Origin of the sequence: uncultured Paracoccus sp., assembly GCF_947496875.1 — a bacterium.
Lineage (GTDB): Bacteria > Pseudomonadota > Alphaproteobacteria > Rhodobacterales > Rhodobacteraceae > Paracoccus.
This window is the reverse complement of record NZ_CANMEH010000003.1, coordinates 1-225,531: the sequence shown is the minus strand read 5'-3', so window position 1 is coordinate 225,531 and position 225,531 is coordinate 1. Positions and strand designations below refer to the sequence as shown.

Here is a 225,531-nt window from a genome sequence, read left to right as displayed (position 1 = left end):
CCCCAGCTGCTGCGGTTCAGCGGCAGGTTGGGGCCTCGGCGCCCTCCCGGGCCGCGGGGGCCGCCCGGACCTTCCTTGCTGCCGCGCCCCCCCATCAGCACACGCAGCTTGTCCTGGCCCTTGCGCATCAGGTCGTCGATCTCGGGGATCTGGTCGGGCCGACGGGGTCCGCCGGGCCGTTGCGGGTCACGTGGCGGCTGCCCGCCGGGCTGGCCTCCCGGCTGGCCCCACGGGCGCTGCCCTCCCTGCGGTGGCTGTTGCTGCGGCGGTGGCCGCTTGCCCTCGCCCGAGTCACCGCCCTTGCCGCCGTCTCCGCTGCCCCAGGGGCCTTCGCTTGCCATCCCTGCCTACTTTCCCTCGATCATCGTTGCGTCGTAACTGGGGCCGAACCGATCGAAATCAAGGTGCGTTCGACCCGGTTGACTGGCTCAGGCCGTCCCCGTGCGCAGCTGCTGGTGCTCGGGTCCGCCCCGCCGCACCGGGTGGCGCATCGTCACCAGCTCCTCTGCCAGCGTCGGGTGGACCGCGACCGTCAGGTCGAAATCCTCCTTGGTCGCGCCCATGCCGATCGCCACCGCCGCCAACTGGATCATCTCCCCGGCCTCGGGAGCGAAGATGTGGCAGCCCAGTACCTTGTGGGTATCCTCGCAGACGATCAGCTTCATCAGTGCGCGGCTGTCGGACCCGGCAAACAGCGACCGCATCGGCCGGAAGCTGGCCGAGTACACCTCGATGTTGCCCTGCTGCTCGGCTTCCTCCTCGGTCAGGCCGATGGTCGCCAGTTCATGCGGCCGGGTATAGACGGCGCTGGCGACAAGATCGTGATCGACATGCCGGCGATGGTTGCCGAACATCGTGTCGGCGAAGGCGTGGCCTTCGCGGATCGCCACCGGGGTCAGGTTCACGCGGTCGGTCACGTCACCCACCGCGAAGATCGACGGCACGTTGGTCTGCGACCATTGGTCGACGAGGATCTCTCCCCGGGGACCCACGTGCACCTCCGCGCGGTCCAGCCCCAAGCCGGCGGTATGCGGATGCCGGCCGGTGGCCAGCATGACCGCGTCGTACCGGTCGCTGCTGCCGTCGGAGAACGCGACGCGCACACCGTCGCCGTCGCGCTCGAACCGTTCCGGGTGCACGCCCAGGCGCATCGTCACCCCGATGTCGCCCAGCTGATCGGTGACCAGCCGCCGCCCTTCCTCGTCGAAGCCGCGCAGCACCAGATCGCCCCGGTGACACAGCGTCGTGTCGCTGCCCAGACCGTTCAGGATGGTGGCGAACTCGCAGGCGATGAAACCCCCGCCCACGACCAGGACCCGCGCCGGCAGGCTGTCCATGGTGAACAGATCGTCCGAGATCATCGCCAGCTCGTCACCGGGGATGCCCGGCCGGGTTGGTCTTCCCCCGACCGCCACGAGGATGTGCGCCGCGGTCTTGCGGGTCCCGTCCGCCAGTGCGACGGTATGCGGATCGACGATGTGGGCGCGCTGGTGATGGACCTCCACCCCGGCGACCGTCAGGCCGTTCTGGTACAGGGCCTCCAGCCGGCTCAGCTCGGCGTGCAGCTTGGCGCGGAACCGCGGCCAGTCGAACCGGCCCAGCTCTGCCGACCAGCCGTATTCCCGTGCCTCGTCGATGGCGGCGGGGCCTTCGGACGCAAAGATCATCAGCTTCTTGGGAACGCAGCCCCGGATCACGCAGGTTCCGCCGAGGCGGCTTTCCTCGGCCAGTCCGACCCGGGCCCCGTGCTGGTCCGCCGCGATCCGCGCCGCCCGCACCCCGCCGGAGCCCCCGCCGATGACGAACAGATCATAATCAAAGCTCACGCGGACACCTCTCTTGTCAGTTCCATCACGGACCCGTCGGGGCTGCCGATCAGGGCCAGTTCGCACATGTCCAGAAACAGGCCGTGCTCGACCACGCCGGGGATCGCGGTCAGCCCGGCCCCCAGCCGTTCGGGTTCGCAGATCACCTCCAGCGACAGGTCCAGGATCACGTTGCCTTCGTCGGTGTGAAACAGCTTTCCGTCGCGGTTCCGCAGCAGCATCGGGCGGTGGGTCAGGTCCATCTGGTCCAGCAGCTTGTGGATATGCACCCGGGTGGTTTCCAGCCCGAACGGCACCACCTCGACCGGCAGGTGATAGGCGCCCAGCTGTTCCACGACCTTGGTTGGGTCGGCGATCACCACCAGCCGGTCGGATGCGGCCGCGGTGATCTTTTCGCGCAGCAGGGCCCCCCCGCCGCCCTTGATCAGGTTCAGGTCGGGGTCGATCTCGTCGGCCCCGTCAAGGGTCAGGTCCAGCCAGCCGATCTCGTCCAGATCCTCGATCACCAGGCCCAGCTGCGTCGCCAGCTCGGCCGTCGCGCGCGAGGTTGCCGCGCAGCGCAGCTGCAACCCGCCGCCCTGCACCCGCTCGGCCAGGCGCCGCACCATCTGGGCTGCCGTCGACCCGCTGCCGAGGCCAAGCCGCATTCCGCTCTCGACCAGGGCGACCGCCGCCACGGCAGCCGCGTCCTTGGCGCGATCGGCAGGGGATAGGTCGGACATGGCGGCGCTCCTGTTCGGCGGGCGGGACTGATCTGGCGATAATCTGTGGGGGGATATAGTCCGGATGGCTGCGAGGTGCGAGAGGGTGCGGCGTCCCGTCCCCCCCCCCCCCGGCGTGGCCGGGGCGGTCGGCGGGGCGACGCGATTGCACGGGTCACGAGCTTGGCGTATCGCTCGACGCCATGACCGCACCCCCGACCTATGCCGTCCTGATCACCGCCGCCGGCCGCGGCACCCGCATGGGCGGCGACGAGCCCAAGCAGTGGCGCGATCTGGCCGGAAGGACGGTGCTGGCGCGCAGCATCGACGCCTTTGGGGGGTTCGACCGGATCGTCGTGGTGGTTCATCCCGACGACATGGCCCGGGCGGTGCGCGAGATCGGCGGCCGGGTGACGCTGGTGGCCGGCGCCGACACCCGCGCCGGCAGTGTCCGGGCCGGGCTCGAGGTGCTGGACGGGTCGGGGATCACCCATGTGCTGATCCATGACGGCGCGCGTCCGCTGGTTCCGGCCGCGGTGATCGAGCACGTCGTCGCCGCCCTGCAATCGGGTGCCCCGGCCGCGGCGCCTGCACTGCCGGTGACCGACGCGCTGTGGACCGGGGTTGATGGCGTGGTCACCGGCGTGCAGCCGCGCGACGGCCTGTTTCGCGCCCAGACGCCGCAGGGCTTTGCGTTGGACGTCATCCTGGCGGCGCACCGCGCCGCCACCGCCGGTGCCGCGGACGATGTCGAGCTCGCCGCCGGGGCCGGGGTGCCCGTGACCATCACGCCGGGCGACGAACGCAATCTCAAGCTGACCGTTGCCGGGGATTTCGGGCGCGCCGAACGGATCCTTGCCGACCTGGAAGGGGCAAATGACATGGATGTGCGACTGGGCAACGGCTACGACGTGCATGCGCTCGGACCGGGCGATCACGTCTGGCTGTGCGGGGTCCGCATCGACCACAATGCCGGGCTGATCGGACATTCCGATGCCGACGTGGGGATGCACGCCCTGACCGACGCGATCTATGGCGCGCTGGCCGCGGGCGATATCGGCCGCCACTTTCCGCCCAGCGACCCGCAATGGAAGGGCGCGGCAAGCGAGATCTTCCTGCGCCACGCTGCCGAACTGGCCCGCTCCCGCGGGTTCCGGCTGGCCAATGCCGACGTCACGCTGGTCTGCGAACAGCCGAAAATCGGCCCCCACGCAGCGGCGATGCAGGACCGGCTGGCGGCGATCATGGATGTCGCCCCGGACCGGGTCAGCGTCAAGGCGACCACGTCCGAACGGCTGGGCTTCACCGGCCGCAGCGAAGGGATCGCCGCGCTGGCTACCGCCACGCTGATCGGGGGGCGCTGATGCACGCGCTGATCGCCACCTGGTTCGGCGTGGGCCATCTGCGCCCCGCCCCCGGCACCTGGGCTTCGGCGGTGACCCTGCTGATCGGCTACGGCCTGCACCGGATCGGACATTTCCCGCTGGTGGCGCTGGCGACACTGGTGGCCATTGCCGCCGGGTTCTGGGCGGTGCGGGGCTACACCGCAGAGATGCCCGACAAGGATCGCAGCGAGATCGTCATAGACGAGGTCGCGGGGCAGATGATCGCGCTCTGCGCCACGTCGGGCGGGTTCTGGTTCGCGGGCCTGCCGGCCGACGTGTTTCCCTGGCCCGGTCTGGTCGTGCCATTCCTGCTGTTCCGCCTGTTCGACATCTGGAAACCCTGGATCATCGGCCGCGCCGACCGGCGTGCGGATGCGGCCGGCGTGATGCTGGACGACCTGCTGGCGGGGCTGTTCGCCGCGGTCGCCTCGATCGCCGCGGCGGGCCTCAGCCACGGGCTGATGTGATGGACCGGGCGGCCCGGGTCCTGGACCGGGCGCGGCGCCATGGCGCGATGATCGCCACGGCCGAAAGCTGCACCGGCGGGCTGATCTCTGCGGCGCTGACCGAGGTGCCGGGGTCGTCGGACGTGGTGGACCGCGGTTTCGTCACCTATTCCAACGCGGCCAAGCAGGAGATGCTGGGGGTGCGAGCCGACACGTTGCAGACCCACGGGGCGGTCAGCGAGGCGGTGGCGGCGGAAATGGCGGCCGGCGCCCGGGACCGCTCGGCCGCCGGGCTGGCCATCGCGGTCACGGGGATCGCGGGGCCCGGGGGCTCGGACCACAAGCCCGAGGGCCGCGTCTGCTTCGGCGTCGCAGACGGGACGGGCGTGCGGACCGAAACCGTCGAGTTCGGTGCCATCGGCCGGTCGCGGGTTCGCGCCGCAACCGTGGCCCACGCGCTGGACCTGCTGCTGGATGCGCTGGGCGACGCCACGCCCGGCTGACCGGATCGTCAGGTCACAGCAGCGCGGCCAGCGCCTCGATCTCGGCGTCGGTGGTGGCCCAGCTGGTGACCAGCCGAATCGTCCCGCGGTCGGTGTCGTCGCCCGGCGTCGGCCAGTCCGCGGCCCGCAGCCCGGCCGCGCGCAGCCGGGCGATCTCGCTGCGCGGCAGGCGCAGGAAGATCTCGTTCGCCTCGACCGGCTGGATCAGCTCGTGCCCGGCCTGCCGGATCTGCGCGTGCAGCCCGGCCGCCATGGCGTTGGCGTGCCGCGCCAGGCCCAGCCACAGATCGTCGTCCAGCCAGGCCAGCATCTGCGCCGCCAGGAACCGGTGCTTGGACCACAGATGGCCCGCCCGCATCCGCCGGAACAGGAAATCGCCCGCCCGCGCCGGATCGAAGATCACCACCGCCTCCAGTGCCAGGCAGCCGCCCTTGGTGCCACCCAGCGACAGCACATCGACGCCGGACGCATGGGTCAGCGCGGCCGGCGTGGCCCCGGTGGCCGCCACCGCATTGGCAAAGCGCGCCCCGTCCATGTGCAGGGCGAGGCCGCCGTCGTGGGCAATGCCGGCCAGCGCCGCGACCGCCGCGGGCGCATAGACCGTGCCCCACTCGGTGGCATTGGTCAGCGACAGCACCGCATTGCGGCCGTCATGCTCGTCCTCCTGCGGATAGTCGGTCAGCCGCGCTCGCAGCGAGTCAGGGGCGATGCGCCCGTCCGCGCCGTCGATCAGGGCCAGCTGCGCGCCCCCTGCCGCAAAGGCCGGTGCGCCGGATTCGCTGGTCTCGATATGGGCGGTGCGGTGGCAGAAGATGCGACCCCAGGGCGGGCAGAACTGCGCCAGTGCCAGGGCATTCGCGCCGGTGCCGGTGCCCAGCATGAACACCTCGGCCGCGGGCGCGGCGAACACCTCGCGCACCCGGTCGACGGCTGCCCGGGTCAGCGCGTCGCGCCCGTAGGACGGCGCCGTCCCCTCGTTTGCGGCATGCAGCGCCTGCATGATCGCCGGGTGCACGCCGGACGCGTTGTCGGAGCCAAAGTTCATGACAGATCCTCGATCACGTAGCGGTCCCACTCATCCTCGTTCACGGACAACTCGCTGATCGTCCAGCCCTGCACGGACGCGCCGGCGCGGTGGATCGCCTGCGGATCGCCGGAGATCAGGTGGTGCCAGTCGTAGAGCGGCTTGCCCTCGGCCCGCAGCCGGTAGGCGCAGGTGGCCGGCAGCCACCACGCCACCTCGGCCAGCTTGGCGGGCGTCAGCACCACGCATTCCGGCACATAGTCATGCCGGTCGGCATAGCGCGAACAGCGGCAGGTCTCGCCGTCGAGCAGCCGGCAGGCGATGCGGGTGAAATCGACGCTGCCGTCGTCCTCATACTCGATCTTGTTCAGGCAGCACTTGCCGCAGCCGTCGCACAGGGCCTCCCACTCGGCGGCGGACAGCTCGTCCAGCGGCATTTCCCAGAACCGCGGCCGCATCAGGACAGGACCGCCCGCGCCGCCGCGTCGTCCCGGCGCATCTGCGCGACCAGCGCCTCGACGCTGTCGAAACGTTCCTCGGGGCGCAGATACTCGACCAGGGCCACCGACAGCGTCTCGCCATAGAGATCGCCGGAGAAATCGAACAGATGGGTTTCCAGGTTGGGGGTGTTCTCGCCGAACATGGGGCGCACGCCCAGGCTCGCCACGCCGCGGTAACTGCCCTGGTGCGGACCGGTCAGCACATCGGCCAGCACCGCATAGACGCCCAGCCGGGGCAGCACCCGCCCTTCCACGGCCATGTTCGCGGTCGGATAGCCCAGGTCGCGGCCGCGCTTGGCCCCGTGCAGCACCGGCCCCTCGATGCGGTGCCAGTGGCCCAGCATCCGTTCGGCGTCGCGGGGCCGGCCGTCGGCCAGCGCCTCGCGGATCGCGGTGGAACTCGCCGGCTCGTCGCCCGGCAGGCCGCGCAGCGGGACGGCGGTCACCCCGAACCCCAGCTTTCGTCCAAGCGCCGCCAGCATCGGCGCGTCCCCTGCCCGCTTGTGGCCGAACCGGAAATCGGCGCCAACCGCGACATGCACCACGCCCAGACCGTCGGCCAGCACCTCGCGGGCGAAATCCTCGGGCGTGAGGCCGGCCAGCACCGGGCCGAACGGCAGTTCGAACAGATGCGCGACGCCCAACCGCGCCAGCCGGTTGGCCCTGGCGGTCGCATCCATCAGCCGGAACGGCGGCGCGTCGGGGTCGAACACCTGGCGCGGGTGCGGCTCGAAGGTGATGACGCCCAGCGGAACATCGGGCCGGGCCGCGCGCGCCGCGTCCAGCACCGCCCGGTGGCCAAGATGGATCCCGTCGAAATTGCCCATGGCGACCGTCGTTCCCCGCGCCGACACGGGCAGGCCGGACCAGTCACGATGGATGCGCATCGGCGGTTGCTGCATGGGCTGGCCCCGTCTGGGGCCTGGCCCCGTCAGTCGAACTTGCGGCTGGGCGCCAGCACCACGGCCTCGCCCTTGAGCACGACCGTATCGCCGACGAGGCAGCGGGTGGCAAGTGTGACGCGGCGCTTCGCATGGTCCACGGATTCGACCGTCACCTCGGCCCGGACGACGTCGCCCGGCCGCACCGGGGCCATGAATTTCAGCGTCTGCCCCAGATAGACGGTGCCGTGCCCGGGCAGCTGTTCGCCGATCACCGCCGAGATCAGCCCGGCGGTCAGCATCCCGTGCGCGATGCGCCCCTCGAAGATCGTGTCGCGGGCATAGGCGTCGTCCAGATGCACGGGATTGTGGTCGGTCGACACCTGGGCGAACAGCGCGATGTCCTCGTCGGTGACCTGCTTCTGCAGGTACCGCATCATCCCGACCTCCATGTCCTCGATGACGATCGTGCCGCGCGGCAGGTTGTCCAGCATCATGATCCGCCCTTGCTACTGGCCTGCACCATGTCACAGGGTGGAAGCCGACGCAAGATTGTGTCTCTGCAACACCCGTGGAACATCATTTTATTTCGCGCCCGCCGATTGCCTGCAAGGGAGCAAGCTGCGGCCGCCGGCGCCTCGTGCCGCCGACCGCACCCGCCAAGTCCTGACCCTAGCCGGCCGGACCAACGTTTCTCGTGGATCGCGCTGCCCCGCCGCGCGGGCCGCCCCTCTAGCGCAAGCGGCCGATCGCGTAGGTGGGCGTGATCGCCTGCGCTTCGACATAGCTGGCCAGCCCCGCCGGCTCGGGCCGCTCCACATCGGCGCCCATGTGCTCGGCGGCAAGGCCCCCGGTCACGAACAGCGAATCGATGCACTGCGCGACCGCCCCCGCGATGTCGGTGCCGATTCCGTCGCCGATCGCCAGTTCGCGGCCGCCCGCCTCGACCCCCAGCCGCTGCCGGGCCAGATCGTAGATGGGCGCATGGGGCTTGCCGAAATACAGCGACTCGCCCCCCAACTCCTCGTAGAGCTGCGCCAGCGCCCCGGCGCAATACAGCCGCTGCTCGCCGAAATCGACGACGATGTCGGGATTGACGCACAGCAGCGGCAGCCCGCGCGCCTGTGCGGCGGCCAGCCGCTCGCGGTAATCCTCGGGCGTCTCGGTCAGGTCGTCGTCGGGGCCGGTCACCACGATCCCTTCGGCCTGGTCCATCGGCACGCGGACCAGATCGGCGGCGCGCGGATCGGCGGTCTCGGTAAAGAACCCCAGGTCGCGGTCCGGCCCGACATGCCACAGCTTGCGCCCGACGCGACCCGACAGCATCGCGTCCTGCGCCGCGTCGCCCGAGGTCACGACGTCGTCCCAGGCGTCGCGGGGCACGCCCATCCGGCCGATCTGTTCGGTGACGAAGCGGCGCGGCCGCGGGGCGTTGGTCATCAGCGCCACCCGCCCCCCGCCCCGGCGGAACGCCTGCAACGCGGCGATAGCCGCCGGATAGGCGACCTTGCCGTTATGGACGCAGCCCCACAGGTCGCAGAACAGGACGTCGTAGCGGTCGGCGATCTCGGCCAGGCTGTCGATGATCCGGGTCACGTCAGATCTTCAGCGCCGGGATGATCTGCTTCTTGCGGCTGACGATCCCCGGCAGGCGCACCGTGTCGCCGGTCACCCGGACGCCGAACGACGCCTCGGCGATCTGCTTGACGAAGTCGTTGGGGACCAGCAGCGTCGCATCCTCGTTCAGGATGTCGACGATGAACATCAGCATGTCGTCGGCGCCGTCCGCGGCCGCGACGGCCGGCATCGCCGCCAGCAGCGCCGCCTTGCGGTCCAGCAGCACCTGCGGCGCGGTGGTTTCCAGCACCGAGATGCGCAGCCGGCGGCCGCCGATCTCGTAATCCTTGCTGTCCATCCGCAGCAGCGCCGCCTCGTCGAACGCCGACAGGTCCGATTTCGCGGCAAACATCTCGCCCGCATAGGTGGGGATCGCGATGTCCAGGTCGCGGGCCAGCGTTTCGGCCACATGCCGGTCGTGCGGGGTGGTGGTGGGGCTGCGGAATTCCAGCGTGTCGGACAGGATGCAGGTCAGCATCACGCCCTTCACCCAGCGCGGGGCGCGCTTCATGTCGTCGCTGCCGATCAGGTCGTGCATGACCGTGGCGGTGCAGGCCAGCGGCCGGATCGTCATGTTGATCGGGGTGCGGGTGCGCAGCCCGCCGGCCAGCAGGTGGTGGTCGATCACCTCCATCACCTCGGCCTCGTTGATCGAGGCGGGCAGTTCGGCCGGATTGTTGGTGTCGACGATCACGCACTGGTCGCCCGGTGCCACGTCGGTGATGATCTCGGGCAGGTCGATGCCCCACTTGCCCAGCATCCACATCGCCTCGGTGTTGGGCGTGCCCTGCAGGACCGCCTTGGCCCGGGTCTTGCGGACATCGGTCAGGTACCACGCCCAGATCAGGGGCGAGCCGGTGGAATCGGTATCGGGGGCCTTGTGGCCGAAGACCTGGATCATGGGCGTCCTTTCGACTGAACCTGCGGGCGGTGAAAACCGCGATTTTGGGCGGCGTTATAGGGGCCGGCCGGCAGGTTGTCTATCGGACCGCCGGTGCCCCCGGCAGGTCGCTCGGATCAGTCGCAAGGATCAATCGCCGGCCGTTCGCGGCGGGGTCTGCTGATGCTGGATCAGCCGCCAGCCGTCATGCTGCCGCACCCAGGTCGATGTGCACAGCGCCTGGTATTCCTGCCCGTCCGGCCGGCTCGCCCGAACGCGATAGGCCAGCACGATGCAGTCCTCGCCCTCGACCATGTGGCGATCGGTCATGGCCACGCGCTGCCAGCGGGGCGCCCCCTCCAGCGCGGCAAAGATCGCCTCGCCCTGCAGCACCCCCTGCGCGAATGCCATGACGCAGGAGGGGTGGGTGCGTCGCCGCGCCTCTGGCAGACCCATCGTCCACCACGCCTCTTCGTCGGCCCAGCGTTCCTCGATCAGGCTCATGGCAGTGTCCCCTCTGTCGTCGTACGTTCCAGCGCCATTCTCTCGACGGTCCAGCCGTCGCGCTCCAGCAGCCGCAGCACCCCGGTCTCGCCCGGCAGGTGCAGCGCGCCGAACGCGGCGACCACGTGCCGGCCACGCGCCGCCGCATCTTCGGCCGCCCGGGTCAGAGGTCCGATCCAGGCGCGGTTGCGCCGGTCCATCAGCCGCTCCTTCGCCAGGGCGAGTTGGCGGTCCACCTTGGCCGGGTCCATCGTCGGATGCCGGTGGGCGTCCAGCCGGGCGAACTCCCACAGCTCCCACACCCGCCCCTCGAAAAAGGCGGTGGCGGCGGTGGTGGTCAGATCGTCGGCCTGCGCGGCACCCGGCAGCGCGGCCAGGATCATGTCGATCTCCTCGTCCGGGGTCAGCCCGTCGAACAGGGTGAACACCGTGTCGAACGGCTCCAGCGCCCGGATCGGCACGCCCGCATCCTGCGCCGCGTCCATCATCAGGTGGTCGAGGCCCGAGGGCGGCCCTTCGGCGGCCCTGATCTCGGCCAGCACGCAGGGCGACACGCTCAGCATCGTGGCGACGTACCAGGGCCGCAGCCGGCTGGCGATCACCGCGGGAATCCCGCGCTCGGCCAGCGCCGCCGCGACCGCCTGCCAGTCGTCGGCGTCCAGCCGTTCGGGCAGGGTCGGACCGGTCGGATCGGCCATCAGCGTCGGATCCCGCGCCAGCCGCGCCTGCAGCTGCGCCTCCTCCTCCGGCCCCGCCTCGACCAGCAGCGCGTCGGCGCCGGTCATCTGCGGTGCCAGCCCGTCTATCATCCCGTGGTGCCGGTCATCGGTGAAATGGAAAGTGCCTACCAGCAGCAGCCGCGCCTGCCCGCGGCGTGCCACGAAGGTCGTGCCATAGGCGTGCGGCACCCGCGCAGCGGCGCTTGCGATCGCCTGGCGCTGCGCTGCGGACAGATCGTCGAACAGGTCGCGTCCGACGCAGGCGGCCGAGGCAAGGCTGGCCGTCATCGCCCACAGCACCAGCCCCAGGATCAGCTTGGCCATGGTCCTCCTACCCCTTGCCCCCGCCCGCACTCTGCCATGCCGCCGGCCCCGGACCAAGACCGCACCCCGAAACCGGTCCAGACCCGCATCGGGGGGTGTTGACAGCCCCGTGACCGCGGCCTAGATCAGCCGCGATTGGCACTCACCTCGGTCGAGTGCCAACATCTGGAAACCTGAACGATCGGAGTGTTCATCCATGGCATTCACCCCGCTGCATGACCGCGTGCTGGTCCGCCGCGTCGAATCCGACGAAAAGACCAAGGGCGGCCTGATCATCCCCGACAGCGCCAAGGAAAAGCCCGCCGAGGGCGAGATCGTCGCAGCCGGCGAAGGCGCGCGCAAGGACTCGGGCGAACTGATCCCGATGGCCGTCAAGCAGGGCGACCGCATCCTGTTCGGCAAGTGGTCCGGCACCGAAGTGACGCTGGACGGCGAAGAGCTGCTGATCATGAAGGAAAGCGACATTCTCGGGATCATGTCCTGATCCCTCGACGAAACGCTTTCACCACATTGCAAAGGAAGAGTTAAATGGCAGGCAAGGAAGTCAAGTTCAGCACCGACGCCCGCGACCGGATGCTGAAGGGCGTCAACATCCTGGCGGATGCGGTCAAGGTGACGCTGGGCCCCAAGGGCCGCAACGTGATCCTGGACAAGTCGTTCGGCGCACCGCGCATCACCAAGGACGGCGTCACCGTCGCCAAGGAAATCGAACTGACCGACAAGTTCGAGAACATGGGCGCGCAGATGGTCCGCGAAGTCGCCTCGCGCACCAATGACGAGGCCGGTGACGGCACTACCACCGCCACGGTTCTGGCCCAGGCCATCGTCAAGGAAGGCATGAAGGCGGTCGCCGCCGGCATGAACCCGATGGATCTGAAGCGCGGCATCGACCTGGCCGTCACCCGCGTGGTCGAGTCCATCAAGGCCGCCTCGCGTCCGGTCAACGACTCCTCCGAGGTCGCGCAGGTCGGCACCATCTCGGCCAACGGCGAATCCTTCATCGGCCAGCAGATCGCCGAGGCGATGCAGAAGGTCGGCAACGAGGGTGTCATCACCGTCGAAGAGAACAAGGGGATGGAGACCGAGGTCGAAGTCGTCGAAGGCATGCAGTTCGACCGCGGCTACCTGTCGTCCTACTTCGTGACCAACGCCGAAAAGATGGTCGCCGAACTGGAAGACGCCTACATCCTGCTGCACGAGAAGAAGCTGTCGTCGCTGCAGCCGATGGTCCCGCTGCTGGAATCGGTCATCCAGACCGGCAAGCCGCTGCTGATCGTGGCCGAGGATGTCGAGGGCGAGGCGCTGGCCACCCTGGTCGTCAACCGTCTGCGTGGCGGCCTGAAGGTCGCGGCCGTCAAGGCACCGGGCTTCGGCGACCGCCGCAAGGCCATGCTGCAGGACATCGCGATCCTGACCGGCGGCCAGGTCATCTCGGACGATCTGGGCATGAAGCTGGAAAATGTCGGCATCGACATGCTGGGCACCGCCAAGAAGATCTCGATCAACAAGGACAACACCACCATTGTCGACGGCGCCGGTGAAAAGTCCGAGATCGAGGCCCGGGTCGCCCAGATCCGCCAGCAGATCGAGGAAACCACCTCGGACTACGACAAGGAAAAGCTGCAGGAACGCGTGGCCAAGCTGGCCGGCGGCGTCGCGGTCATTCGCGTCGGCGGCATGACCGAGATCGAGGTGAAGGAGCGCAAGGACCGCGTCGACGACGCGCTGAACGCGACCCGCGCCGCGGTGCAGGAAGGTGTCGTGGTCGGCGGCGGCGTGGCCCTGGTGCAGGGTGCCAAGGCGCTGCAGGGCCTGGAAGGCGCGAATGCCGACCAGAACGCGGGCATCGCCCTGGTCCGCCGCGCGCTGGAAGCGCCGATGCGCCAGATCGCCGAGAATGCCGGCGTTGACGGGGCTGTGGTCGCCGGCAAGGTCCGCGACTCCGACGACAAGACCTTCGGCTTCAACGCCCAGACCGAGGAATATGGCGACATGTTCAAGTTCGGCGTGATCGACCCGGCCAAGGTCGTCCGCACCGCGCTGGAAGACGCCGCATCGGTTGCCGGCCTGCTGATCACCACCGAGGCCATGGTCGCCGAAAAGCCCGAGCCCAAGGGCCAGGCCGGCGCCGGCGGCATGGGCGGCGGCATGGGCGGCATGGGCGGCATGGACATGATGTAAGCCCTGCCCCACGGCAGACAGACGAAAGGGCGCCCGGTCGGGCGCCCTTTTTTCGTCGGCGGCCTGCGGATCGGCACCCGCCCCCGGTGACCGCCGGGCGCCGCCGCAGCGCCGCTCAGGGGCCGGCGAAATCGGCGGTGGTTACCTGCCCGTCGCCGGTCCTGTCCACCTGCGCCAGCCAGTCCGGCACCCCCGCCACGAACTCGTCGCGCGACACCCGGCCATCCCCGTCCGGATCGTTCGCGGCCAGGCCCAGCCCCGCCTCGACCGCCCGCATCCGCCCCGCCGCGGCTTCCGGCAGGCTGCCCATGTCGGCCGCCCGCGCCGCGTCGAACTCGGCGTATTCGGCGGCGTCCAGATAGCCGTCGCCGCTGCTGTCGAAGATCCCGTGCAACTCGGCCCGCTTCTCCTCCATCTCGGCGGCGTCCACGGCCCCGTCGCCATTCAGGTCCCAGTTCAGGATGAAATGCTCGCCCGGCACCCCCGTCTGGGCCAGCGCCCCCGCCGGCCCCAGAAGCACCGCCCCCAGCACCGCCCCGGCGCATCCCAGCACCCTCGCACGTCCCATGTCGCTCCTCCTTCTGCGCAGCCTGGATCATGATCGCGCCTGCAGTCCCCTCCGGCAAGGACAGGATCGGGGGGCATCCGGGTGCCCTGCCCGCCCGCTCGCCACGCGAGGTCCCAGTCCGGATGACCTCGGTCCGGATTGCCGCACGTTCGGGGCGTGACGTTGCGTCACTGGCAATATCTTGCGGGTCCGGGCAAGCTGCCGCTGCGTTAGGCCGCGCATCGACTGTTTGAACCGCCGGTGCCATTGAATGGGCGACCACCAGGTTTTACCTCATTGACGCGACCTAAATAGTAGAATTGATTTAGTTTATGCAACTTACGGTTTTGTTCTCCACCCATAACGGCGCCGGCGTCCTGCCCGAGGTCCTGGCGGCCTATGCCGCCCAGACCTGCCACGACGACTGGGAGATGATCGTCGTGAACAATGCCAGCACCGACGCGACGGCGGCGTGCCTGGACAGCTTTGCCGGTCGCCTGCCTCTCACCGTCGTGGATCATCCGGTCGCGGGAAAGAACGCCGCTCTGAACGCGGCGCTGCCGCTGCTGAAGGGATCGACGGTGATCGTGACCGACGACGACGCGGTTCCGGCCCCCAGGTTTCTGGACCAGTGGGCCCGGGTCGCACGCGAACAGCCCGACTACGACCTGTTCGGCGGCCGCATCGAACCGCTGTTCCAGGCCAGCCCGCCGTCCTGGATGGTCGAGGCGCGCTTCCACTTTGCCGAGATCTTCGCCGCCTGCGACCACGACGAGGGGCCGATCCGGGCCCGCGACATCTTCGGCCCGAACATGGCGGTGCGGCGCACCGTGTTCGACCGGGGCATCACCTTCAACGAATCCATCGGCCCGAACGGCAGCGACCGCAACTATCCGATGGGCAGCGAGACGGAGTTCTGCCAGCGGGTCGAGGAACACGGCCACAAGGCCTGGTTCGCGACCGGCCCCCGGGTCCGGCACATCGTCCGCCCGCACCAGCTCGGAACCCCGTTCTGGACCTCGCGCGCCTATCGGCACGGGCTGGGCGTCGGGCTGCAGGAACGGATCGCCGCGGACCAGACCAGCCGGCCGCTGGTGCAGCGGGTGACCAGCCTTGCCAGGGGCAAGCTGAAGCAGGCGCGGCATTACTCGGCCTACAGCCTCGCCCGTGGCGACGAGCTGAAGGCGCATGAAGGCCTGTGGAACTATCACTGGCATCGCGGCTATACCGACGCCAAGACCCGGGCGCAGCTCTAGCCACGCGGGCTGTCGCTCACGGCCCGGTCGGTCACCGGCCGATGACCCGGCCCGGCGCCCTCAATGCACGGTGCTGTTGGACAGCAGGTTCATGACCAGGACCCCCGACACGATCAGCGCGATCCCCACCAGCGCCGGCAGGTCCAGCGGGAACCGGAACACAACGACGCTGATCAGCGAGGTCAGCACGATGCCGACACCCGCCCAGATGGCATAGGCCACGCCCAGCGGGATGGTCCGCAGCGCCACCGACAGGAAGAACAGCGACAGCACGAAGCAGATCGCTAGGCCGATCGTCGGCCCGATCCGGGTGAACCCCGCGGACCGTTGCAGCAGCGACGAGCCGGTGACCTCGAAGAGGATGGCGGCGGCCAGCGAGCCATAGGCGGTGAGCAGGGGATTCACGATACGTACTCCAACTTGAACCGGCGCGCGGCGCCGGGGGCGGCTGCCCGGCGGGTCCAGACCATCGGACCGGTTAGGGGATGACGAGAACACTGCATGAAAACTGCATGAACCATGCGTGAACATCACACGAAATTCAGGCGACGACGGGCGCGACCTTCATGGCGCTGCACAGCGACCTGAACCGCGCCTCGGCGACCTCGCCCATCAGGTCGCGCCCGATCCCGGTCAGCCGCAGCGTCAGGGTCTCCGCCTTGCGGTCCAGCGCCAGCTCGCCCGCCTCGGCCGGGTCGCGCACCGAAAACATTGCGCCGAACCGCATGGCTTTTCCCAGGATCTCGGCCTCGTCGATGTCGTCCTTGGGTAGCAGCGTGAACAGCGGCTCCATCGGCGATCCGGCCCTGTTGTTCCGGTAGCGGTGCAGCAGCGCCAGCCCCAGGAACACCCGCTGCGGATGCGACAGCGCCGCCAGATTGGCCCGGGTGACATTGTCGAAACACGCCTCGGCCCGATAGTCCGGATGCGCGCGCCAGCTGGTGTCGTGCAGCAGGCACGCCGCCCGGATCAGTCGGATCCGAGCGTCCGGTGTATCCGGAAACAGCGGCATCAGGAAGTGGTACAGCTTCTTGCCGAACCCCGGCATCCGGGCCATCTGCCGCTCGGTGAACCGGGCCGCCTCGATCAGGGGATCGCGCCTGCGGATCGAATCAGGCATCTGTTCGTACAGTATTCCCTCACGGATCCCGTAGGAGCTGACGGCGATTTCCGGCGGCTCGAAGGTCTGCACCAGCTGCCGCAGCACCTGCATGGCCAACGGCACCAGCTCGATCCGCGACGACGAGATACCGGTCCGCGCCTTCAGCTCGGCAAGATCGTTGTCGGCGACCCACTTGACCGTGGCGATCACATCGTCCGGGGTCATGCGGTATTCGTGCAGCACGGTCATCGGATAGGCGCGGCGTTCCATGTCCAGCCGCGCGATCGCCCGCCACGAGCCACCGACAAGGTAGATCCGCTCGTGGTCGGTCCCCAGATGGACGGCCAGTTCCGACATGATCCGGTCGATATGCTTCTTCAGCGACTTGCCTTCGATCTGCTGCAGCCGGAACGGCCCCAGCGGCGAACTGATGCGCTTTCCGACGGTGCCGTCCGTCACCTCGGCCAACTCCATCGAGCTGCCCCCGATGTCGCAGACCAGCCCCCTGGCGTTCGGCCAGCCGAGCAGCACCCCTTGCGCGGACAGCCGCGCCTCCTCCTCGCCGTCGATCACCCACAGCTTCAGGCCGGTTTCGCGCTCGACCTGCTTCTGAAAGCTGGGCCCGTCCTCGGCTTCGCGCACCGCGGCGGTGGCCACGCAGGTCAGCGGCTCGATTCCCATGCCGTCGGCCAGTGCCTTAAACCGGCGCAGCGCCGCCATGCCGCGGCGCACACCGTCGGGGTTCAGCCGGCCAGTGGTGGCCAACCCCTGCCCCAACCCGGCCATGACCTTTTCGTTGTAGAAATAGGCCGGGCTGCGGGCGGCGCCGTCGAACACGACCAGCCGGATCGAGTTCGACCCGACGTCCACCACCCCGACCCGCTGCAGCTCCCGCGCGGAAAGCGCCTGCCCGCCCTCTCTCCCGAATGGCACGATCTTGCGCCCCGACGTGGTCCTGACGTTCATCGGCGATCTCCCCGGTCAGACGGCTCAATGCTCGAACCCGTGTCGTTCAATCCAGCGAGTGGGTCAATGCCGGAACATCGCGCGCGCCCGCGGTCCCCCGCCCCGACAGGGACGGATTCTCCATGAAGAAGAGGTGGCAGTTGAACAGGTCGTCGCGTCCCGCAGGCAGATGCCGCAGATAGCGGCCGTCGGGCTGCAGGATCCAGCTCTGGGCCTCATCCGCCATGTTGGCGGCCATGATCTGGCTGGTGATCTGCGCCTTGACCGTGTCGTTCATGCATTCGACCAGTGTCTCGACCCGGCGGTTCAGGTTGCGGTCCATCCAGTCGGCCGAGCTGATGAACACCCGCGCCTTGCGCGAGGGCAGCCCGTGCCCGTTGCCGAAGCACACGATCCGGCTGTGTTCCAGGAACCGCCCGACGATCGACTTGATCCGGATGTTGTCGGACAGTCCCGCGATGCCCGGCCGCAGCCCGCAGATCCCGCGCACGACCAGGTTGATCCGCACCCCCGACTGCGAGGCAGCATACAGCGCGTCGATCACGTCGCGTTCGATCAGACTGTTCATCTTGGCCCAGATCGCCGCCGGCCGGCCCGACTGGGCGAACCGGGCTTCGCGCTCGATCAGCTCGAGCATCCGGGACTTGAGGTTGATGGGCGAGATGGCGAGGTTTTCCAGCTCCTCGGGTTGGACATAGCCGGACAGGTAATTGAACACCTTGGTGGCATCCCGCCCCAGCGCCCCGTCGCAGGTGAACAGCGACAGGTCCGTATAGATGCGGGCGGTGATCGGATGATAGTTGCCCGTTCCGTAATGCGAATAGGTGATCAGGCGGTCGCCTTCGCGGCGCACCACGCTGCTGATCTTGGCGTGGGTCTTGTAGTTCACGAAGCCGTAGACGACGTGGGCGCCGGCGCGTTCCAGCCGCCGCGACTGGCGTATGTTGGCGGCCTCGTCGAACCGCGCCTTCAGCTCGACCAGCGCGGTGACCGACTTTCCCGCCTCGGCCGCCTCGCACAGCGCATCGACGATCGGGCTGTCGCGGCTGGTGCGATACAGCGTCTGCTTGATCGCCAGCACGTTCGGATCCGCCGCAGCCTGCGCGATGAACCGGATCACCATGTCGAAGGTCTCGTACGGGTGATGCAGCAGCATGTCCTTCTGCCGGATCGCCGAGAACATGTCGCCGTCGTGGTCCTGCACCCGTTCCGGCACCCGGGGAACGAAGTTCGGCCATTGCAGATCGCGGCGGCTGTCCAGCACCAGTTCGCGCAGATCGGCCATCCCGAGCACGCCGTCGACCTCGACCACGTCGTCGGGATCGACCTGCAGCTCGGCCATGATCAGGCGGCGCAGGGTGTCGGGCGCGCCGGCCGTCATCTTCAGGCGGATGACCTGGCCGCGCCGCCGGCGTTTCAGCGCGTGCTCGAACTCCCGCACCAGGTCCTCGGCTTCGTCCTCCAGTTCCAGGTCGCTGTCGCGCAGCACCCTGAACCCGCAATGTCCGGTGTTGCGGTACCCCGGGAACAGCCGCGCCAGGTTGAGCAGCAGCAGCTCTTCCAGCGGCACGAAGCGCTGCCCGCCCGGCAGCGCCACGAACCGCGTCAGCTGCCCGGGAATCGGCAGCAACGCCTTGATCTCGCGCCCGTCGCTTTCCCGGGCAAGCTCCAGCGCCAGCGAGAAACCCAGGTTGGGGATGAACGGAAACGGATGCGCAGGGTCGATCGCCATCGGCGAGAGGACGGGGAAGACCTGATCCATGAAGTACCGGTCCAGAAACGCGGCCTCGTCGGGGGTCAGCCGGTCACGGGTCAGGATCGCGATGCCCGCCTCCTCCATCTCGCCGCGGAGGGTGGTGAAGACCTGCTGCTGGGCGCCCATCAGCCGGCGGGCATCGGCATTGACCAGAGCCAGCTGCTCGTCCGGGGTCCGGCCGTCATCCGACGGCATGGTGTTGCCCTCGCGGACCAGTTCGCGCAGCCCGGCCACGCGCACCGTATAGAACTCGTCCAGGTTGGTCGCCGAGATCGACAGGAAGCGCAGCCGTTCCAACAGTGGCACGCGCGGGTTGCGCGCCTCGTCCAGGACTCGCCAGTTGAAGCTGAGCCAGCTGAGCTCGCGGTTGAAGAACCGGTCCGCTCCCGCGGGCGGGCCGTCGGGGAGCGCCAGCGGCTTGGGAAACGGGGCTTGCAGGAAATCGGCCTGGGTCATCTTGGTTGCAGACTGCTCGTGACGTGGCTGCGCATCATGAGGGGGGCATCGCGGGGTGTCCAGCCGGGCTGGCGGGCGCGGAAGGGTCCTGTGCCGGCGATTGACCCCGCCGCGCGAGATCGCCATTTCAGGTCGGCAACTGGCGAAGGGACAGCCATGACCATCCTGTCACGTCGCAGGCTGATGACCACCGGCGCTGCCGTGTTCGCCGCGCCCCTGCTGCACCGCCGGGCCGCGTTCGGGCAGTCCGACGGGCTGGCCGGCATGGCGGAGAGTGCGGCGGCGCTGGGGCAGCTGCGCAGCCTCGTCATCCATCGGGATGGCGCGTGCGTCTTTGCCCGGGCGTTCCGCGGCCCGGCCGTGGATCGGCCCGCCAACATCAAGTCGGTGTCCAAGACCATCCTCGGGCTGCTGACCGGCATCGCGATCGACCGCGGCGTGATCACCGGACCTGACCAGCGCGTCCTGCCGCTGCTGGACCGGGACCCTTTCGGCGACGCCCGGGACAGCTTGACGGTCGGCCATCTGCTGTCGATGCAGGCGGGGCTCGACAGCACGTCCGGGCCGGCCTACGGGGCCTGGGTGTCAAGCCGCGACTGGGTCGACTTTGCCCTGACCCGTCCGCTGGTGGGTCGTCCGGGCGGCCGATTCATCTATTCGACCGGCGGCTGGCATGTGCTGGGGGCGGCCTTGGCACGTGCGGCAAGATCCGATCTGCACCAGCTGGCCCGAAGCTGGCTGGGGGAACCGCTGGACATTGCCGTTCCGCCGTGGATCCGCGACCCGCAGGGCCGGTTCATGGGCGGCAATGACATGGCGATCAGTCCGGTGGCGCTGGCGCGGATCGGCGACATGGTTCTCGCCGGTGGACAGATCGGCGGCCGCCGGGTGGTCAGCCGGCAGTGGATCCAGACGTCCATGCAGCCGCGGGCGCGGTCGCCGTTCTCGGGCGATCTCTACGGCTATGGCTGGTTCCTGACCCGCCACGCCGGTCAGGACGCCGCCTATGCGCGGGGTTATGGCGGGCAGATGCTGGTGGTAGTTCCGGGTCGGCAACTGGCCGTCGCCATCACCTCGGACCCCGACCGGCCGGCCCGGTCCGAGGGGTTCTTCGGCGATCTGCGCCAGCTGCTGGAGCGGATCGTCGCCGCAGCGTGAACGCGCAGCGGCCACGGCCGACACGGAACCTGCCTCAGTCGGGTACGTCACCCTCGGTCAGGCGGGCCAGCACGTCCAAAGCCAGCGGCCGTGTGACGCCCCGGTTACCGGCGAGCGCCGCGTCGTCGATCGCCGCGACCAGCCGTCGTGCCAGCCCAAGGTCGCGGTCCATGCGACGCACCAGCGCCTCGATCAACCCCACATCCGGGTGCAACTGACGGTCGGCGAACAGCTTGACCAGCACCGCCGCCAGCAGCGCATCGTCGGGCGGACCCAGGCGCACGGCCGTCATCGCCTGCATGCGCGAGCGCAGATCGGGCAGCGCCAATCCCCAGTGGGCCGGCGCCCTGCGCGCCGTGACCAGCAGCCGGCAGCCGCGCTGCGCGCACAGGTTCCAGAGGTGGAACAGCCCCCGTTCCGCGTCAGCCATACCCGCCACCCGGTCCGCGTCCTCGACCGCGATGGCACCTTCGGGCGTGACCAGCGCATCGATGCCGTCTGGCGAAAGCGCCTGCGCCGCCAGACGCGTGGCGCCCCGCTCGGCGGTCCAGATCGCCGCGAGGTGTGACTTGCCCGACCCATCCGGTCCGAGCAGCAGCAACCGGCCCTGCGGCCACGCCTCGGGTGCGTCGACAAGCGCCAGCGCCTCGGCATTGGCCGGTGCCGGCAGGAAATCTGCCCGGCTGAGCGATGGCGGCGCCGCCAGGTCGAAGGTGAGCTGTCGGGTCAAGGGAACCTTGGGGGATTCGGGCGGGTGATCGTCACTCGGATCGGAAATGCGGGCCCTGGACGACGTTGTGGCGCGTCGGGACATCGTCATGGGCGGCGTTTGACGCGACCGGGCTGACGTTCGAGGCGCGCGCCTCGTCGCCCGGGGGTAGCGCATCGTCGGCGTCAGGGTCGGTGCCGTCCGGGGTCTTGCCGCCCCAGGTGCGGACCTCCGGCCTGTCGTGCATCGCCTCCAGCGCGCCTTCCGGTCCGGGTCCGGGAACCTCCATGCGCGCCGTCGCGACGCGGGCGCCGTCGCGCTCGGCGGCTTCGCGGGCGGCCTGCCGTGCCTCGTGGCGCGCTTCTTCGACATGCACGTCGGCAACCGCGGCCGCGTGGGCGGCGCGAGCATTTTCCCGTTTCCGCGCCGTGGTGCCGGGCGGAACGATCTCAATCAGCAGCGGCGGCGCCGGGTCCGGCATCAGTTCCTGCCCGGTGAACAGGCCGCTTTCCTTGTAGCGCTGCACGAAGAACCGGACCAGAACCCCGATGATCGCCCCCATCGGCACCGCGACCACCAGGCCGACGAACCCGAACAGCTTGCCGAACACCGCCAGCGCGATCATCAGCCACACCGGGTGCAGCCCGACATGGCCGCCGATGATCTTCGGCTGCAGATAGTTGCCCTCGACGACCTGCCCCACCACGAAGATGCCCAGCACGACGACGATCCATTGCGGCTCGTTCCAGAACGTGAACGCCGCGACGGCGACCGAGGTCACGCCGCCGATGAACACACCGACATAGGGAATGATCGACAGGACCGCTGCGGTGATCCCGATCACCAGCGCGAAGGGCAGGCCGACCGTCAGCAGGCCCACCGAATAGAACGTCGCCAGGATCAGCGTCACCAGGCCCTGCCCCCGCAGGAACCCCGCCAGGGACTCGTTGATCTCGTCGGCAAGGCTGCGGATGGTGTGGGCGTGCTGGCGCGGCAGCAATTCGTCGATCCGCTCGACCATGCTGTCCCAGTCCAGCAGCAGATAGAACGCGACGACCGGCACGATGATCAGCAACAGCACCGCACCGACGAGATTGCTCATGGAGCTGAGCACGGTCACCAGCACCTGTACGCCGGTCTCGGACATCTGCGCGCCGAGTTCCGTGATGGCGCTGCGCAGGGTCCCGCCCTCGGGCAGCAGCTGCGGGAACCTGGCCGAGACCCAGGCCTGCGCGGTGTCCAGATAGCCGGGGGCGTTCTCCACCAGCTGGGTCAGCTGCCGCACGATGACCGGCAGGACCAGGACGACCGCCAGCATGAACGCCAATGCCGCGATCACCGTGATCAGCGTCACCGACATCGCGCGGTTCAGCCCCGCGGCTTCCAGCCGGTCGGCCACCGGATCCAGAACATAGGCGATCCCCGCGCCGATCAGGAACGGGGTCATCACGTTGCCCAGACCCCACAGCGCCAGCACCACGAGGGCTGCCACCGCGGACCAGGTCCAGATCTGTCTTGACACCGAAACCCGCATCATCGTCCCCGCAGCCGTAGGCGGCGCCAACATGGCGCGCCGCCCATCCCCATGCAATGGCCGTTGCTGCCCCCGGCATGTTCCGCTAACCCGCGCCAAACAGTCTCCAGAAGGCCAGCCCATGCGTGTCTCGCGTTACTTCCTGCCCGTTCTCAGGGAAAATCCCGCCGAGGCGCAGATCGTCAGCCACCGGCTGATGCTGCGCGCGGGCATGATCAAGCAGCAGTCAGCCGGCATCTATTCCTGGCTGCCGCTGGGGTTGCGGGTGCTGCGCCGGATCGAGGAAATCGTGCACGAGGAGCAGCAGCGGGCCGGACACATCCCGGTGCTGATGCCCACCATCCAGTCCGCCGATCTGTGGCGCGAGAGCGGCCGTTATGACGATTACGGCGAAGAGATGCTGCGCATCACCGACCGTCACAAGCGCGACATGCTGTTCGGGCCGACCAACGAGGAGATGATCACCGACATTTTCCGGGCGCACGTGAACAGCTACAAGGACCTGCCGCTGACGCTGTACCAGATCCAGTGGAAGTTCCGCGACGAGATCCGTCCCCGTTTCGGCGTGATGCGGGGCCGCGAGTTCCTGATGAAGGACGGCTATAATTTCGACCTGACCAAGGACGATGCGCTGCATGCCTATAACCGGCATCTCGTCACCTACCTGCGCACCTATGAACGCATGGGCCTGCAGGCGATCCCGATGCGCGCCGACAGCGGACCGATCGGGGGTGAGGACACGCATGAATTCCTGGTGCTGGCCGACACCGGCGAGTCCGAAGTGTTCTATGACAGCGAACTGACGCAGCTGACATTTGGCGACCGCGAGATCGACTATGACGATCCCGCCGCCTGCCGCGCCGTGCTGGAGGAATTCACCAGCCGCTATGCCCGCACCGACGAAACCCACGATCCTGACGAGTTCGCCCGCATTCCCGAGGCACGTCGCCGTCAGGCACGCGGAATCGAGGTCGGGCAGATCTTCTATTTCGGAACCAAGTACTCGGAACCAATGGGCGCGACGGTGGTGGGTCCGGACGGACAACGCGTGCCGGTCCACATGGGATCGCACGGGATCGGCGTCAGCCGCCTGCTGGGCGCGATCATCGAGGCGAGCCACGACGAGCGCGGCATCATCTGGCCCGAGGGCGTGACCCCGTTCCATGTTGGCCTCGTGAACCTCAAGCAGGGCGACAGTTCGACGGACAGCGCCTGCGATGCGATCGAGCGCGAGCTCCAGGCCCGCGGCATGACCGTGCTTTACGACGATCGTGACGAGCGCGCCGGCGCCAAGTTCGCCACCATGGACCTGATCGGCCTGCCCTGGCGGATCACGGTTGGGCCGCGCGGGCTGGCCGCGAACAAGATCGAACTCACCAGCCGCCGGTCGGGCCAGACCGTCGAGATGGCGCCGCAGGAGGCGATCGCCCACCTGGCCGAGCTGTACGAGCCGGTATTCGCGCGCAGCTTCCGGGGCTGAGCCGTGGGCCTGCTGCGTCTGGCAATCGCGCTGCTGGTGGCGCTGGTCCTGTCGCAGTTCCCCGCATTTTCGGACCAGTACGTGCAGCGTCTGGGCGGGCAGGTAGACGCGCTGACGGCGATTGCCGCCGATTTTGACCGCAGCGCCGCCCGTGCCGGGCTGACGCGGGACGAGGCGCTGGCCGATCTGTCGGGCAGCGCCTTCCGCGATGCGCACGCGCGCGACATGCAGCGGGCATTCGAGCGGCTGGACCGCGCACGGTCCGATCTGGTGCTATTGCGCGCCGCGGCACCGCTGGAGCGGATCGCCCTGCCACACAGGCTGCGCGACGTCGACACGCTGCAGGCGACATGGGCCGATTACCGGCCGGCGGTCCCCGTCACCCCGGCAGGCGTTCTGGCCGCCGGTCTGGGATTTCTTATCGGATGGACCGCTGCCGGGCTGCTGGGCCGCATGATCGCCCTGCCCTTTCGTCGGCGTGTTCCGCTGGGCTGGCGCTGAGCGATCGGGGCTTCCGGACCGGCTCCGCCACGGCCAGCACGCCTGCGGCACACACCTGCCTCGCGCATAAAGAAGCAGCTTAGTTAACGGCCTGTGACGGACGGCAAGACAGAAGGCTGATCCGGATGGTACCGCCTCCCCGGCTTGAACGGGGGACCTCTAGATCCACAATCTAGCGCTCTAACCAACTGAGCTAAGGCGGCACAGGCGAATGATCTAGCGCCCGTCCCGGGATGATGCAAGCCTCTCTTGTCCGATCCGGGGCGCCGGACTAGACCGGGTCGACACAGCCGGGGAACCGCACATGGGCATCAATCGCGAAAGCGACGTCGCGGCCAGCCTGCAGATCGGACCCACCGATCTGGGCATGGTCCGCATCTATCTGGAAGGCGACGGCGTCGACCTGCCGCTGGACTTCGACCCGGATGAGGCGGCCGAGATCGCCGAGGAATTGCTGGCGGCCGCCGAGGCCGCGCGCGCCATCAGCAAGGGCGGATCGGCCCGCGGATCATCCGGCAAGCCGAAGCGCCGCTGACCGGCGGCAGCGCACGCCAGATCTGGCGGCTCTCAACCGGCCAGATCGAAGGCGTCCGGATCTGCCAGCTTGGCGACACGGCAGGTGGCGACCCGGGCGATCTCCCGCAGCAGCTTGGCCCGGCGCGCTGGTGCAAGCCGGACAAGCGGCGCGGGGCGCAGCAGTTCGGCGCCGTAAGGGTCGGCCAGTATCAGGCCGCTGTCTCCCGGCAGCAATTCGGTGGGAAAGTCGCCGTCCGTGGCCCAGAAGAACCGGTCGCAGAACGGCAGGTAACCCTGCCACTTCCGGTCACCGGCAAAGTCTGACCGGCAGCTCTTGCATTCCACGATCCAGATCTCGCCGGCGGGCGAAACAGAGACGACGTCGACCCGCAGGCCGGGCGTCGGAACGAACTCGGCCAGTGGCGCGTGGCCCATCGAGATCAGCAGCCGGGTCACGCCGCGGGCAAGGCGCTGGCCGGGCATCAGGGTCGAGGTGTCAGTCATCAGGGCGACCATGAACGAAAGCGAAACATCCGGCAAGTCCGCGCGAGACCCGCGAGATGCGCTCCCCTACCTTGACACCACTTGCACATCCGCCTGGTCGTTCCTACGTTCGGGTCCGGCGGGTTTCTGCTCTTCGCGTGTGTGGCCTTTTTTTCCACTGGCCTTAAATTCTTCCGAGGGGGCTGGCTCTGTCAGGGCCCTGGTCCTGTTAACCGGCACCCACCTGGACATCCAGGCTTTCGGGGAAACCTGTGCCGCCACGGTTGCTGCGGTTCCCGCCACTGGCAAAGCCGCCCTTCGGGGCGGCTTTCTGCTGTCGTCCGCCGCGCGGCGACCCAATGAAAAAGGGCGGCCTTGCAGCCGCCCTCGTGTCGTCGCGTGATCGTTCGCCCGATCAGAAGCCGTAGACCAGCGACAGGCCCAGGGTGTTGTCCGTGCGGATCTCGCGATCAGAGACATACTCGGTGCTGTACGACACGCGGGTCGCCAAGGCGTTCGACATCTTGAAGTTCAGACCCAGTTCGTTGGTCGCGACGTCGTTCGCGTCCGAGGTCAGGAAGTCGGTGTCGTTGGTGATGAACATGGTGTCGCTGAAGCGGTGGTAGAACCGCGACGACACGATGTAGCTGGTCGAGGTGTCGGAATCGATCCGGTCACCGACGGCGACCAGGTTGCCATCGTTGTCCACCGTGTCGACGGTCTGGGTGTAGCGGACGCCCACACCGGCCTGAACGCGCCAGGCGGTCGTGTCGGTGTTGATGACGCGGTAGCCCGGACCGAAGGCCAGCAGCGCATCGCGCTTCAGACGGCCGTCGAGATCGCGGTACTCGTCCTCGCCGTCCTCTTCAAGGACGTCGAACTCGTCGGCCAGACCGTCAGTGGTCAGGCGACCCAGGGCGAAGGCATAGAACCGGTCGTTGAAATAGTAGTTGGCGTCATAGATGACCGAGGTTTCCTTGACATCGGTGTCGCCGTCGTCATCCTCGCCATATTCCAGCAGGATGCCGACCGACTGCTGGAACGGACCCTGGTTGTGCGACAGGCGGCCGGCCAGGTTGAAGTCCTGGTTTTCGATGTTGCCGGTGCGGCCGGTGTAGCCGAGGGCGACGGAGCCGAAGGTGCCTTCACGGGAATCCGGACGGCCGAAACGGGCCCGGTCTTCCGAGCGCTCGAAATCGTCTTGGACCGCTTCCTCGACGTCGATGATCTCTTCGTTGATGCGGGAAACACCGGTCGCGTCGGCGCCCGCAGCGATCTCGACCTGGGCGAATGCCGGAGCGGAGAAACCGGCGGCAAGAACGGTGGCGCCGGCCAGGAGCGTAAGGGTTTTCATGTCATACCTCTTTTACAGCAGCCGATGCGCAGAACTGCATCGGTCTTGTGTGACACCGAGTTAATGCAGATGGGCGGCGTTATGAACCATGCCGCTACCAGAAGTTGCGCTCACCAAGATGTGACATTAACCATTGGAACCACTTCAGGCAGTTCGAGGCGTCGCTCCGCGCGTGAGCAACTCGGCCGCACACGCCGGTTTCCGTCGCGACGTCAACGGCTTGGAAGTTCACGAACCTTGTCTGAACTGAAATGCTGGCGCTGTCTGTGGGAGCCCAGATCGTTAACACGCCGGCCGAATGCGGCCGTCCGGCCACGCAGGTGTGGCAAAAGTCACACGATGATCGCTGACGTGGGCATGCCGGGCTCGGGTCAGCGGCGTGCTCTCGCCGGCACGGGGACCGTCACGGCGCCAGCGGGTCTCACGCGTTCGCGTCGGCCCCCTGCGGGCGGCGCCTTGCGGTCGGCCATGCGCATCACCGCGATGGCGAACTGCACACCCGCAAACAGCAGGGTGTTGAATACCACCAGCATGACCAGTGCGATCACGCCGGCGCCACCAGATCCAAGCACGAGATGTCGCAGATGGGCGACGTCCACCGCGATCAGAAGCCCGGTGAACACCAGCGCGAGGGCGAAACCGATCGCGACATTGACAATATAGAGACGAACCAGCTGCGGCATGACGCAATCCCCCTGCAGAGGTTGCATGCTACTGGATCAGCACGCCCGCGCCTAGTCCCGCGGGCGCATGTCCCGGAACTCGTCGGGACGCGTATGCCGGGCCATGTGGTCCAGAACCGCGTTGACGAATCGGGCCTCCTTGCCTTCCGGAAAGAAGGCGTCGGCGACGGTAACATATTCCGTGATCACGACACGTGCCGGGGTCCGCTTTCCCACCAGTTCGGCGCCGGCGGCGCGGAACACGGCGCGCAACACCGGGTCGATCCGGGCGATGGGCCATTTCTCGACCAGCGCTCGGTCCGTCATCTGGTCGATCCGGGCCTGCCAGGTGACGGCATCGTCTAGGATCGTCGCGAACAGATCCTCGTCCGCCTCGGGCGTCACGCCTTCGGCGTATTCGGCGCCGATCCGCCAGTTCTGGAATTCCTGGCGCACCCGTTCCGCCGACTGGTCGGCCGATTCCATCTGGAACAGCGCCTGGACCGCATAGATCCGCGCGGCGCCGCTGCGGGCCCGTCGATCCACCCGCTCGCTCATGCCGGTGACGACCCGTCGAGGGTTCCGGCCAGCCGCACCGGATCCCGATCGGTCAGGCCCGGGGCAGCAGTCCGCCGCGACCCGGCCCAGCGACGCTGCAGGGCGATCAGATGCAGGGCCGCTGCGGCCGCGCCGCCGCCCTTGTCCTGGCTGGCGGGATCAGCACGGACCACGGCCTGATCCATCGTCTCGACCGTCAGGATGCCGTTGCCAATGCAGTAGCCCTGCAGGCCCAGCAGTGTCAGCCCGCGCGAACTGTCATTGCACACCGTATCATAGTGGGTGGTCTCGCCCCGGATGACGCATCCCAGCGCGACATAGCCATCGTAATTGGCCAACCGTCCCGCCATGCCGATCGCCGGCGGGATTTCCAGCGCACCCGGAACCTCAACCACGTCCGCAACGGCGCCGGCCTTGTCCGCCACGGCCCTTGCGCCGGCGATCAGGTCATCGGCGATCGCCCGATAATACGGCGCCACGACGATCAGCAGCCGCACCGACCCGTCCAGGACAGGCAGCGGCAGGGTGGTGTGTTCGGTCAGCGCGGCCATGGTCGCCCTTGCGGATCAGTCCTGCGGGATCGGACGGGTGGAATGGATCGAAAGCCCATAGGCGTCAAGTCCGACGACTCGCACCGGCGCCGAGTTGGTCAGCAGGACCAGTTCGGAGACGCCGAGCGCGGACAGGATCTGCGCCCCCACGCCATACTGGCGCAGCGTATGCGACGCCGCCTCGCCGGTGCGCGGCAGCTTGGGCGACAGGTCGCGCAGCAGCACGATAGCACCGCGCCCCTCGGCCGCGATCATCCGCATTGCCACCGGCAGGTCCCCGGCCCGTTCACGGGCGATCCCCAGCACGTCGTGTAGCGGGTCGAGCGCATGCATGCGGACCAGCACCGGCTCCGGGGTGGTCACATCCCCCTTGGTCAGCACGATATGCTCGGTGCCCTGCGTCTCATCGGCAAAGACCCGCATCATCCACTGGCCGCCATGGGCCGAGGTGACCTCGCGCCTGTCGCATTCCGAGATCAAATTGTCGTGGCGACGACGATAGGCGATCAGGTCGCTGATCGTACCGATCTTCAGCCCGTGCCGCTGGGCAAAGGCGACAAGATCCGGCAGGCGCGCCATCGTGCCGTCCTCGTTCATGATCTCGCAGATAACACCCGAAGGATTCAGACCCGCCAGCCGCGCGATGTCGACCGCGGCTTCGGTGTGGCCGGCGCGGACCAGGACCCCGCCATCGCGGGCCCGAAGCGGAAAAACGTGGCCGGGGGTCGCGATGTCGGCGGCCCCCTTTGCCGGATCGATGGCGACCGACACGGTGCGGGCTCGGTCATGCGCGGAGATACCGGTGGTCACGCCCTCTCGCGCCTCGATCGACAGGGTGAACGCCGTTTCATGCCGGCTGGAATTCTTGGGCGACATCAGCGGCAGCCCCAAGGCATCGATCCGCGGTCCGGGCAGCGCCAGGCAGATCAGCCCCCGGCCGTATGTCGCCATGAAATTGATGGCGTCGGGTGTTGCCGTCTGCGCGGGGATCACCAGGTCGCCTTCATTCTCCCGGTCCTCGTGATCGACCAGGATGAACATCCGCCCGTTGCGGGCATCCTCGATGATCTCCTCGATGCCGGTGATCGCGTCGGACCAGTTCCGTTCGACGGGTCCCGGTTGTTCATAATGCATGATGTCGTCCTGACGACCGCAGCTGTGGCGCGGAGGAATGAGATGATGAGGTCAGCATGGCGCGGCCTTACCCCAAGCCCCGTCGCGGGGAAAGATGGGACGCGGCGATCGGCGGCAGCACCGCCCACGGGCGATCAGCTGGCCTCGGCCAGCCGCGCCACGTATCGGGCCAGGGTGTCGATCTCCAGATTCACGCGATCGCCAACCCGTGCCTCACCCCATGTCGTTGTCGCGCAGGTGTGGGGAATCAGGTTGATGCCAAAGCGGTTCCCGTCGACCTCGTTCACCGTCAGCGAGGTGCCGTTCAGCGCCACGGATCCCTTGGGCGCGATGAAGCGCGCCAGGTCGGCCGGCGCGCTCAGCGTCAAGCGCAGGCTGTCGCCCTCGGGCGCGGCTCGCTCGACGATGGCCACACCGTCGACATGGCCTGACACGATGTGGCCGCCAAGCTCGTCCCCCACCCGCAGTGCCCGTTCCAGGTTCAGCCGCCGCCCGACCGACCAGCCATCCGCACCGATGTTGGTCCTGGCCAGTGTTTCGGCCGAGATGTCGACGTCGAACCATCCGCCTGCCAAGTAGCCGTCGGCCGGCGAGCCCCCTGGGGGGCTCGCGCCCCTGTCCACGACCGTCAGGCAGACACCGTCACAGGCGATCGACGCGCCCAGATCCACATCGGCCATGGCGTAGCTGCAGGCGATCCGCGCGCGCATGTCGCCGCGCATCTCGACAGCGGCGACCCGACCTACATCGGTAATGATCCCGGTGAACACTACGCCTCTCCTGCAACGACCGCTTGAATACGGGACCGGACGCATCCCGTCACGCCGACCCATATGGTCAGCGGGGTCCGCGTCCTGCAAGTCCGGCGCATGTACCTGCCGAAAGGGCCAGCTTGGCAGCGGCGTCCGGATCGTGCATTCCTGACGGAAGTTTCTTTGTATTTGTTGGTTCAGTCCATTGTTTCATTCCCGCCATTCACGTCCCGAACGTGCCGGGTTGCCACCCCAACAGCGTGTATTCCTTCTGCTCCAGGGCCCCCACGGACCGTTCTTCGACCGGCTGGGGCGGCTGCTGCGCTCCGCCGGCTCGCAGGTCTGGCGCGTCGGCTTCAATGCGGGTGACGAATTCTTCTGGTCGGATCGGGACCGGTTCATTAGACATGCCGGCGACACCGCCAGCTGGCCGGCCCATCTGGACAGCCTGATCACCCGGCTGGGGGTGACCGACCTCGTGATCTACGGCGACGTGCGCCCGGTCCACGCCGCCGCCCGTGATGCTGCGGCCCTGCACGGCCTGGTTCTGCACGTCTTCGAGGAAGGTTATCTGCGCCCCTACTGGATCAGCTACGAACGGGGCGGTTCGAACGGCTATTCCGACCTGATGGATATCACCCTGCCGCAGATGCGCGCGGCCCTGCGGGGACATGAATCCCAACTCTCCCGCCCGCCGGCGCACTGGGGCGACATGCGGCATCACAAGTTCTACGGCGCGCTCTACCACTTCATGGTGCTTGCGGCGAACCGGCGCTATCCGCTGTTCCGCACCCATCGCGACGTCGGCGTCCGGCAGGAATTCATGCTGCACCTGCGCAAGCTGCTGCTGTCGCCTGCCTTTATGCTGTCCCGCTGGGCCGCGGTGCGGGCGATCCGCCGCGGGGGATTTCCCTATGTGCTGGGGCTCCTGCAACTGGAACACGACGCCAGCTTCATCGCGCACTCGGATTACAAGCGGATGCGCGACTTCACGGACGAGGTGCTGCGCGCCTTTGCCGATGCCGCGCCCCCGCATCATCACATCGTTTTCAAAGCGCACCCGCTGGAGGATGGGCGGGGCAAGGTGCGCGATGCGATCGCAGAGACCGCGGCGACGCTCGGGGTATCCGACAGGGTCCATGTCGTGCATGGCGGCAAGCTGGCCCGCCTGCTGGCGCAGGCGCGCAGCGTGGTGACCGTCAACTCGACATCGGCCCAGCAGGCGCTATGGCGCGGGATTCCCGTGCGCGCGATGGGGCGGGCGGTCTTCGACAAGCCCCAGCTCGTCTCGCGCCAGTCGCTTGAGGAATTCCTCCGCCATCCGGACCGGCCGAATACCCGCGCCTACCGCGACTACCGGGACTACCTGCTGGAAACCAGCCAGGTGCCAGGCGGATTCTATGCCGCCCGCTCGCGTGCTCACGCACTGCGCGTCGCCGTGGACTTGATGCTTGCCCCGGACAACCCCTATAGCGCCTTGGCGAGCGGGCGCGGTGCACACCGGCAACAAATCGGCAGCGATGCCTGACCGATTATGTCTAATTGTTGGAACGAGCGGACCTGTCACGGTATGGTCAGGGCCGCAGCGAGATGGCGTCTAACGCCGCCTAGGGACAGGAGACAGGACTTGATTAGCGTATCATTCGTGCGAAGCTCGCACGTGCCTTTCGGACGAACCCTTCGGTTTGCCGCCCTGCTGGCCATGACAGGTCTTGCCGCCTGCGGGCTGCCTCGGTCGGGCCCTACCAAGAAAGAGATCTTCACGGGGGCCGTCGAGCGCGGTGGCGACGCGCATGTCATCTACGTCAACAACCACGTCACCAGAGCGACCGCCTACGCGCCGACCTACGGGTTCGGCGGCGATTTCCTGGCGGCCGGCCAGGTCGGCGCCGACGAGATCCGCCCCGGCGACGTGCTGGGCCTGACGATCTGGGAAAACGTCGATGATGGTCTGCTGTCGTCGCTGGGGCAGTCGAACACACCGCTGCAGGAAATCCAGGTGGACAGCGCCGGCTACATCTTCGTGCCCTATGCCGGTCGGGTCATGGCGGCGGGCAACAGCCCCGACGCGCTGCGTCAGATCATCACCTCGCGCCTGTCCAACCAGACGCCGGACCCGCAGGTCACCGTGACCCGGGTGGCCGGCGACGGTGCCACCGTGTCGGTCATGGGCAAGGTGAACGGCCAGGGCGTCTTCCCGATCGAACGCCCGACTCGCTCCCTGTCGGCCATGCTGGCGCGCGCCGGGGGGGTGTCGATCGATCCCGAGATCGCCGTCGTGACAGTCAAGCGCGGCAACACGACCGGGCGCGTGTGGCTGAAGGATCTGTACGCCAACTCGCGCAACGACATCGCGCTGCGCCCGGGTGACGTTATCCTGGTCGAGGAAGACCAGCGCAGCTTCACCGCGCTGGGCGCATTGGGCGGCCAGACCAAGGTGCCGCTGGGCAGCGAGGAAATCGACGCGATCGAAGCAATTGCAATGGTTGGCGGCCTGCAAAGCCAGCTGGCCGACCCGACCGGGGTGTTCGTCCTGCGCGAGGAACCGCAGTCGGTGGCCCGGTCCGTGATGGGGCGCAACGATCTCTACGGCGATCAGCGCATGGCCTATATCCTGGACCTCACCCGTCCGAACGGACTGTTCCTTGCACGCGACTTCATGATCCGCGACGGGGACACGGTCTACGTGACCGAAGCACCTTACGTGCAATGGCAGAAGACTTTGGGCGCAATCACAGGCAGCGCCGCCACCGCGCGGACGCTGGATTCGCTGGGCAGCAACTGATCAGATTGCCCGCATCCGACCACCAAGCTGCCGGGGACCACCCCCGGCAGCTTTTTGTTTTCAACACCGGCTTCTTCCGGAGCCGACGGGTCCACAGGATACTGACGCTCGCCGGATGGACCCCACGTCTGGGCGTGCCCGGTCCCGGGGATGCCGTGGGGGTATGGGGAAACAGCCCGACGGCCTGGCGCGGTCGGGCAATCGCCGCGCGGCAAGGCGCGAGCGCGGTGACCGTGGAGGACGCGTTTCTTCGTTCGGTCCTGCCGGGACGCGCGCGTGGTCCGGTGGCACGGCGGGGGCCGATCGGGCTGATCGTCGATCCGGCAGGGCTGCACTTCGACGCTTCGGGCCCGTCGCTCATCGAACAGTTGATCGCCTCCCCGCAAAGCGCCGCGCGGGCCCACGAGGCAGCGGCCGCGCTGTCGTCGCTGCGCGGCGCAGACCTGTCGAAATACAATGCCCACCTGCCGGGCGCCGAGCCCCCGCCGTCGGGCTATGTGCTGGTCATCGATCAGACGGCAGGTGACGCCTCCCTCGTCGGAGCCGGCCGCGCGGTGTTCCTGCGCATGCTCCAGGCAGCCCGTGACGAACATCCGAGCACGCCTCTGGTCGTCCGCAGCCACCCTGAGACATCGGCTGGGCTGCGACCCGGCCATTTCTCACCGTTGGACCTGCGCCCCGGCGAGCGCTTCTGCGATGCGCCGGTATCGCCCTGGCGCCTGGTGGAGCGGGCCGGTGCGGTCTACACCGTCAGTTCACAGATGGGCTACGAGGCGCTGCTGGCGGGCCACCGTCCGCGGCTATTCGGCCAGCCGTTCTATGCCGGCTGGGGTCTGTCGGACGACGAGACAACGATACCGCGCCGGGCGGCGGCAACCGGGATCACCACCGATCGCCTGTTTGCCGCGACACATCTGCTGGCGCCGATCTGGTATGATCCCTGTCGCGACTGTCTCACCGATTTCACTTCCGCCCTGCGACAGATCGAGGCCGAGGCCGCCGCGTGGCGGCAGGATCGCGCAGGTCACCTCGCCTACGGCATGCGCAGGTGGAAGCGGCCATTCATCGCGCGCATCTTCGGCAACGGCCGAGGCGTCCGGTTTACACGACGCCCATCCCCGCGCGTTACCCTTGCCTGGGCAAGCGCAGCCGCCGCAGTCCCGGAGGCTGCGCGAGTCGAGGACGGATTCCTGCGATCCCGGGGCTTGGGTGCAGCGCTGGTCCCACCACTTTCCCTCGTCGCCGACGACTTGGGCATCTACTATGATCCGACGCGCGCAAGCCGACTGGAACGGCTGATCGACAGCCCGCGCTCGGCGGCCGATCTGTCCCGCGCCGCAGCGCTGCGCGGGAAGCTGCGTGACCGCGTCGTGACCAAGTATAATTTGTCGGACGGCAGCGTTCCCGATCTGCCGCGGGACGGCCGCCGGATCATCCTGGTGCCCGGACAGGTCGAAGATGACGCGTCGATCCGGCTGGGGGCTGGCGCCGAAAGGACCAACCTGGCCCTGCTGCGCCGGGTAAGAAGGGACAATCCGGACGCGCTGATCGTGTGGAAACCGCATCCTGACGTCGAGGCGGGACTGCGGCTTGGCGAGGTGGCCCCCATGGATCTGCGCGGGCTGGCCGACGTGATCGCGCCACGTGCCCCCGCTGCAGCGTTGATCGACCGGGTGGATGAGGTCTGGACGATGACCTCGACCCTCGGATTCGAGGCGCTTGTCCGAGGCACTCCGGTCACCGTTCTGGGCGCGCCGTTCTATGCGGGCTGGGGCCTGACCCGCGATCTGGGCCCGGTTCCATCCCGGCGCACGGCCCGCCCGGGACTGGATGGCCTGGTGCACGCGGCCCTGATCGCCTATCCCCGCTATGTCGATCCGGTCAGCGGCCTGCCCTGCCCCGTCGAGGTCGCACTCGACCGGCTGACAGATCCGGCGGCGCGAGGGAGCGGGTCGGGGCTGCGCACGCTTTCCAAGCTGCAGGGCGTCTTCGCCGGTCACAGCTGGATCTGGCGCCGCTAGGCAGGCGGGTTACAGAGCTGTATCGTCCATGACCCACCGGTGCATCACGTCGGGCCCCAGGCGCCGCGTCTCCGCCAGTCTGAAACGTGGCGCTTCTTTCAGCGCTACAGTCGCGATCGGGGCCACCGCGGGACGCGCCTCGGCACCCAGCACGACGCCCGCGGTATAGCCCACAAGCTCATCCGCCAGCCCGGCCTGCAACAGCCCGGCCGCCAATCGCCCGCCGCCCTCGCACAGCACGCGGGTCAGGCCGCGCCGCCCCAGTTCCGCCATCATCTCGGGAAGCGGGCCAGGGACGATCCACAGGGGACCGTGCGCCTCGTCCTCGGGCGGCAGATCAGGGATCTCATCATTCGCCACCACGATGCGCACCGGCTGCCGGACGGCGCCGAAGCCACGTACGTTCAGGGCCGGCCGATCGGCGCGTGCCGTCGCGCCGCCAACCATCACCGCATCGTGGCGCAGGCGCAGACCGTGGACATGGTGGCGGGCAGCAGCGCCAGTGATCCATCGACTTTCGCCACCAGCCGTGGCGATGCGACCGTCGAAGCTGGTGGCGAGCTTCAGGGTCAGCATCGGGCGTCCGCGCTGGACACGCGACAGGAACCCCCGCTGCAGCGCCGCGGCAGCCTCCGCGCGAACGTCCTGTTCGACGACGACCCCCGCGGCGCGCAGCATCGCATGACCTTCGCCGGTCACCCGCGGATCGGGGTCAGTCAGGGCCGTGACCACGCGCCTCACCCCCGCGTCGGCCAGCGCCGCTGCGCAGGGCGGGGTGCGGCCATGATGCGCGCAGGGTTCCAGCGTCACATAGGCGGTGGCGCCCCGCGCCCGAGTACCGGCCTCCGCCAGTGCCACAGCCTCGGCGTGGGGACGGCCGCCCGGTCGGGTCCATCCGCGGCCGACAATGCCCCCGTCCCGTACGATGACGCAGCCGACCGCAGGGTTCGGCCAGACATTCCCGAGACCTCGACGTGCGAGGTTCAGCGCGTGATCCATGTGGCGCAGATCATCGCGCACCCGTCGCGCCCTATTCTTCCGTGACGGGGCGCAGTTCGCTGACGAAGCGGTCGAAATCGTCGGCCGCTTGGAAATTCTTGTAGACGCTCGCAAACCGGACATAGGCCACCGTGTCGATCCGGGCCAATGCCTCCATGACGATCTCGCCGATGACCTTGGAGGGGATATCGGTGTCACCCATGCTTTCAAGCCGCCGCACGATGCCGGAAATCATCTGCTCCACCCGTTCGGCCTCGACCGGGCGCTTCTGCAGCGCGATACGGATCGAGCGGCTGAGCTTGTCGCGGTCGAAATCCTCGCGACGGCCGGTGGACTTGATCACCACCAGGTCGCGCAGCTGGACCCGCTCATACGTGGTGAAACGCCCCGCGCAGGCAGGGCAGAATCTGCGCCTGCGGATTGCGACATTGTCCTCGGCCGGACGGGAATCCTTGACCTGAGTGTCGATGTTTCCACAGAACGGACAACGCATTCCCGAGCCTCCGGCGGCCTGCCAAGCGGACCGAGCTTAGTGCCCTTCGCAGAGTTTGGGTAGGCGAAAGGAGAAAATACCACATGCTGCAGCATGCTGTGGCAACAACACCGCTGCTCACACCGCAACGGTTCCGAGATCGTGGGGTTGTCACAAGTAAAGGGCGGGGGGACGGACGAGACGGCCTGGCCGACCACAGGCCCGCGTGGCGCACGGGCGGCGCTCAGCCGTCGCGCCAGCCGATCCAGTCGAAGTCGCGCACGCGGTTCGCCTCGGCATGCGCCGCGGCCAGGCCGCCGAGCCGTTCCACGGCGCTGTCGTCGGGCAGCATCACGTTCCTGTCGGCGTTCTCGCTGGGGATCACCACGGCGGTCACGTCCGGCAGGCCATGGTTGCGGAACCAGTCACTCAGTTCCGGCAGTGCGGCGGACAGTGCCTGCACGTCCGGCGCGCCCTTGCCCATCAGGTCGCGCAGATCGGAAAGGGATAGATACTGGCTGCTGCCATCGACCCGGCTACGCAGCAAGGCCCTGAGAACATCGATCTGCAGCGGGGTAAGGTCCATCGTCTTCTCCTGTGTTCCGCAATCAATGCCCGGGGATGACGCAGGTTCCCTGCGACGCGCCGATGCGGATCATCATGTCCGTGACAGGGGATCAGCGATCCTGGGCTTGGCTCGTACGGACCAGCGGCACGACATCGGCCCGGTCGTGATCGAGCGCCAGTTTCTTCTGGGTGCGGGCGCCGAGCTCGCGCAGCAGCTCAACCTGCCGGATGACGTTGCCGGGGCCGCGGGTCAGGCGGGCCATCGCCGTCTCGTGGGCGCGCGACGCGGTGTCCAATGCTCGGCCCACATCCTCGACGGCATCCACGAAACCGGCCAGCTTGTCATACAGCGCACCGGCTCGGCTGGCGATTTCGGCGGCGTTCGTCTCGCGCCGCTCCACCGTCCAGACATGTTCGACCGTACGCAGCGTCAGCATAAGCGTCGTCGGGGTCGCCAGCCCGACCCGTCGATCCAGCGCGAATGTCGCCAGATCGGGGTCAGCGCGCATCGCGTCCGACAGCGCACCCTCGATGGGGACGAACATCAGCACGTAATCGACTGATCCCTCGTCGATCGCCTGATAACCCCGGCTCGCCAGTTCCGTCACGTGACGGCGCATGGATGCGGCGTGACGGCGCAGCAGCAACTCGCGCTGCGCGGGATCGTCACAGGCCGACGCCTCGGCGTAATCGACGAGGCTGACCTTGCTGTCGACCACCAGCACCCGGTCCCGGGGCATCCGCACGATCACGTCGGGTCGCCAGCGCTTTCCCTGCTCATCGACATGGCTGGCCTGCGCAAGATAGTGCACGCCGTCCTGCAGTCCGGACTGCTCGAGGATCGTGTCCAGCACCATCTCTCCCCAGGCGCCCTGGCGCTGCTTGTCACCCCTGAGCGCGCGGGCAAGCGCCACCGCATCACGGCCGATCTCCTCCGAACGGCGATGCAGTCCCTCGATCTGTTCGCGCAGGGCAGCCCGCTCGTCGGCCGCGGCGCGGTTCCGGTCAGCCAGCTCTTTCTGAAAATGCTGGACCTGCTCGCGAAATGGCGACAACAGGGCGGCCAGCCGTTCCCCGTGGGTCTTCTCCAGATCGGCGCCCTGCCGTCGCAGGCTGTCATCGGCCAGCAGCCGGAACTGGGCCGTCATCTCCTCACGCATCTCGCGCAGCAGTTCTATCTCGCGGGACGAAGCCTCGGCGTCCCTGCGGGCATTCAGCTTCAGCGTGGAGATGTCGCGTTCCAGCGCAGCAACCGACTGCCGCGCCTGATGCAGCACATCGGCGAGGTTGTCGCGCTCCTCGCTCAACTCGGCCACGCGGGCCCCTTGGCTGTCGAGCCGCGCGACCATTGCGGCGCCCTCGACCTGCGCACGGGTCAATGCATGTTCGGCAGCGCGGCGCCTGTGCGTCTGGACGAATGCCCAGACCAAAGCGACGGCCGCGAATCCGACCAGCGCCGCAAGCACCCATCCACCGGCAACGACCTGATCAAGCTTCGTTACGTCCACGCGTGCCTCATTCCTGTCCGGCTCGGCGACAGCGCCGCCAAGTCATGTTTTCGCCATGTTCACGATTTGGTCCGAAACCGCAAGCAGTCCGGCGGGTTGGGAGGCGACAGACCTGAAAGGAATCGCCGTCATGACTCATTCCGTCGCCGTTCTCGTTGGCTCGCTGCGCAAGGGTTCGATCAACCGGACCGTCGCGCATGCGCTCGCGCGGGTTGCCGAGGGCAAGCTGCGCTTCGACTTCGTCGAGATCGGGGACTTGCCGCTCTACAACGATGACCTGTGGCAGAATGGCCGGGGCCCCGCCCCGGTGGAGCGGATGAGAGCGCAGGTGCTCGGGGCGGATGCCGTCCTGCTGGTGACGCCGGAATACAACCGCGCAGTGCCCGGCCTGCTCGGGAATGCGCTGGACTGGGGTAGCCGTCCGTCGGGGAAATCCTGCTGGGTCGGAAAGCCCGCGGCATGCGCCGGCGCGTCCGGCGGTGCAATCGGGACTGCCGCCGCACAGATTCACCTGAAGGCGCATATGGTGACGCTCGGAATGATCCCGATGGGCCGGCCGGAGTTCTACCTGGCGTTCAAGCCGGACGCGTTCGGCGATGACGGGTCGGTCCGCGACGACAGCCTGCGCGGATTCCTGCAGGGCTTTGTCGACGCGCTTGCGGGTCATGTCGGGCGTCTGGCGCCAGTGTCGGCGTAACCCCGGATCAGCGCGCCTCCTGGTCTTCCGTCGCGACGTTTCGCTCCTGCAGGAAGGCCAGGACCGAGGCGGCATAGGCCCGCCGCTCGCGTTGAGCCACGGGATGTTCAGCCAGCCATTTCAGGATCGAACTGCCGGCCGCAGTGGAGTATCCCATTCGCCAGTCGCCGAACTGGCGGTCGTTCTGTGTGCCGCGCCACAGATAGGTCAGGCTGTGATGCCGGGGGTCGCGTTCCATGCGACCCGCAACCATGTCCAGCGCCGCCGCCGGTCCCTCCAGCCACTGGAAGAAGAACCCGTCTTCGTGGTGAAGAAAGCCTGAAAGCGCCTGTTCGGCATTCACGCGTCGCGCGGAGTCCAGCAACTCCCCGGCGGCTTCGCTGTTGGGGCGCATCTCGGTCTCGCTGCGGTACAGCAGAAAGGACAGGTCGTTCATCGCAGCCGTGACTCCAAGGTTCAGGTGCCCTGACAACAGGTGCCGGCGGATGATGCAACATCCGATTTCCGCTGTTCCGGCGAGTCGCGATCAGGTCCTTGCGAGACAGAAGGCCAGCAGTGCGGCCGCTTCCTCCGCATCATGCAGGCGCAGCTTCACCTCGCCCTCGTCCTTTCGACGTGCAGCGGGGAACGCACTCAACATCTGCACGGGATCGATCAGGCCGGCGCGTATGCTCGGACGGCGGGCATACCAGAGCACCCATCCCTCGTTCAGCACCGCCGAGAACATCCAGTCGGTTCCGCGCCGAAACCGAAGATCGTGTTCGATGAACCCCTTGGCGCACAGCTCGCGCGTCCAATCGGGCGGCAGCGGCGCAGTTGCCAGATGTCGCCAAGCCTCGCGCGCGCCGCTGCTTACGCCATCTGCGGCGGACAGGATGTCCGCGCTCATTGATCCAGGAAACTGCGCAGCTTGCGACTGCGACTGGGGTGCTTCAGCTTTCGCAGCGCCTTCGCCTCGATCTGCCGGATGCGTTCACGGGTGACGCTGAACTGCTGGCCAACCTCCTCCAGCGTGTGATCGGTGTTCATGCCGATACCAAAGCGCATGCGCAGCACCCGCTCCTCGCGGGGCGTCAGCGATGCCAGTACCCGCGTCGTCGTCTCCTTCAGGTTCTCCTGGATCGCGCTGTCGAGCGGCAGGACGGCGTTCTTGTCCTCGATGAAGTCGCCGAGCTGGCTGTCTTCCTCGTCGCCGATGGGCGTCTCGAGGGAGATCGGCTCCTTGGCGATCTTCATCACCTTGCGGACCTTCTCGAGCGGCATCTGCAGCTTCTCGGCCAATTCCTCGGGCGTCGGCTCGCGGCCGATCTCGTGCAGCATCTGCCGGCCGGTGCGGACCAGCTTGTTGATCGTCTCGATCATGTGGACCGGGATTCGGATCGTCCGGGCCTGGTCGGCGATCGAGCGGGTGATCGCCTGACGGATCCACCATGTCGCGTAGGTCGAGAACTTGTAGCCGCGCCGATACTCGAACTTGTCCACGGCCTTCATCAGGCCGATATTGCCTTCCTGAATGAGATCAAGGAACTGCAGGCCGCGGTTCGTGTATTTCTTGGCAATCGAGATCACCAGCCGCAGGTTCGCCTCGACCATCTCCTTCTTGGCCTGCCGGGCTTCCCGCTCGCCCCGCTGGACCTGATTCACGATCCGGCGGAATTCCTCGATATCGACGCCGACATGCTGACCGACCATCGCGATTTCCGCGCGCAGATTGTCGACCTGATCGCGCGACCGGTCGAACAGGGCCTGCCATCCCCGCCCCTTGTTCTGGGACAACCGCTCGGCCCAGGTCGGGTCGAGTTCGCTGCCACGATAGGCGTCGATGAACTCGCGCCGGTTGATGCGGGCCGCGTCGGCCAGCTTGACCATGCCGCTGTCGATGGTCACGATCCGGCGGTTGATGCCGTAGATCTGATCGACCAGCGCCTCGATGCGGTTGTTGTGCAGGTGTAGTTCGTTCACCAGCCCGACGATCTGGGTGCGCAGGGTCTGGTAGTCGTTCTCTTCATGCGCCGAAAAGCTGCCGTCCTCGTTCAGCGTGGCCGAGATCCGGCTGTCCTGCATGTGGGCCAGCTGTTCGTAATCGCGGGCGATCAGCTCGAGCGTTTCCAGCACCCGCGGCTTGAGGCTGGCCTCCATCGCGGCCAAGGACAGGTTCTGGCCCTCGTCATCCTCGTCATCGTCGTCGCTGCGGCGCATGGGGTTGCCGTCCGCGTCGACCTCATCCGCCGACTCGCCCGTATTCGTCGCGGCGGGGGTGACGGAGGCGACTAGCTCATCCTCGCCCTCACCCTCTTCTTCCATCGACCGGCCGAAGGTGGTTTCCAGGTCGATCACGTCCCGCAGCAGGATGTCCTCGTTCAGAAGCTCCTGCCGCCACATGGTGATGGCCTTGAAGGTCAGCGGGCTTTCACACAGCCCCGCGATCATCGTGTTGCGCCCGGCCTCGATCCGCTTGGCGATGGCGATCTCGCCTTCGCGGCTGAGCAGTTCGACACTGCCCATCTCGCGCAGATACATCCGAACCGGATCATCGGTCCGGTCCAGCTTTTCCGTTTCGGTCGTGGCGACGGCGACCTCGCGCGAGGTCGAGGCGGGCACCACCGTGCCGCCCTGCTCACCCTCTTCCGTCTCTTCGTCCTCGATGACGTTGATGCCCATTTCGGACAGCATCGACATCACGTCCTCGATCTGCTCGGAACTCACCTGCTCCGGCGGCAGGACGGTATTCAGCTGATCATAGGTGATGTAGCCGCGCTCGCGCGCCTCGGCGATCATCTTCTTGACAGCCGCCTGGCTCATGTCCAGCGAGTGTTCGTCGTCCTTGGCGTCGCTCTTGTCGTCTTCGTCCTTGGCCATAGCAGCTCCTTCAAGAGGTCACCAAATCCGCGCCCGAATCACCCGCGAATCATCAGAAGTGCCCTGTAGCCATACAGGCCGCACGAGGGGCGGTCAAAGCACGGCAGCCGGATGATTCGGCCGATTCGGAAGGTCGTCGTTCCCGTGCATCACCGGCGCGGTGACTTGCGCCAGATCTCGTTTCTCAGCGCCTCGGCCAACTGGGCGGCCAGAGCGTCGCGATCCTCCCCCAGATCACCGTCATCGGACAGCGCCGGATGGTCCGCCTGCTGGCGGGCCCGCGCGGATTGCGTCACCCGCCAGGTCAGCCCTTCATCCGCCAGTCCCTCGATCTCGGCGGCCGCTCGCGTGATCTCCTGGCGCGCCGCGCGCTTCGTCTCCAACCTGTCCAGCGCATTCAGCAGCACCGCCTCGGCCTCGTCGTCGAAGCTGTTCGGCGTGGCCACTGCCGGCAAGGCGCGGACATGGGGATCGGCCAGTACCGCGTCAAGAGCGCGCCTGCCCGTGTCCGACAGCGTCCCTGACAGCAGGTCATGCACCAGCGCGGCCCGGCCCGGGTCAGTCGGGTCCAGCCGCTCGAGCCGGGGCTCGACCAGATCGACGAGATTCGGATGGGTGGCGCACAGGGCGAGGATCATCGATTCGATCAGCGCCTCGCCCGGATCGGTCGCGGCCAGCCGTGAGGCACGGGTTTGCGGCAGCGCCGCTTGCGGTGCTGCACCCCGCCGCCAGTTCCCCCGCACGCCGGTCTTGCCGGGGTCCTTGGGCGGCCGGGCCCCTTGCCGCCCGCCGAACATTTCCCACTGCTTGCGGCGCAGCGCGCTGGAATAGTGATCGCGGGTCGCGGGGTCGGGAATCCGGGCGACCGCATCAGCCAGCGCCTTGTCCAAGGCAGCGCGTCGTTCGGGACTGTCGAACACCCGCCCTTCGGTTTCGCGCAGCCAGAGCAGGTCGACCAGCGGTTGCGCCTTGTCCAGCAGGGACCGCATCGCGGTGGGCCCGCCCGCCCGGATCAGGTCGTCGGGGTCCTGCCCGGCCGGCAGCAGCGCAAAGCGCAGCGCCTGCCCCGGTCCGGTCAGTGGCAGCGCCAGATCGATCAACCGCATCGCCGCACGCAGCCCCGCGGCGTCGCCGTCCAGCGCGATCACCGGCTCGGGCGAAACCCGCCACATCAGCCGCAGCTGATCCTCGGTCACCGCGGTGCCGAGGGGCGCCACCGCGCCCTCGATGCCCGCCTGCGCTAGGGCGATCACGTCCATGTAGCCTTCGGCCACGACCAGCATCTGGCCCTTGGCAACCGCACTGCGTGCCGGCCCGATATTGTAGAGCGTGCGTCCCTTGTCGAAGAGCGTGGTTTCGGGTCCGTTCAGATACTTGGCCCGCGCATTCGGATCCATGGCGCGGCCGCCGAACGATACGACGCGCCCGCGTGGGTCACGGATCGGGAAGATAATCCGGCTGCGAAACCGGTCATAGGGGGCGCCGCCGTCTTCCGGACGGGCCGCCAATCCGCATTCCACGACAAGGTTCTCGGCCACGCCGCCATCCACTAGATGCCGGAACAGCGCCTGGCGCTGATCGGGGGCGAAGCCGATCTCGAACCGTTCGAGCGTGGCGGGAACCAGGCCGCGGCCGGCCAGGTAATCCCACGCCGCGGTCCCTGCCCCGCCCTGCAACTGCATACGGAACCAGCGCACGGCCCGGTCCATCACCTCGACCAGTTCGGTTCGCCGGTCGCTGCGGGCCTGATCGCGGGGCGTGCGCTCCGGCATCGGCAGCCCGGCCTCGGACGCCAGGACCGCCACTGCATCCATGAAGCCGAGGCCCTCGGCCTCTTTCAGGAAGGTGAGAGCGTCGCCCTTGGCGTGGCAACCGAAGCAGTAGTAGAATCCCTTCTGGTCATCGACATGAAACGATGCGGTTTTCTCGGCGTGGAACGGACAGGGCGCCCACCAGTCGCCCTTGGCTTGGTTCGATTTCCTCAGATCCCAGGTCACCTTGCGGCCAACGACCCGGCTGATCGGAACGCGGGCGCGCAGGTCGTCCAGGAAACCGGGTGGCAGGCTCATGTCCCATCATCCTGCGCCGGACGGACCGGATCAAGGCGGGCCAACAGGCGCCGGCTTCGGGCCTGCGCTCCGGCGACCACCGTCCGCACCCGGCTCATGCCCCCACGGCCCGCTTGACCAGGTCCCAGTAGATGTCCGCCACGCGCGACCGATCCAGGCGCCCGCCCTCACGGTACCAGTTCGTCACCCCCGTCAGCATGGCGATCAGCGCCATCGCCGTCAGGCGAATGTCCGGCACCGTCATCACGCCCGCCGCCTGCCCCGCCCGCAGGATGCAGGCGAGCGCATCTTCGTACCGGCGTCTGAGCGCCGCAATTTCCGCATGGTTGTCAGGGCTCAGGTTGCGCAGTTCCATGTAGCTGAGGAAGACGGAATCAGGATGATCGAGGGAAAAGGCGATGTGGAACCGGACAAAGCGCTCCAGCCGGTCCAGCGGTGATCGATCCGGATCGTCCTGCCACGCGCCCAGAAGCCGGGTCATGTGATCGGACAGAAGATCGGCCAGCAGCGCCTGCTTGTCGGGCGTGTAGGTGTAGAGCGCGCCGGCCTGGACCCCGACGGCAGAGGCGATCTGCCGCATGCTGACGGCCGCATAGCCGTGCCGGGCGAACAGACGCAGCGCCTGCTCGCGGATCAGGGGGCCGGTGATCTCGGCGCGTGAACCTTGGGTACGGGCCATGGATGCAGTGTCTAGGTCAGCCGACCTGTCGCGGAAAGCGCAATCGGCGGCATGATAAGCGCGGGCGCGCGCGGCGACTTGCCGGCGCCGATCCGCCGCGCCTATGCTGCGCCACGATGATCCCGCTTGCGCCCACCGTGCTCGTCCTGGCCCTGCCGATCCTGGCGGGGTGTGGCAGAGCGGACGATGCTTCCTATCCCCGCCTGTTGCCCCTGGATCAGCTGACCGCCGAACCGGCGGTCCCAGCCCATGCGGCCGACGCCATCGCGGACCCTGACTCGGTGCGCGGCGAACTGCGCGCCCGCGCGGACGCCGCCCGGGGCACGGTGCCTGCGCCGACTGGCGCCAATGCCGATGCACTCGCCCGGCGTGCCGAGGCGTTGCGCGCCCGCGCCGCGGCGCTGCGCGACAACGACCCGGGCCGGGACGCCGGCTTGCCTTCCTGTCCACCGGGCACCGTTCCGGACCCGAGCGCCACGGATCCCGCCCGGACCTGCACACCCGCCTGACCATCAAGGACGCTGCCATGCCCGTGATCACCTGCATCGACGACCTGAAGCGCATGCACCGCGCCCACACGCCGCGCATGTTCTATGACTATGCGGAATCGGGCAGCTACACGGAACAGACCTTCCGTGAGAACACGACCGACTTCCAGAAGGTGCGGTTGCGCCAGAAAGTGGCCGTCGACATGTCAGACCGCAGCCTGGCGTCCGACATGGTCGGGCTGCCGGTGTCGATGCCGGTCGGGCTGGCGCCGGTCGGGATGACGGGAATGCAGCGCGCCGATGGCGAGATCAAGGCGGCCCGTGCGGCCGAGGCGCTCGGGGTGCCGTTCTGCCTGTCGACCATGTCGATCTGCTCGATCGAGGACGTGGCCGAACACACGACCAAGCCATTCATGTTCCAGCTTTATGTCATGCGCGACGAAGCCTTCGTCGAGGCGATCATCGGCCGCGCCAAGGCAGCGGGCTGTTCGGCGCTGGTGCTGACACTGGACCTGCAGATCCTCGGCCAGCGCCACAAGGATCTGCGCAACGGGCTGAGCGCGCCACCCCGCATGACGCCCTCGACGGTGCTGAACCTCGCCACGAAATGGGGCTGGGGCGCCGAGATGCTGCGTACCAAGCGCCGCAGCTTCGGCAACATCGTGGGCCACGCCAAGGGGGTCGGCGATACCAGTTCGCTGATGAGCTGGACCGCCGAGCAGTTCGACCTGAAGCTCGACTGGGACAAGATCGCCCGGATCCGCGACATGTGGGGCGGCAAGCTGATCCTGAAGGGCATCCTCGACGCCGACGACGCGCGCCGTGCCGCGGATTTCGGGGCGGACGCGATCGTCGTGTCGAACCACGGCGGGCGGCAGCTCGACGGGGCGCTGTCCTCGATCCGGATGCTGCCCGAGATCGTCGAGGCCGTGGGCGACCAGGTCGAGATCCATCTCGACAGCGGCATCCGCTCGGGCCAGGACGTGCTGAAGGCGCTGGCGCTGGGTGCCCATGCCACCTGGATCGGCCGGGCCTGGCTGCACGGACTGGGCGCGATGGGCGAAGCGGGCGTAACCGCGGCGCTGACCGTGATCCGCAAGGAACTGGACGTGACAATGGCGCTTTGCGGCGAACGCGACATCCGCAATGTAGGGCGCCAGAACGTGCTCGTCCCGGCAGAGTGGTCCCACGATTACGTCTGAGGCGACCCGCCCGGCAAGCGTCGGCGCCACATTCGCGGTGACGCCACCGTCCGAAAGACGTATCCTGCGCCGCACCGACAGCCCGTGCCCGCGCAGGGAGCACGCGGGCGTCCGGGCTGATCGGCCGGAACTCCGATGCAGCATGCTCCCGGAGTGACCACCATGAAGATGTTTTCAGCAGCCGGCGCGGCAGGGATAATTCTGCTCTCGCTCGGCGCGGCTAGCGCGCAGACCGCTGCCACGGGCCCGAACGGCATGGCGCTCTATACCTTCGACAACGACAGCGGCGGGACGTCCGCGTGCTACGATAAGTGCGCCGCGAACTGGCCGCCTTTCCTCGGCGAGGCCGGCGCCGACATGGGCGAGGGCTGGGCGCTGATCGAACGCACGGACGGCACCATGCAATGGGCGCATGAGGGCAGGCCCGTGTACTACTACGTCGGCGACACCAAGCCCGGGGACGTGACCGGCGACGGCAAGGGTGGCGTCTGGCACGTCCTGACCGACTGAATCGGGGCCGACGTTCGACGGGAACCGAACCGCGGCCCCCGCGGGGGGCCGTGACTCCCTACGCCCAGCCGTGTTCCCGCTTTTCAAACGGCCCTGCCCCGTGTATAGGCCCGCTTCCGGTCATGCACCCTTGGAGGATGGCCGGATGTTCAATCGCAAAGGAAACAGCATGGCCAAAGAGATCCCAGATCTGGTGGCCGAGGCACGCACGGGGACAGGCAAGGGGGCCGCCCGTCAAGCTCGCCGTAACGGCAAGGTGCCCGGTATCGTCTATGGGGACGGCAAGGACCCGCAGCCGATCGCCCTCGAATTCAACTCACTTCTCACGAAACTGCGCGCCGGCCGCTTCATGTCGACGCTGTGGAACCTGAAGCTGGACGGCCAGGACGACGTCCGCGTCATCTGCCGCGGCATCCAGCGCGACGTGGTCAAGGATCTGCCCACGCATATCGACCTGATGCGGTTGCACCGCAACACGCGGATCAACCTGTTCATCCATGTCGAGTTCGAGAATCATGAGGACTCGCCCGGTCTGAAGCGCGGCGGAACCCTGGTCGTGGTCCGCCCGGAGGTCGAGTTGGTGGTGACCGCGTCGGACATTCCGGACCACATCACGGTTGACCTGACCGGGCGCCAGATCGGCGATTCGATCCATATCGGTGACGTTGACCTGCCGCAGGGCGTCAAGCCCACGATCGACCGGAACTTCGTCATTGCCAACATCGCAGCCCCATCCGGCCTGCGCGCCGAGGATGCCGAGGCCGCGAGCGAAGGTGCCGAAGCGGTTCCGACGACCGAAATGGGTCCGGGCGTGCCGCCGAACGACGAGTGATCGGCTACGCCATTGTCTGAACGGGGCGGCCGCGAGGCCGCCCTTTTCACATGGGCCGGTCAGTCGCCACGACGCAGGGCGTGGACCTCGCCGGTCGGACCCTCCCGAACATCGACGAAGCCCTGCCGCGCCATGTCCGCAAGGATCCGGTCCCGGACCGTGTCGCCGTAGAGCGCAGGGTGCAGTTCGACCACCAGCAGTCTGATCTGGGCAGGAAGCGGTGCGACCAGCAGGGTCTGTTCCGCCCCCTCGACATCCATCGCCAGGACCGTGGCCGCGGCACGCTGGATCAGCTTGCCGAGCGGCCGCGCCTTGACCGGCTGCGTCACTGCGCCCTTGGCCCGTCCGGGCAGGATCGAGGCGCTCCAGAAACCCGGGCGGACATGCAGGTCGACGGCGTCACCCGCGACACCGTCCGCCACGACCGCGACCGGCAGCACCCTGACACCCCGCCCGAGATTGCGGCGCAGGTTCCGCTTCAGCGACCGCACCATGTCGCGGTTGGCCTCGACGGCCGTGACCCGTTCGACGCCGACGACGCGCGCGGCGGTGATGCTGACCAGACCGGCGCCCGCGCCCAGGTCCAGCACGCGATCGTCCGGCCGCAGATGCGTCCGCAACAACGCCCGCTCGTAGCGTTCGTAGCCGCCGCTCAGCAGCCGTTCGCGCAGCTTCGGAATCAGCGCGGACGCGGGGACCTCGATAGTCGCCTCGTCGACGGTGAATCGCTCGGTGAAGGGTTGCGGCGTCACGATGTCCCCACGGCTTCTTGCAGGCAGGCGTCCGTCCTGATAGCAACCGCCGTTGACCTTGACCAACCCGCCACCTGCCCGGATCGAGGCACCATGACCGATCCCGTCCACATCGTCGGCGCCGGCCTCGCCGGATCCGAGGCGGCCTGGCAGGCGGCCCGGGCCGGGGTTCCAGTAATCTTGCACGAGATGCGTCCCGAGCGGGGCACGTTCGCGCATCGCACCGGCGACTGCGCCGAGATGGTGTGTTCCAACAGTTTCCGTTCCGACGACGACGTGATGAATGCGGTGGGTCAGCTGCACTGGGAAATGCGGGCCGCGGACGGACTGATCATGGCCATGGCGGATCGGCATCGCCTGCCTGCCGGCGGGGCGCTGGCCGTCGACCGTGACGCGTTCTCTGCCTCCGTGACGGCGGCGCTGGCGTCGCACCCGTTGATCACGCTGGAGCGCGGCGAGATGCGCGCGCTGCCGGCCGACGGCAACTGGATCATCGCGACCGGACCGCTGACCTCGGACGCGCTGGCCGCAGCGATCCGGACGGAAACGGGCGCCGACGCGCTGGCATTTTTCGATGCCATCGCGCCGATCGTCCACGCCGATACCATCGACATGTCGATTGCCTGGCGCCAGTCGCGCTATGACAAGGGCGAGACCGAGGCCGAGCGGACCGCCTATGTCAACTGTCCGATGACGCGTGAGGAATACGAGGGCTTCATCGACGCGCTGCTGGCCGCGGAAAAGACGGAATTCCACGAGGGCGAGACCGCGGGGTATTTTGACGGCTGCCTGCCGATCGAGGTGATGGCCGAGCGCGGCCGCGAGACGCTGCGGCACGGACCGATGAAACCTGTCGGGCTGACCAACGCCCATCAACCGGACGTCAAACCTCACGCTGTAGTTCAGCTTCGACGGGATAACGCCCTTGGAACGCTGTACAACATCGTCGGATTCCAGACCAAGATGAAGTACGGCGCCCAGACCGATGTATTCCGGCGCATCCCGGGGCTGCAGCAGGCGGCGTTTGCCCGATTGGGGGGCATCCACCGCAACAGCTTCCTGAACTCACCCACGCTGCTTGACGACCGGATGCGGCTGCGCGGCCGCCCGCATCTGCGGTTTGCCGGTCAGGTCACCGGGGTCGAGGGCTATGTCGAAAGCGCCGCGATGGGTCTGCTGGCCGGTCGCATGGCGGCTGCCCAGGCGCGGGGCCAGGATCTGCCGCCGCCGCCCGGCACCACGGCCACCGGTGCCCTGGTGCACCACATCACGGGCGGCGCCGAGGCGCGCAGCTTTCAGCCAATGAACGTCAACTTCGGCCTGTTCCCGCCGGTTGAGGCCAAGGGCGGACGGCGGGCGCGCGCGGCGCGTTACCCCGCGTATACCGATCGCGCCAAGCAGGATTTCCGCGCATGGCTGGCATCCCAGGCCCCGGGCTGAGGCGCACCCGCTTCGCCCCGTCGCCGACCGGCCCCCTGCATCTGGGCCATGCGTTCTCCGCGCTGCTCGCGTACGGGCTGGCCGAACCCGGGCAGTTCCTGCTGCGGATCGAAGACATCGACCAATCCCGCTGCCGGCCGGAATGGGAGCAGGAGATTTTCGGCGATCTCGCCTGGCTGGGCCTGGAGTGGCCGCTTCCGGTGATGCGGCAGTCCGAGCGGCTGCCAGCCTATGCAGCCGCGCTCTCGCGTCTGGCGGAACGCGGCCTGATCTATCCCTGCTGCTGCCGCCGGGCCGATATCCGCGCGGCCCTGGTGGCGCCGCAGGAAGGCGCAGACCCGCCGGTGGGGCCGGATGGCCTGATCTATCCCGGCACCTGCCGGGGCCGGCTGCTGGCCGACGCCGGGCCGGACGAGGCGATCCGGCTGAATGCGGGGGCGGCCTTCGACCTGCTTGGCATCGGCCAGGTCAGCTTCGACGACGAGGCGTTGCCCGGCGATCACCGGCTCGGCCGGACGTCGTTCCTGGCTCGGGTTGGGGACGTGGTCCTGTCCCGCCGGGGCATGGGCACGTCCTATCATCTAGCCGTGGTGGTCGACGACGCCGCCCAGGGCATCACGGTCGTTCCGCGCGGCGTGGACCTGTTCGAGTCGACCTATATCCATGTCCTGCTCCAGGCACTGCTGCGGCTGCCGCGGCCGATCTATCACCATCATCAGCTGATCAGGGACACGTCGGGCAAGCGGCTGGCCAAGCGGGACGACGCCCGGGCGCTGCGGCGCTATCGGGAAGACGGCGCGACGCCCGCCACGGTCCGTCAGCTGCTGGGGCTCTGAGGCGCCATGATCTCGACCTGCCGACCTTCGCGAATGGCGGAATAGAAACAGCTGCGCCGGTTGGTGTGGCAGGCCGGTCCGGTCTGGTCGACCAGCAGCAGCAGGCAGTCGCGATCGCAGTCCACCCGCATCTCGACCAGCCGCTGGACATGGCCGGACGTCTCGCCCTTGGTCCAGAAGGACCGTCGCGAGCGGGACCAGTAGGTTACACGGCCTTCTTCAAGCGTCTTTCGAACTGCGTCCGCGTTCATCCACGCCAGCATCAGCACCTCGCCCGTGGCATGGTCCTGCGCGATGGCCGGGATCAGCCCGTTGGCGTCAAAGGTGAGGCTGAAGGGATCGAACATCGGGTTTCCTTTGCGGCGGCACGCTCCTATCTAGGCGGGAGTACGCTCGGGGGAAAGCCATGGCCGACGACGACCTCATGCAGCTGTATTCGCGCCGGATCCTGGCGCTCGCCTCCGACATTCCGCATCTGGGCCGGCTGCCCGCGCCGCAGGGCAGCGCCAGCCGCCGGTCGCCGCAATGCGGCTCGACCGTTGCGGCCGATGTGGTGATGGACGGGGACCGGATCGGCGACTTCGCGCAAGAGGTGCGGGCCTGCGCCCTTGGCCAGGCCTCGGCCGCACTGCTGGGCCAGTCGGTGATGGGCCGCACGACAGACGAACTGGCCGTGGGGCGCGCAGCGCTGGCGGCGATGCTGGCGGACGGCACCCCGCCGCCCGATGGCCTGTTTGCGGGGCTGGAGGTGCTGTCGCCCGCGCGCGACTTTCCAAATCGCCACGCGTCGATCCTTCTGGCTTGGGACGCGGTTCTGGGCGCGATCGACGACGCACGCCAGACCTGAAGACGGCCGGCCCGAGAGCCGGCCTCGGTTGCGCACGATCGTGCCACCGCCGGCTCGAAAGATGCGCGACAGAGATCCACGCGCGGCGAGACGGGGTGAGATCAGCCGAGCATGACCCAGCCCGGCAACCACATCAGGGCGATGGTGGTGGCGGACAGGGCTGCGACGGCGAGGATATCGGACAGGGTTTCGTCGAACATGGCAGGTTTCCTCCAAGTGTTCCTTTTTTGTTCTCACAGCATCGCGGGCTTGTAAAGAACAATCCGGCAACTCCTTTCACCCTGCTCCCATCAGGCGGATGGCCTTGTCCTGTTCCATGAACCACAGCAACGAGCGGATTGCCTGGCCGCGTGCGGATTGCAGCTGCGGGTCCCGCTCCAGCAGGGCGCGCGCGTCCTGCCGCGCCAGCGCCAGCAGCGCGGCTTGGCGTTCCAGGTCGGCGATGCGGAATCGCGGCAATCCGGACTGGGCGGTCCCCAGCACGTCGCCTGCGCCGCGCATGGCCAGATCCTCCTCGGCGATGCGAAACCCGTCCTCGGTATCGCGCAGGATCTGCAGTCGGCGTCGGCCGCCCTCGTTCAGCGGCTCCTGGTACAGCAGCACGCAGGTGGACTTGCCGCTGCCGCGCCCGACCCGGCCGCGAAGCTGGTGCAACTGCGCAAGACCAAAGCTTTCCGCGCGCTCGATCACCATGATCGTTGCCTGCGGCACGTCGACACCGACCTCGATCACGGTGGTCGCGACCAACAGCCGCGCGCGTCCAGTGACAAAATCGGCCATCGCCGCGTCGCGCGCCTCCACGGGCATCTGGCCATGGATCAGCCGCACCGTGTCGCCGAATTCGGCGCGCAGACGCGCAAAGCGATCCTCGGCCGCGGTCAGGTCCAGGGTCTCGCTTTCCTCGACAAGCGGGCAGACCCAGTAGGCCCGCGCGCCCTCGTCAAGTGCCGCGTGCAGGCGGGCGATCACGTCGGGCAGGCGCTGATCGGATAGCACGATCGTGGTGATCGGCTGGCGGCCCGCCGGCTTTTCGTCCAGCACCGACAGGTCCATGTCACCGAACTGGGCCAGGGCAAGGCTGCGCGGGATCGGCGTCGCCGTCATCACCAGCAGGTCGGGTGGCGCGTCGCGGCCCTTGGCGGCCAGTTCCAGTCGCTGTGCCACACCAAAGCGGTGCTGTTCGTCGATCACCGCCAGACGCAGGTCGGCGAAACTCACGCTCTTCTGGAACACCGCATGCGTGCCGACCAGAATGTCGATCCGCCCCGCTGCCACGTCGCGCAGGATCGCCGCGCGCCCCTCACCCCTGTCGCGGCCGGTCAGCGCAGCCAGCCGCACCCCCGCCAGATCGGCCAAGGGGGTCAGGGCGGCCAGATGTTGGCGGGCAAGAAGCTCGGTGGGCGCCATCAGGACGCCCTGCCCCCCGGCCTCGACCGCGATCAGCAGGGCGAGGAACGCGACCAGCGTCTTGCCTGCGCCCACGTCCCCCTGCAGCAGGCGGTTCATCCGGTGCGGTGTCGCCATGTCGGCCGCGATGTCCGCCACCGCGCGGGTCTGGGCAGCCGTGGGGGGCCAGGGCAGCCCGGCCAGAACGCGGGCGCGCAGCGCGCCGTCCCCGTGGCTGACCCGCCCAGATCGTCGCCGCCGATCGCGTCGGATCAGCGCCAGCGTCATCTGATGGGCCAGCAGCTCGTCATAGGCCAGCCGCGCGCGCGCCGGGGCTTCGATCGACAGATCGTCGATCCCGCGTGGCGCATGGGCCGCGGACAGCGCCTCGGCCCAGCCCGGCCATCCCTTGTGGGCCAGCAGGTCCGGATCGATCCATTCGGGAAGCGGCGGCACCCGCTCCAGCGCCGCTGCGGCCGCCCGCGCCATGATCTTCTGGGTCAGGCTGCCGGCCAGCGGATAGACCGGCTCGAACCCCGCCGGCGGCGGATCGCCCGGGCGCAGGATGTGGTCGGGATGAACCATCTGCGCCAACCCGTCGAACAGCTCGACCTTGCCCGACAGGACCCGCGTCTGTCCGCAAGGCAGCTGCGCCTCGATCCATTCGCGGCGGGCGTTGAAGAACACCACCGTCAGGTCGCCGGTCGCATCCGCGCAGACGACCCGCCACGGGCGCCCCTTGCCGGTCGGCGGGGTGTGGCGTTCCACCGTGATCGTGACGGTCGCCGTTTCCGGCGGCCGCAGATCGGACAGCTGCGCCACCCGCCGCCGCGTCACACCGGCATGTGGCGGGGTCAGCAGCAGGTCGCGCGGCCGGGTGACCCCCATCCCCTTCAGCGCCTCGGCGGCCTTGGGTCCGATCCCGGGCAGCGTCTCGGCCGGCGCAAACAGCGGGAACAGCAGTGGCGGACGCCCCCTGGGGGCCGCCTGGTCCGGCGGGCGGTCCCCGCCCGTCAGCCCCGGGCGATCTTCAGCCATTCGTCCTCGTCGATGACCCGCACGCCCAGATCCGCCGCCTTGCGCGCCTTGGATCCGGCGCCCGGCCCCGCCACCACCAGATCGGTGCGGGCAGACACCGACCCCGACACCTTGGCGCCCAGGGCCTCGGCCCGGACCTTGGCCTCGGCCCGCGACATCTGCTCCAGCGTTCCGGTAAACACCAGCGTCAGGCCGGCGATCGGACTGTCCGGCGCCTGCGGCGCCTCGATGCGCTGGATCTCGGTCAGCTGCGCGACCAGCCGGTCGATGGCGCCGCGTTCGCTTGGCTGCGCGAACGCCGTTGTCAACGATCGCGCCATCACCGTTCCCACCCCGTCGATCGAGGTGAGATCCCCCCACGCCTCCGACCCCTCGACGCGGGCGGCGTCGACTGTTGCGACAAAGGCGGGCCAGTCGTGGAAGCGGCGGGCCAGCAGCCGGGCCGCCTGTTCGCCCACATGACGGATTCCCAGGGCAAAGATCAGCCGGTCCAGCGGGATGACCCGACGCGCCTCGATCGCGGCGAGCAGCGCCGACACCGATTTCTCGCCATACCCCTCAGTGGCCAGCAGGTCCTCCCGCCGCGCAGCGAGGTCGAAGATGTCGGCCGGCTCGGCGATCCACCCGGCGCGATAGAAAGCCTCGACCTGGCGGGTGCCCAATCCCTCGATGTCGAAGGCGGCGCGCGACACGAAATGCCGCAACTTCTCGATCGCCTGTGCCGGACAGGCCATCCCGCCCGTACAGCGGCGCACCGCATCGCCGGGCTCGCGCAGGGCGTCGGACCCGCAGGCCGGGCAGGTCTGCGGAAAGGCATAGGGCCGCGCGTCAGCGGGGCGCCGCTCCAGACTGACGGCGTCAATCTTGGGAATGACGTCGCCGGCGCGGTAGACCCGCACCCAGTCGCCTTCGCGAATGTCGATGCCGTCGCGGATCTCGGTGCCATCGGCAGCCCGCCCCGCGATGTAATCCTCGTTGTGCAGGGTCGCGTTCGACACCACGACACCGCCCACGGTGACGGGCGTCAGTCGCGCAACCGGCGACAAGGCCCCGGTGCGGCCCACCTGGATCTCGATCCGGTCCAGCCGCGTCCACGCCGTCTGCGCGGGAAACTTGTGGGCCAGCGCCCAGCGGGGCGTGGTGGACCGGAACCCGAGCCGACCCTGCAGGGCGAGGTCGTCCACCTTGTAGACCACCCCGTCGATGTCATAGCCTAGGGTCGCCCGCCGCTGCTCGATCTCGGACCACACCTCCAGCAGGTCCGCCACCGTGTCGCAGCGCCGCATCAGCGGGTTGGTCTTCAGCCCAAGTGCGGCCAGCCGTTCGACCGATCCCGACTGGGTGTCCGAAAGCGGCCGGGACAGCGCCCCCCAGCCATAGGCAAAGAAATGCAGCGGCCGCCGCGCCGTGACGGCCGGATCCAGTTGGCGCAGCGAACCGCCCGCCGCATTGCGGGGATTGGCGAACACCCGCCCCTCGGCCCCGTCATTCAGCGCGGCGAAATCGGCATGGGTCATGTAGACCTCGCCCCGGACCTCAAGCAGTTCGGGGACGTCGGGCCCTGCCAGCCGATGCGGCAGGTCGCGGATGTGGCGCGCGTTCGCGGTCACGTCCTCTCCCGTCGTGCCGTCACCCCGTGTCGCGGCCTGCACGAGCCGGCCGGACTCGTACCTGATAGCCAGCGACAGCCCGTCGATCTTGGGCTCGGCGGTCATGACCAGCGGCGCGTCGTCGGGCAGGCTCAGGAAGCCGCGGATCCGCGCGACGAAGTCGGTGACGTCCGAGGCCGCAAAGGCATTCTCCAGCGACATCATCCGGACGGAGTGGGTCACCTTGCCGAACGCCTCGGACGGCGCGGCGCCGATCCTGTCGGTCGGGCTGTCCGGCTCGGCAAGGTGGGGATGCTCGGCCTCGAGCGCGACGAGTTCTGCCTTCAGCGCGTCATAGGTGGCGTCATCGATGGTGGGGGCGTCCTCGACGTAATAGGCGGCATTGGCCTGTTCGACGAGGACGCGCAGGTCGGCCATGCGCGCCCGTACGGCGCTGTCAGGATCGCGTTCCGACGGTATGGCGCTAGCCGCGTTGGCGGGCTGGTCCGAACCGCCTGCCGGCGCTGTCGGGGTGCGTCGTCTTCCTGCCACCTTCTGCCCTTTGGTCCGCACAGTGGGGCCGCATCACGGCGCGGCGGCCTGCATCACTGATACGCATCGGCCGGGCGGGTTGTCCACCGGCCCCTCCTGCCGCGGCGACAGGGTCATGCCAGATGATCGTCGGGGCAGGATCCGGCGTCAGGCGCGCAGGGCCATGTGTTCCGAGGCCGACGAGTCGTGGGGATCGCGCAGCACATAACCACGGCCCCACACCGTCTCGATGTGGTTTTCACCATCCATGGCGGTGGACAGCTTCTTGCGGAGCTTGCAGATGAACACGTCGATGATCTTCAGCTCGGGCTCGTCCATGCCGCCATAGAGATGGTTCAGGAACATCTCCTTTGTCAGGGTGGTGCCCTTGCGCAGGCTCAGCAGTTCGAGGATCTGGTATTCCTTGCCGGTCAGGTTGACCGGGCGCCCTTCCACCTCGACGGATCGTGTGTCCAGGTTCACGACCATGCGTCCGGTCTGGATCACCGACTGGCTGTGTCCCTTGGACCGGCGGATGATGGCCTGGATGCGGGCGACAAGTTCGTCGCGGTGGAACGGCTTGGTCATGTAGTCGTCGGCGCCGAAGCCGAAGCCGCGCAGCTTGCTTTCGGTGTCGTCCGATCCGGTCAGGATCAGCACCGGCGTATCGACGCGTGACATGCGGATCTGGCGCAAGACCTCCATCCCGTTCATGTCGGGCAGGTCGAGGTCGAGCAGGATCAGGTCGTAGTCATAGAGCTTGGCGAGATCGATTCCCTCCACGCCCATGTCCGTCAGGTACACGTTGAAGCTGGCGTTGGTGAGCATCATTTCGATGCTGCGTGCCGTTGCCGGGTCATCCTCGACCAACAGAATCCGCATCACGTGTCCTTTCTGCATCCACGCCACAGCCGTTGTGCGGACAAAAGATTAATATCCCGTTATCGTGGTTTACATGCCCCTGTCTACTCGCCCGTGACGTGTCGATACTTTTGGAGGGTGGTGACCTTCAGGGCATCCAGCCCGTGGCCGTTGACGGCGTCGAACCAGCTGTCCAGTTCCTCGCCGGTCAGGTCGTAGCGCTGCAGCGCCTCGTCCCGGGACAGCAGCCCGTACTGGATGGCGTGAACGACCGTGGCCTTGCGCCGGGCGACCCAGCGGGTGTCGACGGCCGGCAGGTCGGCCAGGGTCAGGATCGTGCCGTCAGGCAAGGTGGCGATGCGGCGCCCCGGTGTCTTGCGTACATACATGAGATCGTGCCTTCGTGCTGTTGGGCGCAGCTTGGAGCTCGCGAACTTAAAGTCGGGTGAACAACGAGCGTTGGACGGGTTGAGTCTTCCGACAATTTTCCTATATTTTTCCGCAAACTGCGGCGAACACTGGATGCGCCGGATCAAGGAACCTGCGGCATGACCATCGCCACCCCTGTCCCGCTGCGCGGCAACGCGCTGAACTCTCTGGGTTTTCCCAAGCCCCCGGCGCAGACGCGGGTGGTCGTCGCGATGTCGGGCGGGGTGGACAGCTCCGTTGTCGCGGCGATGCTGGCGGACGAAGGCTATGACGTGGTCGGTGTCACGCTGCAGCTGTACGATCACGGCGCCGCCCTGGCCAAAAAGGGTGCCTGCTGCGCCGGACAGGACATCCACGACGCCCGCCGCGTTGCCGAGCGAATCGGCTTTCCCCACTACGTCCTGGATTACGAGAATCGCTTTCGCGAGTCGGTGATCGAGGAGTTTGCGGACGCCTACCTGGGCGGCGCGACCCCGGTGCCGTGCATCCGCTGCAACGAACGGGTGAAGTTCCGCGACCTGCTGGAAACGGCGCGCGATCTGGATGCGGACTGCATGGCCACGGGCCACTACATCCGCCGCCGCACGGGGCCGAGCGGGGCCGAACTGCACATGGCCGCAGATTCACAGCGGGATCAGAGCTATTTCCTGTTCTCCACCACGCGCGAACAGCTGGAGTTCCTGCGCTTTCCGCTGGGCGGGCTGGCCAGCAAGGCCGAGACCCGGGCGCTGGCGACCCGGTATGGCCTGACTGTGGCGGACAAGCCGGACAGCCAGGACATCTGCTTCGTGCCCAACGGCAACTATGCCAGCGTGATCGAAAAGCTGCGGCCGGGTGCCGCCGATCCCGGCGACATCGTCGATCTGGACGGGACCGTGCTGGGCACCCACAAGGGTGTGATCCACTACACGATCGGCCAGCGTCGCGGGCTTGCCATCGGAGGATTGGGAGAGCCGCTCTACGTCGTGCGGCTGGATCCCGCGCGCCGCCAGGTCGTCGTCGGTCCCCGGTCCGCACTGGCCACCCGGACCGTCCCGATCGCCGAGATCAACTGGATCGGCGACGGCGACTTCACCGACATGCCGGCGCGCGAGATCGCGGTCCGGATCCGATCGACGCGCCCGCCGCGCGCCGCCATCCTGCGCCCGACAGGATCGGATAGCGCGACGGTCGAACTGATTGAGGCCGAGGAGGGCGTCAGCCCCGGTCAGGCCTGTGTCTTTTACGAAACCGACGGCACGCGCGTCCTGGGCGGCGGCTGGATCCAGACAAGGGAACGCGCGGCATGACCGACCTGCAGACGATCGAACTCACCCGCAACGACGGCAGCCGCGCGACTCTGGCCGATTGGGCCGGTCAGGTCCGGCTGGTCGTGAACGTCGCGTCGAAATGCGGCCTCACGCCGCAATACGAGGCGCTGGAATCCCTGTATCGCACCCGCAAGGACCGCGGCTTTGTCGTTCTGGGATTTCCGTCGAACGATTTCCGTGGACAGGAACCCGGATCGGACGCGGAGATCGCGGAGTTCTGTTCCCTGACCTACGACGTCACCTTCCCGCTGTTCGCCAAGGGCCCTGTCACCGGGCCCGAGAAGCAGCCGCTCTATGCGGCGCTTGTCGGGGCCCTGGGGACGGCCGAGGGTGACGGTCCGATGCGGGAACGGCTCAATGGCAAGGGAATCGAGACGGTCGACCCGCCGGAAGTGCACTGGAACTTCGAGAAGTTCCTGATCGGCCGGGATGGCCGCGTGGTCGGGCGGTTCGCGCCGAACGTCGCCCCCGACGACCCGCGCCTGGTGCAGGCGGTCGACGCCGCCCTTGATCAGCCGGCCGCCGCCTGATCCGCGGCGGCCGCCGCGTGGCTGCGCAGACGCTCGACCATCGCGCGCAGCCCGTTCGATCGCTGCGCCGACAGATGGTCCTGCAGACTGAGCCGGGCGAGTTCGGCAGGCGCGTCGACCCGGGCCGCCTCGTCGGGCGGCAGCCCGGCATAAAGCTGGTGCAGAACCGCAATCAGACCCCGGACGATCAGCGCGTCGCTGTCGCCCTGGAAATCGAACTTTCCGTCATGGATCTGCGGGTGGATCCAGACCTGGCTTGCGCAGCCGTCCACCTTGGTGGCGGGCACCTGCAGGGCGGGATCCATCGGCGGCATCGCCTTGCCAAGCTCGATCACGTGCCGGTAACGATCCTCCCAGTCATCGAAGAAGGCGAAGTCGTCGACGAGCGCTTCGAAGGCGGGGGTGGCCATGGCAGCTCCTTTTCGGGTGGCGTCTCGTCTTAGCGTGCCCGGCCTGCAGGGTCAAAGCTGGTCATCGTGGCGGGGCGCGGCGCAGCGGCCCCTTCCGAGCCCGGTCCGGATGGCCTATCAGAACACAGACGCAACGCCCGAGGATCGTGATGCCCAGTCGTTCCCGCCGCCTGTCGATCGGACCCGCCGCCAGATCGCTGCTGGCGCTGGCCGCCTTTCCGCTGATCCTGTCGGGATGCGGGATGGCCGACAGCGCCCTGAAGCCGTGGCGCTGGCTGCAGGGGTCGGGATCCGCCCGGGCTCCGGAAACTCTCGAACCCGCCGCCGGCTATCAGCGCCAGGACGCCCGCCTGCCGGTGAACCAGATCCTGTCCGCCCGGTGGGAGCCGCTGACCGAAGGACGTCTGCTGGTGGTGACCGCCCTGCCCGCCACCACGGGCTGGTGGAACGTGGCCTTGGTGCCCGAAACGCCGCAGCCCGCGGGGCGTCTGCGGGCCGATGACGATGGGGTCCTGCGGCTGCGGTTGCTCGCGTCGCCCCCGCCCGCCGACCAGCCGCAGCGGGTGGCGCAGCCCGGCGGCGACACGATCACCACCGCCCTCGCAATCAGCACCACCGCCCTGACCGGGATCCGGCAGGTGGTGATCCTGGGCGCTGCAAACGCGATCTCCCTGCAGCGCTGAACAGGGCGGCGTCAGCGCATCTGGCGCAGATAGGTCCAGGTCGGCACCCGTGCCCGCCGCGCGACCGACCAGCTTTCGGCATTTCCGAGATAGGAAAAGCCGCAGTTGGTCAGCACCTTGGCGGAACCCGGATTGTCCTGGAACGCCTCGGCAAAGATCGTCCGGGCACCGTGTGGGTTCGCGGAGACCAAGGCCTGAACCGCCTCGGTCGCGAAACCGGTGTTCCAGAATCCGGGCCCGATCCAGAACTCCAGTTCGGACCGCTCGTCCTCCAGCCGGGTCAGAGACACGACGCCGACCAGTTCGCACTGGTCGAACGCAGACGCGTCGATGGCCCAGACATCCTGTTGCCGGTCAGGGGCAAGCGCCCGGGTCACGTAGGCCTGGGCCGCACCGGGGGGCAGCGGATGCGGGATCGTCCGCGTCCCTTCGGCAAGTCGCCGATCGGCCATGTAATGCGCGATCAGCCCGGCGTCCGAAGGACGCAGAGGGCGAAGGGCGAATCGCCCTGCTGCTATCGTGGGCTGCGTGCCCTCGGCCGGCCGGGGAGTCGGCCGGGGCGCAGAGTGACGATCGAGGGCCAGATCGGCCATCTGCTCTCTCCTCGCGTGGTCGGGAAGGGGCGCGACAAAGCGAAGGGGACCGGCCTGCGCCGATCCCCTGTCGTCTTCGGTCCGGATCGACTTACTGGGCGGCCTCTTCGCGGGGCTGGACCGAGATGAAGGTCCGGCCCTTGAGGCCCTTCTTGAAGGTCACGTGCCCGTCGGTCAGCGCAAACAGCGTGTGATCGCGGCCCATGCCGACATTCTGCCCGGGCCACCATTTGGTGCCGCGCTGGCGAACGATAATGTTGCCGGCCGCGGCCGACTGACCGCCGAACAGCTTGACGCCAAGGCGGCGGCCGGCGGAATCGCGGCCGTTGCGGGACGAACCGCCTGCTTTCTTGTGTGCCATGACTCAGGCCTCCTTGCTTTCGGTCGTGACGTCGGACGCCATGGTGGTGTTCGACTTCTCGGCCGACTTTTCGCCGGCCTCGCCTTCGGCGACGCGGCGGCTCATCTCGGCCTGATCGGTCTTGTTCATCGCATAGCGTTCGTCGCCTGCGACGCGGGACCGGCGCTCCGACCGCGCGCCCACGGCAAGCTTGACGTCGGACGATCCCGCACCGGATTCCAGCAGGTCGGTGACGCGCAGCAGCGTCAGTTGCTGACGGTGCCCCCGGGTCCGCTTGGACGAATGCTTGCGGCGGCGCTTGTGGAAGGTGATGACCTTGTCGGCCTTGATGGTGTCGATGACCTCGGCCACCACACCGGCATCGGACACCAGCGGCGCACCGATGGTGGTGCCCATCATCAGGATCTCCGTGAACCGGACCCTGTCGCCGGCCTCGGCCGCCAGTTTTTCCACGCGGAGCACGTCACCGGGTTGAACCCGGTACTGCTTGCCGCCCGTCTTGAGCACTGCGAACATCGCGTCGTCTTTCATCTGCCGCGCCCTGTGGCCCCGTATGCCGGAGTTCGTGGGGATATCCCGCCTCGGACAGCGCACCCTGTAACGGGTGGTTGTTGAAAAAATGATAAATCAGCCGAGCGAAGGCCCGGCCCATCCGCGGGTATATCTAGCAGGCAGGCCCCAAAGTCAACGCCCGGACGCCAATCGACTGCTGTTCGGCCACAATACCGGCGCGAGCCGCATGCTGTCCGGTCCCGCAAGAGCGACCCGATCAGCCCTCATTCCGTTCGGCCAGCGACAGCCATTCCTCCTCGGCCGCGCTCAGCGCGTGCTGGCGGTCGGCCAGTGCCGCCGACGCCTTCTCGAATTTCGCGGGTGCCGTGGCGAACAGGTCGGGGTCGGACAGGAATTCGCCCAGTCGGGCGATCTCCGCCTCCAGCCGGGTGATCTCGTCCGGCAGGCTGTCCAGGCGGTGCCGCTCGGTAAAGCTCAGCCGCTGCGGCTTGGCCACGGCGCGCCTGGACCGCTCGGCATCCGCCGACCTGGGCGGCGTCGGCGCGGTCACGGGCGACCTCGTGTCAGGCGCCGCCACTGCCCCCGCCGCGCCCCGTTGGGTGCGGTAGTCGCTCCACCCGCCCGCATAGACCACCGCGCGCCCGTCGCCTTCCATCGCCACCGTGATGTCCGCCACCCGGTCGATGAAGTCCCTGTCGTGGCTGACCAGCAGCACGGTCCCGTCATAGTCGCCCAGGATGTCCTGCAGCAGATCCAGCGTCTCGATGTCCAGATCGTTGGTCGGTTCGTCCAGCACCAGCAGGTTGGACGGATGGGCCATGATGCGGGCCAGCAGCAGCCGCGCCTTTTCGCCCCCTGACAGCGACCTCACCGGTGAGCGGGCCTGCGTCTCGTCGAACAGGAAATCCTTGAGATAGGAAAGCACATGGCGCGGCGCGCCGCGCACCATCACCTGGTCGGATCGGCCGCTGACCCGCATCTCCGGGTCGCCGGTCAGCGCCTCCCACAGGGTCATCTGGTCGTCCAGCCCGGCCCTGGCCTGGTCGAACACCGCGATGTCCAGCTTGGTGCCGTGCGCCACGCTGCCGCTGTCGGGCGGGATCTCGCCGGTCAGCATCCGGATCAGGGTGGTCTTGCCCACGCCGTTCGGCCCGACGAACGCAACTCGGTCGCCGCGCCGGACGCGCAGATCGAACGGGCGCAGGATCACCCGGTCGTCGAAGCGTTTGGTGATGCCGCGGGCGATGATCACCTGGCGTCCGGATTGTTGACCACTGTCCAGGGCCATCGCGGCGGCACCCTGGCGGCGGATCTGCGCGCTGCGCTCCGCCCGCAGCGCGGCCAGCGCCCGGACCCGACCCTGATTGCGCTTGCGCCGCGCACTGATCCCCTCGACCGCCCAGCGGGCCTCTGCCTTGATCTTGCGGTCCAGCTTGTGGCGGGCGGCATCCTCGGCCGCCCAGGTCGCCTCGCGCCAGTCCTCGAATCCGCCAAAGCCGCGATCCTGCCGGCGAACCTCGCCGCGGTCGATCCACAGCGTCGCCCTAGTCAGGGCCCGCAGAAACGCCCGGTCATGGCTGATCAGCACGAATGCGGCGCGGGTTTCGGCGAGCTGCTCTTCCAGCCAGCCGATCGCCTCGATGTCCAGGTGGTTGGTCGGTTCGTCCAGCAGCATCAGGTCGGGCGCCTGCGCAAGCAGCCGGGCCAGGGCTGCGCGGCGGCGTTCGCCGCCAGACGCGGTGGCAACCGGCCGGTCGGGGTCGAACTTCAGCCCCTCGGCCGCCATCTCGACGCGATAGGCCTCGCCTTCGGGCAGTGCCGCCGCGGCATAGGCGCCAAGCGTCGCAAATGCCGACAGGTCCGGGTCCTGTTCCATGTAGCCCACGCTGGTCCCGGCCGGCATCACCACCGCGCCGCGGTCGGGCTCGACCAGGCCGGCCATCACCTTCATCAGGGTGGACTTGCCCGAGCCGTTGCGACCGACCAGGGCCACCCGGTCGCCCTGCTGCAGGGTCAGGGACAGGTTGTCGAACACCGGATGGCCGCCGAAGGACAGCGACAGATCCGTCAGTTGCAGAAGGGGTGCCCGCGCCATGCCGGGCGGCCTATCCCGCCGGCGCAGGGCCGTCAACGCGACTTGACTTCGCATGCGGCGGACGCAGGGTTGCCGCAAAAGGGGCAGCATGGCGCGCAAGATCATTATCGACACCGACCCGGGCCAGGACGACGCCGTCGCCCTGCTGCTGGCCATGGCGTCACCGGAACTGGAGGTGCTGGGCATCACCTGCGTCGCGGGCAATGTGCCGTTGGCGCTGACCGCCCGGAACGCACGGATCGTGTGCGAACTGGCAGGACGCGACGACATCCCGGTCTTTGCCGGCTGCGACGCCCCGCTACAGCGCCGGCTGGTGACCGCCGAACATGTCCACGGCCGGTCGGGGCTGGACGGGATCACCCTGCCCGATCCCGTCATGCCCCTGCAGGATCGCCACGGGGTCGATTTCCTGATCGACACCTTGCGCAGCGAGCCCGCGGGAACGGTGACCCTGGTGCCGATCGGCCCGCTGACCAACATCGCGACGGCATTCCGCCGCGCGCCCGATGTGGTTGGCCGGGTCAAGCAGGTGGTGATGATGGGGGGTGCCTATTTCGAGGTCGGCAACGTCACCCCGTCCGCCGAATTCAACATCTTCGTCGATCCCGAGGCCGCGCAGGTCGTCTTTGCCTCCGGCGTGGACCTGGTGGTGCTGCCGCTCGACCTGACCCACCGGGCGCTCACCTCGCGTGCCTGGGTGGAACGGATGCGGGTCACCGGCCCGGTGGGGCGGGCAGTCGCCAGCTGGACCGACTTCTTCGAACGCTACGATCAGCAGAAATACGGCAATGCCGGCGCGCCCCTGCATGACCCGTGTACGATCGCCTGGTTGCTGCGGCCCGACCTGTTCGACGGCAGACGGATCAACGTCGAGATCGAGACCGAGGGGCGCTTCACCACGGGCATGACGGTGGCGGACTGGTGGGGCGTGACCGATCGCCCGGCCAACGCGCTGTTCCTGCGCCACGTCGAGACGGAACAGCTGTTCGATCTGATCGCCCGCCGGATAGCCAGTCTGGACAAGGCCGCCGCCGGCTGACCGCAACGGCGACCGCTCTCCAGGTGAGGGCGGCGATCACGCCGGATCCGGCCGATCCTCCGCTCGCCTGCCCCGGGGGGCGTCCCGGTCGATCCGCCCGGGCGGCAGGTCCTCGGCGAACACCAGCCGGGCGCGTCCGGCGTGCTTTGCCGCGTAGAGGGCGCGGTCCGCGTCCTCCAGCATCGTCTCGGCGTCGGCAGTCTCGTAGGCGGTCGACACGCTGATCCCGATGCTCGCCGAGACCCGGCATGTCGCCCGCCCCACCGGCACCGGCGATCCGATCCGCCGGATGATGCGCTGCGCCAGCCGTTGCAGCCCGCAGCGGTCGGTGAGGCCGGGCAGGATCAGCAGGAACTCGTCCCCGCCCATCCGTGCAACGGCGTCGTCACTGCGGACCACCTCGCGCAGCTTCAACGCCACGGCGCGCAGCATGTCGTCGCCTGCGGCATGACCGTGAAGGTCGTTCAGTTCCTTGAACAGGTCCAGATCCAGATGGATCAGTCCGAATTGCCGGCCCCGTCCGCTTGCCGGGAATGCGGCCCGCATCGCCAGTTCCAGCGCCGCCTGTGCACCACGACGGTTGCAGAGCCCGGTCAGCGGATCGGTGAAGGCCTGCACTTCGGCGGCCTGCCGGGCCTCTTCCAGTTGCAGGTTCGACCGCGACAGTTCGGCCAGCATGGCGGCGTTCGCCTCGTGCAGGAACAGCATCTCCATCGCCAGTTCGGCGCTGGCGAAATCCTGGTCGGTCAGCGCGAACTGCCGCACCGCGCTTTCCAGTCCGATGCCGAAGCCGAGGTTCAGCAGCGTCGTGCCGTCGCACAGCCGGACCGCGTCACCGCGCAGGGTCACGCCGGGATGCGCCCGCAGACGCAGGAACACCCGCCCCTCGTCCGGCAGGGGCGATGACTGGCCCGAGGCGCGGGCGTGGCGGATAGGATCGAAAGCGGATGCAAACCGCGTCACGTCCCCGATCAGCTTGCGCAGGGTGGGTCCTGCATAAGCGATTCGCCCGTCCGGCCCGATGACCGCGGCCATCGGCATGATCCGACCCAGGGCCGTCTCGGTCGGGATCGCGATGCCAGGCGGTTCTGCCTGTGGGGCCGCGCCGCGGACCAGTCGGGTCTGCAATGCGTCCTTCTTCTCGTCCGGCGCAGCATTCTTGCCGTTCGAAATCCGAGCGTTCACGGCAGCGCCCCGACCGATCCGACCCGGGATCGGCCCCCGACCTCCGCGACGAGGTCGAAGCTGCGGCCGTGGGCGAAGTCCTGGTCGGGGACGTCGACCACGATCCCGCCGCGCGCCTTGTCCACCGTGATCAGGGCCAGCGCGCCGTAATCGTCCGCCATCTGCCGCAGCAGCCCCGCCAGCATGTAGGCCCACAGCCCGGGGGCGCCGTTGATGTCCACGACGAAGCTGTCGCCGCCGTCCTCGATCACCGTCAGCGCCGGCAGGCCCAGCTTCGGCACCACCATCTCGGCCCGGCCGGGCAGCTGGTCAAGCGCCAGCAGGAATTCGGTGTAATCGCGTCCGCTGAACCGTAACAGCCGCCTGACCGGTTCAAGTTGCACCAGCCAGGCGCCGACATCCTCGGACAGATCGCCCACGTTCACCCCGATTTCCGAAGCGGCCGTGGTCATCAGCTGCCGGGTCCGTTGGGGTGGATGCATCCTCATGGCGTGAAAGCCGCGGGGATCGACCTCGCAGGCCACGGCGACCTCTCGCCACAGCGATTCACCGTATCTGGCGCGCAGAAATTCCTCGATCAGGCGATTGACCAGCCCGTGCATGACACCTTCTCCGTCATCGGGCGTCTAGCACTCAGGTCTGAAGAAACCGTCAACGCGGGTGGATACCGACCTGCCCCGCCTCCAGGGCGGCGCGGGCATAGGCGATGCGTTCCGCCCGGATTCCGGCCGAACGGGCGAAGTCGAACAGGCGCTGATCCGTCTCGCACAGGAAGTCCAGCAGCGCGGAGGCAAGCTCGGGTCGCTCAGCCGCCTGTCGCAACTGCGCAGGGTCCAGTCCGCTCGCCCCCATCAAGGCCGACATGAGCTCGGGGTCGGCGGCCAGATGGATGATGGCGGCGTCGGCAAGTGTGGCGAGTTCCGCTTCGGTGATCATGCCCTTGCCTCTCCTGAAATGATATGTGCCACAACGCGGGGCTGAAATGGATTTTCGAGCACTCCCGCGCAGGGTGGCGCGACAGGCATTTGGTGTAAAGGCTGTCGAACGGGGGGGTCGCATTCCTGTCCTGACCGAGTGCCGACGGCACAGGGAACGGGCCGCCCGTTCCTTTTCTTTCCCACTCCGAGTACCTATCTTCCCAACCGCCCCTCTTACCGCCGAAGGATGTCAGATGGACGCCGCCCCTCGCTCGCTCTCAACGCCTCTGTCGCCCACCGGCAGCCTTGCGGCTGCGGATGACCGCGACCTCGGGCCCGCAATGCTGCGCGGCACCCGCGGGCAGTGTCCCGCTTGCGGATCGGGATCGCTTTTCTCCAGCTATCTGAAGGTGCGGCCCGCCTGCCCGTCCTGTGGTGAGGATCTGACCGCGCAGCGCACCGACGACGGACCGGCCTACATCACCATCCTCGTCGTCTCCCACATCATCGGTCCGCTGCTGCTCGCCGCCTACTTGGCGTGGCGGCCATCACCGATGACCCTGGTCCTGGCGTTCTGCGCCGCTGCGATCATCATGTCGCTGCTCCTGCTGCCGCGGATCAAGGGGGCGATGGTCGGCCTGCAATGGGCCAAGCGCATGCATGGGTTTGGCCTGGGCGAGGCGGACGCATCGTGACAGCCGATCCACCGATCCGAGACGCCGCAAGCGTGCTGGTGGTGGATCGCACGCCGCCCGGTGGACCCGCAGTGCTGATGGGCATGCGCGGTGCCGCAGCCGCCTTCATGCCCTCAAAATACGTCTTTCCGGGGGGCGCGGTCGATGCGCACGACCACCTGATGGATTGCCAGCCGCCGAATGCCGCCTGCATGGCCCGCCTGGACGCGCATCTGCGTGCCGAGGGCAAGGCCCGGGGGGCAGCACTGGCCGCGGCGGCGCTGCGGGAACTGGCCGAGGAAACCGGGCTGCTGATCGGCCAACCCGGACGCGCCGACCGAAGCTGGCCGGAATACGAGCGGGCTGGTCTGGTGCCGGACCCGTCGGCGCTGATCTACGTGTTTCGGGCAATCACGCCGCCCGGGCGGCCGCGCCGTTTCGACGCGCGGTTCTTCATGATCGACGCGGCCAGCGTGGTGGGCGACATCCATGATTTCAGCCGGGCCTCGGACGAATTGTCGCACCTGCACTGGGTGGCGCTGACCGAAGCGCGACGGCTGAACCTGCCCTTCATCACCGAGGTGGTTCTAGCCGAGGTTCAGCGCCTGATCGCGGAGGCGGGGAGCGGTCCGCTGATGCCGCCGGCGACGGTGCCGTTCTTCGACAACGCCAGCGCAACACCCGGTTTCCGGCAGATCGTCTGAGCGTCCGTCTGCGCGCCGGCTTCTGCCGCCGTCAGCCGCCGTCGCGCATGATCCGATCCAGTCGGGCGCGCTCTTCCGCGGTCAGGGTTTCGGCGGGTGCGGCGACAGGCCTGCGCTGACGCAGGAACAGCCAGGCCATCCCCAGACCGACCAGGGCCATCACCGGTCCCGCGAGCCACAGGATCAGGTTGCTGCCGGTAGCGCGTGGTTCGAACAAGACGAACTCGCCGAACCGGGTCGTGACGGCATCGACCACCTGCGCGTCACTGTCGCCCGCAACCAGCCGTTCGCGCACGTAAAGCCGCAGATCGCGGCTGATCGCCGCGTTCGATTCGTCGATGTTCTCGCCCTGGCAGACCGGACAGCGCAGATCCTGCGAAATGCTGCGGGCCCGCGCCTCCAGCGCGGGATCAGGCAACACCTCGTCCGGCTGGACCGCCAGAACCGGCTGCGCGACAAGCACCAATGCCAGCGCCAGTGACCTGAGCTTCGTCATTCCGCCGGCACCGTCTGCACCGGCTGGCGGCGGGCTGCGGCCGCGACGCGGTACCGCCGGTCGGTCAGGCTCAACAGCCCGCCAAGCGCCATCAGTCCGGACCCGACCCAGATCCATAGCGCAAACGGCTTGATGTAGCTGCGGATTGCCCAGCCACCGCCCGCCTGTTCGTCGCCGATCACCAGATAGATGTCGCGGAACAGGCCCGTGGAAATGGCAGCCTCGGTCGTGGGCATGGCCTGGACGGGATAGACGCGCTTTTCGGGCTGCAGCACCGTGACTTCGCGACCGTCCCGTTCCACCAGCAGCGTGGCCGTGGTCGAGACATAGTTCGGACCCTCCACTTCCGAGACGTCCTGCAGTGTCACGTCGTAGCCCGCGATCTGCATCCGCTCGCCGATCTGTGCGACGCGGATGTCCTCGACATCCCACGCCATCAGCAGGCTGACGCCGATGAAGGTGACGCCAAGTCCCGCATGCGCGACCCCGCGTCCCCAGTCGGCCCGCGGCAGCTGCGCCAGTCGCGACCGCACGCGACCGGCGCGATGCCACAGATCCAGCGCCGCGCCGGCGATCAGCCACGCGCCGAGCCCGGCGCCGATGACCGCCAGGGCGGACTCGCCGGTGGACACCGCAAAGACGAGCGCCGCCACCGCGAGTGCAAAGATCAGCGCCGGCCGCACCGTGGCGGTCGCGCGGCCCAGTTTGCCGCGCTTCCACGGCAGGATCGACCCGATCGGCAGGGCGATGGCCAGCGCCACCATGAACGGCGTGAAGGCCTTTTCGAAGAATGGCGCGCCAACCGACAGCTTGCGACCGGCCGCGAACTCGGCCACCAGCGGCCACATCGTCCCGACAAAGACGACGAAGGCCGCGACCGCCAGCAGCACGTTGTTGAGCAGCAGCGCGCCTTCGCGTGACACCGGTGCAAAGACGGCGCGGGTGGTCATCGCGCTGGAGCGCGCCGCGAACAGGGTCAGGGCGCCGCCCACAAACACCGCCAGAATGGCCAGGATGAACACCCCGCGGGTGGGATCGGCGGCAAAGCTGTGAACCGAGGTGATCACCCCCGAGCGCACGATGAAGGTCCCGATCAGCGAGAAGCCGAACGCCATGATCGCTAGCAGGATCGTCCAGGCCTTCAGCGTCTCGCGCTTTTCGACGACGATCGCGGAATGCAGCAGGGCCGCCGCCAGCAGCCAAGGCATGAACGACGCGTTCTCGACCGGGTCCCAGAACCAGAACCCGCCCCAGCCCAGTTCGTAATAGGCCCACCACGATCCAAGCGCGATCCCGATGGTCAGGAACATCCAGGCCGACAGGGTCCAGGGCCGCACCCAGCGCGCCCAGGCCGCATCCACGCGCCCCTCGATCAGGGCCGCCACGGCGAAGCTGAAGGTGATGCTGAGCCCGACATAGCCCAGGTAGAGAAAGGGCGGGTGAAACGCGAGCCCGGGGTCCTGCAGCAGCGGGTTCAGGTCCCGCCCGTCGAACGGCGGATTGGGCAGCCGCACGAACGGGTTCGAGGTGAACAGGATGAACGCGAGGAACGCCGCGGCGATCGCGGCCTGTACTGCCAGCACCCGCGCCCGCAGGCTGGGGGGCAGATTGTCCCCGAAGCTGGCCGCGGCCGCGCCGAACAGCGCGAGGATCAGCACCCACAGCAGCATCGATCCTTCGTGATTGCCCCAGACGCCGGTGACCTTGTACAGCATCGGTTTGCTGGAGTGGCTGTTCTCATAGACCAGCGCGACGGAGAAATCCGAGGTGATGAAGGCGACGGTGAGCGCGGCAAAGCTGATGCCCAGCAGCCCGAACTGCGCCATGGCGGCCGGGCGGGCACTGTCCATCCAGGCGCCCCATCCGCGCGCTGCACCCAGCAGCGGCACAACGACCTGGAACAGCGCCACCACGAACGCCAGAACCAGCGCGACGTGACCAAGCTCGGCAATCATGGAAAGACCCCCCGGACGGTTTCCGAGGGGCAACAGTAAGGCGTGTGCAGGCTGCGGGCCAGTCCCCCGCAGCTGTCAAAATGTCACGCTGCCGTGGGCGGCGCGCCGGCGTGGCAGAACGTTCAGGATGCCGATGCGGCGGCCCAGTCCTGCAACGCCGCATTGTCCGAGAAATCGTCCGCCCCGCCACCGGCTGGCGTCGTGACCGTCGATGTCACCTTGGCCTTGGGCCAGACGCGCCTGCGGAAATAATGCGCCTCGCGCGCGCCGAAATAGAAGCTGACGATGGCGCCCATCAGCCACCACAGCGGCTCGGGCACAAGCGCAAGGCCTTCCATGCGCTGCGCAAAGCCGACCGGCTCTGCCATCGCATAGACGAACAGGCCCATGGTCCCCAGGGTCAGCAGCGGTCTGGGCAACCGGTTCAACCCGTTGATCATCGCATCGAAATGGCTGCCCCCGGCCCACTGGAATTCCTGCCCGTGCTCGGCCATGGCGCGGGCAAACGCCTCTTCGTCCAGCTCCATCCGCCGGGTCTGGTTGGGCGTAAACACCTCTGCCATCTGCCCTGCGGCGTTGCCCATCGCGGTGATGGTGCTGCCGGCGCCGAGAAAGCGATCGATCATCCCCATCTTGCGGTCCTCTTCTGATGTTCGCTGGTGGTCAGGTGATATCTGGAGGCGATGAAGGCCTCGGCCCGGGCGATCCAGCCGCCCTTCCCGCCGGCCCGGCTGCGGGCGTATTTGCGGCTGGCGGGCCGGCCGTCGGCGATCGCGTAGTAGTAGTTGCGCCGCGCGATGCCATAGGCGTCGGCCAAATGTCGTGGCGCCGCGGCCGCGGCGGCCTGCGCGGCGGCGATCGTCTGGGGCCCCACGACTCCGTCGGCGGCGCAGGCAAACCCCATCCGGGCGACCAGCCGCTGAAGGATCTTGACCGCGTTCGAGCCGGAATTGACGTACATGTCGAAGACGCTTGCCTGCACGCATTCCGGCAGACGGTCGAGCTGGGGCTTGCTGAAATAATGCTCGACAAAGATCCGCGTCGCCTGCGCGCGCGTCAGCAGCTTGAGATCATCGACGCCGACCTTGCCGTCGCCGTTCAGGTCCACCCCCAGCTGACGCATCGTCCCGATGGTCACACCGTATTTCGTGGCGCCCCCGGGATCGTCCGGGTCGTTCACGTAGCCACCTTCGCGCGACACGATCTCGGCCGCGATCTGCTCCACTGTCTTCATCCCTGCCCCCGCAAGTGATCAGGCGGACAGGCTGAACGGGTGCCATTAAACGCCGCTTAACCTCGCGGGCGTTGCGGGGTCGCGGCCGGCAGTCAGGTATTCGGTTCCTGATAGACGCCCTGGTCCTTCAGCGTGTCGACCACCTCGCGCGGCATGTAGTTCTCGTCGTGCTTGGCGAGCAGGGAATCGGCCTGGAAGACACCGTCGCGATAGTGACCCTTGGCGATCGTGCCCGAGTTCTCGGTGAACAGGTCGGGGCGCGGCTCGCCCCCCACATAGCGGACCGGGATCTCGTTCCCGCCATCCGTGACCACGAAGTCGAAGGAGACGCCGTCGAGATTGACGATCGACCCTTCCTTCACCAACCCACCAAGCTGGAAGTATTCATCCGGCGACGGCGCCTGTTCGACCACCTGGGTTGGCGAGCGGTACAGGTTGATCCCGTCGCGGAAGCCATAACCGATCAGCACCGCCGACAGCGTCAGCGCCACGGCAGCCGCCGATAACAGCTGGATACGTCTCGTCTTCTTGAGCGACTTCATGGCTGTGCTCCGGATCCCTCAGGCAGGTTCGAATACGATGGGGCGGCGCAGGAACTGCGTGGCCTTGGCCGATACGCGGGCGGGATCGCCCGTGGTCAGAAAGCGCGAGACGGTCCCGGGACCGACGAATTCCGGCCGACGTTTCAGATAGTCGTCCAGACTGGCCGCAACCAGATCAGCCTGTGAAAACACGCTGACGTCGGGCCCGAGCGCGTCCTGAAACGCCTTGGCCATCAAGGGGTAGTGGGTGCAGCCCAGCACCGCGGCCTGCGGGTGCGGCATGCGGCGCTTCAGCGCCTCGACATGCGACCGGACCAGTGCCTCGGCCAGGATCTCGTCGCCGTCCTCGATGGCGTCGACGAGGCCGCCGCAGGGCTGCGCCTCGACATCGACGCCGACTGCACGGAACGCCAGTTCACGCTGGAACGCCCGGCTGGCGACCGTCGCGGGCGTCGCGAACAGGGCGACATGCTTGACGGCGACCTCGCGGGGCGGGCTGTTGTCGCCCCAGTGTCGTTCGGTCAGCGCCTCGATCAGCGGGACAAACACGCCCAGCACCCGCTTGTCGGCGGGCAGCCATGTTTCCTGCATGCGGCGCAGAGCCGCGGCGCTCGCCGTGTTGCAGGCCAGTATCACCAGGTCGCAGCCGTCCTGCCACAACCGTTCGACGGCCGCGCAGGTCAGCGCAAAGATGTCGTCGGCATCGCGCACCCCATAGGGGGCGTGGGCATTGTCGCCAAAATAGACCAACGGCAGATCGGGCATGCGCGCGGCGATGGCCTGCTGCACCGTCAGCCCGCCCAGCCCCGAATCGAAAACCCCAACCGCCATCGACCGCTCCGTCCTGTTCAGCGGCGTTCTAGGCGCCGCGGGCGCGAAACGCCATGACTTCAGTCACGTCAGGTGGGTGCAAGCGTCACATCGACGTCATTCCGCTGCGTGCCGGACGGGTGCGCCACCGGCGCGAATGGCCTGCAGCAATTCGAGCCGGCGCGGCCCGGCCGCGTCCGCGGCCTGATCCTTGATGAACCCGTAGCCCCGCACCTCCAGCGGCAATTCGGCGAGTTCCCGGACCAGGTCGATGGTGTCGGGCGTGACCAGCGGCAGGACCTCGCGCATGTCGGCCTCGTACTGGCCGATCATCGCCCGCTCGCGCCGCCGCTCGGGCATGTAGCCGAAGACGTCCAGCGGCGTGCCGCGCAGCCCCTTCAGACCTGCCAGCACCCGGAACACCCGCCCCATCCAGGGGCCGAACTGGCGCTTGCGGGGACGGCCCTGCCCATCGCGTCCGGGCAGCACCGGGGGCGCGAGATGATAGGTCAGACGCACGTCGCCTTCGAACGCGGCGGCGACCCGGTCGGCGGTGTCCAGGTGCAGGCGCGCAACCTCGTATTCGTCCTTGTAGGCCAGCAGCTTGTAGTAGCCGCGCGCGACGCTGTCGCGCAGCTCTGCGGGCGCTAGGGCAACCAGATCCAGGAAGCGCTGCTTCAGCCGCTCGCCCTGGTAGTCGACCAGCCGCGCGGCGCGATAAGCCACCGGATCGCGGGGCAGACGGGTCGGGGGTTCCGGGGCCGTCACCTCGTCGGGATGCAGAACCGCCCAGCGGCCGATCTGGAACGCCCGCTGGTTTTCCGCGACCTTCGCCCCGTTCAACTCGATCGCCGCCATGATGGCCGCTTCGCTCAGCGGAATCAGCCCCTGCTGAAAGGCCGCGCCGGTTACCAGCATGTTCGAATAGATCGAATCGCCCAGCATCCGCTCGGCCAGGGACGAGGCATCGAAAAACACGACGCGGTCGCCCAACCGTGCCTGCAGCGACAGCTTCAGCCGATCGGCCGGTACGCGGAAATCGCGGTTGCGGGTGAACTCGCCGGTGATGATCTCGTGCTCGTTCACGACCGCGCCGGTTTCACCCTTGGCCATCAGCCCCAGCGTTCGCGCCCCGGCAGTCACCATCAGGTCGCCGCCGATGATGCAATCGGCCTCGCCCACCGCCACGCGAATCGCGCTGATGTCCTCGGGCCGGTTCGCCAGGCGCAGATGGATGTGGACCGCCCCGCCCTTTTGCGCCAGGCCGGCCATTTCCATCATGCCGGCGCCCTTGCCGTCGATCTGCGCCGCCTGCGCCAGCACCGCACCGATCGTCACGACGCCGGTGCCGCCCACGCCGGTGATGACGACGTTGTGGGTCCCCTCGATCGATGGCAGCTGCGGGTCACGCAGATCGGGCAGGTCGAACGCCTCGGCCATGGGGCGGCGCGGGCGACCGCCCTCGACGGTCACGAAGCTGGGGCAGAACCCCTGCAGGCAGCTGTAGTCCTTGTTGCAGGACGACTGGTCGATGGCGCGCTTGCGGCCCAGTTCCGTATCGACGGGCACGACCGAGACGCAGTTCGACTGTACCGAACAATCCCCGCAGCCTTCGCAGACATCGGTGTTGATGAACACGCGCCGATCCGGGTCGGGAAACGCGCCCTTCTTGCGGCGACGGCGCTTTTCCGCGGCGCAGGTCTGGACATAGACGATGGCGGTGACACCCCGAACCTGCGCCAGTTCGCGCTGGACCTCCATCAGATTGGCCCGTTCCTCGATCCGCAGACCGGACGGGAACTGGGCGCGGTCGATCGCCTCCTTCTCGTCGTGGACAAGCACGGTCGGCACGCCGATCGCCTGCAATTCGCGCACGATCTGGGCCGCGCTCAACTCGCCCTCGTTCGGCTGGCCGCCGGTCATCGCCACGGCGTCGTTGAACAGGATCTTGTAGGTGATGTTCGTTTCCGCGGCCTTGGCCGCCCGGATCGCCATGATCCCCGAATGATTGTAGGTTCCGTCGCCAAGGTTCTGAAATACATGGTCGCGGGTGGAAAACGGCGCTTCGCCGATCCAGTTTGCGCCCTCGCCGCCCATCTGGGTGAAACCCGACGTCTCGCGATCCATCCACTGCACCATGTAGTGGCAGCCGATCCCCGCATAGGCCCGGCTGCCGTCGGGGATGCGGGTCGAGCTGTTGTGCGGGCAGCCGGAGCAGAACCATGGCGTTCGCACGGCGATCTCGGCGGCGTTGTCGGCGCGGCGGCTCTCGCCGATGCGCGCCAGCGCCGCGTCCAGACGGTCGGTCCGGCGGCCTTCCTCGATCAGGATCTCGCCCAGCTTCTGGGCGATGGTCACCGGGTCCAGCGCGTAGCGGGTCGGAAACACCTCTTCATGGGTTCGGTCGTGGCGCCACCCGATCACCCGGCGGCCATGCCGGTTGTCGAAGATCGCTTCCTTGACCTGAACCTCGATCAGCTTGCGCTTTTCCTCGACGCAGATCACCAGATCCAGGGTCTCGGACCATTCCTGGAACGACCTCATGTCCATCGGCCAGGTCTGACCGACCTTGTAGGTGCTGATCCCAAGCCGCTCTGCCTCGGCCTCGTCGATCCCCAGCAGGCTCAGCGCGTGGACGACGTCCAGCCAGTTCTTGCCCGCGGCGATGATGCCGATCCGGGCGTCGGGACGCCCCCACATCTTCCGGTCGATCCGGTTGGCCCGGGCAAAAGCCTCTGCCGCAAAGCGCTTGTAGTCGATCATCCGCGCTTCCTGGGCCAGCGGGGTGTCCCCCAACCGGATGTTCAGCCCACCCTCGGGCATCTGGAAATCTGCGGGTGTCACGAATTTCAGCCGGAACGGATCGCCGTCCACGACGCTCGTCGCCTCGACCGTGTCCTTCATGGTCTTCAGCCCGGTCCAGACCCCGGCGGACCGCGACAGGGCCCAGCCGTACAGCCCGTAATCCATGATCTCCTGCACGCCCGCAGGCGACAGCACCGGCATGTAGGCATCCACCATCGCCCAGTCGGACTGGTGAAGCACGGTCGAGCTTTCACCGGTATGGTCGTCGCCCATCGCCATCACGACCCCACCGTGGCGCGACGACCCGGCCATGTTGGCGTGGCGCATCACATCGCCGGATCGGTCCACGCCGGGGCCCTTGCCGTACCACAGCGCGAAGACGCCGTCGTATTTCCCCTCGCCCCGCAACTCGGCCTGCTGGCTGCCCCAGATGGCCGTGGCCGCAAGATCCTCGTTCAATCCGGGCTGAAACACGATGTTGGCAGGCGCCAGGACCTTCTGCGCTCGGGTCATCTGCTGGTCGACCGCGCCCAGCGGACTGCCGCGATAGCCGGTCACCAGACCTGCGGTGTTCAGCCCGGCAGCCTTGTCGCGGGCCGCCTGCATCAGCATCAGCCGGACCAGCGCCTGCGTTCCGTTCAGCAGCACATGGCGCTTGGACAGGTCGAACCGGTCCGCCAGCGAAACCTGGATACTCATCACGCTTCCTCCCGACCTGATGGCCGATGCAGTATAGGTCAGCAAATATGACCGATAAAGGATTTTCTGGTACGGGCTTTCAGACTAGGCGTGCGCTCAGGCACGGCACGACCGTGCTTCAACGAGAACGATAATGACAACAGGGTGGAGCCATGGACTGGGACAAGCTGCGGATCTTTCATGCCGTTGCCGATGCCGGCAGCCTGACCCACGCCGGCGACACGCTGCACCTGTCGCAGTCGGCCGTCAGCCGGCAGGTGCGGGCGCTCGAGGAGACACTGGGCACGACGCTGTTCCATCGTCACGCCCGCGGCCTGATTCTCACCGAGCAGGGCGAGATGCTGTTCGAGGCCACGCGATCGATCTCGCGCAAGCTCGACACCACCGCGGCGCGGATCCGCGACAGCGAGGAACACGTCTTCGGCGAACTGCGCGTCACCACCACGACGGGGTTCGGGACGATGTGGCTGGTGCCACGCCTCGCCAAGCTGTTCGCGCGCTACCCGGACCTGAAGATCGACCTGATGCTGGAGGAGCGGGTGCTGGACCTGCCCATGCGCGAGGCGGACGTCGCCATCAGGATGAAGGAGCCGAGCCAGGCGGACCTGATTCGCCGGCGCCTGCTGAACATCCGTATGCGGCTTTATGCGTCGCAGGACTACCTGGACCAGACGGGAACGCCGGCGGAGCTGACCGATCTGGGCCCACACCGCCTGATCTGCCAAAGCCTTGCCACCCCCCAGGTCAGTTCCGGGGCGGCACTGGTGCAGATGTTGCTGGCACAGAACGTCGTCTCGACGCTGATGGTGAATAATTATTTCGGCGTTCTTCAGGGCGTTCTGAACCACGTCGGGATCGGGGTGCTGCCGGATTATCTGACGCACGATTTCCCGCATCTGGTCCGGGTCCTTCCGGCCGTCGAAAGCACCGAAGTACCCGTTTTCCTGGCGTTTCCCGAGGAGTTGCGTGGTTCGCGACGTGTCATGGCCTTCCGTGATTTCGTTCTGGAAGAGATCCAGACGATGCGTCGCTGACTCCACTCGGACCCGCATCCTGTGACGTATTCCACACGCGCAATGCGGTTATGCTGCGCTTGCTGCATACCCTGTCTTGCATGTGTCGCGCTCGCGTCTTAGTTCGGTTAACGAAGCGATGTGGCGCGAGCCGTGTCCTTCACCTCCCTGTTGGACTTGGGCCGGGCCTCGTGCCCGGCTTTTTTTTGCCGTCCGGCGCCCCCGATCCGCTTTCCGGGATGTGATCGCGCCATGGGTGCACGGGCCGGATGCGCGTGGCACAAACGGTCTGCTTCCAGAACGGAGAGAACCGATGCCCAGATTGCCGAGCGTCTTCCTTGCCGCTGCGCTGAGCAGTGCCGGCACCCTCGCCGCCGCCGCCGAGTGCGGCGGCCAGATCCAGATGGATCCCGAACGCTCGACCGGAGCGGTCGCCGCGACGATGGTGGGCGGCGAGCCGTGTGTCTACACGCTGCCGGTGCGTCCCGGACGGTGGCTGACCGCCGATTTGCTCAATGGCATCGGGCTGCAACTGTCGATTGCGCAAGCGGACGGGCAGGTGTTCGGTGCCACCCCGGTCCAGTTGCACGAGCCGGGCAACGTCACCGTTCGAGTGTCTCCCCAAACGGCCGCCGCGTCGGGTGTAGCCCCCCTTGATGCGCCCCCCCAGCGGGGTTTCACGCTGCGCCTCAAATGGTCCGACGCGCCACCCGGTTCGCCGGGACCGCGCCCGGCCGCCCGACCGGCGGCGCGGTCGGCCGCCGCCACGCCCCCAACGGCGGCCGCCGGCGCGCGGCCGGCGGCGCGGTCAGCGACAGCGGTCCCGACGACGGTGTCGCCACCCACGCCGGTGCCGGTCACCACCCCTGCACCCGTGCAAGCCGGTGATCCCGCCGCGATCACGACCGTGCCCGTGACCCCGCTGCCGGTTCCGGACGGGTGCCCGGCCAACAACCTGCTTAATCGTGGCGTGAACCGGGTTGCAGGCGTCGTGCGGGGCGACACGATCTGCCGGTTCACGATCCCGGCCGGGGTCGGCCGGCGCGTGACCCTGACCGACAGGGCCGACAGCGCCGACTCCGTGCAGCTGGTGCTCTATTCCGCGGTGTCGGTCCCGATGACGCCGAACGCCGCCGTGGACCTGCCGACCGGACAGCAGGAACTGCGGGTGCTGAAGAAAGCCGGCACGGCCCAGTCAGCCGCCGGGCCCCTGCCCTTCGACCTGTCGATCCGGCTGGATTGACGCGCCGCCGCAACCTACAAGACGCCAACCAGCCGCGCCGGAAAGGACCGCCATGCAGGAGCCAGCCATCACCCCCGACCTGATCGCGGCACACGGGCTGAAGCCGGACGAGTACCAGCGCATCCTCGATCTGCTCGGGCGCGAGCCCAGCTTTACCGAGCTGGGCATCTTTTCGGCGATGTGGAACGAACATTGTTCCTACAAGTCATCGAAGAAGTGGCTGCGGACGCTGCCCACCACCGGCGAACGGGTGATCTGCGGCCCGGGTGAGAATGCCGGTGTCGTCGACATCGGCGACGGGCTCGCCGTGGTCTTCAAGATGGAGAGTCATAACCACCCCAGCTATATCGAACCGCACCAGGGCGCCGCGACCGGCGTCGGCGGCATCCTGCGGGACGTATTCACGATGGGCGCCCGGCCTGTGGCTGTGATGGATTCGCTGTCGTTCGGACGGCCCGACCACCCCCGCACCGCGCATCTGGTCAAGGGCGTCGTCGAGGGGATCGGCGCCTATGGCAACGCCTTCGGGGTGCCGAATGTCGGGGGCGAGGTCCGGTTTCACCGAGCCTATGACGGGAATTGTCTGGTCAACGCCTTTGCGGCCGGGATCGCGCCGATCGACCGCATCTTCTATTCCGCGGCGTCAGGGGTCGGCATGCCGGTCGTGTATCTGGGCGCGAAGACCGGCCGCGACGGCGTCGGCGGCGCCACGATGGCCAGCGCCGAGTTCGATGACACGATCGAAGAAAAGCGCCCGACCGTTCAGGTCGGCGATCCGTTCACCGAGAAGTGCCTGCTGGAGGCCTGCCTCGAACTGATGGAAACCGATGCGATCATCTCGATTCAGGACATGGGCGCCGCGGGCCTGACCTGCTCGGCCGTCGAGATGGGCGACAAGGGCGGGCTTGGCATCCGTCTGGACCTCGACCGGGTGCCCACGCGCGAAGCGGCGATGACAGCGTACGAGATGATGCTGTCGGAAAGCCAGGAACGCATGCTGATGGTCCTGCGCCCCGACAAGGAACAGGTGGCGCGCGAGATCTTCGAGAAATGGGACCTCGACTTTGCAGTGGTCGGCGAGACCATTGCCGAGGATCGGTTCCTGATCATGCACGGCAACACGGTCAAGGCCGACCTGCCGCTTGCGGCGCTGTCCGGCACCGCGCCGGAATACGACCGGCCCTGGGTGGAAACGCCCATTGCCCCGCCCATGGACACGCTGCCGCCGATCCGTCCCATGGCCGCGCTCGAGGCGCTGATCGGGGCGCCCAACCACGCCCACAAGGCGTGGGTCTGGGAACAATACGACACGCAGGTCGGCGCCGACACGGTACGTCGTCCGGGTCTGGGCGCCGGGGTGGTGCGGATCCACGGAACCAACAGGGCACTGGCGTTCACCAGCGACGTCACGCCCCGCTATGTCCGCGCCAACCCCGTCGAGGGCGGCAAGCAGGCCGTGGCCGAGGCATGGCGCAATCTGGTTGCGTGCGGCGCGACACCGCTTGCGGCGACCGACAACCTGAATTTCGGCAATCCCGAAAAGCCCGAGATCATGGGGCAACTGGTGGGCGCGATCCAAGGCATCGGCGAGGCATGCCGGGCCCTGGACTTCCCGATCGTGTCGGGGAACGTCTCGCTTTACAACGAGACGGACGGCAAGCCGATCCTGCCCACCCCCACCATCGGCGGCGTCGGGCTGATCGACGACCTGGGCGACCTGATCGCGGGACGCCCCGCTGACGGCGACGTCGCGTTGATGGTGGGGCGCAGCCGCGGACATCTGGGTCAGTCCGCGCTCGCCTGCGAAGCTTTCGGGGTCGAGGCCGGTGACGCGCCCCAGGTCGATCTTGAGGCGGAACGGCGCCACGGTGACTTCATCCTCGCCAACCGGGAGGCCTTCAGCGCCTGCACCGACCTGTCCGATGGCGGGCTGGCGCTGGCCGCGTTCGAACTGGCCGAGGCCGCGGGGATCGGGGTCGCGCTGGACAGCGCCGATATCGGCTTTCTGTTCGGCGAGGATCAGGCCCGGTATCTGGTCGCCTGCCCGGCAGACCGGGTGGCGACATTGACGCGGGCCGCCCAAGACGCGTCGGTGCCGTTGATGCCGGTGGGACAGTTCGGTGGCGACACGGTCCGGCTGGGCGACGACACCGCCCCGCTGCAGGCGCTGTCGCAACTTTATCGCGGGGCGTTCTCGGCCGCGATCGGCGGCGACCTTCCGGATCACGCCTGACGCGGCGCAACTTGGGGCACCGGACTGACAAAGGTCAGTGGAACGGGTCACCTGATCGGGCGTTGCCATAGCACCCGAACAGGAGAGGTTTCATGCGCGCGATCACGTATCAGGGCACCGGAAAGGTGCAGGTGGACACCGTCGACGACCCGACCATTCAGGAACCCGGCGACGTGGTCATCAAGGTGACGTCGACGGCGATCTGCGGGTCCGACCTGCATCTGTACGACGGCTTCATCCCCGAGATGCGCAAGGGCGACGTCCTCGGACACGAGTTCATGGGCGAGATCGTGGCGGCCGGGTCCGGGGTGACCAAGTTCAAGACCGGCGACCGAGTGCTGGTGCCGTTCAACATCTCCTGCGGGGAATGTGCGTTCTGCCGCACTGACGCCTATGCGCTGTGCGACAACACGAACCCCGATCACGAAAAGGTCGAGGCGCTGTACGGTCAGTCACCGGCGGGCATGTTCGGCTATTCGCACCTGTTCGGCGGCTATGCCGGCGGGCAGGCCGAACTGGTCCGCGTGCCACATGCGGACGTGATGCTGCTGGCCGTGCCGGAAAGCCTGCCGGATGAAAAGGTCCTGTTCCTGACCGACATCTTTCCTACAGGCTACCAGGCGGCCGAGCAGATCGGCACCGGACCCGGCGACATCGTGGCGGTGTGGGGTTGCGGCCCGGTCGGCCAGTTCGCGATCCGGTCCGCGTTCCTGCTGGGGGCCGAGCGGGTGTTCGCGCTGGATTTCGAACCCGAGCGGCTGGCACTGGCCGGCGAGGCCGGCGCCGAGACGGTGGACCTGTCCAGCGAAGACAGCTTCGAGCGGCTGAAGGAGATGACAGGTGGCAAGCTGCCCAACCGCTGCATCGACGCCGTGGGGCTCGAGGCTCATGGCGCCTCGATGATCGGCAACGTCTACGACCGGGTCAAGACGACGCTGATGATGGAAAGCGACCGCCCGAACGCCTTGCGGGATGCCATCATGTGCTGTCGCAAGGGTGGAGCGGTGTCGATCCCGGGCGTCTATGCGGGCGCCGTCGACAAGTTCCCGATCGGCGCGGCGTTCGGCAAGGGGCTAATGATGCGCGGCGGCCAGACCAACACGCGCGCCTACATGGAGCGCCTGCTGAAGCGGATCGAGGCCGGCGATATCGATCCGAGCTTCGTCATCACCCATCGCGGCACCCTGGATGACGGTCCCGGATTCTACGAGACGTTCCGCGACAAAAAGGACGATTGCATCAAGTGCGTGATGACGCCGGGAACCTGATCCCGAGCACGCGCCTCGAAGGCCCGGCATGTGCCGGGCCTTTTCTCATGAACCGGGGGCCAGGCGCCGCGGCGTCCGCTCCGGCAGGATCACCGTGAAGCGGCTGCCCTGCCCCCGCTCGCTGTCGATCTTCAGGCGGCCGCGATGGCGGTTGACTATATGCTTGACGATCGCCAGCCCCAGCCCGGTTCCGCCCTGCTGACGCGAGCGGTGGCTGTCCACGCGGTAGAACCGTTCGGTCAGCCGCGGCAGGTGGAGCGGGTCGATGCCCTCGCCCCGGTCCGCGACGGTGACGGCCCAGCCGGGTCCCCGCAGCATCGGCTCATGCTCGACATGGGCAAGCTGCAGGCCCACCAGCCCGCCCGATCCCCCGTACTTGATCGCGTTCTCGATCAGGTTGTGGAACACCTGCACGATCTGGTCCGCGTCGCCCGGGACCGTCACCGGGTGGTTCGGCACGTCCAGTTCCAGGCGGACGCCAGCGGCGCGCGCGGCAGGGGTCAGCGTGGCAGCAACACTGCGCAGCAGCGTCCCGAGTTCCACATCCTGCGCGGGTCGGCGACGTTCCTCGCTTTCGACCCGGCTCAGCGTCAACAGATCGGCCACCAGTCGGTTCATCCGGGCGGCCTCGCGTTCCATGATGTTCAGAAACCGGTCGCGCGCCGCCGCGTCGTTGCGGGCCGGCCCGCGAAGTGTCTCGATGAACCCCATCAGGGCAGTCAGCGGCGTGCGCAGCTCGTGACTGACATTCGCGACGAACTCGCGCCGCATCCGCTCGGCCTGCTCGATGCCGGTGTTGTCCTCTATGGCGACCGAGACCCCGTTCGCGCCCGCGATGACCACCGGCCCCACCGTGACCACGCAGTTGCGGTCGCGGCCCTGCGCGGTCAGCGTGGCGCGCAGGCGCTGGATGTCCGTTGCGCTGGGCGGCAGGTCCGGATCCCCGTGCGGGGGCGGACCGCCGCCCGAGTTCAGCACCCATTCCACCGCCGCGTTGACCGACGGGTGGCGCACGACGGTGACGAAGGGCCGGTCCGTCAGGGCCGGGCCGAAGATCGCCTCGGCGGCCGAGTTGGCCACGACGACCCTCGCCCGGCGGTCCGCGACCAGCATGGCGACGGGAACCGCCTCGGCAAGCTGGCGCAGATGCCGGATCTCCATCTCTGCCGTCGCGGTCAGTCGAGGCGCCGCAATCCGCGCCGGTACTGGGCCGCCCGCTCGCGGTAATGCGCGGCCGATGCCCGCAGGTCGGACTGCGCCGCGTCGTCCAGGATGCGCACGACCTTGCCCGGCGCGCCCATGACTAGCGCGCCTGCCGGGATCTCCTTGCCCTCGGGGATCAGGGCGCCCGCCCCGATCAGCGCCCCGGGTCCGATCACCGCCCGGTTCAGCACGATCGCCCCCATTCCGATCAGCGCCCCGTCCTGGACAGTGCAGCCATGCAGGATCGCGCGGTGGCCGATGGTCACGTCCGCCCCGATCGTCAACGGACATCCCTCGTCGATGTGAAACACGCAGTGTTCCTGGATGTTGCTGCCGGCCCCCACGGTGATATCGTCGTTGTCGCCGCGCAGGACGGCGCCCCACCACACGCTCGCCGCGTCGCCCAGCCTGACCCGTCCGATGACCTGTGCATCGGGCGCAACCCAGACATCCTGTCCAAGGCTGGGTGCAATTCCGTCCAGTTCCCAGATCATACCTGTTCCTCCATCAGCGATTTGACGAAACTGCCCAGTCCGCGCTGGCGCTCGCGGCGCAGTCGCTCGGCCCGGATGATGCCGCGCAGTTCCGCCTCGGTGCTGTCCAGATCGGAATTGATCAGGACAAAGTCGTATTCGGCCCAGTGGCTGATCTCGTCACGGCTCTTGCGCATGCGCTCGGCAATCACCGCGTCGTCGTCCTGGCCGCGGCTACGCAACCGCCGCTCCAGTTCCCGCAGGCTGGGCGGCAGGACGAAGATGGAGACGACCTGCGGCCCCAGTGCCGAGGCGCGGATCTGCTGCCCGCCCTGCCAGTCGACGTCGAACAGCGTGTCGACCCCCTCGGCCATCGCCCGCTCGACCGCCGCCCTGGGGGTGCCGTAGAGATTGCCGAACACCTCGGCATGTTCCAGCATCTGCCCGTCAGCCACCATGTCCGAGAAGGCGGCACGATCGGTGAAATAGTAATCGCGCCCGTGCACCTCGCCCGGCCTGGCCTGCCGCGTGGTGGCGGACACCGAAAAACGCAGGGACGCATCCCAGTTCATCAGCCGTCTGGCCAGCGTCGACTTGCCTGCCCCGGACGGCGACGACAGGATGATCAGCAATCCGGTTCGGTTCATGCACGGTCCTTCTGCCCGGGTCACGCACCCGGTCGCACACTCAATGGCGCAGGGTCGGGCAAGGAGCAAGGTCTGCGGGGAAGAGCAAAGTTTAACCATTTGGCAAGAATTGCCCTTAGATCGGGATGTCGAAACGCGTAGTGTGGCGGTCGAGGTGGCGTGCAGGCAGCCCGGAAACACCATGTCCGACGATCAGACCGACAGCACCGGCCCGGGGACCCCCCAATCCGGTCCCGTTATCCGCATCGCCGGACGCGGGCCCGTGCAGCCTGACCGTATCATCGCCGATCTTCGGGTCTACTGGCACAGCCTTCGCCAGGGTCGGGCGGTGCCGATGCGCACCGACGTCGAGCCGCAGGGCATCCGCGAGGGGCTGGACCACGCCTTCATCCTGGAACGGATCGCCCCGGGCGCCGGCCGGTTCAGGCTGGCCGGCAAGCATCTGGTCGACGTGATGGGGATGGAGGTCCGGGGCATGCCGCTCTGTGCGGTCCTGAACCCGTCGTCTCGGGGGCGCCTGTCGGACGTCCTGGAAACCGTCTTCATCGGGCCGCAGATCGCCGAGCTGACGCTCTTTTCCGAACCCGGCTACGGTCGGCCGGAGCTGCGGGGGCAGATGCTGATCCTGCCGTTGAAATCGGATCTGGGCGACGTGACACGGGCGCTGGGCTGCCTGGTCACCTCGGGCGATCTCGGGCGCGGCCCGCGCCGGTTCGACATCGTCGCCGCACAGGTCGAACCCGTCATCCCGGGCGCCAAGGTCCTGTCGCCCCAGCCGTCCCGCCATGATCTGGCGGCCTCACCCGCACCTTGGCGGCCGCCCGCGGCGGGCGATCGCAACAGGACGAAGGACGTGCCGCCGAACCGGCCCGATCCGGCCGAGACACCCGAAGAACGGCGCGCCCGGTTCCGGGTCATTTCGTCGGATCGGTCTGCCTGACCCGGCACCGGCGCAGCTCTGCGCCGACCACGCTGGTGGATCCGCTCAGACCGCGGCCTGCAAGTCGCCGGAAACGCCGGTCCGGCGGGCACGCAGTTCCTCGGCCACCAGGAACGCCAGTTCCAGCGACTGGCTGGCGTTCAGCCGCGGATCGCAGGCGGTGTGATACCGCGACGACAGATCCTCGTCCGTCACGGCGCGAACACCCCCCGTGCACTCGGTCACGTCCTGTCCGGTCATCTCGAAATGGACGCCGCCAGGCACGGTGCCTTCGGCCTTGTGCACGTGGAAGAACTCGCGCACCTCGCGCAGGACGCTGTCGAACGGACGGGTCTTGTACCCGTTCGCGGACTTGATGGTGTTGCCGTGCATCGGGTCGCAGGACCAGACGACGTTGGCGCCTTCGTCCTGCATCGCACGGATCAGCCGGGGCAGATGGTCGCCCACCATTCCCGCCCCGAACCGCGCGATCAGCGTCAGCCGCCCGGCCTCGTTGGCGGGGTTCAGCCGCGCCACGAGCGCCTTCAGGTCATCGGTCGTGATCGACGGCCCGCATTTCAGGCCGATGGGATTCTGAACCCCGCGGCAGAATTCCACATGCGCCCCGTTCACCTGCCGGGTTCGATCGCCGATCCACAGCATGTGACCGGAGCCGGCCACCGGATGACCCGTGGTCGAGTCGATCCGGGCCAGCGCCTCTTCGTATTCCAGCAGCAGCGCTTCGTGGCTGGTATAGAAGTCGACCTGGCTCAACTCGTGCGCGGTCTCCGCGGTCACGCCGGCGGCCTGCATGAACGCCATGGCGTCACTGATGCGATCGGCGATGTCGCGATAGCGCGCGGCCTCGGGGCCGCCGGTGAAGTCAGCGATCCAGCTTTGCACCCGGTGGATATCCGCATAGCCCCCGGTCGAGAATGCCCGCAGCAGGTTGAGCGATGCCGCGGCCTGGGTATAGGCCTGCAGCATGCGGCGGGGATCCGGCACCCGCGATTCGGCCGTGAAATCGAACCCGTTGACGATGTCGCCGCGATAGCTGGGCAGCTCGACCCCGTCGACGGACTCGGTTGCGGCGCTGCGCGGCTTGGCGAACTGTCCCGCCATCCGGCCGACCTTGACCACCGGCAGCTGCGCGCCCCAGGTCAGCACCACCGCCATCTGCAGCATGACCTTGAAGGTGTCGCGGATGTTGTCGGCGCTGAATTCCGAAAAGCTTTCCGCGCAGTCCCCGCCCTGCAGCAGGAACGCACGGCCGGCCCCGACCAGCGCCAGCTGCGATTTCAGGCGCCGCGCCTCACCCGCAAAGACCAGCGGCGGGTATTGGCGCAACTGCGCCTCGACCGCACGCACAGCGGCGGGATCGGGGTAATCGGGCATCTGGATGCGCTCTAGAGCCCGCCAGCTGGCCCGGTCCCATGCGGGTTCTGCCGTGTCCGGCCGCGCTGTCGGATTGCCGTGGGCCATCATGTCGCCTCCTCGGGGTGATCGGGCGTATATACTGCGGCGTACCGGCAGGGAAAACCCTTGCGGTGAGGGAAGGCGCCACGATCAACCCTGAGGCCTTTACCGCGTCCGCACGGGCGTCCGGGCCGGTTGCTGCCGTGCCGTCGCGCTTTTCTTTTGAAACGGCCGCCTCTACCGTCGCGCCCAGGACCAAAGTCCAACAAACGGGAGAAAACAGATGAAAAAACTGCTGCTGGCCACTGTCGCGACTGCTGCGCTGGGCACGGGCGCCGCCGCCGAGGATGCCAAGATCGGCCTGTCGCTCGGGTTCACCGGACCGCTGGAATCGATGGCCCCGATGATGGCGCGTGGCGCGGAGCTTGCGATCAAGGAGGTGAACGAGTCCGGCAACTTCATGGACGGATCGCAGGTCACGTCGGTGCAGGCTGATAACACCTGCGCGGATGCGGCGGCATCGGTCGCGGCGGTCGAACGGCTGGTCACCTCGGAAAAGGTGAACGGCATCGTCGGGGGCATGTGCTCGGGCGAAACGATCGCCAGCCTTGAAAAGGTCGCCGTACCGAACGGCATGGTGATGATTTCACCGTCAGCCACGTCGCCCGCGCTCAGCGACATCGACGACAAGGGGTTCTTCTTCCGCACGTCCCCGTCAGACGCTCGCCAAGGTGAGGTGATGGCCGACATCATGATCGAACGGGGCGTGGAATCGGCGGCCGTCACCTACACGAACAACGACTACGGCAAGGGTCTGGCCGAGGCGTTCAAGCGCTTCTACGAGGAACGAGGCGGCAGCATCACCGTCATGGCCGCCCACGAGGACGGCAAGGGCGACTATTCGGCCGAGGTGGGCGCACTTGCCGCCGCAGGCGGTGACGCGCTGGTCGTCGCCGGCTATGTCGACCAGGGCGGATCGGGGATCGTGCGCGGGGCGCTGGATTCCGGCGCGTTCGAAACCTTCGTCTTTCCCGACGGCATGATCAGCCAGGCGCTGGTCGACCGCTTCGGCGCGGAGCTGGAAAATTCGTTCGGCCAGAACCCGTCGGCCGAGGGTGAGGGTCGCGACAGGTTCGTCGAGCTGGCGCAGACCGACGGATTCGAGGGAAGCTCGGCCTTTGCCGCGGAATCCTATGACGCCGCCGCGCTGATCATGCTGTCCATGCAGGCGGCCAAGTCCATCGACCCCAAGGTCTACAAGGACAAGGTCCTCGAGGTCGCCAACGCGCCGGGCGAAAAGATCATGCCGGGCGAGCTGGGCAAGGGGCTGGAGCTGCTGGCACAGGGCCAGGACATCGATTATGTGGGCGCGACTTCGGCCGAACTGGTGGGTGCGGGCGAGAGCGCCGGCGTCTACCGGGAAGTCGAGTTCAAGGGCGGTGAACTGAACACGGTCAAGACGCGCTGAACGTTCTGGACAGAACGGGCCGCCCGGCGTTGCGCCGGGCGCGCCCGACAACAAGAATACCGGCCCGGCGCCGGGCGGCGCTGCCACGATGCAGCGCGCAGGGGGAAGCATGATCCAGGTCCACGACCTGCACCGGCATTTCGGCGGGTTCCGGGCCGTCGACGGCGCCAGCCTGACCGTCGCGACCGGCTCGATCACCGGCCTGATCGGGCCCAATGGCGCGGGCAAGTCCACCCTGTTCAACGTGATCGCGGGGGTGCTGCCGCCGACCTCTGGCCGGGTGATGATGGACGGCGAGGACATCACCGGGCTGCCCCCGCACGAACTGTTCCACAAGGGATTGCTGCGCACCTTCCAGATGGCGCACGAGTTCAGTTCCATGACGGTGCGCGAGAACCTGATGATGGTTCCGGCCAGTCAGACCGGCGAGACCCTGTGGAACACTTGGTTGGCCCGCGGCCGCATCCGGCGCGAGGAACAGGCCCTGCGCGCCCGCGCCGACGAGGTGCTGGAGTTCCTGACCATCGGCCATCTCGCGGAGGAAAAGGCCGGCAACCTGTCCGGCGGCCAGAAGAAGCTGCTGGAACTCGGACGCTGCATGATGGTCGAGGCCAAGGTGGTGTTCCTGGACGAGGTCGGCGCCGGGGTGAACCGGACGCTGCTGGGGACCATCGGCGACGCCATCGTCCGGCTGAACCGCGAGCGCGGCTACACCTTCTGCGTCATCGAACACGACATGGATTTCATCGGAAAGCTGTGTGACCCGGTCATCGTGATGGCCGAGGGCAAGGTGCTGGCCGAAGGCCCGGCCGCCCACATCATGGAGAACGAGGCGGTGATCGAGGCGTATCTGGGCCGGGGACTGAAGAACAAGGCGACGGTGAACGCATGAGCGACGGGGCTCACGGCTTCGGCAACCGCGGCATGCGCGACCTGTCGGTGGTGAACCCGGCCGGTCGCGGGACCGTCGACGGGACGAGGTCGAGCGGCAGGGTCCACCCCGGCTCTGCCGAGGCGCCGTTTCTGGCCGCCCGTGACATGCGCGGCGGCTACGGCAAGGCCGACATCCTGAATGGCTGCACGATCACCGTGGACCAGGGGCAGATTGCCGTGATCGTGGGTCCGAACGGTGCCGGCAAGTCGACCGCGATGAAGGCGATCTTCGGCATGCTTGATCTGCGCGAGGGCAGCGTGCAGCTGGACGGACAGGACATCTCGGCCCTGAACCCGCAGGACCGGGTCCGGCGCGGCATGGGCTTCGTCCCGCAGACCAGCAATGTCTTTCCGTCGCTGACCGTCCAGGAAAACCTGGAAATGGGCGCGTATATCCGGGACGACGATTTTCGCCAGACCATGGATCAGGTCTACACGCTGTTCCCGGCGGTCGCCGAAAAGCGGTTGCAGCCTGCGGGAGAGCTGTCGGGCGGACAGCGCCAGCAGGTTGCGGTCGGGCGGGCGCTGATGACACAGCCGCGCCTGCTGATGCTGGACGAGCCGACCGCCGGCGTGTCGCCCATCGTGATGGACGAGCTGTTCGACCGGATCATCGAGATCGCGCGGACCGGCATCTCGATCCTGATGGTGGAACAGAACGCCCGGCAGGCGCTGGAGATCGCCGACCTCGGCTATGTGCTGGTGCAGGGGGCCAACCGCTATACCGACACGGGTGCCGCGCTGCTGGCCAATCCCGAAGTTCGCCGAACCTTTCTGGGGGGCTGAGCGATGCGGTCGTGCCCGATCACCGCCCACGCGGCCGGTCCCTGCCGCCGCATCAAGCGCAACACCGCCGCGACGGTCGCGGTCGACACATCCGAGGAGCACGGCCGATGGACATCCTGAATGCCCTGGTCGCGATCCTGAACTTCGTCATCATCCCGGCCACGGCCTACGGGGCGCAGCTGGCGATGGGGGCGCTGGGTGTGACGCTGATCTACGGAATCCTGCGGTTCTCGAACTTTGCGCATGGCGACACGATGGCATTCGGGACGGGGCTGGTCATCCTGCTGACCTGGGGATTGCAGGCGCTGGGGCTCAGCCTCGGGCCGCTGCCTACTGCGCTGCTGGCCCTGCCGGTGGCCATCGCGGGGACGGCGGCGCTGGTGTTGCTGACCGACCGGGTCGTCTATCGCTACTACCGCCAGGTCAAGGCCGATCCCATCGTTCTAGTCATGGCGTCCGTCGGGGTGATGTTCGTGATGAACGGTCTGACCCGGCTGCTGATCGGCGTGGACGAGATCCGGTTCGACGACGGCGCCCGATTCCTGATCTCGGTCTCGCAGTTCAAGGGATGGACGGGGCTGGACGAGGGCCTGGCCCTGCGCAGCACCCAGGCGATCACGCTGGTGGTGGCGGCGCTGGCCTGCTGGGCCCTGTTCCGTTTCCTGAACCGGAGCCGCGCCGGCAAAGCGATGCGGGCCTATTCGGACAACGAGGATCTGGCGCTGCTGTCGGGCATCGACCCGGAACGGGTGGTGCGGCTGACCTGGATCATCGCGACCGCTCTGGCCGTGGCCGCCGGAACGCTCTACGGGCTCGACAAGTCGTTCAAGGCCTTCAACTATTTCCAGATCCTGCTGCCGATCTTTGCCGCGGCGATCGTGGGCGGACTAGGCAACCCGGTGGGTGCGATCGCAGGCGGGTTCGTGATCGCGTATTCCGAGGTCGCGGTCACCTATCCGTGGAAGAAGATCGCCGGCTATCTGCTGCCGGACTGGCAGCCTGAGGGGCTGCTGCAACTGCTGTCCACCGAATACAAGTTCGCGGTCAGTTTCGTGATCCTGATCGTGGTACTGCTGTTCCGCCCCACGGGTCTTTTCCGCGGCAAGTCGGTCTGAAGGAGGCTGCGATGTCCACAACCCGTCAGGCCGAGTCCACCAGCCTGTGGCGCGCGCCCGCCCTGCTTGCCGTGCTCGTCTTCCTGTTCGTCCTCGAAGGCACGCTGTCGAACGCCTTCTTTTCCGGCAGCTGGAACAGCGCGCTCGGCATCCTGAACATGGGACTGCTGTCCGCGATCATGGCGCTGGGCGTGAACATCACCTGGGGGTATGCCGGGCTGTTCAACGCCGGTGTGGTGGGTTTTCTGGCGCTGGGCGGGCTGGCACCGGTGCTGGTCGCCACCCAGCCGGTACCCGGTGCGTGGGAAGCCGGCGGTCCGCGTGTGCTGCTGGCGCTGGCAGTCGGCCTGGGCACTCTGGTCGTCGCGACGCTGGTGGCAGCGCGGGTTCCCCGGGCTTGGCGATTCTGGGCGGCGCTGCTGATCATTTCCGTCGGCTACGTCGCTTACCGCGCCCTGTTCGACCCGGCCGTGATCGCGATCGAGGCGAACAATCCGGCGAAGGCCGGCAATATCGGCGGGCTGGGGCTGCCGGTGCTGCTCAGCTGGCCGGTCGGGGGGTTGCTGGCCGCGGGGGCCGCCTGGGGCGTCGGCAAGGTCGCGCTGGGGCTGCGATCAGACTATCTGGCCATCGCCACCCTGGGGATCGGCGAGATCATCGTGGCGGTGATGCGCAACGAGGGCTGGCTGGCGCGTGGTGTCCTGAACTTCAGCGGCATCCCGCGTCCCGTGCCCTACGAACTGGACCTGCAGGGGGATCCGGATTTCCAGGCGCGCGTGGCCGGCTGGGGAATGGATCTGGCGACCGCGTCGGGGATCTGGGTCAAGCTGGCCTATGCCGGACTGTTCCTCGTCATCGTTCTGCTTCTGATACTGCTCTCGGAACTCGCCCTGAAATCGCCTTGGGGGCGGATGATGCGTGCGATCCGCGACAACGAGGTCGCGGCCGAGGCGATGGGCAAGGACGTGACCCGCCGCCACCTGCAGGTCTTCGTGATCGGCGCCGCGGTGATCGGCATCGCCGGGGCGATGATGGTGACGCTCGACGGGCTGCTGAACCCGTCCGGCTACAATCCCCTGCGTTACACCTTCCTCGTGTGGGTCATGGTCATCGTCGGGGGGTCCGGCAACAACTGGGGCGCCGTGCTGGGTGCCGTGCTGATCTGGTTCCTGTGGATCAAGGCCGAGGTCTGGGGTCCCGCGGTGATGGCACTGGTCACGGCCCCGATGCCGGAGGGCGGGCTGCGATCGCACCTGATCGAAAGCGCGCCCCACATGCGCTTTCTGGCGATGGGACTGGTTCTGCTGCTGGTGCTGCGCTTTGCGCCGCGGGGGCTGATCCCCGAAAAATAGCCGGCGGATCGCCGGGCCGATTACAGATCGAGGCGCGCGCGGTCCCCCTCGGCAAACCGACGCAGCACCGCCGGATACAGCCGGTGTTCTGCGGCCAGCACGCGGGCCGCGAGCGTGTCGGGTGTGTCGTCTGGCAGCACGGGGACGCGCGCCTGACCCAGGATCGGCCCCACGTCCAGAACGGGGGTGACCAGATGAACGGTGCAGCCCGCCTCGCCGTCGCCGGCCGCAAGTGCCCGCGCATGGGTCTGCAGTCCCGTATAGCGCGGCAGCAGCGACGGGTGGATGTTCAGCATCCGTCCGGCAAACCGGTGGACAAAGCCGGGTGTCAGGATGCGCATGAACCCGGCGAGGCAGATGATGTCGGGCCGCGCCGCGAGCAACGGCGCCAGCAGTGCGGCCTCGAACGCCGCCCGGTCGCCACGAAAATCCCGGTGATCCACCGCCGCTGTCGGTACGCCAAGCGCGGCAGCGCGGTCCAGCCCAGCCGCAGCGGGATCATTCGAGGCGACGAGGACCGGACGGGCCGGATGCGCGCCCGTCATGCTTTCCACCAGGCGCGCCATGTTCGACCCGCCACCGGAGATCAGGATGGCGACGCGCTTCACCGCACCTGGCCGCGATACCCGACCCCCTCGCCCGGTCCGACATGGCCGAGCCTTACGATCGTCTCGCCGTGGTCAAGCAGCAGGTCCGTCAGCGCTGCGGCGCGATCCGCGGCCACCACGAGGACCATGCCGATCCCGGTGTTGAAGGTCTTCAGCATCTCGCCGTCCGCGATGTCGCCCGTGCGCGCCAGCCAGTCGAACACCGGCGGCACCGTCCAGGCGTCCAGATCGACCTGTGCGCCCAGGCCCTGTGGCAGGACCCGCGGCAGGTTTTCGGTCAGGCCGCCCCCGGTGATGTGGGCAGCGGCATGAACCCCGCCGGCGCGGATCGCCTCCAGCACCGGTCGCACATAGATGCGGGTGGGGGTTAGCAGCTGCTCGCCCAGGGATCCGGACCCGAACGGGCTGGGATCGTCCCACGCCAGTCCGGCCGCCTGCACCACCTTCCGTACCAGCGAGAATCCGTTGGAGTGAACCCCGTCGGACCGCAACCCCAGCAGCACATCGCCTTCGCTGACGCCCCGTGGCAGTGCACGGCCCCTTTCCAGCGCACCGACCGCGAAACCGGCCAGATCGAAATCCCCGGCCGCATACATGCCGGGCATCTCGGCCGTCTCGCCGCCGATCAGGGCGCAGCCGGCCTGCCGGCAGCCCACGGCGATGCCGTCGATGACCCGGGCAGCCTCGTTGACGCCGAGCTTTCCGGTCGCGAAGTAATCCAGAAAGAACAGCGGCTCGGCACCTTGGCAGATCAGGTCGTTGACGCACATTGCGACAAGGTCGATGCCGACCTGATCCACCGCGCCGGTATCGATCGCGATGCGCAGCTTGGTGCCGACCCCGTCGGTCGCCGCGACCAGCACCGGATCGTCATAGCCGGCCCCCCGCAGATCGAACAGCGCCCCGAACCCGCCCAGGCCGTCCATCACCCCCGGACGCCGTGTCGCCGCGGCCGCCGGCGTGATCCGATCCACCAGAGCGTTGCCCGCATCGATGTCGACGCCTGCGTCGCGATAGCTGATGCCCATGAACACGCCCCTTTCGGTCCGATGCCTGTGTCGCTGACCGCTTAGGCCAGTTTCACTTGACCCGCAAACCCGCATTTGCGACAGGCTTGGAACCGATCCCGGGCAGGATGCCTCACCCGGCGGGCCTGTAGCTCAATGGTTAGAGCAGGGCGCTCATAACGCCTTGGTTGGGGGTTCGAGTCCCTCCGGGCCTACCAGCCTACGCCATTCCTCCATTGCCTTGCGTCCAATCAAATTCGTGCGCTCGGCATTCAAAAATGCCGGGCGCCTCTCCATCTTTAGTTGGGTTGACAGATGTCCGCCCCGCGTCTTGAATCCCTACTCCGGCACAGCCCGGCAACCATCAAGAGGAGACCCCGATGGCTTGGACCAAACCCATCCTGAAGGAAATCGCCTGCGGCATGGAAATCAACATGTATGCCCCGGCCGAGGACGAACCGGTTCTGTTCTGACCTCCACGACACAGGGCGGCCCTGCCCGTGCGACGGGCCGGGCCGTACCCATCCGGGCGGTTGACTGATGCGCATCATCATCTTGGGTGCTGCCGCTGGCGGTGGCCTGCCCCAGTGGAATTGCGGATGCGCCAATTGCATCGCTGCGCGCCACGGGCGCATCCCGCCGATGACTCAGAGTTCGATGGCCGTCAGTTCTGACGGCGAGAACTGGGCGGTGATCAACGCCTCGCCCGACATTCGGGCGCAGCTCGCGGCGACACCGGCGCTGCATCCCACGGGTCCCCGGACCGTGCCGCTGCAGTCGGTGCTGGTGACAAACGGCGATATCGACCACGTCGCCGGGCTGCTCACCCTGCGCGAAAAGCAGGCTTTCGAGCTGTTCGCGACCGCGGCCATCCACGAGGTGCTGGCCGAGAACCCGATGTTCGCAGCTGTCGACACGGAACTCGTGCCTCGCCGCACGGTGGCGCTGGACACATCGTTCGGCCTGGCGGCGGGGCTCACCGCCAAGCTCTTTGCCGTCCCCGGCAAGGTGCCCCTTTATCTGGAGGGTGATGTTGTGGACACGGCGCTGGTCGGTGAGACGACGGTTGGCGTGGAGATCACGGCGGAGGGTCGCCGGGCGCTCTACATTCCCGGCTGCGCTGACCTGCCCGGATGGTTGCTGGAGCGCGTCGAGGGTGCGGATCTTCTGCTGTTCGACGGCACCCTGTGGTCGGACGACGAGATGATCACCGCCGGGCTGGGGGCCAAGACCGGGCGCCGCATGGGGCACATATCAGTCGGCGACCCGGACGGCAGCCTTGCCCGACTGGCAGACACACGACTGGGGCGGCGGGTCTTTGTCCACATCAACAACTCGAACCCCCTCTGTGACCCGGCCAGCCCCCAATCGGCCCGGGCGCAGGACGCCGGCTGGCAGATCGCCCGCGACGGGATGGAGATTTCGCTGTGAACGCACCATCAAGTTTGGCTGCCCCGCTGTCGCGAAACGCGTTCGAAGCGCGCCTGCGCCGCATCGGTGAGGAACGGTATCATGACCTGCACCCATTCCACCGACGGCTGCACGGGGGGGACTGCACCCCGGACGAGGTCCGTGCCTGGGTGATAAACCGCTGGCAGTATCAGTCCCGCATCCCCATGAAGGACGCGGCCTTCCTGTCGCGCGTCGTCGACGCCGATTTGCGCCGCCGCTGGCGATCCCGGATCGAGGACCATGACGGCGGCGTGGAGGAAGGGGGCGGCATCCGGCGCTGGCTGGCCCTGGCCCGGGCCGTGGGGCTGGACCCCGCTTACGTCGAAAGCGGCGTCGGCGTCCTGCCCGCGACCCGCTTTGCGGTTGACGCCTATGTCCGCTTCGTCCGTGACATGCCGCTGCTCGACGCGGTCGCCGCCAGCCTGACGGAGATGTTCGCCCCGAAGATCCACGCCGAACGGATCGAGGGCCTGCTGAAGCACTATGATTTCGCCGACGACACCAGCCTGTCGTATTTCCGCAATCGCCTGGCCGAGGCGCCCAAGGATGTGGCCTTCGGCCTGAACTGGGTTCTGGACCACGCCGACACGCTGGAGAAACAGGATGCGGCGGCCGCGGCGCTGACGTTCAAGACCGACGTGCTGTGGGCGCAGCTTGACGCGCTGTGGCACGCCTACGTCGAGGGTCATGTGCCGCCCGGCGCATGGCAGCCCGGAGAAGGGGTGCTGGCATGACAATGCAGACGCCGATCACCGCACCGGTACCGGACCCGCCCCTGGGGGACGACACGGTGCCTTATCTGCCGCGCGGCGTGAGACTGGCCCATGACCATGTGCGGGACATGCGCGTTCTGCTGGCCCCCGAACGGGCGCTGCAACTGGACCCGATCGGCGACGCGATCCTGTCGGCGCTGGACGGCCGCACGCTGGGACAGATCGTCGCCGACCTTGCCGCGACCTACGGCGCGCCGCCCGACCAGATTGCAGAAGACGTGCGCAGCTTCCTGCAGGGGCTGATCGACCGCCGCATCGTCTTCGTGAGGCACCCATGAACGTCCAGGTCCCGAATCTCGACTCGCCGCGCGATTTCCAGGGCAACCCGGTAACACCGGGACTGCCCATCGCCATGCTGGCGGAGGTGACGCACCGCTGCCCTCTGTCCTGCCCCTACTGCTCCAACCCCCTGGAGCTGGTGCGCGGGCAGGCGGAACTGTCTGCGGCCGAATGGGCCGACGTCTTCCGGCAGGCGGCCGCCTTGGGCGTGCTGCAGGTCCATGTCTCGGGCGGGGAGCCCGCCTCGCGGCGCGATCTGACGCAGATCGTGGCCGCCGCGCGCGACGCTGGACTTTACGTGAACCTCATCACTTCGGGGCTGGGATTGACGCTGGCGCGGCTGCGCGAACTTGACGAGGCTGGCGTCGACCATGTGCAGCTGTCGCTGCAAGGCGTCGGGCGCGACATGGCCGACCGGATCGGCGGCCTTTCCGGATCGTGGGACCGCAAGATGCAGGTGGCCCGCTGGGTGGGCGAGATCGGCTTTCCGCTGACCCTGAACGCTGTGGTTCATCTGCAAAACATGGAAAGCCTGCCCGAGATGATCGACTTGGCGTTGGACATGGGCGCCCGGCGGATCGAGGTCGCAACGGTCCAGTTCCATGGCTGGGCCGACCTGAACCGGCGCGCCCTGATGCCCACGCGCGAGCAGGCCGTGTTCGCCCGCAAGGTCGTGAACGAGGCGCGCGAGCGGCTGCGCGGGCGCATGGTCATCGACTACGTCCCCGCCGACCATCACGCGCAGTTCCCCAAGGCCTGCATGGGCGGCTGGGGCTCGACGGGGCTGAACGTCACGCCGGACGGGACCGTGCTGCCCTGCCACGCGGCGCAGACGATTCCGCAGTTGCAGTTCGACAACGTCCGCGACCGCGCCCTGGGCGATATCTGGACGAACGGCACGGCCTTCAACGCCTTTCGCGGCACCGCCTGGATGCCCGAACCCTGCGCGAGCTGTGACCGCAAGACGGTCGATTTCGGCGGCTGCCGCTGCCAGGCCATGGCAATCGCCGGCGATCCGGCCGTGACCGATCCGGTGTGCAGCCTGTCGCCGCTGAACGCCGATCTTCACGCCCAGCTGGACGCCGACGCCGCAGCCGCAGCCCCGGACGATCTCACCTATCGCCGCATGGGAAAGCAGAGCTGACGAGCATGCGGAGGCCGCGGAATGAAACCGCAGGTCTTGCGTCGCACAAGGTGGGCCGACGTGAATGCCGCCTGATCCGGCGGGTCGGCGGCGCCACGTCGGGTCTGTCGTCGCTGCCGACCTGGGTGCCGTGATCCCGGCTATTCAGCCGGTCCCTGCCTGCTCATCCTGAGCACCCCGACTTGCCGGCCGTCCATAGATCCGGCGATCCAGTGCGTGGCGCTCGGCCTCGGGGCGCCCGATCTCTTCCATGATCCGCCGTGCGCCCAGCAGATCGCCGCGTCGGCGCGCCCGCAGAAGTTGCACCCGCAGGAACGGGGACCACCGCGACCGCAGTCGGCGAAAGCCGCTTCGCGTCAGATCGGGGGCCAGCCGCCACAGGCCAACGCCCAAGCCGCCGAGCAACCCGGCAAGCGTCACGCCAGAGAGGAACGCGATCTGCCCTGCTCCGACCCGTCCGGTGGGCCTCTGACCTGTGTAGAAGCTGGCCAGTCCGATCGCGAGCGGCGGGATCTCGACGGCATCCAGCCGATGCTCCCGGGTGTTGAAAAAGGGGATCTTCACCGGATCCAGCATGCCCGGCTCGCCGGTATGGGGGCGGAACTGCCAGGTCCAGACGGCCTCGGCGACCGGACCCGCTTCCGTCAGGGTCAGCTTGCGTTCGACGGGCGCCGCAAAGGTAATCAGCCAGTTTTCCGAGACCACGGGACGCGGCGGCAGATGTTCCGGCAGGGCCCCCAAGGCCCTCAGACGGACCGTTCGGGTGACCAGCTGCCCGTCCGCCAGGCGCGCCGCATCGGTGGACACCTCGTCGGTCAGCTCCACCGCCCGCCCCGTCATGTGCCAGCCCTTCAAGGCCGGGAATTCGCCGACCGAGACGGCAAGGGGTCGCGCCTTCACGGTCACGTCCCTCCGCTGGCTCCTCAGGTCGATGACCGTCAGGCGGTGCTCGACGGGGCCGAACTGCAGGGTCCCGGCACGCCGTGGCCAGATCGCGATCCGCCGCTCGAACACGATCCATGGCAGTCCGTCGATCCGCTCCTCGTGCCAGTCATCGGGGTGGGTCTGGATCCAGTCGAACGCATCGGTCGGCGCAATTACCAGGTCCTCGTTGGCGATCTTGCGGTCATAGACGCCACGGATCGTCACCTCGATCATCTCGCCGACGACCGGGTTCCGGGTCTCGGTGATCAGGGTCAGCGACAGGTTTCCCTCGGCCCGCAGCGCCCCGGCCAGCGGCCCGAACAGCAGCAGCAGGATCAGCGTCAGGGTTCTTACCACGGATCGCCCTCCTCTGCCGCGACGAGGCCCAGCGACATGCGCCGCCTGTGCTCGGCCTCGAGCCGCATGTGGAGGAATTCGCCCGGATCATCGTTCAGGGCCTCGAGCCAGGCGGCATCGGCCACGCGCCGACCGGACTCCAGCTGCCGCCCCAGTCGCTTGATCTCGTCGACCGGCGAGCCGCCGGCCTCGGCAATGGCCTCGGCAGCGATCCGCCCAGCGGCATTGGCGCGACCGACATTCGGGGGAATCCGGGAATTGACCTCGTTGCGGTTCTCCCGCGCCTCGCTGTCGGCAGGATTGGCAAACAGCACGGCATCGAAATAGGCCCGGGACAGCGGCAGATCACCGGTTGCGGCCAGCGACAGGCCCCGGTTGTAGGTCGAGCCGCGCCCTGCCCGCCGGAACGCGTCATCCGCCGCTGCGTAATCCCCAGCCTGGTAGAGCGCGACGCCCTGAACCGCCGGATCCTGCAACAGCGGCGCGGCCAGACCCGGCAGCCCGAGCACCAGCATCAGCTTGGCCATGGCGGGCCGTCCCGCAACCAGCACGAGGGCCACGCCAGCGGCGGCGAGCAGACCCCGGATCAACGCTGCCTCCGAAACAGCGGCCAGAGCGCACCGAGCGCAAGAACAAGGATGAACGGGCCGAGGTCGCGAAAGGCATGCCCGGCCGTGCTCTCCTCGACCAGCCGGGCCGTACGTGCCCGGGCGATCCGGGCCATCAGATCCGGCACCGCGTCGCTGGCAAAGGCATCCCCGCCTCCGGCATTGGCCAGTTCGTCGAGCCCCGCCCTGTTTGCCGCGGGTGCCCCCTGCGCGGCCCGCGGCAACGCCAATGTCCAGACCCGCGCGCCATCGGTCTTCATCCGCGCAGCCTCCTCGATGGCACGGGGCGCGACGCCACCGCCATCCGACAACATCACCAGATCGGCGCCGCCCAGACCGTGCCCGTCCTCGGCTGCGAACAGATCCCGCGACAGCGACAGCGCGACGTCGGGCCGGCTGCCCGGCACCGGCAGTATGCCGCGGTCCAGCACTGCGACCAAGCCCTGAAGCGTTGCCGCATCTGTGGTCGGGGCCGATGCCAGATAGGCGTCCCCGGCATAAAGCAGCACGCCGACCGGGCGTCCCTCGGTCGCCGCAAGGATCTCTGCGGCACGGGATTTCAGCTCGTCCAGCACGGGCTGCTCGGCGACGACCGATGGCGAGAGATCCAGCATCAGGACCAGCGGGTCGAGTGCCCTGAACTCGGTCGCGCCCGGTCGCAGCACGGCCGGACCGGACAGCGCGATCGCCACCATGCCGGCAGCAATATAGGGAAGCAGCGCCATGCTGCGGCCGCCGCCTTCGACCAGCAGCCCCAGCCCCCGCAGCGCCTGCAGCATCGACGGCTCGACCAGCGACTCCCAGCCGCCCGCCGTGCCCTTGCGGCGCAGCCAGGCGAACAGTCCGATCAGCGGCAGCAGCGCCAGCAGCCAGAACGGCCGCAGGAGGACGAAGCCCGTCATGCCAGCCTTCGCCACAGCACCACGCCCAGCAGCAGCAACGCCGCCGCCGCGGGCCCCGGCCACAGCGCGCGCGCTACCGCGACCGGGGGCCGCGACGACGGGTTCGGCTCCAGCCGGTCCAGCGCCTCGGCCATTGCCTGAAGATCACGGGTGGAGCGCACGCGGAACGTCTGGCCACCCGACGCATCGGCGATCGCGCGCAGCGTCGCGACGTCCACCGCATCGCGAGCCGCGGGGCGTGTTTCCAGATCATCGGGGCCAAGCGCAACGCTATGGATCCGCACCTCCCGTTCGGCGGCGAGTTTCCCGACCTCGGCGGCGTCCACGAGATCGGCGGTGTCACGGCCGTCCGACAGCAGCACGATGACCTGGCTTTCGGCATCACCCGCCAGCATGCGTTTCAGCGCCAGGCCAAGCCCTTCGGAGATGTTGGTCGACCGCCCGGATATGCCGATCTCCGCCTCGTGCAGAGCGCGGGTCACCGCCGGCAGATCATGGGTCAGCGGTGCGGCGACATAGGCCCGGTCGGCAAAGACCACGAGCCCCATCCGGTCCCCGCGACGGGCCTCGATGAAGCTCTCCGCGACGCGCTTGACGGCGGCGAGCCGGGTCGTCGTCTGCCCGTCCAGCGCGAAATCCGGGGTGGCCATGCTGCCCGACATGTCCAGCGCGATCAGGATGTCGCGGCCCGATGCGCTTCGATCCTCGACCAGATCCAGCCGCTGCGGCCCGGCCAGCGCGAGCGCCAGAAGCCCCCACACGATCATCAACAGGACCTGCCCCCGTCGCCCGTCCGGGCCCGCACCGCGAACGCCGGCGCCGCGGATTCCGTCTGGCAGGATCATCGCGAGACCCGGCGCGGGCCTGGGCGGCAGCAGTCGGGCGAGCAGCGGCACCGCGAAGGCTAGCAGCATCCAGGGCGCGGCAAGCTGGATCACCTGCGGGTCCGCCCGCGGATCAGGTCCTCCAGCCTGGTCGGATCGGTGCCGCCCCGGCGGTAGAGCGCTGCCTTTATGTCGTCGGGCAGCGCGACGCCCCTGTCCCCGGCCAGCCGGGCCAGCGCCAGCAGCCGTTCCTGAGCGGGCAGAGACGCGGCACGTCGCAGCTGGTCGGACAGCACAGGCCGGGCCGGGCGGCGGGACAGCAGCGGGGCAGCAACTGTCAGGATCAGCGCGGCCAGCAGCAGACCAAGCCCCAGCGCCAGCGCCACATCCCAGATCGTCAGCTGGGTGAACGCCTCGGGCAGACGCGGGCCGTGCAGGGCGTCGACGATCTCGATGCTCATGTCGGCGCCCGATGGGTCGCCAGCCGCCGCACCTCCTGCCCGGGCGCAACCAGACGGGCTGCGCGCCGATCCCGGTCATCAGCCAGCGCGGCAAAGCTGGCCCAGCCGGCACCTGCATCACCCAGCACCGGCAAGGCCGCCCGGGGGGGCGTGGTTTCAAACGCATCTTCGACCAGCAGGATGCGCAGCGGACCGCGCGCGCGAAGCGCGGCCAGGGCGGCATCCAGATCCTCGCCCGGTCGGTCCAGCCCTGTCGCAAGCACGATTCCGGCGCCACGCGGCACATGCCGGCACACGGCGGCCAGATCGGGTGCGAGATCGCGTCTTCCATCCACCCCGCCCCGCGCCTGCCGCAGCACCCTGTCATGGGCGCGGGCGAACAGCCCTGCAACCCCCGCCATGCCGCGGTGCCGCGGCCGCGGCACCTGAACCTCGGGGCCCTGATCGGACAACACCACCGCGCCCACCGCCCCACCCGACAGGATCGCCCGCCAGCCGGCGATGACCAGCGCTTCCGCCGCGGCGACCGAGCGGAGGCGCGCCCTGGTCCCCCAGAGCATCGGCCGACGGAAATCGACGATCAGCATCAGGCTGCGTTCACGGTCCTCGTGAAAGCCCCGGATCTGCGGCATGCCGGTGCGGGCGGTCGCGGCGGCGTCCAGATGGCGCAGGTCGTCGCCTTCGACATAGGGGCGGATCTCGCGGATCTCGTGCCCCTGCCCCCGTTTGCGGGTGGCCGTGGTGCCCGGCCGTTCGGCAAGGCTCGCCAGTTCGCGCAGGTCCCGCGCGGCCTGCGGCTCGAGCGCCATCAGCGCCGCCGCGCTCAGCGTCGCCGGATCGGGCTTACCACGGCCGGACATGGGCCAGAAGCTGCGCCACCAGATCGCGGGACGACAGCCCTTCCGATGTTGCCCGCCAGCTGGGGATCAGGCGGTGGGACAGGACGTCGGCCGCCAGCGCCTCGACATCCTCGGGCAGCGCGTGATCGCGCCCCTTCAGCGCGGCACGGGCCCGGGCACAGGCCGCGAGAGCCAGGCTGCCGCGCGGCGAGACGGCATGTTCGACGAAACCCTCGAGCGGGCCGCCCGTGCTTTCGCGGGTGGCGACCACCAGCCGCACGATGAAATCCTTCAGCGCCGGCGCAAGATGGATGCCGGCCACCGCCCTGCGGGCAGCGCGGATCGCCTCGCCCCCCAGCTTCTCGGCCACCGGCGGCGGGGTTTGCGCCTGTCCCTCGGCTTCGACCAGATCCAGGATCGCCCGCTCTGCCGTCGCGCCCGGCAGGGCCAGATCCAGATGCAGCAGGAACCGGTCCAGCTGCGCCTCGGGCAGCGGGAAGGTGCCCTCGTGCTCGATGGAGTTCTGGGTTGCGACCACCATGAACGGATCGCTGAGCGTTCGCGTGGTGCCCCCGGCCGTGACCTGGGATTCGGCCATCGCCTCCAGCAGCGCGGACTGCACCTTGGGCGGGGCGCGATTGATCTCGTCCACCAGCACCAGTTCGTGAAAGATGGGTCCGGGCAGGAAGTCGAAGCGGCCACCATCGGGCCTGAACACCTGCGTTCCGGTGATGTCCGACGGCATCAGATCGGGGGTGCACTGGATCCGTGCGAAACTGCCGCTCAGCCCCGCCGCGAGGCGTTTGACGGCGCGGGTCTTGGCAAGACCGGGCGGCCCCTCGATCAGCACGTGCCCGCCGGCCAAAATGGCGGTCATCAGCCGTTCGACCAGGGTCTCGTGCCCCACCAGCCCCGCCTGCACTGATTGTGCGAGGCTGATCACCGGCGCCAGGGTTTGTTCCTGTGTCACGTTTGCTCCCTGCGAACCCCAGGTCCCGCACCCGGTGTTCGCAGGGATCGTGTCAGCCTTTCCCCTGCGCGGCCAGTTCTTCGGGCTCAGACTTTCGGCTGAGGTGACCCGGTGCCACAGTGCCTGTCGGGTCGTCACCTCAGAAGCAGATCATCTCGGCTTCGGCCTGGGCGCGGCGCAGGTCCGCCAGCACGTCGCGGATCGCGGGCGCGCCGCGGAACAGCGCGCCACGCTCGCCACCCCCCTGCCGCATCCGCAAGACGGTCTCGGCAGCGGTGTAGTCCTCGAACGGCAGGATCGAAGCGATCTGGTCGATCGAGCAGGCGCAGCGACGCAGCACATCCTGGCTCTGACCGTTCGCCGCCATGCAGCCAAAGACATACTCGGCACGGGCCTCGGTCGGATAGTCGTTGACCAGGCTCTCGCCGAAACTCGCAGCCGGGGCCGAAGCCACCAGCAGCGCCGCGACGGCCGAGCGGATCGGAAAGGCGGGCATCTCAGTCCTCCGAAACAAGTGTCATCGTCTCTCGGTAGCCGGTGGTGCCTGCGTCGGCGCTCAGCGCGAGAAGCCTGGCCGGATCGCCCGGATCGAGCCGCAAGCCGATCTGCAGATCCGCGAATGGTCCGAGGCGGGCGCGGTTCGGGTCCTGAGCGAAGGGGTGGATCAGGATTTCCGTCGGCCCACCCGCAGCCGCGAGCAGATCGGCGGCGACCAGCGTTTCGAGCATGCGGTTGCGCAGGTAGAACGGGCTGCCCCCGGTCGCGACGGCAAGGTTGCGCACCACGTTCTCCAGGAAGAACAGCAGCACGGGATTGCCGCCTGCTGCCGGAAAGCTGGCCATCGGCTGGCTTTCGCCCGGCTCCTCCGAACTCAGGACCAGCATCCCCGCGCCATCGGGCGCCAGCTTCAGTTCTGCGTCGTTGACGGCACTGGGTACGGGAAGGCCGCGTCCCGCGCCGGGCAGCGCGGTTCCATCAGGCTGCGGCACCGTGCGCTCGTGGCGGTAGCGCAGGGCGTCGCCCGCAGGCAGATCGGCCAGCAGCCCCGGCGCCATGATCAGGTCCGACAGCGGCCCCGCCACCGCCGGACCCGACCCGACGCTCAGCAGCAGCCCCAGCAGCAATCCTCGCATGCCGGCCTTGCAGGTCGCCGTGCGGCGGTCGATCATTCGTCATCCTCCATCAGAGACAGCACGAACCCCCTGCCCCGCAGCGTGCGGAGCTGAAGACCATAGGGCAGGAAGTTCCCGAGCTTGCGACGCAGATAGCCGAGGTAGACGTCGACCACGTTCTCGGTCGAACCGCCCTGCGGCGCCCAGATCCGGTCGAAGATCTCGCCGCGGGTCAGGACCACGCCCGGACTGCTCAGAAACAGCGTCAGCAGATCGCCTTCCCGCTCGCTCATCACGACGGGCTTGCCCGATCCGGTCGCCAGCCGGTTGCTCGGGTCATAGACCAGCCCGCCCAGCGTCATCATCACTGGCCTAGGCGCAGCACGGCGCAACTGCACCTCGAGCCGGGCGAGCAGTTCGGCCAGCTGGAACGGCTTGACGACATAGTCCTGCGCCCCGGCCTCCAGCCCCTCGGTCCGGTCCTCGATCCGGGTCAGCGCCGACAGCATGATCGCCGGAATCCGCACCCCCCGGTTTCGCAGATCGGTCAGCAGGCAGGCGCCGCTTTCCTCACCCAGCATCATGTCAATGATAGCCGCGTCGCAGGGTTTCGAGCTGATGAGCGACATCGCGGACTCGACGCATTCGGCCCGATCGGTCGTGTGCCCGGCCGAAGCCAGACCCCGTTCGAGCAGCGAGGCGATGTCGGGATCATCCTCGACCACGAGTATGTGGGCCATCACCCCTCCTCCCAGAGCGGCAGGCTCATCCGCAGGCGCAGCCCTTTCCCCGACTCCAGCGCGACGAGTTCGCCCCCCAGAGACGTCACGATCCAGTGCGCCAGCGCAAGCCCGACGCCAAACCCATCCGACGCACCGGATGTGCGACCGAAACGCTCGAAGATCCGCGCCTTCTCGGCAGCAACCAGGCCCGGCCCGTCATCCGCGATCTCGATCACTGCCCTGCTCCCCTCGGCCCGCGCGCTGATTCTGACGGCCGCCCCGCGGCCGGCGTATTTCGCGGCGTTCTCCAGAAATCCGGAAAAAACCTGGCGCAGCCAGTCGCCGTCGCCCGCCAGGACCAGCGGCGGCAGATCGCTGGTTACAGTCACTCCTGCGCGTTTCATGACAGGCGCCAGATCGGACCGCGCCAGCGCCACGGTCGCCGCAAGCTCCACCGGCCCCCGTGTCAGCTCAAGCTGGCCGCTTTCGGATCGCGCGATCCGCAGAAGATCCTCGATGCGGCGGAACAGCCGCTCGGCCCGGTTCCGCACAGTGTCAAAGGCGGCGCGCACCTGCGGATCGGGGTGGCCGGCCGCCAGTTCCGCTTCACCCATGATGACGGTAAGCGGCGTCCGCAGTTCGTGGCCGACATCGGCGAAAAGGCGGCGCCGCGTCGCGTCGACGCGCGCCAGCCGGGCATTGGCGGCCGACAGCGCGCGGGTCCGCTCCTCGACGATGGTCTCGAGCCGGGCATAGTCCTGCGCCAGATGCCGTCTCCTGCGATCGAGCCGCCGTGCCATCTGCCGCATCCGTGCAAACATCAGGCCCAGCTCGTCATGGCCGCGTGCTTCCGGCGGAAGTTGGCCGAGCGCCAGCCCTTCTGCGCCCCGCGTCGCATGGTCCAGGCGCACGAAAAGCGGCCGCAGCACCGCCATGTACAATCCGATGAGCACAAGGGGCGCAAGAATACCGATCCCCACGGCCGCCCAGGACATCGGCCGCGACAGATCGTCCATCCGATCCAGTGCCGCGTCGCGCCTGCGCATTTCCTGCTCGGCCTGGCCGGCGGCCAGGACGGGCGCCTGTGCGCCGTAAAAGGCGATCGCAGCCTCGGTGGTACGGCTGCCGGGCGGGCCCTTTTCCATGGCCGCCTGCAGCTGCAGGAACAACCCCCGCAGCCGCGCGAGGGTGCCCAACTGAGCGGCGCGCCGCGCCCGCTCGCGGGCATCGGGCGCAAGGGCCAGGTCCTCGGCGACCAGCCCGTCGAGATCCTGCAGCGTCTGAAGAACGGGCGCGGGATCGCGCTTGTAGCCCGCCCGCGCCACGTCGCTCATCAACCAGCCCAGCATCCAGTCGTTGACCTGGGCGCTGTGGGCGGCATAGCCGTCGGCCCGGCGCTGTGCCGCCATCGCGTCGGCCGCAAGGCTGCGGGTGCGCGCGAGGCCGTAGACCGCCATCCCCGCGGCCAGCACCGCCAGCAGGGCCAGACCTGCCGCCCCGAACCGGAGACGATCCCTCAGGCTGGGTCGGCAGAACGGCCGCCCAGGAACGGCGAGGTTCATCGGCATCCAGCCAGCGCCGTCCACAGGGCGCGGCGCAGATCGGTTTCCGCAACGGGCTTCTCCAACACCTCCACATCCAGGCCGCGCGCCTCCTGGCGGATGGCTTCGGCCCCTTCCGCCGAGACGATCAGCGCGGGCAGCCTCTCGCCCCGCTCGGCGCGCAGGGCGTGCAGCACGGCAATACCGGTTTCACCATTGTCGAGCCGGTAGTCCGTCAGCACCACATCGAGCGGTTCCGCCCGCGCCGCGCCAAGGGCGGCGTCGATGTCGCCGATGGTTCGGACCTCCATGCCCCAGCCGCCGAGCAGCATCGCATAGGCCCGCCGCATGCCCGGATCGTTCTCGACGACAAGGATCTTCACCCCCTGCAGATCGGCCGCCTCGTCATCCGACTGGGTCACACCCGGCATCTGCGCGACGTTTGCGGCAGAGGCACGCCTGAGCCCGATCCGGAAACGCGATCCCGTTCCGTGGTCCGACAGCAGCTCAAGCGGGTGGCCCAGCTGTTCGCAGGCGCGCCGTACGATCGAAAGCCCCAGACCCGTTCCCGGCTGCTTCGAGCGGGAGAGCCGCTCGAACTCGTTGAAGATCCGCGCCTGATCGATCTTGGCGATGCCCGGCCCCTGGTCGAGCACCTCCAGCCAGACCCGTGCCCCCTGGTGACGCAACCCTACCAGCACCTTCGCGCCGGATGTGTATTTCAGCGCGTTCGCAATCAAGTTTTGGGCAATCTGGCGCAGATAGACCGGGTCGCTCTCCACCGCGGCCCGTGTCGGCACGAAGCGCAGGTCGATGTGCCGCGACTCTGCCAGCGGCTGCATGTCGATCCGCAGGCGCCGGAACAGCCGGTCCATGGCGATCGGCGCGACATTCACCTGGAAGTTCTGGCTGTCCAGCCGCGAGATGTTCGACAGCGCCTGGATCAACTCCTCGGCGGAATCGATGGACGCGGTCAGATGCGAGACCAGATCCGACTGGGACCGATCCCGCGACAGTTCGGCCAGATGCGACAGGAACAGCTTCGCCGCGGAAAGCGGCTGCAGCAGATCGTGGCTGGCGGCATGCAGAAAGCGGGACTTGGCCCGATTGGCCTGATCGGCGGCCTCGCGTGCCAGGGCAAGCTCCGCATTGCTGGCGGCCAGTTCCTGCATTGTCCGTTCGAGGTCGCGATTGCGCGCCAGCACCTCGCGCTCCAGCACGGCCCGGGCACGGGTCAGGGCTCGCGCCGGTCCGCGCGCTTCCTCAATCCGCTCGATCCTCTGCATCAACGCGGCATTGATCCGCTCCAGCTTCTGGATCCGGCGTTCGAGCGGTTCGGCTGCAGGGTCCTGGGGTTCAGTCGCGCGTCTCATTCCGCTCATCATCCGGTCCGCGGTCCAGGAACGCGACTCCGACAAAGGTCTGGTTCACATGGATGCCGCCATGCTGCTCGCCGTAGGTGTTGAAGCCCGCGATCCGGAAGTCGCGGCACAGCTGGGCCACCGCGGGCTCCTCGCCGGCCTGTTCGATCGCGATGCGGCGCAGGATGCAGTCAAAGCCCAGGACCAGCTCGACCGGGCCCAGGCGTTCCATCCGGGTGCTGAACCCCTCGATCAGCCCCTGCGCCCGCCCGATCGAAAGCACCGCGCCAGTCTCGACCGAGGACATGAGCGTGAGCCCTCCCCCCGGCGTGACGCCGCTGATCGCCCGAACGTAATGCCGCCCGCGTGACCGTTCGAGAAGTGGATTGCGAGCAAAGGCACGTGGACCCAGATTCTCGACCGCCACGCCAATCTGTCGCGCGTATTCGGCGGCCGCAGGTTCGGCATCGATCTCGGTCAGCAGCCGGTTGTCCGGATCGGCCTCGGTCACGACCATTCGCGTGCCGACCGAATTGAAGTGGTCGAAGACTACTTCCTCCACCGCGAAATCGGTCGCGATCATGCAGAAGAGCGCACTTTCCGGACGACTCTCGCCATTCATTGCAAGCTGCGTCTGGCCGAAACGCAGCCCGTCGGCGGCGGACCCGCCCAGCACCAGAAGCTCCGGCAGGGCAGCGTCCACGGTCGCGGCGACAAGCTCCTCGCGGCCACTCATGCCGTCGATGAGCAGAAGCCCGAAACCCGACCAGCCGGCGGGGGCAGGCACCTGCACGGCCAGATCGCGCAGCGACACCATCCAGTCCAGCGCGAGATGCTGGCGCAGCCGCGACAGCCAGACGGCCTTTGCCCGGAACGACACCGCGGGAAAGCCTATGGCGATGACACCCTCATCGGCATAGCCGTCGAGGTCAAAGCCGCCCGCCGACGAGCAGCCCAGAACCAGACGATCCGGCCCGAAACCGGCGGACAGCTGCGCCGAGAGCGGTGCGACCTGCGCACCCTCGACCGCGAAGAACAGGACCAGGCTCGGGTCGAAGCCCGCCAGACCGGCGACGATTTGAGCGACGACATCGTCGATGTCGCCCTTCGCCGTCACAACCTGCGGACGGCGGATTGCTGCAGCATCCATGACCGGCACGATCAGCGGCTGAAAAGCCGCGCCTTGCTGGCCATCAGGGCGGCCTGGGTGCGGTTGCGCACATTGATCTTGGACATGATCGCCGCGACATGGGTCTTGACCGTCGCCTCGGCGATCGAAAGCTCGTAGCTGATGATCTTGTTGGGACGGCCCTGGCAGATCAGCCGCAGGATGTTCATCTGCTGCGGCGTCAGCGTTGAAAAGACCCTGGCGAGGTCGCCGGCCTCGTCGCCCTCGACTTCCGGGTCATAGCCGTCGGGCAGCACGGTCTGACCATCCCACATCGCACGGAACGCCGCGATGATTTCGGCGCGGGGCATGGACTTGCCGATATAGCCGCGGGCCCCCGCCCCGATCACCGCCGCCACCATGCCCTGGTCGACCTCGGCCGAGATGACGGTGACCGGCGCGCCGGGACTGCGGGCGCACAGGCTGACGACCCCCTCGACCCCGGCCACGTCCGGCAGGTTGAGATCCAGCACCACCGCATCCGGCGCCCCGTCGCTGCGGATCGACGCCTCGGCGGCAGCAAGGCTCGGGGCCGTCCGGACGCGCCCCAGCCCGAATGCGGCGGTCAGCGTGATCGACAGCGCCTCGCACATCAGCGGATGATCATCGACGATCAGCACGTCCCGGACCATTCGAACCGGCACTGCGGATTCGGCGGCCCCCCTTGCGCGCAGATGTTCCATCGCAGCCTCCCTGGTGCCGACCACTCCCCCGGATCGGCAATCCGCATGTTAGGCAGATAATAATAAGAAGCGAGCGAAATATTCTGTCGCACCGCCGACCCGCCAGCCAACGCCAAATCGTCGGCGGATCATGGCTGGCGCGGCAGCTTGGCGGCGATCGTCCGACCGAGGGCGAAGGCGCGTTGCTCGAGGATAACAGGCGTTTCGCAGACATAGGTCAGCGCCTGCTGACGGTCGACGAAGATGCGCGTCGCCCAGTCGATCTCCTCCTCCAGATCGTCCATCGCGTCGAAGTCCTGCGGCTCGGCCTCCGTCATCTCCTGAAATCTGTGCCGCTTGTCCTCGATCTGGCTGTCCAGCGCCTCCTGCTGGTGGGCATACCGGGTGATCCCGGCCATCACCCTGTCGCGCGCCGTCTGGATCTGCCCGAAGGTGGCAAGGAAAAGCGCCGTCAGATCCTCGCGGGTGGCACCCTGCGCGAACTCCTCGACCAGCCTCTCAGCCTGATTCATCGACGTCCGACGCAGCGCGATCACCTCCGCAAGGCGCCGAATCTCCGGCGCCTTCGCCCTGGCTTCGATCGCCGCGTCGACCGGCGGTCCGGACCACAGCTGCGCCACGGACAACTGCGGCTGCCGGCGCTGCACGCAGGGCCAGTCGGGATCGACCGGGCCGGCCGCCTGTCCGGCCACCGGCCAGGCCAGCAACACCGCAAATGCCAGAAACCGGATCATCCCGCACCTCCCTTCCGGCCACGCCACAGTCCCTTGGCCGGATCATACATGAAGACCGTGCCGCCAAAGAAAAGCAGCGTGCATCCCAGCACCACGGCAAGGGACAGCGGTTCAAGCTGACCGTAAAGCGCAAAGCGGATCAACTCGACCGAATGGGTGAACGGGTTGACCGCGCATATGTCGTGCAGCAGCGGGCTCGACTCCTCCATCCGCCACAGCGGATAGAGGGCCGAGGACGCGAAGAACATCGGGAAGATGACAAAATTCATCACCCCCGCGAAATTCTCGAGCTGGCGGATCGTCGAGGATATCAGGAGCCCGAGCGAGCCGAGCATCAACCCGGACAGCACCAGCGCCGGCAGGACGGTCAGATAGCCGATGGCAGGCGGGCGTATGCCCCAGAGATAGGCGATCAGCAGAAACGCGTAGACCAGCAGCACCGAGACCAGCACCGCCGAGGTCAGCTTCGCGCCCAGCAGGAACCATCGCGGAAACGGGCTGACCAGCAGGCTGCGCATCGCCCCGGTCTCGCGGTCATACACCATCGAGAGCGAGCTCTGCATGCCTGCGAACAACAGGATCATGCCGCACAGGCCCGGCGTGACATAGACCTCATACAGCACATAGGTGCGGTACGGCGGCGTGATCGAGAGGCCCAGCACCGAACGGAAGCCCGCCGCAAAGATGAACAGCCAGACCAGCGGTCGCACAAGGGCGGCCAGGAACCGTTCGCGCTGGCGAGTGAAGCGCAGGAACTCGCGTCGCGCGATCCCGGCAAAGGCGATCCACGCGCCGGTCACGCCGGCTCCCTTCGTGCCCCGGTCAGCGCCAGGAAGGCCGCGCCCAGATCGTCGCCCGCCGCGAGCGCCTCGGCCGTGCTGTCCGCGAGCACCTTTCCCTGGTGCAGGACGACCACGTGGTCCCGTGGCTCGATTTCCTCGAAGATGTGGGTCGCCAGCAGGGCCGAGACGCCCTGCTTGGCGATCAGCCGGCGCACCAGTGCCAGCAGGTCGGCCCGCGCCCGGATGTCCAGCCCGGCGGTCGCCTCGTCAAGCAACAGCAATTCGGGCCGGTGCAGCAGCGCCCGCGCCACCTCGGCCCGGCGCTGCTGCCCGCCCGACAGCGTGCTGACCCTTGCGCCGGCCTTGTCCGACAACTCCACCATTTCCAGAGCCTCACCTGCGCGCAGCCGAGCGGCGCGACCGCCGATCCCATGCAGCGCCGCATGATAGGCAAGGTTCTGGCTGACGGTCAGATCACCATCCATCGACCTGCTCTGGAACACCACACCCAGCCGGGCCAGTGCCTTGCCCGGTGCGCGGCGGGCATCGTGGCCGGCCACCCGGATCTGGCCGGACGTGCTGTCGTAGAGCCGGCAGATCAGCGCGAACAGCGTCGTCTTGCCGGCGCCGTTCACGCCAAGAAGGGCGCAGAACGCGCCCCTGGGGACGGTGAAGCTGACGTCGTCCAGTGCCGTCACCCGGCCGAACCGATGGCTCACCCCCGCGATGACCAGCGCATCGGCACCGTGCCCTCCGGGTGCCTCCGTGTCGACGCCGGGGGGTCGCGTCATTCCTTGCGGCGCTCCTTCTGGGTGTCGTCCGCAGCGGCGATGACGATCTTCTTCATGCGCGTTCGATCCGCGTCACTGGATGTTGAAGACGGCCTTCTGGCTGTCCCCCGACGAGCCGGGAATGCCGAGGCTGTAGCTGCCCGGCATGACGGCGATGAAGCTGATCTCGGCCTCGCCCGCGTCGTCGAACTCCAGCGAATGGACTCCCATCGGCCGCACCTCGATGTCGTTGATGACGATCTCGTTGATCCAGACGGCGCGGAAGAAGTCGCCGCCCGACAGGGCCAGCTCGGCCGAGCCGTCCGCCACGATCTTCATCCGGTAATAGGCGCCCGACTTCAGATCATAGGGCGCGTCCTGAACCGGCTTGCCCGAGGCGAGCGTCAGCGGCGGCAGGTCTACGCGGTTCGCCTTTCCCATCATGCCGGCAAAGCCATAGTCGAATTGCTGGGCTGCGCCGGCACCCGCCGTCACCGCCAGCGCGGCGGCCAGAATCATACGCTTCATCTCTTGCTCCTTAGTCCGATTTCACCGCAACCACACCCCAGGGCTGTTCGCCGACCTGGACCGAGACCGTGACCTCGTCGCTGGCGACATCGATCACCGAGATGTCGTTGGAGTTGCCGTTCGTGGTGTAAAGAAACTGGCCATCGGGCGAAAAGCCCAGCTGCCAGACGCGCTGCCCCACCAGCAGGTAGTCCGTGACCTCGAGGCTCGCCACGTCCAGCACCGCCACCCGGTTGGCGGGGCCAAGTGCGACATAGGCCTTGCTGCCGTCGGCGGTGACCCGCAACCCGACCGGTTGCAGCGCCTCCGGCAGAACCCCCGGCACCTCGAAGGTGATCGTCTTCGTGATCTCGTTCGTGGCGGTGTCGATCGCGGCAACGGTCCCGCCGATCTCGGCGGTGACGAACAGGATCTTGCCGTCGGGCGTGTATTCGGCAAAGCGCGGCCGGCTGTCGACCAGCACGTTCGCGACGATCTCGTAGCTCTCGGTGTCGATCAGGTGGGCCATGTTCGTGGTCTCGGACGTGTTGACCACAATCCTGCCGTCCGGGCTGACGCCCATGCCTTCCGGCTCGACCCCGACCGGCACTTCGGCCAGCACCTGACGGGTCTCGACATCGACCACGGTGACGATGTTGTCGTCCTCGTTGGCGATGAACAGCTTCTTGCCGTCCGGATGCATCACGAACAGTTCGGGGTCCGGTCCCGAGGGCAGCGACGGAAGTTCCTCGTAGGTGGCGGCATCATAGACCCGCACCAGATTGTCGTCCGAGGCGCAGACATAGATCACCTTGCCGTCCGGCGAGGCGGTGATGCCGCGCGGACGCTGCATGCCGGTGATCGTGTGGATCACCTCCAGACTGTCCGAGTCGAGAACGGTGACCGAATTGCCCTTCTCGTTCGACACAAAGATCTTGTCGGCAAAAGCCGGCCCGGCGAGCAATGCCACCGAAGACGCCATTGCGGCGATCAACTTCATTCTGAACCCTCGCGTTGTCATTTCCTGCATTCGGTTTCGGGCCGATCGACCCCCAGCGAGTCGAGCTGGCTCACCTGGTGCAGGAACTCCTCCTGCGGGCTGACCGAGGCGACCACGCGATCGGCGACCAGCAGCACCGGCTGGCGCAGCTGCCCGTCCCAGTCACGGAAGGTCAGCTTCTGTCCCTTGAACGCGGCCAGGCTGAAATCGGGCGACAGGACGAAGTCCCGGATCGCGGCAAAGTCGCCGCCCTGGGTGCGGGTCGCCGCCTCGCCCAGCACCCGCAGCGCCGTCCAGACCTGGTAGTCCTGGTCCCGGGCCGGGCGGTTGCTCTGCTGTTCGAAGCGCGACTGGAACTGCGTGCCGCCCCAGGCTTCATGCGCGGGGTGCCAGCTTTGCGGGACGAGGCCGGCCGAACCGGTCACCGGCCGTGCATCCCAGGTGTGATAGGGCAGCCAGTCGGCAAAGACCCCGGCGTGATCGGCGGCGACGACGACGTGATGGTCGGCGGCCCGCTGGGTAAAGACCGGCATCTGCGCCTGGACCTGCACATGGCCCGAGTCGGTGCGCCGGGCACCGCCGGTGTCCTCATAGACCCGCTCCTCGACGATCCGTGCCCCGAACTTCTCGGCAGCGCGGCGATAGGCCTGCGCGAGCGCCTGATCCTGGGGATGACTGCCCTCGATCAGGAACCAGTCGGTCCAGCGTTTCCAGACCAGGTACTGCGCCAGCCCGTCGGCCAGCATCGCGTCCGAGGGGGCGACATGCAGCAGGTTCGCGCGGCAATCCACCCCGCGGAGCCGGTCGTCGGTCGACGAGGCGTTGACGACCAGCACGTCATCCCCGGCCAGATCCCGGGCAAGGTCCGCGAGTTCCACCGTGGTAGCGGCGTCAGCCAGGGTCACGATGAACGGAACGCCGGCGTCGATCAGCTGCTTCATCGCGGCCCCGGCCGTCTCCGGCGTCGCGGTCACCGTCTCGGTCGTGAAGGTCTGGCCAAGAAAGCTGCCGGTCGTCGCGTTGTCAGCCGTTCCAAGCACCGCCCCGGCGAACCCCAAGTCCGCTGGGGGCAGGTCCAGGCGCGAGATCGGCATGGGCCCGGGCGCGTCGACCCGCAGCACCGCAGCCCGGTATTCCACCTCGGCCAGCGCCGCCCCGGGTGCCACCACGGCAAGAACGATGCCGGCCCATGCGAACGTCAGTCGTGTCATGCTGTCCTCCCTGCCTGCATTGGGACACAGCAGCGACCCGGGTCAAAGTCCCTTTCGGCTCATAAGAAACTCATAAGGCAATGATTCCAATCCGTGTGATACCTTTGGCTGAGGCACCGAGGTTCCGCGGCCGCCGGAACACGTCCGAATCTTGCGTCGCGGCGCGGGCGGTTTTCCCGCGGCAGGCGCCGGAACCACTTGAATCGTGCTCGGACCGAGCGACTATATCCCTGACCGCCGGACTCGGTCCGCGGTCCGCAGCGCGCAAGGCAGGATGGTGAGCACGCACACCACAATGCGCGAATGGACGGTCACGGGCATGGACTGCGCGTCCTGCGCGGGCAAGGTCCGGGGGGCCGTCGAGCGCCTGCCCGGGGTCAGCGAGGTCGACGTGGCGCTGATGGCCGAGCGACTTCGCGTGACGCTGGACGAGCAGCTGACATCCCGCGACCAGGTCGAGACCGCGGTGAAGGCGCTGGGGTTTGGCATCGCGCCGAAGGGAAGCCCGGCGCCGCGCAAGGGCTTCGTGCTACCGGATGGCGCCGCGGGCGCTCTGGGGATCGAAGACCCGCCGATCGAAGATGTGGACGCTGCGGCGGGTGGTGCGCCCGGCGCAGGCGAGCACGGGACGCGGTGGTACGCAACCCGCAAGGGGCGCCTGGTCATCGCCACCGCGCTGCTCCTGGTCGCCGCCTGGGCCGTGAAGCTTGCCGGCCCTACCGGAACGGCTGACTGGGCCTTCATCCTGGCCACGCTCATCGGCGTGGCGCCGATCGCCAGACAGGCCGTCGGCGCAGCCCGGGCGGGCATGCCCTTCACCATCGAGATGCTCATGACCATCGCGGCGCTCGGCGCGCTGGTGATCGACGCCGCCGAGGAAGCGGCCCTGGTCGTGTTCCTGTTCGCGGTGGGCGAAGTCCTGGAAGGAGTCGCGGCGAGCAAGGCGCGCAACGGAATCAGGGCGCTGGCGCGTCTGGTTCCCAGAACCGCCCAGCTGGAGATCGGGGGGACGACGCGCGAGGTGCCGGCGGCCGCCCTGCGGATCGGCCACGTGGTCCTGGTGCGTCCCGGCGATCGCGTCCCTGCCGACGGAGAGGTCATCGAAGGTGTCTCGGGTGTCGATGAGAGCCCCGTCACGGGCGAAAGCGTCCCGAACCTGAAGGAGCCGGGCGACCAGGTCTTCGCCGGCTCGATCAACACCGAGGCCGCTCTGCGTGTCCGGGTGACCCGTGCTGCAGAAGACAACACGATCGCCCGGATCATCCGTCTGGTCGAGGAGGCCGAGAGCGCCCGCGCCCCCACCGAGCGGTTCATCGAGCGGTTCAGCCGCGTCTACATGCCTGCGGTGGTCGGCACCGCGCTGCTGGTGGCGATGGTGCCGCCGCTGGCGTTCGCGCAGCCTTGGGACACGTGGATCTACCGGGCGCTCGCCCTGTTGCTGATCGGATGCCCCTGCGCGCTGGTCATCTCGGTTCCGGCGTCCATCGCCTCCGCACTGTCGGCAGGCGCGCGACGCGGGCTTCTCATGAAAGGCGGCGCGGTGGTCGAGGCCGCCGCCCGAATCACCCATGTGGCGTTCGACAAGACCGGCACACTGACCCTCGGCCGCCTGCAGATCACCGATATCGTGCCCAACGGTGGCTCGCCTCGGGACGTGCTGGCGCTGGCAGCCGGGATCGAGTCCGGTTCCAGCCATCCGCTCGCCCAAGCGATCCTGTCCCGTGCCCAGGCGGACGATGTTGCGCCGGCGCCGGCATACGCCGCCAGGGCGCTCCCCGGCCAGGGCGCGCAGGCCACCATCGAGGGCGCGCCCGCCTGGGTGGGCTCGCCGCGGCTTGCCGAGGCAGCCGGCGTTTTGGATGCCGTCGCGCGGCAGGCCACCGCAACGCTCGAGGACGACGGCAAGACCGTTGTCGCGGTCTACCGCGCAGATCGGCTGGTCGGACTGCTGGCCCTGCGTGACGAGCCGCGGCCGGACGCCGCGGATGCGGCGCGTCAGCTCACCACGCTTGGCGTTCAGGCGGTGATGCTGACGGGCGACAACCCCCGCACTGCGGCCGCAGTCGCGCAAACCCTGGGGCTGGATTATCGCGCCGGACTGATGCCGGGGGACAAGGTCGCCGCGATTCGCGAACTGACGGCGTGCGGCCGGGTGATGATGATCGGCGACGGGATCAACGATGCGCCGGCGCTGGCCTCGGCGCATGTGGGCGTGGCGATGGGATCGGGCACGGATGTGGCGCTGGAAACCGCCGACGCCGCGATGCTGCGCAACCACCTCACCGACGTGCCCGGGGCGATCCGGCTCGCCCGCGCGGCGATGGCGAACATCCGGCAGAACGTGGCGATCGCACTCGGCCTCAAGCTCGTCTTTCTCGTCACGACGGTGCTGGGGGTGACCGGCCTGTGGCTGGCGATTCTCGCCGATACCGGGGCGACCGTCCTCGTCACGCTCAACGCGCTGCGTCTGCTCAGGTTCGATCCGGAGAGCGAGGTGTGATAGGATTTCGGCGGATGAGGAGAGCGTGAATGCGCCCGTTGATCTGCAACGCCACAGTGGCGAGGCTTTCGGCGCCACGAGGACGCCGCGTCAGGCGGTGGCGCCGTGAACGTTCCCGAAAATCCGATACGGCAGCGCTCATGATGGGCGCAGGCAAACCGTACATCTCAAGCCAGGGAGAATGGCCATGACCACCCTCGTCACCTGTCTCTGGTTCGACCACGGACAAGCCAGCAAGGCGGCGAAATTCTATGCCAGCACCTTTCCGGACAGCCATGTGGACAGGATCAACATGGCGCCGGCCGACTATCCCGGCGGTGAGGCAGGCAACGAACTGACCGTCGAGTTCACCGTCCTCGGCCGCCCGTTCCTGGGCCTGAACGGTGGTCCGGACATCCGACCGAACGAGGCGGTCAGCTTCATGGTGCTGACTGGTGATCAGCCCGAGACCGACCGCTACTGGAATGCCATCGTGGGCAATGGCGGCGCGGAAAGCGCGTGCGGCTGGTGCAAGGATCGCTGGGGCCACTCTTGGCAGATCACGCCGAGGCGCCTGATGGAGCTGACGACGGACCCGGATCGCGCCAGGGCCAGAAGAGCGATGCAGGCGATGTTGACGATGCGGAAGATCGACATCGCGGCGCTGGAAGCAGCGGTGGCGTGAACGGCATCCACTAACAGTCCGCCGATCAGCTTCGTTCAGACAGGAGAGACGATCATGCCTTTCACGATCAATCTGCACCGTGTCCTTCGTGCCCCGCCAAAAAAGGTCTTCAGGGCCTTCGTCGAACCTGATGCAATTGCAAGCTGGCTCCCGCCTTACGGCTTCCTTTGCACGGTCCAGGAACTGGACGCCGTCCCGGACGGCAGCCACCGGATGAGCTTCCGCAACTTCGCGACCGGCGAAAGCCATTCCTTCGGCGGCACCTACAGGGAGGTCGTCCCCGGCGAGCGGCTCGTCTACACCGACAGCTTCGACGACCCGAACCTGCCCGGAGAGATGATCGTCACCGTGGTCCTGAAGCCCGTCTCGGCCGGCACTGAGGTGAGCGTCGAGCAGCGGGGTATTCCGGACGTGATCCCGCCCGACGCCTGCTACCTCGGCTGGCAGGATTCGTTGCGCAAACTCGCGGGCCTCGTCGAAGCGGAAACCGGGACGTAGCACCCGGTCCGGCGAGGGCCAGTCGATACGCTTGCGCATCGAGACGGTGCGCAGCAGGTATGCGCCCCGTCTGCGGCGCAGTTTGAACGCCGCGTGCCGCCCTTGGGCACCGGCGCCGGCGCGCGTCGCAGTTCAGGCTGCGTGCGGAAACGACCGCTACTTCTGTCTTGCCCTGCGATTGGCGTAACGCCGGTCGCGCTCGGCCTTGCGGGCCGCTTCGTCCGCAATCACGCGCGAGATCCGGTTGTCGGCCTTCTCACGTGCCTCGACCTCGGCCTTTGCGGCCGCATCGATGGCTGCCTGACGTTCGGCGGCCTCGGCGGCGATGCGCGCCTCCTCCTGCGCTGCACGCTTCGCCTTTTCCCGCTCCGCCAGTCGTTCTTCGCGGGCCGCTGCGATCGCGAGGCGCTCTTCCTGCCGTGCCAGCCGGGTCGGCTCTGCAGCCTCGACCCTGGCCCGATGGGCTTCGAGGAGAGCGGCCTTGGCCTTGGCCGCGGCCTCGCGGCGATCGGCAAGATCATTGCCCTTGGTGTTTCTCAAATCTTTATCCCGTTTCTGGTGGTGTTGGCCCGTGGATCACGCCTCGGGTGATTTTGTCGGTTTGGGTGCGGCTACCGGATTCTCGCGATCGGCACGTTCCTTTGCCAACCGCGCTTCCCTCAGCCGCGATGTCTTCTCCGCCCGCAGTCGAGCGTCGGACTCCGCCTCTTCACTTGCACGTTCTCGCGAAAGAAACTGCGATTGCGCGCGGGCGAAGGCCATCTCGGCCTGCTGGCGAGATTTGCTTGGAGTCTGAGCCATATTAGTGCAACCTGCGAAGTCGTTCCAGCGGAAGGCAGGTACGCGGGGCAGTTTTCCTGACCCGATCTGACAACGTGCCTCATGGCGCGAGCACAATCGCTGCCCAAGCGCAGCAGACACCTACTCAGGCATCGGGCGCGTTGCAACCGGCATTCGCCTGATTTCCGTCCTGGTAACGGTCGAGGCAGATGCGCGCTTGGTTCCGTCAGCCTGACCCTTGGCCGCGTCGTCCTCCGAAGGAGAGCACCATGACCCCCATCAAACCCAAGCGCGCGTCGGACTTTGACCCGCGCATCCTCGAGATCTTCGACGGCTACGTGCATGGTCGGCTGAGCAAGCGGGAGTTCATGTCGATGGCCGGCCGCTACGCCGCGGCGGGGGTCACCGGCGCGATGCTTCTCGAACAGCTCCAGCCGAATTACGCGCTCGCCCAGCAGGTGGCGGCCGATGACCCGGCGATCGAAACGGAAATCGTTGAATACGAAAGCCCCGACGGTCACGGCACCATTCGCGGCCTGATGGCCAAGCCGGCCGGCGTGGAGGACCCGCTGCCCGCTGTTCTGGTGGTCCATGAGAACCGTGGTCTGAACCCTTACATCGAGGATGTCGTCCGCCGCACCGCCAAGGCCGGCTATCTTGCGTTCGGACCCGACGGCCTCACGCCACTCGGCGGCTATCCCGGGAACGACGACGATGGCCGCCAGATGCAGAGCGAGCTCGACCCTGCGAAACTCATGGAAGACTTCTTTGCAGCATTCGAGTTCCTGCGGGACCACCCCGACAGCAGCGGTCGGGTCGGGTGCGTCGGGTTCTGCTACGGTGGCGGGGTCTGCAACGCGCTCGCGGTGGCCTACCCCGAGCTGGCCGCTTCGGTCCCCTTCTACGGCCGGCAGCCCGCCGCCGAGGACGTGCCGCAGATCCAGGCCCCGCTGATGATCCACTATGCCGGTCTGGACGAGCGGATCAACGCGGGATGGGACGCCTACAAGGCGGCGCTGGAGGAACATGGCAAGGAGTTCACCGTCCATTTCTACCCGGACGTGAACCACGGTTTCCACAACGACACGACCCCGCGCTACGACGAACAGGCGGCGACGCTCGCCTGGGAACGCACGCTGGCCTTCTTCGACGAGCATCTGCGGGGCGGGGCCGCCTCGAACTAGACGACGTCCGCCTGGTCGAACGGCGGTGTTGGTCATCGACGGGACCGCAGCCGATCGGTTGCCGGCACGGCAGCCCTATGCGGTGCCGTAGCGACGCTGCGCCTCGCGAAACGAGGTCAGCCGGTTCAGCTTTTCGTCCCACAGATGCAGGTTCACCGATCGCAGGCTCTCCCGCGGGGTCAGCCGCTGCGCCGCGGCCAGTTCGGCATGGTCGCGGAGGATCTCGGGCAGGCGGTAGAAAGGCACCCGGCTGTACAGATGGTGGACATGGTGGATGCCGATATTCGCGGACAGCCAGCGCAGCGGCCGCGGCAGCACGTAATGCGAGGACCCGGCCAGCGCCGCCTCGTGCAACTGCCAGGCGTCGTTTTCGGCCCAGTGCGTCTCCTCGAACTGGTGCTGGACATAGAACAGCCAGACACCGATCGTCGCGGCGATCACCGAGGTCGGAATGTAGATCAGCAGCACCGGCATCAGCCCGCCCAGCCAGATCATCAGCGCGAGAACGATGGCGATCGTGGCATTTGTCCCCATCGCCGAGATCCAGTAGCGCCAGCCCGAGGTCATCAGTCCCAGCGGCAGGCGGTTCTGCAGCAGGAACAGGTAGCTGGGCCCCAGGACGAACAGCACGACAGGGTGACGATAGAGCCGATAGAGCAGCCGGCCAAAACGTCCGCGGGCGCGGTACTCTGCCACCGTGAGCGTCAGAACGTCGCCGATGCCGCGCTGGTCGAGATTGCCGTGCTGCGCGTGATGGATCGAATGCGTTCGCCGCCACACGTCATAGGGGGTCAGCGTCAGCACCCCCAGGCAGCGACCGACCCAGTCCTGCGCCCTGCGGCTGTGAAAGAACGAGGCGTGACCGCAATCATGCTGGATGCAGAAGATGCGGACCAGAAACAGCCCGTTCAGGATCGCGATGGCGAGTGTCAGCCAATAGCTGATCGACATGGACGCCCAGGCCAGCACCCACAGCAGCGCAAATGGCACTAGTGTGACGACAAGTTCGAAAATGCTGCGGCGCGTGGACGGTTCGCGATATCGTGCCAGGATACGGACCCAGTCCTTGGCTTCACGGACCTGCGGAGTTTGTGTGTGGTCGGAAGATGTCAACAGCACGCCTCGACGTTCAGCCGGATACGCCCACCGGCCCGCACGGCGTTTTCATGTTCGCCCCATATAGGTGGGGCGCAGAGGCCCGGCAAGGCGGAGCGTTCCGAGACATCCCGCCATCCCGGCCACCTTTACGTCAGCGGCGGGGTGGGCAGGATAACGAGTTCGTGGACGTCCACGCCCGGGGGCTGTTCGAGCGCATAGATCACGCTGCGGGCCACGTCGCCGGGCCGCAGCGCATCGGGCTTGGCCGCGTCGAAGAAGGGCGTGTCCACCATCCCCGGCTCAATCAGTGTGACGCGAACACCGGTGCCGCGCAGCTCCTCGCGCAGCCCGTAGCCGATCGCCGACACTGCCCATTTGGTGGCGGCATACATCGACCCCGCCAGCACCCGGCGCCCGGCGATGGAACTGGTGATCAGCACGTGTCCCCGCGCCGCCTTCACGTGCTCCAGCGTGGCACGCAGCGTGTAGGCCACGCCAAGGATGTTGACGTCGACCATCCGCCGCCAGCTCTCCGGCGGGGCGCCGGAAAAGCCGCCAGGTTCGCCCCCGGTCCCGGCATTGGCGAAGACCGCGTCGATACGGCCGAAGCGCTCAAGGGCTGCGGCTGCCATCCGCTGCTGGTCGTCCCAATCGGAAACGTCGCATGCGATGGCGCAGGCGCGATCAGGGCCCAGTTCGGCGACGAGGTCGTTCAGCTTGTCGAGCGACCGGGCAGCGAGGGCGAGTCGCCAGCCCCTTGCGGCCGCGGCCCGCGCCGTTTCGGCGCCGATACCGCTCGATGCGCCGGTGATCAGCAGGACGCCTGGCTCGGTCTCGGTCATTGGTTTCCCCCCTCAGCACGCCGTCACTAGACCACGATCGGATGCGATTGGCGACACGGAGTCGAGCAGATCTGATCGGCAGCGGTGGGCGACACCGGAAAGGGCGACGGCGTTATGGCTATTCATGGTATAAGGTGTACTGTGGGCAGTCGGTCTGATGGAGACCGCTTTGGAAGGACTTCGATCATGGCCAAGGGCATGAACAAGCGGCGCGATGAAAAGAAGCCGAAGAAGGTGACGCCGAAAGTGATCGCTGCGGCACCCAGCACGAAGAACATCGTTGCCGACACCGTGGCAAAGGCAAAAAGCCGGTAACGCCATTCTCGGGTTGGCCATTGCCGATCCGGGACCACGACATCGGCGCGTGGGCATTGCGGACGGCCACGCAAGGCCGTTGAATGCCCACGCGCCGATTCCGCGCGCATCTGTGTTGGCTGTTGACGGCACGGGTGCGGCCGGTGTCCGGCCCCTTGCCCAGATCTCACGAACCGTTGTCATGCAGAATACCCGAGCGGGCCATGCGACAGCCCCGACAGTTCTCGTCGAGGCGCCCCGGGGCAGCTGCACCAGGTCACATGATCGGTCCGATCGCGCCACTATCGGCAGGGTTGAGTTGATGCCCCGCATCGGGCATGCCCGAGATGTGTCAAAGCGCGGCTCCCCTCGATGACAGCAAGCGACCTCGCGTCCGGTGCCACGCCTGTCCGCATCGCGGTGACGGATGAGCGGATCTCGATCGCGGGCGATCTGTCGGTGGAGGCGGTGAGCCGGATCGACCGGACGGCCCTCCTCCGCGACGGCCGCGGCGCCGCAGTCCTGGACATCACGCAGGTGCATCGGCTGGATGCATCCGGGGCGTGGCTGCTGGTCGAACTGGAACGTCGCCTGTCCACGGCGCAGCGGCAGGTCGATCTTCTGGGGTACAGTGACGCGCAAGGGCAGTTGCTGGAAACCGTCCGACGCAACCTGCCGACGGAGGCCCCGAAGAAGAAACCGGAGCCGGGCCTGACCGACCGGCTGGAGGCACTGGGGCGCGGCACCGCGGGCGCGGTTCAGGTAGCCATCGCCCTGACGGGGTTTCTGGGGCAGGTCATCGCAGCGCTGGTCGCCGCATTGCTGCGGCCCAGCCGGCTGCGGCTGACCTCGGTCGTGCATCACATGCAGGAGGTGGGCTGGAAGGCGATCCCCATCGTCGCCCTGATGGCGTTCCTGATCGGGGTGGTGCTGGCATTCCAGGGGGCGGCCCAGCTGCGCCAGTTCGGGGCCGAGGTGTTCGTGGTCGACCTGATCGCGATCTCGGTCCTGCGCGAACTCGGCATCCTGCTGACGGCAATCATCGTCGCAGGCCGGTCCGGCTCGGCATTCACCGCCGCCATCGGGTCGATGAAGATGCGCGAGGAGATCGACGCAATGCGGACACTCGGGCTGGATCCGGTCGTGGTTCTCGTGGTGCCGCGCGTGCTGGCGCTGATCCTGATGCTGCCGGTCCTCGGCTTCATCGCCGACATTTCGGGATTGATCGGCGGGGCGATCATGTCCTGGATCGAACTTGGCGTGTCGCCCGCGGTGTTCCGCACGCGGCTGGTCGCCAACACGGATGGCTGGCATTTCGGCGTCGGCATGATCAAGGCGCCGTTCTTCGCCCTGATCATCGGGATCATCGGCTGCTACGAGGGGATGATGGTCGAAGGTCATGCGGAATCCCTGGGCCGGCTGACGTCGCTGTCGGTCGTGCTGTCGATCTTCATGGTCATCGTGGCCGACGCGATGTTCTCGATCTTCTTTGCGGTGGTGGGCGTATGACGGCGACCGACATGGCGCCGGATCAGCCGGTCATCCGGGTCCGCGGCCTCGTCAAGCGGTTCGGCGATCACGCGGTGCATGACGGCGTGAACCTGGACGTCATGCGGGGCGAGGTGATCGGCATCGTCGGCGGCTCCGGCACCGGCAAGTCGGTCCTGCTGCGCCAGATCGTCGGCCTGCTGAAACCGGACGCCGGCACCATCGAGGTGCTGGGGCAGAGCGTTCGCGACACCCCCGAGGCGCAGTATCGACGCCTGCGCCGCCGTTGGGGCGTCATGTTCCAGGATGGGGCGCTGTTCTCCTCCCTGACGGTGCGCCAGAACGTCGAGGCGCCGATGCGCGAGCAGATGGACCTGGCCGAGGACCTGCGCGTCACCCTGGCGGCGCTCAAGGTCCGCATGGTCGGCCTGCCCGACGACGCGCAGCACAAGTACCCGGCCGAGCTGTCCGGCGGCATGCGCAAGCGCGCCGGCTTTGCCCGCGCCATCGCGCTGGATCCCGAGATCGTGTTCCTGGACGAGCCGACTGCCGGACTGGACCCGATCGGGGCCGCCGCGTTCGACACGCTGATCCGCCAGTTGCAGGCCGCGCTCGGCCTGACGGTGTTCCTGGTGACCCACGATCTGGACTCGCTCTACGCGATCTGCGACCGGGTGGCGGTGCTGGCCGACGCCCGGGTCCTCGCCGTTGGCACGCTGGCGGACATGCAGCAGGTCGATCACCCGTGGGTGCGCGAATATTTCAACGGTCCCCGGGCCCGTGCAGCTGCCGCAACAGCTTCCGCCCGTCCGACTGAACCCGCCGAGGAGCCGTGATGGAAACCCGCGCGAATTTCATCCTGATCGGCCTCTTCACGCTGCTGGGGATCCTCGGAATGCTGGGATTCTTCATCTGGCTGGCGAACGTGCAGCTTGAACGGCAATACCGTCTCTATGGCATCCTGTTCGAAGATGTGTCGGGGCTGGATGCATCGGGCGACGTGCTGTTCAACGGCATCCCGGTGGGCAGCGTCATCGGACTGCAGATCTTCGATGAGGATCCGGCCAAGGTCCTCGCCACCATCGAGATCGACGCGACCACCCCGGTGCGAGAAAATACCGTGGCGCAGCTGATGTCGCAGGGCGTTACCGGTGTGGCCTACATCTCCCTGTCCGGTGGCCCGGGCGACGCCCCTCCCCTGACGGCCGCCGAAGGCGAGTTGCCGATCATCCCCTCGCGCCGCTCGACCGTGCAGGGTCTGGTCGAGGACGCGCCGGACCTTATGGCACAGGCGAACGCGCTTCTGGGCCAGCTTCAGGAGCTGGTCAGCGCCGAGAACCGCACGCATGTCACCGGCATCCTGCGCAACGTCGAAGCTTCGTCGGCCAATCTCGACGCAGCCCTGACCGAGTTCTCCGACGTGGCGCGGACCGTACGCGATGCCTCCGATCAGATCGCCAGCTTTACCGCCCGTCTGGACAGCATCGGTGAGTCGGTCACCACGACCCTGTCGAACACAGACACCGCGCTGAACTCGGCAGCCGGGGCCTTCGACGAGGTTAAAGTCACGGTCGAGGCCGCCCGGCCGGCGATCGGCAGCGCGGCGAAGGCGTTCGACAGCGCTGCGGTGCTGATGCGCGACCGGGTTCCCGCAATTGCCGACCAACTGGCCCAGACCCTCGGCGCCCTCGACACCGCGGTCAGGGACGTTGCCGCGGGCTCCACCGCCGCGCTGGACGGGTTCGGCCAGACGGCAGAGCTGCTGAACAGCCGGCTGGTCGAAGTCGAGCGGACCGTCGATGCCGCGGACACGGCGTTTGCTGCGGTGACCGAAGCATCGGACTCGCTCAAGACGCTCACCACAGGCGACGCCGCACAACTGGTCGCGGACGCGCGCGAGGCACTCGCCGGGATCGGGCCCGCGCTCACGGCCATCCAGACCACGGCAGAGCGTGATCTGCCCGCGGTGGTGGCCCACATCCGGGCCGCGGTCACCGCGGGATCCGAGGCGATCGACCGCGTGGCGGCCGACCTGACCGGCTTCACACAGGGTCTGGCGCCACTGACCACCGACGCGCAGGCGGCGATTGCCGGGGCGACGCAACTCCTCGACCGCGCGGGCACCACCCTGTCGGCGATGGAACGGTCGCTGTCGCTGGCGGACGGCGCCCTGACGGGGGCCACGACGGCGTTCGAGACAGCGAATGCGCTGATGGACACCGATCTTGCGCCGGTGCTGGGGGACATCCGCTCGGCCTCGGCCAGCATCGATGCGGCCGCAACCCAGCTGGCGACGGACCTGCCCGCGATCACCACCGATCTGCGGGCGCTGATCGCGCGCGGCGACACGGTCATGGGGCAGTTGCAGGAAGCCGTTGCCGCCACCGGCCCGGGGCTCAGCAACTTCGCCACCACGGGCCTGCCCGAACTGTCACGGCTCGGGGCCGAGGCGCGCGGTCTGGTGCGCGCCCTCAGCGATGTTGTACGCAGTCTCGAGCGTGATCCGGCGCGGTTCCTGCTGCAGGACCGGGTTCCCGAGTATCGGAGATGAGATGATGACGATCCGGCACCTGTCCCGCCGTGCGGCCCTGCTGGGCGCCGTCGCTTCGCTGTCGGGCTGCAGCGCCCTGTCCGCGCTGAGCGGTTCAAGGACGGCGCTGGACACGTTCGATCTGGCGCCCGCGTCGGGTACCGTGACAGGCAGCCGATCCTCCCGCACGCTGGTGGTGGCCCGGCCCGAGGCACCGGCGGCCATCGCCACGGACCGCATCCTCGTCAGGCCGGACCCCCGCTCGGTCACCTACCTGCCCGGCGCCCGGTGGAGCGACGACGTGCCGCTGCTGCTGCAATCCCTGCTGATCCGATCCGTCGCAGGGACCGGGCGCATCGGCTATGTCGGCCAGGTCGAGAACGGGCCGCTGGCCGAACGCGTGCTGCTGGCGCGGATCGACGCCTTCCAGATCGAGGCGGACCCGGCACGCAATCTCATCGCGCGCGTGGACATGGAACTGTTCCTGCTGAACGACGTGGATCAGACCCTGATCGCCTCCCGCCGCGTCGCGGGCTCTGCCCCGGCCGCCAGCGACAGCGCGCCTGCGGTGGTCGCAGCCATCCAGGCGGTGATGGACGAGCTGCTGCCGGCGATCGCAGATTGGGTGGTCCGAAGCTGATTGCAGGTGACTAACGGGGCAGTGACACTCCACCGATCTGATTGCGCGTCGTAGGAACCACATGGACCGTCTGGAGTCCCATCGGATGTTCATCGCGGTGCTGGAGGCACGCAGCTTCACCGGCGCCGCAGACCGCCTTGGCACCAGCTCGGGCCAGGCCTCCAAGCTCGTCTCGCGGCTCGAGGCCGAGCTTGGCGTGCGGCTTTTCGATCGGACCACGCGCTCCGTCGCGCCGACCGAAGCCGGCCAGGCCTATTACGAGCGGCTGCGACCAATCATCGAGGAGTTCGACAACCTCGACCTGGCGATCCGCGACAGCTCGCAGAGGCCGCGCGGGCGGCTGCGGCTCACCGCGCCGCTGACCTTCGGCGGGCTGGAACTGACACCCGTGCTCAACGACTTCGCCCTTCGCTTCCCCGACATCGAGCTCGACGTCAACTTCTCCGACCGGGTGATCAGCCTGGTCGACGAGGGGTTCGACATGGCCATCCGGGTGGGACGACCCGACGATTCCAGCCTGATCGCCCGCAAGCTGTGCGAGGTCCGCATCGTCGTGGTCGGCGCACAATCCTATCTGGAGGGCAGCGGCACGCCCGTGGCTCCGGATGACCTGACGCATCACGACTGCATCATCGACACGAACTTCCGCGACCCGAACCGCTGGCTGTTCCACGTCGATGCAGCAGAGCGGGCAGTCCCGGTGCACGGGCGCATCCGTTATTCCAACGCCGAGGCCTGCCTGCGCGCGGCAGAGGCAGGGCTCGGGCTGGCCTGCGTGCCGGCCTTCGTCGCCGGCGAGGCGCTCCGGTCGAGGCGCGTGGTCCGGCTGCTGGCGGAATTCGAGCCGGCCCCCAACGGCGTTCACGCACTCTACCCGCATAACCGCCACCTTGCGGCCAAGGTCCGGGCGCTTGTCGATTACCTGGCCGAGCGGTATCGCGGCGCTCCGCCATGGGAGGCGGGCTGGTAGGACCGATCTGCCCGTCAGGCCGCTCGAGAGCGACGACCGGGACGATGCGGAGCTTGCGAATTCAACGGTTTTCGTGCAGTCGCGCACCGAACGAATGGGGACACGACAATGACGCTTGCACTCAACGACGCCCGGCAGATGGCCGAAGCCTGCCTGAAGATCGGCGGGGACATGGGGCTGAAGCCGCTGACCGTCGCGGTGATCGACAGCGCCGGCGCGCTGACATGCCTGCTGCGCCAGGACGGCACCAGCCTGCTGCGACCCGAGATCGCGCAGGGCAAGGCAAAGGGTGCGATCGCGCTGGGGATGGGCTCGCGGGCGATCTTCGAGCGCGCCAAGGACCAGCCCTATTTCATCCAGTCAATGAACGCCCTGACCGGCGGCGCCCTGGTACCCGTGCCGGGCGGGGTTTTGATCCGGAAGGACGGCGAGATCGTCGGGGCGATCGGGATCACCGGCGACACCTCCGACAATGACGAGGCATGCGCGATCCGGGCCATCGAGGCGGCCGGCTTCACCGCCGACGCAGGCTGAGCGCCAGGCGGGCAGCGCTTGAGCGCTGCCCAAACCGGCGGCAGATCCGTCTACTCGGCGGCCATGCCGGGCGCGGGGATGTCGTCCAGGACCGCCAGCGCCGCATCCACCCCGCCATCCTGGTGGGGCACGCCGGCCCGGCGCAGGCCCAGTTCGACACCGGTCAGGGTACCGGCCAGGGTCAGGTCGTTCATGTCGCCCAGATGGCCGATCCGGAACACCTTGTCCGCGACCTTCGACAGCCCGTTGCCCAGCGAGATGTCATAGTGCCGCAGCGCCGTGGCGCGGAACGCATCGGCGCTGTGCCCCTCGGGCATCATCACCGCCGTCAGCACGCCGCTCTCCTGCCCCTGCTGGCGGCACAGCACCTCCAGCCCCCAGTGCCGGACGGCGGCGCGGGTGGCGGCGCCATGCCGCTGGTGCCGCGCAAAGACGTTGTCCAGCCCCTCGTCGCGCAACATTTCGATCGCCACGTTCAGGCCGAACAGCATGTTGGTCGCCGGGGTATAGGGAAAATATCCGGTCGGATTGATCGCCTTCATCTCGCGCCAGTCCCAGTAGGACCGCGGCATGCCGCCACGCTGCGACGCCTCCATCGCCCTGGCGCTGACCGCGTTGAACGACAAACCGGGCGGCAGCATCAGCCCCTTCTGCGACCCGGACACCGCCACGTCGACGCCCCACTCGTCAAAGCGGAAGTCGATCGATGCGAGGCCAGAGATCGTGTCGACCATCAGCAGCGCCGGGTGGCCGGCAGCATCGATCGCCTGCCGGACCTGCGCGATCGGCGACACCGACCCGGTCGAGGTTTCGTTGTGCACGACGCAGACCGCCTTGATCTCGTGCGCCCGGTCCTCGCGCAAGCGCCGCTCGATCGCATCCGGATCGGCGCCCGACCGCCAGTCGCCCTCGATGAATTCCGCTTTCAGGCCAAGCTTCTCGGCCATCTTCTTCCACAACGCCGCGAAATGTCCGGTTTCGTACATCAGCACCCGGTCGCCCTGGGAAAGGACGTTGACCAGCGCCGCTTCCCACGCGCCGGTGCCCGAGGCAGGGTAGATGAACACGTCCTGCGCGGTCTTGAACACCCACTTCATCCCGTCCAGCGCCCGGGTGCCGACCTCGGCGAAGTCCGGGCCGCGATGGTCGATCACCTGGGCCGAGATGGCACGCAGCACCCGATCGGGCACCGGACTCGGCCCGGGAATCTGCAGGAAATGGCGTCCGGCTCGGTGTGTCATCCGTTGTTCCTCCTGCGACACGCGGCCGCTCCGTCATCCACATTTAATTTTGCATTATGTATCCACTTCCACTATCTGGAAGTCAACATGGACGGGGGGCGCGGGATGCTGGACCAGGCTTTGCGGCAGGATTTTCAGGGCGAGGTCCTGTTCGACGCGTTCTCGCGCGGCCGGTATTCCACGGATGCATCCTTCTACCAGATCGTGCCCGAAGGCGTGGCGATCCCCCGGGGGCGCGCGGATGTCGAGATTGCCTTGGCCGCCGCCCGTGCCGCTTGCGTCCCCGTGACGGGCCGCGGCGGCGGCACATCCCAGTGCGGCCAGACGGTCAACTCGGGCCTGATCCTGGACAATTCGGTCCACTTCAACCGCATCCTGGAGCTGGACCCCGAGAACCGCCGCGTCGTGGTCGAGCCGGGGATCGTGCTGGACGATCTGAACCGGGCGCTCAAGCCGCACGGGCTGTGGTTCCCGGTCGACGTCTCGACCGCCTCGCGGGCCACGATCGGCGGGATGGCCGCGAACAACTCCTGCGGCGGGCGGTCCCTGCGCTACGGCACCATGCGCGACAATGTCCTGTCCATCGAGGCGATCATGACCGATGGCACGGTGGCCACCTTCGGACCGGTCGGCACCCCGGGCGGGCCGCCGCAGCCGATGGTCGACCAGCTGCTGGCGCTGGGGCGCGACAATGCGGACCTGATCGACGCGCGCATCCCCAAGCTGACCCGCCGGGTCGGGGGCTACAACATCGACGCGCTTGTGCCCGGTGACCGCCCCGTCAACCTGGCGCATCTGCTGGTCGGCAGCGAAGGCACGCTGGCCTATTTCACGAAAATCGAGCTGCGGCTGTGGCCGGTGCTCGGCCGCCGGGTGTTGGGAGTCTGCCACTTTCCCAGCTTCTACCAGGCGATGCGGGCGACCCAGCATCTCGTGGCGGTGAACCCCATCGCCGTCGAACTGGTCGACAGCACGATGATCGGCCTCGCCCGGCAGATCCCCCTGTTCCGCAGCACCGTCGAGCAGTTCGTCCGCGGCACACCCGCGGCGCTGCTGCTGGTCGAGTTCGACGAAGGCGACGACGCGGCCAACGCCGAAAAGCTGCAGGCGCTCGAACGGCAGATGAACGGGCTGGGATTCGACTGGTCGCATGAGGGCGACGGCTGGGGCGGAGTCGTGCCGGTGACGGACCAGCGCCTGCAGACCCAGATCGCAGAGGTCCGCAAGTCCGGCCTGAACATCATGATGTCCATGAAGCAGGAAGGGAAACCCGTCTCCTTCGTCGAGGATTGCGCCGTCGAACTGCCCGACCTTGCCGAGTACACGCGTGAACTGACCGAGGTGTTCGAACGGCACGGCACCAAGGGAACGTGGTACGCCCACGCCTCGGTCGGCTGCCTGCACGTGCGCCCGGTGCTGAACCTCAAGCTGGACGGCGACGTCAAGCGGATGCGCGCCATCGCCGAAGAGGCCTTTGCGCTGGTCGCAAGGTACAAGGGATCCCATTCCGGCGAGCATGGCGACGGGATCGTGCGCTCGGAATTCCACGACCGCATGTTCGGGACCGAGATCACGGCGCTGTTCCGGCAGGTCAAGGACCTGTTCGATCCCCAGCGCCGCTTCAATCCCGGCAAGATCGTCGACGCCCCGCGGATGGACGACCGCAGCCTGTTCCGGTTCTCCCCGGACTACGCGGTCAAGCCGCTCAGGACCCGGTTCGACTGGTCGGCCTGGCCGGGCGAGGGCGGCGGGTTCCAGGGCGCCGTCGAGATGTGCAACAACAACGGCGCCTGCCGCAAGCTGGCGGGCGGCACGATGTGCCCGTCCTACCGGGTGACCCGCAACGAACGCGACGTGACGCGCGGCCGGGCCAACACGCTGCGTCTTGCCATCTCGGGCCAGCTCGGCCCCGACGCGCTGGCCTCCGACGAGATGATGGAGACGCTGAAGCTGTGCGTGTCCTGCAAGGGCTGCAAGCGGGAATGCCCCACCGGCGTCGACATGGCCCGGATGAAGATCGAGGTGCTGGCCGCCCGCGCCGACCGGGCCGGCCTGTCGCTGCATGACCGGCTGGTGGCCTTTCTGCCCGATTACGCGCCCCTCGCCTCGCGCCTGCACTGGGCGGTCAACCTGCGCAACCGGGTGCCCCTGCTGGCCCGCATGATGCAGGGGGCGACCGGGTTCTCGGCCAGGCGGCCCCTGCCCGTCTGGTCGGTGCGGCCGTTCCGCGACGACGAATGTGGCGATCCGGCCGACGCCGATGTCGTGCTGTTCGCCGATCCCTTCAACCGCTATTTCGAGCCCGAGAACCTGCGCGCCGCGGTCCGCGTGCTGAATGCCGCCGGTAAGGCCGTGACGGTGGCCCGCCCCGCCGGCGGCGGCCGGCCGCTGCATTGCGGCCGCACCTACCTGTCGGCCGGCCTGGTCGACCGGGCCCGGACCGAGGCGCGCCGGTTGATGGACGCGCTGCTGCCGCATGTGGAGGCGGGCCGCACCATTGTCGGGCTGGAACCATCCAGCCTGCTGACGCTGCGCGACGAGATCCCGGCTCTGCTGCCCGGCGACGACACGCTACGCGTCGCCGTCGCGGCCCGGATGTTCGAGGAGTACATCGCCGACGAACATGACGCAGGACGGCTTCCCATCGCCTTCCGCTCGCCCGCTGCCCGGGTCCTGCTGCATGGCCACTGCCACCAGAAAGCGATGGACGTGATGCCCGCGATCCACAAGGCGTTGGCGCTGCTGCCCGATACCGCGGTAGAGATGGTCGAGACGAGCTGCTGCGGCATGGCCGGAGCGTTCGGCTATGGGGTGGACACCGAGGAGATCTCGCGCCGGATGGGAGAGTTGAGCCTGTTTCCCGCCATCCGGGCCGAGGCGTCCGAGACGATCATCGTGGCCGACGGAACCTCGTGCCGCCACCAGATCGCCGACGGAACCGGACGCGCCGCCCTCCACGTCGCCCGGTTGCTTGACCTCGCCCTGCCCGACCGAGAGACGAGCGGGGGACCGGTCCGATGAGCCTGTCGGTGAAATCCCGAACCCCGCTGCGGCGCAAGTCGCTGCACGAGGAACTGACCCAGGCGCTGCAGGAACTCATCATTCGCGGCGACCTGCAGCCGGGCAAGAAGGTGCCGGAAAAGGATCTCTGCGCCCTTTACGGCGTGTCCCGCACACCGCTGCGCGAGGCGCTGAAGGTGCTGGCCATGGACGGGCTGGTCCGGCTGGAACCCAACCACGGCGCCTGGGTCAGCCAGATCACCATCGAAGATCTGGACGAGGTCTTTCCGGTCATGGCCGCGCTCGAGGCGCTGGCCGGCGAGCTGGCGTGCCGGAACATCACCGACGACGAGGTGCGGGCGATCCGGGTCCTGCATGACCGGATGGTCGCGCATTACGAGGCGCACGAGCTGGACGGGTATTTCGCGACCAACCAGCAGATTCACGAAGCCATCCTTGCCGCGGCACGCAACGCCACGCTGAGCGCGCAGTACCGGTCCCTGGCGGCCCGGGTGCGCCGCGCCCGCTACGTCGCCAACATGACCCCGGAACGCTGGGCGCGCGCCACCGAGGAGCACGAGGCGATCATGCGCTGTCTCGAGGATCGCAATGCCGAAGGGCTGTCGGCGATCCTCAAGCAGCATCTCAGGAACAAGCTTGAAACGGTGCGCGAATGGCTGTTGGCGCAACCGGCGGCCGATAACGGCTGACCAGCAACGCCGGCGGCCTGATCGATCCGGCCGCCTACGCGCCCTGCCATTCGGGCTTGCGCTTCTCCGTGAACGCGGTCACGCCCTCCCGGAAATCCCGGCTCGCATAGACTTGGGCGATGACATCCGTGTCGTCGGGCGCGATGTCCGACAGCCGCAACAACAGCTCGCGGCAGGCCCGGATCGTCAGCGGTGCGGCCTCGCACAACCGGCTGATCTGCCGCGCCGCCTCGGATTCCAGCTCGTCCTCGGCCACGCAGGCGCTGGCAAAGCCCAGCCGGTGGACGGTCTCGCCGTCCAGCAGCACCGACAGCAGCAGCATCTGCCGCACCGGACCGTCGCCCAGGGCGCGGATCAACCGGGCGATATTGACCGCCGACAGCGTGTTGCCGACGGTTCGTGCGATCGGGACCCCGAACCGCGCCCGCGGCGTGACGATGCGCAGGTCGCAGGCCGCGGAAATCGCCAGCCCGCCGCCGACGGCCGCGCCGTCGATGACCGCGAGCGTCGGCGCCGGCAGGCGGGTCAGCCGGGTCAGCGTCGCGTCGATCCGCGCCTCGTAGGCCACGCCATCCTCGCCGCCGGAGAACTGCGTGAACTCCGAAATGTCGGTGCCCGCCACAAAGGCGCCGCCGGCGCCGCGGAACACGATGGCGCGCAGGTCGTCACGGCGCTCCAGCTCGTCGCAGATCTCGCCCAGCCGCGCGTACATCGCAAAGGTCATGGCGTTGCGCGCCGCCGGCCGGTCGAAGGTCACATGGGCCACCGGCCCCTCGATCCGCAGCGTCACGTCGCCTTGCGGGGCCGCCGTGTCGCGGCTGCCTGTCGTGCGCCCCGCGTCAGACATCGGCCGACTCGCTGCCGGCGGTGATGCCCAGTTCGCGCAGGATCTCGGCGCGGTGTTCGTCCAGCAGCGGCGGATGCCGCCGCACCTGCTGCGGCGTGCCGCGCAGCTTCACCGGAAAGCCGATGTTCTTCACCTCGCCCTCGACCGGGTGCTGGATCGGCATCACCATGTTGCGCGCATCGGCCTGCGGGTTCCCCAGCGCCTCGGAATAATCCAGGATCGGCCCGGCCGGGATGCCGGCCTCCAGCAGCCTGTCCACCCATTCCTCGCGGGTGCCCTGCACAAGGGTCTTTTCCAGTTCCGCGATCAGCGCCGTGCGGTTGGTCATCCGCAGCGCGTTGGTGCGGTAATCGGGATGCTCGATCAGCTCCGGCCGGCCGATCGTCTCGCACAGCCGGCGATACAGCCGGTCGTTGTTGGCCCCCAAGACGAAATACCCGTCGCTGGCCCGGACCGCCTGATAGGGCGCGGCCATGCGGTTGGCGGTGCCGATCCGGTCGGGAATGACGCCGGTGCCCCAGTAGTCGCAGATGTCCCACACCGCGAAGGACAGCCCCGCCTCGTAGAGCGAGGCGTCGATGAACTGCCCCTCGCCGGTGGTCTGGCGGCCGATATAGGCGGCCAGGATCGCGTAGACGGCGAACAGCGAACAGCCGATATCGGCCAGCGGTCCGCCGGATTTCGCCGGCGGCCCGTCCGGATGGCCGGTGATCGACATGATCCCGGACGCGGCCTGCGCCATCAGGTCGAACCCGGGCCGCGTGGCCCACGGGCCGGTCTGGCCGAAGCCCGAGATGCTGGCATAGATGATGCCGGGGTTGATCCGCGACACGGTGTCATAGTCGATGCCCAGCTTCTTCACGACGCCGGGGCGATAGTTCTCGACGATGACATCGGCGGTCCTGGCAAGGGCCAGGAAGATCTCGCGATCCTCCTCGGACTTCAGGTCCAGCACGATGGACCGCTTGTTGCGGTTCATGTTCAGGAAGCCCAGGCTGTCGTCGCCCTTCAGCTTGAACCCCATCGCGCTGCGGGTCTGGTCGCCGGTCGGCGGCTCGACCTTGATCACGTCGGCGCCGAGGTCGCCCAGCAGCATGCAGGCGAACGGGCCGGCCATGACCTGGCTGACGTCCAGGACGCGAACGCCCTGCAGGGGCAGCGGCTTTTGTGCGGCAGTCATGGCATCACGCTCCGTAGATCAGGTGGACCAGCACCAGCGAGACCCCCGGCAGGTAGGTGCAGATCATCAGCAGGGCCAGCAGCGACAGGATGAAGGGGATGTTGGCCTTGGTGGTTTCCCAGATGTCGGACTTGGCGATCGAGCAGGCGGCGATCAGCACCGACGCGACCGGTGGCGTCTGCTGCCCGATGGCCAGGTTCAGCGTGACGACCAGGCCGAAGTGGACCGGGTCGATCCCGGCCGCCAGCACCATCGGCATGACGATCGGCACGACCAGGATGATCGCCGCCGCCGAATGCAGGAACATGCCCAGGATCAGGAAGGCCACGTTCAGCATCGCCAGGATCAGGTACTTGTTCTCGGTCACGTCGCCGATGGCGCGGGCCAGCTGCTGCGGCAGCTGCGCCTCGGTCAGGAAGCCGCCGATCAGATAGGACGAGGCGACCAGCAGCATCACCACGGCGGTCTGCACCCCGCTGTCGATCAGCGCCTTGTAGAGCGCGCGGACGTCGAATTCGCGATAGATCACGATCGAGATGAACAGCGCGGCGACCACCGCCAGCCCCGCGCCCTCGGTCGCGGTCACGATGCCGCCGAAGATGCCCCCCAGGATGATGACCGGCAGCAGCAGCGCCCAGCCCGCCTCTTTCAGGCGCAGCCAGACATTGGAGATCTGGAAGCTTTCCTCGACCGGGAAATTGTAGCGGCGCGCCTGGACATAGGCGGCGATGGCTAGGCAGATCGCCCCGACGATGCCGGGGCCGAACCCGGCGATGAACATCTTGACCACCGATTGCTGCGCCATCACGGCGTACAGGATCATCGGGATCGACGGCGGCAGGATGATCGCCAGGCTGGATGCCGACGAACAGATCGCCGCCGAGAATTCCTTGGAATAGCCCTTCCTGCGCATGGCGGGGATCAGGATCGACCCCAGCGCCGCGACGCCGGCCACGGCCGAGCCCGAGATCTCGGCAAAGAACATCGACGCGCCGATCACGACGAAGGACAGGCCGCCGCGGACGAACCCGACCAGCGCCGAGGCCAGCGCGATCAGCCGACGCGAGATCGACGAGGCGTTCATGATCGACCCGGCCAGCACGAACAGCGGGATCGCCAGCAGCGAGAAGTTCGACGCGCCCTCGAACATGGTCAGCGCCAGGTTGGGCAGCATGTCGACGCCCTGCACCAGCACCACCGCCGCGATCGCCACCAGGCCGAGCGCGACCGCGATCGGGATGTTCAGCAAGGCCAGCCCGAACATCCCCAGCAGCATGAAGCCGATCGTCATCGCTTGTCTCCCGCGCCGGGGGTGTGGTGATCCCGGTGGCTCGCCGCCGGAACGCTGGCATCGTCCAGTTCCAGCGGGGTGTTGGAAATGTCGCCCAGCGCTTCCTTGATCTCGTGATCGACGAAGCCTTCGCCGCGGGCCGCGGCCAGCACTTCGGGCAGGCGGATCGCCTCGGCGATCATGAACAGGATGGCGCCCAGCGGGATGATCGCCTGGGTCAGCTGCACCGACACGTTGGGCAGCGACACCAGCGTCATCCCTTCCAGGATGACCAGGACGTTCCAGCCGGCATAGGCCAGCAGGCCGAAGAAGAAGAACACGCAGGCCTCGGCGAACAGCGTCACCGGCACCCGCCACGCGGGCGGCATCGCATTGACCAGCCCCGGAAAGCCGATATGCGCCCCCTTCAGCGCCGCCAGCGCACTGCCGAAATAGGTCATCCAGACCAGTCCGATCGAGGCGACCTCGTCATACCAGCTCAGCGCCGCGCCGAAATACCGGTAGACCGTGCCCATGACGATCAGAACGGCAAGGCCGGCCACGATCGTCGCCGTGATGATCTCCAGCAGGATTTCGAATCCCCGCCGGGGGGTGATCGCTTGCATCGGGTTCTCCAGGGAAAGGAACGGGCGGGCCCGGCGTTGCGCCGGGCCCGTCCAGGGGGTCACTCGGTCGCGAGGCCCTGGGCCTTCTCGATCAGCTCGGCGCCGCCCTCGACGGATTCGGCGAACAGATCGTAGACCGGCTTGCTGGCCTCGATGAAGGCTGCGGTGTCGACCTCGTTCACCTGCATCCCCTCATCGATCAGCTTCTGCAGCAGCTCCGTGTCCAGCCCGGCTGCGATCTCGTAGACCACGTCCTGCATCTCGACCGCGGTTTCCTGCAGCACCTGCTGCACCTCGGGGTCGAACTTGTCCCACGACCGGCCGGCCACGACATAGCCGGGCGTGTAGACGTGGTTGGTCTTGGACAGGTAGTCCTGCACCTCGTAGAAGCGCGACGGGTAGATCTGCGCATAGGGGTTTTCCTGCCCGTCCATCACCCCGGTCTGCAGGGCGACGAACACCTCGGAAAACGCCATCGGGCTGGGGCTGGCGCCATAGGTCTCGAACATCTTGACCCGCCACTCGCCGCTGGGCACGCGCAGCTTGATGCCCTTCAGGTCCTCGGGCGTGTTGATCGGGTGCTTGCTGTTGGTGATGTGGCGAAAGCCGTTCTCCCAGACGCCGAGAATCTTGAACCCGGCCGCCTCGGCCAGCGGCGCCATGTCGGGCATCACCACCTCGTCGCGGATCCGCTTCATGTGTTCGCGGTCCTGGACCAGGTACGGCATCTCGAACAGGCCGAACGCCGGCACCATCGAGGACATCACCGTCGTCGGCAGCGCCAGGTCGACGGTGCCCAGCTTCAGCTTCTGCAGCATGGCCGTGTCGTTGCCCAGCTGGCTGGACCCGTAGACCGTGACCTTGGCCTTGTCGCCCAGCTTCTCGTTGGCGCGCTTGGCGAATTCCGTCGCGCTCTGGTCCAGCAGCGATCCGGGTTCGCCGACATGGCCGAACTTGATCTCGGTCTGCGCCTGCGCGTGGGCCACCAGCCCGAATGTGGCCATCACGGCCGCGGTGATCAGTTGCTTGATCTGCATCTCTTCTCCCCAAGATTCGTCTGACGACGCGACAGGGTCCGACCGGACCTGCGGCGTCGGCGGCCCGCAGCACGGACCATGTTCGACAGATCGGCTTCCCTCCCGTCTGCCATCCCGTTCATCATGGCCGCGTCACCGGTCACGCCTCCGGGCCTGCGAACACGCGGAATCCCGAGGGTTCCGCGTGCCGGCTTGGTCCGCCTGGCGGCGCCGTGATGCGCCGCTGGCCGTGTCCCTCTCTCCCCGCTTGTCCGTCGGCAGATCGCCGCGGACTTAATTTTGAATTATGAATAATGGAAGGACCCGACCTGTCAACCCGCTTGTATGCACCGGCCGACGGGGCCACCGGACCGCAGGTCTGCGGCCACGCAAGCTGCCAGGGACCGAGGCAGCGCCGCGTCGTCAGGCGGGGCGTGGGATCGGCACCCCGCGCGACGGGGGCCGCTCGGCGGCAGGCTCCGGTGATGCAGCCGCTCCGGGCGTTCGGCACGGCACGGGATCCCGCGCCCGTTCCGTCAGGATCGCCCGCACCCGTTCGGCCAGATCCGCCATTCCCGCATCCGGCAGGCCCAGCTGGTCTAGGTGCGCCACGGTGTTGAACAGATACTCCGCGTTGGCGCCCCGTCCGCCCTGCGCCGCGGCGATGATCGTCGCCTGTTCGGGCGCGCTCATGTCCCCGGCATACTGCCAGTGGTCGCGCCGCATGACATAGGTCAGCGCCGTCACCCGGCGGCCGTCCGCCAGGGTTACCGGAACCGCCCGCTCCTCGTAGGCGGCGGTGACCATCTCGCGATGGCGGATCATGGCCAGCGCGTCGGGCCAGTGCGCGGCCTCCACCCGCAGCGCCACGCCGCTGCACTGCGCGCCCACGCAGGGGTCGAGCCCCAGCACCAGCCCGGGCAGCTCGCGGGTGCCGCGATGCTGGATCGAGCGCAGGCAGAAGCTGCGGCTGTAATCCTCCAGCCGCGCGATGATGCTCTCTGCCACCGGCACCTGCGGGTCCCACATCAGCGACCCATAGGCGAACACCCAGTGTCCCGGCGCCAACTCCTGCTGTCCCGATGCCATTCTCTTGCCCTTTCACCGGCGCGCAGGTTAGGCGGAACGGCCGGCCGCTGCCAAGGCCCGGCCCTCTGACGAAAGGTCACGGATGCGCGTCTTCCTGGGGCTGATCCTGCTGCTGGTGGCGCTGCTGGCCGCTGCCTGGCTGAGTGGCGAAACGCTGCTGGCCCGCCGTGCGACCGACATGATCGCGCGTGACCCGCGGATCGCGGCCGCCTCGGTCGCGCCGCTGCGCGAGGTGTACCGGATCGGCCTGGAACTGCGCGATGTCGCGATCGAGACCGACCAGGGACCCGCGGCGCTGCCCGACCTGGCGCTGTGGGCCGAACCGACCCAGCCCAACCGCTTCCACGCGACGCTGCCGCCCCGGATGACGCTGCCGGTGGCCGGGCAGCCGCGCGAGGTCACGGCGCAGGGGGCCGACCTGTCGCTGCGCGTATCCCCCGCGAACGCCCTGTCGCTGACCGAGGCGTCGGTGGTCAGCGGCCCTGTGGCGATCGCGGGCCAGCCGCTCGCCGACAGCCTCGACCTGCGGGCGCGGATGGTGCCGCTGGGGGCCGGCGCGCCGCCCGAGGCCCGTGCCGCCTACCGCGTTACCGCCGACCTGCAGGGGATCGCGCCTGCCGCCGTGCAGCCGGGTCTGGCCGCGGTGCTGCCCGGCGCGATCGGGGTGCAGGGCGTGCTGCGGGTGTTCCTGGATGGCCCGGTCGGCCGCGCGACGATGCGGAACGGCACCGCGCCGCAGCTGCAGGGGCTGCACAGCGACGGCATCACCGTCACGCTGGGGGCGCTGTCGGCGCGGATCATCGGCCAGGTCGCGGCGGATGCCCAGGGCCGCGCCGCCGGGCAGCTGCATGTCTACACCCGCGACGCCCGCGCCCTGCTGGAGCTCGCCGCCGCGGCCGGGGCGTTCCCGCCGGCGATGGTGACGCTGGCCACGACGGTGCTGACCAATCTCGGCCGCGAGGCGGACCCCGAGGCGCCGCCCCCGGCCGACCGCTCCAACAAGGCCGCCGCCGGGATCGCGGACGGCCCGCCGCCGCCGGAGGAGGGCGAGCTGCGCCTGCCGCTGCTGCTGCAGGACGGGCGGGTGTCGCTGGGGCCGCTGCCGCTTGGCCCGGCGCCGCGGCTGCACTGACCCCTCGCCCCGGCTAGCCCGCGTCGCCCCTGCCCTAGCCCTTGTCCCGGGCCGCGCCGCCGACCGGCACCCGGCCGAAATCCGGGGCGTCGGTGTCCTGGCCCGCGTCGATGATCCCGCGGCGGATCGCCCGGGTGCGGCTGAAATAATCGTGCAGATGCTGGCCGTCGCCCATCCGGATCGCCCGCTGCAGCACGAACAGCTCCTCGGTGAACCGGCCCAGGATATCCAGCGTCGCCTCGCGGTTGTGCAGGAACACGTCCCGCCACATCGTCGGGTCGGACGCCGCGATCCGGGTGAAGTCCCGGAACCCGGCCGCCGAATACTTGATCACCTCGCCCTCGGTCACCCGGCGCAGGTGATCGGCAACGCCCACCATCGTGTAGGCGATCAGGTGCGGGGCGTGGCTGGTCACCGCCAGCACCAGGTCGTGATGGGCGGGGTCCATGACATCGACATGCGCGCCCACCGCGCCGATCAGCGCCACCAGCCGGTCTTGTGCCGCCGGGTCGGTGCCGGGCAGCGGCGTCAGCAGCCACCAGCGGTTGCGGAACAGCGTCGCGAATCCCGATTCCGGCCCCGACTGCTCGGTCCCGGCCAGCGGGTGGCCGGGGATGAAATGCACCCCCGCCGGCACATGCGGCCCGACCGCATCGATCACCGCCTGCTTGACCGAGCCTACATCGGTCAGGATGGCGCCCGGTTCCAGATGTGGCCCGATCTCGGCCGCGACCGCGCCCATCGCCCCCACCGGTACCGCCAGCACCACCAGATCGGCGCCCGCGACGGCCGCGGCGGCGCTGTCGTATACGCTGTCCACCAGCCCGATCCGCGCCGCCGTATCGCGCGTTTCGGCACTGCGGGCGTGGCCGACGATCTGCCCGGTGAACCCCTGCGCGCGCATCGCATGGGCCAGCGACCCCGCGATCAGCCCCAGCCCGATCAGCGCCACCCGCCGGAACGGCATCCCCGCCCCGGTCGCCGCCCCCGGCTGCGATCCCGCGCCCGGCGCCGCGCCGACATCCGGGCTCATGCGCCCTGCCCCGACCGGCCGGCCATGAACCGTCCGATCACATGCGCGACCCGCCGGCAGGACGCCTCGTCGCCGATGGTGATCCGCAGGCAGTGCGGCAGACCATAGGCCACCACACGGCGCACGATGATGCCCTCGTCCTTCAGCGCCGCGTCGCAGGCCTCGGCGATCTCGGGTCCGGCAAAGCGGGCCAGCACGAAATTCGCGCAGGACGTGTCGGACGGCACCCCGTGCGCGGCCAGCGCCTCGGCCAGCCAGGCCCGCAGCCGCGCGTTCTCGGACCGCGACCGGTCGACATGGGCGCGGTCGCGCACCGCCGCCACCGCGCCATCCAGCGCCGGGCCGGACAGGTTGAACGGCCCGCGGATCCGGTTCAGCACGTCGATGATCTCGCGCGGGCCATAGCCCCAGCCGACCCGCAGCCCGCCCAGCCCGTAGATCTTGGAAAAGGTCCGGGTCATGAAGACGTTGGGCCGGTCCGTCGCCAGCGCCGCGCCGCCATCATAGGGCGCCTCGCCCGCCGCGTCCGGATGGGCGCCGGGACCGCCCTGATCGCCGCCGCCCACGTATTCCGCATAGGCCGCGTCGATCACCAGGATCGCCTGCGGCACCGCGCGGGCCAGCCGGTCCAGCTCGGCCAGCCCGACCATGGTCCCGGTCGGGTTGTTCGGGTTGGCGACAAAGATCAGCCGGGTCGCGGGGGTCGCCGCCGCGATCAGCCGGTCGACGTCGGTGGTCCGGTCGCGCTCGGGCGCCTGCACCGGCCGGGCGCCCGCCGCCCGGGCGCTGATCGCGTACATCAGGAACCCGTGTTCGGTGAACAGCACCTCGGTCCCGGGCCCGGCATAGGCCTGACACAGGAAATGGATGATCTCGTCGCTGCCGACCCCGCAGATGATCCGGTCGGGATCCAGCCCGTGCACCTCGCCGATCGCCTCGCGCAGCGCCGCATGGTCGGTCGGCGGATAGCGGTGCATGGAATGGATCGCCCGCGTCACCGCCTCCTTCGCCTTGGGGGACGGGCCGAACGGGTTCTCGTTCGAACTCAGCTTCAGCGCGTCGCTGCGGCCCGCCACGTGCGACGAGCCCGCCTCGTACAGCGCGATCTCCATGATGCCGGGCTGGGGCGGGATGGTCTGGGTCATCGGCGATCTCTCGGCTGGCGGTGCGGCGGGACGGGGGCGGCGGGAAGCACGCGGCGAAAAGCAGGCGGCGGGGCGCGGCCGTCTTAGGCGCGCACCGCCCGCTTGGGAAGGGGTGGCGGCGGACCGGCCCGCGGACAGGGCGGGTGCGCCGCACTGGCGGGCCGGGCCGCCGCCGATCTCAGGCGCAGTCCCCGACCCGGGCATGGCAGGCGCGCAGCCGTGCCACGTCGGCGTCGTCCCGGATCTCGGCCAGGGCGCTGTCCAGCGCCGCATCGGCCACCGGCACCGCCAGCGCCGCGCCGCCATTGCAGGCCAGCGCCCGCAGCGAATCCTGCAGGACCTGCTGCACCTCCACCAGCTTGCGGCCGTCCCGCGCGATCGGGGCGAAGAACTCGCGATAGGCAGCCGCCATGTCCAGTTCCGGGGCGCGGACATGGCGGCGGGTCGGCGGGTCCACCTCGCCCATTCCGGCCCGGTGATGGGCCAGCAGCACCCGGGTTCCGGCGCGCAGCACGTCGATGGCGCTGCCGGGGTCATTGACGGCCGGCGACAATGCCCGGCTGGCCACCTCGGACAGCACGATCAGGCCAAAGCGCGGGTCCTGGTCGAAGCTGCGGGCATCCCCGATCGCAAAGCCTGCCGCCAGCGCCGCCTCGGTTTTCCGGTCGGCCGGACGCGACAGGTACAGCAGCGGATCGCCCTTGTGGACGAAATGCCCGGCATGGTTGGCCACCTCGACGATCAGCGGTGGTCCCGCGGGGTCGGGCCCGTCCCCACCCTCGTCGTCGCTGCCCGTGCCGTCGCCGCCCGCCCGGCCCGCGATCCTGTCCAGCTGCCCGTAATCGACATGGCGCAGATACCCTCCGCGCGGTGCCGGCACGATGATGCCGCGCGCCCGCAGCGTCTCGTCGATCGGCAGGGCGCCGCCGCGGGGGCATTTCGCGGCGCCGACCGCGGCGCTGGTCGCCGCCTCTTCCAGCCGTTCGATGACGTCGCTCATCCGGCCGAAATCGTTCAGCTGGTTCAGCCAGCGCAGCAGCGCCCAGACGATCAGCGCGATCATCCCCAGCGTGGTCAGGAACAGGATGATCCGCGCCCGACCCTCGTAGTAGCCGGCGGAGATGCCGATGATCCCCACGATGCTGAACAGGAACGATCCGACGAACACGGCGATGGCGTTCTGCGCCACCCCGTCCGCCACCAGCAGCTTGACGGCGCGCGGGGTGGTGCTCTGCGCGGCGCGGGAAAACGCCGACACCATGATGCTGACCGAGAATGTCGTGACCGCCAGCATGCTCGACGCCACGATGTGCAGCAGGTCGTCGACCGCGCCCGAGGCCAGTTCGATCGGCAGGTTCCGCGGCAGCACCGGCTCCAGATAGCTCGACGTCAGCGCCGTCACCACGCCGACCAGGCTGAACAGCACGACCCGCACCGACGGCTTGCGCAGCACCTCGCGCGCCCGGAAGACCAGGCCCGTATCGACGATGGCGGACAGCAGCTGCATGCCGCCCCATACACGCCGCCGCCGCACCCGCCAAGCCGCCTGCCGATGCAACGCAGCGCACGGTGAAAACTGCATGAACACTGCATGAACGCTGCATGAACATCGCAACAGCGATGGTGGTCTCAGCCGCAAGCATTTTTGTTCAGGCTTGAATACTTCAAGCTTGAACGACCGCCGCGCCCGTGCCACCGTGGCGGCGGGAGAGAGGGTGTCTGATGAAGGTTCTGTGCCTCGGTGGCGGTCCGGCCGGGCTGTATTTCGCGATCTCGATGAAGCTGCGCGACCCGGGGCACGAGGTCACGGTGCTGGAACGCAACCGCGCCAACGACACCTTCGGCTGGGGCGTCGTTCTGTCCGACGACGCGCTGGCGCGGATGCAGGGCAACGACCCGGTCTCGACCGAGGCGATCCGCAGCCATTTCACCTACTGGGACGACATCGCCGTCATCAAGGAAGGCGAACGGATCGTGTCGGGCGGGCACGGCTTTGCCGGCATCGGCCGCAGGCAGATGCTGGTCCTGCTGCAGGACCGCGCCCGCGAGCTGGGCGTCGACATGCGCTTCGAGACCGAGTTCCGCTCGGCCGAGGACTACCGCCGCGATTATGACCTGGTGGTGGCCGCCGACGGCATCAATTCCCGCGTCCGCGAGGAGTACGCCGAGGTGTTCCGGCCCGACATCGACGTGCGGCTCTGCAAGTTCATCTGGCTGGGCACCCACCAGAAATTCGACGACGCCTTCACCTTCATCTTCGAGAAGGAACCCGAGGGCTGGATCTGGGCCCATGTCTACCAGTTCGACCAGGACACCGCGACCTTCATCGTCGAGACGACGCAGGAGGTGTGGGACCGGATGGGCTTCGCGGCGATGACCAAGGAAGAGATCGTCGAGAAATGCCGCGCGATCTTTGCCGACCACCTCGGCGGCCACGACCTGATGAGCAACGCGACCCATCTGCGCGGCTCGGCGGTGTGGATGAACTTTCCCCGGATCATCTGCGAGACATGGTGGCACGAGAATGTGGTGCTGATGGGCGACGCCGCCGCCACCGGCCATTTCTCGATCGGCTCGGGGTCGCGGCTGGCCTTCGACAGCGCCATCGCCCTGGCCGAATACCTGCACAGCGAGCCCACCATGGAGGCCGCGTTCCAGCGCTACCAGGACGAGCGCCGGGTCGAGGTGTTGCGCCTGCAGTCGGCGGCCCGCAACAGCCTGGAATGGTTCGAGCAGGTCGAGCGCTATCTCGACTTCGATCCGCTGCAGTTCAACTATTCGCTGCTGACCCGCAGCCAGCGGATCAGCCACGAAAACCTGCGCCTGCGCGACCCCGACTGGCTGCGCCAGGCCGAGGACTGGTTCCAGGCCCAGGCCGGCGGCGTCCCCGGCCGGGCGCCGATGTTCGCGCCGTTCACGCTGCGCGACATGACGCTGAAGAACCGGGTCGTCGTGTCGCCGATGGCCCAGTACAAGGCCGTGGACGGCACCCCCACCGACTGGCACCTGGTCCATTACGGCGAACGCGCCAAGGGGGGCGCCGGTCTGGTCTATACGGAAATGACCTGCGTGTCGCCCAGCGGCCGGATCACCCCCGGCTGCCCGGGGCTCTACGCGCCCGAACACGAGGCCGCGTGGAAGCGGATCGTCGATTTCGTCCATGCCGAGACGGATGCAAAGATCTGCTGCCAGATCGGGCATTCGGGGCGCAAGGGATCGACCAATATCGGCTGGGAAGGGATGGACCGCCCCCTGCCCGACGGCAACTGGCCGCTGATCTCGGCCAGCCCGATCCCGTGGGCCGACGGCAACGACATCCCGGCCGAGATGACCCGCGCCGACATGGACGAGGTGACGGCGCAGTTCGTCGCCGCGACCGAGATGGCGGATCGCGCCGGCTTCGACATGGTCGAGCTGCATGCCGCGCATGGCTACCTGATCTCGTCGTTCATCTCGCCGGTCTCGAACCGGCGGACCGATGACTATGGCGGCAGCCTGGAAAACCGCCTGCGCTGGCCTCTCGAGGTGTTTCGCGCCATGCGGGCGGCCTGGCCCGCGGAAAAACCGATGGCGGTGCGGATCAGCGCCAGTGACTGGCTGGACGACGATGGCGTGACCCCCGCCGAGGCGGTCGAGATCGCCCGCGCCTTCCACGATGCCGGCGCCGACCTGATCGACGTCTCGGCCGGCCAGACCAGTACCGCGGCAAGGCCCGTCTACGGCCGCATGTTCCAGACGCCGTTCAGCGACAGGATCCGCAACGAACTGCGCGTCCCGACCATGGCCGTGGGCAACATCTACGAACCCGACCACGTCAACTCGATCCTGATGGCCGGCCGCGCCGATCTGGTGGCGCTGGCGCGACCGCATCTGGCCGACCCCTACTGGACGCTGCACGCCGCCACCGCACTGGGTGACGCAGGCGAGGCCTGGCCCCGCCCCTACGAGGCGGGGGGCGATCAGGCCCGCCGCCTGCGCGAACGCGAAGCCGAGGTGATCCGTGCCTGACGCGACCCCTGCCCCGCGGGACCCTGTCACGCCGGACGGCCTGTCCGGTCGCGCGGTCCTGATAACCGGCGGCGGAACCGGGGTCGGTGCCGATCTGGCCCGCGGCTTCGCAGCCGCCGGCGCGCGGGTGGTGATCGCCGGCAGGCGCCGCGAACCGCTGGACGAGGTGGCGGCGCGCACCGGGGCGCAGGCGGTCACCGCGGATGTCACGGACGAGGCGTCGGTCCGGGCGATGTTCGAGGAGGCCGGGTCGGTCCACATCGTGATCGCCAATGCCGGCGCCGCCGAAAGCAGCCCGTTCACCCGCACGACGCTGGACCAGTGGACGGCCATGCTGGCGGTGAACCTGACCGGCGTGTTCCTGACCCTTCGCGAAGGACTGTCCCGGATCGACGGCTGGGGCCGGCTGATCTCCATCGCCTCGACCGCCGGGCTGAAAGGCTATCCCTATGTCGCGCCCTACGCCGCGGCCAAGCACGGGGTCGTCGGCCTGACACGCAGCCTGGCGCTGGAAATCGCCCGCAGCCGGGTCACGGTCAACGCACTCTGCCCCGGCTTCCTGGACACCGAGATGACCGAGCGCACCATAGCGGGGATCATGCGCTCGACGGGCCGCAACCGCGATGCGGCGCTGAAGGCGCTGACCGACATCAACCCGCAGCGGCGGCTGATCCGGCCCGACGAGGTGACGGCCGCGGCCTTGTGGCTGTGCGGGTCTGGGTCGGACGGGATCAACGGCCAGGCGATCTCCATCGCCGGGGGTGAGACATGAATGACGCGCCGCCCCTCGCGCCCCGCGACCATGCGGAACACACCACAGGTGCCGCAGGTGACGCGCTGTCCAAGCGGCGGCTGAAGCTGTGGGTGCGGATGCTCAGCGTCACCCGCAAGACCGAGGCCCAGCTGCGCGACTACCTGCGCCGTGAACACGGCACGACGCTGCCGCGCTTCGACGTCATGGCGGCGCTGCGCCGGCGCGGCGAGCCGGTGACGATGGGCGAGTTGAGCCGGATGCTGCTGGTGTCGAACGGCAATGCCACCGACGTGGTCGGCCGGCTGGAGGCAGAGGGCCTGGCGGTGCGCATCCCCTGTGTTGAGGACCGGCGCACCGTGCGCGCCGCCCTGACCGACCAGGGCAGGACCCTGTTCGACCGCATGGCGGCAGGACACGAAGCCGAGGTGGCGCGGATCTTTGCCCCGCTCGACGACGACGATCTGGACGCGGCGCGCGACGTGCTGCGCAAGCTGACGAGGTAGGAAATGGCGCTGACCACCACGACGATGTCCGGAATGACACCGCAGCATGTGCTGTTCGATGTGGCGGATCGGATCGCCACGATCCGGCTGGACCGGCCCGAGCGGAAGAACCCGCTGACATTCGAGAGCTACGCCGAGCTGCGCGACCTGTTCCGCACCATGGTCTATGCCGAGGACGTGGACGCCGTGGTGATTGCCTCGAACGGGGGCAACTTCAGCTCGGGCGGCGACGTTCACGAGATCATCGGCCCGCTGGTCGGAATGGACATGAAGGACCTGCTGGGCTTCACCCGGATGACCGGTGACCTAGTCAAGGCGATGCTGGGCTGCGGCAGGCCGATCATCGCCGCCGTCGACGGCGTGGCGGTGGGCGCCGGTGCGATCATGGCGATGTCCGCCGATCTGCGCCTGGCGACACCCGAGGCGAAATGCGCGTTCCTGTTCACCCGCGTCGGCCTGGCCGGCTGCGACATGGGCGCCTGCGCGATCCTGCCGCGCATCATCGGCCAGGGCCGCGCCGCCGAGCTGCTCTACACCGGCCGCTCGATGTCCGCTGAGGAAGGCGCGGCCTGGGGGTTCTGGAACGCCCTGCACCCGGCCGAGAGCCTGGAGGCCGAGGCACAGGCGCTGGCCCGGCGGATCGCGGCCGGCCCGACCTTTGCGAACGGGATCACCAAGACGCAGCTGAGCCACGAATGGAACATGACGCCGGAGCAGGCCATCGAGGCCGAGGCGCAGGCGCAGGCGATCTGCATGCAGACCCGGGACTTCGAGCGTGCCTATCGCGCCTTCGTCGCGAAGGAACGGCCGGTCTTTCATGGGAACTGACGATCGGCGCAGATCTGCCCGGACCACGGTAGGAACGAATGGATAGAAGCTTTCTCGACTGGCCCTTCTTCGAACCCCGCCACCGCGACCTAGCGGCGGCGCTGGATGGCTGGGCCGGCGATCACCTGGGCGACATCGACCACGCCGACATCGACGCGGCCTGCCGCGACCTTGTTGCCCGGCTCGCATCGGGCGGCTGGCTGCGCCATTCCGGCGCCGCGGCCGGCGAAACGCTGGACGTGCGCAGCCTGTGCCTGATCCGCGAGACCCTGGCCCGGCATGACGGGCTGGCCGATTTCGCCTTTGCCATGCAGGGGCTGGGAATGGGCGCGATCAGCCTGTTCGGCACCCCTGACCAGCAGGCCTGGCTGGACCGCACCCGCAGCGGCCAGGCCATTGCGGCGTTTGCCCTGACCGAGCCCGGCGCCGGATCGGATGTCGCGAACACCGCGACCACCGCGGTCCGGGACGGCGGCGGCTGGCTGCTGAATGGGGAAAAGACCTACATCTCGAACGGCGGGATCGCCGACATCTACGTGCTGTTCGCCCGCACCGGCGAGGCGCCCGGCGCGCGCGGCCTGTCGGCCTTTCTGGTCCCTGCCGCCACGCCCGGGCTGAGCATCGTCGACCGGATCGAGGTGATGGCGCCGCACCCTCTGGCACATCTGCGGCTGGACGACCTACGGCTGCCTGCCGACGCGCTGATCGGCGAGGCGGGCCAGGGATTCCGGATCGCGATGTCGGTGCTGGACGTGTTCCGCGCGACGGTGGGGGCCGCGGCGCTCGGCTTTGCCCGCCGGGCACTGGCGGAGACGCTGGACCGTGTCACCCGGTCCCGCGCCGACGGCACCACCCTGGCCGATCTGCAGATGGTCCAGGGACATCTGGCCGACATGGCGCTGCAGGTCGATGCCGCGGCGCTGCTGGTCTATCGCGCCGCCTGGACCAAGGACCGGGGCGCCGCACGGGTCAGCCGCGAGGCGGCGATGGCCAAGCTCTATGCGACCGAGGCCGCCAGCCGGGTGATCGACAGCGCCGTCCAGCTGCATGGCGGCGACGGCGTGCGGGTCGGGCAGACCGTCGAACGGCTGTACCGCGAGATCCGGGCGCTGCGCATCTACGAGGGCGCCAGCGACGTGCAGCGGGTGGTGATCGCCCGGGCGGCCCTGGCCGACGCCGCGGGGAACCGGCGATGACCCGGGGCCGCGCAGCCTGCCGCACTGTCACTGCCATCAATGGGGTGTCCGATGCCCTATGACCGGATCATCCCGATCGAGTTCAACCACTGCGACCCGGCGGGCATCGTGTTCTACCCACGCTATTTCGAGATGACGAACTCGGTCTGCGAGAACTTCTTCGCCGACGTGGTCGGGCGCAGCTACGCCCGGATCATCGCCGACGGGGACGGCATCCCCACCGTGCGTCTGGAGGTCAGTTTCCGCGCGCCGTCAAGGCTGGGCGAGAAGCTGCGCTTTCGCCTGTGGATCACAGGGGTGGGCCGCAGCAGCGTCGATTGCCGGATCGTGGCGAGTTGCGCCGGCGAGACCCGGATCGAGGTGGTCAAGCGGCTGGTGTGGCTGGGCGGCGGCATGCGCGCGGCCCCGTGGCCGGACGAGATGCGCGCCGTGCTGCAGGCGCAGATGGAAGGAGATGGCGATGACCGACAGTCCGCATGAGGTGCTGCAGCCTGCATCGTGGAAGACGCCGCGCGGCTTTGCCAACGGCATCGCGGCCCGTGGTCGGACCCTGTATCTGGGCGGGCTGATCGGCTGGAACGGCCAGCAGGCGTTCGAGACCGACGACTTCATCGGGCAGGTCGACCAGACCCTGGCCAACATCGTCGCGGTCCTGGCCGAGGGCGGCGCCCGCCCCGAACACCTGGTCCGCCTGACCTGGTACGTCACCGACAAGCAGGAATACCTGGCCCGGCTGCGCGACCTGGGCCCGGTCTATCGCAAGCATTTGGGCCAGCACTACCCGGCCATGGCCCTGGTCCAGGTCGCGGCCCTCGTCGAGGACCGCGCCCGGGTCGAGATCGAGGCAACCGCCGTGGTGCCGGACTGATGCGGCAGCAGGACACCAGCGCGCCCCCGGCGGAACAAGGGAGGAGAGGAGAGATGCCTGCGAACGAAGCCCTCGGGCCGTCGGGCCACGTCGACAGCTTCACCCGGGACCACCTGCCGCCGGCCGAGCTTTGGCCGCAGATCGATCTGGGGACGTTCCGCTATCCCGAATGGCTGAATGCGGGGTTCGAACTGACTGACCGGATGGTCGAACGCGGCTTCGGCGACCACGTGGCGCTGATCGGGAACGGGCGGCAGCGGACCTACAAGGAGCTGAGCGACTGGACCAACCGCATCGCCCATGTCCTCGTAAAGGATTTCGGCCTTCAACCCGGCAACCGGGTGCTGATCCGGTCGGCGAACAATCCGGCGATGGTCGCCTGCTGGCTGGCCGCGACCAAGGCCGGCGCCGTGGTCGTCAACACCATGCCGATGCTGCGCGCCGGCGAGCTGGTCAAGATCGTCGAGAAGGCGCAGGTCAGGTTCGCGCTGTGCGACACGCGGCTGATGGCCGAGATGATCGCGGCCGAGATCCGGTCTGACTGTCTGGAAACGGTGGTCGGCTTTGACGGGACGGCCAACCACGACGCCGAACTGGACCGCAAGGCGCTGGGCAAGCCGGTCCGCTTCGACTGCGTCCGGACCGGGCGCGACGACGTGGCGTTGCTGGGATTCACCAGCGGCACCACGGGGGCGCCAAAGGCCACGATGCATTTCCACCGCGACATCCTGATCATCGCCGACGGCTATGCGAAGGAGGTGCTAAACGTGCAGCCGACCGACGTGTTCGTGGGCAGCCCGCCGCTCGCCTTCACGTTCGGGCTGGGTGGTCTGGCGGTGTTTCCATTGCGGTTCGGGGCGGCCGCCTGCCTGCTGGAAAACGCATCACCGCCGAACATGGTCGAGATCATCCAGACCCACAAGGCGACCATCTGCTTTACCGCGCCCACCGCCTATCGGGCGATGCTGAACGCGATGGAGGCCGGGGCCGACCTGGGCAGCCTGCGGGCCGCCGTCTCGGCGGGCGAAACGCTGCCCGCGCCCGTCTATCAGGACTGGATCGAAAAGACCGGACGGCCGATGCTGGACGGCATCGGGTCGACCGAGATGCTGCATATCTTCGTCACCAACCGGTTCGACGACCATCATCCCGGCGCCACCGGCCGTCCGATCTCGGGCTACCAGGCGCGGGTGGTAGATGACGACGGCGACCCGGTTCCTGCCGGGCAGCTAGGCCGGCTGGCGGTGCGGGGCCCGTTGGGCTGCCGTTACCTGGATGACGAGGAAAAGCAGCGATCGTATGTCCAGAACGGCTGGAACCTGACCGGCGACGTTTTCTCGCAAGACGCCGAGGGACGCTTTCACTTTGCCGCGCGGACCGACGGGATCATCCTGTCGGCCGGCTACAACATCGCCGGACCCGAGGTCGAGGCCGCGTTGCTGACCCATCCGGCCATCGCCGAATGCGCGGTGGTCGGTGCCCCCGATCCGGACCGGGGCCAGATCGTGCAGGCCCATGTCGTGCTCAAGCCCGGACATTGCGGCGACCGCCTGATGATCCGCGACATCCAGGACCACGTGAAGGCGACGATCGCCCCGTTCAAATATCCTCGGCAGATCGTGTTCACGGATGCCCTGCCGAAGACCGAAAGCGGCAAGATCCAGCGTTTCCGGCTGAAGGACGACGCATGAACCGGGCGGTCCCGGCGTTACCGTCACACAGAAGAACGATTGCAGATCGGCACCTGCCGGCAAACAACTGAACGCACCAACCAGAAACTGACGCTCCACGGGAGGAGACCACGATGAAGACCCTGTCCATCATGACGCTGGCCGCAACGCTGGCCGCAACCACGGCGCTGGCCGAGCCGATCAAGATCGGGATGATCACCACCCTCTCGGGTGGCGGCGCCGGTCTGGGCATCGACACCCGCGACGGGTTCGACCTCGCCCTGAAGCTGGCCGGCGACAAGGCGGCGGACATCACCGTGGTCACCGAGGACGACCAGCAGAAACCCGACGTGGCGGTGCAGCTGGCCGACAAGATGATCCAGTCGGAAAACGTGGACATCCTGACCGGCATCGTCTGGTCGAACCTCGCCATGGCGGTCGTCCCCGCCGCCGTGCAGCAGGGCAAGTTCTACCTGTCCACGAACGCCGCGCCGTCGGCGCTGGCAGGCCCGCAATGCAACAAGAACTATTTCTCGGTCAGCTATCAGAACGACAATTTCCACGAGGCGGCCGGTCAGGCGGCGACCGATACCGGCTATGGCAAGGTCTTCATCATGGCGCCCAACTATCCGGCCGGGCAGGATTCGCTGGCCGGGTTCAAGCGGTTCTACAAGGGCGAGGTGGTCTCCGAGGTCTATACCCAGGTGGGACAGACCGACTATGCGGGCGAGATCGCGCAGATCCGCGACAGCGGTGCCGACGCGGTGTTCTTCTTCCTGCCCGGCGGCATGGGGATCTCGTTCATGAAGCAGTATGCGGGATCCGGCGTGACCACGCCGCTGATCGGCCCCGCCTTCAGCTTCAGCCAGGACATTCTGCCGGCGGTGGGCGACGCCGCGCTGGGTGTCAGGAACACGGCCAGCTGGTCGCCCGATCTGGACAATTCCGCGAACAAGACCTTTGTCGAGGAGTTTCGCACCGCCTACGACCGGCTGCCATCGGTCTATGCCGCGCAGGGCTATGACACCGCGAACCTGATCCTTGCGGCCGCCGAAAAGGCCGACGTCGCCGATCAGGATGCCTTCCGGGACGCGCTGAAGGCCGCCGAGTTCGACAGCGTGCGGGGCAAGTTCAGCTTCGGGCCCAACCACCACCCGATCCAGGACCTGTATGTGCGCGAGGTCGTCAAGGATGACGAGGGCACGCTGACCAACCACATCGTCGGCACCGCGATGACGGATCGCGGCGACGCCTACGCCGAAGAGTGCAAGATGTGACAGGCCGCGCCGGGGCCCCGGCCCCGGCGCATCCCAGCGGGATGAACCGATGCTCCTCTTCGAACAGCTCCTGAACGGGCTGCAATACGGCATGACCCTGTTCCTGATGGCGGCCGGGCTGACCCTCGTGTTCGGCGTGATGGGGCTGATCAACCTGGCGCACGGATCGCTGTACATGATCGGCGCCTTCGCCTGCGCGGTCGTCACCAAGGCGACCGGCAATTTCTGGCTGGGCGCCGCCGGCAGCCTGGCCGCCGCGGCGATGGCGGGCGCGCTGATCGAGATGCTGGTGATCCGTCGCCTGTACAGCCGGGACCACCTAGATCAGGTGCTGGCGACATTCGCGCTGATCCTGATCTTTTCCGAAGGCGCCCGCTGGCTGTTCGGTTCGTTCCCGCTGTATCTCACCCTGCCGCCTTCGCTGGCGGGCACCGTCACGCTGCCCGGCGGCCTGGTCTATCCGGTGTTCCGGCTGGGCGTGATCGGGCTGGGCATTGCCATCGCCGCCGGTCTGTTCTGGCTGATGCACAACACGCGGCTGGGCATCCGCATCCGCGCCGGCGAGGCGGACCGCGAGATGATCGGGGCGCTGGGGGTCGACATCTCCATCCTCTACACGCTGGTCTTTGCGCTCGGCGCGGCTCTTGCCGGACTGGCCGGCGCGCTGGTCGGCGCGGTGCAGTCGGTGCAGGTCGGGATGGGAGAGCCGGTGCTGATCCTCGCCTTCGTGGTCGTGGTGATCGGCGGCATCGGGTCGATCGGCGGGGCGCTGCTGTCGGCGCTGCTGGTGGGGATGACCGACTCGCTCGGACGCGCGCTGCTGCCCTCGCTGCTGGCGCAGGTAATGCCGCAAGCCTCGGCGAACACCTTGGGCGCGTCGCTTGCGGCGATGTCGGTCTACATCCTGATGGCCGCGGTGCTGGTCTGGCGCCCCACCGGCCTGTTCGGGGCCCGCGCATGAGCCGTATCGCGGTGATCAACCTTGCCACGCTCGGCCTGCTGATCGGCGGGGCGCTGACCGCCCATCTGACCGGCCACGCCTTCCTGGTCACGCTGGCGACCAAGGCCGCCATCTTTGCGCTGGCCGGCGTCGGGCTGAACTTTGCCCTCGGCTACGGCGGGCTGGTCAGTTTCGGCCACGCCGCATTCTTCGGCATCGGCGGCTACGTCACCGGGATCCTCGCCAGCCACGCCATGTCCGGCCAACCGCTGACGACGCTGCCCTACACGATGAACGGCACCAACGAGATGCTGGCGATCTGGCCCATGGTGCTGCTGGTGTCCGGACTTGCCGCCCTGGCGATCGGGGCGCTGAGCCTGCGCACCTCGGGCGTCTATTTCATCATGGTCACGCTCGCCTTCGCGCAGATGATCTACTGGTTCGCCGTCGGCTGGCCCGCCTATGGGGGCGAGGACGGGCTGAGCTTCTATGTCCGCAACGCCTTTCCCGGCGTGCAGACGATGCAGCCGTTATCGTGGTTCCTGATCTGTGCGGGGCTGTTGCTGATGACGCTGGGATTCACCGCGGTGGTGATGCGGGCCCGGTTCGGCCTGGCGCTGCAGGCGGCGCGGCGGAACACGCAGCGCACCGTCGCGGTGGGCATTCGCCCCTTCGGGATCCGGCTGACCGCCTTTGTCCTCTCGGCGATGATCACCGGCCTTGCGGGGTCGCTGTACGCCGACCTGAACCGGTTCGTGTCGCCCGCGATGCTGTCCTGGTACATGTCGGGCGAGATCATGGTGTTCGTGATCCTGGGCGGCGTCGGGCGGCTGGTCGGCCCGGTCGCCGGCGCGATGCTGTTCGTGACGATGGAGCATCTGCTGGGCGGGATCAGCGACTACTGGCAGGTGCTGCTGGGCCTGGTGCTGCTGGGCGTGGTGTTGTGGTCGCCGGGCGGAATCGTGGGCATGCTGTCGGGACGGGGTCGCGGGCATGCATGACGCCATCCTCGACATACGCCGGCTGCGAAAGGCCTTTGGTGCGCTGACGGCGACCGACGACGTCAGCCTGACGCTGTATCCGGGCGAGATCCACGCGCTGATCGGCCCCAATGGGGCCGGGAAGTCCACATTGATCAAGCAGATCGTGGGTGAACTGCGCCCCGATGCGGGCGAGGTCCGGTTCGAGGGGCAGCGCATCGACGGCTTGGACGCCGCGGCGCGCGCCCGTCTGGGGCTGGCCCGCAGCTTTCAGGTGTCCAGCGTGATTCCCGACTTCACCGTTCTGCAGAATGTCTGCCTGGCCGTTCAGGGTGGATCGGGGCGCAGCTTCGGCTTTCTGCGGCCTATCCTGTCCGACTCCGGGTTGACCGAGCCGGCCGGGTTCCACATCCGCCAGGTTGGGCTCGACGGCCGCGAGCAGATCGCCGCCGGCGCGCTGAGCCATGGCGAACGCCGCAAGCTGGAGGTGGCGATGGCCCTGGCGTTGCGGCCGCGGGCCTTTCTGCTGGACGAGCCGATGGCCGGAATGGGGACCGAGGGCGCCGGCCAGCTGGTGTCGCTGCTGTCCGGGCTGCGGACCGAGGCGCCGATCCTGCTGGTCGAGCATGACATGGATGCGGTCTTTGCCCTGGCCGACCGGATCAGCGTCCTCGTCTACGGCCGGATCGTCGCGACCGGCAGCGTGGACGAGATCCGCGCCAACCCCGAGGTGCGCCGCAGCTACCTGGGCGAAGAGGCATGAGCCGGCTGCTGGAGATTGCGGGTCTGCAGGCCGGGTATGGTGCCGTCCAGGCGCTGTTCGATGTCGATCTGACGGTGGACCAGGGCGAGGTCGTGGCCCTGATGGGACGCAACGGCATGGGGAAGACGACGACGATCCGCACCCTCTGCCGGCTGCTGCCGATCCGGTCGGGAACGATCCGCTTTGCCGGCACCGACCTCGGTCCCCTGCCCGCCCACCGGGCGGCGCGGCTGGGGCTGGGGCTGGTGCCCGAGGGGCGGCGGTGCTTCGCGCCGCTGACAGTCGCCGAAAACCTGATCGTGGCCGCACGACCGGGCCCGTGGGACCGCGACCGGGTCGAGGCGCTGTTTCCCCGCCTCGCCGAGCGGCGCCGACAACCGGCGGCGACCTTGTCGGGTGGGGAACAGCAGATGCTGGCGATCGGACGGGCATTGATGACGAACCCGCGTCTGCTGATCCTGGACGAGGCGACCGAGGGATTGGCCCCGGTGGTTCGCCAGGAAATCTGGTCCGCGATCGCCGCGCTGAAGGGCCAGGGGCTCTCGATCCTGCTGGTCGACAAGTCCCTGCGCGAGATCCGGGCAGTCGCCGATCGCGCGGTGGTGCTGGAACGCGGCTGCTCGATCTGGTCCGGACGGCCCGCATCACTGACAGCGGAGGAGGCCGACCGCTACCTGGGCGTCTGATCTGGTGCGGCAGGTGCGAAAGCTTAGGGCTTGTGGGAACCGCGCGGATGATGCTCATATCGCCGCAGGACAATGTAACGACAGTTCCGCGCGGGAAAAACCCGCGGGATCATCAGGGAGGAAGACGATGACCGACAAGACAATCGCACAGGGCGTGAACCGCAGATCGTTCCTGCGCACCGGTGTCGTGGGTGGCGGCGCCGCCGCGGCCGGTTCGCTGCTGGCCGCGCCGGCAGTACTGGCGCAGTCGCCGCTGGTCATGAAGATGCAGACCTCGTGGCCCGCATCGGACATCTGGCAGACCATGGCCCAGCAATATGTCGAGCGGGTCGAGGCGATGTCCAATGGCCGCCTGAAGATCGACCTGCTGCCGGCCGGTGCGGTCGTCGGCGCGTTCCAGGTGATCGATGCGGTGAATGACGGCGTGCTGGATGCCAGCCACTCGGTCAGCGCCTACTGGTACGGCAAGAACAAGGCCGCGTCCCTGTTCGGCACCGGCCCGGTCTTCGGCGGGTCGCCGACCACCATGTTGTCCTGGTTCTACGCGGGCGGCGGAGAGGAGTTCTTCCGCGAACTGGTGCAGGACGTGATGGGGATGAACGTGGTCGGGCTGATGGGCTTCCCGATGCCGGCCCAGCCATTCGGCTGGTTCAAGAACCCCGTCACCGGCCTGGCCGACGTGCAGGGCATGAAATACCGCACCGTCGGACTGGCCGCCGACGTCATGCAGTCGATGGGGCTGTCGGTGGCGCAGCTGCCCGGCGGCGAAATCGTCCCCGCGATGGAGCGCGGGGTGATCGACGCCTTCGAATTCAACAATCCGTCGTCGGACCTGCGCTTCGGCGCCCAGGATGTCGCCAAGAACTACTATCTCGGGTCCTATCACCAGGCCGCCGAGACGTTCGAGTTCCTCTTCAACCGCGATTTCCTGGAAGATCTGGAGCCTGACCTGCAGGCCATCCTCCGCCACGCGGTCGAGGCGGTTTCGACCTACAACACCGCCTTTGCGATGGACAACTATTCCGCCGACCTGCTCAAGCTGACCGGGGAAGGCGGCGTCACCGTGCACCGTACCCCGCAGGACATCCTGTCGGCCCAGATCGACGCCTGGGACAAGCTGATCCCGGAACTGGAATCCGACGAACTGATGAAGCGGATCCTGGACAGCCAGCGGGCATGGGTCGAGCGCGTGACCTATTATGAACTGATGAACGCGCCCGACTATACCTTGGCGTACGAGCATTACTTCCCGGGCAAGGTGACGCTCTAAGGCAACCGGGCGGGGCCGTCGCGGTCCCGCCCGCCGATCGGAACGGTCAAGATGCTGCGCTACATCGACTTCGCCGACCGCCTGTCGGGCTGGTTCGGCAAATCTTTCGGCTGGCTCGTGCTGCTGATGACGCTGGGCATGAGCTACGAGGTGATCGTCCGCTACCTCTTCAACAGCCCGACCCCCTGGGCGTACGAGCTGTCCTTCATCATGTACGGGTCACTGTTCATGGTGGGCGGGGCGTACACCCTGTCGCGCGGTGGCCATGTCCGTGGCGACTTCATCTACCGGATGTGGCCGGTGCGCGTGCAGGGAACGATCGATCTGGTTCTCTACGTGATCTTCTTCTTTCCGGGGATCACGGCGCTGATCTTTGCCGGATGGAAATACGCGGCGCGTTCCGTCGGCTATGGCGAGGTGAGCGCATCCAGCCCCGCCGGGATCCCCATCTACCAGTTCAAGTCGATTCTGGTTCTTGCCGGTATCCTGCTGTTCATCCAGGGGATTGCACAGGTCTTTCGCAGCATCATCGCGATTCGCACCGGCGTCTGGCACGAGGCCACCCCCGATGTCGAAGAGACCGAGATTCTGCTGGCGCAGGAGCGCGGCGAAGAGCTGGTCCACCACCCCGATCACACACATCCGCCGTCCGGCGGCACCGTCCGCTGACAGGAGATCCCGCACGTGACCGATCCGCAAATCGCGCTGGCGATGCTGGGTGTCTTCATCCTGTTCGTGTTCCTGGGATTCCCGATCGCGTTCACCCTGATGGCCCTGGGGATCGCATTCGGCTACTATGCCTATTTCGATGCGGGGCGGATGTGGCGCGGCTATGAGCGGCTGCCCGAGGATGCCGACACCTGGACCCTGGCCACCGGCTGGGTCGAGGGGTTCTTCAACAACCGCATCTTCGACCTGTTCATCAACCAGACCTACACGGTCATGGCGAACGAGGTCCTGACCGCGATCCCGCTGTTCCTGTTCATGGGCTACATCGTCGAACGCGCGAACATCGTGGACCGGCTGTTCTCCTCGCTGAACGTCGCCTCCAAGAACATCCCGGGCTCGATGGGCGTGGCGGCGCTGATCACCTGTGCGCTGTTCGCCACGGCCACCGGCATCGTCGGCGCGGTGGTGACGCTCATGGGGCTGCTGGCGCTGCCCGCGATGCTAAAGTCGCGCTATGATCCCAGCTTTGCATCCGGGATCATCTGCGCGGGCGGAACGCTGGGCATCCTGATCCCACCGTCGATCATGCTGATCGTCTATGCGGCGGCGTCGGGCGTCTCGATCGTCCGGCTCTATGCCGCCGCGATGCTGCCGGGCCTGCTGCTGGTGGGATTGTACCTGATCTATGTCGTCGGCCGGTCGATCCTGCAGCCCTCGGTTGCGCCCCGCCCAACCGACGAAGAGGTCCCGGACATGCCCCGGGGTCAACTGGTCATCCTGCTGATCAAGTCGTTCTTCCCGCTGGCGATCCTGATCCTCGCCGTCCTGGGATCCATCCTGTTCGGTCTGGCAACCCCGACCGAGGCCGCGTCGATCGGCGCGCTCGGCGGGATCCTGCTGGCGGCAGGTTACCGCGCGCTGACCTTCGACCGGCTGCGGGAATCGGTCTACCTGACCGTCCGGACGACGGCGATGGTCTGCTGGCTCTTCGTCGGCAGCTACACGTTCTCGGCGGTGTTCTCGTATCTCGGGGGCGAGCAGCTGATCTCGTCCTTCGTCACCGGGCTCGATTTGTCGCCGCTCACCTTCCTGCTGCTGGCCCAGCTGATCATCTTCCTACTGGGCTGGCCGCTGGAATGGTCCGAGATCATCATCATCTTCGTGCCGATCTTCCTGCCCCTGCTGCCGCATTTCGGGATCGACCCGCTGTTCTTCGGCATCCTCGTGGCGCTGAACCTGCAGACGTCGTTCCTGACCCCGCCCATGGCGATGTCTGCCTACTACCTCAAGGGAATCGCCCCACCCGAGGTCCGGCTGACGGACATCTTTCGGGGAGTCATGCCGTTCCTGATGATGGTGTTCCTGTCGATGGCGATGGTCTACATCTTCCCGGGCATCGTCTTCAGCCTGCCCGAGGCAATCTATGGCAACTGATCCCGCAACCCTGCTGGCGCTGGATACCGTCGAGCTGCGCGACCGCATCGCTTCGGCGGCGCTGCGCGCGACCGAACTGGCCGATGCGGTGATCGCGAGAGTCCAGGCGGTCGAACCGCAGGTGGGGGCGTTTGCATGGTTCGACCCGGGGTTCCTGCGGGCGCAGGCCGAACATGCGGACCGTTATCGCCAGTCGGGTCGACCGCTGGGACCACTTCATGGCCTGCCGGTCGGCATCAAGGACGTCATCGACACAGCGGGCATTCCGACTGAAAACGGAACTGTGCTCGACCAGGGCCGGGTCCCCGCAACCGATGCCGCGGTCGTCTCGCGGCTGCGGTCCGCGGGCGGGCTAATCATGGGCAAGACCGTCACGACCGAGCTGCAGTATCTGCATCCGTCGGCCACGCGAAACCCGGCCAATCCGGACCACACCCCCGGGGGGTCCTCGGCGGGATCCGCCGCCGCCATTGCCGCGGGCATGGCGCCTCTGGCGATCGGGACCCAGACCGGCGGGTCGGTGATCCGGCCGGCGTCGTATTGCGGTTGCGTCGGGTTCAAGCCCAGCTCCGGTGCGATCGCGCGCCGTGGCGTGCTGAGCCAGTCGCCCAGTCTCGACACGGTCGGCGTGTTCGCCCGCGACGTGGCCGGTGTGGCCCTGCTGGCCGATGCGCTCTTCGGACCAGACCCGGCCGACCCCCAGGCGGCGCCGGTTCCCCCGGCCGCGCTGCTGGCGCAGGCGACCGCCGCGGCCCCCGTGCCGCCCACCTTCGCCTTTGTCGAGTTGCCGGGATACGCCGACGCGCATGCCGACATGCGCGGGGGCCTAGCCGAGCTGGCCGCCTGGCTGGGGGATCAGGTCTGGCCGACCACCCTGCCCCGCCTGTTCAACGATGCGAGTGCCAGCCGGGGTCGCATCAACGATGCCGAGATGGCGCATCTCTATCGCAGCTACGCCGCGCGCGGATGGGACAAGCTGGGTCCGCCGCTCCGCGACGCAATCGAGCGGGGCCGCGAGGTCGCGGCGCCGGATTACCTCGCCGCGCTCGACATGCGGCCGGTGCTGACGGCGGCGCTGGACGAGATCCTGACCCGCTGCGACGTGATTCTGGTCCCCGCCGCGCCAGGTCCGGCGCCGCTGGGACTGGCGAGTACCGGCGATTCCATCTTCAACGGGTTGTTCACCTTTACCGGTCATCCGGCGGTCACCTTGCCTGTTCTAACCAGCGGCAGTGGCCTGCCGATGGGAGCGCAGCTGGTGGGGCGCAGAGGTGACGATGGCCGCCTGCTGCGCACCGCGCGGTGGCTGGAAACCGCGCTGGCTACACAGGACGCCCCGTCCAAGGAGGTTTGCCGTGGCTGATTTTATCGGCAAGATCCTGGCCTTTGTCGCCCTGCTGGCGTTTCTGGGTGTGCTGATGTGGCACGTCCCGATGATCGACCTCGGGGCGGTCGTGGTCATCACATTGGCGCTGGTGGCATGGGATTTCTTTGCGCCGCGCGACCGGACGTGACGATCTCGCCTGTGGGCCTGTGGGCCTGTGGGCCTGTGCGCCTGTGGGCCTGTGATGCCGAACGCATGAGCTTCAGCGACGCGCACGCTCGAAGAGGACTGGCCTAGCGCGGTCTGATCGCGGGCCCGGCAGAACTCAACATCCCTCGCGCCGGCCGGACGCAATCCGGCTCATCATCCCGTCAAACTGGCGCTCGCCCTAGGTTGCGCCGCCAGCGCGGCCATGTCCGCCGCCATCGGCCCGGGTAGACCGTCCTCTCCGCCGCCGGCCCCTTGCCGGCCCGGACGGTGCTTCCTATAACCGCCGGCATGTTCGACGCGGGCTGGATCATTCGAATTATTCGCCCGGCAGTGTGAGATGTTCGCGCTGTCGGGATGACGCTTTCCCGCATGCCCAAGGATGATCCCATGGCCGCCCAGACCGCCGATCCGACCGCCACCGACCTGCCCGACTATCGCACCACCATCTTCCTGCCGGAAACCGGATTTCCCATGCGGGCCGGTCTGCCGCAGCGCGAGCCGGAGTGGCTGGCCCGCTGGGAAAGGCTGGGCATCTATGACCGGCTGCGGGCGCAGGCAGATGACCGGCCGCCGTTCATCCTGCATGACGGCCCGCCCTACGCCAACGGCAACCTTCATATCGGCCACGCCCTGAACAAGGTGCTGAAGGATTTCATCGTTCGCAGCCAGCAGATGATGGGCCGCGACGCGCGCTATGTGCCGGGCTGGGACTGTCACGGCCTGCCAATCGAATGGAAGATCGAGGAACAGTATCGCGCCCGGGGGCAGGACAAGGATGCGGTGGACCCCATCGCGTTCCGGCAGGAATGCCGTCGCTTTGCCGATCACTGGATCGATGTGCAGCGCGAGGAATTCAAGCGCCTCGGCGTCACCGGCAAGTGGGACGATCCCTATCTGACGATGAACTACCACGCCGAGGCGGTGATCGCCGGCGAGTGCATGAAGCTGCTGATGAACGGGGCACTGTATCAGGGGTCCAAGCCGGTCATGTGGTCGCCGGTCGAAAGGACCGCGCTGGCCGAGGCCGAGGTGGAGTATCACGACCACACCAGCCACACGATCTGGGTGCCGTTCCGGATCGCCGCCGGCGCATCGGACGACCTGGCGCAGGCCTCGGTGGTCATCTGGACCACTACGCCCTGGACCCTGCCGCAGAACCGGGCCGTCGCTTTCAACCCCGACATCGCCTATGGGCTCTACGAGGTGACCGACCGTACCGAGCAGAGTCAGGCCGTTGGCGGCGGTCTTTACCTGCTGGCCGACAAGCTTGCCGCGGAAGTGTTCACCGCGGCAAAGCTGGAGGCGGGCCAGTATCAGCGGCTGCGCGCGGTGACCGCCGCGGAACTGGCCGGCCTGACTCTCGCCCATCCGTTCCGCGGCGTGGCCGACGCCGCAGGCGAATGGGACTATGACGTGCCCATGCTGCCGGGCGAGCATGTCACGGACGAGGCGGGCACCGGCTTTGTCCATACCGCGCCCAGCCACGGCGAGGACGACTTTCTGCTGGGCCAGGCCAACGGCCTGCCGATGACCTTCAATGTCGAGGATGACGGCAGCTTCCGCGCCGACCTGCCGCTGTTCGGCGGACAGGCGATCATCGGGCCTGACGGCAAGGACGGCCCGGCCAATGTCAGCGTCATCAAGCAGCTGGCCTATGCCGGCGCGCTGCTGGCCAAGGGGAAGATCCGGCACAGTTATCCGCACAGCTGGCGGTCCAAGGCGCCGTTGATCTATCGCAACACCGCGCAGTGGTTCGCAGCCATCGACCGGGCGCTGGACGACGGGCAGGACGACTACGGCCGCACGATCCGGGCCCGTGCCCTGACCAGCATCGATCGTCTGGTGAAGTGGACGCCGCAGACCGGGCGCAACCGCATCCATGCCATGGTCGAGACCCGTCCGGACTGGAACCTGTCGCGATCGCGTCTGTGGGGGGTCCCGCTGACCTGCTTTGTCCGGCGCGGAGCGCGACCGGATGACCCGGATTTCCTGCTCCGCGATCCCCGCGTGAACGACCGCATCGTCTCCGCGTTCGAGGCCGAGGGCGCAGATGTCTGGTATCGCGACGGTTTCAAGAACCAGATGCTCGATGGCATCGCGGACCCCGACGACTACGAGCAGGTCATGGACGTCCTGGATGTATGGTTCGACAGCGGATCCACCCACGCCTTCGTGCTGCGCGATCGGGCCGATGGCGCCGCCGACGGGATCGCCGACCTGTATCTGGAGGGCACCGACCAGCACCGCGGCTGGTTCCAGTCCTCGCTTCTGCAAGCCTGCGCCACCAGGGGGCGGGCGCCCTATCGCGGCGTGCTGACCCACGGCTTCACGCTGGACGAAAAGGGCATGAAGATGTCCAAGTCGCTGGGCAACACCATCGCCCCGCAACAGGTCATCGACCAGTACGGCGCCGATATCCTGCGTCTGTGGGTGGCGCAGTCCGACTATACCGCCGATCTGCGGATCGGACCCGAGATCCTGAAGGGTGCCGCCGACAGCTATCGCCGGCTGCGCAATACCCTGCGATTCATGCTGGGCAATCTGGCCGGATTCAGTGATTCCGAGCGGGTCGCCCCGGACCGCATGCCCGAGCTTGAGCGGTGGGTCCTGCACCGTCTGGCGCAGCTGGATGACACGGTGCGGCATGGGTACGACGCCTATGACTTCCAGGGGGTGTTCCAGGCGCTGTTCCAGTTCGCCACCGTCGATCTGTCGGCGTTCTATTTCGACATCCGCAAGGATTCGCTCTATTGCGACGGGGCGGACAGCATCCGACGCCAATCGGCGCGCACGGTGCTGGACCTGCTGTTCCATCGCCTGACGACCTGGCTTGCGCCGATCCTGCCCTTCACCATGGAGGATGTGTGGCTGTCGCGGTTCCCATCCGACGCGGACAGCGTCCACCTGCATGACTTCCCTACCACGCCGGGGGACTGGCTGAACGACCCCCTCGCCCGGAAATGGGAACGGGTGCGCCGGGCCCGCCGGGTGGTCACCGCCGCGCTGGAACTGCGCCGCGCCGACAAGACCATTGGTGCCAGCCTGGAGGCCGCGCCGGTCGTCCATGTCGAGGACGACGAGACGCTGGCGGCACTGAAATCGGTCAGCTTCGCAGATGTGTGCATCACGTCGGATCTGGAACTGACGGACGACCCCGCCCCGGCAGAGGCGTTCCGGATGCCGGAACACCCGGGCATCGGCGTGGTGTTCGAAACGGCAACCGGAGAGAAATGCCAGCGCTGCTGGAAGATCCTGCCCGATGTCGGCGCCCACAATCATCCCGCGACATGCGGCCGCTGCGATGCGGTGCTTGACGCGTCGGATTTCTGAGGACGCGCCGCGGCCTGTCCCGCCTGACTTGAAAGGAGCAGCGATGCTTGCAACCGTCCTGGTCATCGTGACGCTCGGTCACACCGATGCGCCGCATGTCTCGTTCAGCGCAACGGCGGACGCCGGGGAATGCGCGACCAAGTCCGAGACGGTGACCGGAATGCTGGCCGGCGCAGGTTATCAGATCGCGGCCGCGCGCTGCATCGAGACCGATCTGCGGTTTGCGCCCTACGACCACGCCGCCACCGAGATGGATGCCGCCTATCTCATCACCCTGCCTGCAGAGCCTGCAAGCGGCGGGACCATCGACTCGCTGCGCGGATTGTCCGACTGCACGGCGAATCCGGGTGCCGACCCCGCCATCCACTGCGCCGTTTCCGCGCAGCAGCTGGTCGAGGACTGAGAACGCTGCATCCGCCTGCGACAAACGCCGCAGCGCGACGGTCGGCGGCGGGTTTGCGCGTGCGCGCCGGAATCCTCAGGCGCGCAGCCCGGCAAAGGTCATCGGATCCAGGCTGACCTGCGCGAAGGTCGGGCCCTCGGTCAGCAGGCTGACCGCATCGTGCGAATGCAGTGATTCCTGATGGCTGGCGATCACCCTGAAATCGCCGATGCGCGGATCGTCCAGCAGCGTCTGAGCAAAGGCACGGACCGCATCCTCGACAAAGATCGGGTTGGCAGCGTTCAGTTCGGCAAACGCCTGCTCGTCCTCGCGCTTGACCATGACCTGGGTTTCCGTGGCCACCGCCTGGCGACAGAGCGCAACCATGTCCTCGAACCACAGCTTGGGCTGGTCATCCTGCATGACGACGGAAATGCGGGCGATCGACCGCTGCGAATGGGGCGTGGCCAGTTGCGCGCGACTTTCACGCGCATGTTCGGACAGTTCGAGCGAACAGGGGCAGGTCGAGGAATAGACGTAATCCAGATGCATGATCCGCATCCGCTCGCCCCCCTGGTCGATCAGCTCCATGGTGATGTCGTAGTACTGCCACCCCTCCAGCCCGGAGCGCAGCGAACTGACCCGCATCGGGTACGAAAACCGCATCTGGATGCGCGCGTCGAACGCGTCCAGATGATCCTTGTAGTCGCTGACGGCCGATTCCAGCACCGCCAGCGAGAACTGCGCGTCGGCATGCGCATAGAACGACCGCATGATCCGCGACATGTTGATGCCCTTGCGGTCGGCGTCCAGGCTTACGGTTCCGGTGACGCTGGTTTCCAGCGTGATCTCTCCGTCGTCCTTGCGCCGATAGCGGATCGGCAGGCGGAAATTGGAAATCCCCACATGCTGGATGGCGCGCCGGGCGCCGATGATCAGGCTGGCCGGACCGTTCTGCAGATCGGGCAGGCTGGCGCGATATTGTTCATCGACGGCGAAATCGCCTGGATAGATCCGGTTCAAGGCGGGCAACGCCGGGTTCATGGGGCGGTTCACGGTCATTGGCTGATGGTCATGGGCGCTGTTCCTGCCATTCGGACCGGACCGATATGGGGGGCCGGGCGACAAAGTGGAAGCCGGCTCAGCCGATCGCCTGCATCAGATCAGCGACAAGATCGTCGGGATGTTCCAGGCCGACCGAAAGCCGGACCATGCCCGGCGTGATCCCCGCCAGCGCGCGATCGGCCTCGGACAGCCGCTGGTGGGTCGTGGTCGCCGGATGGGTCGCGATGGACTTTGCGTCGCCCAGGTTGTTCGACAGGCTGATCAGCTGCAGCCGGTCCAGCACACGGAACGCCGCGTCCTTCGATCCCATGTCGAACGCGATCATCGTCCCGCCCGATCCGATCTGGCGCGCCGCAAGGTCGTGCTGGGGATGGTCCGGCAGCCCGGGATAGATCGTCCGCACGCCCGCTCCGTGCAGCGTGTCGGCGATCCGGGCGGCGCTGTCCGCCATCGCCCGCACCCGCAGGTCCATCGTTGCCAGACCGTTCAGCATCAGCCACGCATTGAACGGGCTGATCGCCGCGCCGGTGTGTTTCAGATAGGGTTCGGCCACCTCGCGGACGAAACTCCGGGTGCCGCAGATCACCCCGCCCAGACAGCGGCCGCCGCCATCGACATGCTTGGTGGTGGAATAGATGACCACGTCGGCGCCCAGATCGACGGCGCGGGAAAAGACCGGGGTGACGAACACGTTGTCCACGACGACGGTCGCCCCCGCGGCATGCGCGATCTCCGCAATGCCTGCGATGTCCATCACCTCCAGCACCGGGTTCGACACGCTTTCGAAGAACACCGCGCGGGTGCCCGGTGTCACCGCCTGGTCCCAGGCCGCCAGGTCGGTGCCGTTCAGCAGCACCACCTCAACCCCGAACCGGCGCAGGATGTCGAGCACGTAGAGGCATGACCCGAACAGCTGCCGGGCGGCGACGACGCGATCACCAGGCCGCACCATCGCCATCAGTGCCCCGTTCACGGCCGCCATCCCGGATGCCGTGGCGAACGCATCCTCGGTCCCCTCCAGCGCGGCCATCCGATCCTCGAACATGCGCGAGGTCGGGTTGCCATAGCGGGCATAGATGAATTCGTCGGGCCCGGACTGCTGGAATCGCGCCTCGGCCTGCCCGGCCGAGTCATAGGCGAAACCCTGGGTCAGGAACAACGCCTCGGCAAGTTCGCCATACTGGCTGCGCCGGATGCCGGCGTGAACGGCGCGGGTACGGGGATGATGGCTGGTGGACATGATGTCGCGTTACGCCGGGAGTCCGGAAAGCGCAACGGGCACTTGAGAGCAGCGCCCGGGTTTCCGATGTGGAACCCGACCGGGTCCCTCTGGCGATCTCTGCGTATCGTGATGTCGGTCGCATCACCCCGGTTTGCAGAGGAATCGCAATGGATCTCACCGCCATGTTTCTAGGTCAGCCCATCTGGATGTGGGGCGCCTTTCTGGCGGCCGTTCTGATCCTGCTGGTGCTGGACCTTGGCGTCCTGAATCGCGGCGATCATGAAATCGGCGTGCGCAAGTCGCTGATGCTGTCGGCGTTCTACATCACCATCGGACTGCTGTTCGGGGGATTCGTCTGGTGGCAGCTGGGGCAGACATCCGCGCTGGAATACTGGACCGGGTTCATTGTCGAGAAATCTCTGGCGATGGACAACGTCTTTGTCATCGCGACGATCTTCGGGTTTTTCGCGGTGCCGCGACACCTGCAGCAGCGTGTGCTGTTCTGGGGCATTCTGGGCGTCATCATGCTGCGCGCGATCATGATCGGTTTCGGTGCCGCGTTCGTGCAGCGCTATGACTGGGTGCTGCTGATCTTTGCCGTGTTCCTGGTGTTCACCGGCATCAAGATGCTGATGGCCGATGACGAGGAAGCGGATCTGTCGCAGAACCTCGCGCTGGCGTGGCTGACCCGGCACCTGCGAGTCACCGACGGCTTTGTCGGCAACCGGTTCTTCGTGCGGCAGCCCGGCAGGTCGGGGGCGATGCGGACGTTCGTCACGCCGCTGTTCCTTGCCCTGGTGGTGATCGAGGTGGCCGACCTGATCTTTGCCATCGACTCGGTGCCCGCCATCTTTGCGATCACGACAGACCCGTATCTGGTCTACACCTCGAACATCTTTGCCATTCTCGGTCTGCGGGCACTGTACTTTGCCCTGGCGGCGATCCTGCACCGCTTTGCCTATCTGAAACGGGCCCTCGCCATCCTGCTGATCTTCATCGGCGGCAAGGTGATCGGCGCAGAGATCGTGGGCATCGAAAAGGGCCCGCCGCTGCTCTCGCTTGGGGTGACGTTCGTGATCCTTGCCGGTGGCGTCATCCTGTCGCTGGTCAGGACCGCGTCGCTGCGGCACGGATGAGGCGAGGCGGGAACGTACCGTGAACACGGTCTTTCAACCGCAAGCCGTGTCGTCTATGCTGCCGGCATGAACCCGTTCGACGACTCCGACGCATTCGAGGCGGCCCTGCCGCAGGCCGGCATTCCTCTGTCACAGCGGGCGATGGCAGCGCGTCCTTTGACCTATCTGGAGGGGCTCAATGCCGCCCAGCGGCAGGCGGTCGAGACTCTGGACGGTCCGGTCCTGCTGCTTGCGGGCGCTGGCACCGGCAAGACGCGCGCGCTCACGACCCGAATTGCGCATCTGCTGACCCAGGGGCGCGCGACGCCCGGACGCATCCTGGCGGTGACCTTCACCAACAAGGCCGCGCGCGAGATGAAGAACCGGGTCGGCAGGTTGCTGGGTGAAGCGGTCGAGGGCTTGCCGTGGCTGGGGACGTTCCACTCGATCAGCGTCAAGATCCTGCGCCAGCATGCCGAGTTGATCGGCGACCGCGACCTGCACCTGAAACCCAGCTTCACGATTCTGGACACGGATGATCAGATCCGCCTGCTGAAGCAGCTGATTGCCGCCGAAAACATCGACGAGAAGCGCTGGCCGGCACGGATGCTGGCCGGTCTCATCGACGGGTGGAAGAACCGCGCCCTGACGCCGTCCCGGGTACCCGGGGGCGAATCGCACGCCTATGACGGACGCGGTGCGGCACTGTACGCGCAGTACCAGCGCCGACTGCTGGAGCTGAACGCCACCGATTTCGGCGATCTGCTGCTGCACTGCGTGACGCTGTTCCAGGCACATCCGGACGTGCTGCGGCAATGGCAGGACCGGTTCAGCTACATCCTGGTTGACGAATATCAGGACACGAACGTGGCCCAGTATCTGTGGTTGCGGCTGCTGGCCCAGGCGCACCGGAACATCTGCTGTGTCGGCGACGACGACCAGTCGATCTATGGATGGCGCGGGGCCGAGGTCGGCAACATCCTGCGCTTCGAACAGGATTTTCCCGGCGCGCAGGTGATCCGGCTTGAGCAGAATTACCGGTCGACCCCGCATATCCTGGCCGCGGCATCCGGGCTGATTGCGGCCAACAAGGGGCGACTGGGCAAGACCCTGTGGACCGAGGCGGACGGCGGTGAAAAGGTCCGGCTGATAGGGCATTGGGACAGCGAGGCCGAGGCCCGCTGGATCGGCGAGGAAATCGAGGCATTCCACGGCGGCCACCGCCATTCGATCGGCAAGCGCAGCCTGAACGACATCGCCATCCTCGTCCGCGCCACGCACCAGATGCGCGCGTTCGAGGACCGGTTCATGACCATAGGGCTGCCCTATCGCGTGATCGGCGGCCCGCGTTTCTATGAACGCCAGGAAATCCGGGACGCGATGGCCTATTTCCGACTGGCGGTCAGCCCCGCCGACGATCTGGCCTTCGAGCGCATCGTCAACGTGCCCAAGCGCGGCCTGGGCGACAAGGCCGTGCAGACGATTCAGCGCGAGGCGCGATCGCGTGGCCTGTCGCTGACCGAAGGCGCGGCGGCCGCCGTCGCAAATGATGCCCTGTCGGGAAAGGGTGCGGCTGCCTTGCGGATCCTCGTCGCGCAGATGGGGCGCTGGCACGCCGATGCGCTGGACGGCACCGTCAGTCATGTTGAGCTGGCGGAACGTATCCTGGATGAATCCGGCTACACCGCGATGTGGCAGAACGACAAGTCGCCCGACGCCCCGGGGCGGCTGGAGAACCTGAAGGAACTCGTCAAGGCGCTGGAGGAGTTCGAGAACCTGCAGGGTTTCCTGGAGCATGTCGCCTTGGTGATGGACGCCTCGGACGGCGAGCAGGCCGAGGAGGTCAGCATCATGACCCTGCATGCGGCCAAGGGGCTGGAATATCCGATCGTGTTCCTGCCGGGGTGGGAGGACGGGCTGTTCCCGTCGCAGCGCAGCATGGACGAGTCCGGCGTCAAGGGGCTGGAGGAGGAGCGCCGCCTGGCCTATGTCGGAATCACGCGGGCCGAACAGCTTGCCAGCATCAGCTTCGCCGGGAACCGGCGAATGTACGGCCAGTGGCAGTCATCGCTGCCCTCGCGCTTCATCGACGAGTTGCCCGTGGAACACGTCGAGGTGCTGACGCCGCCAGGTCTGTATGGCGGCGGTTACGGCGCGGCGGCACAGCCGATGGCTCCGTCGATGATGCACGAAAAGGCCGCGCGCGCAGACGTCTACAACTCGCCGGGGTGGAAGCGGATGCAGGAACGCGCCGGTCAGCGGGCGCAGCCAGTCCATCGCACGCCGGTGGTGATCGACGCGGAACCTGCCGCCCGGTTCGCTGTCAGCGACAGGGTCTATCATCAGAAATTCGGGACGGGCACCGTCATGGGGATCGCCGAAGACACCCTGACGGTCCAGTTCCCGGCCGGCTTCAAGACGATCAAGGCCGCCTATGTCCAGCCGGCGGGCGCCGAAGAGCAGTCGGACGTGCCGTTCTGAGCGCGGGTTCTGTCAGCACGCACAGGGTTCGACAGGCAAACCGCCTCCTCACCGTCGATCGTCTCCTAGCGCATCAGCGCCAGATCCGGGGACAGCCCGGCTTCGTTCCGATGCCGCCCCAGGGCCACCAGGAACAGGATCACACCCAGCCCCTCGGCGCCTTCCTCGATCCCGACCAGCATCCGGTACGGGTGCGCCAGGATATCTCCCGCATGCGCCGCCAACACCTCTCCCCCGAAAGCCTCCATCACCAGGGCGCCGAACAGGAACAGGCCGCCTGACGCCAGCATCATGCGGCGCACCGGTGGTGTCAGCCTGCGCAGGAAGGGAACTGCCAGAATAAGACCGATTGCACAGAGTATCGCGGCCGGGATGACCCACGCGAAAGCCAGACCGCCTACGCCCCTCCCAGCTAGCGTGGCAGAAAATGCTTCGTGAAAGCTCAAGCCTTCGTCTGCCGACAGCAGGATGAACACCAGTCCGAGGGCGATGAATTGAGCACCGAACACCCGATCATCGGCCCATGTCTTGCGGCCCGTGTCGACGAGAACCAATCCGACGAGACCCAGCAGAAGCTGTGAGAACCAAGTGTAGAAGCTGCGTTCCGCGTCGACATCCAGCAGCCAGACCCGCGTTTCCGCATCCAGGCCTGCAAGGTCCTGAAGGGTACTCGCTCCCCAGAGGAGCCCCCAGACAAGGATGATGGCGTGCAGCATTGTGAACGCCGGAACGGGCGCCGCGTGCTCTCTTAACGTCGACGGCCAACTGACCATGAAAAACTCCTGACACTCGGAAAACCTTTCGTCCAAGCGTAACGAGAGCTTACTTAGGTGTCACTCATGTGTCGCATTACTGACACACTACCCGGAGTTGACTTGGCCATTCTGTCCTCCTACCTGATCCCTGCGCGGATGGCTGGATGACCGCGGGCGGCGTGCCGCTCGAGGAAAGTCCGGGCTCCATGCAGGCACGGTGCCGGGTAACGCCCGGCGGGGGAGACCCCAGGGAAAGCGCCACAGAGAACAGTCCGCCGCATCCACGCGGCAAGGGTGAAACGGTGGGGTAAGAGCCCACCGCCGGGCCGGTAACGGTCCGGGCACGGCAAGCCCCACCGGGAGCAATGCCGAATAGGGATCGCGCGCGGGGCTTGCTCCGCAGGGCCGCCTGCGCCCCAGCAGATCCGGGTTGGCAGCTAGACCCCGTCGGCAACGCCGGGGCCAGAGGAATGGTCATCCACGGGCCACACGGCCCCGGACAGAACCCGGCTTACAGGCCATCCGCGCGCTACTGTGCCAGAGACACGGGACCGGTTGAGTGAAGCGAATGCGCTCATCCGGGTGACACCGCTCAACCCGCATGACGCGCCTCGCACCTGTTGACACCGGCGGGCGCACGCGTAAAAGGCTGGCTCCAAGGAATTCCACGGGTGCCCCACGGCCGTTTCAGGTCGCACCCGAGCAGGAGCGACGAACATGGCGAAGCCGACCACCATCAAGATCCGCCTCAACTCCAGCGCGGGGACCGGCCACTTCTACGTGACCAAGAAGAACGCGCGCACCATGACCGACAAGATGACGGTCACCAAATACGATCCCGTCGTGCGCAAGCACGTCGAGTACAAGGAAGGCAAGATCAAGTAACCGGTCACCCGATCCGGTTACTTCGGCGCCCCTGACGGGGCCTGCCGCGCTGTGTTGCGCCGCTTCTCACGTTATGTTCGGGTTTCATTCAGCATTTGTCGTGTATGCTTCATGCACGGGTCACATGGACGTCGCAGCTTTCGCGCAACGTCTCGGCGTGTTGCCACAGACCCGAGGGATGCAGCCATGGCGCTTCACGTCGTTAATGCCGGTGAAAATGCATGCCCGGAAGCGTGGGCCGCGGCGAAACGCCTGCCGGACCGCGGCCCGCTGGTGGTCATGGTCCATGGCTACCGATTCTCTCCCTCGGATCCCGACCACGATCCGCACCGGCACATCCTTTCACTGACCCCCGCACCCGGGCTGCGACGTGCGGTTTCATGGCCCGCAGAGCTGGGCTTCACGCAACAGGGGGACGAAGGCCTCGCGATCGCCTATGGCTGGGAAGCCCGGGGCCATCTGCGTGGCGCCTATGCGCGGGCGGCCGAGGCGGGCGCGGAACTGGCCCTGCTCATCGATCGCCTCGCGATCACCTCCCGGCGCCCCGTCGCGGTTATCGGACACTCACTTGGGGCGCGCGTGGCGCTCTCGGCCCTCGCCCGGGTCGCGCCGGGTGCGATCGGACGTGTCGTGCTGCTTGCGGGCGCAGAGTTTCGTGACTGCGCCGAACAGGTGGTGTCCAGCCCCGCCGGGATGCTGGCCGAGATCATCAATGTGACAACCCGCGAAAACGATCCATATGACTTCGGGATCGAGTTGCTGCTGCGCGGCGGTCGTGTGGGGACGGTGGGACTGGGACTGAGCCACCGGCAGGACAACTGGATCGATCTGCAGATCGACCAGCCGGGCGTGCTGGACGGGCTGCGCGCGCTCGGGTTTCCGGTATCGGCGCCGGGATCGCGGACCTGTCACTGGTCACCCTATCTCCGGACCGGCATGTTCGATCTGTATCGTGCGGCACTGTGCCAGCCCTGGTCACTGCCCTTGCCGCTGCTGGCCCGCCATCTTCCCGATCGCCAGGCGCGGCGCTGGTCACGTCTGTTCAGCCTGCGGGCGTCTCAGTCGGTGTCCCTCGGCAGGGCGTGACGCGCAAACAGCCGCCCGTTCAGGATGAAGAACAGGAACGTGGCGAGCGGCAGGCCAAAGGTCTTGAAGTTCACCCAGGTCTGATCCGTCAGCATCAGCCCCATGAAGCCACCGGGATCGGTGCCACGGCGCAGCACCTCGTTGGCCGCTGCCATGGCAATGAAGAACCAGACCAGTCGGATGGTCAGCACCCGCCAGCCCGCATGGGTCAGGGGCAAGGCCTCACCCAGCACAAGCTCCAGCCAGTTCCGCCGCAGTGCCAGGCCCAGCGCCAGCAGACCCGCGAACAGGGCATAGATCATCGTCGGCTTCATCTTGAAGAACCGCGGATCGTTCAGCCACACGGTCAGTCCACCGAACACGACGACCAGGACCAGGGTCATCAACTGCATGGCCGACAGCCGCCCGGTCAGCGCCCACAGCGCGAGGGTGCAGCCGATCAGGACAGGCAGAAAGATCAGCGTGGCGCCGACCATGCCGCCATACTCTGTCCCCGCAAAGCTGACCGTGCGGGACTTCAGCCACATGAACGCCACGAAAAAGACCACCAGAGGGGTGTATTCCAGCAGCGGCTTCACCCAGGGCTTTGTCTTGACCATGTCACTTCCTCTGCAGCGCTATCCAGGTCCCAGTCTGACCGACGGTTCTTCGCGCGTGATGCCGCCGACGGCAAGGGCGCGCGTCGGCCATCCTTGCGGCACGCCTGAGACGAGCAGTCTTGGCGGGGGACTGGCTTGCGGCTCAGTCCAGCCGAACCGCCGCGAGGATCGGACCAGGCAAGTGCTCGTGATCAGGGATGATCTGCTGCACAAGGATCACATGCCGTGTGTCCGCGGGAAAGCCGCCCTGATCGTCCTGCCCGGGTGACACCGTCAGGCGCAGCGGTGCGCGCGCGTCCCACCGGGTCAGTTCGCTGCTGTCGAGAACGATGTTGCTGTAGCTGATCGTCTCGCCCCGGTTCTCGCCCGCGGTGATCGTCACTTCCCTCTCGGGCGCATAGCGCAGCAGCAGCAGCCGCACGCCGTCGGGAATCGCCGCGCGCGGGGTCAGCTGGATGACGTGGCGCGGCCCCTCTGCGACCGCAGTCATGATGATCGGCGCCGGGCGGCTGCGATGATCCTCCAGCAGCGCCATGACGTTCGCCGGCCGAACGGTGATAAGCGTGTCCTGCCCGTCGACGATGATCTGCGGGGTGTAGACGCCGCGTTCGCCGACAACGGCCGCGTACCCCTCCTGCCGCTCGGTATGGGCGGGCCGGGCGAAGGGATCGGCCCATCCCAGATAGTCCCAGTAGTCCACATGCCACGCCAGCGGCAGAACGTCCGGCCGGCGGGCAAGCTCGCCCATCAGCCGGTCGGCGGGAGGACAGGACGAACAACCCTGCGCCGTGAACAATTCGACCACAACCGGTGACACGCGGACGCCGGGGTCCGTTCCGGGCGCGGGGGAAATGGCACTGGAACCAGGCACGAGGTTCCCCCACTGCTCGTCAGGGTTGACGGCGTGCGACAGGTCACCCTCGACCAGGGCCATGGCGCCAAGTGCTTCACCCGGCACCAAGGCGGCCCCGTCCGGCGCCTCGATCACCCGTGCCACCTCGGCTCCCACGTCCGCCACGGCTGCGGCGGCCGTCGCAGAGACGTCCGGCGCCCCATTGGCCGGAACCTGGGCGGACGCCGGCGCGAGGAGCGACAGCGCCACAATGGCGGCCGCCCCCTGCCTTCCCAACCGTCGCGTTACCCCCATGCTCCGGGACGGGACGCCAGAGTGGCGCGGCCGCCGAGTCGGGGCCGACAGGTCCGAGCGGACAAGCTGATGCAAAGTCATGAGACCGGACCTAGGGGTTTACGGGCCAACCGCAAATCAAGGCTTCGTTAACCTTTTGTCCCGCGCAGCATATCGCCGGCGCTGACGACCGGCTTGAACTCGCCGCAGCCGTGCAGTATACCATCGCATACATTGCTGCGCCTTGCACGAAAGCCCGTTTCGAGGCAAGCCGGGCATGCACCCAGACCGATCCAGCCGCCACCGCCAGAAGGGGACCGACCGCCATGTCCATCGTTACCGGAACCGATACCGCCAAGACCCGTCGCGATCTGACCGCGGGCGGACAGGCGGTCGCCTATTATTCGATCGATGCTGCAACCGACGCGGGCCTGGGCGATTTCTCTCGCTTGCCTGCGGCGCTGCGCGTCCTGCTGGAAAACATGCTGCGCTTCGAGGATGGCGGCAAGACCGTCAGCATCGACGACATCAAGGCTTTCGCGCAGTGGGCGCAGGATGGCGGGCGCAGCGCGCGCGAAATCGCCTATCGCCCGGCCCGCGTCCTGATGCAGGATTTCACGGGCGTCCCCGCGGTGGTTGACTTGGCCGCGATGCGCGACGGGATCAAGGCGCTCGGTGGCGATCCGCAACAGATCAACCCGCTGAATCCGGTCGATCTGGTGATCGACCATTCGGTGATGGTGGACGAATTCGGCACCCCCCGCGCGTTCCAGGTGAACGTGGAACGTGAATACGAACGGAACATGGAACGGTACCAGTTCCTGAAATGGGGTCAGAAGGCGTTCAAGAACTTCCGCGTGGTCCCCCCCGGAACGGGGATCTGCCACCAGGTGAACCTGGAATATCTCGCCCAGACCGTCTGGACCGACACCGACCAGACCGGGGCGACGGTCGCCTATCCGGACACGCTGGTCGGCACCGACAGCCACACGACGATGGTCAACGGCCTGGCGGTGCTTGGCTGGGGCGTGGGTGGGATCGAGGCCGAGGCGGCGATGCTGGGCCAGCCGGTCTCGATGCTGATCCCGGAGGTCGTTGGCTTCAAGGTCACGGGCGCGCTCCGCGAAGGCGTGACCGCGACCGATCTGGTGCTGAAGGTGGTCAAGATGCTGCGCGACCACAAGGTGGTCGGCAAGTTCGTCGAGTTCTATGGCGACGGGCTGGACGTGATGACGCTGCCCGACCGCGCAACCATTGCCAACATGGCCCCGGAGTACGGCGCCACCTGCGGGTTCTTCCCGGTCGACGAGGAAACCCTGCGCTACCTGCGCCAGACCGGCCGCGACGAAGACCGGATCAAGCTGGTCGAGGCCTATGCGCGGGCGAATGGCCTGTGGCGCGACGCCTCCTATGAGCCGGTCTACACCTCGACGCTGCACCTGGAGCTTGGCGACGTCGTCCCCGCCATCTCCGGTCCCAAGCGGCCGCAGGACCATGTGGCCTTGGATGTTGCCGCGCAGACCTTCAAGGACTACATCAAGGGGCTGCGGCCGGCGCCGTCCGCCCCCAGCGACGAGAAATACAACATGACCGAAGAAGGCGGTGCGCCGGCCCCGTCGAGTTCCGAAATTCCGGGCGAGGAGCGGAGCGGACATGACGTCGCGAACCAGCCCGCCGGGGCAGAGCAGTTCCGCCTGCATGACGGCTCCATCGTGATCGCCGCGATCACCTCCTGCACCAACACCTCCAACCCGCACGTGCTCATGGCGGCAGGTCTCGTCGCCAAGAAGGCGAACGAACTGGGGCTGACGCGCAAGCCGTGGGTCAAGACCTCGCTGGCGCCGGGCTCACAGGTCGTCGAGGAATACCTGAAGGCCGCCGGCCTGCAGGAACATCTGAACGCCCTCGGCTTCGACCTGGTCGGGTTCGGCTGCACCACGTGCATCGGGAACTCGGGCCCGCTCGACCCGGAGATCTCGAAGACGATCAACGACAACGATCTGGTCGCGGTGTCGGTCCTGTCGGGGAACCGGAACTTCGAGGGGCGGATTTCGCCGGACGTCCGGGCCAACTACCTGGCCTCGCCGCCGCTGGTCGTGGCCTATGCGATCGCGGGCGACATGAACATCGACATCACCCGCGAGCCCCTGGCGACTGACAAGGACGGCAAGCCCGTCTATCTGAAGGACATCTGGCCGACCACGGCCGAGGTGTCGCAACTGGTCAGCGACGTCGTGACCCGCGAGATGTTCCAGTCCAAGTATGCCGACGTGTTCAAGGGCGACGAACGCTGGCAGGCGGTCGAGACCCCGGACAGCGAGACCTATGACTGGCCGGCCTCGTCGACCTACATCCAGAACCCGCCCTATTTCCAGGGCATGTCGCGCGAGCCCGGGCAGATCCACGACGTCGAGGGCGCGCGGATCCTGGCAGTGCTGGGTGACATGATCACCACCGACCACATCAGCCCGGCCGGGTCGTTCAAGCCGACCACCCCGGCCGGCCGTTACCTGACCGATCGCCAGGTCGCCCCGGCCCAGTTCAACAGCTACGGGTCCCGGCGCGGCAACCACGAGGTCATGATGCGCGGCACTTTCGCCAACATCCGCATCAAGAACGAGATGCTGGACGGCGTTGAGGGCGGCTACACGAAGGGGCCCGACGGGCAGGACGTGTCGATCTATGACGCGGCCATGGCCTGGAAGGAACGCGGCGTTCCGCTGGTCGTGATCGGGGGTGTCGAATACGGCGCCGGGTCCAGCCGCGACTGGGCCGCCAAGGGCACCAACCTGCTGGGCGTCAAGGCGGTGATCGCCGAGTCCTTCGAACGCATCCACCGCTCGAACCTGGTCGGCATGGGGGTGATTCCGCTGGAGTTCACCGGCGGTGATACCCGCCGGACCCTGAACCTGACCGGCGACGAGGTGATCTCGATCACCGGACTGCAGGGCGGCTTCCGTCCGCTGGCCACGGTGCCGGCCACCATCCGCTACGCCGACGGGACGGAAAGGACGATCCAGCTGAAGCTGCGCGTCGATACCGAGGTCGAGATCGAATATCTGCAGAATGGCGGCGTGCTGCACTACGTCCTGCGCAACCTCGCCCAGTCCTGAGCTCGCCATCGAGCAACCAGTGGAGGCCGTCCAGCATCGCTGCGCGGCCTTCGTGATTTCAATGCCGGGCCGCCGCCCTTTCCAAACGCCGGGCGCCGGCCTACCTAGGCCACGCACGGCAGACGAGGGCGCGGATGATCCATGAGACTGGCAGGCAGTGGCAGGACGCGCCGGCACGGCGAGTCATGCTTTTCGGGATGTCGGGGCTGGGCAAGACCCACGTCGCCTCGATGCTGCGCCAGTCGGGACAGTGGTTCCACTACAGCGTCGATTACCGGATCGGCACCCGCTACATGGGCGAGCTGATCGCCGACGAGTTCAAGCGCCACGCGATGCAAGTCCCCCTGCTACGCGAGCTGCTACTGTCGGATTCTGTGCGGATCAAGTCGAACATTACCTTCGACAACCTTGCGCCGCTGTCGACCTATCTGGGCAAGCCCGGCGACCCCGAACTGGGCGGCCTCAGGTTCGAGGAATATCTGCAGCGCCAGAACCAGCACCGTGCCGCCGAGGTCGCCGCGATGATGGACAGCGCCCAGTTCATCGACCGCGCGACGTCGATCTATGGCTATCCGCATTTCGTGTGCGACACGTCCGGGTCGATCTGCGAGGTGGTCGATCCCGATGATCCCGACGATCCGGTGCTGAACGCGCTGGATCGTCTGCTGCTGCCGGTCTGGATCCGTGGCAGCGACGCGCACACCGCCGAACTGGTGCGCCGGTTCGACCGGGCGCCCAAGCCGATGTACTATCAGCGCGAGTTCCTGCAGAACGCCTGGGCCGAGTACCGTCAGGACCACGCCGATCCGGTCGATCCCGACGACTTCATCCGCTGGGCCTATGCCCGGGCGCTGGCCCACCGGCAGCCCCGTTACGAAGCGATGGCACGCCGTGGCGTCACGGTCTGCGCCGACGAGATCGCAGCCGTTGCCTCGCCCGAGGATTTCGTCGATCTCATTGCCGACGCGATCGATCGCAAGACGCAAGGACACCGCTGATGCCCATCACCCTGCCCGAGGATCTGCCCGCATTCGACATCCTGTCCCGCGAAGGCGTGATGGTCATGTCGCCGGGACGGGCGGCCACCCAGGACATCCGGCCGCTGCGGATCGCGCTGCTGAACCTGATGCCCAAGAAGATCCAGACGGAAAACCAGTTCGCCCGTCTGATCGGTGCGACGCCGCTGCAGATCGACCTGTCGCTGATCCGCATGTCGGACCACGAATCGAAGAACACGGCCGCCGATCACATGGCGTCGTTCTATCGACCCTTCGCCGAGGTGCAGGCCGCGGGCGACCGGTTCGACGGTCTGATCGTCACGGGCGCCCCGATCGAGCAGCTGCCCTTCGAACAGGTCACCTACTGGGACGAGTTGCGCCGGCTGTTCGACTGGTCCCGCACCCACGTCCATTCCACCTTTGGCGTGTGCTGGGGCGGCATGGCGATGGCCTGGCATTTTCATGGCCTGCCAAAGCACCTGCTGGAAGAGAAGGCGTTCGGCTGTTTCCGCCACCGGAACCTGGCCCCGGCGTCGCCCTATCTGCGCGGGTTTTCCGATGACGTGCTGGTTCCCGTCAGCCGGTGGACCGAGATCCGGCAGGAGGACATCGACGCGCGGCCCGCGCTGGAGACGCTGCTCGCCTCGGACGAGGTCGGCCCGTGCCTGCTTGAAGATCGTGCCCAGCGTTCCCTGTATATCGTGAACCATCTGGAATATGACAGCGGCACGCTGAAGGAAGAGTTCGACCGCGATGTGGCGGCGGGCAAGCCGATCCGGGTTCCGGTAAACTATTACCCTGACGACGATCCGTCCCGGACGCCCATGAACCGGTGGCGCAGCCATGCACATCTGCTCTATGGCAACTGGATCAACGAGATCTACCAGACCACGCCGTTCGACCTGCGCGACATCGGAAACGCCTGATCCCCGGGTCGTGGGTGATGGTGCTTGCACCGTGTCGGACTACAGGCGGCAAGCCAGCACGAGGATTCCATGTCCAGCCCCACCGCCCCGCTGCGCCCCTTCGCAGACGCACCCATCACCGCCTATCTGCAGACCGGCGCGCCGGAATGGGTGCGCGCGCGGATCGCGACGGCCACGAAGAACGAGATACTGGACGAGGGCTATCCCTACCGGCACGAGTTGGAGAAAGACGCCTATCAGCGTCACATGCACGCGCTGCAGGTCGAACTGGTCAAGATGCTGCACGACGTGATCCAGACGGGCAAGCGCGTGGTGGTCCTGTTCGAAGGGCGTGACGCAGCCGGCAAGGGCGGCACCATCGACGTGATGCGCGAAAATCTGAACCCCCGGTCGGCCTATGTCGTCGCTCTTCCCAAACCGACCGAGCGCGAGAGCGGCCAATGGTATTTCCAGCGCTATGTGGCCATGTTGCCCGCCGCCGGTGAAATCGCGCTGTTCGATCGTAGCTGGTACAATCGCGGCGTCGTCGAGAAGGTTTTCGGGTTCGCCGACGACACGGCCCGCCGCCACTTCTTCTGCCAGCTGCCTGATTTCGAAACCATGCTCGTCGAAGACGGGATCATCCTGGTCAAGCTGTGGCTGAATGTCGGGCGCGCCGAACAGCTGCAGCGTTTCCTGGATCGTGAGCAGGATCCGCTGAAGTACTGGAAGCTCAGCCGGATCGATGTCGAGGGTCTGGCCAAGTGGGACGATTACACCGCCGCGATCCGCGAGACCCTGTCGCTGTCGCACACGCCCGTGGCACCCTGGACGGTCATCCGGTCGGACGACAAGAGGCGCGCGCGGATTGCCGCCATCCAGTCCGTCCTGCAGGCGGTAGACTATGCCGGTCGGGACCAGTCGGTCATCGGAGTGCCCGACCCGCGCATCGCCGGTGGCCCGGACATGCTGTCAAGCTGACCATCAATACGTGGAAAAGCTGATCCCGACGAAGGTCTCGTCCTCAACGAACTTGTGGCCGAGCCGCACCGAGAACCGGCTGCCGGGCAGCTTGGCGGAGAGCATTGCAGCGGGAGTGGTCTCCCCGTCCTCTTCCCGGTAGATCGAAATCTGCCCCCCGAGACCGCTTGCGAGATGGGTCAGGCCCATTACCCCCAGACGTGCCCGGTCGATGGTCGAGTAATCGGCCATCAGGAACAGCCCGAACGACTCATAGCTTTTCCAGCGGTCCACGGACAGGCGCAGACCCGCGCGTCCGGCGACACAGTCCCGATCATCCGCGCCGCACCAGGAGAGGTCGTGTTCATCAGCCTCCCACGCCCCGATCTGTTCGGCGCGCAACACGGGACCGGCTCGCAGCTTCCACGGCGCCTCATCGGGGCCAGCCTGCCAGGTCCGCAGCAGCGACAGGGTGAGCCAGGCCTCATCGTCATCGTCGCCGATCACGAGGCCATAGACCTGCCTGCCCTGCTCGACATTGGTGACCAGCAGCATCCCCTGGTCGGACAGGTCGAATTGCGTCCAGATCCCGTCCGCAGCCGACAGGGGTCCGGACAGCGCCAGCGTGCACCCCAGTGCAGGCAGAAATCCTCGGATCATCGCCCCTCGCTTTCCGCGCCGATGATGCCTTGTCCGGGTTGCGGAATGGTTAACGCGGCCGACGCGGCAAGATCGAGCGCGCGAAATGGAACGGACCGAATCTGCTTAGGACACCCGCGGCGAATCCGGGTTGATTGGCGGATCATCGTCTGGCCTCCGGCCATCTGGCGGTCGGGGAGCCGGCTTGTCCGCTGCGGGCGCCCTGCCTAGCATGCGCAGGTGCACGTTTCGCTCCGGAAAGGACGCTTCATGGATCTGTCGACTGCCCGCGCCATCGTGACCGGGGGCGCATCCGGCCTCGGCGCCGCGACCGCGCACCATTTCCGCGAGCGTGGCGCGCAGGTCACCGTCATGGACCTCGACGCGGCCGGCGCCCAGACCGCGGAACGGATCGGCGCGCATTTCGCAGCGACCGACGTCACGGACGAGGCCAGCGTCACGGCGGCCGTAACACTCGCGGTCGAGCGGATGGGTGGCATCGATGTCTGCGTCAGCTGCGCAGGCATTGCCACCGGTGAGAGAACGGTGGGCAAGGACGGTCCCCACCGGCTGGACAGCTTTCGCCGCACCATCGACATCAACCTGATCGGCAGCTTCAACGTGCTGCGGCTCGCCGCCGCGGAGATGGCGAAGAACGACCGCGCCCAGAATGGGGTGATCGTGAACACGGCGTCGGTCGCGGCCTTCGAAGGACAGGTGGGACAGGTTGCCTATGCCGCATCAAAGGCGGCAATCGCCGGCATGACGCTGCCGATCGCGCGCGACCTGGCCCGGTCCGGCATCCGCTGCTGCGCCATCGCGCCCGGCACGTTCGGGACCCCGATGCTGCGGGGGCTGCCGCAAGAGGTGCAGGATGCACTGGCCGCCGAGGTCACGTTCCCGCGCCGTCTGGGCGAGCCGGAGGAATTCGCACGGCTCGTCGCGTTCATCGTGGAATCGGACTACCTGAACGGCGAGACGATCCGGCTGGACGGCGCGTTGCGGATGCGCTGAGCCGCGCAGCAGCAGCCCGTCAGACGGTCATCGTGGCCGCAACGGCACGGCGCCAGCGCTCATAGCTGGCGTCCCGAAGCTCTGGCGCCATGCGGGGCGAAAAGCGCCGTTCCAACTGCCAGCGTTGGCCAAAGGTCTCCGGCTCGGGACAGACGCCGCATTGCAGGCCCGCCAGATAGGCGGCGCCAAGCGCCGTCGTCTCGGTGACGGCCGGGCGATCGACGGGCGCGCCGAGGATGTCGGCCAGAAACTGCATGGTCCAGTCGCTGGTCGCCATGCCGCCGTCCACGCGCAACACGTCCGCCGGCGTAGAGGACGAATGCCGTTCATCGCGGTCGGTCGCTTCGCTGGGACGTGTCCAGTCGGACCGCATCGCTTCCAGCAGGTCGCGCGTCTGAAACCCCACGCTCTGCAGCGCAGCACGCGCTAGTTCCGCGGGACCGGTGTTCCGCGTGATGCCAAAGATCGCCCCGCGGCTTTCCGGGTGCCAGTAGGGTGCGCCGAGCCCGGTGAAGGCTGGCACCAGCACCACGTCCTGTGACGGCTCCGCCGACTCGGCCAGCGGCTGGGTCTGCCGCGCATCGCGGATCAGGCCCAGCCCGTCGCGCAGCCACTGCACCACGGCACCTGCGACAAAGATCGACCCTTCCAGCGCGTAAGTGGGTCTGCCGTTCAACCGATAGGCCACGGTCGTCAGCAGCCGGTTTTGCGACCGCACCGCCACCTCGCCGGTGTTCAGCAGCGCGAAGCAGCCCGTCCCATAGGTCGACTTCAGCATGCCGGGAGTGAAGCAGGCCTGGCCGACCGTGGCCGCCTGCTGGTCACCTGCCACCCCGCAGATCGGAATCTCGCGGCCGAACAGGTCGGCCCGCGACTGTCCGAAATCATCGGCGCAGTCGCGCAGCTCGGGCAGCATCGAAGCCGGGACGCCGAACAGCTCGCACAGCTCGTCCGACCAGGTGCCCGCATGAATGTCGAAAAGCAGCGTTCGGGACGCATTCGTTGCATCCGTCACGTGCGACCGTCCACCCGTCAACTTCCAGATCAGCCAGCTGTCAATCGTGCCGAACAGCAGATCGCCGCGCCGCGCCGCGTCACGGGCACCGTCGACATGATCCAGCAGCCAAGCGATCTTGGTGGCGCTGAAATAGGGGTCCAGCAGCAAGCCCGTCAGATCTGTGATGCGGTCCTCGTGGCCCTGCTCTCGCAGGTGCCGGCAGTGTTCGGCGGTGCGGCGGTCCTGCCAGACGATGGCATTGTGGATCGGTCGGCCGCTGTGGCGATCCCAGATGACCGTCGTTTCGCGCTGGTTCGTGATTCCGATCGACGCAATCGGGGGGTTGCCGGCGCGCTCGACCGCCGCCCGCGCGACCGCCGCCGCCGACGCCCAGATCTCGTCCGCGTCGTGTTCGACCCATCCCGAACGGGGAAAATGCTGGTCGAATTCCTGCTGGGCGACGGCCTGCACCTGCAGGTCGTCCGAAAAGACTAGCGCCCGGGATGATGTGGTGCCCTGATCGATGGCAAGGATCGGCATGGGTCCTCCGTCTGTTCCTCAGGCGGCAGCCTGACGCGCGGCCATGTAGGCGGCCAACCTTCGGGCCTGTTCTTCAGACAGACGCAGGCCCAGCTTGCTGCGCCGCCACAGCACATCGTCTGCCGTGCGGGCGAACTCATGTGCAATCAGCCAGTCCACCTCGGCCCCCGTCAAGGTCGCACCGAAATCCGCCCCGAGGCTGTCCGGCGTGGCGGCCGATCCAAGCAGGCGCCGGGCATCCGTGCCATAGGACCGGACCAGACGGCGTGCCCAGGCTCCGGTGAGGAACGGGTACTCCGCGAGCAGCGACGCGGCCAGACCGGCTGCACCCTCGACCGGAAAGTCGCCACCGGGCAACGCAGCGTGGGCCGTCCATGGCTGCCCCATACCGCCCAGATGCGGCTGCAGCCGCTCCAGGGCCGCCTCTGCCAGACGGCGATAGGTCGTGATCTTGCCACCGAAGACGCTGAGGCACGCGGCCCCTGCCCCGCCCGCGGGCTGGTCGAGCGACAGCACATAGTCGCGCGTCGCCGCCGTGGCGGAGTCCGCCCCGTCGTCGTAGAGCGATCGCACCCCCGAATAGGTCCAGACGATCTGGTCCGGCGTCACCCGCTGGCGGAAATACGTGGACGCGAACCGGCACAAATAGTCTGCCTCTTCGGGCGTACAGATCGGTGGCGTTCCGGGGTCGGGGTGATCACAATCGGTCGTGCCGATCAGGGTGAAGTCGACCTCGTACGGGATCGCAAAGATGATCCGACCGTCCTGCCCTTGCAGGAAGTAGGCCTTCGGATGGTCATAGAGCCGGGGCACCACGATGTGGCTGCCGCGGACCAGACGCACGCTCTCGCCGGTGTTCAGGTGGGCCACATCGCGGACCACCTGCCCGACCCAGGGGCCCGCCGCGTTGACGAGCACGCGCGCGGTGAAGTTCCGACCGTCGGCCAGCGCGATCGCCCAGCCGGAACCCGACCTTTCGGCGCGGGTCACCCGCGCGCCGACCAGGATGTCGGCGCCCCGTTCGGCGGCATCCCGGGCATTCAGCGCCACCAGCCGGGCGTCGTCGATCCAGCAGTCGCTGTACTCGTAGGCTGTGGAAAACCGGTCCTGCAGCGGTGCGCCCTCGACCGCCCGGCGCAGGTCCAGCCGCCGGGTCCCAGGCAGGATCCCCCGGCCGCCCAGGTTGTCATAGAGAAACAGCCCCGCCCGGATCAGTGCTGCCGGACGCCGCCCCCGCGACCACGGCAGAACGCGGCCGAGCAGCCGCGAGACCGGGGTGTCGCTGTCGAACCGCATCTTCGGGTCCAGCGGCAGGACAAAGCGCATGGGCCAGCTGATATGCGGCATCGCGCGCAGCAGCACCTCGCGTTCGTGCAGCGCCTCGCGGACCAGCCGCAGTTCCAGATATTCCAGATAGCGCAGGCCGCCGTGGAACAGCTTGGTCGAGGCTGACGAGGTTCCCTGCCCCAGGTCCCCCTGCTCGGCCAGCCGGACCGTCAGGCCGCGCCCCGCGGCGTCCCGGGCGACACCGCACCCGTTGATCCCGCCACCAATGACAAACAGGTCCGTTTGCGTCGTCATCGCCGTATCAGCCCGTGCGCCGCAAAGACGGGCGAGCCGGGCGCGCCATCTTGCGCGGAAAGCGCCGCGGCCGCATCAGCCCGGAATGGCACGGCCGGTGGCCGGATCGAACCGTCGCAGCGCCGACGCGGGAATGGACAGGCGCAGGCTCTCGCCGATTTCCGTCTCGGCCGGGAAAACAAGGGTGGCCGGCTCGCCGTTGATACGGCCGTGGATCAGTCGCTGTGCCCCCAACTCCTCGACCGCGAGAACATCCAACGTGATCTCCCCGGCGGGGTCGATCACCGCGTCTTCGGGACGAAACCCGATGATCGTCGCCGCAGGGCCGAGCCCCGGCAGGGCGGCAGCGGGTAGAAGGTTCATCGGCGGCGCACCCATGAATCCCGCAACGAAGGTGGAGGCGGGGTTGCGATACACTTGCAAGGGCGTGCCGATCTGTTCCACGCGGCCGCCGTTCAGAACCACCAGGCGGTCGGCAAGAGTCATTGCCTCCACCTGATCATGGGTCACATACAACGCCGTGGTGCCCAGCCGGCGCTGCAACAGCCTGATTTCCAGTCGCATGGACGCGCGCAGCTTGGCGTCCAGGTTTGACAGCGGTTCATCGAACAGAAAGGCCGCAGGCTCTCGCACGATGGCACGGCCCATGGCGACGCGTTGCCGCTGCCCCCCCGACAGCGCCCGCGGCCGGCGCTGCAGATACGGCTCCAGCCCCAGCATGCGCGCGCCTTCCTGAACGCGGCGGACGATTTCGGCCTTGGGCGTGCCACGGTTGCGCAGCCCGTAGGCCAGATTGTCGAACACCGACATGTGCGGGTAGAGCGCGTAGTTCTGGAACACCATCGCGATGTCGCGGTCGGCGGGTTCCATGTCGTTCACGATCCGGTCGCCGATGCGGATCGTGCCCTCGCTGACCGTTTCCAGCCCCGCCACCATCCGCAGCAGCGTGGACTTGCCGCAGCCAGACGGTCCGACCAAGACGATAAACTCGCCGTCCTGCACGTCCAGATCGACCCCCGCGACGGCACGGGTGTTGCCCGAATAGACCTTGCCGACCTTGTCGAGGGAAATTCCCGCCACGCTACTTCTCCGTCTCGACGAGGCCGCGGATGAACAGCCGCTGCATCCCCACCACGACCAGAAGCGGCGGCAGGGCCGCCATGATCGCGGTCGCCATCACCAGATGCCACTGGGGCTGCGCGTCGGACACGTCGGCCATCCGCTTGATGCCGGCGACGATGGTGTACATCGACGAGTCGGTGGTGATCAGCAACGGCCACAGATACTGGTTCCAGCCATAGATGAACATGATCACGAACAGTGCCGCGATGTTGGTGCGCGACAGGGGCAGCAGGATGTCGCGGAAGAACTTCATCGGTCCCGCACCATCGATGCGCGCCGCCTCGGTCAGTTCGTCGGGCATCGTCAGGAACACCTGCCGGAACAGGAACGTCGCCGTGGCCGAGGCGATCAGCGGGATCGACAGCCCCGCATAGCTGTTCAGCATGCCCAGATCGGCCACAACCTTGTAGGTGGGCACGATCCGAACCTCCACCGGCAGCATCAGCGTGACGAAGATCGTCCAGAACGCCAGCATCCGGAACGGAAACCGGAAATAGACGACCGCGAACGCGGAGAGGATGGAAATCGAGATCTTGCCGATTGCGATCGCGAGCGCCATCACGAGACTGTTGAGCAGCATCCGGCTGACCGGCGGCATGCCCGAGGTGCTGACCCCGCTCGACAGCATCTGGCCGTAATTCTCGACCAGACGGTCACCGGGCCACAACGGCACCAGCCCGGACATGAAGTCGTTGCCGCCGTGGGTGGAGGCGACGAACGCGATCCACAGCGGCAGCGCGACGATCGCGACGCCCAGCATCAGCACCAGATGCGCGAGCAGGTTCAGAAACGGTCGGTTCTCGACCATCAGTACGCCACCCGCCGTTCGATATAGCGGAACTGCACTACCGTCAGCGCCGTGACGATCAGCATCAGGATGACCGACTGGGCGGCCGAACTGCCGAGATTCTGACCGATGAACCCGTCATACCAGACCTTGTAGACCAGAATGTTCGTGGATTGCGCCGGTCCACCCGAGGTGGTGGCGTGGATCACCCCGAAGCTTTCGAACATCGCGTAGACGATGTTCACCACCATCAGAAAGAAGGTCGTGGGCGACAGCAGCGGCAACGTGATGCTCCAGAATCGCTTGAACGGACCCGCGCCATCGATCGCCGCCGCCTCGGTCAGCGATTGGGGGATGGACTGCAATCCCGCCAGGAAGAACAGGAAGCAATAGCTGATCCGGCTCCAGGCGCCGGCCAGCACGACCAGGATCATCGCGTCGCGCGAGTTCAGAAGGTGGTTCCAGTCATAGCCCAGCCGGTCCAGCACATGCGGCAGGACTCCGACCGTCGGGTTGAAGATGAACCACCACAGGATACCGGCCACCGCAGGCGCGACCGCGTAAGGCCAGACCAGCAGCGTCGTGTACGCACGCTGGCTGCGGACAAGCCGGTCCACGCATGCAGCCAGCACCAGCGCCACGCCCATCGCCAGCACCGTCGTCGAGATGGCAAACACCGCCGTCACCTTCAGCGAGTTCAGGTACTCGGCGCTGCGCCACAGCTCGGAATAGTTGTGCAAGCCTACGAAAGTGGTGCTGAGGCCAAAGGCGTCCTCGCGCAGGAAGCTTTGCCTTATTGCCTGTGCCGCCGGCCAGAGGAAGAAGACCAGCGTGATCGCCAGCTGCGGGGCAAGCAGCACCCACGGCAGCAGTCTGTGCTGGAAAAGCGAGCGCTTCATGGACACCTCGGTGATCGGGGGCCTGCGCCGGCAGGCCCCCGCAGGACAGGCAGGATCAGTTCGACTGTGCCTCGAACTCTTCCAGCAGCTTGTTGCCGCGTTCGACCAGGGCATCCAGCGCCTGCTGGGCGTCCTTGTTGCCGGCCAGCAGCTGCTCGAACTCCTCGTCGATCGCCGTCCGGATCTGGACATAGTTGCCGAACCGCAGCCCGCGGGAGTTGTCCGTCGGCGGGTTCAGCGTCATTTGCTGGATGCTGATCTCGGCGCCGGGGTTTTCGTCATAGAAGCCCTGCGACCGGGTCAGATCCGCCGCCGCCTGGGTGATCGGGAGGTAGCCGGAGAACTGGTGCCAGTCGGCCTGGACCTCGGGGCTGGACAGGTAGCTGAAGAACCGGGCGACGCCCTTGTATTCCTCGGCCGGGCGCCCTTCCATGACCCACAACGTGGCTCCGCCGATGATGCTGTTCTGCGGCGCGCCCTCGACATCGTCGTAATAGGGCATCATGCTGAACCCGACGTCGAAGTCCTTGGCATTGGCGATCACCGCGGCACGGCCGGCCGAGCTGTTCATGTACATCGCGCATTCCTGCGAATAGAACATCGGCGGTGCGTTGTCGCCCGGACCCGGCCCTCCGTACTTGAAGATGCCCTCGTCGGCCCACTTCTTCAGATTGCCCCAGTGCTTGGCCTGCACGGGCCCGTTCAGCGTCAACCGCGCCGACGGCCCGCCGAACCCGTTCTGCTCGGTTCCGATCGGCTGGTTGTGCCACGCGCTGAAGTTTTCCGTGTGGACCCAGCTGATCCAGGCCGAGGTAAAGCCGCAGGATGCGGCGCCCGAGTCCATGATTTTGCGTGAAAATTCCTCGACCTCGGACCAGGTCTTTGGCGGCGTCTCGGGGTCCAGCCCGGCCTTCTCGAACACGTCCTTGTTGTAGTAGAAGATGGGGGTCGAGCTGTTGAACGGCATCGACAGCATGTTGCCTTCGGGATCGGTGTAGTAGCCCACCACCGCCGGCAGATACGCCGCCGGATCGAACGTCTCGCCTTCATCCTGCATCAGCTGGTGAACCGGCCGGATGGCGCCCTTGGCAGCCATCATCGTGCCGGTCCCGACCTCGTAGACCTGGACGATGGCAGGCTGTTCCCTGGCGCGGAACGCGGCGATCGCGGCGGTCATCGTCTCGGCATAGTTGCCCTTGTAGGTGGGCACGACGACGTAATCCGACTGGCTTTCGTTGAAGCCCTGGACGATTTCCTCCAGCTTTCCCCCAAGTTCACCTCCCATCGCGTGCCACCACTGCACCTCGGTGGCCGCAAGGGCAGGTGTGGCGCTGAACGCGAGCAGGGTTGCGGCAGTCTTGAACATGATGGTCCTCCGTGAATGTCGGCACTGACTAGCGGCCCTGTGTGAAGCATCCGTGTCGAGACGGTGACATTCACGCTGCCGGCAAGCCCCCTCCGACCGGCAGAGTGGCCGATCGTGCCTGTTCGTGGCAAGCCCCTGAAAATGCAAGCCCCCGGTCGAGGACGACTAGGCTGCCGTTGCTTGGTCGAGAGCGAAGTCCAGATCGACGGCAAGTCCCTCGGACGTGAAACGTCGGTCAACGGTTCCGTCGAGGTCGCCCTCGACGAGCGTGTCGATGAGTTCGGTCCCGAAACCCTGTCCCGTTCTCGCCTCCGTGGGGGTGTCACCGCGTTCGCGCCACGCGAGGCGAACGCGCTGCTGCCCGTCCTGGTCGTGAAGCGACCATGTGACGCCGATGCTCAGGCCACCCTGGGCCGATGACCCGTATTTCATCGCGTTGGTGGTCAGTTCGTGGATCACCAGCGCCATGGCCTGCGACTGGCGGGCGTTCAGTTGCACCCCGGGGCCCAACACGGATGCGGCACCGTCCGCTCCCTCGCTGATCTGTCCCAGCTCGGCGGTGACAAGCTGCTTTAGATCGGCGAATTGCCCGGCGTTCTGGGTGATCAGATCCTGCGCCTTTCCCATCGCCATCAGCCGCGCGTTCAGCACCGTGAAAAACTCGTCCATGTCGCTGACGTTCCGGCGGGTGAACCGAACAATCGCCTGGAAACGCGCGATGTGGTTCTTGATCCGGTGCCGCATTTCATGGGCCAGCAACTCGCGCTGTTCCGCGACCTCGTTGGCCAGTTCGGCCGACTGCTGCAGCGCATCGACGTGGCGTTGATAAAGCCGCGCGAGCGATGAGCTCGCCAGCGCCAGCAATGCCGCCAAGACCCCGATGATCACCGTCGGCAGATCGTTCGTCGGCTGATCGAAGGCCGGCGTCGCCGCCACCTCCACCCGCCATGTGCGATCCGCGATGGTGATGTCCCGCGTGGTTGCGCGCGAAGGCTGTTTCCCGTCGGCAACGGGCATCTCGTACAGCGGCAGGTCCGGTGCCGATGTGTCGACGGTGCGGACGCGGACGGGCAGATCCTCCAGCCCGCGCAGCGCCGCGCGGTGCAGATCGGTCGCCCTGTAGGGCGCATAGATGAATCCGACGACAGAGCCACCAACCCGGACCGGCGCGTAGATCAGGAAGCCCTGCTGCTTGTCGCTGGTGATTTCCTGCACCAACTGGACCGGGGCGCTGGCGCTCATCCGATTGGTTGCCAGCGCTCTCTCCATCGCAGCGCGACGATGCGCCTCGCTGAACATGTCATAACCCAGCGCCTCGCGGTTCCGTGCATCCTGCGGTTCGAGCAGGACAATCGGGGTGCCCAGTTCGGCAGCAATGGGTGGGAACACGACCACGCCCGGGCCGTAGACGCGGCGCAGTTCGTCGTTCAGCGCCGGGACGTCTTCGGCACGGGTCAGTTGCGCGAATCCCATGCCGTGTACGCCCGCGTACTCGGTCGTCAGGTTCAGACCTTTGACGAACTCGCCGAAATCATCGGTGGAGATGCGCCCGTCGGATGCCTCGAAATAGCTGACGGTGGCACGCAGCAGCGCCGTATGGCTGCTCAGCAGGTCAACGATCTGATAGGCGACCAGATCGGCCATTCGGGCAAACCGGCTGGCGGTTGCACGTTCCCGCAGGTCATGCGCCGTGAAGGTAAAGATCAGCCCAGCAAACGCCACCACGACGAATACCAGAGCAGGGAGATATCTTTGGCGCAATATGTTCATTCAGGTCCGGTCGGCTCATGCCAGCAAGGATTTGCAGGCGCAAGCGGGTGAGCCGCAAGACCCTGATGAGTTTTCTGGAGGTCCGAGCCGAAGCGAAGTCCGGCCGGGGTGGTCGATGCCGCTCCACTGCAGGTCAACGCTATGCACGTGCGCCTCGCGCGGCCAGCTGCCGGCGGCGGCGCGAAGGGCCCTGAGAAGGGCCCTGAAGCGCCTGCCGCAGCACCCGGGTGCTTCATCTCGAGAGCGCCCTTTCTCACGGGTCTGGCGGGTGGCCGCTGCCGTTACCGCGGCCCCCGACATTGCATCGGTCAGAAACTGTAGCCGACCTTCACACCCGCACCGAAGGCGTCGCTGTCACGCATTTCCGCGCGTGCAACGTCAGGTTCGCCGGTCTCGGGACGTGCATCCCCCAGCTTGGTGTAGCTGACCCCGGTCGTGACCTTCCACTTGTCGCGGGTATAGATCGCGGCCAGCGAAACACCCTTGCGCCCGGTGCTCGGAGCCAGCGGTGAGACCAGATCGTCGCCCTCCTTTTCATAGGCGAACGACACCGCCCCGGACCAGTTGTCGGTGAACTGGCGGCCCACCCCGATCACGTAGGTGGTGCTATCTTCAAGATCGACCAGCCCCCCGCCCGTCACCGTGGTGAACCGGACCGGATCGACGCGGAATTCGGACCAGTTCACCCAGCGGATGGACCCGAAAAGCAGGGTGCCCGGCGCGATGCCCGTCTGCCCTTCCAGCGTCCACGACCGCGGGGTCTTCACCGTAGTTTCCGATGCCCCTTCCAGCAGCGGGAGCGGGGGCACGGGGCCCGGTCCGTCCGGATCGATGCCGGGACCGGTCTCGACTGTATCGAAATCATGCTCGACCGGGGAATTGTAGGTCAGGGACACCCGCGCCGCGATCTCGGGGCGTTCCCAGCTGGCGCCGAGCACATAGCCCACGCCCCAGGCGTCATCGAGTTCGACGCTGTAGCCGTCCACCGCGCCATAGGCCGCGCCGCGCAGATCGACTTCGCCGCTGGCACGCGACCCGCGCAGACCACCGTGAACGGCAAACCCGTTGTTCATGCGGTAGCGCACCAGCCCGGTATAGGTGGTTGAATCCACCGTCGCCCCGGTGCCGCCCAGGGACCCCGATCCGTCGGTCATCGACGCGGGATCGAAGGCCGGGTACCGGACGTCGGCGCCGAATGGCTGTTCGACGATCAGCGCCGCCGACAGTTGGTCGCTGAACTGGTGCTTGTAGCCGAATCCGACGAAATTGTAGTCCTTAGCGACCGATCCCGTCGACCGCCCGCCCGGATAGTCGATGAACGGTGTGCGGGGATCGTCCAGCGGCAGGTCCGTGCCGGAAACATCCGGGCTGACCCGCCCGGCCGAGAACTCGACATAGTTGCCCGGCTCGAACAGGATCGAAAGGGATTGCGGGGCGCGTTCTATGCCCCCGGCCAGGACCGGAGCGGCAGTCAGCATCAGGGCTGCCGCACCGCTGAGCGATCGTTTCATTGTCATCCTCCCAAACAGGCCGCTGGTCCGCGGTTGATCGTCGATCTTGGATTTCTCCTGCCATCCCGTCGGTAAACAAAACAACAATTAACAGGACGTGCAAAGCGACCGCCGTGACAACGTGGCGTTGCGGCCACGCTTGGCAGTTCCGCTGCAACACGGCAATGATGGGCCATGACCCGAGAACGCCTGCGCTTCGCCCTGCCCCGCCCCGTTCCCCCCGGCCTGTGGCGACGTGTGCCGCCAGCCGTCTTTTCGCCCATCCTCGGCGCGCTGGGTCTCGCCCTGGCTTGGCTGACAGGGGTGTCGGCGTTCGCGCTCCCCTCGGGGCTGGCCCAGCTGCTGGCGGGCATGGTGGTCGCCGTCGCGGCCTTTGCCCTGCTGGCCTATAAGGTCAAGCTGATCCGCAGACCCGGGGTTCTGGCCGACGATCTGGACGTCCTGCCGGGCCGGGCCGGTCTGGCCGCCGCCGTGCTGTCGATCTATCTGGTCGCGGCGGTGATCGGCGCGATATCCAGCCTGGTCGCAGGTCGGGCCATCCTGATCGCCGGTGTGGCTCTTCACGCCGTCTTGCTGGCGGTTTTGATCCGGGTGTTTCGCAGGGGTCCACCGGAACAACGGCGGGTGACACCTGCCTGGCATCTCAGCTTCACCGGGTTCATCGTCGCGGCGCGGGCGGCGATCATCCTGGGTTGGCCAGCCCTTGCCGCCTGGCTGTTCTGGCCCGCAGCGCTGGCCGCACTGGCAGTCTACGCCGTCAGCCTGCGTCAGGCGCGCACCGCCCGGGTGCCCGCCCCGCTGCGCCCGCTGCTGGCGATCCATCTTGCGCCATTGGCGCTGTTCGGCACCGTCGCGCTGGGTCTCGGCTGGGAAGCAGCCGGGTCGGTACTGGCTTGGGCGGCACTGGCCGTGGTCGTGGTGATCGGTACCGGCGCCCGCTGGCTGCTGGCGGACGGGTTTTCACCCCTGTGGGGGGCGCTGACCTTTCCGCTGGCCGCGACCGCGGGGCTGTGGATGACCTTGTGGCAGATACAGCCGACCGAAGCGCACCGCCTTATCGCCGGCGCGCTGCTGGTCGGCGCGACCCTGATGGTGATCCCGATACTGACGTTGATCCTGCGGGACTGGGCCCGCGGGCGACTGCCGGTCAAGACCAACGCGGCGATCGCCTGAGCCGACCGCACCGCTGGCGCTGGACTTCGGCGATCACCCGTGAAAGGGGAAACTGCCAAACGAGCTTCTGACAGGATCGATCCCATGCAGATTCGCGAGGCGCTGACCTTCGATGACGTGCTTCTGGTTCCGGCAGCCTCCAGCGTGCTGCCCTCGACCGCCGACGTGACCACGCGCGTCACCGCGCGGATCCCGCTGAACATCCCGCTTCTCAGTTCTGCGATGGACACGGTGACCGAAAGCCGGATGGCCATCGCCATGGCGCAGGCCGGCGGCCTGGGCGTGATCCACCGCAACCTGACGATTGCGGAACAGGCCGACGAGGTGCGCCGGGTCAAGCGGTTCGAGAGCGGCATCGTCTACAATCCGGTGACGCTGCGCCCCGATCAGACCCTCGCCGACGCAAAGGAGCTGCAGGACCGCTACAACGTCACGGGCTTTCCGGTCGTGGACGACCATGGCCGGGTGCTCGGCATCGTGACCAACCGCGACATGCGGTTTGCCAGCGACGATACCACCCCCGTGCGGGTGATGATGACGGCCGAGAACCTTGCGATCCTGCGCGAACCCGCAGACCGGGCCGAGGCGCTGAGCCTGATGAAGGCGCGGCGGATCGAGAAGCTGCTGGTCACCGATGATCGCGGTCACCTGACCGGACTGCTGACCCTGAGAGACAGCGAAAAGGCAGTGCTGAACCCGGTGGCCTGCAAGGACGACAAGGGGCGGCTGCGGGTCGCGGCCGCGTCGACCGTGGGTGACGAGGGGTTCGAACGCAGCAAGGCCCTGATCGACGCCGGCGTCGACCTGCTGGTCATCGACACCGCGCATGGCCATTCCGAGGGCGTGGCGGCAGCGGTCCGGCGGATCAAGCAGATCGACGCCGACATCCAGGTCTGCGCCGGGAACGTCGCCACCGCCCAGGGCGCACGGGCCCTGGTCAACGCAGGGGCCGACGCGGTTAAGGTCGGCATCGGCCCGGGGTCGATCTGCACCACCCGGATCGTGGCGGGCGTCGGCGTGCCGCAGCTGACCGCCATCATCGACGCCGTCGCAGGTGCCGGCGATGTCCCGGTGATCGCCGATGGCGGGATCAAGTATTCGGGCGATTTCGCCAAGGCAATCGCGGCGGGTGCCAGCTGTGCCATGGTCGGCAGTGCCATTGCAGGAACAGACGAAAGCCCCGGCGAGGTGATCCTGTACCAGGGCCGCTCGTTTAAGGCCTACCGGGGCATGGGATCGCTCGGCGCCATGGCGCGTGGCTCGGCCGATCGCTATTTCCAGAAGGACGCTGCGAGCGACAAGCTGGTGCCCGAGGGGATCGAGGGACAGGTGCCCTACAAGGGCTCGGCAACCGCCGTCCTGCACCAGTTGGTGGGCGGTCTGCGCGCCGCGATGGGCTATACCGGCAACGCGACCATTGCGCAGATGCGCGGCGGCTGCGAATTCGTCCGCATCACTGGCGCAGGACTGAACGAGAGCCACGTGCACGATGTGCAGATTACCCGGGAAAGTCCGAACTATCGTCTTGGTTAGCGGACGTGACTAGCGGGAGTGCCCAGCCCGCTCCTGAGGCAGGACGTAGGCCGTCGATTCCCGACCCTCCGCGACAGGACAAGTCAGGTCGGAGAAAGATCGAGTCATCAACTAATCTTCGGGCGGAGATCAAGCACCGAACCTGACGCTTCGCTGGCTTCGCGGCCGATCAGAGCATGTGGATTAGCATCGTTCGGCCGGCAGAAGCTCGCCGATAGGGAATACCGGCTCTGGTCGCTGCTTTTGCTCACCGTCCATGAGGGTTAACAAGCACCGGTTCCGAGTAACCCGTGCGAGACGTCCATGAAACCTCACCATGACCATCTGGATTGTGCGAAAGGCATTTCCATAGTTCTTGTGGTGGTCTTTCATTCGACCATCGCCTTGCAGGATCTGGCGAACAGCAAATACTGGCTGCTCAACAATTTCATGTCTCCCATCAGAATGCCCGTGTTTTTCTTCATTTCCGGTTTCCTGGCGCGCAAAACGATCGAAACTGCAGCTCAAGACAAGATCATCAGAAAAGTTTCCACGTTCGTCTATCTGTTCGCAGTCTGGTCCATCCTGCATCTCGCATGGCAGGCGGTATCGCCGATGTCGTCCGAACCTGTGGCGAGCGAATGGATCGAATTCATGTACAGCCCGAGCAGTGTTTTGTGGTTCATCTGGGCATTGGCGATCTACTTCTGCGTCGCTCGGGCCGGACAGGTGGCGAACAGGAAGCTGATCTTTGTCGCGGCCTTGCTGCTTTCGCTTTCAACATATCTCGGATTCATAGACTTCGAGAACTATGCCCATGAAAATGTCCTCGAGTTCCTGCCGGTATTCCTTTTTGGTGTCTGGTATTCAGAGCCGCTGATCAACTCACGGAGGCTCCGGCATCCCGTGGCTTTCCCGATCTCGCTTATGGTATTCACAGCGGGCTTTCTCGTTCTCTATCGCGGCCACCTCCCCGACCATGTCGACGGAGCCGCAACATTCCTGATGGCCGGGCTTGGCGTTGTCGTGGGTCTCTCCACGTCGATATTCCTGTCCCGCTTTGATTTCCTCAAGCGCGTTCCCGTGTTCCTGGGTCGGAACACTCTCGGCATTTATGTCGCACATTCTCCGATCGTGGGCCTGCTGGCCGGCGCACTTTCCCTGAAACTGTCCAACCCGACGCTCTTGTCGCTGACCGGCGTTCCTCTGGTTTCCGCCGCTGCCATTCTCGTTTCGCTCGGGATGAAGCGACTGCTGGACCGCGTGGGGTTCGGATGGCTGTACACGCTTCCCTTCGCAGCAGGGAGACAGAACCGTGTTGCGTCGGCCTGAGACCCGCACCGCTCAAGGCCGTGGCAGGATCCGCGATGTGCCGGTGCGACATACCTGTGGGTGGTTTCTGACATCCCGATGCCCGCTAGACCGCCGGCAGCACGGAATTTTCTTCAACGCGGCTGTCGAACCATGGCGAGACCTCTTCTATGTGAAGGTGAAGCCTGCGATCAGCGCACCCTCCGGTGGCGACAGGCGCATCAACTTGAACATGCCGTTCACCCCCGCAATGAGGATCAGGGTGTAGATCGCTGCGTAAGCGAGGCGCATTTGGGCGAAACGGGTGAGAACCACGATCAGAAAGGCGAGAGTGGCAAGGTCGAGCCCCAGCAGGAAGATTCCGAGGCCGTACAGCAGAAGCAGTGCCGCGACCGGATATTCGTCGCGCGCGTCAAACCGGAACGCCGCGCGTTGCTGCCAGAGCAGGCGGAACTCCCGCAGCAGGACGAAGATCGACAGCGCCACACCTGGAACGATCGCCAGCAACGGCAGCAACCGGGCATTGGGGCGGAAGCCGATCGACTCGAACGCTGCATAGGCAAAGAACACCATGGAGAGGACGGCGAGGACCAGGCGGGATACGGTCGGTCCGGTCCCCGGATCATCCTCGTCCCCGCTCAGCAGGACTGCTTCCATCTCTGCACTCGGCGCATATTTCCGCCGCATCGCGACGATGAAGCGCCAGACGATCGGCAGAACGATGAAACTCGCGACGACCAGCACGCCCGGGCGGAGCAGCCAGCTCCAGCCGTAGATCTGGTTGGTAAGCCAGAAATACTGTTCCATGGGTCCGGCGAGCACGAAACCGACAAGAACGGGCGCCCGCGGCCAGCCGGCGTGTTTCATGTACCAGCCGACCATCCCCAGAGCGAGCAGAACGGCGACGTCGCCAAAGGTCTGGGTGGACTGATACGCCCCCGCAACCATGACCAGCAGCAGCGGCGCGGCGATCAGGGCGAATCTGATCCGGGTCAGCCGCGCCATCAGCGGGCTGATCGCGAAGCAGATCCCCGCGCCGACGACTGAGGCCAGCGCAACACTCCAGACGATCAGATACAGCAGTGTCGGCTGCTCGCTCACCATCCGGGGGCCGGGATAGAAGCCGAAGGAATACAGCGCCCCCAGGAATATGGCGGCTGCCGGACCGCCGGGAACACTGAACAGAAGGGTCGGCACCAGATCCGAAATGACCGTTGCGTTATTCGCCCCTTCTGCAGCGGCGATGCCGCGGATCTCGCCCTTTCCGAACCGCGACTTGTCCTTTGCCGAACGCATCGAGTCGCCATAGGCGACCCAGGTGGAGGCGTTCGCGCCGACCGCCGGGACGAACCCGCCGAATGTTCCGATCAGTGCGCCGCGCAGGGCGACCCACTTGTTCTTCCAGAAAATGGCGAGACCCGGTCCCCAACTGCTAACAACCTGCCGGCTCGTCGAGATGCCGCCCCCGCCGGCAAGCATCCCGATGACCTCGGCAATGGCAAACAGTCCCAGGGCGACGATCGTCAGCGACAGTCCGTCGAGCAGATAGGCCTGCCCGAAGGTGAAGCGATAGTTGGCGGCCGCAGGAGCCGGGCCCACCGCCCCCAGCAGAAGGCCCATGCAGCCTGCCAGGATCCCGACCGCGAGGTCCTTCCCGACCATGCTGGAGGCAAAGTAGAGACCCACGACCGCAAACATCAGGAGCTCCGGCGTGCCCAGTGCCAGAACGATGGGACCGGCCACGGGGATCGCGAGAGCCAGGGTCAGAGCGCCGACCACTCCGCCCAGCATCGACGCAAGAAATCCGACCCCGAGTGCGGTAGAGGCCTCGCCACGCTTGGCCATGGCATGGCCCTCGATCGCGGTCGGCGCCGATGCCGGGGAACCCGGCGCACCCAGCAGGACGGAGGTGATGGTGTCCGACGTATACACGACAGAAATGGCCCCCAGCAGCATGGCCAGACCACCAAGTTCGTCGAACAGGAAGATGAACGGCAGCATGATGGACACGGCCGCGACGCCGCCGAGCCCCGGCATCATCCCGAACACCATCCCGGCAAGCATGCCGGTGAACAATGCCAGCAGCCGCATGGGCTCGAACAACTCACCGAGTGCGGCAACCGCATGTTCCATCTATTTCTCCAGGCACCAAAGGACGACGACGCAGCCGCGCCGTCGCCAGTCGATCACGTCCATCGGTTCAGAACTGGACGTCGTACTTCTCGGAAAGCAGCTTGATCAGGTACTCCCGCACCTCGTCAGAGGGTTGCAGAGCGGCCCGCAACGGCCCTTCGGCATATGCCGGCAGCGTCAACGGATATCCGCCGACAACGTCCTTGGCTTCTTCCTGGAACTCCGGATCGGCGTTGATGCGTTCCACGGCGTCTGCGTACAGCGTGATGATGTCGTCCGGCGTGTCTGGATGCAGATAGGCGGTCAGACCGAACGCGAGGGTCAGCGCGGCCATCGCGTTGTAGGCGTCCCATTCGACCCCGCTTGGCGCTTCGCCATGCAGGTCCGTGTAGGCTTCGTGAACCGAGGGCAGATCCGGAACGGCGGGGTCCCGCTCTGTCATGTTGCCGTCCGCGGCCATGTAGCCACCCGACATCAGGGCGACGGCATCACCGGCGGCGACCGTATCCGCGACCTGGGTCAGGTAGACGGGGGTGAACTGGAAGTCGACGTTCGTTTCGCCGCGTTCGAAGGACAGACGGATCGGGCCGCGGCCGGTGAAGCCAAGGGCGGAGTTCACGTCCACATCGAACAACTCGAATGAGAGAAGCGTCGGAAGATCGCTGGCTGCAGCGCCGATCCCCCCATAGATCAGCCCGTCCGCCTTCACGAAGTCCTCGACGGTCTTGATGCCGGTCGCGGCCGACACATAGGTCACGCTCCCGAACGGCAGCCCATAGGCCACCCGGTAGGCGGCGAGGTCGTATTCCACCTCGGGCTGGCCCAGAACGTAGGGGTTTGCCGTCGACGACGTGGTGAAGAGAAGGCGCAGCCCGTCCGGCTCGGCATTGGCCTCGAACCACTTGGCGCCGAGGATCGAACCACCGCCTTCCCGGTTGATCACCTCGACGTTCGGATTCCCCTCAAGGTGGCGCTCGAAGTATTTCTCGAGGAAACGAGCGGCCACGTCCGTTGCGCCGCCCGGCGCGAACGGAACGATGACCTCGATCGTCTGCCCCGAAAAATCCGCCTGTGCGGGTGTCCCAAACAGCCCTGCGACGACCGCCGCCGCGACGCTGCATGTTCCCCAACCTGTGTGCCGTATCATGGTGTTCTCCTCCACTTGTGATGTCTAGACGACGGGATTGCTCAGGGTGCCGATCCCCGAGATGCTCACCTCCATGCGGTCACCCTTCTTCAGGAACCGGGGCGGCTGAAATCCGATCCCGACCCCGGCCGGGGTTCCGGTTGCGATGATGTCGCCGGGCTGCAGCGTCATTGTCGCCGTCAGGGTCTCGATCAGCGTGGGGATGTCGAAAACCAGATCCGCGACCTTGGCCTGCTGGCGCACCTCGCCGTTGATCTTCGTCAGCAGTTCCAGTGCGCTCACATCACCGATCTCGTCAGACGTGACGATCCACGGGCCAAGGGGACCGAACGTGTCGAGGCTCTTGCCGATGAGCCACTGATTGTGGCGTTTCTGCAGTTCGCGCGAGGTGACGTCATTGAAGATCGTGTAACCGAAGATGCAATCATACGCATCTTTCCGCGACACCTGCTGCGCCTTTTTGCCGATCACGAGGGCCAGCTCGCCCTCGTAGTCGACGCTGCCGGTCGGATCGAGCGAGGCCCTGACCTCCGCACCCTTACCCACCAGGCAAGAGCCGGTCTTGCCGAAGATCACCGGCTGTGTCGGCACTTCTTCCCGTCCGGTGGAATCGAAGCCGCTGCCAAAGAATTCCTTGGCGTGGGCGTGATAGTTCTTGCCGACGCAGAGGATGGTTGCACGCGAGGAGACGGCCGGGGGCAGCAGCCGGACGTCATCCAAGCGGATCCGCCGAAGCGCCGGCGCAGTGGCGTCCGAACGCCCTTCGATCACCGAGAGGAGCGCGGCGCCGGGTTCGCCTTCGTGAAGGACGGCGAGTTCGTCGCCCTCGACTCTCGCCAGTCCGGTTCTGCCATCCACCTCGAATGCTGCAAGTTTCATTGATTCCTCGACGGTCAGGGTTTTTGTCGACAAAAGCTGATTGTATCGGGATTGACTTGTCAACCTCGGTCAGCATCATGGCCTCATGAAGGTTTCGCTGATTTCGCGCTCAGAGCCGTCTCTGGTTGAACAGGCTCACACGCTCCTCCGGCGCGATATCGTGTCGGGAGAACGCGCGCCCGGCGAGAAGCTGAGGATCGAGCGGCTGCGGGCCATTTACGGGATCGGGCCGTCGCCACTCCGCGAGGCCCTGCAGCGGCTTGCGGCTGATCAGCTGGTGATCCTGAACAGCAATCGCGGGTTCCAGGTTGCGCCTCTCGATCCCGAGGAGTTCCGCGACCTCAATCGCGCGAGGATTGCACTGGAGACAGCGGCCCTGCGGCTGTCGATAGAGCACGGGGGCGAAGAGTGGGAGGCGGGCATCGTCGCCGCCGCCTATTCACTGGAGAAGCAGGACAGGCTGCTGCTGACAGGTGAGATGCAGGACTTCGAACAGTGGGAGCAGCTGAACGCGCGCTTTCATACCGCGCTGGTGGCTGCGTGCGGCAGCCGCTGGCTCCTGAAGCAACGCGGCGTGCTTCAGGAGCAGTGCGAGCGCTACAGACGTGCATCCGTCTACCATGCGCGGCTGGAGCGTAACCTGCTGGACGAGCATCGGGACCTCGCCCGTGCGACGCTGGCCCGGGAAACCGAAACCGCCTGCCGGCTCGTCACCGAGCACTTCGACAAGACCGGCCAAAGCCTGACCGCATTGCTCGCCTAGCAAGACGGCGCCGCACGCCTCTGTTCACGGAGGGGGCACGTCACAGGCGCCTTGCAGTCGACCCCGTCACGACTGTGGGGCCGGATCCACGGTGCGACTGCCGCTTTCCTCGGCGACCCTCCTCCTGCCCCGTCCGAACAGCGACAGCACGAACACGAAGAACACCGGCACGAACATCAGCGAGAACACGGTTGCGGCGATCATGCCGCCGATCACGCCGATACCGATGGCGTTCTGGCTGGCCGAGCTGGCGCCGCTGGCGGTAGCCATGGGAACCACGCCCAGGGTAAAGGCGAGCGAGGTCATCAGGATCGGGCGGAAGCGCAGCTTCGCGGCTTCGAGCGCCGAGTCGCGCAGCGACGTGCCGTGGGCGTGCAGCTCCTTTGCGAATTCGACGATCAGGATCGCGTTCTTGGCCGACAGCCCCATGATCGTGATCAGGCCGACCTTGAAGTAGATGTCGTTCGGCAATCCGAAGATCCAGGCCGCTGCCACGCTGCCCGAGACGCCCAGCGGTACGGCCAGCATGACCGAGAGCGGGATCGACCAGCTTTCGTACAGCCCGGCCAGCAGCAGGAACACGAACAGCACGCTGAGTGCATAGAGCAGCGCCTCTTGCGAGCCGGCCTCGATCTCCTCGAGCGACTGGCCGGTCCATTCGAAGCCGAACCCTTCGGGCAATTGCAACGCGAGCGTCTCGAGCTCCTCCATCGCCTCGCCTGTCGTATAGCCCTCAGCGGCCTGGCCGGAGATGCGGGTTGAGGCATAACCGTTATAGCCCACCACCTGCGTGGGCCCGTTCTGCCAGTGCACCGTGGCAAAGGACGACAGCGGAACCATGCCCCCATTGTGGTTGCGCACGGTCAGGTCCAGCAGATCCTCGGCAGCCATCCGTGCGGTCTCGTCCGCCTGAACGACGACGCGCTGCAGACGCCCCTCGTTCGGAAAGTCGTTGACGTAGGACGAGGCAAGATTCTGCGAGATGGTCGCGTTGATGTCGGCAAAGGTGACGCCGAAGGTGTTCGCCTTCTCGCGGTCGATGGTCAGGACCACCTGGGCGGCCGGCGGCATGCCCTCGGTCCGGAGTCCCGTCGCCACGCCGTTGGCGGTGGCCATCTCGATCAGCTGCTGGGTCGCCGCCTGCAGCGCCTGCTGGCCGTTGCCTCCCCGGTCCTGCAGCCGGAAGCTGAAGCCCCCGGCGCTGCCGAGCCCCATGATCGGCGGCGGCGACAGCGCAAAGGCGCGCGCGTCCTTGAGCCCGAACAACTGCATGTTCGCCTCGTCGGCCACGTCCTGCGCGGACTGCGCCCGTTCGTCCCAGTTCTTCAGCGTCACGAACATCAGCGCGGCGTTGGGACCCGACCCGGAGAAGCTGAAGCCGCGGATCGAAACGACGTTCTCGACGGGCTCCTTCGCACCAAAGAGCTCCTCGGCCTGCCGGATCACCGCGTCGGTGCGGTTCGCCGATGCGGTCGGGGGTGCCTGCAGGTCGACGATGATGAAACCCTGATCCTCGTTGGGCACGAAGGAACCTGGCAGGCCAGTGAACCCATACCCCATGGCGCCGACGATCAGCAGATAGACAAGCATCACAAGCCCGCTGCGCCCGGTCAGGCGCCGCGTGGTGGCGGAATAGCCCCGCTGCGTCGCATCGAAGCCGCGATTGAACAGGCCGAACGGGGTGAAGCGTCCACGCCGCTGGTGATGACCCGGCGGAATCGCCTTGAGGAACGTGGCACAAAGCGCCGGCGTGAGGCTGAGCGCGAGGAAGGACGAGAACAGGATCGCCACCACCATCGTCACCGAGAACTGCCGGTAGATGATGCCCGATGCGCCGGGAAAGAACGCCATGGGGATGAACACCGCCGACAGCACCAGCGAGATCCCGACGATGGCGCCGGTGATCTGGCCCATGGCCTTGCGCGTCGCCTGAAGCGGCGGCAGGCCCTCGCTGGCCATGATCCGCTCGACGTTCTCGACCACCACGATGGCATCGTCGACAAGGATACCGATCGCCAGAACCATGGCGAACATGGTCAGCACGTTGATCGAGAAGCCGAGCACCATCATCACTGCAAATGTGCCGAGCAGCGCCACCGGGACGACCAGCGTCGGGATCAGCGTGTAGCGGATGTTCTGCAGGAAGATGAACATCACGACGAAGACCAGGGCCACCGCCTCGATCAGCGTCATCACGACCTTGGAAATCGACTTCTCGACGAACGGGGCCGTGTCGTAGGGAATCGCGAAGTCGATGCCGCGGGGGAAGAACGGCTTCAGCTCCTCCATCTTCTCGCGCACGGCGGCCGAGGTCGCCAGGGCGTTGCCGGTCGAGGTCAGCTGGATACCCACCGCGGCGACCGGCTGGCCGTTCAGGCGCGAGGCGAAGCCGTAGGTTTCGCTGCCCATCTCGACGCGCGCCACGTCGCCCAAGCGGACCGCAGAGCCGTCGGGATTGGCCCGCAGGACGATGTTGCGGAACTCCTCCAGCGTGGAGAGCTGGCCCTTGACCAGGACGTTGGCGGTCAGCTGCTGGGTAATCGGGTTCGGATCGGCCCCGATCTGGCCAGCAGCCACCTGCGCGTTCTGCGCGCCGATCGCATTCGTCACGTCGGCGCTCGTCATGTTCAGGCCCGTCAAGCGGTCCGGGTCGATCCAGACCCGCATCGAGCGGCCGGCCGCGAAAAGCTGGGCGTTGCCGACGCCTTCGATCCGGCGCAACTCGCCCAGCACGTTGCGGGTGAGGTAGTCGGCCAGATCGACGGCATCATAGCTGTCGTCCGTCGCCGTGAGCGCGACCATCATCAGAAAGCCCGACCCGGCCTCCTGCACGGTGATGCCCAGCTGCACGACCGAGCGCGGCAACCGCGGCTCGACCCGGCGGACGGCGTTCTGCACGTCCACCGTCGCCGAATCCACATCGGCGCCAGCCTGGAAGGTGGCGGTGATGGTGATCATCCCCGAGGAGTCAGAGGTGGACTCGAAATATCGCAGCCCCTCGATCGTGTTCAGCTCCTCCTCGATGGGCTGGGCCACACCCTCGTACATCTCCTCGGGCGAGGCGCCGGTATAGATCGCGCGGATCGTCAGCTGCGGTGGCGCGATCTGCGGATACTGGCTGATCGGCAGGCTGGGGATCGCAAGAACGCCCCCCAGTGAAATGAAGATGGCGATGACCCAGGCAAGGACGGGTCGACCGATGAATAGCTGTGCCATGATCCGCTCTTCAGTTTGCCGCTGCGCCGGTGGTCGGAGATTCGGCCTGGTCGTCCGCGGTTTGACCGTCGCGCGACGCATCGGCCGCGGGCTGAGCCGACTCCGGGTCCGGCGACGCCTCGTCCGCGGCCGCGGCATCGACCGGTTCGGGTGCCACTTTCGCACCGGGGTAGAGCTTCTGCGCGCCCTCCACCACGACCACCTCGCCAGGTTCCAGCCCGCTCTGGACAAGCCACCGGTCCTCCAGCGGCACGCCCAAGCGGACCGGGCGCAGGTCTACCGTGTTTTCTGCACCCATCACATAGACCTGCGGGTTGCCGCGGCCGTCGCGCAATACGGCCTTCTGGGGAATCGCGATGGCGTTCTGATTGACCGCCTGCTCGATCCGCACCCGCACATAGAGCCCTGGCAGCAGCAGCCCGTCGGGGTTCGGGAACTCGGCTCGCAGGGTGACTTGGCCGGTGGTCTCGTCCACCGCCGCTTCGGAGAACAGCAACGTCCCGCGATGCTCATACGGGCTGCCGTCGTCGAAGCGAAGCTGAACCGTTGCCTCATCTGGCGCCGTGGCAACCAGTTCGCCGGCGTCAAGGGCGCGGCGCAGCGCGAACATCTCGGATGTCGACTGGGTGAAATCCACATAGACGGGGTCGAGCTGCTGGATCAGGGCCAGATGCTCGCCGGCGGTCGAACTGACCAGGGCGCCTTCGGTCACCAGCGCCCGGCCGATCACGCCGCTGATCGGCGCCCGGACCTCGGTATAGTCCAGGTTCAACTGCGCCTCGGCCAGCTGCGCTTCGGCGATCGCGACGTCGGCCTTGCCCTGCAGAACCACGGTTTCGGCATGCTCCAGCTCGACACCGGCCGACACGTTCCGCTCGCGGAGCTGCTGCTGCCGGTCAAGCTCGACCTGTGCGCTCGACAGCGTCGCCTGGGCCCTTGCCAGCGCGGCCTCGGCAGCTGCCACCTGCACCCTGAACGGGGCCGCGTCGATGCGGTAGAGGACGTCGCCCTCGTTCACGAGTGTTCCCTGCTCGAACACCCGCTCCTCCAGGATGCCCGAGACGCGGGGCCGGACTTCCGAGATCCGTGTGGCCGAGATCCGCCCGGGCAACTCGTTGATGATCGGCAGCTGTTCGGCCGCGACTTCGAGCACGCTCACCGGCGTTGGCGGCATCTGCGGCTGCTGGGCGGACAACGGGGCCAAACCCAGGCCCACGGCCGCGGCGACGGCCATCTGCAGCAAGCGTTGCATCATCGTTCAGTCTCTCATCTTACCGTGGCGCAAAGCGCTAGCGCCCCTTGGCCGAAATGATGTGATGTGGTCGGGCATGTGGCTAAGTCGCGGGAATCGCAAGTCCTCGAACTCGGAATAGTCGAGAACCGACCCTGCCCGGCTTGGCGCACATGTGCCAGCATGTCGCACCCGTCACGGACGATTGCAATCAGCCGGTGACATCTTCCTGTCTATCGTCCCGCCGATTGCGCGCAGCCCGTGTGATTGATCCGCGCCAAGCTCTCCATTTCTGCACCGGCTGACCCGCGAGAGCATGCAAAGCAACAGCGTGGCCACCAGAGAAGGATTGAATGCCCGGTCGTAGGCCCGTGTCGGCGGCCACTAGTTTTGGGAAAACAATCGACGCGGCTCTAGCCCTTGCGCGTCCTGAGTGCTCTCGCAGCATGGCGGGGGAGGATAGCAAGGCAATCGGCATAACGGCGAGCCAGACGACGCGGGTCGAGGAGCAGTCGCCACAGCCATTCCGCGGCGAGGCTGCGGACCCAACCTGGCGCCCGCGTCTGGGTTCCCGCCAGGAAATCCAAGCCTGCCCCCACCGACAGGAACCCCATCCCGGGCAGTTGCGCGAAGGCCCGCGCAGCAAAAATCTCCTGCCTCGGCGCCCCGAGCGCTAGAAAAGAGAGGCCGGCACCCGAGGCGGCGAGTTCCTTGATTACAGCATCGGCGCCGAGTCCTTCAGGATCGAACCTCATCGGCGGCGCGATTTTGGCTGCGATGGTTAAGCCGGGCACCGCATCCATCAGCGAGCGGGCGGCGGCCTCGAGCACCTGAGGGGTCCCGCCGACCAGAGCGACGGGAATCTGGCGCGCCGCGGCTAGTCGCGCGGCGGGGAGGACCAGATCAGATCCGGTAACCAATTCGACTCGCCTGCCCGCCAGTCGGGACAGCCACACGATCGGGTTACCGTCCGCGGTTACGTGACTGTGGGCGGCATAGGCCGCACGGAACGGCAGGTCCCGTTCCAGCTTGACAAGATGGTCAAGATTGAGCGTGGCGATCGCGAAGCCCGTGCCCTCGTCCATGCGGGCGCCGAGATCGTGCAGTAGCCCGGTCCGCTCAGTCACATTGACCATCGCAGGGTCTTCTCCTGATCTGTCCGCGGACCAGTTAATCATCTCGTCGCTTTCAGCCTGTTGCTGTTCCCTCAAGCGGATACCCGTGGTGGCGCGTCTCGCCGACGGACCATCCTGTCTATCGCCTCGTCGATGCGCCGCCCTTACCAGATAACCAGCAGTGCAACTTAGTGTCATCAACTGCAACGTGCTTGCGACGACATGCGCCAGTGGATCGTGCCTGCTGGCGCTGATCTGCGACGTCGTGATTGGGGCGGATATTGGTCAAGCTCGGCGAGCAATCAGCGGCCCTTTCCGCTCTGCGACGGTCAAGTCGCTTCACGTGCCACTCCTAGTGCACTTCGTGGACGCAGGTCTGCGAACGTAATCCGGTGCCCCGCCGAGGCTGCGTGTTACGGGTCCGCATTCTAGCTTCGCCTTTGGCTCGGATGCTACGCAGTGGCGCCTGACGCTGACAGCGGACGGAGACGGACCATCTCGTCCGGCGCATCGATGCGTCGAGCTTCCGGCGGGTCGATTTACGCAGAGACATGACCAAAAGGCGTAGAAGCCACGAAGTCCGTAGTCGCACGCCTCCTCCAAGTGGGACCAAAGCTGCTTTTGCTGAACGAAGCGAGCAGAGGCGCAAACATCCGTTTTGGTGTCCTCCCGGGGAGGCGTGAAGCGTCTATGAATGACGGGAGTGGACATGATCTATGATGAACCGCAGGAGTTTTCCAATGCCGGTGACGAACTGCGCCCTGGGGGAGGGAGTGATCTTTACGCACCCCGACCTGATCAACGCCTACGGATGCACGATCGGCGACCGGAGCCGCGTCGGACCGTTCGTCGAAATCCAAAAGGGCGCTCGGATCGGCCGGAACTGCAAGGTGTCGTCACACTCTTTCGTCTGTGAGGGCGTCGATCTCGAGGATGAGGTCTTCGTTGGTCACGGAGTCATGTTCACCAACGGGCTGCTGCCGAAAGCGACGAACGAGGACGGCTCGCTCCAGGGTGACGGCGACTGGGAGTGTACGTCGACGCTCGTGCGTCGCGGCGCTTCCATCGGTTCTAACGCCACAATCGTGTGCGGGGTTACCATCGGCGAGAACGCGCTGGTCGGTGCGGGCGCCGTCGTTACAAGGGATGTGGCCGACCACATGATCGTGGCGGGGAATCCGGCACGGGTTATCGGCGACGTGCGGAAACCGTCGTCGGTTCCGCATCCCAATCGCCTGCGCCGGGCGACGTCGATACAGCCGACGAGCGCGTCATGATCAGGGTTGGTGTCGTTGGCTACGGTTATTGGGGTCCGAATCTGGCGCGGGCTGTATCGGAAACCGACAATCTTGAGCTTCGGATGATTGCCGATCTGTCTTCGGATGCGCTCCAGCGCGCCAGACGACGCCATCCTTCTGCCAGGCTCACTGCCAACTGGCGCGAGCTTATCGCTGACACCGCGGTCGATGCGGTGGTGGTCGCAACGCCGGTGGGTACGCATTTCGAGATCGCGCGAGCCGCGCTCAGTGCCGGCAAGCACGTGCTGGTCGAAAAGCCGATGACCGACTCGGTGACAACTTCGGCCATCCTCGTCAGCGAGGCGGCGCAGCGCTCACTCGTGCTGATGGTGGACCACACATTTGTCTACACGGGCGCCGTGCGCGCGATCGCGGACCTGATTGATTCGGGCGCGGCGGGAGACATTTACTACTACGATTCCACACGGGTGAACCTCGGATTGTTCCAGCGGGACGTGAGCGTGATCTGGGACCTTGCGGTTCATGACTTCGGCATCATGGACCACCTTCTGAAAGCGCGGCCGGTCGCGATCTCGGCGAGCGGCGCGTGTTTCGTCCCGAACAGCCTCGAGAACATGGCGCATCTTTCGGTGTTCTTCGATGATGGCGCCATGGCGCATCTGAACGTCAATTGGCTGGCTCCGGTAAAAGTCCGTCAGACGCTGATCGGCGGGAGCCGCCGGATGATCATCTACGACGACATGCAAACCAGCGAGAAGGTCAAGGTCTACGATCGCGGAGTCTCACCAAAGGACGTACAGCTGCCAAGCTATGAGCATCTGGTCTCCTACCGGATCGGGGACATGTCGGCGCCGGCAATCTCGTCCAAGGAAGCGCTGCTGACCGAGCTTGAGGAGTTCGCCCGCTGCATTGAAGCCGGCGCCACGCCTGTTACGGACGGCGCTTGTGGCCTCAGAGTGGTGGAAATGCTGTCAACGGCGACCCGCTCGATGGCGCTTCGCGGTCAGCCTGTCGAACTCTCTATGGAGCGTCTCGCCTCATGATTCCCTTTCTCGACCTCGCACCGCAATATGAGGCTATCGGCGCGGAGGTCGAAGCCGCGGTCGTGAAGACGCTGCGCAGCTGTGACTACGTTCTCGGCGACACCGTGAGGCGCTTCGAGGAAGGCTTCGCCGCCTATTGCGGGACCAAGTATGCAATAGCGGTGAATTCGGGGACATCTGCCCTGCACCTCGCACTGCTCGCAGCCGAGATTGGTCCCGGAGACGAGGTAATCACCGTTCCGATGACTTTCGTCGCGACGGTGGCCGCTATCGTCTATGCTGGCGCCACGCCAGTCTTCGTCGACGTGGATCCGGACACGTGGACCATGGACCCGTCCGCGGTAGAGGCGGTGATTACGTCTCGGACGAAGGCCATTCTGCCGGTTCACCTGCACGGGCGTCTCGCTGACATGGACGCACTTGCGGGGATAGCAAGGCGACACGGTCTTGCTGTGATCGAGGATGCGGCACAGGCGCAAGGTGCCGAAGCCGGTGGAACCCGCGCCGGCGCCTTCGGTAACATCGGATGCTTCAGCTTCTACCCCGGAAAGAACCTGGGCGCATGTGGGGAAGGCGGTGCGGTGACCACCGATGACGCCGCCCTCGCCGACGCGGTGCGCTCGCTGCGGGACTGGGGGCAAAACGGTAAGTACAATCACGTTCGACACGGGTTCAACTACCGAATGGAGGCAGTCCAGGGGGCCGTGCTGGGCGTTAAACTGAAGTACTTGGACGGTTGGAACACGGCACGCCGGCGGATCGCCCAGACCTATCAGGACGGTCTCACCGACGAGTTGGTGCGGCCCGCGAGGATTGACGCCGCCCACGCGTGCCACGTCTACGCCATCCGAGCGGGAGACCGGGACCGGATTCGCAGGGATTTGCAGGACGCCGGCATTGCAACCAGCATGCACTATCCCAAGCCGGTCCACCTGCAGCCCGCATATGCGAACCTTGGTTACCACAAGAGTCAACTCCCAGTGTCAGAGGCGCTAGCCGACGAGACCCTGTCTCTCCCACTATTCCCCGAATTGCAGCCCACGCAGGTTCAAACTGTGATCAACGCCGTCAACCGCGTTGCCGTGGGCGCATTTGCCGATCCTGTATGAGGAATGTTGCTTGTACGATCTGAGAGGTAAGAGAGTCCTCGTGACCGGCGGCGCCGGCTTCGTCGGGTCCCACATAGTCGACCTTCTGCTGGAAGCCGGCTGCGAGCGCGTCGTGGTCGTGGACAACATGGTGAGGGGCCGCGTCGCCAACCTTGCTGAAGCGATCCGAAGCCAGCGCGTGGACCTCGCCGACGGCGACATCCGCGACAAGCGCCTGATGCAACGGCTGATCGCAGATGTGGACACCGTCTTCCACCAAGCCGCCCTTCGCATCACACACTGCGCGGCCGAACCCGACGAGGCCATGGAGGTGATGGTCGATGCGACCTATGACCTCCTGCGGCTCTGCGTCGCGTCCGAGGTGCGCAAAGTGGTGTTTGCTTCGTCGGCATCCATCTACGGGATGGCGTACGACTTCCCGACCACAGAAACCGAGCCCCCCTACGGAAACCGGACCCTCTACGGCGCTGCCAAATCCTTTGGCGAAGGGCTCTTGCGGTCGTTCAACGATATGTACGGCCTCGACTACGTCGCGTTGAGGTACTTCAATGTTTATGGGCCCCGCATGGATCTCCACGGGCGGTACACCGAGGTGATGGTGCGCTGGATGGAGCGGCTGGAAGCGGGCGAGCCGCCGATCATCTTCGGCGACGGGCTGCAGACAATGGATATGATTCACGTCACCGACGTCGCCCGGGCAAATATTCTAGCGGCCCAGGCCGATGCGAGCGATGTGGCGCTCAACGTCGCAAGCCAGACAGAAACGTCACTCCTCCATCTTGCCGCCGAGCTCGCTTCGGCAATGGACCGCGAGGACCTGGTGCCCGTCCACGAAGCCGCGCGAGCAGTCAATCCGGTTCCGCGGCGGCTCGGATCGGCCGAACGGGCCCGCGAACTGCTCGGCTTCGAGACCCGCGTCTCGCGCCGGGACGGCATTCGTGATCTCGTGTCCTGGTGGCGCGACGAGTACAGCCAAACGACCAGAAGGCGTAACAATCCATGATCCCGATTGCGCAGCCGTTCGTAGGTCAGCAGGAGGCCGACGCTGCCCGCGCCGTCGTACTTTCAGGCTGGCTCTCGCAGGGACCGCAGGTCGCCGCGTTCGAGGCCCAGTTTGCCGCCGAAGTCGGCGCGACGTATGCCTGCGCGGTCTCGAACTGCACGACTGCGCTTCACCTTGCGCTGCTTGCCGTGGGTGCAACGCACGGCGGAGAGGTGATCACCGTAAGCCACTCGTTCATCGCCGGCCCGAACGCAATTCGTCAAACCGGGGCGGAGCCGGTATTCGTCGACGTCGAGCCGGACGGCTACAACGTGGATTCCGGCCGAATTGCCGAGGCGATCACCGAAAAGACACAGGCGATCCTGTGCGTGCACCAGATGGGCATGCCGTGCGACCTCGCCGCGGTCCTGCGCGTCGCGGCAGCCCACGGGCTGCCGGTGGTCGAAGACGCCGCGTGCGCGATCGGCTCGGAGATCCTCGTTGATGGTCAGTGGCGGAAGATCGGGCGACCGCACGGGGACGTTGTCTGCTTCTCGTTCCACCCTCGAAAGGTCCTCACGACGGGCGAGGGAGGAATGCTGACAACCGACAACCAGGAATTCGACCAGCTCTTCCGCCTTGTCCGGCAGCACGGCATGTCGGTTCCCGACGCGGTGCGGCATTCTAGTGCGGAAGTAGTGTTCGAGAGCTACCCTGTCTGCGGATACAATTATCGTATGACCGATATGCAGGCCGCTATCGGGCGGGAGCAGCTTAAGCGTCTGCCGGAGATCGTGGCGCGGCGGCGTGCCCTGGCGCGGCGCTATTGCGCCTTGCTGCAATCAGTGCCGGAAGTCACGCCGCCGTGCGAACCCGACTGGGCGAGGAGCAATTGGCAAAGCTACCCCGTGCGCCTCGCGCGCAACCTCGACCAGAAATGCATCATGCAGCACATGCTCGACGAGGGGGTCGCCACGCGGCGCGGCATCATGTGCGCGCATCTTGAGCCGCCCTACGCCGAAGGGAACCTGCATCCGCTACAAGCCTCGGAGGCGGCTCAGAAGCATTCGATACTCCTTCCGCTCTACCCGCAGATGACGAGCGATGACCAGCAACGGGTGATCTCGGTGCTTCTGGGTGCGATCGCCGCCGCGGCAGCGTCGAAGCGTTCCCTGCATCACGTCAGTGCATCATGACGTCCGGTCCAACGCTGATGGCGCGGAATTATCGGTGTCCTCGGATGGACGATATACTGGGCAGCATGCATCGCCGGATCAATGCACTCGGTTTAGACCTGAGCGGTCTGACCGTGATCACCGAGGCGGCCACCGGCTTCTATTCCTGCACTGCCTCGATCGCCGCGATGGCCGGCGCAGCCCATGTCCACGCAGTGGCGCGCGACACCCGGCGCTACGGCACGTTCGAGGACGCGGCCTCTGCCACGCTGTCCCTTGCCAAAGCCGCCGGGGTCGCCGATCGAGTAACCGTCAGTCGAGCCGTCGAGCCACGGATGCTGACCGAGTGTGACATCCTGACCAATTCGGGTCATCTGAGGCCAATCTCGGCCGAGATGATCGCGCACCTCCCCGACCACGCCGTGATCGCCCTCATGTTTGAAGCATGGGAGTTCCGGGATGCCGATCTCGACCTCCTCGCCTGCCGGAAACGCGGTATTCGCGTCGCCGGTGTCAACGAGCGGCATCCGCAAGTTGGCGTGTTCCCGTTCCTGGGACCCTTGTGTGTGCGTCTCCTATCGGATGCCGGGCTCGCGCTCAGAGGCGCTCGGATCAGCTTGTTGTGTGACAATCCCTTCGCGCCGTTCATCGAGCAAGGGCTGACGCGAGCAGGCGCGTCTGTCGCGATCAACCCCTCTGAACGAGACCGTGTGGATCAAGAGCCGGACGCGGTCGTCGTAGCGCTCGACCCCTCACGTAACTCACCTCTGGCCGAAAAGGAGTTGAGCGCTCTCGCCGGCTCCGGCAGAGAGGTCCTGCTCGCGCAGTTCTGGGGGGACGTCGACCGCGAAGCCGCGCGTCACGTCTGGCCAGGCCCGGTGTGGCCACCGTCGGCGCCTCCACAGGGCCACATGGCGGTGCTGCTCAGCGAACTGGGCCACGAGCCGGTCGTCCGACTGCAGGCGGGTGGTCTCCGCGCGGCCGAAATAGTGGCGCGCGGCGGCGTCCTGGCCGACGGCGGTGTCGCCGAGCTCATCTAACATGCTGCTGCTCTGCTAGGGCGGTTCCGGTCGAGTGCTCGACGCAAGGGTGGATGCATCAAAATCCGTTTGAGTGATCGGGGACGGATGCATGGACGGGAGCTGGGGCCAGGTCCGGGGTGGCGCCACTTGAAGCTGGGGCGCGCATCTGGCGCCTCCGCGCTCCCCTCATGCGGCTGAGGGAACGACACTCCCCTCCATTCCGGCGACAAGTCGCCCGGCCACAGGTGGTTACCTACACATTGGCCGGCCTCGATGTTGCAAGCGACCGAGCCTTGCTTCCGATCGGCGCCGCTCGATCCCGTCCGCGCAGCTGATCGGGCGATCCTGCTCCAGATCACCTTGTCGGCCCGCTCCTGGCGCGAGCAGATGGAGCAGATGCAATGCTCCTGCTGTTCCGCTGCCTTGTCACGCTGAAATCTACGGCCGAGTCTGCATGCCCACCAGTTCTCAACATGCAGGATCGGCTTATTCCGACAGATAGGTCGCGCCCGGGGATGCCCGGCGAGACTGGCACACCGCCCCGCCCCGCCCCCGGCATGTCTGGTCATAGAGGTTCTTAGATCAACTTGATATCGCTGAGTTCGCCGACGGAATCTTTTGTGTCGCAATAACAATGTCATTGCCTCGCGTCGTGTGCGGCATTCACGCCCGAACGCTCACTTTCTCGCTTCAATTCAACCTCCGGGTAACTGATTCATCATTTCCCACCCGCAAAGCACGAGAAGACGGCGAAAGCACCATCGTTTCCGACTTTCTCTTGAGTTAATGCGCCACGTTAACGTAATATTCAGTTTATAGAAAATCAGAACTGGTGGGAGGTTCGATTCGCCTCTTTGCGTTGCAGGCTGGACGGAGCACATCGGTTACTAACTAGGCGCCAACGCACATGAAAGGTGGGTTAGGTTTGAACAAGGTGTTAAGTGCGGAAGATCGCGAGCGTGGCGCCGCCGTATCTTCGCTGTATCCGATCGCCACAACGCAAGCTGCCAGGACTGAGCACGAGGTTTTCGTCCTGATTGACAGCCGCAGACTGGAGCGAGAGTGTTTTGTGCGCAGCATAGAGTTGCTGAACCCACAGTTGATCTTGCTAAGCTATACCTCTGCCAGAGATTGCATCGAGGTGGCTGCGTCGTCGCCTCCGATTAGCGTCATCCTGTTCAACGTCGGCGGCCGGCAGTTTTCTGATCCGGAGGTAAAGAGGGAAATGGAAATTCTTTTCAACTGGAAGGATGCTCCACCAGTGGTTGTGCTAGCGCCGTCGGACGATCTTGATTACATGATTGACGCGCTGGATGCGGGGGCCACAGGATATGTTCCCTCGAGTCTCGGTATCGACGGGATCGTGGAGTCGACGAGACTCGCCGCATCTGGGGGCGTCATTCTCCGGTTCGAGAGCCTTACGAAGCTGCGAGAAAGTCGTGCCGAAAAGCCTGAAGTTATGCCAGAGTGCGATGGCTTCACTGCCCGCCAGGCCGCTGTCGCCGAGGCGCTGCGTCGAGGCAAGCCGAACAAGATGATCGCCTATGAGCTGAACATGTGTGAGAGCACAGTGAAGGTTCACGTCCGCAAGATCATGTCCAAGCTTAAGTGCGCGAACAGGACCGAGGCTGCGTTCAAGCTGAATTCCATGCCCTCCCCTGCGGCGAAGAAATGAGGCCGGTTGGCGGACGACTTGACAAATCTAAACAGGATGACGGCGCCGCTCGTCGCAAGACGGGCGTTCAGCGGGCAGAATTTTTCATTAGCTGGACGCTGGTGAAAGCTGTTTGCTGGCACGCGCGGCAGTTGCTTTCAAGGCCAGCTCCGTCAGTTGCTACTGCCCGGCGACCGCAAGAAGTTGCATCTGCTACCCTCGCGGGTTGCACAACAAAGCTTGTTCGAGGCGCGGCGCGCGGCCGCGACAAGGCCCTTGCTTTTCCTGACACGCCCGATCGTTCCCGTCATTTAGGTTAGACGAGGTGCCATGAGCGCACAGGATTCGTGCTCCAAGATACCGCGATTAGCATACGACGACGAACTGGACCTGCCGCAAAGGTGAAATTACTGCCTATGAATCCGGACACGCTACGCTACTGGTTGTGGGTCGGCTTCCGGCGACTGCCAATCCTCGCCATCACCACTTTGGTGTGCGTCCTCGCCGGAATCGCTCTGATCATGGTCCTTCCACCGGTCTATCGGGCAGTGGCTACGATCGCGCTCAAGTCGCCCCAGATTGCGCCGGATCTGGCGCGGCCAACTGTACCGTCCGATACACTGACCCAGGTCGCTGCCATCCAAGGGGAAGTTTTCGTTCGCGACAATCTCCTCGTCTTGGCTGAGCGGTTCGGAATTTATGGTGATCACCGCCCGAAGGCTGACGCTGACATCATCGAGGACCTCAGAGAGCGAATTCGTTTCGAGTTCGTCAACGTCGGCGCGATTCAAAATGCTGACAGCGCGACGACCATCTCGGTCGCGTTTGACCACGGCAATCCGGCCAAAGCCGCTGCGGTCGTCAATCATCTGGTCTCCGTCATCCTTGACAAGAACTTCCTCCGACGCGCGGAGCGCGCGGGGGATACGTTGGCGTTCTTCGAGCAGGAAGCCACCGCTCTCGGCGCCGCGCTGAGCCAGGCGGAAGCCGATATCCTCCGCTTCAAGAACGAGAATATCGACGCCCTTCCCGACAGCCTGGATTTCCGCTACACGCAACGGAGTTCGGCGCAAGAGCGCCTGGTCCAACTCGAGCGTGAGGAGGCGGGGCTCCGCGGTCGCCGCGAGACGCTCCTCACCACCGGAGCCGCCGACCCTACCTTTTCGTCCGTTGGTGACCAGGAACTGTTCGAGTTGCGCCGCCTTCTCGAGCAACGGCTTACAGTCTTCACTCCAACGAGCCCAAGCGTCCTCGACGTAAGAGAACGGATAGCTGCCTTTGAGCGGCAGAGGTCCGCCGAGGGTATCGCGGCGGCGGACGACCGTGAGCTTCCCGGCGAGCTAAGGATTCAACTCGCCGAGATCGAAGGTAGGCTCGATTTCATCGAACAGGAGAAGGCCGGCATCGCGGACACGCTTGACGAATTGCAGGCGTCAATCACAGTGACCCCTGAAGTAGAAACAGAGCTCAACCGTCTCACGCGGAACTACGAGAGCACAGCCGCGCGCTATCTTGCCGCGGTGCAGGGGCAAGCCGAGGCCACCATCGGGGCCCAAATTGAGGCGCGTCTCAAGGGCGAGCGCCTAACGCTGCTCGAAGCGCCGGTTGTTCCAGAGAAGCCGATCCGGCCGCAGCGCCGCAAGATTCTTCTTGCCTCTCTCCTGGCCGGCATCGGTTTGGGCTGCGTCATCATCGCCCTCCTCGAACTCTTGGATGGGCGGGTCCGTCGCGCAGCGCAACTTGTCCATCGCCTTGGCTTGGAGCCGATCGCAACAATTCCCCATATCGACGCGCCCCGCGGAACGCCCGCGCGGCGCATCCGGGCCTTGGGGGTAGGCACTGCGGTTGTCGGAATGGCCGCGGGCGCCCTTGTTGTCGTTCACGTCGGCATCGTACCGCTTGATGCCGCTGCGCTGCGCATCCTGCACGCCGTCGGCCTACCTTTCGCCGGCCGAGAACTAGCAAGTTGAGGATGAACGCCCGCATGTCCGTCCAGCCCCAGAACAGGTCCGTCCTGCTTCTCCCGCACAAGGGGGAAGAGCAGGCGACCGACGCGAGCACGGAGCAGGTAACTCCGATCGCAGCGCCTTCGCGGCCTCTCCTGTATGACCTTCTGCGTCCCATACGGCTCGATCCCCGTCTCCTGTGCGAGAACCGGATCGTCACCCTGGATCGCAACCATCCGGCCTCTGCCTCCTTTGACGTTTTGCGCACAAAGCTACTCCGGCTCGCCCGTGAGAACGCGTGGACCACGATCGGGGTAACGGCGCCCGAGCCGCAGTCCGGCACGACGACCGTCACGCTCAATCTTGCTCTCAGTCTCTCGCACCAGACGGACCTTCGAACGCTTCTCCTCGACTTGAATCTTCGCAATCCCGGTGTGGCAAGGATGCTCGGCGACGTCCAGACCGCGACCTTCGCCGACTTCCTGGGTGGAGAGGGGCAGCTGGGTGGCGCAGTCGTCAATTACGGCGAGACTCTTGCGATCGCTGCGGCTGCCGAGCCGGTTCAATCCGCTGCAGAGGTACTGCAGGCAAGAGCGACGGCAAAGCGCCTGGACGAGATCCGTCTGGCCCTGGAGCCGGATCTCGTCATCGTCGACGCGCCGCCGGTGCTGCAACGCGACGACTTCGAGGCAACTCTTGCCCTCTACGACGCAGTTCTCCTCGTCGCTGACACCACTCGCACGCTTCTTGCAGACCTTGACCGCTGCGAGCGCGAGTTGTCGAAACACACCAACGTGATCGGGGTGGTGGTCAATAGGTGCCAATTCGCGCGGTGATGCAAGGGAAAGCCATGACATCTCAAGCAGCGGTGGACGCCCTTGTTCCGGACCGTCTCCCGAAGTCGAGCCAGCAAAAACTTTCCGTCGTCACCGTTACGTACAACAGCGCGCGGGTTCTCGGCAGACTCCTCGACTCCGTCGAGGTCGGGCTTGACGGCGTGATCGACTTTGAGGTGGTTGTCGTCGACAATGCTTCGGATGATGACACGGTCGCCGTCGCTCGGGCGCATCCGCTTGAGTTGCGCATAATCGAGAGCCGTCGGAACGGCGGGTACGCCGCTGGCATCAACGCTGCGGCGGATACGATCGCTGCCGATAGGACGATCCTCGTTCTCAATCCCGACATTCGCCTGATGCAGGGATCGGCGGCATCACTCGTGGCTCGCCTTTCTGACGACTCACGGGTGGGCATCGCCGTCCCGGTCATGGCGGAAGAGAACGGTGCGCTTTCCTACTCGCTCCGACGTGAGCCGTCGCTCGCGACGGCCTGGACGGAGGCCTTGTTGGGAGGCTCGCTCGCCACGCGCTTGGGAATTAGCGAAGTTATCGGGCCGAGCCCTCTCTACCAGGTCGGTGGCTGCGTCGAGTGGGCAACGGGCGCCGCGCTCGCCATCGCTCCAAAGGCACGCGCCGCGGTTGGAGACTGGGACGAGTCGTTCTTCCTGTACAGCGAGGAAGTCGACTACATGCGCCGGGTCCGGGCGGCCGGCCTGCGGGTGGAGTGCGTACCGGCGGCACGTGTGGTTCACGTTGGCGGCGAGCGGGAGGAGAACCCCCGTCTGTTCAGCCTTATGGCCGCCAATCGCATTCGCGACTACGGCCGAAGACACTCGCTTATTTCTACGACGCTCTTCCGGGCGGCCGTCATCTGCGGCGAGGCGCTGCGCTCGCCGCGCGGACGCGGGCACCGGGCGGCATTGCGGGCCGCGCTCTTGGCGCGTTCGGCGGATTGAGCCGTGAAGTTCCGACGGGAAAACAAAACCTCCGTTGGTCCGGAGGCATGTTCCCTACAAGAAGCATCGCGCCTAGCGGGAGTGCAGGTGAATAGAAGCGGAGCCTGCGCAGTGACGCGGACGAACCGCGCATGCGACGTCACGCGCAACCCCTGTGTCCGAGATGCTCGGGGCGAAGCTTATTCGACACGTGGACCGGGTGCACGATGATCGCAGCTCCGCGCTCGAGAGTGATGACGTCACAGAAAGGCTTCACGACCAGATCGACGCACTGCCGCACGGACCGATCGCGGGCCGCTACACCCGTCACAGAGGACCGCCCGGTCAAGCTGGCGCTACCTGTCAGCGTGTTTCTCCTGAGCATCGCGGTACCCGGAAGCGTCAACTTGGGAGGTTTCAGTCTGTCGCCTCACCGCATGGTGTTGCTGGTCATGCTGTTGCCTTGCCTCGGCCGATGGGTGTCGGGACGCGCCGGGCTAGTCCGGGGCGCTGATATCGCAGTGCTCCTGTTCTGCCTGTGGTATGGCGTGAGCTTTGCCGCGACCGAGGGGCTGTCAGCCGCGGTCGAGCCCGCCGGCATCAACATGATCGAAGTCGCAGGTGCTTACTTTCTTGCACGCTGCTACATCAGAAATCACGACGACTTCTGCCGAATGATTCACTCGCTCTTCATGATCATGCTTGTCCTTCTGCCGTTTGCGGTTGTGGAAAGCTTTACCGGTCGCAACATCATTGCTGAATTCTTCGGCCAATTTCTGAATGCGGATGCTGCGGTAACGGGCGGCGGTACGCGTTGGGGGTTGCGACGCGCCAACAGCGTGTTCGATCACCCGATCATGTTCGGAGTCGCCGCCGCAACTCTCCTCCCGCTCGCGCACCTGGTTCTTGGCGGGAACAGTTCGGCCCTTCGGCGCTGGGTGCGGGATTCCGTGATCGTCTGCCTTACCTTTCTTTCACTGTCGTCCGCGCCGATTGGACTCACGGCGTTGCTGATCACCTTGATCGCGTGGGATACGCTGCTGCGGTCCTTCCCCTTCCGCTGGCATGTTGTCGCGGTGGCTTTCGCCAGCGCCTATTTTGCCGTAGACATCCTGTCCAATCAGACTCCGGTGGAGTTTTACATACACCGCTTCACCTTTGAGGGGCAGACCGGCTGGTATCGTCTCTTGATCTGGGACTACGGGACGGCATCGGTTGCCGCGAACCCACTGTTCGGCATCGGCCTTGATGAGTGGGCCCGACCAGCCTGGATGGTGTCGAGCAGCATCGACAGCTTCTGGCTCGTCCAGTTCGTTCGCACCGGCGTTCCCGGTGGTGTACTGATGCTAGCAATCTTTGGTCTCGCAGCTCTCGCCTCAGTTCGAGTGACTCCTGCCACCGAAGGGGTTCGTATGTGCCAGACAGCGTACCTTCTGAGTCTCTTCGGCCTTTTTTTTACAGGAGCGACGGTTCACTTTTGGGGAGCGGGGCTGGTGTTGTTCCTGTTCATCGTCGGCAGTGGAATGTGGATTGCAGAAACCGGGCGAGGCAAACCGGAGGGGACCAGATGGCCTCTCTCACATACCCCCAGAGAGGTATGCTCCGAGCTTAGCTCTGAACGCCATCGGGTGCACGGGAGCGTACGGGACCTCCGGCAGCGTACGCCTAACCAGGGAAGCGGGTCGGCTGAAGAGACTTGATCCTCCGGCGTCGCGCCTATCAGCCGCGGGCTCCGATCCCCGCAGCTATCGACCCTGCCGATCCGCATCTGGCAAACGATCCCTGATCATCATCAATGATTTCGTGAGCAGAAAAAACCGCTCCCGCTCCTGCCGGCCGTCGGGAAAAAGCTGTCGCATCATCCCTGCGTCGATGATCTTTATGTCATCGCAGCGCGCCAACGCCGTCTCGAAATCCGCCATGGGGCCTGCGATATCCTAATTTTTTGGTATAAGGCAATCCGCGCCGGCTCGGGAACCCAGTGCACGAAGGGACGACCGTAATGCGGATCAATCGGGAACCAGAAGCTTGGGGTTTGCACATAATAGAACCGACCGAGCCGCCGCACCTCTGATGCGAACCGAAGCATATTCCGATACGAGCGAACATGCTCGATCACTGAATTCGAATGAACCAGATCGAAGCTCTGGTCGGCGAACTCGGGCAGGTCGCAGGCATCGCCCTCGTGATGGCAGAACTCGATCCCGTCTACGTTCGCATCGTAGAGATCGAGTTCGCTCTTGAAGTTCACCAGCGTAACCTCGACCTGGCTTCGCAGCTCCGGTGCGAGCATCCTCCAGTATTCGGCCGTTCCTCCCGCATCGAGGATTCGAACCCGCCGCTTCTCCGTAACCGTCCGGCGTGACCGCTATCCGTTCCAGCGCCACGGCATCAGGTCATCGACCTTGGTGATCTTGTAGTCGGG

215 protein-coding genes, 2 tRNA genes and 1 other RNA gene (1 of these 218 only partly in view) are annotated in these 225,531 nt (G+C 67.2%); 102 read left to right on the top strand and 116 right to left on the bottom strand.

The features are described 5' to 3' along the window. The 3 genes from hflK to rpiA all read right to left on the bottom strand — a co-directional run. On the bottom strand, positions 1–341 hold the beginning of the coding sequence (gene hflK / locus Q0938_RS05555) for an FtsH protease activity modulator HflK (protein WP_299360107.1). Its footprint begins 988 nt before the window's first position; the window shows 341 of its 1,329 coding nt (coding positions 1–341); the start codon lies at positions 339–341; its stop codon lies off the left edge, out of view. Between the two features lie 87 nt (positions 342–428). Next, positions 429–1,826 carry a glutathione-disulfide reductase gene (gene gorA / locus Q0938_RS05550; RefSeq protein ID WP_299360105.1) on the bottom strand — a complete coding sequence of 466 codons (1,398 nt, stop codon included), beginning with the start codon at positions 1,824–1,826 and terminating at the stop codon, positions 429–431. Then, positions 1,823–2,548: a ribose-5-phosphate isomerase RpiA gene (gene rpiA / locus Q0938_RS05545; protein WP_299360102.1), complete on the bottom strand. Its 726-nt coding sequence runs from the start codon at positions 2,546–2,548 to the stop codon at positions 1,823–1,825. Before rpiA ends, gorA begins: the two co-directional genes overlap by 4 nt. 182 nt (positions 2,549–2,730) lie before the next feature. Between rpiA and Q0938_RS05540 the strand changes: the two genes are divergently transcribed. The 3 genes from Q0938_RS05540 to Q0938_RS05530 are packed head-to-tail and all read left to right on the top strand — an operon-like array spanning position 2,731 to position 4,861. After that, positions 2,731–3,891 carry a bifunctional 2-C-methyl-D-erythritol 4-phosphate cytidylyltransferase/2-C-methyl-D-erythritol 2,4-cyclodiphosphate synthase gene (locus Q0938_RS05540; RefSeq protein ID WP_299360099.1) on the top strand — a complete coding sequence of 387 codons (1,161 nt, stop codon included), beginning with the start codon at positions 2,731–2,733 and terminating at the stop codon, positions 3,889–3,891. Beyond that, positions 3,891–4,379, top strand: coding sequence for a phosphatidylglycerophosphatase A (locus tag Q0938_RS05535; protein ID WP_299360097.1), 489 nt, complete (start codon positions 3,891–3,893; stop codon positions 4,377–4,379). The genes Q0938_RS05540 and Q0938_RS05535 overlap by 1 nt, the downstream gene beginning before the upstream one ends. Further along, on the top strand, positions 4,379–4,861 hold the full coding sequence (locus Q0938_RS05530) for a CinA family protein (RefSeq protein WP_299360095.1): 483 nt from the start codon (positions 4,379–4,381) through the stop codon (positions 4,859–4,861). Before Q0938_RS05535 ends, Q0938_RS05530 begins: the two co-directional genes overlap by 1 nt. Before the next feature lie 13 nt (positions 4,862–4,874). On the opposite strand, the gene Q0938_RS05525 is transcribed toward Q0938_RS05530, so the two are convergent. The 8 genes from Q0938_RS05525 to Q0938_RS05490 all read right to left on the bottom strand — a co-directional run bounded on the left by Q0938_RS05525 (position 4,875) and on the right by Q0938_RS05490 (position 11,310). Then, positions 4,875–5,906, bottom strand: a complete 1,032-nt coding sequence (locus tag Q0938_RS05525) for a low specificity L-threonine aldolase (RefSeq protein WP_299360092.1) — start codon at positions 5,904–5,906, stop codon at positions 4,875–4,877. Further along, complete coding sequence (locus Q0938_RS05520; RefSeq protein WP_299360089.1) at positions 5,903–6,343, bottom strand: YcgN family cysteine cluster protein; 441 nt, start codon at positions 6,341–6,343, stop codon at positions 5,903–5,905. The genes Q0938_RS05525 and Q0938_RS05520 overlap by 4 nt, the downstream gene beginning before the upstream one ends. Further along, positions 6,343–7,272, bottom strand: coding sequence for a bifunctional riboflavin kinase/FAD synthetase (locus tag Q0938_RS05515; RefSeq protein ID WP_299360087.1), 930 nt, complete (start codon positions 7,270–7,272; stop codon positions 6,343–6,345). Before Q0938_RS05515 ends, Q0938_RS05520 begins: the two co-directional genes overlap by 1 nt. A 44-nt stretch (positions 7,273–7,316) precedes the next feature. Next, positions 7,317–7,760: a MaoC family dehydratase gene (locus Q0938_RS05510; protein WP_299360356.1), complete on the bottom strand. Its 444-nt coding sequence runs from the start codon at positions 7,758–7,760 to the stop codon at positions 7,317–7,319. Positions 7,761–7,998: 238 nt separating this feature from the next. Continuing rightward, on the bottom strand, positions 7,999–8,862 hold the full coding sequence (locus tag Q0938_RS05505) for a TIGR01459 family HAD-type hydrolase (RefSeq protein ID WP_299360084.1): 864 nt from the start codon (positions 8,860–8,862) through the stop codon (positions 7,999–8,001). A gap of 1 nt (position 8,863) precedes the next feature. Next, positions 8,864–9,784, bottom strand: coding sequence for a manganese-dependent inorganic pyrophosphatase (locus Q0938_RS05500; RefSeq protein WP_299360081.1), 921 nt, complete (start codon positions 9,782–9,784; stop codon positions 8,864–8,866). 129 nt (positions 9,785–9,913) lie between these two features. Beyond that, entirely contained in the window at positions 9,914–10,267 is a 354-nt protein-coding gene (locus tag Q0938_RS05495; protein ID WP_299360079.1) for a nuclear transport factor 2 family protein, read from the bottom strand. Next, a complete protein-coding gene (locus Q0938_RS05490; protein WP_299360077.1) occupies positions 10,264–11,310 on the bottom strand; it encodes a TraB/GumN family protein in 1,047 nt (348 codons plus the stop codon). The genes Q0938_RS05495 and Q0938_RS05490 overlap by 4 nt, the downstream gene beginning before the upstream one ends. Positions 11,311–11,506: 196 nt before the next feature. On the opposite strand from Q0938_RS05490, the gene Q0938_RS05485 reads away from it, so the two are divergent. Together Q0938_RS05485 and groL are read left to right on the top strand one after the other, a co-directional pair. After that, complete coding sequence (locus tag Q0938_RS05485) at positions 11,507–11,794, top strand: co-chaperone GroES (protein WP_299360075.1); 288 nt, start codon at positions 11,507–11,509, stop codon at positions 11,792–11,794. 44 nt (positions 11,795–11,838) lie between these two features. Further along, positions 11,839–13,491: a chaperonin GroEL gene (gene groL / locus Q0938_RS05480; RefSeq protein ID WP_299360072.1), complete on the top strand. Its 1,653-nt coding sequence runs from the start codon at positions 11,839–11,841 to the stop codon at positions 13,489–13,491. A 115-nt stretch (positions 13,492–13,606) separates the two neighbouring features. On the opposite strand, the gene Q0938_RS05475 is transcribed toward groL, so the two are convergent. Then, on the bottom strand, positions 13,607–14,059 hold the full coding sequence (locus Q0938_RS05475) for an EF-hand domain-containing protein (protein WP_299360070.1): 453 nt from the start codon (positions 14,057–14,059) through the stop codon (positions 13,607–13,609). A gap of 311 nt (positions 14,060–14,370) precedes the next feature. Here Q0938_RS05475 and Q0938_RS05470 point away from each other — a divergent pair, with 311 nt between their 5' ends. Next, positions 14,371–15,294: a glycosyltransferase family 2 protein gene (locus tag Q0938_RS05470; protein WP_299360067.1), complete on the top strand. Its 924-nt coding sequence runs from the start codon at positions 14,371–14,373 to the stop codon at positions 15,292–15,294. Positions 15,295–15,354: 60 nt separating this feature from the next. Here the strand turns inward: Q0938_RS05470 and Q0938_RS05465 are convergent, their stop codons facing one another. The 3 genes from Q0938_RS05465 to Q0938_RS05455 all read right to left on the bottom strand — a co-directional run bounded on the left by Q0938_RS05465 (position 15,355) and on the right by Q0938_RS05455 (position 19,574). Then, a complete protein-coding gene (locus Q0938_RS05465) occupies positions 15,355–15,699 on the bottom strand; it encodes a multidrug efflux SMR transporter (RefSeq protein WP_299360065.1) in 345 nt (114 codons plus the stop codon). Between the two features lie 136 nt (positions 15,700–15,835). After that, the gene (locus Q0938_RS05460) at positions 15,836–17,362 is read right to left on the bottom strand and encodes a Ppx/GppA family phosphatase (RefSeq protein WP_299360063.1); all 1,527 of its coding nucleotides are present in this window, start codon (positions 17,360–17,362) and stop codon (positions 15,836–15,838) included. Between the two features lie 46 nt (positions 17,363–17,408). Continuing rightward, the gene (locus tag Q0938_RS05455; RefSeq protein WP_299360060.1) at positions 17,409–19,574 is read right to left on the bottom strand and encodes an RNA degradosome polyphosphate kinase; all 2,166 of its coding nucleotides are present in this window, start codon (positions 19,572–19,574) and stop codon (positions 17,409–17,411) included. 156 nt (positions 19,575–19,730) lie between these two features. Between Q0938_RS05455 and Q0938_RS05450 the strand changes: the two genes are divergently transcribed. Continuing rightward, positions 19,731–20,732 carry a serine hydrolase gene (locus Q0938_RS05450; RefSeq protein ID WP_299360057.1) on the top strand — a complete coding sequence of 334 codons (1,002 nt, stop codon included), beginning with the start codon at positions 19,731–19,733 and terminating at the stop codon, positions 20,730–20,732. 34 nt (positions 20,733–20,766) lie between these two features. On the opposite strand, the gene Q0938_RS05445 is transcribed toward Q0938_RS05450, so the two are convergent. Both Q0938_RS05445 and Q0938_RS05440 read right to left on the bottom strand, forming a co-directional pair. Further along, positions 20,767–21,462, bottom strand: coding sequence for a chromosomal replication initiator DnaA (locus Q0938_RS05445; protein WP_299360054.1), 696 nt, complete (start codon positions 21,460–21,462; stop codon positions 20,767–20,769). 31 nt (positions 21,463–21,493) lie between these two features. Then, on the bottom strand, positions 21,494–22,963 hold the full coding sequence (locus Q0938_RS05440; RefSeq protein ID WP_299360052.1) for an AI-2E family transporter: 1,470 nt from the start codon (positions 22,961–22,963) through the stop codon (positions 21,494–21,496). A gap of 133 nt (positions 22,964–23,096) precedes the next feature. Here Q0938_RS05440 and proS point away from each other — a divergent pair, with 133 nt between their 5' ends. Together proS and Q0938_RS05430 are read left to right on the top strand one after the other, a co-directional pair. Then, positions 23,097–24,455, top strand: coding sequence for a proline--tRNA ligase (proS, locus tag Q0938_RS05435; RefSeq protein ID WP_299360050.1), 1,359 nt, complete (start codon positions 23,097–23,099; stop codon positions 24,453–24,455). A gap of 3 nt (positions 24,456–24,458) precedes the next feature. Next, complete coding sequence (locus Q0938_RS05430) at positions 24,459–24,956, top strand: DUF2937 family protein (RefSeq protein WP_299360048.1); 498 nt, start codon at positions 24,459–24,461, stop codon at positions 24,954–24,956. A 126-nt stretch (positions 24,957–25,082) separates the two neighbouring features. Here Q0938_RS05430 and Q0938_RS05425 read toward each other — a convergent pair. After that, a tRNA-His gene (locus tag Q0938_RS05425) sits at positions 25,083–25,159 on the bottom strand. A gap of 101 nt (positions 25,160–25,260) precedes the next feature. On the opposite strand from Q0938_RS05425, the gene Q0938_RS05420 reads away from it, so the two are divergent. Continuing rightward, entirely contained in the window at positions 25,261–25,491 is a 231-nt protein-coding gene (locus Q0938_RS05420) for a DUF6324 family protein (RefSeq protein ID WP_299360046.1), read from the top strand. A gap of 32 nt (positions 25,492–25,523) precedes the next feature. Here Q0938_RS05420 and Q0938_RS05415 read toward each other — a convergent pair whose 3' ends face one another. The 7 genes from Q0938_RS05415 to Q0938_RS05385 form a co-directional block, all read right to left on the bottom strand. Continuing rightward, positions 25,524–25,976, bottom strand: coding sequence for an MmcB family DNA repair protein (locus Q0938_RS05415; RefSeq protein WP_299360044.1), 453 nt, complete (start codon positions 25,974–25,976; stop codon positions 25,524–25,526). Positions 25,977–26,370: 394 nt separating this feature from the next. After that, entirely contained in the window at positions 26,371–27,309 is a 939-nt protein-coding gene (locus Q0938_RS05410) for a DUF481 domain-containing protein (protein ID WP_299360042.1), read from the bottom strand. 371 nt (positions 27,310–27,680) lie between these two features. Then, a complete protein-coding gene (locus Q0938_RS05405) occupies positions 27,681–27,992 on the bottom strand; it encodes a hypothetical protein (RefSeq protein WP_299360039.1) in 312 nt (103 codons plus the stop codon). Positions 27,993–28,043: 51 nt separating this feature from the next. After that, positions 28,044–28,529 carry a transcription antitermination factor NusB gene (gene nusB, locus Q0938_RS05400; RefSeq protein ID WP_299360036.1) on the bottom strand — a complete coding sequence of 162 codons (486 nt, stop codon included), beginning with the start codon at positions 28,527–28,529 and terminating at the stop codon, positions 28,044–28,046. After that, the gene (locus tag Q0938_RS05395) at positions 28,526–29,080 is read right to left on the bottom strand and encodes a 6,7-dimethyl-8-ribityllumazine synthase (RefSeq protein ID WP_299360034.1); all 555 of its coding nucleotides are present in this window, start codon (positions 29,078–29,080) and stop codon (positions 28,526–28,528) included. Before Q0938_RS05395 ends, nusB begins: the two co-directional genes overlap by 4 nt. 15 nt (positions 29,081–29,095) lie before the next feature. Continuing rightward, entirely contained in the window at positions 29,096–30,214 is a 1,119-nt protein-coding gene (ribB, locus tag Q0938_RS05390; RefSeq protein ID WP_299360031.1) for a 3,4-dihydroxy-2-butanone-4-phosphate synthase, read from the bottom strand. Between the two features lie 134 nt (positions 30,215–30,348). Next, positions 30,349–30,984 carry a riboflavin synthase gene (locus tag Q0938_RS05385; protein ID WP_299360029.1) on the bottom strand — a complete coding sequence of 212 codons (636 nt, stop codon included), beginning with the start codon at positions 30,982–30,984 and terminating at the stop codon, positions 30,349–30,351. A gap of 226 nt (positions 30,985–31,210) precedes the next feature. Between Q0938_RS05385 and Q0938_RS05380 the strand changes: the two genes are divergently transcribed. The 3 genes from Q0938_RS05380 (at position 31,211) to Q0938_RS05370 (ending at position 35,772) form a co-directional block, all read left to right on the top strand. Beyond that, the gene (locus tag Q0938_RS05380; RefSeq protein ID WP_299360027.1) at positions 31,211–32,494 is read left to right on the top strand and encodes a capsule biosynthesis protein CapA; all 1,284 of its coding nucleotides are present in this window, start codon (positions 31,211–31,213) and stop codon (positions 32,492–32,494) included. A 174-nt stretch (positions 32,495–32,668) separates the two neighbouring features. Next, on the top strand, positions 32,669–33,751 hold the full coding sequence (locus tag Q0938_RS05375) for a polysaccharide biosynthesis/export family protein (RefSeq protein ID WP_299360355.1): 1,083 nt from the start codon (positions 32,669–32,671) through the stop codon (positions 33,749–33,751). Between the two features lie 5 nt (positions 33,752–33,756). Beyond that, positions 33,757–35,772, top strand: coding sequence for a capsular polysaccharide biosynthesis protein (locus Q0938_RS05370; RefSeq protein ID WP_299360025.1), 2,016 nt, complete (start codon positions 33,757–33,759; stop codon positions 35,770–35,772). 9 nt (positions 35,773–35,781) lie between these two features. Here Q0938_RS05370 and ribD read toward each other — a convergent pair whose 3' ends face one another. The 4 genes from ribD to rmuC all read right to left on the bottom strand — a co-directional run bounded on the left by ribD (position 35,782) and on the right by rmuC (position 39,318). Beyond that, the gene (ribD, locus tag Q0938_RS05365; protein ID WP_366942732.1) at positions 35,782–36,792 is read right to left on the bottom strand and encodes a bifunctional diaminohydroxyphosphoribosylaminopyrimidine deaminase/5-amino-6-(5-phosphoribosylamino)uracil reductase RibD; all 1,011 of its coding nucleotides are present in this window, start codon (positions 36,790–36,792) and stop codon (positions 35,782–35,784) included. 10 nt (positions 36,793–36,802) lie between these two features. Further along, complete coding sequence (gene nrdR, locus Q0938_RS05360; protein WP_299360022.1) at positions 36,803–37,264, bottom strand: transcriptional regulator NrdR; 462 nt, start codon at positions 37,262–37,264, stop codon at positions 36,803–36,805. Between the two features lie 223 nt (positions 37,265–37,487). Continuing rightward, positions 37,488–37,829 (bottom strand): hypothetical protein, encoded by a 342-nt coding sequence (locus tag Q0938_RS05355; RefSeq protein WP_299360019.1) that lies wholly within the window; start codon positions 37,827–37,829, stop codon positions 37,488–37,490. A 91-nt stretch (positions 37,830–37,920) separates the two neighbouring features. Beyond that, the gene (gene rmuC / locus Q0938_RS05350) at positions 37,921–39,318 is read right to left on the bottom strand and encodes a DNA recombination protein RmuC (protein WP_299360016.1); all 1,398 of its coding nucleotides are present in this window, start codon (positions 39,316–39,318) and stop codon (positions 37,921–37,923) included. 130 nt (positions 39,319–39,448) lie between these two features. Between rmuC and Q0938_RS05345 the strand changes: the two genes are divergently transcribed. Beyond that, positions 39,449–40,015 (top strand): NAD(P)H-dependent oxidoreductase, encoded by a 567-nt coding sequence (locus Q0938_RS05345; protein WP_299360013.1) that lies wholly within the window; start codon positions 39,449–39,451, stop codon positions 40,013–40,015. A 7-nt stretch (positions 40,016–40,022) separates the two neighbouring features. Here Q0938_RS05345 and Q0938_RS05340 read toward each other — a convergent pair whose 3' ends face one another. The 5 genes from Q0938_RS05340 to Q0938_RS05320 all read right to left on the bottom strand — a co-directional run bounded on the left by Q0938_RS05340 (position 40,023) and on the right by Q0938_RS05320 (position 45,622). Then, entirely contained in the window at positions 40,023–40,451 is a 429-nt protein-coding gene (locus tag Q0938_RS05340; RefSeq protein WP_299360010.1) for a BLUF domain-containing protein, read from the bottom strand. Positions 40,452–40,541: 90 nt separating this feature from the next. Then, the gene (locus tag Q0938_RS05335; RefSeq protein ID WP_299360008.1) at positions 40,542–40,904 is read right to left on the bottom strand and encodes a hypothetical protein; all 363 of its coding nucleotides are present in this window, start codon (positions 40,902–40,904) and stop codon (positions 40,542–40,544) included. After that, positions 40,901–42,874, bottom strand: a complete 1,974-nt coding sequence (rpoD, locus tag Q0938_RS05330; RefSeq protein ID WP_299360005.1) for an RNA polymerase sigma factor RpoD — start codon at positions 42,872–42,874, stop codon at positions 40,901–40,903. Before rpoD ends, Q0938_RS05335 begins: the two co-directional genes overlap by 4 nt. Positions 42,875–43,023: 149 nt before the next feature. Then, entirely contained in the window at positions 43,024–44,943 is a 1,920-nt protein-coding gene (gene dnaG, locus Q0938_RS05325; RefSeq protein ID WP_299360003.1) for a DNA primase, read from the bottom strand. A 94-nt stretch (positions 44,944–45,037) separates the two neighbouring features. Beyond that, a complete protein-coding gene (locus tag Q0938_RS05320) occupies positions 45,038–45,622 on the bottom strand; it encodes a TetR/AcrR family transcriptional regulator (protein ID WP_299360001.1) in 585 nt (194 codons plus the stop codon). Between the two features lie 116 nt (positions 45,623–45,738). Between Q0938_RS05320 and Q0938_RS05315 the strand changes: the two genes are divergently transcribed. From Q0938_RS05315 to Q0938_RS05300, 4 genes are all read left to right on the top strand, one after another. Then, a complete protein-coding gene (locus tag Q0938_RS05315) occupies positions 45,739–46,131 on the top strand; it encodes a hypothetical protein (protein ID WP_299359998.1) in 393 nt (130 codons plus the stop codon). A 17-nt stretch (positions 46,132–46,148) separates the two neighbouring features. Next, on the top strand, positions 46,149–47,312 hold the full coding sequence (locus Q0938_RS05310) for an alpha-hydroxy acid oxidase (protein ID WP_299359996.1): 1,164 nt from the start codon (positions 46,149–46,151) through the stop codon (positions 47,310–47,312). A 135-nt stretch (positions 47,313–47,447) separates the two neighbouring features. Continuing rightward, positions 47,448–47,822, top strand: a complete 375-nt coding sequence (locus Q0938_RS05305) for a hypothetical protein (RefSeq protein WP_299359992.1) — start codon at positions 47,448–47,450, stop codon at positions 47,820–47,822. Between the two features lie 169 nt (positions 47,823–47,991). Next, positions 47,992–48,654 (top strand): 50S ribosomal protein L25/general stress protein Ctc, encoded by a 663-nt coding sequence (locus Q0938_RS05300; RefSeq protein WP_299359989.1) that lies wholly within the window; start codon positions 47,992–47,994, stop codon positions 48,652–48,654. 59 nt (positions 48,655–48,713) lie between these two features. On the opposite strand, the gene Q0938_RS05295 is transcribed toward Q0938_RS05300, so the two are convergent. Then, entirely contained in the window at positions 48,714–49,406 is a 693-nt protein-coding gene (locus Q0938_RS05295; RefSeq protein WP_299359987.1) for an FkbM family methyltransferase, read from the bottom strand. 93 nt (positions 49,407–49,499) lie between these two features. Between Q0938_RS05295 and trmFO the strand changes: the two genes are divergently transcribed. Both trmFO and gluQRS read left to right on the top strand, forming a co-directional pair. Further along, complete coding sequence (gene trmFO / locus Q0938_RS05290) at positions 49,500–50,846, top strand: methylenetetrahydrofolate--tRNA-(uracil(54)-C(5))-methyltransferase (FADH(2)-oxidizing) TrmFO (protein ID WP_299359984.1); 1,347 nt, start codon at positions 49,500–49,502, stop codon at positions 50,844–50,846. Then, on the top strand, positions 50,819–51,682 hold the full coding sequence (gene gluQRS, locus Q0938_RS05285) for a tRNA glutamyl-Q(34) synthetase GluQRS (protein ID WP_299359980.1): 864 nt from the start codon (positions 50,819–50,821) through the stop codon (positions 51,680–51,682). Before trmFO ends, gluQRS begins: the two co-directional genes overlap by 28 nt. Here the strand turns inward: gluQRS and hisI are convergent. Then, positions 51,664–52,029, bottom strand: a complete 366-nt coding sequence (gene hisI, locus Q0938_RS05280; protein WP_299359976.1) for a phosphoribosyl-AMP cyclohydrolase — start codon at positions 52,027–52,029, stop codon at positions 51,664–51,666. The genes gluQRS and hisI overlap by 19 nt on opposite strands. Before the next feature lie 59 nt (positions 52,030–52,088). Here hisI and Q0938_RS05275 point away from each other — a divergent pair, with 59 nt between their 5' ends. Further along, a complete protein-coding gene (locus Q0938_RS05275) occupies positions 52,089–52,529 on the top strand; it encodes an iron-sulfur cluster assembly scaffold protein (protein WP_299359974.1) in 441 nt (146 codons plus the stop codon). Between the two features lie 276 nt (positions 52,530–52,805). Here Q0938_RS05275 and recG read toward each other — a convergent pair whose 3' ends face one another. The 4 genes from recG to Q0938_RS05255 form a co-directional block, all read right to left on the bottom strand. Beyond that, complete coding sequence (gene recG, locus Q0938_RS05270) at positions 52,806–54,953, bottom strand: ATP-dependent DNA helicase RecG (RefSeq protein WP_299359972.1); 2,148 nt, start codon at positions 54,951–54,953, stop codon at positions 52,806–52,808. Next, positions 54,929–56,980: an NAD-dependent DNA ligase LigA gene (ligA, locus tag Q0938_RS05265; protein ID WP_299360353.1), complete on the bottom strand. Its 2,052-nt coding sequence runs from the start codon at positions 56,978–56,980 to the stop codon at positions 54,929–54,931. Before ligA ends, recG begins: the two co-directional genes overlap by 25 nt. A gap of 261 nt (positions 56,981–57,241) precedes the next feature. Continuing rightward, positions 57,242–57,955, bottom strand: coding sequence for a response regulator transcription factor CtrA (gene ctrA, locus Q0938_RS05260; protein WP_299359970.1), 714 nt, complete (start codon positions 57,953–57,955; stop codon positions 57,242–57,244). A gap of 83 nt (positions 57,956–58,038) precedes the next feature. Continuing rightward, entirely contained in the window at positions 58,039–58,323 is a 285-nt protein-coding gene (locus Q0938_RS05255) for a DUF1153 domain-containing protein (RefSeq protein WP_299359968.1), read from the bottom strand. A gap of 159 nt (positions 58,324–58,482) precedes the next feature. Here Q0938_RS05255 and mnmA point away from each other — a divergent pair, with 159 nt between their 5' ends. Together mnmA and Q0938_RS05245 are read left to right on the top strand one after the other, a co-directional pair. After that, entirely contained in the window at positions 58,483–59,652 is a 1,170-nt protein-coding gene (mnmA, locus tag Q0938_RS05250; RefSeq protein WP_299359966.1) for a tRNA 2-thiouridine(34) synthase MnmA, read from the top strand. Next, positions 59,649–60,203 (top strand): glutathione peroxidase, encoded by a 555-nt coding sequence (locus Q0938_RS05245; protein WP_299359964.1) that lies wholly within the window; start codon positions 59,649–59,651, stop codon positions 60,201–60,203. Before mnmA ends, Q0938_RS05245 begins: the two co-directional genes overlap by 4 nt. Here the strand turns inward: Q0938_RS05245 and Q0938_RS05240 are convergent. Next, positions 60,185–60,613, bottom strand: a complete 429-nt coding sequence (locus Q0938_RS05240) for a SufE family protein (RefSeq protein ID WP_299359962.1) — start codon at positions 60,611–60,613, stop codon at positions 60,185–60,187. The genes Q0938_RS05245 and Q0938_RS05240 overlap by 19 nt on opposite strands. Positions 60,614–60,762: 149 nt before the next feature. Here Q0938_RS05240 and Q0938_RS05235 point away from each other — a divergent pair, with 149 nt between their 5' ends. Then, the gene (locus tag Q0938_RS05235) at positions 60,763–61,296 is read left to right on the top strand and encodes a hypothetical protein (protein ID WP_299359960.1); all 534 of its coding nucleotides are present in this window, start codon (positions 60,763–60,765) and stop codon (positions 61,294–61,296) included. 11 nt (positions 61,297–61,307) lie between these two features. Here Q0938_RS05235 and Q0938_RS05230 read toward each other — a convergent pair whose 3' ends face one another. From Q0938_RS05230 to Q0938_RS05215, 4 genes are all read right to left on the bottom strand, one after another. Further along, on the bottom strand, positions 61,308–61,889 hold the full coding sequence (locus tag Q0938_RS05230; protein ID WP_299359957.1) for a GNAT family N-acetyltransferase: 582 nt from the start codon (positions 61,887–61,889) through the stop codon (positions 61,308–61,310). Between the two features lie 91 nt (positions 61,890–61,980). After that, positions 61,981–62,250, bottom strand: a complete 270-nt coding sequence (gene rpmA, locus Q0938_RS05225; RefSeq protein ID WP_299359954.1) for a 50S ribosomal protein L27 — start codon at positions 62,248–62,250, stop codon at positions 61,981–61,983. A 3-nt stretch (positions 62,251–62,253) separates the two neighbouring features. Continuing rightward, on the bottom strand, positions 62,254–62,781 hold the full coding sequence (gene rplU, locus Q0938_RS05220) for a 50S ribosomal protein L21 (protein WP_366942731.1): 528 nt from the start codon (positions 62,779–62,781) through the stop codon (positions 62,254–62,256). A 238-nt stretch (positions 62,782–63,019) separates the two neighbouring features. Beyond that, positions 63,020–64,858, bottom strand: coding sequence for an ATP-binding cassette domain-containing protein (locus Q0938_RS05215; RefSeq protein WP_299359951.1), 1,839 nt, complete (start codon positions 64,856–64,858; stop codon positions 63,020–63,022). Positions 64,859–64,946: 88 nt separating this feature from the next. Between Q0938_RS05215 and Q0938_RS05210 the strand changes: the two genes are divergently transcribed. Further along, a complete protein-coding gene (locus tag Q0938_RS05210; RefSeq protein WP_299359949.1) occupies positions 64,947–65,897 on the top strand; it encodes a nucleoside hydrolase in 951 nt (316 codons plus the stop codon). A 36-nt stretch (positions 65,898–65,933) separates the two neighbouring features. Here the strand turns inward: Q0938_RS05210 and Q0938_RS05205 are convergent, their stop codons facing one another. Genes Q0938_RS05205 through Q0938_RS05195 form a run of 3 tightly spaced genes read right to left on the bottom strand, consistent with a single transcriptional unit; the run spans position 65,934 to position 68,018 of the window. Beyond that, the gene (locus Q0938_RS05205; RefSeq protein WP_299359947.1) at positions 65,934–67,082 is read right to left on the bottom strand and encodes a GGDEF domain-containing protein; all 1,149 of its coding nucleotides are present in this window, start codon (positions 67,080–67,082) and stop codon (positions 65,934–65,936) included. Further along, the gene (locus Q0938_RS05200; protein WP_299359944.1) at positions 67,079–67,684 is read right to left on the bottom strand and encodes a heme NO-binding domain-containing protein; all 606 of its coding nucleotides are present in this window, start codon (positions 67,682–67,684) and stop codon (positions 67,079–67,081) included. The genes Q0938_RS05205 and Q0938_RS05200 overlap by 4 nt, the downstream gene beginning before the upstream one ends. Before the next feature lie 49 nt (positions 67,685–67,733). Next, complete coding sequence (locus Q0938_RS05195; RefSeq protein WP_299359941.1) at positions 67,734–68,018, bottom strand: DUF3572 family protein; 285 nt, start codon at positions 68,016–68,018, stop codon at positions 67,734–67,736. Between the two features lie 322 nt (positions 68,019–68,340). Between Q0938_RS05195 and Q0938_RS05190 the strand changes: the two genes are divergently transcribed. Further along, complete coding sequence (locus Q0938_RS05190) at positions 68,341–68,694, top strand: DUF983 domain-containing protein (protein WP_299360351.1); 354 nt, start codon at positions 68,341–68,343, stop codon at positions 68,692–68,694. Then, positions 68,691–69,377: an NUDIX domain-containing protein gene (locus Q0938_RS05185; protein WP_299359938.1), complete on the top strand. Its 687-nt coding sequence runs from the start codon at positions 68,691–68,693 to the stop codon at positions 69,375–69,377. Before Q0938_RS05190 ends, Q0938_RS05185 begins: the two co-directional genes overlap by 4 nt. Before the next feature lie 31 nt (positions 69,378–69,408). On the opposite strand, the gene Q0938_RS05180 is transcribed toward Q0938_RS05185, so the two are convergent. From Q0938_RS05180 to Q0938_RS05150, 7 genes are all read right to left on the bottom strand, one after another. After that, complete coding sequence (locus Q0938_RS05180; protein ID WP_299359936.1) at positions 69,409–69,873, bottom strand: cytochrome c-type biogenesis protein; 465 nt, start codon at positions 69,871–69,873, stop codon at positions 69,409–69,411. After that, the gene (locus tag Q0938_RS05175; RefSeq protein ID WP_299359934.1) at positions 69,870–71,828 is read right to left on the bottom strand and encodes a heme lyase CcmF/NrfE family subunit; all 1,959 of its coding nucleotides are present in this window, start codon (positions 71,826–71,828) and stop codon (positions 69,870–69,872) included. The genes Q0938_RS05180 and Q0938_RS05175 overlap by 4 nt, the downstream gene beginning before the upstream one ends. Positions 71,829–71,950: 122 nt before the next feature. Further along, positions 71,951–72,460, bottom strand: a complete 510-nt coding sequence (locus tag Q0938_RS05170; protein ID WP_299359932.1) for a holin family protein — start codon at positions 72,458–72,460, stop codon at positions 71,951–71,953. After that, positions 72,451–73,062 (bottom strand): holin-associated N-acetylmuramidase, encoded by a 612-nt coding sequence (locus Q0938_RS05165; protein WP_299359930.1) that lies wholly within the window; start codon positions 73,060–73,062, stop codon positions 72,451–72,453. Before Q0938_RS05165 ends, Q0938_RS05170 begins: the two co-directional genes overlap by 10 nt. Before the next feature lie 92 nt (positions 73,063–73,154). Further along, a complete protein-coding gene (gene ccmE / locus Q0938_RS05160; protein ID WP_299359928.1) occupies positions 73,155–73,604 on the bottom strand; it encodes a cytochrome c maturation protein CcmE in 450 nt (149 codons plus the stop codon). An 18-nt stretch (positions 73,605–73,622) separates the two neighbouring features. Next, positions 73,623–74,435 (bottom strand): aspartate/glutamate racemase family protein, encoded by an 813-nt coding sequence (locus Q0938_RS05155; RefSeq protein WP_299359926.1) that lies wholly within the window; start codon positions 74,433–74,435, stop codon positions 73,623–73,625. Between the two features lie 96 nt (positions 74,436–74,531). Continuing rightward, positions 74,532–77,918, bottom strand: coding sequence for an indolepyruvate ferredoxin oxidoreductase family protein (locus tag Q0938_RS05150; protein WP_299359924.1), 3,387 nt, complete (start codon positions 77,916–77,918; stop codon positions 74,532–74,534). A gap of 152 nt (positions 77,919–78,070) precedes the next feature. On the opposite strand from Q0938_RS05150, the gene Q0938_RS05145 reads away from it, so the two are divergent. The 4 genes from Q0938_RS05145 to Q0938_RS05130 all read left to right on the top strand — a co-directional run bounded on the left by Q0938_RS05145 (position 78,071) and on the right by Q0938_RS05130 (position 83,675). Next, the gene (locus Q0938_RS05145; RefSeq protein ID WP_299359921.1) at positions 78,071–78,952 is read left to right on the top strand and encodes a LysR family transcriptional regulator; all 882 of its coding nucleotides are present in this window, start codon (positions 78,071–78,073) and stop codon (positions 78,950–78,952) included. A 292-nt stretch (positions 78,953–79,244) separates the two neighbouring features. Next, a complete protein-coding gene (locus Q0938_RS05140) occupies positions 79,245–80,174 on the top strand; it encodes a hypothetical protein (protein ID WP_299359918.1) in 930 nt (309 codons plus the stop codon). A 52-nt stretch (positions 80,175–80,226) separates the two neighbouring features. After that, entirely contained in the window at positions 80,227–82,407 is a 2,181-nt protein-coding gene (purL, locus tag Q0938_RS05135; protein WP_299359915.1) for a phosphoribosylformylglycinamidine synthase subunit PurL, read from the top strand. Positions 82,408–82,499: 92 nt separating this feature from the next. Continuing rightward, positions 82,500–83,675, top strand: coding sequence for a zinc-dependent alcohol dehydrogenase (locus Q0938_RS05130; RefSeq protein WP_299359913.1), 1,176 nt, complete (start codon positions 82,500–82,502; stop codon positions 83,673–83,675). Between the two features lie 45 nt (positions 83,676–83,720). Here the strand turns inward: Q0938_RS05130 and Q0938_RS05125 are convergent, their stop codons facing one another. Genes Q0938_RS05125 through gmk form a run of 3 tightly spaced genes read right to left on the bottom strand, consistent with a single transcriptional unit; the run spans position 83,721 to position 85,998 of the window. After that, positions 83,721–84,836, bottom strand: a complete 1,116-nt coding sequence (locus Q0938_RS05125; RefSeq protein ID WP_299359911.1) for an ATP-binding protein — start codon at positions 84,834–84,836, stop codon at positions 83,721–83,723. 14 nt (positions 84,837–84,850) lie between these two features. Then, positions 84,851–85,372, bottom strand: a complete 522-nt coding sequence (locus Q0938_RS05120) for a gamma carbonic anhydrase family protein (RefSeq protein WP_299359909.1) — start codon at positions 85,370–85,372, stop codon at positions 84,851–84,853. Further along, the gene (gene gmk, locus Q0938_RS05115; RefSeq protein ID WP_299359908.1) at positions 85,369–85,998 is read right to left on the bottom strand and encodes a guanylate kinase; all 630 of its coding nucleotides are present in this window, start codon (positions 85,996–85,998) and stop codon (positions 85,369–85,371) included. The genes Q0938_RS05120 and gmk overlap by 4 nt, the downstream gene beginning before the upstream one ends. A gap of 181 nt (positions 85,999–86,179) precedes the next feature. On the opposite strand from gmk, the gene Q0938_RS05110 reads away from it, so the two are divergent. Then, entirely contained in the window at positions 86,180–86,938 is a 759-nt protein-coding gene (locus Q0938_RS05110; protein ID WP_299359906.1) for a PAS domain-containing protein, read from the top strand. Between the two features lie 45 nt (positions 86,939–86,983). Here the strand turns inward: Q0938_RS05110 and Q0938_RS05105 are convergent, their stop codons facing one another. Continuing rightward, complete coding sequence (locus Q0938_RS05105; protein ID WP_299360349.1) at positions 86,984–88,399, bottom strand: class II 3-deoxy-7-phosphoheptulonate synthase; 1,416 nt, start codon at positions 88,397–88,399, stop codon at positions 86,984–86,986. A 217-nt stretch (positions 88,400–88,616) separates the two neighbouring features. Between Q0938_RS05105 and Q0938_RS05100 the strand changes: the two genes are divergently transcribed. From Q0938_RS05100 to Q0938_RS05080, 5 genes are all read left to right on the top strand, one after another. Further along, positions 88,617–89,801 carry an ABC transporter substrate-binding protein gene (locus Q0938_RS05100; RefSeq protein ID WP_299359905.1) on the top strand — a complete coding sequence of 395 codons (1,185 nt, stop codon included), beginning with the start codon at positions 88,617–88,619 and terminating at the stop codon, positions 89,799–89,801. A 109-nt stretch (positions 89,802–89,910) separates the two neighbouring features. Further along, positions 89,911–90,693, top strand: coding sequence for an ABC transporter ATP-binding protein (locus Q0938_RS05095; protein ID WP_299359902.1), 783 nt, complete (start codon positions 89,911–89,913; stop codon positions 90,691–90,693). Then, on the top strand, positions 90,690–91,520 hold the full coding sequence (locus Q0938_RS05090; RefSeq protein WP_299359900.1) for an ABC transporter ATP-binding protein: 831 nt from the start codon (positions 90,690–90,692) through the stop codon (positions 91,518–91,520). The genes Q0938_RS05095 and Q0938_RS05090 overlap by 4 nt, the downstream gene beginning before the upstream one ends. A gap of 107 nt (positions 91,521–91,627) precedes the next feature. After that, positions 91,628–92,635, top strand: coding sequence for a branched-chain amino acid ABC transporter permease (locus Q0938_RS05085; protein ID WP_299359898.1), 1,008 nt, complete (start codon positions 91,628–91,630; stop codon positions 92,633–92,635). Between the two features lie 11 nt (positions 92,636–92,646). After that, a complete protein-coding gene (locus Q0938_RS05080; RefSeq protein WP_299359896.1) occupies positions 92,647–93,987 on the top strand; it encodes a branched-chain amino acid ABC transporter permease in 1,341 nt (446 codons plus the stop codon). Positions 93,988–94,007: 20 nt separating this feature from the next. Here the strand turns inward: Q0938_RS05080 and purN are convergent, their stop codons facing one another. Beyond that, entirely contained in the window at positions 94,008–94,595 is a 588-nt protein-coding gene (gene purN, locus Q0938_RS05075; protein WP_299359894.1) for a phosphoribosylglycinamide formyltransferase, read from the bottom strand. Continuing rightward, positions 94,592–95,623 carry a phosphoribosylformylglycinamidine cyclo-ligase gene (gene purM / locus Q0938_RS05070; protein WP_299359892.1) on the bottom strand — a complete coding sequence of 344 codons (1,032 nt, stop codon included), beginning with the start codon at positions 95,621–95,623 and terminating at the stop codon, positions 94,592–94,594. Before purM ends, purN begins: the two co-directional genes overlap by 4 nt. 121 nt (positions 95,624–95,744) lie before the next feature. Here purM and Q0938_RS05065 point away from each other — a divergent pair. From Q0938_RS05065 to pqqE, 6 genes are all read left to right on the top strand, one after another. After that, positions 95,745–95,820: transfer RNA gene (locus Q0938_RS05065), tRNA-Ile, on the top strand. A 162-nt stretch (positions 95,821–95,982) separates the two neighbouring features. After that, positions 95,983–96,075: a pyrroloquinoline quinone precursor peptide PqqA gene (pqqA, locus tag Q0938_RS05060; RefSeq protein WP_043131127.1), complete on the top strand. Its 93-nt coding sequence runs from the start codon at positions 95,983–95,985 to the stop codon at positions 96,073–96,075. A gap of 67 nt (positions 96,076–96,142) precedes the next feature. Continuing rightward, positions 96,143–97,033: a pyrroloquinoline quinone biosynthesis protein PqqB gene (gene pqqB / locus Q0938_RS05055; RefSeq protein ID WP_299359889.1), complete on the top strand. Its 891-nt coding sequence runs from the start codon at positions 96,143–96,145 to the stop codon at positions 97,031–97,033. After that, a complete protein-coding gene (gene pqqC / locus Q0938_RS05050) occupies positions 97,030–97,788 on the top strand; it encodes a pyrroloquinoline-quinone synthase PqqC (RefSeq protein ID WP_299359887.1) in 759 nt (252 codons plus the stop codon). The genes pqqB and pqqC overlap by 4 nt, the downstream gene beginning before the upstream one ends. After that, positions 97,785–98,105, top strand: coding sequence for a pyrroloquinoline quinone biosynthesis peptide chaperone PqqD (gene pqqD / locus Q0938_RS05045; RefSeq protein ID WP_299359885.1), 321 nt, complete (start codon positions 97,785–97,787; stop codon positions 98,103–98,105). Before pqqC ends, pqqD begins: the two co-directional genes overlap by 4 nt. Further along, on the top strand, positions 98,102–99,250 hold the full coding sequence (gene pqqE / locus Q0938_RS05040; protein ID WP_299359883.1) for a pyrroloquinoline quinone biosynthesis protein PqqE: 1,149 nt from the start codon (positions 98,102–98,104) through the stop codon (positions 99,248–99,250). Before pqqD ends, pqqE begins: the two co-directional genes overlap by 4 nt. A 144-nt stretch (positions 99,251–99,394) precedes the next feature. On the opposite strand, the gene Q0938_RS05035 is transcribed toward pqqE, so the two are convergent. The 20 genes from Q0938_RS05035 to Q0938_RS04940 all read right to left on the bottom strand — a co-directional run bounded on the left by Q0938_RS05035 (position 99,395) and on the right by Q0938_RS04940 (position 116,726). Then, positions 99,395–100,531 (bottom strand): hypothetical protein, encoded by a 1,137-nt coding sequence (locus tag Q0938_RS05035; RefSeq protein ID WP_299359881.1) that lies wholly within the window; start codon positions 100,529–100,531, stop codon positions 99,395–99,397. Beyond that, on the bottom strand, positions 100,525–101,121 hold the full coding sequence (locus tag Q0938_RS05030; RefSeq protein WP_299359879.1) for a hypothetical protein: 597 nt from the start codon (positions 101,119–101,121) through the stop codon (positions 100,525–100,527). The genes Q0938_RS05035 and Q0938_RS05030 overlap by 7 nt, the downstream gene beginning before the upstream one ends. Continuing rightward, positions 101,118–102,041 carry a VWA domain-containing protein gene (locus Q0938_RS05025; protein WP_299359877.1) on the bottom strand — a complete coding sequence of 308 codons (924 nt, stop codon included), beginning with the start codon at positions 102,039–102,041 and terminating at the stop codon, positions 101,118–101,120. Before Q0938_RS05025 ends, Q0938_RS05030 begins: the two co-directional genes overlap by 4 nt. Continuing rightward, positions 102,038–102,979, bottom strand: a complete 942-nt coding sequence (locus tag Q0938_RS05020; RefSeq protein WP_299359875.1) for a VWA domain-containing protein — start codon at positions 102,977–102,979, stop codon at positions 102,038–102,040. Before Q0938_RS05020 ends, Q0938_RS05025 begins: the two co-directional genes overlap by 4 nt. Beyond that, positions 102,976–103,326, bottom strand: a complete 351-nt coding sequence (locus Q0938_RS05015; RefSeq protein ID WP_299359873.1) for a hypothetical protein — start codon at positions 103,324–103,326, stop codon at positions 102,976–102,978. The genes Q0938_RS05020 and Q0938_RS05015 overlap by 4 nt, the downstream gene beginning before the upstream one ends. Then, a complete protein-coding gene (locus Q0938_RS05010; protein WP_299359871.1) occupies positions 103,323–104,186 on the bottom strand; it encodes a DUF58 domain-containing protein in 864 nt (287 codons plus the stop codon). Before Q0938_RS05010 ends, Q0938_RS05015 begins: the two co-directional genes overlap by 4 nt. Further along, positions 104,170–105,135: a MoxR family ATPase gene (locus Q0938_RS05005; RefSeq protein ID WP_299359869.1), complete on the bottom strand. Its 966-nt coding sequence runs from the start codon at positions 105,133–105,135 to the stop codon at positions 104,170–104,172. The genes Q0938_RS05010 and Q0938_RS05005 overlap by 17 nt, the downstream gene beginning before the upstream one ends. Before the next feature lie 139 nt (positions 105,136–105,274). Beyond that, positions 105,275–105,631, bottom strand: coding sequence for a hypothetical protein (locus tag Q0938_RS05000; RefSeq protein WP_299359866.1), 357 nt, complete (start codon positions 105,629–105,631; stop codon positions 105,275–105,277). Position 105,632: 1 nt separating this feature from the next. Further along, entirely contained in the window at positions 105,633–106,304 is a 672-nt protein-coding gene (locus tag Q0938_RS04995; RefSeq protein WP_299359864.1) for a hypothetical protein, read from the bottom strand. Continuing rightward, positions 106,301–106,987, bottom strand: a complete 687-nt coding sequence (locus Q0938_RS04990) for a response regulator transcription factor (RefSeq protein WP_299359862.1) — start codon at positions 106,985–106,987, stop codon at positions 106,301–106,303. Before Q0938_RS04990 ends, Q0938_RS04995 begins: the two co-directional genes overlap by 4 nt. Further along, positions 106,987–108,531, bottom strand: a complete 1,545-nt coding sequence (locus Q0938_RS04985) for a sensor histidine kinase (RefSeq protein WP_299359860.1) — start codon at positions 108,529–108,531, stop codon at positions 106,987–106,989. Before Q0938_RS04985 ends, Q0938_RS04990 begins: the two co-directional genes overlap by 1 nt. After that, on the bottom strand, positions 108,528–109,883 hold the full coding sequence (locus Q0938_RS04980; protein ID WP_299359858.1) for a hybrid sensor histidine kinase/response regulator: 1,356 nt from the start codon (positions 109,881–109,883) through the stop codon (positions 108,528–108,530). Before Q0938_RS04980 ends, Q0938_RS04985 begins: the two co-directional genes overlap by 4 nt. Continuing rightward, positions 109,867–111,021 (bottom strand): FIST N-terminal domain-containing protein, encoded by a 1,155-nt coding sequence (locus Q0938_RS04975; protein ID WP_299359856.1) that lies wholly within the window; start codon positions 111,019–111,021, stop codon positions 109,867–109,869. Before Q0938_RS04975 ends, Q0938_RS04980 begins: the two co-directional genes overlap by 17 nt. An 11-nt stretch (positions 111,022–111,032) precedes the next feature. After that, a complete protein-coding gene (locus Q0938_RS04970; protein ID WP_299359854.1) occupies positions 111,033–111,722 on the bottom strand; it encodes a response regulator transcription factor in 690 nt (229 codons plus the stop codon). A 128-nt stretch (positions 111,723–111,850) separates the two neighbouring features. Then, positions 111,851–112,456, bottom strand: a complete 606-nt coding sequence (locus Q0938_RS04965) for a hypothetical protein (RefSeq protein WP_299359852.1) — start codon at positions 112,454–112,456, stop codon at positions 111,851–111,853. Next, positions 112,453–113,256 carry an ABC transporter permease gene (locus Q0938_RS04960; RefSeq protein WP_299359850.1) on the bottom strand — a complete coding sequence of 268 codons (804 nt, stop codon included), beginning with the start codon at positions 113,254–113,256 and terminating at the stop codon, positions 112,453–112,455. Before Q0938_RS04960 ends, Q0938_RS04965 begins: the two co-directional genes overlap by 4 nt. Further along, complete coding sequence (locus Q0938_RS04955) at positions 113,253–114,029, bottom strand: ATP-binding cassette domain-containing protein (RefSeq protein WP_299359848.1); 777 nt, start codon at positions 114,027–114,029, stop codon at positions 113,253–113,255. The genes Q0938_RS04960 and Q0938_RS04955 overlap by 4 nt, the downstream gene beginning before the upstream one ends. Positions 114,030–114,101: 72 nt before the next feature. Continuing rightward, positions 114,102–114,527 carry a hypothetical protein gene (locus tag Q0938_RS04950; protein WP_299360348.1) on the bottom strand — a complete coding sequence of 142 codons (426 nt, stop codon included), beginning with the start codon at positions 114,525–114,527 and terminating at the stop codon, positions 114,102–114,104. A gap of 19 nt (positions 114,528–114,546) precedes the next feature. After that, a complete protein-coding gene (locus Q0938_RS04945; RefSeq protein ID WP_299359845.1) occupies positions 114,547–115,515 on the bottom strand; it encodes a PQQ-dependent catabolism-associated beta-propeller protein in 969 nt (322 codons plus the stop codon). A gap of 17 nt (positions 115,516–115,532) precedes the next feature. After that, complete coding sequence (locus Q0938_RS04940; protein WP_299359842.1) at positions 115,533–116,726, bottom strand: ABC transporter substrate-binding protein; 1,194 nt, start codon at positions 116,724–116,726, stop codon at positions 115,533–115,535. A 274-nt stretch (positions 116,727–117,000) separates the two neighbouring features. On the opposite strand from Q0938_RS04940, the gene Q0938_RS04935 reads away from it, so the two are divergent. From Q0938_RS04935 to Q0938_RS04925, 3 genes are all read left to right on the top strand, one after another. Then, a complete protein-coding gene (locus tag Q0938_RS04935; RefSeq protein ID WP_299359840.1) occupies positions 117,001–119,226 on the top strand; it encodes a heavy metal translocating P-type ATPase in 2,226 nt (741 codons plus the stop codon). Between the two features lie 181 nt (positions 119,227–119,407). Further along, positions 119,408–119,890, top strand: coding sequence for a VOC family protein (locus Q0938_RS04930; RefSeq protein WP_299359837.1), 483 nt, complete (start codon positions 119,408–119,410; stop codon positions 119,888–119,890). Between the two features lie 54 nt (positions 119,891–119,944). Further along, on the top strand, positions 119,945–120,388 hold the full coding sequence (locus Q0938_RS04925; RefSeq protein WP_299359835.1) for an SRPBCC family protein: 444 nt from the start codon (positions 119,945–119,947) through the stop codon (positions 120,386–120,388). Between the two features lie 156 nt (positions 120,389–120,544). Here the strand turns inward: Q0938_RS04925 and Q0938_RS04920 are convergent, their stop codons facing one another. Then, a complete protein-coding gene (locus Q0938_RS04920) occupies positions 120,545–120,928 on the bottom strand; it encodes a DUF6481 family protein (RefSeq protein ID WP_299359833.1) in 384 nt (127 codons plus the stop codon). 509 nt (positions 120,929–121,437) lie between these two features. Here Q0938_RS04920 and yghX point away from each other — a divergent pair. After that, the gene (gene yghX, locus Q0938_RS04915) at positions 121,438–122,352 is read left to right on the top strand and encodes a YghX family hydrolase (protein ID WP_299359831.1); all 915 of its coding nucleotides are present in this window, start codon (positions 121,438–121,440) and stop codon (positions 122,350–122,352) included. A 75-nt stretch (positions 122,353–122,427) separates the two neighbouring features. On the opposite strand, the gene Q0938_RS04910 is transcribed toward yghX, so the two are convergent. Both Q0938_RS04910 and Q0938_RS04905 read right to left on the bottom strand, forming a co-directional pair. Beyond that, the gene (locus tag Q0938_RS04910; protein WP_299359829.1) at positions 122,428–123,465 is read right to left on the bottom strand and encodes a fatty acid desaturase; all 1,038 of its coding nucleotides are present in this window, start codon (positions 123,463–123,465) and stop codon (positions 122,428–122,430) included. Between the two features lie 131 nt (positions 123,466–123,596). Next, positions 123,597–124,292, bottom strand: coding sequence for an SDR family oxidoreductase (locus tag Q0938_RS04905; protein WP_299359827.1), 696 nt, complete (start codon positions 124,290–124,292; stop codon positions 123,597–123,599). A gap of 186 nt (positions 124,293–124,478) precedes the next feature. Between Q0938_RS04905 and Q0938_RS04900 the strand changes: the two genes are divergently transcribed. From Q0938_RS04900 to Q0938_RS04870, 7 genes are all read left to right on the top strand, one after another. After that, entirely contained in the window at positions 124,479–124,607 is a 129-nt protein-coding gene (locus Q0938_RS04900; RefSeq protein WP_299359824.1) for a hypothetical protein, read from the top strand. A gap of 351 nt (positions 124,608–124,958) precedes the next feature. Further along, positions 124,959–126,095 (top strand): MlaE family lipid ABC transporter permease subunit, encoded by a 1,137-nt coding sequence (locus Q0938_RS04895; RefSeq protein WP_299359823.1) that lies wholly within the window; start codon positions 124,959–124,961, stop codon positions 126,093–126,095. Further along, positions 126,092–126,910, top strand: a complete 819-nt coding sequence (locus Q0938_RS04890) for an ABC transporter ATP-binding protein (protein ID WP_299359821.1) — start codon at positions 126,092–126,094, stop codon at positions 126,908–126,910. Before Q0938_RS04895 ends, Q0938_RS04890 begins: the two co-directional genes overlap by 4 nt. Further along, on the top strand, positions 126,910–128,625 hold the full coding sequence (locus tag Q0938_RS04885; RefSeq protein WP_299359819.1) for an MlaD family protein: 1,716 nt from the start codon (positions 126,910–126,912) through the stop codon (positions 128,623–128,625). Before Q0938_RS04890 ends, Q0938_RS04885 begins: the two co-directional genes overlap by 1 nt. A 4-nt stretch (positions 128,626–128,629) precedes the next feature. Then, the gene (locus Q0938_RS04880) at positions 128,630–129,244 is read left to right on the top strand and encodes an ABC-type transport auxiliary lipoprotein family protein (RefSeq protein ID WP_299359816.1); all 615 of its coding nucleotides are present in this window, start codon (positions 128,630–128,632) and stop codon (positions 129,242–129,244) included. A 61-nt stretch (positions 129,245–129,305) separates the two neighbouring features. Then, complete coding sequence (locus Q0938_RS04875; protein WP_299359813.1) at positions 129,306–130,214, top strand: LysR family transcriptional regulator; 909 nt, start codon at positions 129,306–129,308, stop codon at positions 130,212–130,214. Between the two features lie 108 nt (positions 130,215–130,322). After that, a complete protein-coding gene (locus Q0938_RS04870) occupies positions 130,323–130,748 on the top strand; it encodes a heme-binding protein (RefSeq protein ID WP_299359810.1) in 426 nt (141 codons plus the stop codon). 50 nt (positions 130,749–130,798) lie between these two features. Here Q0938_RS04870 and Q0938_RS04865 read toward each other — a convergent pair whose 3' ends face one another. Next, positions 130,799–131,989 (bottom strand): aminotransferase class V-fold PLP-dependent enzyme, encoded by a 1,191-nt coding sequence (locus Q0938_RS04865; RefSeq protein WP_299359808.1) that lies wholly within the window; start codon positions 131,987–131,989, stop codon positions 130,799–130,801. 87 nt (positions 131,990–132,076) lie between these two features. Here Q0938_RS04865 and Q0938_RS04860 point away from each other — a divergent pair, with 87 nt between their 5' ends. Both Q0938_RS04860 and Q0938_RS04855 read left to right on the top strand, forming a co-directional pair. After that, positions 132,077–135,010 carry an FAD-binding and (Fe-S)-binding domain-containing protein gene (locus Q0938_RS04860; RefSeq protein ID WP_299359806.1) on the top strand — a complete coding sequence of 978 codons (2,934 nt, stop codon included), beginning with the start codon at positions 132,077–132,079 and terminating at the stop codon, positions 135,008–135,010. Next, positions 135,007–135,699, top strand: a complete 693-nt coding sequence (locus tag Q0938_RS04855) for a GntR family transcriptional regulator (RefSeq protein ID WP_299359804.1) — start codon at positions 135,007–135,009, stop codon at positions 135,697–135,699. Before Q0938_RS04860 ends, Q0938_RS04855 begins: the two co-directional genes overlap by 4 nt. Positions 135,700–135,733: 34 nt before the next feature. On the opposite strand, the gene Q0938_RS04850 is transcribed toward Q0938_RS04855, so the two are convergent. From Q0938_RS04850 to Q0938_RS04825, 6 genes are all read right to left on the bottom strand, one after another. After that, complete coding sequence (locus Q0938_RS04850; RefSeq protein ID WP_299359802.1) at positions 135,734–136,546, bottom strand: enoyl-CoA hydratase; 813 nt, start codon at positions 136,544–136,546, stop codon at positions 135,734–135,736. Then, positions 136,539–137,726, bottom strand: coding sequence for a CoA transferase (locus tag Q0938_RS04845; protein ID WP_299359800.1), 1,188 nt, complete (start codon positions 137,724–137,726; stop codon positions 136,539–136,541). Before Q0938_RS04845 ends, Q0938_RS04850 begins: the two co-directional genes overlap by 8 nt. Positions 137,727–137,730: 4 nt before the next feature. After that, positions 137,731–139,017, bottom strand: a complete 1,287-nt coding sequence (locus Q0938_RS04840; protein WP_299359798.1) for a TRAP transporter large permease — start codon at positions 139,015–139,017, stop codon at positions 137,731–137,733. Continuing rightward, complete coding sequence (locus Q0938_RS04835) at positions 139,014–139,622, bottom strand: TRAP transporter small permease (protein WP_299359795.1); 609 nt, start codon at positions 139,620–139,622, stop codon at positions 139,014–139,016. The genes Q0938_RS04840 and Q0938_RS04835 overlap by 4 nt, the downstream gene beginning before the upstream one ends. A 59-nt stretch (positions 139,623–139,681) precedes the next feature. Continuing rightward, positions 139,682–140,659: a TRAP transporter substrate-binding protein gene (locus Q0938_RS04830; RefSeq protein WP_299359792.1), complete on the bottom strand. Its 978-nt coding sequence runs from the start codon at positions 140,657–140,659 to the stop codon at positions 139,682–139,684. Between the two features lie 402 nt (positions 140,660–141,061). Continuing rightward, positions 141,062–141,727: a gamma-glutamylcyclotransferase gene (locus Q0938_RS04825; protein WP_366942730.1), complete on the bottom strand. Its 666-nt coding sequence runs from the start codon at positions 141,725–141,727 to the stop codon at positions 141,062–141,064. Positions 141,728–141,809: 82 nt separating this feature from the next. Between Q0938_RS04825 and Q0938_RS04820 the strand changes: the two genes are divergently transcribed. After that, entirely contained in the window at positions 141,810–142,859 is a 1,050-nt protein-coding gene (locus Q0938_RS04820) for a DUF2125 domain-containing protein (RefSeq protein WP_299359790.1), read from the top strand. Positions 142,860–142,893: 34 nt separating this feature from the next. On the opposite strand, the gene Q0938_RS04815 is transcribed toward Q0938_RS04820, so the two are convergent. The 3 genes from Q0938_RS04815 to Q0938_RS04805 all read right to left on the bottom strand — a co-directional run bounded on the left by Q0938_RS04815 (position 142,894) and on the right by Q0938_RS04805 (position 146,544). Further along, the gene (locus Q0938_RS04815; RefSeq protein WP_299360347.1) at positions 142,894–143,826 is read right to left on the bottom strand and encodes a prephenate/arogenate dehydrogenase family protein; all 933 of its coding nucleotides are present in this window, start codon (positions 143,824–143,826) and stop codon (positions 142,894–142,896) included. A gap of 62 nt (positions 143,827–143,888) precedes the next feature. After that, entirely contained in the window at positions 143,889–145,037 is a 1,149-nt protein-coding gene (hisC, locus tag Q0938_RS04810) for a histidinol-phosphate transaminase (RefSeq protein ID WP_299359786.1), read from the bottom strand. 178 nt (positions 145,038–145,215) lie between these two features. Further along, a complete protein-coding gene (locus tag Q0938_RS04805) occupies positions 145,216–146,544 on the bottom strand; it encodes a DUF2254 domain-containing protein (protein WP_299359784.1) in 1,329 nt (442 codons plus the stop codon). Positions 146,545–146,759: 215 nt separating this feature from the next. Between Q0938_RS04805 and Q0938_RS04800 the strand changes: the two genes are divergently transcribed. The 20 genes from Q0938_RS04800 (at position 146,760) to Q0938_RS04705 (ending at position 168,150) form a co-directional block, all read left to right on the top strand. Continuing rightward, a complete protein-coding gene (locus Q0938_RS04800; RefSeq protein WP_299359782.1) occupies positions 146,760–149,045 on the top strand; it encodes a bifunctional salicylyl-CoA 5-hydroxylase/oxidoreductase in 2,286 nt (761 codons plus the stop codon). Beyond that, complete coding sequence (locus Q0938_RS04795; RefSeq protein ID WP_299359779.1) at positions 149,038–149,817, top strand: SDR family oxidoreductase; 780 nt, start codon at positions 149,038–149,040, stop codon at positions 149,815–149,817. The genes Q0938_RS04800 and Q0938_RS04795 overlap by 8 nt, the downstream gene beginning before the upstream one ends. Continuing rightward, the gene (locus tag Q0938_RS04790; RefSeq protein WP_299359777.1) at positions 149,814–150,302 is read left to right on the top strand and encodes a MarR family transcriptional regulator; all 489 of its coding nucleotides are present in this window, start codon (positions 149,814–149,816) and stop codon (positions 150,300–150,302) included. The genes Q0938_RS04795 and Q0938_RS04790 overlap by 4 nt, the downstream gene beginning before the upstream one ends. A gap of 3 nt (positions 150,303–150,305) precedes the next feature. Next, the gene (locus tag Q0938_RS04785; protein WP_299359775.1) at positions 150,306–151,130 is read left to right on the top strand and encodes an enoyl-CoA hydratase family protein; all 825 of its coding nucleotides are present in this window, start codon (positions 150,306–150,308) and stop codon (positions 151,128–151,130) included. A gap of 38 nt (positions 151,131–151,168) precedes the next feature. Beyond that, positions 151,169–152,326, top strand: coding sequence for an acyl-CoA dehydrogenase family protein (locus Q0938_RS04780; RefSeq protein WP_299359773.1), 1,158 nt, complete (start codon positions 151,169–151,171; stop codon positions 152,324–152,326). 51 nt (positions 152,327–152,377) lie between these two features. Beyond that, positions 152,378–152,806: a thioesterase family protein gene (locus Q0938_RS04775; RefSeq protein ID WP_299359771.1), complete on the top strand. Its 429-nt coding sequence runs from the start codon at positions 152,378–152,380 to the stop codon at positions 152,804–152,806. Beyond that, entirely contained in the window at positions 152,787–153,194 is a 408-nt protein-coding gene (locus Q0938_RS04770; protein ID WP_299359769.1) for a RidA family protein, read from the top strand. Before Q0938_RS04775 ends, Q0938_RS04770 begins: the two co-directional genes overlap by 20 nt. 53 nt (positions 153,195–153,247) lie before the next feature. Then, positions 153,248–154,885 (top strand): AMP-binding protein, encoded by a 1,638-nt coding sequence (locus Q0938_RS04765; RefSeq protein ID WP_299359767.1) that lies wholly within the window; start codon positions 153,248–153,250, stop codon positions 154,883–154,885. A gap of 113 nt (positions 154,886–154,998) precedes the next feature. Beyond that, a complete protein-coding gene (locus Q0938_RS04760) occupies positions 154,999–156,141 on the top strand; it encodes an ABC transporter substrate-binding protein (RefSeq protein WP_299359765.1) in 1,143 nt (380 codons plus the stop codon). A 49-nt stretch (positions 156,142–156,190) separates the two neighbouring features. Next, positions 156,191–157,102: a branched-chain amino acid ABC transporter permease gene (locus Q0938_RS04755; RefSeq protein WP_299359763.1), complete on the top strand. Its 912-nt coding sequence runs from the start codon at positions 156,191–156,193 to the stop codon at positions 157,100–157,102. Further along, positions 157,099–158,082 (top strand): branched-chain amino acid ABC transporter permease, encoded by a 984-nt coding sequence (locus Q0938_RS04750; RefSeq protein WP_299359761.1) that lies wholly within the window; start codon positions 157,099–157,101, stop codon positions 158,080–158,082. The genes Q0938_RS04755 and Q0938_RS04750 overlap by 4 nt, the downstream gene beginning before the upstream one ends. Further along, positions 158,075–158,824: an ABC transporter ATP-binding protein gene (locus Q0938_RS04745; RefSeq protein WP_299359759.1), complete on the top strand. Its 750-nt coding sequence runs from the start codon at positions 158,075–158,077 to the stop codon at positions 158,822–158,824. Before Q0938_RS04750 ends, Q0938_RS04745 begins: the two co-directional genes overlap by 8 nt. After that, positions 158,821–159,510, top strand: coding sequence for an ABC transporter ATP-binding protein (locus Q0938_RS04740; RefSeq protein ID WP_299359757.1), 690 nt, complete (start codon positions 158,821–158,823; stop codon positions 159,508–159,510). Before Q0938_RS04745 ends, Q0938_RS04740 begins: the two co-directional genes overlap by 4 nt. 127 nt (positions 159,511–159,637) lie before the next feature. Continuing rightward, positions 159,638–160,780 (top strand): TRAP transporter substrate-binding protein, encoded by a 1,143-nt coding sequence (locus tag Q0938_RS04735; protein WP_299359754.1) that lies wholly within the window; start codon positions 159,638–159,640, stop codon positions 160,778–160,780. A 51-nt stretch (positions 160,781–160,831) separates the two neighbouring features. Continuing rightward, positions 160,832–161,449 carry a TRAP transporter small permease subunit gene (locus Q0938_RS04730; protein WP_299359752.1) on the top strand — a complete coding sequence of 206 codons (618 nt, stop codon included), beginning with the start codon at positions 160,832–160,834 and terminating at the stop codon, positions 161,447–161,449. A gap of 15 nt (positions 161,450–161,464) precedes the next feature. Continuing rightward, positions 161,465–162,883, top strand: coding sequence for a TRAP transporter large permease subunit (locus tag Q0938_RS04725; RefSeq protein WP_299359750.1), 1,419 nt, complete (start codon positions 161,465–161,467; stop codon positions 162,881–162,883). Beyond that, complete coding sequence (locus Q0938_RS04720) at positions 162,873–164,246, top strand: amidase (protein WP_299359748.1); 1,374 nt, start codon at positions 162,873–162,875, stop codon at positions 164,244–164,246. Before Q0938_RS04725 ends, Q0938_RS04720 begins: the two co-directional genes overlap by 11 nt. Next, the gene (locus Q0938_RS04715) at positions 164,239–164,397 is read left to right on the top strand and encodes a hypothetical protein (RefSeq protein ID WP_299359745.1); all 159 of its coding nucleotides are present in this window, start codon (positions 164,239–164,241) and stop codon (positions 164,395–164,397) included. The genes Q0938_RS04720 and Q0938_RS04715 overlap by 8 nt, the downstream gene beginning before the upstream one ends. A gap of 407 nt (positions 164,398–164,804) precedes the next feature. After that, positions 164,805–167,747, top strand: a complete 2,943-nt coding sequence (gene ileS, locus Q0938_RS04710) for an isoleucine--tRNA ligase (protein WP_299359743.1) — start codon at positions 164,805–164,807, stop codon at positions 167,745–167,747. A 43-nt stretch (positions 167,748–167,790) separates the two neighbouring features. Continuing rightward, positions 167,791–168,150 (top strand): hypothetical protein, encoded by a 360-nt coding sequence (locus tag Q0938_RS04705; protein WP_299359741.1) that lies wholly within the window; start codon positions 167,791–167,793, stop codon positions 168,148–168,150. A gap of 75 nt (positions 168,151–168,225) precedes the next feature. Here the strand turns inward: Q0938_RS04705 and folE2 are convergent, their stop codons facing one another. Together folE2 and metZ are read right to left on the bottom strand one after the other, a co-directional pair. Further along, positions 168,226–169,191, bottom strand: a complete 966-nt coding sequence (gene folE2 / locus Q0938_RS04700) for a GTP cyclohydrolase FolE2 (protein ID WP_299359738.1) — start codon at positions 169,189–169,191, stop codon at positions 168,226–168,228. A gap of 79 nt (positions 169,192–169,270) precedes the next feature. Then, positions 169,271–170,434: an O-succinylhomoserine sulfhydrylase gene (gene metZ / locus Q0938_RS04695; RefSeq protein ID WP_299359735.1), complete on the bottom strand. Its 1,164-nt coding sequence runs from the start codon at positions 170,432–170,434 to the stop codon at positions 169,271–169,273. 149 nt (positions 170,435–170,583) lie between these two features. On the opposite strand from metZ, the gene Q0938_RS04690 reads away from it, so the two are divergent. Continuing rightward, positions 170,584–171,552, top strand: a complete 969-nt coding sequence (locus Q0938_RS04690) for a TerC family protein (RefSeq protein WP_299359733.1) — start codon at positions 170,584–170,586, stop codon at positions 171,550–171,552. Between the two features lie 66 nt (positions 171,553–171,618). Further along, positions 171,619–174,012 (top strand): ATP-dependent helicase, encoded by a 2,394-nt coding sequence (locus Q0938_RS04685; RefSeq protein WP_299359731.1) that lies wholly within the window; start codon positions 171,619–171,621, stop codon positions 174,010–174,012. 65 nt (positions 174,013–174,077) lie between these two features. Here Q0938_RS04685 and Q0938_RS04680 read toward each other — a convergent pair whose 3' ends face one another. Further along, entirely contained in the window at positions 174,078–174,821 is a 744-nt protein-coding gene (locus Q0938_RS04680; RefSeq protein ID WP_299359729.1) for a hypothetical protein, read from the bottom strand. A 98-nt stretch (positions 174,822–174,919) separates the two neighbouring features. Here Q0938_RS04680 and rnpB point away from each other — a divergent pair. From rnpB to Q0938_RS04665, 3 genes are all read left to right on the top strand, one after another. Continuing rightward, positions 174,920–175,297, top strand: an RNA gene (rnpB, locus tag Q0938_RS04675) — RNase P RNA component class A. A gap of 187 nt (positions 175,298–175,484) precedes the next feature. Next, a complete protein-coding gene (gene rpmG, locus Q0938_RS04670; RefSeq protein ID WP_299359726.1) occupies positions 175,485–175,652 on the top strand; it encodes a 50S ribosomal protein L33 in 168 nt (55 codons plus the stop codon). Between the two features lie 186 nt (positions 175,653–175,838). Then, on the top strand, positions 175,839–176,738 hold the full coding sequence (locus tag Q0938_RS04665; protein ID WP_299359724.1) for a DUF726 domain-containing protein: 900 nt from the start codon (positions 175,839–175,841) through the stop codon (positions 176,736–176,738). Here Q0938_RS04665 and Q0938_RS04660 read toward each other — a convergent pair. Then, entirely contained in the window at positions 176,711–177,337 is a 627-nt protein-coding gene (locus Q0938_RS04660) for an inner membrane-spanning protein YciB (protein WP_299359721.1), read from the bottom strand. The two genes, Q0938_RS04665 and Q0938_RS04660, sit on opposite strands and share 28 nt — an antisense overlap. A 142-nt stretch (positions 177,338–177,479) precedes the next feature. Further along, entirely contained in the window at positions 177,480–178,484 is a 1,005-nt protein-coding gene (locus Q0938_RS04655; RefSeq protein WP_299359718.1) for a thioredoxin family protein, read from the bottom strand. A 305-nt stretch (positions 178,485–178,789) separates the two neighbouring features. On the opposite strand from Q0938_RS04655, the gene acnA reads away from it, so the two are divergent. The 4 genes from acnA to ppk2 all read left to right on the top strand — a co-directional run bounded on the left by acnA (position 178,790) and on the right by ppk2 (position 184,460). Next, positions 178,790–181,576, top strand: a complete 2,787-nt coding sequence (gene acnA / locus Q0938_RS04650) for an aconitate hydratase AcnA (protein ID WP_299359716.1) — start codon at positions 178,790–178,792, stop codon at positions 181,574–181,576. Between the two features lie 134 nt (positions 181,577–181,710). Further along, positions 181,711–182,574: an ATPase gene (locus Q0938_RS04645; RefSeq protein WP_299359714.1), complete on the top strand. Its 864-nt coding sequence runs from the start codon at positions 181,711–181,713 to the stop codon at positions 182,572–182,574. Beyond that, positions 182,574–183,500 carry a homoserine O-succinyltransferase gene (gene metA / locus Q0938_RS04640; protein WP_299359712.1) on the top strand — a complete coding sequence of 309 codons (927 nt, stop codon included), beginning with the start codon at positions 182,574–182,576 and terminating at the stop codon, positions 183,498–183,500. The genes Q0938_RS04645 and metA overlap by 1 nt, the downstream gene beginning before the upstream one ends. A gap of 69 nt (positions 183,501–183,569) precedes the next feature. After that, on the top strand, positions 183,570–184,460 hold the full coding sequence (gene ppk2 / locus Q0938_RS04635) for a polyphosphate kinase 2 (RefSeq protein WP_299359709.1): 891 nt from the start codon (positions 183,570–183,572) through the stop codon (positions 184,458–184,460). Between the two features lie 3 nt (positions 184,461–184,463). Here the strand turns inward: ppk2 and Q0938_RS04630 are convergent, their stop codons facing one another. Next, positions 184,464–185,099, bottom strand: coding sequence for a hypothetical protein (locus tag Q0938_RS04630; RefSeq protein ID WP_299359707.1), 636 nt, complete (start codon positions 185,097–185,099; stop codon positions 184,464–184,466). A 249-nt stretch (positions 185,100–185,348) separates the two neighbouring features. Between Q0938_RS04630 and Q0938_RS04625 the strand changes: the two genes are divergently transcribed. After that, positions 185,349–186,092, top strand: coding sequence for an SDR family oxidoreductase (locus Q0938_RS04625; RefSeq protein ID WP_299359705.1), 744 nt, complete (start codon positions 185,349–185,351; stop codon positions 186,090–186,092). Positions 186,093–186,111: 19 nt separating this feature from the next. On the opposite strand, the gene glpK is transcribed toward Q0938_RS04625, so the two are convergent. The 8 genes from glpK to Q0938_RS04585 form a co-directional block, all read right to left on the bottom strand. Next, positions 186,112–187,629, bottom strand: coding sequence for a glycerol kinase GlpK (glpK, locus tag Q0938_RS04620; RefSeq protein WP_299359703.1), 1,518 nt, complete (start codon positions 187,627–187,629; stop codon positions 186,112–186,114). 18 nt (positions 187,630–187,647) lie between these two features. Further along, complete coding sequence (glpD, locus tag Q0938_RS04615) at positions 187,648–189,210, bottom strand: glycerol-3-phosphate dehydrogenase (RefSeq protein WP_299359700.1); 1,563 nt, start codon at positions 189,208–189,210, stop codon at positions 187,648–187,650. A 75-nt stretch (positions 189,211–189,285) separates the two neighbouring features. Beyond that, on the bottom strand, positions 189,286–190,290 hold the full coding sequence (gene ugpC, locus Q0938_RS04610; protein WP_299359697.1) for a sn-glycerol-3-phosphate ABC transporter ATP-binding protein UgpC: 1,005 nt from the start codon (positions 190,288–190,290) through the stop codon (positions 189,286–189,288). Position 190,291: 1 nt separating this feature from the next. Further along, positions 190,292–191,140 carry a sn-glycerol-3-phosphate ABC transporter permease UgpE gene (gene ugpE / locus Q0938_RS04605; protein ID WP_299359694.1) on the bottom strand — a complete coding sequence of 283 codons (849 nt, stop codon included), beginning with the start codon at positions 191,138–191,140 and terminating at the stop codon, positions 190,292–190,294. Continuing rightward, positions 191,140–192,018, bottom strand: coding sequence for a sn-glycerol-3-phosphate ABC transporter permease UgpA (gene ugpA, locus Q0938_RS04600; protein ID WP_299359691.1), 879 nt, complete (start codon positions 192,016–192,018; stop codon positions 191,140–191,142). Before ugpA ends, ugpE begins: the two co-directional genes overlap by 1 nt. A 55-nt stretch (positions 192,019–192,073) precedes the next feature. Then, on the bottom strand, positions 192,074–193,384 hold the full coding sequence (gene ugpB / locus Q0938_RS04595) for a sn-glycerol-3-phosphate ABC transporter substrate-binding protein UgpB (protein WP_299359689.1): 1,311 nt from the start codon (positions 193,382–193,384) through the stop codon (positions 192,074–192,076). 165 nt (positions 193,385–193,549) lie between these two features. After that, positions 193,550–195,154 (bottom strand): CHASE domain-containing protein, encoded by a 1,605-nt coding sequence (locus Q0938_RS04590; RefSeq protein ID WP_299359686.1) that lies wholly within the window; start codon positions 195,152–195,154, stop codon positions 193,550–193,552. Between the two features lie 308 nt (positions 195,155–195,462). Beyond that, the gene (locus tag Q0938_RS04585; protein ID WP_299359684.1) at positions 195,463–196,665 is read right to left on the bottom strand and encodes an outer membrane protein transport protein; all 1,203 of its coding nucleotides are present in this window, start codon (positions 196,663–196,665) and stop codon (positions 195,463–195,465) included. Positions 196,666–196,839: 174 nt separating this feature from the next. Between Q0938_RS04585 and Q0938_RS04580 the strand changes: the two genes are divergently transcribed. The 3 genes from Q0938_RS04580 (at position 196,840) to Q0938_RS04570 (ending at position 200,682) form a co-directional block, all read left to right on the top strand. Then, positions 196,840–197,838 (top strand): tellurium resistance protein, encoded by a 999-nt coding sequence (locus tag Q0938_RS04580; protein ID WP_299359681.1) that lies wholly within the window; start codon positions 196,840–196,842, stop codon positions 197,836–197,838. A gap of 84 nt (positions 197,839–197,922) precedes the next feature. After that, on the top strand, positions 197,923–199,371 hold the full coding sequence (guaB, locus tag Q0938_RS04575) for an IMP dehydrogenase (protein ID WP_299359679.1): 1,449 nt from the start codon (positions 197,923–197,925) through the stop codon (positions 199,369–199,371). 303 nt (positions 199,372–199,674) lie between these two features. Beyond that, a complete protein-coding gene (locus Q0938_RS04570) occupies positions 199,675–200,682 on the top strand; it encodes an acyltransferase (protein ID WP_299359677.1) in 1,008 nt (335 codons plus the stop codon). Between the two features lie 147 nt (positions 200,683–200,829). Here Q0938_RS04570 and Q0938_RS04565 read toward each other — a convergent pair whose 3' ends face one another. The 3 genes from Q0938_RS04565 to Q0938_RS04555 form a co-directional block, all read right to left on the bottom strand. Then, positions 200,830–202,794, bottom strand: coding sequence for a tripartite tricarboxylate transporter permease (locus tag Q0938_RS04565; RefSeq protein WP_299359675.1), 1,965 nt, complete (start codon positions 202,792–202,794; stop codon positions 200,830–200,832). Between the two features lie 67 nt (positions 202,795–202,861). Continuing rightward, entirely contained in the window at positions 202,862–203,941 is a 1,080-nt protein-coding gene (locus tag Q0938_RS04560; protein ID WP_299359672.1) for a tricarboxylate transporter, read from the bottom strand. Positions 203,942–203,965: 24 nt separating this feature from the next. Next, on the bottom strand, positions 203,966–204,820 hold the full coding sequence (locus Q0938_RS04555; protein ID WP_299359670.1) for a fumarylacetoacetate hydrolase family protein: 855 nt from the start codon (positions 204,818–204,820) through the stop codon (positions 203,966–203,968). Positions 204,821–204,905: 85 nt separating this feature from the next. Here Q0938_RS04555 and Q0938_RS04550 point away from each other — a divergent pair, with 85 nt between their 5' ends. Next, positions 204,906–205,583 carry an FCD domain-containing protein gene (locus tag Q0938_RS04550; protein ID WP_299359668.1) on the top strand — a complete coding sequence of 226 codons (678 nt, stop codon included), beginning with the start codon at positions 204,906–204,908 and terminating at the stop codon, positions 205,581–205,583. A gap of 66 nt (positions 205,584–205,649) precedes the next feature. Here Q0938_RS04550 and Q0938_RS04545 read toward each other — a convergent pair whose 3' ends face one another. The 3 genes from Q0938_RS04545 to Q0938_RS04535 form a co-directional block, all read right to left on the bottom strand. Beyond that, the gene (locus Q0938_RS04545; RefSeq protein ID WP_299359666.1) at positions 205,650–208,799 is read right to left on the bottom strand and encodes a multidrug efflux RND transporter permease subunit; all 3,150 of its coding nucleotides are present in this window, start codon (positions 208,797–208,799) and stop codon (positions 205,650–205,652) included. A gap of 10 nt (positions 208,800–208,809) precedes the next feature. Next, entirely contained in the window at positions 208,810–210,054 is a 1,245-nt protein-coding gene (locus tag Q0938_RS04540) for an efflux RND transporter periplasmic adaptor subunit (protein ID WP_299359663.1), read from the bottom strand. Between the two features lie 389 nt (positions 210,055–210,443). Beyond that, on the bottom strand, positions 210,444–211,166 hold the full coding sequence (locus Q0938_RS04535) for a WecB/TagA/CpsF family glycosyltransferase (protein ID WP_299359660.1): 723 nt from the start codon (positions 211,164–211,166) through the stop codon (positions 210,444–210,446). Between the two features lie 719 nt (positions 211,167–211,885). On the opposite strand from Q0938_RS04535, the gene Q0938_RS04530 reads away from it, so the two are divergent. The 11 genes from Q0938_RS04530 (at position 211,886) to Q0938_RS04480 (ending at position 224,806) form a co-directional block, all read left to right on the top strand. Then, entirely contained in the window at positions 211,886–212,422 is a 537-nt protein-coding gene (locus Q0938_RS04530) for an acyltransferase (RefSeq protein ID WP_299359657.1), read from the top strand. Continuing rightward, positions 212,419–213,447, top strand: coding sequence for a Gfo/Idh/MocA family oxidoreductase (locus Q0938_RS04525; RefSeq protein WP_299359654.1), 1,029 nt, complete (start codon positions 212,419–212,421; stop codon positions 213,445–213,447). The genes Q0938_RS04530 and Q0938_RS04525 overlap by 4 nt, the downstream gene beginning before the upstream one ends. Continuing rightward, entirely contained in the window at positions 213,444–214,556 is a 1,113-nt protein-coding gene (locus tag Q0938_RS04520) for a DegT/DnrJ/EryC1/StrS aminotransferase family protein (protein WP_299359649.1), read from the top strand. Before Q0938_RS04525 ends, Q0938_RS04520 begins: the two co-directional genes overlap by 4 nt. Positions 214,557–214,596: 40 nt before the next feature. Continuing rightward, positions 214,597–215,559 carry an NAD-dependent epimerase/dehydratase family protein gene (locus tag Q0938_RS04515; RefSeq protein WP_299359647.1) on the top strand — a complete coding sequence of 321 codons (963 nt, stop codon included), beginning with the start codon at positions 214,597–214,599 and terminating at the stop codon, positions 215,557–215,559. Further along, complete coding sequence (locus Q0938_RS04510) at positions 215,556–216,734, top strand: DegT/DnrJ/EryC1/StrS aminotransferase family protein (protein ID WP_299359644.1); 1,179 nt, start codon at positions 215,556–215,558, stop codon at positions 216,732–216,734. Before Q0938_RS04515 ends, Q0938_RS04510 begins: the two co-directional genes overlap by 4 nt. Before the next feature lie 44 nt (positions 216,735–216,778). Next, positions 216,779–217,753 (top strand): hypothetical protein, encoded by a 975-nt coding sequence (locus Q0938_RS04505; protein ID WP_299359642.1) that lies wholly within the window; start codon positions 216,779–216,781, stop codon positions 217,751–217,753. A 916-nt stretch (positions 217,754–218,669) separates the two neighbouring features. Then, complete coding sequence (locus Q0938_RS04500; RefSeq protein WP_299360345.1) at positions 218,670–219,410, top strand: response regulator transcription factor; 741 nt, start codon at positions 218,670–218,672, stop codon at positions 219,408–219,410. Between the two features lie 395 nt (positions 219,411–219,805). Then, positions 219,806–221,359 carry a hypothetical protein gene (locus Q0938_RS04495; protein WP_299359640.1) on the top strand — a complete coding sequence of 518 codons (1,554 nt, stop codon included), beginning with the start codon at positions 219,806–219,808 and terminating at the stop codon, positions 221,357–221,359. A gap of 14 nt (positions 221,360–221,373) precedes the next feature. Further along, positions 221,374–222,171 (top strand): hypothetical protein, encoded by a 798-nt coding sequence (locus tag Q0938_RS04490; RefSeq protein WP_299359637.1) that lies wholly within the window; start codon positions 221,374–221,376, stop codon positions 222,169–222,171. Between the two features lie 14 nt (positions 222,172–222,185). Continuing rightward, the gene (locus Q0938_RS04485; RefSeq protein WP_299359635.1) at positions 222,186–223,127 is read left to right on the top strand and encodes a glycosyltransferase family 2 protein; all 942 of its coding nucleotides are present in this window, start codon (positions 222,186–222,188) and stop codon (positions 223,125–223,127) included. A 416-nt stretch (positions 223,128–223,543) separates the two neighbouring features. Further along, positions 223,544–224,806, top strand: a complete 1,263-nt coding sequence (locus tag Q0938_RS04480; protein ID WP_299359633.1) for a hypothetical protein — start codon at positions 223,544–223,546, stop codon at positions 224,804–224,806. Positions 224,807–224,851: 45 nt separating this feature from the next. Here the strand turns inward: Q0938_RS04480 and Q0938_RS04475 are convergent, their stop codons facing one another. Then, on the bottom strand, positions 224,852–225,028 hold the full coding sequence (locus Q0938_RS04475) for a hypothetical protein (protein WP_299359630.1): 177 nt from the start codon (positions 225,026–225,028) through the stop codon (positions 224,852–224,854). Beyond that, the gene (locus Q0938_RS19360; protein WP_366942729.1) at positions 224,986–225,399 is read right to left on the bottom strand and encodes a class I SAM-dependent methyltransferase; all 414 of its coding nucleotides are present in this window, start codon (positions 225,397–225,399) and stop codon (positions 224,986–224,988) included. The genes Q0938_RS04475 and Q0938_RS19360 overlap by 43 nt, the downstream gene beginning before the upstream one ends. Positions 225,400–225,531: the final 132 nt, after the last annotated feature.

Bases quoted from the DNA above. Each gene is read 5' to 3' on its own strand.
- rpiA (WP_299360102.1), bottom strand. From the start codon at position 2,548: ATGTCCGACCTATCCCCTGCCGATCGCGCCAAGGACGCGGCTGCCGTG.
- Q0938_RS05540 (WP_299360099.1), top strand. From the start codon at position 2,731: ATGACCGCACCCCCGACCTATGCCGTCCTGATCACCGCCGCCGGCCGC.
- Q0938_RS05535 (WP_299360097.1), top strand. From the start codon at position 3,891: ATGCACGCGCTGATCGCCACCTGGTTCGGCGTGGGCCATCTGCGCCCC.
- Q0938_RS05530 (WP_299360095.1), top strand. From the start codon at position 4,379: ATGGACCGGGCGGCCCGGGTCCTGGACCGGGCGCGGCGCCATGGCGCG.
- Q0938_RS05525 (WP_299360092.1), bottom strand. From the start codon at position 5,906: ATGAACTTTGGCTCCGACAACGCGTCCGGCGTGCACCCGGCGATCATG.
- Q0938_RS05520 (WP_299360089.1), bottom strand. From the start codon at position 6,343: ATGCGGCCGCGGTTCTGGGAAATGCCGCTGGACGAGCTGTCCGCCGCC.
- Q0938_RS05515 (WP_299360087.1), bottom strand. From the start codon at position 7,272: ATGCGCATCCATCGTGACTGGTCCGGCCTGCCCGTGTCGGCGCGGGGA.
- Q0938_RS05510 (WP_299360356.1), bottom strand. From the start codon at position 7,760: ATGCTGGACAACCTGCCGCGCGGCACGATCGTCATCGAGGACATGGAG.
- Q0938_RS05500 (WP_299360081.1), bottom strand. From the start codon at position 9,784: ATGATCCAGGTCTTCGGCCACAAGGCCCCCGATACCGATTCCACCGGC.
- Q0938_RS05495 (WP_299360079.1), bottom strand. From the start codon at position 10,267: ATGAGCCTGATCGAGGAACGCTGGGCCGACGAAGAGGCGTGGTGGACG.
- Q0938_RS05490 (WP_299360077.1), bottom strand. From the start codon at position 11,310: ATGGCCAAGCTGATCCTGGGGCTGGTGCTGTGGGCGATGACGGCCAGC.
- Q0938_RS05485 (WP_299360075.1), top strand. From the start codon at position 11,507: ATGGCATTCACCCCGCTGCATGACCGCGTGCTGGTCCGCCGCGTCGAA.
- groL (WP_299360072.1), top strand. From the start codon at position 11,839: ATGGCAGGCAAGGAAGTCAAGTTCAGCACCGACGCCCGCGACCGGATG.
- Q0938_RS05475 (WP_299360070.1), bottom strand. From the start codon at position 14,059: ATGGGACGTGCGAGGGTGCTGGGATGCGCCGGGGCGGTGCTGGGGGCG.
- Q0938_RS05470 (WP_299360067.1), top strand. From the start codon at position 14,371: ATGCAACTTACGGTTTTGTTCTCCACCCATAACGGCGCCGGCGTCCTG.
- Q0938_RS05460 (WP_299360063.1), bottom strand. From the start codon at position 17,362: ATGAACGTCAGGACCACGTCGGGGCGCAAGATCGTGCCATTCGGGAGA.
- Q0938_RS05455 (WP_299360060.1), bottom strand. From the start codon at position 19,574: ATGACCCAGGCCGATTTCCTGCAAGCCCCGTTTCCCAAGCCGCTGGCG.
- Q0938_RS05450 (WP_299360057.1), top strand. From the start codon at position 19,731: ATGACCATCCTGTCACGTCGCAGGCTGATGACCACCGGCGCTGCCGTG.
- proS (WP_299360050.1), top strand. From the start codon at position 23,097: ATGCGTGTCTCGCGTTACTTCCTGCCCGTTCTCAGGGAAAATCCCGCC.
- Q0938_RS05420 (WP_299360046.1), top strand. From the start codon at position 25,261: ATGGGCATCAATCGCGAAAGCGACGTCGCGGCCAGCCTGCAGATCGGA.
- Q0938_RS05415 (WP_299360044.1), bottom strand. From the start codon at position 25,976: ATGACTGACACCTCGACCCTGATGCCCGGCCAGCGCCTTGCCCGCGGC.
- Q0938_RS05410 (WP_299360042.1), bottom strand. From the start codon at position 27,309: ATGAAAACCCTTACGCTCCTGGCCGGCGCCACCGTTCTTGCCGCCGGT.
- Q0938_RS05405 (WP_299360039.1), bottom strand. From the start codon at position 27,992: ATGCCGCAGCTGGTTCGTCTCTATATTGTCAATGTCGCGATCGGTTTC.
- nusB (WP_299360036.1), bottom strand. From the start codon at position 28,529: ATGAGCGAGCGGGTGGATCGACGGGCCCGCAGCGGCGCCGCGCGGATC.
- Q0938_RS05395 (WP_299360034.1), bottom strand. From the start codon at position 29,080: ATGGCCGCGCTGACCGAACACACCACCCTGCCGCTGCCTGTCCTGGAC.
- ribB (WP_299360031.1), bottom strand. From the start codon at position 30,214: ATGCATTATGAACAACCGGGACCCGTCGAACGGAACTGGTCCGACGCG.
- Q0938_RS05375 (WP_299360355.1), top strand. From the start codon at position 32,669: ATGACAGGTCTTGCCGCCTGCGGGCTGCCTCGGTCGGGCCCTACCAAG.
- nrdR (WP_299360022.1), bottom strand. From the start codon at position 37,264: ATGCGTTGTCCGTTCTGTGGAAACATCGACACTCAGGTCAAGGATTCC.
- Q0938_RS05355 (WP_299360019.1), bottom strand. From the start codon at position 37,829: ATGGACCTTACCCCGCTGCAGATCGATGTTCTCAGGGCCTTGCTGCGT.
- Q0938_RS05345 (WP_299360013.1), top strand. From the start codon at position 39,449: ATGACTCATTCCGTCGCCGTTCTCGTTGGCTCGCTGCGCAAGGGTTCG.
- Q0938_RS05340 (WP_299360010.1), bottom strand. From the start codon at position 40,451: ATGAACGACCTGTCCTTTCTGCTGTACCGCAGCGAGACCGAGATGCGC.
- Q0938_RS05335 (WP_299360008.1), bottom strand. From the start codon at position 40,904: ATGAGCGCGGACATCCTGTCCGCCGCAGATGGCGTAAGCAGCGGCGCG.
- rpoD (WP_299360005.1), bottom strand. From the start codon at position 42,874: ATGGCCAAGGACGAAGACGACAAGAGCGACGCCAAGGACGACGAACAC.
- dnaG (WP_299360003.1), bottom strand. From the start codon at position 44,943: ATGAGCCTGCCACCCGGTTTCCTGGACGACCTGCGCGCCCGCGTTCCG.
- Q0938_RS05320 (WP_299360001.1), bottom strand. From the start codon at position 45,622: ATGGCCCGTACCCAAGGTTCACGCGCCGAGATCACCGGCCCCCTGATC.
- Q0938_RS05315 (WP_299359998.1), top strand. From the start codon at position 45,739: ATGATCCCGCTTGCGCCCACCGTGCTCGTCCTGGCCCTGCCGATCCTG.
- Q0938_RS05310 (WP_299359996.1), top strand. From the start codon at position 46,149: ATGCCCGTGATCACCTGCATCGACGACCTGAAGCGCATGCACCGCGCC.
- Q0938_RS05305 (WP_299359992.1), top strand. From the start codon at position 47,448: ATGCAGCATGCTCCCGGAGTGACCACCATGAAGATGTTTTCAGCAGCC.
- Q0938_RS05300 (WP_299359989.1), top strand. From the start codon at position 47,992: ATGGCCAAAGAGATCCCAGATCTGGTGGCCGAGGCACGCACGGGGACA.
- trmFO (WP_299359984.1), top strand. From the start codon at position 49,500: ATGACCGATCCCGTCCACATCGTCGGCGCCGGCCTCGCCGGATCCGAG.
- gluQRS (WP_299359980.1), top strand. From the start codon at position 50,819: ATGGCTGGCATCCCAGGCCCCGGGCTGAGGCGCACCCGCTTCGCCCCG.
- hisI (WP_299359976.1), bottom strand. From the start codon at position 52,029: ATGTTCGATCCCTTCAGCCTCACCTTTGACGCCAACGGGCTGATCCCG.
- Q0938_RS05275 (WP_299359974.1), top strand. From the start codon at position 52,089: ATGGCCGACGACGACCTCATGCAGCTGTATTCGCGCCGGATCCTGGCG.
- recG (WP_299359972.1), bottom strand. From the start codon at position 54,953: ATGGCTGAAGATCGCCCGGGGCTGACGGGCGGGGACCGCCCGCCGGAC.
- ligA (WP_299360353.1), bottom strand. From the start codon at position 56,980: ATGGCCGACCTGCGCGTCCTCGTCGAACAGGCCAATGCCGCCTATTAC.
- ctrA (WP_299359970.1), bottom strand. From the start codon at position 57,955: ATGCGGATTCTGTTGGTCGAGGATGACCCGGCAACGGCACGCAGCATC.
- Q0938_RS05255 (WP_299359968.1), bottom strand. From the start codon at position 58,323: ATGTATGTACGCAAGACACCGGGGCGCCGCATCGCCACCTTGCCTGAC.
- mnmA (WP_299359966.1), top strand. From the start codon at position 58,483: ATGACCATCGCCACCCCTGTCCCGCTGCGCGGCAACGCGCTGAACTCT.
- Q0938_RS05245 (WP_299359964.1), top strand. From the start codon at position 59,649: ATGACCGACCTGCAGACGATCGAACTCACCCGCAACGACGGCAGCCGC.
- Q0938_RS05240 (WP_299359962.1), bottom strand. From the start codon at position 60,613: ATGGCCACCCCCGCCTTCGAAGCGCTCGTCGACGACTTCGCCTTCTTC.
- Q0938_RS05235 (WP_299359960.1), top strand. From the start codon at position 60,763: ATGCCCAGTCGTTCCCGCCGCCTGTCGATCGGACCCGCCGCCAGATCG.
- Q0938_RS05230 (WP_299359957.1), bottom strand. From the start codon at position 61,889: ATGGCCGATCTGGCCCTCGATCGTCACTCTGCGCCCCGGCCGACTCCC.
- rpmA (WP_299359954.1), bottom strand. From the start codon at position 62,250: ATGGCACACAAGAAAGCAGGCGGTTCGTCCCGCAACGGCCGCGATTCC.
- rplU (WP_366942731.1), bottom strand. From the start codon at position 62,781: ATGAAAGACGACGCGATGTTCGCAGTGCTCAAGACGGGCGGCAAGCAG.
- Q0938_RS05215 (WP_299359951.1), bottom strand. From the start codon at position 64,858: ATGGCGCGGGCACCCCTTCTGCAACTGACGGATCTGTCGCTGTCCTTC.
- Q0938_RS05210 (WP_299359949.1), top strand. From the start codon at position 64,947: ATGGCGCGCAAGATCATTATCGACACCGACCCGGGCCAGGACGACGCC.
- Q0938_RS05200 (WP_299359944.1), bottom strand. From the start codon at position 67,684: ATGCACGGGCTGGTCAATCGCCTGATCGAGGAATTTCTGCGCGCCAGA.
- Q0938_RS05195 (WP_299359941.1), bottom strand. From the start codon at position 68,018: ATGATCACCGAAGCGGAACTCGCCACACTTGCCGACGCCGCCATCATC.
- Q0938_RS05190 (WP_299360351.1), top strand. From the start codon at position 68,341: ATGCTGCGCGGCACCCGCGGGCAGTGTCCCGCTTGCGGATCGGGATCG.
- Q0938_RS05180 (WP_299359936.1), bottom strand. From the start codon at position 69,873: ATGACGAAGCTCAGGTCACTGGCGCTGGCATTGGTGCTTGTCGCGCAG.
- Q0938_RS05175 (WP_299359934.1), bottom strand. From the start codon at position 71,828: ATGATTGCCGAGCTTGGTCACGTCGCGCTGGTTCTGGCGTTCGTGGTG.
- Q0938_RS05170 (WP_299359932.1), bottom strand. From the start codon at position 72,460: ATGGGGATGATCGATCGCTTTCTCGGCGCCGGCAGCACCATCACCGCG.
- Q0938_RS05165 (WP_299359930.1), bottom strand. From the start codon at position 73,062: ATGAAGACAGTGGAGCAGATCGCGGCCGAGATCGTGTCGCGCGAAGGT.
- ccmE (WP_299359928.1), bottom strand. From the start codon at position 73,604: ATGAAGTCGCTCAAGAAGACGAGACGTATCCAGCTGTTATCGGCGGCT.
- Q0938_RS05155 (WP_299359926.1), bottom strand. From the start codon at position 74,435: ATGGCGGTTGGGGTTTTCGATTCGGGGCTGGGCGGGCTGACGGTGCAG.
- Q0938_RS05150 (WP_299359924.1), bottom strand. From the start codon at position 77,918: ATGAGTATCCAGGTTTCGCTGGCGGACCGGTTCGACCTGTCCAAGCGC.
- Q0938_RS05145 (WP_299359921.1), top strand. From the start codon at position 78,071: ATGGACTGGGACAAGCTGCGGATCTTTCATGCCGTTGCCGATGCCGGC.
- Q0938_RS05140 (WP_299359918.1), top strand. From the start codon at position 79,245: ATGCCCAGATTGCCGAGCGTCTTCCTTGCCGCTGCGCTGAGCAGTGCC.
- purL (WP_299359915.1), top strand. From the start codon at position 80,227: ATGCAGGAGCCAGCCATCACCCCCGACCTGATCGCGGCACACGGGCTG.
- Q0938_RS05130 (WP_299359913.1), top strand. From the start codon at position 82,500: ATGCGCGCGATCACGTATCAGGGCACCGGAAAGGTGCAGGTGGACACC.
- Q0938_RS05125 (WP_299359911.1), bottom strand. From the start codon at position 84,836: ATGGAGATCCGGCATCTGCGCCAGCTTGCCGAGGCGGTTCCCGTCGCC.
- Q0938_RS05120 (WP_299359909.1), bottom strand. From the start codon at position 85,372: ATGATCTGGGAACTGGACGGAATTGCACCCAGCCTTGGACAGGATGTC.
- gmk (WP_299359908.1), bottom strand. From the start codon at position 85,998: ATGAACCGAACCGGATTGCTGATCATCCTGTCGTCGCCGTCCGGGGCA.
- Q0938_RS05110 (WP_299359906.1), top strand. From the start codon at position 86,180: ATGTCCGACGATCAGACCGACAGCACCGGCCCGGGGACCCCCCAATCC.
- Q0938_RS05105 (WP_299360349.1), bottom strand. From the start codon at position 88,399: ATGGCCCACGGCAATCCGACAGCGCGGCCGGACACGGCAGAACCCGCA.
- Q0938_RS05100 (WP_299359905.1), top strand. From the start codon at position 88,617: ATGAAAAAACTGCTGCTGGCCACTGTCGCGACTGCTGCGCTGGGCACG.
- Q0938_RS05095 (WP_299359902.1), top strand. From the start codon at position 89,911: ATGATCCAGGTCCACGACCTGCACCGGCATTTCGGCGGGTTCCGGGCC.
- Q0938_RS05090 (WP_299359900.1), top strand. From the start codon at position 90,690: ATGAGCGACGGGGCTCACGGCTTCGGCAACCGCGGCATGCGCGACCTG.
- Q0938_RS05085 (WP_299359898.1), top strand. From the start codon at position 91,628: ATGGACATCCTGAATGCCCTGGTCGCGATCCTGAACTTCGTCATCATC.
- Q0938_RS05080 (WP_299359896.1), top strand. From the start codon at position 92,647: ATGTCCACAACCCGTCAGGCCGAGTCCACCAGCCTGTGGCGCGCGCCC.
- purM (WP_299359892.1), bottom strand. From the start codon at position 95,623: ATGGGCATCAGCTATCGCGACGCAGGCGTCGACATCGATGCGGGCAAC.
- pqqA (WP_043131127.1), top strand. From the start codon at position 95,983: ATGGCTTGGACCAAACCCATCCTGAAGGAAATCGCCTGCGGCATGGAA.
- pqqB (WP_299359889.1), top strand. From the start codon at position 96,143: ATGCGCATCATCATCTTGGGTGCTGCCGCTGGCGGTGGCCTGCCCCAG.
- pqqD (WP_299359885.1), top strand. From the start codon at position 97,785: ATGACAATGCAGACGCCGATCACCGCACCGGTACCGGACCCGCCCCTG.
- pqqE (WP_299359883.1), top strand. From the start codon at position 98,102: ATGAACGTCCAGGTCCCGAATCTCGACTCGCCGCGCGATTTCCAGGGC.
- Q0938_RS05025 (WP_299359877.1), bottom strand. From the start codon at position 102,041: ATGACGGGCTTCGTCCTCCTGCGGCCGTTCTGGCTGCTGGCGCTGCTG.
- Q0938_RS05015 (WP_299359873.1), bottom strand. From the start codon at position 103,326: ATGAGCATCGAGATCGTCGACGCCCTGCACGGCCCGCGTCTGCCCGAG.
- Q0938_RS05010 (WP_299359871.1), bottom strand. From the start codon at position 104,186: ATGTCCGGCCGTGGTAAGCCCGATCCGGCGACGCTGAGCGCGGCGGCG.
- Q0938_RS05000 (WP_299359866.1), bottom strand. From the start codon at position 105,631: ATGCCCGCCTTTCCGATCCGCTCGGCCGTCGCGGCGCTGCTGGTGGCT.
- Q0938_RS04995 (WP_299359864.1), bottom strand. From the start codon at position 106,304: ATGATCGACCGCCGCACGGCGACCTGCAAGGCCGGCATGCGAGGATTG.
- Q0938_RS04990 (WP_299359862.1), bottom strand. From the start codon at position 106,987: ATGGCCCACATACTCGTGGTCGAGGATGATCCCGACATCGCCTCGCTG.
- Q0938_RS04985 (WP_299359860.1), bottom strand. From the start codon at position 108,531: ATGAACCTCGCCGTTCCTGGGCGGCCGTTCTGCCGACCCAGCCTGAGG.
- Q0938_RS04980 (WP_299359858.1), bottom strand. From the start codon at position 109,883: ATGAGACGCGCGACTGAACCCCAGGACCCTGCAGCCGAACCGCTCGAA.
- Q0938_RS04975 (WP_299359856.1), bottom strand. From the start codon at position 111,021: ATGGATGCTGCAGCAATCCGCCGTCCGCAGGTTGTGACGGCGAAGGGC.
- Q0938_RS04970 (WP_299359854.1), bottom strand. From the start codon at position 111,722: ATGGAACATCTGCGCGCAAGGGGGGCCGCCGAATCCGCAGTGCCGGTT.
- Q0938_RS04965 (WP_299359852.1), bottom strand. From the start codon at position 112,456: ATGATCCGGTTTCTGGCATTTGCGGTGTTGCTGGCCTGGCCGGTGGCC.
- Q0938_RS04955 (WP_299359848.1), bottom strand. From the start codon at position 114,029: ATGACGCGACCCCCCGGCGTCGACACGGAGGCACCCGGAGGGCACGGT.
- Q0938_RS04950 (WP_299360348.1), bottom strand. From the start codon at position 114,527: ATGATTCTGGCCGCCGCGCTGGCGGTGACGGCGGGTGCCGGCGCAGCC.
- Q0938_RS04945 (WP_299359845.1), bottom strand. From the start codon at position 115,515: ATGAAGTTGATCGCCGCAATGGCGTCTTCGGTGGCATTGCTCGCCGGG.
- Q0938_RS04940 (WP_299359842.1), bottom strand. From the start codon at position 116,726: ATGACACGACTGACGTTCGCATGGGCCGGCATCGTTCTTGCCGTGGTG.
- Q0938_RS04935 (WP_299359840.1), top strand. From the start codon at position 117,001: ATGGTGAGCACGCACACCACAATGCGCGAATGGACGGTCACGGGCATG.
- Q0938_RS04930 (WP_299359837.1), top strand. From the start codon at position 119,408: ATGGCCATGACCACCCTCGTCACCTGTCTCTGGTTCGACCACGGACAA.
- Q0938_RS04925 (WP_299359835.1), top strand. From the start codon at position 119,945: ATGCCTTTCACGATCAATCTGCACCGTGTCCTTCGTGCCCCGCCAAAA.
- yghX (WP_299359831.1), top strand. From the start codon at position 121,438: ATGACCCCCATCAAACCCAAGCGCGCGTCGGACTTTGACCCGCGCATC.
- Q0938_RS04905 (WP_299359827.1), bottom strand. From the start codon at position 124,292: ATGACCGAGACCGAGCCAGGCGTCCTGCTGATCACCGGCGCATCGAGC.
- Q0938_RS04900 (WP_299359824.1), top strand. From the start codon at position 124,479: ATGGCCAAGGGCATGAACAAGCGGCGCGATGAAAAGAAGCCGAAGAAG.
- Q0938_RS04895 (WP_299359823.1), top strand. From the start codon at position 124,959: ATGACAGCAAGCGACCTCGCGTCCGGTGCCACGCCTGTCCGCATCGCG.
- Q0938_RS04890 (WP_299359821.1), top strand. From the start codon at position 126,092: ATGACGGCGACCGACATGGCGCCGGATCAGCCGGTCATCCGGGTCCGC.
- Q0938_RS04885 (WP_299359819.1), top strand. From the start codon at position 126,910: ATGGAAACCCGCGCGAATTTCATCCTGATCGGCCTCTTCACGCTGCTG.
- Q0938_RS04880 (WP_299359816.1), top strand. From the start codon at position 128,630: ATGACGATCCGGCACCTGTCCCGCCGTGCGGCCCTGCTGGGCGCCGTC.
- Q0938_RS04875 (WP_299359813.1), top strand. From the start codon at position 129,306: ATGGACCGTCTGGAGTCCCATCGGATGTTCATCGCGGTGCTGGAGGCA.
- Q0938_RS04870 (WP_299359810.1), top strand. From the start codon at position 130,323: ATGACGCTTGCACTCAACGACGCCCGGCAGATGGCCGAAGCCTGCCTG.
- Q0938_RS04865 (WP_299359808.1), bottom strand. From the start codon at position 131,989: ATGACACACCGAGCCGGACGCCATTTCCTGCAGATTCCCGGGCCGAGT.
- Q0938_RS04860 (WP_299359806.1), top strand. From the start codon at position 132,077: ATGGACGGGGGGCGCGGGATGCTGGACCAGGCTTTGCGGCAGGATTTT.
- Q0938_RS04855 (WP_299359804.1), top strand. From the start codon at position 135,007: ATGAGCCTGTCGGTGAAATCCCGAACCCCGCTGCGGCGCAAGTCGCTG.
- Q0938_RS04850 (WP_299359802.1), bottom strand. From the start codon at position 136,546: ATGTCTGACGCGGGGCGCACGACAGGCAGCCGCGACACGGCGGCCCCG.
- Q0938_RS04845 (WP_299359800.1), bottom strand. From the start codon at position 137,726: ATGACTGCCGCACAAAAGCCGCTGCCCCTGCAGGGCGTTCGCGTCCTG.
- Q0938_RS04840 (WP_299359798.1), bottom strand. From the start codon at position 139,017: ATGACGATCGGCTTCATGCTGCTGGGGATGTTCGGGCTGGCCTTGCTG.
- Q0938_RS04835 (WP_299359795.1), bottom strand. From the start codon at position 139,622: ATGCAAGCGATCACCCCCCGGCGGGGATTCGAAATCCTGCTGGAGATC.
- Q0938_RS04830 (WP_299359792.1), bottom strand. From the start codon at position 140,659: ATGCAGATCAAGCAACTGATCACCGCGGCCGTGATGGCCACATTCGGG.
- Q0938_RS04825 (WP_366942730.1), bottom strand. From the start codon at position 141,727: ATGGCATCGGGACAGCAGGAGTTGGCGCCGGGACACTGGGTGTTCGCC.
- Q0938_RS04820 (WP_299359790.1), top strand. From the start codon at position 141,810: ATGCGCGTCTTCCTGGGGCTGATCCTGCTGCTGGTGGCGCTGCTGGCC.
- Q0938_RS04815 (WP_299360347.1), bottom strand. From the start codon at position 143,826: ATGCCGTTCCGGCGGGTGGCGCTGATCGGGCTGGGGCTGATCGCGGGG.
- hisC (WP_299359786.1), bottom strand. From the start codon at position 145,037: ATGACCCAGACCATCCCGCCCCAGCCCGGCATCATGGAGATCGCGCTG.
- Q0938_RS04805 (WP_299359784.1), bottom strand. From the start codon at position 146,544: ATGCAGCTGCTGTCCGCCATCGTCGATACGGGCCTGGTCTTCCGGGCG.
- Q0938_RS04800 (WP_299359782.1), top strand. From the start codon at position 146,760: ATGAAGGTTCTGTGCCTCGGTGGCGGTCCGGCCGGGCTGTATTTCGCG.
- Q0938_RS04790 (WP_299359777.1), top strand. From the start codon at position 149,814: ATGAATGACGCGCCGCCCCTCGCGCCCCGCGACCATGCGGAACACACC.
- Q0938_RS04785 (WP_299359775.1), top strand. From the start codon at position 150,306: ATGGCGCTGACCACCACGACGATGTCCGGAATGACACCGCAGCATGTG.
- Q0938_RS04780 (WP_299359773.1), top strand. From the start codon at position 151,169: ATGGATAGAAGCTTTCTCGACTGGCCCTTCTTCGAACCCCGCCACCGC.
- Q0938_RS04775 (WP_299359771.1), top strand. From the start codon at position 152,378: ATGCCCTATGACCGGATCATCCCGATCGAGTTCAACCACTGCGACCCG.
- Q0938_RS04770 (WP_299359769.1), top strand. From the start codon at position 152,787: ATGACCGACAGTCCGCATGAGGTGCTGCAGCCTGCATCGTGGAAGACG.
- Q0938_RS04765 (WP_299359767.1), top strand. From the start codon at position 153,248: ATGCCTGCGAACGAAGCCCTCGGGCCGTCGGGCCACGTCGACAGCTTC.
- Q0938_RS04760 (WP_299359765.1), top strand. From the start codon at position 154,999: ATGAAGACCCTGTCCATCATGACGCTGGCCGCAACGCTGGCCGCAACC.
- Q0938_RS04755 (WP_299359763.1), top strand. From the start codon at position 156,191: ATGCTCCTCTTCGAACAGCTCCTGAACGGGCTGCAATACGGCATGACC.
- Q0938_RS04750 (WP_299359761.1), top strand. From the start codon at position 157,099: ATGAGCCGTATCGCGGTGATCAACCTTGCCACGCTCGGCCTGCTGATC.
- Q0938_RS04745 (WP_299359759.1), top strand. From the start codon at position 158,075: ATGCATGACGCCATCCTCGACATACGCCGGCTGCGAAAGGCCTTTGGT.
- Q0938_RS04740 (WP_299359757.1), top strand. From the start codon at position 158,821: ATGAGCCGGCTGCTGGAGATTGCGGGTCTGCAGGCCGGGTATGGTGCC.
- Q0938_RS04735 (WP_299359754.1), top strand. From the start codon at position 159,638: ATGACCGACAAGACAATCGCACAGGGCGTGAACCGCAGATCGTTCCTG.
- Q0938_RS04730 (WP_299359752.1), top strand. From the start codon at position 160,832: ATGCTGCGCTACATCGACTTCGCCGACCGCCTGTCGGGCTGGTTCGGC.
- Q0938_RS04720 (WP_299359748.1), top strand. From the start codon at position 162,873: ATGGCAACTGATCCCGCAACCCTGCTGGCGCTGGATACCGTCGAGCTG.
- ileS (WP_299359743.1), top strand. From the start codon at position 164,805: ATGGCCGCCCAGACCGCCGATCCGACCGCCACCGACCTGCCCGACTAT.
- Q0938_RS04705 (WP_299359741.1), top strand. From the start codon at position 167,791: ATGCTTGCAACCGTCCTGGTCATCGTGACGCTCGGTCACACCGATGCG.
- folE2 (WP_299359738.1), bottom strand. From the start codon at position 169,191: ATGACCGTGAACCGCCCCATGAACCCGGCGTTGCCCGCCTTGAACCGG.
- metZ (WP_299359735.1), bottom strand. From the start codon at position 170,434: ATGTCCACCAGCCATCATCCCCGTACCCGCGCCGTTCACGCCGGCATC.
- Q0938_RS04690 (WP_299359733.1), top strand. From the start codon at position 170,584: ATGGATCTCACCGCCATGTTTCTAGGTCAGCCCATCTGGATGTGGGGC.
- Q0938_RS04685 (WP_299359731.1), top strand. From the start codon at position 171,619: ATGAACCCGTTCGACGACTCCGACGCATTCGAGGCGGCCCTGCCGCAG.
- rpmG (WP_299359726.1), top strand. From the start codon at position 175,485: ATGGCGAAGCCGACCACCATCAAGATCCGCCTCAACTCCAGCGCGGGG.
- Q0938_RS04665 (WP_299359724.1), top strand. From the start codon at position 175,839: ATGGCGCTTCACGTCGTTAATGCCGGTGAAAATGCATGCCCGGAAGCG.
- Q0938_RS04660 (WP_299359721.1), bottom strand. From the start codon at position 177,337: ATGGTCAAGACAAAGCCCTGGGTGAAGCCGCTGCTGGAATACACCCCT.
- Q0938_RS04655 (WP_299359718.1), bottom strand. From the start codon at position 178,484: ATGGGGGTAACGCGACGGTTGGGAAGGCAGGGGGCGGCCGCCATTGTG.
- acnA (WP_299359716.1), top strand. From the start codon at position 178,790: ATGTCCATCGTTACCGGAACCGATACCGCCAAGACCCGTCGCGATCTG.
- Q0938_RS04645 (WP_299359714.1), top strand. From the start codon at position 181,711: ATGATCCATGAGACTGGCAGGCAGTGGCAGGACGCGCCGGCACGGCGA.
- metA (WP_299359712.1), top strand. From the start codon at position 182,574: ATGCCCATCACCCTGCCCGAGGATCTGCCCGCATTCGACATCCTGTCC.
- ppk2 (WP_299359709.1), top strand. From the start codon at position 183,570: ATGTCCAGCCCCACCGCCCCGCTGCGCCCCTTCGCAGACGCACCCATC.
- Q0938_RS04630 (WP_299359707.1), bottom strand. From the start codon at position 185,099: ATGATCCGAGGATTTCTGCCTGCACTGGGGTGCACGCTGGCGCTGTCC.
- Q0938_RS04625 (WP_299359705.1), top strand. From the start codon at position 185,349: ATGGATCTGTCGACTGCCCGCGCCATCGTGACCGGGGGCGCATCCGGC.
- glpK (WP_299359703.1), bottom strand. From the start codon at position 187,629: ATGCCGATCCTTGCCATCGATCAGGGCACCACATCATCCCGGGCGCTA.
- glpD (WP_299359700.1), bottom strand. From the start codon at position 189,210: ATGACGACGCAAACGGACCTGTTTGTCATTGGTGGCGGGATCAACGGG.
- ugpE (WP_299359694.1), bottom strand. From the start codon at position 191,140: ATGGTCGAGAACCGACCGTTTCTGAACCTGCTCGCGCATCTGGTGCTG.
- ugpA (WP_299359691.1), bottom strand. From the start codon at position 192,018: ATGAAGCGCTCGCTTTTCCAGCACAGACTGCTGCCGTGGGTGCTGCTT.
- ugpB (WP_299359689.1), bottom strand. From the start codon at position 193,384: ATGTTCAAGACTGCCGCAACCCTGCTCGCGTTCAGCGCCACACCTGCC.
- Q0938_RS04590 (WP_299359686.1), bottom strand. From the start codon at position 195,154: ATGAACATATTGCGCCAAAGATATCTCCCTGCTCTGGTATTCGTCGTG.
- Q0938_RS04585 (WP_299359684.1), bottom strand. From the start codon at position 196,665: ATGAAACGATCGCTCAGCGGTGCGGCAGCCCTGATGCTGACTGCCGCT.
- Q0938_RS04580 (WP_299359681.1), top strand. From the start codon at position 196,840: ATGACCCGAGAACGCCTGCGCTTCGCCCTGCCCCGCCCCGTTCCCCCC.
- guaB (WP_299359679.1), top strand. From the start codon at position 197,923: ATGCAGATTCGCGAGGCGCTGACCTTCGATGACGTGCTTCTGGTTCCG.
- Q0938_RS04570 (WP_299359677.1), top strand. From the start codon at position 199,675: ATGAAACCTCACCATGACCATCTGGATTGTGCGAAAGGCATTTCCATA.
- Q0938_RS04565 (WP_299359675.1), bottom strand. From the start codon at position 202,794: ATGGAACATGCGGTTGCCGCACTCGGTGAGTTGTTCGAGCCCATGCGG.
- Q0938_RS04560 (WP_299359672.1), bottom strand. From the start codon at position 203,941: ATGATACGGCACACAGGTTGGGGAACATGCAGCGTCGCGGCGGCGGTC.
- Q0938_RS04555 (WP_299359670.1), bottom strand. From the start codon at position 204,820: ATGAAACTTGCAGCATTCGAGGTGGATGGCAGAACCGGACTGGCGAGA.
- Q0938_RS04550 (WP_299359668.1), top strand. From the start codon at position 204,906: ATGAAGGTTTCGCTGATTTCGCGCTCAGAGCCGTCTCTGGTTGAACAG.
- Q0938_RS04545 (WP_299359666.1), bottom strand. From the start codon at position 208,799: ATGGCACAGCTATTCATCGGTCGACCCGTCCTTGCCTGGGTCATCGCC.
- Q0938_RS04540 (WP_299359663.1), bottom strand. From the start codon at position 210,054: ATGATGCAACGCTTGCTGCAGATGGCCGTCGCCGCGGCCGTGGGCCTG.
- Q0938_RS04535 (WP_299359660.1), bottom strand. From the start codon at position 211,166: ATGGTCAATGTGACTGAGCGGACCGGGCTACTGCACGATCTCGGCGCC.
- Q0938_RS04530 (WP_299359657.1), top strand. From the start codon at position 211,886: ATGCCGGTGACGAACTGCGCCCTGGGGGAGGGAGTGATCTTTACGCAC.
- Q0938_RS04525 (WP_299359654.1), top strand. From the start codon at position 212,419: ATGATCAGGGTTGGTGTCGTTGGCTACGGTTATTGGGGTCCGAATCTG.
- Q0938_RS04520 (WP_299359649.1), top strand. From the start codon at position 213,444: ATGATTCCCTTTCTCGACCTCGCACCGCAATATGAGGCTATCGGCGCG.
- Q0938_RS04510 (WP_299359644.1), top strand. From the start codon at position 215,556: ATGATCCCGATTGCGCAGCCGTTCGTAGGTCAGCAGGAGGCCGACGCT.
- Q0938_RS04505 (WP_299359642.1), top strand. From the start codon at position 216,779: ATGGACGATATACTGGGCAGCATGCATCGCCGGATCAATGCACTCGGT.
- Q0938_RS04495 (WP_299359640.1), top strand. From the start codon at position 219,806: ATGAATCCGGACACGCTACGCTACTGGTTGTGGGTCGGCTTCCGGCGA.
- Q0938_RS04490 (WP_299359637.1), top strand. From the start codon at position 221,374: ATGTCCGTCCAGCCCCAGAACAGGTCCGTCCTGCTTCTCCCGCACAAG.
- Q0938_RS04485 (WP_299359635.1), top strand. From the start codon at position 222,186: ATGACATCTCAAGCAGCGGTGGACGCCCTTGTTCCGGACCGTCTCCCG.
- Q0938_RS04480 (WP_299359633.1), top strand. From the start codon at position 223,544: ATGGTGTTGCTGGTCATGCTGTTGCCTTGCCTCGGCCGATGGGTGTCG.
- Q0938_RS04475 (WP_299359630.1), bottom strand. From the start codon at position 225,028: ATGGCGGATTTCGAGACGGCGTTGGCGCGCTGCGATGACATAAAGATC.
- Q0938_RS19360 (WP_366942729.1), bottom strand. From the start codon at position 225,399: ATGCTCGCACCGGAGCTGCGAAGCCAGGTCGAGGTTACGCTGGTGAAC.